Source organism: Anaerosacchariphilus polymeriproducens (genome assembly GCF_003363435.1).
Taxonomy (GTDB): domain Bacteria; phylum Bacillota; class Clostridia; order Lachnospirales; family Lachnospiraceae; genus Anaerosacchariphilus; species Anaerosacchariphilus polymeriproducens.
The window spans coordinates 1-176,342 of record NZ_QRCT01000013.1 but is presented as its reverse complement, the minus strand read 5'-3'; the positions used below and the strand labels follow the sequence as shown (position 1 = coordinate 176,342).

The window sequence follows — 176,342 nt, the reverse complement described above, 5'->3', positions numbered from 1 at the left end:
CTTAGAGATATGATGTTCTGCCAGACGTTTAATAATTTCGTATTGTTCTTGTGCTTTCATTGATAATGTAACCTTTCGCATTTGTAGTCTCCTCATTTCATTTGTTATGAGGGAAAAGTATACCATATATAATCCTAATAGGACATAATCATGTGTGGTATATAAAGACATTATCAAAAATGGGGTACAAGTAAAAATGGTTAATTAATTATCATCTTGACATAATTCAACACGATTGCTATAATGTATATGTTTAAAACACTATAGTGTAATGTGCATTACTTGAATTCAGTAAAAGTAGGAGGAAGTTTTATGTTTACAGTTGGAATGTATGTATTTACTTTAATTTTGCTGCTATTATCGTTTCTAAAAAGTAGAAGCAAAACAAAAGAAGCCTTGAAAAAAGCATGGAGGTCTTTTGAAAATATTCTTCCGTTGTTTTTAGCTATATTATTGATTGTTGGTATTATACTTTCGATTTTAAGTCCAGAGGTCATATCTAAGATTCTTGGTAGTCAGTCTGGAGTATTAGGGATAATATTGGCTGGAATTATCGGATCTTGTACAGTGATACCAGGATTTGTTACTTTTCCATTGGCAGCCGCATTATTAAAAAACGGAGCAGGATTAATTCCAATTATAGTTCTTGTGTCTACATCTGCCATGGTTGGTATACTAACAATTCCCATTGAATTACAATATTTTTGTAAAAAGTCAACGTATGTTCGGAATTTTCTTGCAATAATTTTTTCATTTATTATTGCATTTATAATGGGGGTAATATTAGGATGAAGAAAATAATTAAAAGATATAAATTTGTTTTTATTATAATAATTTTTAATTTGATCATGTTATTGTTAAAGCCTGATATAGGCATGAATTCAATAGAAACAACTGCAGTAAATTTAAAGGAAATGCTTTGCATTATGCCGCCGGTTTTTTTATTAATTGGAATATTGGATGTTTGGGTCGAACGAGAGACCATGATAAAAATTATGGGAAACAATTCTGGAATTGTAGGTATCGTGATTGCGTTTCTTTTGGGATCAATCGCAGCAGGGCCGGTATATGTTGCTTTTCCGTTTGCCGGAGTTCTGCTTAAGAAAGGTACTAAGTTTTCAAATGTTATTATTTTTCTGGGAGCTTGGTCTGCTACCAAAATACCAATTTCACTATTTGAAGCCTCTGTGTTGGGATGGAAGTTTATGCTGATAAGATATGCATTAGATATTCCAGTCTTATTATTAATTGCATTTATTACGGATAAGGTGGTTTCTAAAAAAGAGAAAGATATGATTTATGAAAAGGCTAAAAATTTAGATTAAATATTTTGTGAAATAAATTAAGATATAAAAAAGCTTTCTATGATAAGATTATAAATTTCATAGAAAGTTTTTTCTTTTTGCAAATGATTTTTATTTTAAAGTTTCATATTCTTCAATAAAATAGTCAAAAATTCTTTTCCTTAATAGAATATCTTGCCGTAATTGTTTCAATTTATCATAGCCTTTTTCGGTTATTTTGTACCACTTTTTGGCTGGTCCAGAAATATCTGTTTCCCAGTATGATAGTACGGCACCTTCTTCTTCTAACTCTTGTAGTGTTCTGTAAATAACAGCACTGTCTATAGAGTAATTTGGCATTTCTTCTTTTAAGGCATTCAGTAAAGCTGCTCCATACAAATCTTTTTTTGCTAAGAACAACAATATAAATGCAGGGGTATGTCGATAGTTTTGTCGCTTTGTTGCTTTGTTTTTCATATCATTCCTCTTCTTTACCATAGTTTGAAAATAGATTGTTTTCTTGATGCGATTATAACATAAATTATTTTATAGTGCAAATTGATAAAAATTTAAGTTTTTATTCCGTTTTTATTGGCAATTTTTTTTCTTGATTTTTGATAATTTTTATCTAAATCTTTAGGCAAAGGCGAAAAGTAAATAGAATAGATAAACATTTCATACTTCCTTTTTTTGATAATAATAAGCATATTTCAACAAAAAAAATTATATTATAGTAAAAATAATGTTTAAAAGTATAGAAATAGTTGATTGATGTTAAATTAAGTAAATATGTGTTGACATAAGTCTTGTCAAGCGTTAACATAGTGTGCAAAACATCTAGATGTAACAATAAAATACGGAGGTGAAAAATGAATATTAATCAATATTCAAGGTACAATAGGCACTTATTGTTAAAAGAAGTTGGAGAAGCCGGGCAGAAAAAATTACTAGATTCAAAAGTTCTTATTATCGGTGTAGGAGGTCTTGGTTCTCCTGTATCATTATATCTTGGGGCTGCCGGAGTTGGGACGATAGGATTAGTTGAATTTGATTCTGTTGATGTTAGCAATCTGCAAAGACAGATTCTTTATGAAACTCAGGATATTAATTTACCTAAAATCCAATGTGCAGCGAAAAGAATTAAAGATATGAACCCAGATGTAAATGTTATCATGCATGAAGAGCCTTTAAAGAAAGAAAATGCATTAAATATTATTGAAAAATATGATTTTGTTGTAGATGCAACTGACAATTTTGCTACAAGATATTTAATAAATGATGCATGTATTTTATTAAATAAAACTTATGTTTACGGGAGCATATATAATTTCGAAGGACAGGTCACTGTTTATGGAGCACCTAATGGACCATGCTTTCGATGTATTAATCCAGAACCTCTGCCTCCGGAAAATCAACCCGGCAGTTTAGCATTAGGTATATTGGGAGTGGTAGCAGGTGTTATCGGTTGTATACAGGCTACAGAAGTGATTAAGTTGATTTGTAATATTGGAGAGCCCTTAATTGGACGCTTATTATTATACGATGCACTTAACATGAAATTTAGGGAAGTAAAAATTAAACCAAATTGTGATTGTACTATTTGCAACCATAATTCAGGTATAGATGCCTTGAAAAATTATGAAGATATTAAAAATTTAGAACCCAAGAATGATGCAATAAAAAAAATTACCTGTGTGGAATTTTATCACAAAATGAATTCAGATGATGATATCGTTATATTGGATGTAAGTGATCAGGAAAACCTAGAAAAAGTAAAATATAAAACTTATAAGAATATTCCCATTAATCTCTTAAGAGAAAATTTAAATACACTTGAGGAATATAAAAATAAAGAGTTTATTATTATTTGTCAATCAGGTGTAAATAGTATGAATGCAGCAAAAGCATTATATGCAAAGGGATATAAGATATTTGGGATTTTAGATGGTGGTATCTTTAATTTAAAAACAACAAAAGAATGGAGAGAAGTTTATGAATAAGCTTATTCTATCAAAGATAGAGAGAGAGAATCTGTTAAACCATTGTTTTCGAAAATTAGATAAAGATTATTTAGAAAGCGAAACAAAAGAACAAAAAGCATATGGATTAGTAAGTGGAACTTTTCATGAAGAATATGTTGCAGTAAATTCTATCATTCCTTTATATAAAAATACCAGAACAAGCAAGGAAGAAAAAGAAAATATGGATAATTTAATGAATAAGTTTGCAATTCCTTCAGAAACCCCTTTAGATAAAAGAGGCTGGGTAGCGGATCCTTTGGAGTTAATGAGTGCAATTAACCGCTGTAAACAAGAAAAATCTGAGTTAATAGGTACATACCATATGCATAGGGTATCTTGGGAACATGACAAACTAAGAGATACGCCTACAGTGATTGATGAAGAATTGGCAAAGAATACGGGGCTAATTATGATAATTATATCTGTTGTAGATAGAGAAAATCCTATTATTAGAGCATTTTACGAAGGAGATATAAAGAAAGAGATACCAATTATTTTCCAATGATAAAGTAGGCAGGTTAAGGAGGGATAGTATGGAATCGGTTTTGAAAAGTCAAATAATTGATTCTGAATTTTTCGGAGAAGATTATTGTACAGAGGAATCAAAAGAAATATTTAGTGATATAAGGAGAATGCAGCGTTGGCTGGATATTGAAAAAGCATTATTAAAAAGTCAAAAATTATTAGGATTGATCCCAGAAGAAGCAGCAGATGAATTGATAAATGCAGGGGAACTGAAAAATTTTGATTTAGATAAAATAAAAAGTGATATAAAAGTAACGAAACATTCATTGATTCCGCTTTTGAATGCTTGGCAGAGATCGGTAAGTTCTGAAGCAGCACAATATATTCATTATGGACCAACAACCCAGGATATAGAGGATACTGCTCAAATGTTAGAAGTGAAAGACATTTTAAAAATTGTAAAAAAGGATTTGAAAAGTATTATAGATATTCTGATAGATTTATCCAGAGAAAATCAAAATGTTGCAATTGTAGGGAGAACACATGCACAAAATGCTTTACCAATGAGTTTAGGTCTTAAATTCGCAGAATGGCTGGATGAAAATATTCGAAACTATAGAAGAGTAGAACATTGTGAAAAAAATCTATTGGTCAGCCAGCTTTTTGGCGGAGTAGGAACGATGGCATCTTTTCAAGGATCAGGATATGAATTATTAAAAGTTTTTTCCGAAGAATTGGGGTTAGGTGTACCGAATGTCGCTTGGCATAATACAAGAGATAGATTTGTTGAACTATTATCAGTTTTAGCATTAATTACAGGTAATTTTGCAAAAATAGCAAATGAAATCATTCAACTAAATAAAAATGGAATTGAAGAATTGTCAGAGCCATTTTCAAATGGCCAGGTAGGAAGTTCTACTATGCCGCATAAACGTAACCCCGAAAAGTGCGAACATATTGTGACACTTGCTAAATTAGTAAAAGGGAATACCAATTTAAATTTTGATACTTTAGAATGTGAACATGAAAGAGATTATCGTTCCTTAAGACTTGAATGGGTCACGATCACAGATACGTGTATGTATGCATGCTGTGCCCTAAAGTCAATAAAAGAAATACTTTCAGGTCTGGTAATTAATCATGAAAATATAAACAAAAATTTAATGGATTCTGCAGAGCTTATTTCATCGGAAGCAATTATGTTTTGGCTAGGCAAGCAAATGGGGAAAAATAAAGCACATAAGGCTGTTTATGAGACAGTAATGAATAAAAATAAAGATAAAAGTTTAGTAGATGAGTTGGTCCAAAAATATTCTTTAGATGAAAAGGAACTAAGGTGCATCGTAGATCCCAAAAATTCACTAGGTGAATCTGGAAAAATGATAGAAAAAGTTATTTTAGATGCGAAAACAATCAAATAAAAGAACGGAGTGAAGAAAATGATAAAGAACGAACCGGATATTATTGTATCATATAAAGATAAAAAGGAAGGATTTAATGGTTGGCTGATTATTGATAATTTAGATTATAAACTGGCTGCCGGAGGAATTCGTGTACAGAAAGGTCTGACTCAGGAACATTTGAAATTAATGGCTCAGAATATGACCAAAAAGATGAAAATCTGCGGACTTCCAATTAGTGGGGCGAAATCCGGTATAGACTATGATCCGGAATCTCCTAACAAAGAGGAAGCAATAAGCCGATTTGTAAAGGCAATAAAGCCCTTTTTGGAAACTAGATATTCTATGGGATCAGATCTCAATACATCAGCAGATGAATTAAATGAAATCGTGAATAAAGAAGGTTTACTGACAATTAAACATGCCATTAAGAATGTACAAAATTTTGATTCGAAAAGTTTTTTGGATCGTTGTAATGTTTTAGAGAACAATGCGGTCGGTAATTGGAAATTAGGAAAAATCAGAGCCGGTTATCAAGTAGCAATGTCTGCTTTAAAAGTCTTAGAACATTTAAATATTAAAAAAGAAAATGCGTCAGTTGCAGTACAGGGCTTTGGTGTATTGGCAAGAGCGGCTATTATTGGTTTAATACAGCATGGTGTAAACATAAGTGCCGTATCTGATATTGATAAAAGTATAATAGCAAAAGAGGGGAATGCATTACCAATTGAGGAGTGGTTAAATCATCCAGGTACCAAACTACCGGATGTAAATAGCACATCCGAGTATGATGTGGTTGACTGCAAAGAGATACTAAATCAAAAGGTAGATATTATGTTATTAGCAGCAATAGAAAATTCTATTACAGTAGAAAATGCGGATCATATCGATGTAAAGGCAGTCGTTCCTGGTGCTAATCTAGCAGTCAGTGAGGAAGCAGAAAAGATTTTATATAAAAGAGATATCGTAGTATTACCTTCTTTTGTTGCAGGAGCAGGCGGTCCGATGTCCATGAATGGATTATATGGACCGAAAGATTGTCCGACCCCTCAAGAAGTACTCGATTATATTAAAATGAAATCTTATGAAGTTGTAGAAATGATTTTATTAAAGAGTAAAACGGAAGATATTACACCATCTGAAGCAGCGGAAAGAATTGTAGATGAGACAAATATAATGGAAGCAGATGTCCCTTATACCGTTTCATTATAAAGGAGGTGGCAGGCATGCCAATTAGTTTTTTAGATTATGAAATACAGGAAGATGTTTATTCTACGCCTGAAATGAAAAAGCTTTTCGATGAAAAAGCCAGATTCCAAAGATGGCTTAATATAGAGGCTGCTCTAGCAGTTACACAAAGTGAGTTTGGTATAATACCTGTAGAAGCAGCTGAAGAAATACATAAAAAGTGTAAATTGCAGTTTATTGACATGGAGAGTTTGAAAGACGAATATAAAGTAAATCGTAATTCCATAGTTCCATTGCTGAAAGAATTAAAAAAAGTATGCGACAATAAATATGGCCAATATGTACATTATGGTGCAACTACACAAGACATAGTTGATACTGGGCAAATATTAGAAGTGAAAGAAATATTAGAAGTTGTTTCTCGTGATTTAAATGAGATAGAAAGAATATTAGTTGATTTAGCAAAAAAGCATAGTAATACACCAATGATTGGCAGGAGTCATGGACAATATGGAATTCCAATTACTTTTGGGTTAAAAGTATCCATTTGGATTTCTGAAATTCGGCGTCATATAAAAAGATTTGATTCCTTAAAAGAAAGAGTTTTAGTGGGACAATTATCAGGTGCAGTAGGAACTAGAGCAGCATTAGGTGATAAAGCAAATAATATAAGTCAGGAAACTTTGAAGAAATTAGGGCTAGATTTTGATATGGTACCTTGGCATACTTCAAGAGATAATATGGCTGAATTAGGTTCTTGCATTGCAATATTAGCTGGTTCGATTGCAAAGATCGCCAATGAAATATTCTTTCTGGGACGTTCTGATGTTATGGAAGTAAGAGAAGGGAAAAAGGCAAAAATATCTATGGGTAGTTCAACAATGCCGCATAAACAAAATCCTGTTTTATGTGAAAGAATCGTTGTGTTATTCAAACATATAAAAGCTCTATCATCCATTACGGTTGAATCAACAATTCATGAAAACGAAAGAGATCCAAGATCCTTATGGGCTGAATGGTTAGCTTTTCCACAGATGTTCGTCTATGTAGGAACCATGTTAAGTTATATCTTGGATGTTTTAAATAATTTAGAAGTCAATGAAGAAAAAATGAAAGAAAATTTATATAAGATTAAAGAACTGGTGACATCTGAATACATTTTATTCAAATTAGGAAAACATATCGGAAAAATGAATGCACAAGAGAAACTGCATGAAATAGTTGAAAAAGCTGAGAAGACGAAAAAAAGTTTTAGAGAGACTTTATTGGCCGATGATGTAAGTAAATACTTAACGGAAGAGGATAGATACATAATGTCACATCCGGAAAATTATATAGGAGAAACTGAAGAAATTGTACAAGCAGTTATAAATTATTAAAGATAAATAAAAAGGAGATTTTGCGAATGAAGATTAAAATTAATTATCTGGCACAAGTAAAGAATGCAGCAGGCTTATCGGAAGAGGTTATGACAGTAGAAGAGAATTGTTCATTGAAACAATTAGTTACTGAATATTTATGCAAAAAAAACAAAGAATTAAAGGACTTATTTTTAAAAGAAAATGGTGAAATTAATCATAGTATTTTAATTTTTGTTGGAGATGAGCAGGCAAAAGCAGATGATTCTACAAAACAATTAGATGATGGTGCAGAGTTGACTATTATGACTCCTATTGCAGGGGGCTGATTTGGAATTTTGTAAGCTTAAGGGAGTTGGAAGATTTGTTTGATAATTTAAAATATGATTTAAATAGAGTTTTAGAAGATGACCCTGCAGCACGTACTAAATTAGAAGTATTTATTCTATATCCATGTATTCATGCTCTAATTGCTTACCGAATTGCTAATTTTTTATATAGACATAAGTTATTTTTAATAGCAAGGGTTATTTCTCAGATTTCCAGATTTTTTACAGGAATTGAGATACATCCCGGAGCAACGATTGGAAAAGGTCTGTTTATTGACCATGGTATGGGAGTAGTCATAGGAGAAACAGCAATTATTGGTGATAATGTTACAATATATCATGGTGTAACATTAGGAGGTACAGGAAAAGACAAAGGGAAAAAAAGGCACCCAACTGTAGGTAATAATGTTGTAATTGGTGCAGGTGCTAAAGTACTGGGATCTATTTATGTAGGAGATGGAGCTAAAATTGGAGCTAATTCGGTAGTATTGAAAGATGTAGTTTCACAATCAACAGCAGTTGGTGCTCCGGCAAAAAACAAAATTAAAATAAATTGTTGTGGCTAATGCGACAAATGTTAGTTTCATAAGATTTGAGCTGCTGTAAGGATTAGATTTGGATAAAATCAAATAAAAAGTAAGTGTAATTGTTAGACGTTAAATAATTGATCTAATAGTTACACTTATTTTAGTTCTTTGTGAAACCTGAAGTGTATTCTTTTGATTTTCATAAGTTCAACACATAACCTTCACCTTGATATGATAATTTTTAGGAAAATAATATTTGGAGGTTAAAATGAAGACAAAAGAAACATCAATTACAATTTGTGGACACAAAATAAAGAAGAAATTTATTTTTGTAGGGATTGGAGCATTTATACTTTTCATAGCAATTATATTAATAATTGTAAAATATACTTTTGCTCAAGACACATCAGAGGAAATTCTTATGAAAGAAACGAAGGTTTTGAAAGGGAATCTAACAACTGGTATAACGGAAAGCGGTAATGCTGCTTTAGAAAGTGTAAGTTTGAATTATGAGGCGTCTACATCCGCTTCTAAAACTACAAATAGTTCTACTAATTCTAATACGTCAACCTCTGAGACGGGTTCATCTTCTGAAAAGTCAGAAAATAATTCTTCTGATACAAACAGTAATTCAGAAGGAGCATCTTCAACGTCCAGCCAGACTTCAGAGTCTTCCCTGCCCAATTTAGTTGTTGAGAAAGTTTATGTTTCAACTGGTGACAGCGTAACTAGTGGAAAGCCAATTATAAAAGTAACTGAAGATAGTTATAAAGCGACACTTAATTGCTTAAATGATGCAATTTCCAGTGCACAGATGAAAGTGAAAAATGCTGAAATTGTGCGTGAATCGAACCAAACAGCTGCAAATTCAACTTTAAAAGAGAATAAAGCAAAAAGTAATTTGGCAAATGAAGAATATAATAATACAGTTGCTAAATTGGCAGAAGCTGTTTCCAATGCACAAGAAAAATTGACAGAAACACAAACAAGTATCAGTACATACCAGTACAATATTGATAATAATACTTATGATACAGAATATAAAGTAAGCGAATTAAAAGAACAAATGGATGCAAAACAGCAAGAGGTTGACAAGTTATTAAAGAAACAAGAAAATTCTTCAAAGGATAAAGCAGAAGAAATTGCTGCTGATTTAAAAAAGGCGAAAGAAGAATTATCTACTTTAAAAAGTAATTATTCAAAGGCGAAAACTAATGCTGAAAAAGATTTATCAGAAGCAAAAATAAAACTTGCAGAATTACAAAGCAATCTTACTTCTTTAGAAAATGCTTTAAATGAAGCGGTTACAGAACAAAAAGAGGGGATTCTGGAAGCAGAAGCAACTCTTGCTCAAGAAAAAATAACGGCTAATAATGCAAGTACTCTATATGATATTACAATGGATGGTATTGATGATGATGTTGAAGATGCACAAGAGAATTTAGAAAATGCAAAGAAGGATTTAAATAATTTTACAGAATTGATTAATACGAATGGTGAAATTCTTGCTAATTGCAGTGGCTTGGTTACAGCAATTAATTATGTGGCAGAAGATGAAATATCTGCAGGTTCTACAATTGCAACTTTTGGAAATTCTGAAAATATAACAGTGACTTTAGATATTGATCAGGAAGATATTGCATCAATTACTACCGAAAGCCAGGTAAATGTAAGTTTTACTGCATATCCAGATGTCATCTATACTGCAGAAGTAATCAATATATCAACAACTGCTTCTTCTGACAATTCTTCTACCGTTACCTATCCTGTTACCATACGCATAACAGGAGATGTTTCAGCATTGTATGAGGGAATGACTGGAAATGCGACCTTTGTTACAAAAGAACTGACAGATGTTGTTTATGTTTCAAATAAAGCGATAACGAAAGATCAAGCTTCTTCTTATGTGAAATTAAAGAAAGAAGATGGTACGACAGAAAAAGTTGAAGTAACGACTGGTTTTTCGGATGGAAGTAATGTTGAAATAAAAGATGGGTTAATAGAAGGTGATACTGTTATGATAGAAAGTCAGGTGAATAAAAAATGAGATTTGTTGAATTACTCCGCCTGGTCTGGATAAACATTTTGCAAAATAAGTTTAAAGTACTGTTGACCAGTGTAGGTATTATTGTAGGTGCTGCAACGATTGTAATGGTAATTGCAGTAGGAAAAGGTGGTCAAGCAGATGTTGCAGAGCAATTCAAGAATTTAAATGCCGGAGCTATCGATGTTTCATTTTCTACAGATAATGGAAAATCTTCTACACCTGAAATAGGTGGAGGAAATATTCCAGAGAAAGGCAGTCCTTCTAATTCGAATAGCAAGTCCAATGCAATGCCTGGAAATATACCATCTTCAGGAGGGGGTAAAACACGTGGAGAGGGTAACAGTAATAATTCTAACAATAGAATGGATATGTTTGGTGGGGGTCCAAACAGTACAGATCGTATGCTGAATAAAGAAAAGATTACGCTTACAGCAGAAGATGTAGAAGACATTACAGATTTTATACCTGATATTGATGAGGTAACAATCTCTTTTTCAACGAAATCTACAGTTACAGGAGGGGAACTAGAAGAAGAAACATCATATACAGTTGCAGGCGTGAAGGAAAACTATGCGGATATGAGCAATTTAACACTTTCCATTGGCGATTTTATTACAGACAGTAATGATGATAATAAAGAAAAAGTTTGTATTCTGGGATATGATTTAGCAGTAGAAATATTTGGTTCAGCAATGGATGCTTATGATTGTACCATTTATATTAATCAAAAACCATATATAGTAAATGGCGTTTTAGATCAAATGGGAGTCGTATCTTCTGGGATTAGTCCTGATACATCAATTTTTATTCCATATAATACAGGAATAAAATATTTAACCGGTAAAGAAGTAAGTCCAACTATAACAGTTATTGCCTCCAATGTAGATAATGTAGAGACAGTTAAGACAAATATTGAAACAATTTTAGCTGAGACCTATCCCAATTCTACTTTTACATTAACAGACGCGGGAAGTAAAATGGAGGCGGCTCTTGAGTCTTCGAATACACTTACTCTTATGTTAATTGTAGTTGCTGGAATTGTTTTTATTGTAGGAGGAATTGGTATCATGAATGTTTTATTTGTTTCTGTAAAGGAACGGACGAAAGAAATAGGAATTTTAAAGGCGATAGGATGTTCCCAAAGAGATATTTTGATTGAATTTCTTACAGAAGCTGGGATGATAAGTATTTTTGGAGGAATTTCAGGTGTTCTATTAAGCCTTATTATTTTGCTGATTGCACCCAAGATAGGAATTCGTGTTATCCCTTCAGGACAAGGATTTTTATTAGCTATTGTATTTGCATTTATAACGGGCACTGTATTTGGTTTCTATCCTGCATGGAAGGCTTCAAAGCTTGTTCCTGTTGAAGCACTTAGTGAAGAGTAGGAGGTTTTTATGAAAAAAGCAGGAGTATTATTTCTAATCAGTGTGTTACTTTTTACTGGATGCAGTAATTCTTTATCTTCAAAAAATATTGCTTTGACAGGCGAAATAAAATTAGAGAATAATCAAAGTCTGTTGTATGGAAAAATTACGGAAATTAATGGTAATGAAATTACTTTTGATGTACTCGAGGCCGGAACAATAGAAAATAAAGAAAGAACAGATATGCCAAGTGATGATGAGCAGACATCTGATCAGAGAAACATTTCAAACAGAAAAGGAAAAGATAGAAATACAAAAGAAAACAAAGAAGATAATACAAAAGAAAATAAAGAAGATAATAAAAAAGAAAATAAGGTCATATATAAATCAACAGGGGAAGAGCAAACTAGAATAATTCCTGTTGGAACAAAAGTTACCACTCTTCTTGGTGTGGAATCTACCTTTTCAAGAATAGCAGTTGATGATACGATTGTTATGGTCATTGAGCAAAATGACAATGACGAAGATACAATTGTTTCCGTTTATATAGTGGGGTGACAAATGAAAAATATAATTGAAATGAAAAATATAAATAAGTTTTACAAAATGGGAAATGAGTCTCTACATGTTCTGAAAAATATTAATTTAGATGTAGAAGAAGGGGATTTTCTGGCAATTTTAGGACCATCAGGCTCAGGAAAATCTACCCTGATGAATATGATTGGATGTATGGATCGTTTTAATGAAGGTGAATATTATTTAGATAATGTAGCCATTCATGAGACAAAAGAAAAAAAGTTGACTAACATAAGGAATCAAAAAATAGGATTTATTTTTCAGAAATATCATTTAATATCAACGTATTCTGTTCAGCAGAATATAATGATTCCTCTATTAACAAGGGGTATCACTTATCAGCAGGCGTTAGAGGAATGTACAGATACGATACAATTACTAGGACTTGATAAAAGATTAAATCATAAGCCTTCTGAACTATCAGGTGGTCAGCAGCAAAGAGTGGCAATAGCAAGAGCACTGGTAGGTAATCCTGCTATACTTTTAGCGGATGAACCTACCGGAGCATTGGATAGTCATACAGGTAAGGATGTATTATCATTATTTAAGAAGTTAAATGATATGGGAAATACAATCATTATGATTACCCATGATTTAGAAGTTGCAAAACATGCAAAGCATATAGTAAATATTATTGATGGAGAACTTTCAATGGTGAATTAAAGTATACAAAGTAACCGGTAATATCTAAACCGGTTATTTTTTTTGCATTGACAGTGTTACTTTGTTTATGTCAGAATTAGAAAGAATTAATTTGAAAGAAAATAATAAGATTTTTTGAGAGAAGGGATACGAATGTTAGAACCCATATTTTCAGTAAAAACAACTATGGAAAAAGAAGATTATAAAAAATTTTTGTATATTGCAATTTTTTGCAAAAATAAACTATTAGTTCCAGTTATTATATTACTTACAATCATTGGAAGTTTAATAATTAACTATTCAAATTTATTAGCAATAATTTTAACCTGGATTTTATTATTTGTTTTATCGATAGCCTCTCTATGTTTTATGGTGGTAACAAAAAATAAACAGCGATTAAAGTCTAATAAAGCAGGTGAGTTTGGAAGTTTTATTGTTTGGAAGTACTATGATGAAAAAATTATAATGGAAAATGAAGTATTTCATGCAACGGAAATGCGATATGACCAAATTTATCAGCTTTTAGAAAGCAAAGATTATTTTATTTTCTATTTAACTAAAAATCAGGCATCCTTGGTTAGAAAAAGAGATTTTAAGCAAGTAAGTGATTTTAAAGAATTTATTATTTCAAAGTTTGAAAATAATTATAAGTATATAAAATTTATTTAATAAATTAATGTACTGCTCGTAAAAAGGGATGATTGAAAAAGATTTTAGTAAATGGTATTATATTCTAGAATGAGCTGAAAATATTAGATGTAATGATAAATTGTTTTTTCATTATAATAAGAGTTTTTCCAAGATTGAGAAAGAGAATACGAGAAGCCTGTAAACGCCTTTGTTTAAAGACTTCCCGTATGCTAAAGGGGAGGATAAGTATTTTCCTTTTCTTTTGTCCATAGTATAATCGGTGGGGGACTCAATTATACTATCTGTTAATCTCACTGTGAAACGTAAGCTTTTTCATAACTGAGATTATTTATAGTATGAAACAGAAAAATAATTTTTATTCAAAATAATTAAAAAAAGTTAAAAAATTTTAGGAGGTTATTAAATGGGTTATAAAAGTGACTTACAAATCGCACAAGAGAATAAGATGCAGGTAATTAATCAAATAGCTGATGAAATAGGTGTTCCGGAGCAATATGTGGAGAATTACGGAAAGTATAAAGCCAAAATAGACTACCGTTACTATAATGAAGAGTTAAAAAACAAAAAGGATGCAAAATTAGTTTTGGTTACAGCAATTAATCCAACTCCGGCAGGAGAAGGTAAAACAACGACTACGATAGGGTTAGCAGATGCATTGAAACAAATGGGGAAAAAGTCATTGGTAGTCCTTCGTGAACCATCATTAGGACCGGTATTTGGATTGAAAGGTGGAGCTGCAGGTGGCGGTTATGCACAAGTAGTTCCAATGGAAGATATAAATTTGCATTTCACAGGAGATATTCATGCTATTGGTGCAGCAAATAATTTGTTGGCAGCTATGTTAGATAATCATATACACCAAGGAAACAAACTAAATATTGATTTAAAGCGTGTCACATGGAGAAGAGCAGTTGATATGAATGACCGGCAGCTTAGAAATATCGTAGATGGGATGGGAAATAAAGGAGATGGTGTGACCAGACAGGATGGTTTCGATATTACGGTTGCTTCAGAAATGATGGCTGTTTTTTGTCTGGCATCTGATATTACAGATTTAAAAGAAAGAGCAGCACGCATTGTGGTAGCTTACAATCGAGATGGAGAACCAGTTACAGCCGGAGATTTAAATGCACAGGGAGCCATTGCAGCTTTATTAAAGGATGCATTAAAGCCCAATTTGGTACAAACACTAGAGAAAACACCAGCATTTATTCATGGAGGTCCTTTTGCTAATATTGCTCATGGGTGTAACAGTGTTATTGCGACTAAAATGGGAATAAAATTGGCAGACTATGTTATTACAGAGGCAGGTTTTGGAGCAGATTTAGGAGCAGAAAAGTTCATTGATATAAAATGCAGGACAGCTGGAATCAAACCGAATGCAGTTGTTATTGTGGCAACGGTGAAGGCGCTTAAATATAATGGCGGAGCACCAAAAACTGAGTTAGATGATATAAATTTAGAAGCATTAGAAAGAGGTATTCCCAATTTGTTAAAACATGTAGAGAATATCACTCAGGTCTATCATTTGCCTGCAGTCGTAGCAATTAATAAATTTCCTACAGATACGCATGAGGAAATTACATTAATTAAGAATCAATGTCAAGAAGTAGGTGTGAAAGTTGTTTTGTCTGATGTATGGGCTAAAGGTGGTGCAGGTGGACAAGAACTGGCAGAGGAAGTGTTACGATTAGTTGAAGAAGAAAGTGAATTGGATTTTGTTTATGAATTAGATTGGCCAATTAAAGATAAGATTGAAGCGATAGCAAAGAAAATATATGGAGCTGACGGTGTAGATTTCACACCAAAAGCCAATAAAGAAATTGAGGGATTGAAAAAATCAGGGTTTGATAAATTGCCGATATGTATGGCCAAAAATCAATATTCACTAACAGATAATCCTGCAAAATTAGGAAGGCCCAAAGGATTCCGTATTACGGTCAGAGAAATCACCCCTTCTATTGGTGCTGGATTTTTGGTAGCATTAACAGGTGATATTATGAAAATGCCCGGATTGCCTAAAGTACCGGCAGCAGAAAAAATAGATGTGGATGAGAATGGAATGATCAGTGGATTGTTCTAATGTTTGAGATACCTATAGAAAGGAGTCATAACAAATGATGTATGAAGATAAAATTCAGGACTTTATTGAGGTTTTATCCTCAGATGCTCCTGTTCCCGGAGGCGGTGGTGCGTCAGCTTTGGCTGGCTCTATGGGAATGGCACTGGGAAGTATGGTCGCCAATCTTACCAAAGGAAAGAAAAAATATGCAAGTGTTCAAGATGATATCATAAGAATACTTAATAAAGCCAAAGAACTTCAGGAACGATTACTTAATTTTATGGAGGAAGATGCCAGAGCGTTTGAACCTTTATCGAAAGCTTATGGTTTACCAAAAGAAACGAAGGAAGAGCAAGAAAAACGAGATATTATTATGGAAGAAGCGTTACTTGTTGCCAGTCTTACACCAATTAAGATAATGGAGACTTGTTTAGAAGTAATGGAATTATTAGAAGAATTGGAAGCAAAAGGGACACGCATTGCCATAAGTGATGTTGGTGTCGGAATTCAATTAACAAGAGCATCTTTAATAGGAGCCTCTATGAATGTTTATATTAATACCAAATTGATGAAAGACAAAAAGAAGGCAGAAGAATTAAATAAAAAATCGGATACGCTGATTCAAGAAGGTACTAGAAAAGCAGATATCATCTATGAAAAAGTATTAAATGGAATCAGAGGATAATAAAGAAATAATATATAAACGTAGAGGAGGAAGAAATGGAAATTTTAAAAGGTGCAGATGTAGTAGCCGCAATAAATGAAGAATTGCAGGATGAACTTAAAAAATTTGGAAAAGAGATTCCTCATTTGGCAATTATCCGAGTAGGAGAAAGGCCTGATGATATTGCATATGAACGGGGAGCCATGAAACGGTTAAACGGGATTGGCTTAAAATGCTCTAATTATATATTTCCGGAAACGATTACTCATGAAGAATTTACTTCGGAATTTAAAAAAGTAAATGAGGATAAAACAATTGATGGGATTTTATTATTACGACCATTGCCAAAGCAGATCGATGAGAAAGCGATAGAGACACTAATTGATCCACAGAAAGATATAGATGGAATCAGTCCTATGAATCTTGCTAAAGTTTTTGCAGGAGACGATACAGCTTATGCGCCTTGCACTGCAGAAGCTGTGATAGAAATGATAGATTTTGCGGGTATAGATCTGACAGGAAAGCGAGTTACGGTAGTGGGAAGAAGTCTGGTAGTGGGAAAACCTCTTGCCATGCTTTTACTTAAGAAGAATGCCACGGTTACAATCTGCCATACAAAAACGAAAGAAATGGAGAATACCTGCAAAAATGCCGAAGTTATTATTGCAGCAGCAGGAAAAGCTAAGATGTTGAACGATTCTTATGTTGGAAAAAACGCTATCGTAATTGATGTTGGTATTAATATGGATGAGAATAACAAGCTATGTGGAGATGTTGATTTTGAAACAATAAAGGATATAGCTGCAATGGCTACTCCGGTTCCGGGAGGTGTAGGAACGGTGACGACTTCTGTCTTAGCCAAACATCTTATTAAGGCAGCAAAATTGAAAAAAATATTTTGAAAAATTAATAGAAATAAGATATACTATTTTAAGTGAATTAGAATAGTATGGAGGATAATAAAAATATGACATTATTAGAGCAATGGAGAAATGCTGCTTACTCTCAAGAAGCAGATCCAAAAGAACTTGAGAAATTTTGGCAGAGATATTTTATAAAAGAAAAAGGTGTATATGAACAACTATTATCAAATCCGAAAGAAGTTGTAGAAGGAACTGTGAAAGAACTTGCTGATAAATTTGAATTAGAGCTTATGGCAATGGTAGGTTTTTTAGATGGAATTAATGATAGTTTAAAATGTCCGAATCCAATTGAAGAAATGACAGAGGATACAAAAGTAAGTTTAGAATTTGATATGGAACTTCTATACAAAAATATGATTGGAGCAAAAGCAGACTGGTTGTATGAGCTGCCACAATGGGACGACCTTTTAACTGAAGAAAGAAAAAAAGAATTATATAAAGAACAAAAGTCTTCTACTACGATTGTAAATGGCCCTAAAATTGGAAGAAATGATCCATGTCCTTGTGGAAGCGGTAAGAAATATAAAAAATGCTGTGGCAGATAATTCAGAATAGATAGTTGTAGAAAGGAGTGTAATGATGAGAAATTTCAGATTCTATGCACCTACGAAAGTTGTGTTCGGCAAAGATACAGAATCCAAAGTTGGAGGATTAGTGAAAGAACAAAATTGTAAAAAAGTTTTGGTTCATTATGGCGGTAATAGTGCAAAAAAGTCAGGTTTATTAGATCGTATTTATGATTCTTTGAAAGAAGCAGGAATTGATTATGTAAGCCTTGGAGGAGTTGTACCGAATCCACGTCTTTCAAAAGTATATGAAGGTATTGAACTTTGTAAAAAAGAAGGAGTAGATTTTATCCTGGCAGTAGGCGGGGGAAGTGTAATTGACTCTGGAAAAGCCATTGGATATGGAATGGTAAATGATTGCGATGTTTGGGACTTGTATGAAAGAAAGGCACAGCCAAAAGGATGTCTTCCTATAGGAGCTGTTCTAACTATTGCTGCAGCAGGAAGTGAAATGAGTAATTCTTCTGTTATTACCAAAGAAGAAGGAGAGCTAAAACGTTCTTGTAATAATGATTTTGCAAGATGTAAATTTGCCATCATGAATCCGGAATTAACTTATACATTACCTCAGTATCAAACACAAAGCGGTTGTACTGATATTTTAATGCATACCATGGAACGATATTTTACAACAGTTAAAAATACTGAGTTAACAGATAGTATTGGTGAAGCACTTATGAAAACAGTTATCCATAATGCTAAAATTTTGATGAAAGAACCTGAGAACTATGATGCACGCGCAGAAGTTATGTGGGCATCCAGCATCTCACATAATGACTTGACAGGATGTGGTACGATAGGTGATTGGGCAAGTCATCAAATAGAGCATGAACTTGGTGGAATGTTTGATGTTGCTCATGGAGCCGGACTAGCCGCTGTTTGGGGAAGTTGGGCAAGATATGTTTATAAAACTGATGTAAACCGTTTTGCAAAATTTGCAGTAAATGTATTAAATGTACCGAATAATTTTTCCAACCCGGAAAGAGTAGCATTAGAAGGTATTGAAGCAATGGAAAATTTTTATCGTGAAATTGGAATGCCCACATCCATAAAAGAATTAGGAATCAATATTACTGATGAGCAGATAAGCGAAATGGCACAAAAGTGCACTCATGACAATACAATTACAATAGGCGGATTTCAGAAATTGAATAAGGAAGATGTTGAGAAAATTTTCCAAGCAGCTAGATAATATAAGAAAATGTAGATGAAGGGGGTTCCAGAAGTCATTGATGACTTTAGGGACTTCTTTTCTTTAAGATTTGATATATAATTCATTGAAATACAAGTCAAAAGAGATAAAAAATGTGTAAATATAAACATTAAAGAAATGAATAAACCAGTAATCAGACAATATAAAGTAAAAGCATTATTTAACCGAATGTTTAATTGAAAAAACGTTTTAGAAATGTTATACTTATAATAATTGAAAATTTATATTAAAATATGAATATAGAGGAATCTAATGAATATGAAAGACAAAAAACCACCAAGGTTGTTTGTAATATTTTTACCAGTAAGTGTATTATTAGTGCTGATTCTTATCTTATTATATAATTTTGGTACTACCAGTAAGCAGACAGCCAAATCAGTAGTTGAAGATGATTTGAAAATTGAAGTTGAAGAATTTTCTTCTAGGATCTGTGAAGAACTTGATTTTATGACAAGAATGGGGATGTCATATCGAGATTTAATGTCAATTATGACAATAAAAAATCCTAGTGATACGTTACGAATGATAGGAACACTTTGTAATAATTCCAATGCGTACATGGTGGTATATTGTGATAATGAAGGTATTGGAGTGACACAAAGTGGTATTAAAGTAAATGTAGCGAAAGATAAATTTCTTAGTTCAAATAAAAAAGAACAGTATTATGCATACATACAAAAAGAGAAGATAATGCAGGCGGAAGCGGTTGTCTCAGTAATTCCGGTAGTAAAAAATGAGAAGATTGATGGTTACATTTTAATGTATTATTCTGTTAGTCGTATACGAAAACTCTTTCAACAGGATATGATAAATGAAAATTCATTTTTATTATTTAGTGTAGACGAAGGCATTGTAATTACAACAGAAGGGTTAGAAGAAAAATTTACAGAAGGTACTTCTTTAATTAAATTTCTTAAGGATACAGATTCAAATGTTGATATAAAGTCAGTTCAAGCAGCTATGGAACGGCAAAACAGCACTTCAACTTTTTTAAAAATGAATGGTAAATCCAAATATGTCATTTATACACCGATAGGAATAAATGATTGGTATATTGCAATTGGCTACGAAGAATCCCTTTATAATTTGAAATTAACAAGTGAATGGGGCATCATGAAAAATCTTATTACATATTTACTGATACTGATTTTTGTATTTGTTATAGGAATGATAGCAATTACTCTTATCATGAACATTATTTACTTAAGACATAATAAAAATTTGCAAAAAGAAGTGGATATGGATTTATTGACGGGCTTATATAATAAGATAGCTACGGAACGGGAAATTAAAAAATATATGGAGGAAAATCCAAAAACAGGTGCAATTATGTTTATCTTTGATATTGATGATTTCAAAGGTATCAATGATAGTATGGGACATGTAATAGGGGATAAGGTTCTAAAGTCTATTGGCCGGTATATGAGAGAAGTATTTCAAGAAAATAGTGTAGTAGGAAGGGTTGGTGGTGATGAATTCATAATATTTATTTTTAGAGTAGAATCCGAGCAGGATTTAAATGAGGAAGTTCAAAAAGTTAATAATATATTTAAAGAATTTACAGAGATTGTGGACATAGAAGCACCTATTTCTGCAAGCATTGGAGCCGCCGTATATCCAATTGAAGCAAATAGTTTCGAAGAATTATATAAAGTTGCAGACAGCGCTTTATATAAGGCAAAGAAAAACGGAAAAAATCAACTAGTACAAAATAGAGATAATAGAGGATAGGCAGTCATGAAAATAAAAAAAATACAATCATCAGTTTTATTTTGTTTATGTATCATTTGTATCTCTATGATAGGATGCGGTAATGCGAATGATACAAAAATTATTTCGAAATCAGAAATAGAACAATCGGAACAAAAGAAAGTAAAATGTGATATTGCATTGGTAACGGATCTTGGAACTATTGGTGACAGGTCATTTAATCAAGCTTCCTGGGTAGGGATAGAAAAGTATGCAAAAGAAAATAACCTAAAATGTAAATTTTATCAGCCGGAGGAAGGAACTACTTATGCTTATGTTGATACCATCGATATAGCAGTTGCAGATGGAGCCAAGCTAGTTGTTTGTCCGGGGTATTTATATGAGACCCCTGTTTTTGTTGTTCAAGATAAATATCCCAATGTATGTTTTATCTTAATTGATGGAGAACCTCATAATTCTGCCTATACAGAAACAAAAATAAATAAAAATGTATTAGCCATATTGTTTGAAGAGGAACAAGCAGGATTTCTTGCCGGTTATGCTGCTGTAAAGGATGGGAATACTAAGCTTGGATTTATGGGAGGTATGGCAGTTCCGGCTGTGATTCAATATGGATATGGATTTGTTCAGGGAGCAGACTTAGCAGCGAAAGAATTAGGGATTAAAATTGAGATTACATATACCTATACCGGATCATTTACAGAATCATATGAAACACAGATTATGGCTGCTTCCTGGTATAAAAATGGAACTGATGTAATTTTTGCTTGTGGAGGAGCTCTTGGTAATTCTGTAATGGTAGCTGCAGAAGCTTCCAATGCAAAAGTGATAGGTGTTGACACAGACCAGAGCCAGGAATCAGAAACAGTGATAACTTCAGCAATAAAGATGATTACAGATGCTGTATATGTTTCTGTAAAAGATTATTTTGATGGTACTTTTAAAGGAGGAGTCAAAGAGGTTTTTTCAGCAGAAACTGCAGGAGTCGGCTTACCAATGCAAAATTCAAAATTCAAATCTTTTACAAAAAAAGATTATGATAAAATTTATAAGAAATTAGTTTCAGGTAAGATTAAAATATTTAGTAGAACAGATAATTCTACAACAAAAGATATCCCCTTAAAATTTACAAAAGTTAATTTCATACAGTAGAATCTTAATTACAATTTCGGTATAAAAAGGTTTGACAAAATAAATTGCTATGATATAATAAATTTTATCTTAAGAAAGAATATAATGTAGTAACACGTTGAAGAGAAGAGTAAGGTGGGAAATATTTCAGAGAGGGATGCTGTCTTAAAAGATGAGCTGTGAGTGTCCTAATAGGAACCATTTGAAAACTACCTCTGAGTGACCCCAATCCGGTCCGGTGATTCCGTTATCATCAAAAAGTGGTTTTTTGTAGTGTAGTTTATCACTATGAGAAGCAATTAGGGTGGAACCGCGATAGTTATCGTCCCTTTCTGCAATGGCAGGAAGGGACGTTTTTTATTATATATGAAAGAAAAGGAGAGAGAAAATGAAAGTTAAGTTGAAAGATGGATCTGTTAAAGAATATACTCAACCAATATCTGTTATCGAAATTGCTTCAGATATAAGTGAAGGGCTGGCCAGAGCTGCGTGTGCAGGTGTAATCAATGAAGAAGTAGTAGATCTTAGAACAGTTGTGGATGAGGATTGTGAATTAAATATTTTGACAGCTAATGATAAAGAAGGGTTGTCTGCGCTTAGACATACTACTTCACATGTACTGGCAGAAGCAGTAAAACGTTTATATCCGAATGCGAAGTTAGCCATTGGGCCATCGATTGACACTGGATTTTATTATGATTTTGAATCCCAGTCTTTTACAAGAGAAGATTTAGATGCTATTGAAAAAGAAATGAAAAAAATTATCAAAGAAGGGGAGAAACTTGAGAAGTTTACTCTGCCACGTGAAGAAGCGATTGCATTTATGAAAGAAAAAAACGAACCATATAAAGTAGAATTAATTGAAGATTTGCCGGAAAATTCAATTATCTCTTTTTATAAGCAAGGGGATTCATTTGTAGATTTATGTGCAGGTCCCCACTTAATGAGCACGAAAAACATTAAAGCTTTTAAATTAATTTCTTCTTCAGGAGCATATTGGAGAGGAAGCGAAAAAAATACTATGCTTACCAGAATTTATGGTACTGCATTTGGAAAAAAAGACGAACTAAAAGAGTATTTAGAATATTTAGAAGATATAAAAAAACGAGATCATAATAAATTGGGACGTGAAATGGAACTTTTTACAACCGTAGATGTTGTCGGACAAGGACTTCCTTTATTTATGCCGAAAGGAACTGCAATGATACAGACTCTGCAAAGATGGATTGAAGATGAAGAAGAGCGCCGAGGATATGTGAGGACCAAGACTCCGCTTATGGCTAAAAGTGATCTTTATAAAATTTCAGGGCATTGGGATCATTATAAAGATGGAATGTTTGTATTAGGAGATGAAGAGACAGATAAAGAAGTATTTGCATTACGTCCAATGACCTGTCCGTTCCAATACTATGTTTACAAAGCAGGGCAACATTCCTATCGTGATCTGCCTATCCGCTATGGAGAAACTTCAACATTGTTTAGAAACGAAGATTCAGGAGAAATGCATGGATTGACTCGTGTACGTCAGTTTACGATCAGTGAAGCACATATAATTACAACACCTGAACAAATTAATGAAGAATTTAAAGGGTGCGTTGATTTAGCTATGTATTGTTTGAAAACATTGGGCTTAGAAAATGACGTAACATATCGTTTGTCAAAATGGGACCCCAATAATAAAGAAAAATACATTGGAGATGAGACTTATTGGGAAACAACACAAGGTAAGATGCGTGAACTTTTGAAAGAACTTAAAGTTCCATTTGTAGAGGCAGAAGGAGAAGCCGCATTCTATGGTCCCAAACTTGATATTCAAACAAAGAATGTGTATGGAAAAGAAGATACAATGATTACAATACAAATGGATTGTGCGATTGCAGAACAATTCGATATGTTCTATATAGATGAGAATGGAAATAAAAAACGTCCTTATATTATACACAGAACATCAATTGGCTGTTATGAAAGAACACTAGCTTGGCTTATCGAAAAATATGAGGGAAAATTCCCAACATGGATGTGCCCGGAACAAGTTCGAGTACTGCCTATCTCAGAAAAATATGTAAGTTACGCCAATCAGGTCTTAGAAAAATTGAGAAATAATGGTATCAAAGCGACGGTAGATGCAAGAGACGAAAAAATCGGATATAAGATACGTGAAACACGACTTCAAAAAGTTCCTTATATGCTGGTAGTTGGACAGAAAGAGGAAGAAGAAGGAACTGTTTCTGTCAGAAGCAGATTTTCAGGAGATGAAGGTCAAAAAATATTAGAACAATTTATAGATCAAATTTCAAAAGAAATTAGAACAAAAGAGATTCGAAAGATCCAAACAGAAGAGTAGTGGAATATTCCCATAAAATGCTTTGTTTCAACGATTATGCCAAACATTACAATGAGCCTTAAAACAAAACGAATATCAGGAGAGCCTTCTATTCGTTTTAAGTCTCATTTTCATGGCATAAGAGTTTCCACAAATCATTTTATGGGAATATATACGGAAGGTAGTGGCTAAAACCTAAGAGAAAAACGGTTATGGAAAATGTTTGAACATATATCTAAATTTTAACCTAATAAGTTCAAGCAGACAGTAAACAAGTGAAAGTCCAACAGCCACTACCAGCAAGTTCCCCATCTGTTTTCACGCCTACTTGAATGTATTTAGGGTATCTTAGTTCTGGAACTGGATGCTTTTGTCTGGAAATCCCACCTGTTTGAGAGCAGCATGCTCGAGTTTGGGATTTCCAGACATGTTTTTTGCATCCAGGTCCAGAACTTAGATACCCTTAATACATGAAATTAAGAGAAATACAGATGGGGAACTTGCCCCTTTAATAGTGAACATGCAGTAAGTGAAAACGGATTTTTTTGTTACTCCATCCTAAATCATATGGGACTAGCACTCGGTCGGTATTATGACAGGTAACCAATGGATATCCTTTTGAGTCCAGTCCGGTGACTGTGGATACATGAGTGATTCTTCCGTTTTTTTCATAAGCAACTACATCTCCCGGACGCAATTTATAAGCCGCGCGATAAACGTCTTCGTAAGAACCTTGGGCGAGTAAGGAACCTCTGCCACTGTTTAGTATGTAATTTTTAAATCCTTGAGCATTCAGCCAGGCTTTAGTACCTGAGCCATTTGAATAATTCCAGGTGCGGTTTTTGGAAAATGCTCCGCTCTCAAACATTATTTGTGAAGCGTAATTTGCACAGTCTCCACCTTCTGGATTATGGTTCCTGTAAGTTTTACTGTTGTATTTTAAGCCATATTTTTCATCACTGGCAGCTCCACAATACATATGGGCGTACTCAACCGCTTTTTGCACTTTATCGGATAATTCGTATTGAGCTGGAGGCTGATTTAAAATGTATTCACGTATCTCATCAGATTTTATATTCTCTAAGTTTAAAGAATCAGCAAATGGATCGGTATACCATTCTTTTGTTATAATATAATTGCCATCAATTGTTCTTATATTTAAATAATGATGAGTTCCAATCCTGCTGATATTTTTAACTTTTGGTTCGTTGTTGTATGTATAAGTATATTCTGTCGAAACAGCACAGATAACTCCATATAGATCTTCTTCTTTTTCTTTAAATGCACTTAGCTTTACTCTGGTTTTAATATCTTTAAAAGTGACTCCCTGCTTATAGGACCAGTTATTTAAATATTTCATTTTTTTGACTTCGTGTTCATATGCCCAAAGACCTAATTTGTGTTCTGTGTCATATAATTCTTTTAGTATTTCTTCATTTTGCTCCATGATTGCTTTGTTTCTATAATCAAATAAACTTTCTAATATTTGTTGATATTGAATGAATTCTTTATTTTCTGTAGATAATTCTTTGCTTGTATTAATTTGCATGTTTTTAGTAGCAATAATTTTGCTGCCAATGGTTACAGTTAAAATATAAATAAAAAAAATGACTATAAAAGATATACGTTTAAATTGTATATTTTTTGACTTTATTATAGACAATTAATACTACCTCCATTAGTTAGTGTTTTTGGAGTTACGTTACTATTTATTTATATGTATATATATAGCAGATTAATGATGGAAATATTAGTTTTTTAATAGAAGTAACCGCACCTTATTTACAAAATAAACGAAATTTTGCATATTTTATTTTGAATTACAAAAACTATTTAAAACAATTAAGAAAGGAATGCGTTGAAATGGATCATATAGAAAATAACAAAGGAACACCAAGCAAAGATACAGGAACTAAGAACAAAATAAATTTAGATTATGATTATAATACAGAATATGGAGATGGAGATATTCCGGAAATTGATAAGCCTCAGACTTCAAATGCTACACCTGAGATTCAAATTACAAAATCACTAAATGCAATTCCGGAAATCCCTGTGGAAATGCCAATAAGAGAGAATAAATAAATTAAAATGAAAAGTCATAATGCAAAATTTATACAATTTTGCATTATGACTTGTTTTTTATATTTATGAAGAAAAAATAATTGGTTGAATTTGTTCTTTCTCCAATGACAATTCAATGGTATCTTTCATAAGATCCATATTAGCAACCATAGAATTTGGTTTTGCTAATGGATTATCTTGTTTAAATGGTACAAAATAAATATTTTTTGTATTAAGAAGTAATCCAATATTTTTAAGATTTGTACTTAAAGAATCATTACTAGAAACAGCAATGACAACAGGTCGGTTGTTGCGCAAGTGAGACTTTGCGGCCATTAATACCGGAGAATCCACAATACCATGAGAAAGTTTGGCTAATGTGTTTCCTGTACAAGGAGCAATGATTACAACATCTAGAAGCCCTTGAGGACCTATGGGTTCCGCCTCTTCAATGGTAGTAATTGGATTAATACCTGTAATTTCTTTGGCGCGGGATAAAAAATCCTGAGCCTTGCCAAAGCGTGAGTCAATACTTTGAGCTTGAAATGAAAAAATAGGAGTAATAACAGCTTCGGTTTTACATAGATTTTCAAGTGCCTGAAATACTTTATCGTAAGTGCAAAATGAACCTGTAAAAGCAAATCCAATTCTTTTACCAGACAGAATCATTTAATCACTTCTTTCTTTAAGTTTTTTGAGCAGTGCATTAGACAAAATAATCCCAGTTGCTTTCGGTGAAATTTTTCCGGGGATTCCAAGACAAAGATGCGCATTAAGGTGGTGCTTTTTCGCATAATCATAGTCAAGTCCTCCAGGGGATGAAGCAATATCTATAATGGTAGTTTCTGGTGATAATTTTGAGAGATATTCCTGAGTTAATAGCATTGATGGAATTGTATTAAAAATATAATCAAAATTTGAAAGATTATCTTTTAATTCCGAAAGAGGAAAAACTTCATATCCTAAACTATTCCCATAAGCCAGGGAAGAAGTATTTCTGGTTGAAATAGTTAAACTAGTCTGAAAGCCATCTAATTTGCGAGCTAAAATTTTGCCGCAGCGACCAAAACCAAGGACCAAACAACGGCTTTTGCTTAAATTGATCGAGCTTGATTGAATCGCTATGGCAATTGCACCCTCAGCAGTAGCGACTGCATTTTCAATAGCAATAACATCATCTTTCATAAAATCATAATATTCAATTTGATGAAATAGACAGTAATTTAAGAAGTCTTTTGTAAAATCTCCACCAACAACAAAATGATTTGGAGTTAATGTTTGTTCCAATAAAGAATTGGTAATAGAGATTTCTTCATTTTCTGTAAACAGATAAGAACCGTTTTTCGAAAAGGGAGTTGGGCAGACGATAACATCACAAATGTCTAAAGCATGAGCCAGACTTGCAGCGATTCTATGTGGTTTTAAAAGACTTGATTGAACTGTACCATAAACGGTTACTGAATAACCATTTTCACATAAATGATCAGCAATGTAGATTTGACGTAAATCTCCACCAATTACTGCAATATTTAAATTATCGTTCATAATTAGACTCCTATTCAATTCATATCTGTTATGAATATAATGTATGCATAAAAAATGAGATTGTGAGGAGTGAAATTATATCTATATTTTTGAAAGATAGTTTGCTATAATAAGGATTAGTATTTTAATAAGGAGCATATCGAATGAAGAAAAGTAAAATAATCATTATACTCACAGTTTCTTTTATATTAGGTGGGTGTTCGTTACAATCAGCAGGAAGTAAGTCAGAAGAATTGGGGATTCAATGTCTCAAAGACGCTCAATATGAAGAAGCTGTTTCGTATTTTGAGTCAGCGATTGAAGCAGATATAGAATTGGAAACATCATATAGAGGGATTGGTATTGCGTATTTGAACCTTGGAAAATATGAAGATGCAATTGATGCTTTTAATAAAGCATTAGGGAAGGCATTGGGAAAAATTGGTGAATTAGAAATTGATATTTGTTACTATAAAGCAGTTGCCCAGTTTAAGAATAAAGATATGCAGGGTGCAATTGAAACATATACCAGTTTGATTGAATATGACGGTAAGAATAAGGAGTCTTATTATTTAAGAGCGACGGCTTATTTGAATCAAGAGAAGCTGGAGCTTGCAAAAGCAGATTTTGATGCAGCAATTTCGAAAGATAAAGACGCATATGATATGTATATTAATATATACGAAAATCTTTGTGAGCATGGATATGAAAAAGAAGGGGCAGAATACCTTAATAAAGCAAAGAATAGACTAGAAAAATCTGGTAAGAACAATTTATATTTGGGCAGAGTTAATTATTATCTTAAAGATTATGAAGCTGCTAAATCAAACTTAGAAGCAGCGATCAAAGAGGGAAAGAAAGAGGGCTATTTATACCTTGGACAGGTTTTTGATAAACTGGAAGATACTCAGACTGCACAAAGTAATTATTCTAAATATATTGAGAATATTAAAAAAAGTGCAGAGGTCTATAACTCTTTGGGAGAGAGTTTGTTAAAAGAAAAAAATTATACCGGAGCATTACAGGTATTCCAAAGCGGTATTGCTTTAAAAGATGAAGAATTTGATAAAAAGTTAAAGTTTAATGAAATTATTACTTATGAGTATTTGTTAGAGTTTAAAACAGCAAAAGAAAAAATGGAAGAATATTTAAATTTATATCCAGATGATGAGACTGCTAAAAGAGAATATGAATTTCTAAAAACCAGGTAGAACATTACGGAGGAAATATGGCAGAAACAATTGAAATGGAACAGGTACAAGAGAAGGTTATATTAGTCGGAGTCAGTACACAGGACGGAGATGATGCAGTAGATTCATTGGAAGAACTTAAGGAGCTTGCAAATACAGCAGGAGCAGTTACGATTGCAAAAGTAATACAGAACCGTTCTCAAATACATCCGGTCACCTATGTTGGAAAAGGAAAATTAGAAGAAATAGAAGAAATCATTCATGAATTGGGAGCTACAGGTATCATATGTGATGATGAGCTGAGTCCTGCACAGTTACGTAATTTAGAAGATATTTTAGATACAAAAGTAATGGATCGGACTATGGTCATTTTAGATATTTTTGCAGAACGTGCATCGACCAGTGAAGGAAAAATACAAGTAGAATTGGCACAGTTACGATATCGCTTAAGTCGTTTGGTAGGTCTTAGAAGTTCTTTGTCAAGACTTGGAGGCGGAATCGGAACCAGGGGACCAGGTGAAAAGAAACTTGAAATGGATCGTCGTCTAATTAAAGAACGGTTATCACAATTAAGGCGGGAATTAGAAAATGTAAAGAGGCATCGTGAAGTACTTCGTGTACAAAGGGATAAATCCCACACCCCAATTGCAGCAATCGTGGGTTATACCAATGCAGGAAAATCTACCTTATTAAATCGTCTGACTCAGGCAGGAGTTTTAGAGGAGGACAAACTTTTTGCTACGTTGGATCCAACTACCAGAAATCTGCAGCTTCCTAGTAAACAGCAGGTTTTGCTTACAGATACAGTTGGATTTATACGTAAATTGCCACATCATTTGATAGAAGCATTTAGAAGCACTTTGGAAGAGGCCAAATATTCGGATATTATTTTGCATGTGGTCGATACTTCCAATCCTCAAATGGACAAACAAATGCATATCGTTTATGAAACATTAGCCAATCTTGGTATTGAAGATAAAAAAATTATTACATTGTTCAATAAACAGGACAAGGTATCGCAAGAGCAGATTCTAAGAGATTTCAAAGCTGATAGAGTTTTGAAAATTTCTGCAAAGACAGGGAAAGGTCTTGAGGAATTAAAAGAAATATTAGAGGAAATGTTAAGAGAACAAAAAATTTCTATTGAGCGGATTTATCCATATTCTGAAGCCGGCAAAATACAATTGATTCGTAAATATGGAGAACTTTTAGAAGAAGATTTTAGAGAAGAAGGAATTTACGTCAAGGGATTTGTACCCATGGAGGTTTATGAAAAAGTAGTTAGATAGCAGTAAAACTAATGATGGTTCAATTATTATAATGGCACTATATATTGTGTTTCTGATATACATGCACATATATATAGTGCTTTTGTATTGACGATTCAATAAAAATTTGATATGATAATAATGATTCGGGAACAGCAGATGCATTTCCAAAATAAGGATAGAAAGGAAGAGCAAAATGTTTAATGTTGTAAAACGTGACGGCGAAGTAGCTGAATTTGATTTAAAAAAAATAAGTGAGGCGATTTCAAAAGCTTTTGAGGCTACAAAGAAAGAATATAATGAGGATATTATTAATTTGTTGTCTTTAAGAGTTACGGCAAATTTTCAAGAAAAAATAAAGAAAGGATCAGTACACGTAGAAGATGTACAAGATAGTGTAGAGACAGTATTAGAACAAGCAGGTTACACGGATGTTGCCAAGGCTTATATTTTATATCGTAAACAAAGAGAAAAAGTCCGTAATATGAAATCTACTATTTTAGATTATAAAGATATTGTTAATAGTTATGTTAAAGTGGAAGATTGGCGTGTAAAAGAAAATTCAACGGTAACCTATTCAGTAGGTGGTTTGATTTTAAGTAATTCAGGAGCTGTAACAGCTAATTATTGGTTATCTGAAATATATGATGAGGAAATTGCACAGGCTCATAGAAGTGCCGATATACATATTCACGATTTGTCCATGCTTACAGGTTACTGTGCAGGATGGTCGTTAAAACAATTGATTATGGAAGGATTAGGAGGAATATCAGGAAAAATAACATCTTCTCCTGCAAAACATCTATCTGTATTATGTAATCAAATGGTAAATTTCCTGGGTATTATGCAGAATGAATGGGCTGGAGCACAGGCTTTCTCTTCTTTTGATACCTATCTAGCACCATTTATAAAGGCCGATAATCTATCTTATAATGAAGTGAAAAAGAGTATTGAAGCATTTGTTTATGGAGTAAATACACCAAGCAGATGGGGAACACAGGCTCCATTTTCTAATATAACATTAGATTGGACGGTACCGGCTGACCTGGCTGAACTTCCTGCTATTGTTGGTGGAAAAGAAATGGACTTTAAATATAAAGATTGTAAAAAAGAAATGGATATGATTAATAAAGCATTTCTAGAAACGATGATTGAAGGTGATTCAAATGGAAGAGGTTTCCAATACCCAATACCGACCTATTCTATTACAAATGATTTTGACTGGTCTGATACAGAAAATAATCGTTTATTATTTGAAATGACAGCAAAATATGGAACACCATATTTTTCAAATTATATCAATAGTGATATGGAACCAAGTGATGTACGTTCTATGTGCTGTCGGCTGAGATTGGATTTGAGGGAACTTCGTAAAAAATCAGGTGGATTCTTCGGTGCAGGTGAAAGTACTGGATCAGTAGGAGTTGTAACGATAAATCTTCCAAGAATCGCTTATTTATCAGAAAACAAGGAAGAGTTCTATCATAAATTAGATAAAATGATGGACATCTCTGCACGTTCCTTAAAGATTAAAAGAGAAGTAATTTCCAAATTATTAGATGAAGGATTATATCCATATACAAAACGTTATTTAGGAACATTTAACAATCATTTTTCAACGATCGGTCTGATTGGTATGAATGAAGTAGGATTGAATGCAAAGTGGCTTGGAAAAGATTTGACACAAGTAGAGACTCAAGAATTTGCGAAAGAAGTTTTAAACTATATGCGCGGTCGTCTTTCAGATTATCAGGAACAATATGGAGATTTATATAATTTAGAAGCAACACCGGCAGAATCGACCACATACCGCTTAGCAAAACATGATAGGAAACATTGGCCGGATATAAAGACAGCAGGTAAAGAAGGAGATGTTCCATATTATACGAATAGTTCTCATCTGCCTGTCGAATATACATCTGATATTTTCGATGCTTTAGATATTCAAGATGAATTACAAGTGTTGTATACATCAGGAACTGTTTTTCATGCCTTTTTAGGGGAAAAACTCCCAGATTGGAAAGCTGCTGCCAATTTAGTAAAGAAAATTGCTGAAAACTATAAACTTCCTTATTATACTATGTCACCAACTTATTCAATCTGTAAGGAACATGGCTATATTACCGGAGAACATTATTCTTGTCCTATTTGCGGTGAACGAGCAGAAGTTTACAGTCGTATCACTGGTTATTACCGCCCGGTACAAAACTGGAACGATGGCAAAGCACAAGAATATAAAAACAGACAATTATATGATATTGATAATGCAGCTTATAAGCCGGTCAGAACCAATATTGTTACGATATCAAAAGATGATGTGAAAGTTGAAAAGACCAATGATTTAAAATATTTATTTACAACAAAGACATGTCCGAACTGTAATATAGCAAAAGAAATGCTGGCGAATGAATCTTATGTTGTGATCGATGCAGAAGAAAACTTTGATCTCGTTCAGAAATATGGTATTATGCAGGCGCCAACACTAGTAGTGATAGAGGATAAAAAAGTAAATAAGTATGTGAATGCTTCAAATATAAAAAAATATATAGATTCAAAATAAGTATTTAAATAAAATATGTAAAAATACTTGACAATATGTGGTTTATTGTGTTAAATTAAATGAGTTGCAAGAGCAACATGACACAGTAAAGAAGAGTATCCACTCTCACCTTAGCGCAAAGGCGACTACAGGTTAATATTTCAAGTTATTTTAAATGAATTGAAGTGGATAGTCTGTCTATCCACTTTTTTTATTATTAATATGGAGGTGCACCGTTATTAGCGATTTAATGATTAACGAGCAGATTAGAGACAAAGAGATCCGTCTAATCGGGGAAGAAGGAGAACAACTTGGCGTTATGCCTGTGAAAGAGGCATTAGCAAAAGCAAAGGAAGCAGATTTGGATTTAGTTAAAATTGCTCCTACAGCGAAACCACCGGTTTGCAAAATAATTGATTACGGAAAATACAGATATGAATTAGCTAGAAAAGAAAAAGAAGCCAAGAAAAAGCAGAAGACAATTGACATTAAAGAAGTTCGTCTATCACCCAATATTGAGTCCAATGACTTAAATACGAAAGTGAATATGGCAAGAAAATTTATTACAAAAGGCGATAAGGTAAAAGTAACATTACGATTTCGTGGAAGAGAGATGGCTCATATGCAAAGCAGCAAACATATTCTTGATGAGTTTGCACAGCTGTTAGAGGATATAGCTGTCGTTGATAAACCAGCTAAAGTAGAAGGAAGAAGCATGGTTATGTTCTTATCGGAAAAAAAATAGTTGCAAACATCATTCGTTATATCTAATTGACGCTGATTAGGCTGATAGATGTAAATATAGATTAAAGAGTTATTGAGAGCTTTGGGCTCTAGAGACAAAACTTAAGGAGGAAATATAAAATGCCAAAAATTAAAACTAGCAGAGCTGCTGCAAAACGTTTCAAAAAAACAGGTACAGGAAAATTAAAAAGAAACAAAGCTTATAAAAGCCATATCTTAACAAAAAAATCACAAAAAAGAAAAAGAAATCTTCGTAAAGCAACAATTACAGATGCTAGTAATGTAAAAAATATGAAGAAGATTTTACCATATCTATAAGAAATTGAGAAGGAGGAACAAAAGTCATGGCAAGAATCAAAGGCGGAGTTGGCGCTAAAAAAAGACATAATAGAGTTTTAAAATTAGCGAAAGGCTATAGAGGCGCTAGATCCAAACAATATAGAGTAGCAAAACAATCTGTTATGAGAGCATTAACAAGTTCATATGCAGGTAGAAAAGAAAGAAAGAGACAATTCAGAAGATTATGGATTGCCAGAATCAATGCAGCGGCTAGAATTAACGGCTTATCTTATAGCAAATTTATGTATGGATTAAAATTGGCAGGAATTGAAATGAATAGAAAAATGTTGGCAGAAATGGCTGTAAATGATGCAGACGGATTTGCAACATTAGCTCAAAAAGCTAAATCTAAAATTGCATAAATAGAAATTTATTTTCCTTGGAAACTTGAAGTTTCCAAGGTTTTTTATTTTATTTCTTAATAATAAACGTTCTCAGCACAAAACAATATAATAATTATATAGAATTATTTTATTGAAAGGCAGGGAAAAATATGAGTAAAACAGATAGAGGATTAGTTAATTTTGCATTAAGTCAGGTAGGTGTTGCTTGTTTATATGGTGCGAAAGGTGAAAAAATAAATCAAAGTTTAATAGACCAATGGGCAAGTTTATATCCCAATATTTATACAGATACTTATATAAAAAAAGCACAAAAATTTATAGGGTATGTCGCTTATGACTGTTCCGGTCTGATTAGTGGTTATACTGGGATTATTAGAAACAGTCAACATTACATGGACACTGCCATAGAAAAACTGCCAATAAACCAAATAAGTAACAATTGTTTTGGCTGGGCTGTGTGGAAACGTGGTCATATTGGAGTTTTTATAGGAGACAACACTGTTGTTGAGGCAAGAGGAATAGAATCGGGGGTAATAAAAACAAGTGTATATTCAAATAGTTGGACTCATATCATTCAATTAGTAGATATTGATTATAACTCTAATTCGGGTGGAAATGGATTTAAGTTTGAAGTAAAAGATTTTCAAAAATGGATGAATCAAAATTATGCAAGTATTATAAACGAGAACTGTGGTGCTTTATTAGACGAGGATAATATATATGGAGAAAAAACAAGAAATGCTGCATTGTGTATATGGAAATATCAAATGAATAAGTTAAACACAGGTTATACATTTGATTTAAAGAACAGATATTTCGGACCTAAATGTAATCAATATGGAACGGGTTCTTTAGTTAAAAATGGAGACAGAGGAATATTTGTTTATCTGGCCGAAGGAATGTTAAGGGCAAAAAAACTCTATACCGGAGGATTGGATGGAATAGCAGGACCTTTATTAGAAGGCGCTATAAAAGGATTTCAAAAAGCAAATGCTCTTACTGTAGATGGAGAGTGTGGTGTAAAAACCTGGGATATATTATTTGGATGATGTAGTGTATATCATATATAATTTGTGAGATACTATATTGAGGTGATAATAAGATGAAAAAAGAAAAAACTGCCAGAAAAAAAGAAAATGAGAAATTTAATAGTGTGACACAAAAGTCTGATCCGGAAAATCAGAATCAAACGCATAATGTAAGAAGAGAAGGGATACAACCGATTAATCAAAAGCGATAAAGCATATAAAAAGTTGTTTAATAATAGGAATCGTTGAAGCGTTAATAATAATAAAAAACTCTAAGTATCTTAGATACTTAGAGTTTTTTCGGGTTGGGCTGTTTTATAAACAGTCAACAGTCCGTACGGGAATCGAACCCGTGTTTCTGCCGTGAGAGGGCAGCGTCTTGACCGCTTGACTAACGGACCATTTAATCAATACTTGTCTATTTTAAATCGATTTTAGTAAAAATGCAAGTCTTTTTTTGAAAATTCTTGTATAATAGTTAGAACATAAAAATGAACAAAAAGGAAAAATTAAAAAAGTAGATGAAAGGATTGACAAGCAGAGAAATAAAGAATATATTGAAATATGTGTGATATAAAACAGAAGAAAAATTTGTAATTTTTAAAGAAATGATAGGAGGATATCCTTGTGAAAGAAAAGTTATACCGGCTTGTAACGCGATTTTCCACCACTCATACCATTTTAATGGGGTTTGCGGTGTTTATTTTAACAGGAGCATTCGTATTGATGCTGCCAATCAGTAGTGCGAGCCAAACATTCACCAATCCTGTGGATGCATTATTTACATCAACTACTTCAGTATGTGTGACAGGATTAGTAACAGTATCTACTCACAGTTATTGGAGTTTTTTTGGTAAAGTAGTGATTTTAATTCTGATTCAGTTTGGAGGCTTGGGATTTATGACCTGCTTTACTATGTTACTACTTATATTACGAAAAAGAGTAACATTAAAAGAACGTCTGATTATTCAAGATTCTTTAAACGAAGAAGGACTTTCAGGGCTTGTAAAATTAGTAAAGAGAATTACGAAAGGAACATTAATAGCTGAAGGCCTTGGAGCGTTTTTTTTCTCTTTTCAGTTAATTCCTGATTATGGAGTTTTAGGTGGTATATGGAGAGCGATATTTACATCAATATCTGCTTTTTGTAATGCAGGAATAGATCTTTTCGGAGATAATAGTATGCAAGCGTATGTTAAAAATCCAATTATAAGTATTGTAACTATGTTACTAATTATTACAGGAGGTATTGGATTCACAGTTTGGTGGGATATATCAAGAATTTTTCGTGACTGGTTAAAAAATCATTTAGGAATCAAACGTAATCTCCAACATTTAACGTTACATACCAAAGTAGTTTTAACAGTAACGCTGATTTTAATATTTAGTGGTGCATTATTAATTTTTGTTTTAGAATATAATAATGAAAAGACAATGGCAGATTTAAATATATTCCAAAAGATAATGGCATCATTTTTTCAGTCAATTACAACTAGGACGGCAGGTTTTTTGACCATATCCCAGGCTGATATGCGAACACCGTCTCAGGTTATTTCTATTGTATTGATGTTTATAGGTGGATCACCTGCAGGTACAGCAGGTGGTATCAAGACAGCTACATTAGGAGTTGTTATTTTGTTTATAAGATCTATAGTAAAAGGAAAAGAAAGAACAGAAGCTTTTCATCGAACAATTCCTATACAGAATTGTGAAAGGGCTATGGCCATTTTAGCAATAAGTTTATTTATTTTAATTAGTGGGACAACTGTGTTAACCGTATTAGAACCTCAAATGTCATTTATGGATTTATTTTATGAAGCAACTTCTGCTTTGGCTACAGTAGGATTATCTTTAGGTATTACAGGTTCTTTGAGTGTTCCAAGTAAATTGTTAATTATTTTATTGATGTATATAGGCAGGATTGGGCCGATTACGATGGCGATTGCTTTTGGAATCAGAAGAGGAAAGGCTCAAAAAGGAGTGAAACTACCTGAAGAGCGAGTAATGGTTGGATAAAATTTGTATTATTTTAGAAAAGTCAAAGAAACGCCTTGTCAACGAACTCGATAAGTGTTATGATAGATAAGATGATACGGTATAAACGTAAGAGTGGACGTGAGTCCACTCTTATTTATTGATTATAAATTATGATATTTAATGAACCTATAAATGAACTAATTGAAAAGGAAAGAAGGTGTAGAGATGTCAAAAAGAGAAGAGTACGAACGTAAAACAGAAGAATTACTGATTCCAATAATTGAACAATATAATTTTGAATTAGTAGATGTTGAATATGTCAAAGAAGGTAGTAGTTGGTATCTACGTGCTTATATTGATAAAGAAGGTGGAATAACAGTAGATGATTGTGAAATCGTCAGTAGAGCCATGGGAGAAATATTAGATAAAGAGGATTATATAGAAGATTCCTATATTTTTGAAGTAAGTTCACCGGGGCTTGGAAGACCGCTTAAGAAAGAGAAAGATTTTGCAAGAAGTATTGGAGAATTAGTTGAAGTCAGGACGTACCGTCCAATTAACAAACAAAAAGAGTTTGAAGGATATTTAAAAGCATATGATGAACATAGTGTTACTTTAGAATTTGAAGATAAAACAGAAATGATTATTGCAAGAACCGATATTGCACTAATTCGATTGGCTTTTGATTTTTAACGTATTTACAAATATAGGAGGATAATAAAAAATGAATAGTAATGAATTATTAGAAGCGTTAAATATACTCGAAAAGGAAAAAGATATCAGTAAAGAGACTTTATTAGAAGCAATTGAAAATTCTTTAATTACTGCATGCAAAAACCATTTTGGAAAATCAGATAATATAAAAGTTGTAATTGATAAACACACATGTGAATTTCATGTTTATGCGGAAAAGACTGTAGTTGAGACAGTTGCTGATCCGGTATTAGAAATCAGTTTGATAGACGCGAAATTAAAAGATACAAAATATGAACCAGGCGATATTGTAAATGTAGAAATCAAATCCAAAGAATTTGGAAGAATTGCAACCCAAAATGCTAAAAATGTAATTTTACAAAAAATCCGTGAAGAAGAACGTAAAGTATTATTTGATCAATATTATGGAAAAGAAAAAGATGTAGTGACCGGTATTGTTCAACGATATGTGAAAGGAAATATCAGCATTAATTTAGGAAAAGTAGATGCCATATTAACAGAAAAGGAACAAGTAAAAGGTGAGGTATTTAAGCCTACAGAAAGAATTAAATTATATGTTTTAGAGGTGAAAGATACACCAAGAGGACCTAAAGTTTTAGTTTCCAGAACACATCCTGAATTGGTGAAACGTTTATTTGAAGCGGAAGTAACAGAAGTTAAGGATGGAACAGTTGAAATTAAAAGTATCTCAAGAGAAGCAGGTTCCAGAACAAAGATTGGTGTATGGTCCAATAATCCGGATGTAGATCCTGTAGGTGCTTGTGTAGGTATGAATGGAGCTAGAGTCAATGCAATTGTTAATGAATTGCGTGGAGAGAAAATTGATATTATTAATTGGAGTGAAAATCCTGCTATTCTGATTGAGAATGCATTAAGTCCTGCAAAAGTCGTGTCTGTGATTGCTGATGCAGAAGCGAAAACAGCGAAAGTCGTTGTACCGGATTATCAATTATCTCTAGCTATCGGTAAAGAAGGACAGAACGCAAGATTGGCAGCAAGACTTACAGGTTTCAAAATAGACATAAAGAGTGAAACACAAGCAGCAGAGTTAGAAGATTTTTATAATGAAGAAATTTCATTTGAAGATGAAGAAGAAGTAATTGAATAGGAAGTGATTCTTTGGGCAGTGTAAAAAAAGTTCCTATGCGTCAATGTGTAGGATGTATGGAAATGAAGAACAAAAAAGAAATGATAAGAGTATTAAAAACAGCTGAGAATGAACTTACGATAGATACCACCGGCAGAAAAAATGGTCGTGGTGCTTATATATGTAAATCGAAAGAATGTTTAGAAAAAGCATATAAAAGTAAAGGACTGGAAAGATCATTAAAAACATCAATTCCCAGAGAAATTTATGAAACGTTAGAAAAGGAGATGAAATTACTTGAGTCAGAATAAGATATTTTCTTTAATTGGATTAGCCAGACGTTCCAGAAATCTTGTAAGTGGGGAATTTATGACAGAAAAAGCAGTAAAAGAAGGAAGTGCAACATTAGTGATTGTTGCAGATGATGCGTCTAAGAATACGAAAAAAAAATTTCATAATATGTGTACTTTTTATCAAGTACCAATATATGAATACGGTTTAAAGGAGGAATTGGGGCACGCTATGGGGCAAGAATTTCGTGCATCTTTGGCGATTTTAGATCCTGGATTTGCAAAATCCATTGCGAAACAGTTAATGCAGACAAACAATTGAATAACGGAGGTAGAAATATGTCAAAAATGAGAGTACATGAATTAGCAAAAGAAATTGACAAATCAAATAAAGAAATTATTGAATTTTTAATTAAAAATAATATAGAAGTTAAAAGTCACATGAGTGCATTGGAAAATGAACATGTGCAATTGGTTCGTAATCGTTTTTTAAATAAAGAGGTTGAAAATAAAAATAAGGAAAACAACCAAACGAAAAAGAAGTCTAATATATCACAAGTTTATCATCCTCAAAACAGCAGAGTGAATAAATCAAATTCAAATCAAAATAACAACCGACACAAGCAGACGAATAATCTTGGTAATAAAAATACAAATGAAGTTAGGAAAAATATGAGTGAGAAAACGACAGTGAAAACAACGGAATCTAAATCAGAGAATCATGTAAATCATAATACAAATCGTAATCATAATCATAATAACAGTAATAATAATAGAAATAATAGTAATAATAGTAATAATAATAGAAATAGTAATAATAATAGAAATAGTAATAATAATAACAATAATAACAGAAATATTAATAGCAATAACAATAGAAATACTAGCAACAATGCAAGTCAGGGAAACAAAATAAATCAGGCGAATTCGAATGATAATCGTAGAAATGGCCAGGATAACTCCAAAGGCAATAGTAAGTTGCATCAAAAAAATAGCAATGGTAACAAACAAAATCAAGGTGCGAACAGAACAAATCATGGGAATAATCGTTTTAATAATAAAAAAGATCAAGGTAAAAAACAACAAAACGAACAAGTCGTATCACAATCAGTTCCAGTAGTAGAAGAGACAATTAAAACTATAATTATACCGGATTCATTAACAATTAAAGAATTGGCAGATAAAATGAAAATCCAACCGTCTGCAATTGTAAAGAAATTATTTCTAGAAGGAAAAATGGTTACAGTAAATCAAGAGATTGATTTTGAGATGGCAGAAGAAATTGCATTAGAATTTAATTTTATTGCAGAATTAGAAGAAAAGGTAGATGTGATAGAAGAGCTTTTAAAAGAAGAAGATGAAGATGAAAGCGTAATGGTTCAGCGACCGCCTGTAGTTTGTGTTATGGGGCATGTTGATCATGGAAAGACTTCCTTACTTGATGCCATTCGAAATACTCATGTGACAGATAGAGAATCTGGTGGAATTACACAACATATAGGTGCTTATGTTGTAAAATCTCAAGGACAAAAAATTACGTTTTTAGATACACCTGGTCATGAAGCGTTTACTGCAATGAGAATGCGTGGTGCAAATGCAACGGATATTGCTATTTTAGTAGTAGCGGCAGATGATGGCGTTATGCCTCAGACTGTTGAAGCAATTAATCATGCAAAAGCTGCAGGTATTGAAATAATAGTTGCAATTAATAAGATTGATAAGCCAAGTGCCAATATTGAAAGAGTAAAACAAGAACTTTCAGAATATGAACTGATTCCGGAAGATTGGGGCGGAAGTACGATTTTTGTACCGGTATCAGCTCATACGCAAGAAGGTATTGAACAATTATTAGAAATGATTTTATTAACTGCAGAAGTTTGTGAATTGAAAGCGAATCCAAAGAGAATGGCAAGGGGACTTGTAGTAGAAGCACAGCTTGATAAAGGAAAAGGTCCTGTTGCTACAGTGCTTGTTCAAAAAGGTACTCTAAAAATAGGTCAGCCAATTGCAGCTGGTTCCTGCTATGGTAAAGTAAGAGCCATGATGGATGACAAAGGTAAGAGAGTGAAAGAAGCAGGCCCGTCTACACCTGTCGAAATTTTAGGGTTAAGTGATGTTCCAAATGCCGGCGAAATTTTTGTCAGTGTAGATAGTGAAAAAGAAGCCAGATCGTTTGCAGAAACATTTATATCACAGAATAAAGAAAAATTACTAGACGATACAAAGGCAAAGATGTCCTTGGATGATTTATTTACACAAATTAAAGCAGGAAATGTAAAAGAGCTTGGTATCATTGTGAAAGCAGATGTACAAGGTTCTGTAGAAGCTGTAAAACAAAGCCTTCTTAGACTTTCAAATGAAGAGGTTGTTGTTAAAATTGTCCATGGAGGTGTTGGTGCCATCAATGAATCAGATGTTATATTAGCATGTACTTCCAATGCCATTATTATTGGATTTAATGTCCGGCCGGATCCAACAGCCAAAATAACAGCAGATCGTGAAGGAGTAGATTTAAGATTATATAAAGTTATTTACAATGCAATCGAAGATGTAGAAGCAGCGATGAAAGGAATGCTTGATCCAATCTTTGAAGAAAAAGTAATCGGTCACGCTGAAATCAGGCAGATTTTCAAGTCTTCGGGTGTTGGAAATATTGCAGGTTCCTATGTGTTAGATGGTCTTTTCCAAAGGGGCTGCCTTATAAGAATTACCCGTGAAAATGAGGTGATTTACGAAGGAAAATTAGCATCATTGAAAAGATTTAAGGATGATGTAAAAGAAGTAAAAGCCGGATATGAATGTGGTTTGGTATTCGAAGATTTTGATGATGTAAAAGAAGGAGATTTGGTGGAAGCCTTTACTATGGTAGAAGTAGAAAGATAGAGGTGAGACTATGAGAAAAAACAGCATTAAAAATACACGGGTGAATGGGGAAGTTCAAAGAGAGCTTAGTAATATAATTCGTGGAGAAATTAAAGATCCAAGAATTAATCCTATGACATCAATTGTAGCAGTAGAAGTGAGTCCGGATTTAAAAATGTGTAAAGCATATATTAGTGTGCTTGGTGATGAAAAATCTCAAGAAGATACCATAAAAGGTTTAAGAAGTGCAGAAGGTTATATTCGAACAAAATTAGCAAAGGCAATTAATCTTAGGAACACGCCAGAAATAAAATTTGTTTTGGATCAGTCGATAGAATATGGTGTAAATATGTCTAAAATAATTGCCGATATCAATCAGAAAGACAGTAAAGCAGAGGATGATTATAATGAATAATATTGCATCCCAATTAGTGGGTGTTAAATCTATTGCAATCGGAGGACACATTCGCCCGGATGGGGATTGTGTCGGCTCCTGTCTTGCGATGTATAATTATATTATCGATAATTGGACCGATATAAAAGTAGATATTTATTTAGAACCGATTCCAAATCTTTTTAAGTTTCTAAAGAATGCAGAAAAAATAAATAATACATATGATATGGATATGGTATATGATTTATTTATTGCGCTTGATTGTGGTGATAGTGAACGTTTAGGAATTGCAGAAAAATATTTTGAAACAGCCCATAAAACAATATGTATTGATCATCATATCAGTAATAAGCACTTTGCTGATGAAAATTATATTTTTCCGAAAGCAAGTTCAACATCGGAATTAGTTTTTGATTTAATAGAAAAAGATAAAATTTCTAAAGAAATTGCAGAATGTATCTATACAGGAATCGTTCATGATACAGGTGTGTTTCAATATAGCTCAACTTCATCCAAAACTATGAATGTTGCTGGAATGTTGATGGATAAAGGAATAAATTTTACCAAAATAATAGATGATACTTTTTATAAAAAGACATTTAATCAAAATCAGATCTTAGGAAAAGCTTTATTAGACAGCAGACTTTTTCTCGATGAAAAATGTATTTTGAGTGTGCTGATGCAGGAAGATTTGGAAAAGTATCAGGTTGCTACAAGACATTTAGAAGGAATCGTAAGTCAACTTAGAGTAACGAAAGATGTGGATGTTGCTGTTCTAATTTATGAAACAGAAAAAAATGAATTTAAAATTAGTATGCGTTCTAATGAAATTGTTGATGTTTCAGTAATTGCATCGCTTTTGGGAGGCGGTGGTCATATACGTGCAGCGGGATGCAGTCTTAAAGGCGAAATAAAAGAGATAGAAACGTTAATATTGAAAGAAATAGAAAAACAGTTACGATAGGTGAATCATGTGATAAATGGAATAATTAATGTTTATAAAGAAAAGGGTTATACTTCTCATGATGTTGTTGCAAAACTTAGAGGAATTTTAAAACAAAAGAAGATTGGTCACACAGGAACATTAGATCCGGATGCTCAGGGTGTATTGCCGATCTGTTTGGGAAAAGGAACTAAGATTTGTGATATGTTAACGGAGAAAGACAAAACCTATGAAACAGAAATGCTTCTCGGGGTAGTGACGGATACTCAAGATACAACCGGGAATATCATATCTAAAAAACCAGTACAATTGGATACTGATGAAATTAAAGAAGTGATTCTGGGTTTTATTGGAGAATATCAACAAATTCCACCAATGTATTCAGCAATAAAAGTGAATGGAAAAAAATTATATGAATTAGCCCGGGAAGGTAAAGAAATAGAAAGAAAAGCAAGAAAAGTAATCATTCATCATATAAAAATTACAAATATAGATTTTCCTTATGTAAGGCTGATAGTGCAATGTTCCAAGGGAACATATATTAGAACCTTATGTCATGATATTGGATATCAATTGGGTTGTGGTGGTTGTATGAATCAATTGACCCGAACCCAGGTTGGAAGATTTGAAATACAAGAAGCGAAAAATCTGAATCAAATTGAAGAATTAGCCAAAACTAATGCAATTTCCTCAATTTTGACAGAGATAGACGAAATGTTTCTGGATTATCCGTCATTTACAGTAGATAGCAAATTTAATAAGATTCTTCTTAATGGAAATCCAATTCATGAATCCATGTTTATTTCAAAACAAAATCTAACAGAATTACCTACAATGATTCGAATTTATGACGTTGGAGGAAAATTTATTGGCATTTATAAATGGAATACAGAAAAGAAAAACTATAAACCAATAAAAATTTTTATGGAATAATATGTTTTAAGATAAAAGGAAGAAGAGGAGTGTATGAAATACTTTACTCAGACAACTAATTTTCATGTAGAAGAACCTACCGCTATTACGCTAGGGAAGTTTGACGGCTTACACTTAGGGCATAAAAAATTAATAAAGCATGTGATAGAGAAGAAAGTATTAGGTGCAAAATCAGTTTTATTTACATTTGATACCCCTCCTGGAGCCGTTATGAAAGAACAAGTGCAAGAAGTGCTAACAACAAATGAAGAAAGACGGATATTTGCAGAAGAAGCAGGTATTGATTATCTAATAGAGTGTCCATTTGTTCCGGAAATAAGGAATATGGAACCGGAAGAGTTTATTAAAGATATTGTTGAAAAATTAAATATAAAATTTTTTATAGTAGGACCAGATTTTCGTTTCGGACATCAAAGAAAAGGTGATACAGATTTATTAGTTAAATTAGGAGCTGATTTTGGATATCATGTTGAGGTCATAGAGAAGGAACAATTGGATGGAATAGACATCAGCAGTACCTATATTAGAGAAGAAATACAAAAAGGAAATATTGAAAAAGGGAATCAATTATTAGGGTATCCATTTACAGTAAGAGGGGAAGTGATTCCGGGCAGAAAATTTGGCAGAAAGATTGGAATGCCGACAACCAACCTTTTGCCTGTCAGACAAAAATTACTTCCACCGAATGGAGTCTACATTTCAGCAACAATTGTACGAGGTAAAAAATATAGTTCTGTGACTAATATAGGATATAAACCGACAGTAGGAGCAACCGAAACAAGAGGAGTAGAAACGTATATCTTTGATTATGATATGGATATATACGGTGAAACCATTGAAGTACAATTATTACGTTATCTAAGGATGGAGAAAAAATTTGATTCTGTTGATCAGTTAAAAGAACAAATGCAGAAAGATATTTTATTAGCAAGAAATTTTCATAAAATTTAATTTAGTAAGAAATTCCTTACAAGAAATTTGTCAGGAATTTCTTTTTATTATGTACTGCAAAATGAGCAAGAATTCAGAAGTTTTAAAATTGACTTTTTACTATAATGAGAACTGCCACTATGATTAGTTCAGATTGAAAGGAGTCTATATTTTATGAACTTAGAAAATATTAAAAACAAAACGGTGCAGATGATTCTGCAATTTTCCATTCCCTCTATTATAGCAATGGTACTTACCTCCCTTATTACCATTGTAGATGGATTTTTTATAGGTAATTATGTGGGTAAAGAAGGGATTGCAGCAGTAAATCTTGGCCTTCCTATAGTATATGTCTATTTGGGATTCGGTATTATGTTTGGTGTTGGCGGTATAGCAATTGCTGGAATTGCATTAGGAGCACAAGATATAAAGAAAAGTAATAATGTGTTTAATCAAACTGTTATTTCTTCTATAATTGTATCAGTAATATTAAGTATATTTATATGTATTTTTATGGGAAGTATTATCAGAGCTGTTAATATAGATGCACAAGTTGGAATTTATTTTGATAAATATTATTCTATCATGATATTGGCATATCCTATCATGATTGTAAATTCAACGCTTGGTATGTTTATTCGTGGAGAGGGAAAACCACATTTGTTTATGTTGATCAATATATTAACTGTAATAAGTAACATTTGTTTGGATTATTACTTTATAAAAATTCTGCGATTTGGAATTAAAGGGATTGCTTTAGCTTCTTTGATTTCACTTATAATAGGTCTGTTTAGTATGATATTGTTTTTTCTGAAAAAATCTAGTATTTATAAGATAAGAAAATTTCAATTCTCGAAACAAGTATTACGAGATACGGTATTAAACGGAAGCTCAGAATTTATTGGTCAGATGTCAATGAGTATTTCGATGTTCGCGTATAACTGGGTAATTATGAAAAATGTTGGTGTTGAAGGCGTAGCGGCCTTTACGATAGTAGGATATATCGCATATTTGTTTAGCATGGTAATTGTCGGTTTCGGTCAAGGAGCAAGTCCTTTGATCAGTTTTTCCTATGGTGCAAAAGAATTTGAATTAAGTAAAACAATTCGAAAGATTACAAATATATTTGTATTCTTATCAGGGGTAGTGGTCATGATTATTTTATTTATTGCTTCTGATTGGTATAGCAATGCTTTTGTAAGAAGTGAAAGTGTTGTAGCTTTAATACGTTCAGGTCTTTCAATTTTTATGTTCTCCTTTTTGTTTTCAGGTATCAATACCATTACTTCTTTTTATTTTACATCGATTGGTAAAGCGAAAGAGTCTGCAATAATTTCTTTATCCAGAGGGTTGGTCGTATTATTAATATGCATCTTTACTTTACCAACATTGTTTGGTATGACGGGTGTATGGCTTGTAGCACCTGTAACGGAAGCTATCACGATTGTTTTGAGCATTATGTTTATTCGAGTCAATGAAAAATAGTATAAAATTGCATACAGGTTATTTGTCACGGACATTCTTTATTTAATTTATGAATATATTAATATAACGCAAGATCTAAAGGAACATTATGAAAATATTTTTAAGATGTGAAAATAGTAGAGAGAATGGAAACTCTTATTTGTTTGGAGCTGTATTTCGAACTTTAAGAAATCTTTATTTTACAAATTTAAATGAAGGACTCAAAAAAATTGTTGAGGAAAAGGGAGACCAGATACTTTCACTAGATTCTGATTTTAACCAAGACATTCAAAATAAACAGATTGAAGATTTAATTGCTCAGGGAGTTGATGCTTTATTTGTCATTCCTGTAAATCCAATGAAAGTAGTACCGGCGTTAGAATCGGCCAAAGAAGCAGGAATTCCCATATTTATTGTAGATACACCAATATATGATGAGAATCTTCCAACGAGTACGATTGCTTCCAATAATTATAATATGGGTGTGTTAATTGCTCAGGATTTAATGAAAAGAAAGGAGAAAGCAAAAATTGCTATATTACATTATCCTTTTTTTAGTACCTCAACAATAGCAAGAGTCGAAGGATTTATGAATACCATTAAGGATTTACCAGAGTATGAAATAGTTTCGTATAAGACAGACGAAGAAAATTATGAGAATATTAAAGCGACAGTGCGAGAAATAGTAAGAAAACATCCAGAGATTAATGTAATAGTACCGACAGGTGATATAACTGCAATGGCAGCTATTTCAACTTTAAAAGAGATGAAAAAAGATCAAGATATTTTCGTATATGGAATAGATGGTTCACCAGAAATCAAGAAATTAATGAAGGAAGGGCAGATTGAGGTGTCAACAGCTCAAGCTCCGATTGAAATGGGAATGACGGCGGCAGAAACAGCTTACACTTATTTAGAGGGGAATCCAATTGAAAAATATATTACCATACCGGTGGTCTTGCTAACAGATGAGAATTTAGATGATTATGGAGTTGCCACATATAAATAAAAAGGGATGTATAAAATTAACTTATGGAAGGTATGCTTATGAGGTTTAAACAGAATCAAATTGAACGTGCTAGAAGAAAAGTATTTGGTGTTGCTATGCCAACAATTGCAAATACATTTTTCGTAGTTTTAAATAATGGGCTTAATACAATAGTGGAGGAAAATGGGGATATCTTAATTACATTAATTGCAAATTATGATCAAGAATTACAGAATGCCCAGGTTCAAAAATTTATTGATGAAAAAGTAGATTTCATCTTTATAATTCCTGTTGATTCAGAAACAGTAAAGCCTGCTTTAGAAGCAAGCAGAGAAGCGGGCATACCGGTCATAAATATTGATACCCCTGTTTATGATAAAGAATTAGTATTAAGTATCATATCCTCCGATAATTATAAAATTGGAACTTTGATAGGCTTAGATCTCATACAGCGCTTAAATAGTGCAAAAATTGTCATAATAGATTTTCCAGAATCGGTATCTACAACCAATAGAGTGAATGGTTTTATGGATATCATTAAGGATAAGCCTCAATATGAAGTTGTAGAAATATTACCTGGTGATACACAATATCTTAATTCCAAGAAAGCTATGGAAAGTGTAATAGATAGTGGTATAGAATTCAATGTAGTGATGGCTGTAAATGATTTATCTGCATTTGGAGCAATGGACGCACTTGACGAAGCGGGTATAAACAGTGGAATTTTAATTTATGGAGTGGATGGCTCTCCGGAAGCGAAACGATTAATTGCACAGGGTAAAATGACAGCATCTGTAGCGCAATCTCCAAATGAACTCGGTATGTATTCAGCTGAAATGGCTTATGTATATTTAGAAGGAAAACCAATAAGCGATAGAATTTTCATTCCAGTATATTTAATTGATCAGCAAAATGTTTATGATTATGGCTTAATATCTTGGAATTAAAAGAAAATAAATTGGACAAGTAAAGAAAAAATGATTTTGAAGAAGATATTATAATAAGTGGAATATATTAGATAATAATGAGAAGGGATCTGAACTATGATTTACCGGCAGAAATCTATGTTATTTCAAACTATAAATAATTCAGAGTTATTTGGATCAACTTTAATGCTTTTAGACAATCCATTTTTTGTAACATTAAATAATATAGGATTATTGACTATTATTGATGAGAATGGAGATAAGTTAATTGTTTTAGATCCAAACTTAGACCAAGAAAAACAAAATCAGCAAATTATAGATTTGATTAATCAGAACGTTGATATTATTTTTTTGGCACCAGTTGATTGGAAAGGTGTAAAACAAGCACTTGAAGCAGCTAATGAAGCAGGGATACCTGTATTTAATGTAGATGCACCTGTTTATAATGAAGAACTTGTGACGACTATTATTGCGTCTGATAATTATAAGGTCGGAGTATTAATTGCCCAAGATATGATGCAAAGATTAGATGAGGCAAAAATTGTAATAATAGATTATCCGCCTGCGAAGTCTACCATTGATAGAATACAAGGATTTAAGGATACGATTCTGAATAAGCCTCAATATGAAATTGTAGTTCAGAAAACAGGAGAAGGTCCGGATCTGACAGCAAAGAATTTAATGAAAGAGGTAATTGATGATAACATTGATTTTAATGTTGTTTTTGGAATAAATGATGTAACTGCAAAAGGCATCGTAGAAGCTTTACAGGAAGCAAACAAAATTCAAGATACTTTGGTATACGGAGTAGATGGCTCCCCAGAAGGGAAACAAATGGTAAAGGAAGGTCTTTTGACAGCTACCGTTGCACAATCTCCAATTGAGATTGGTATGACTGCCGCAGAATTAGGCTATGTTTATTTGCAGGGAGATCACGTTCCAAAGTATGTTACAATTCCAGTATATATTATAAATAAAGAGAATATTAACGATTATGATCTCCTATCATGGCAGTAAACTACACTCGTTTCTATTAGCATGATAATAGTGGACAAACAGTATTATTAGAATAAAATAAAATTTTAAAGATGAAATTTTAATGTTTAGAATATATTAGATTAATAAAGATAAAGGAAATTTAAAATGAATGTTCTGCAGTCAATAAATTATTATCAAACTGAAAATACTCCCCTCATATTTGGTGCGACTTATATGATTCTGGATCCTTCCTACTTTTTAACAATGAATATGGGATTAAATGAAATAATTCAATCACATGGTGACAAACTGGTCACATTAGATCCTCAATTAGATCAAGAAAAGCAAAATGAACAAATTTTAGCATTTATAAAATTGAAGGTTTCTATAATTTTCTTGAATCCGGTAAATTGGATAACGGTAAAACCGGCTCTTTTGGCTGCAAATGAAGCAGGAATTCCGGTATTTAATTTAGATTCTCCTGTTTTTGATGAAGAACTTGTAACGACGATTGTAATGTCTGATAATTATAAAATAGGAATAATGGTTGCGAATGCTATGATGGAGAGGGTGGAGGAAGCGAAAATAGTAATTATAGATTATCCTGCTGCGAAGGCTACCATTGACAGAATACAAGGGTTTAAAGACACCATTCAGAATAAGCCTCAATATGAAATCGTCATAGAGAAATCAGAAGAAGGGGCTGGATTTCAATCAAAAATATTAATGGAGGAAGCAATAGAGGAGCAACCGGATTTTAATGTTGTTTACGGAACCAATGATTCTTCTGCACTGGGGGCAATAGAGGCATTACAGGAGGCAGATAGAATTGAAGGGACTTTAGTCTTTGGAGTGGATGGAACACCAAGGGCAAAATTAAAGATAAAAGAAGGGCTAATGACAGCCACGGTTGCACAATCTCCGCTTGAAATGGGTATGACTGCGGCAGAAATGGGTTATGTATATCTGGAGGGGAATCCCGTTCCTAAGATAATCTACACGCCGATATATTTAATAGATCAAGAGAATATTAATGATTATGATATTATTTCATGGCAATAAAAGTCATGAAATATCCTAATTTATAAGATGAAAGTATGGGAGGACAGTCATATGTTAAAAAGCCCTAATTATTGTAAGTCAATGGAAAATGGAAGTTTATTTGGAGCTACCTTTATGAGTTTATATAATCCGTATTTTGTGGTACTTAATATGGGAATAAATACCATTATTGAGGAACATAAGGATAGGCTGATTACTCTGGATCCTATTCTGGATCAAGAAAAGCAGAATAAACAAATTTTAGATTTGATAAACAAGGATGTAAAAGCAATATTTTTGACTCCGGTAGATTGGATAAAAGTTGAACCTGCATTAGTAGCATGCAAGGAAGCTAATATGCCAGTCTTTAATATTGATTCAGAGGTCTTTAACAGTAATTTAGTAGTCGCTATTATAGCAAGCGATAATTACCAAATAGGAGTAAAAATTGCAAATAATATGATGGAAAGAAGAAAAGCGGCTAAAATTGTAATATTAGACTTTCCACCTACAAAATCTTCCATAGACAGAGTACAGGGATTTTTGGATACAATTGCAGGGAAACCTCAATACGAAGTGATTGCCCGTGAGTCGGGTGGAAATTTGTTTGAAGTATCTAAAAATGTAATGGAGAGACTTTTAAAAGAATTCGAAGATATAGACGTTGTAATGGGAAGTAATGACATAACAGCTTTGGGTGCATTGACAGCATTAGAAGATGTAGGAAGAGCAGAGGATACCTTGATTTATGGGGTAGATGGTTCACCGGAAGCTAAGTTTCTGGTAGAAGAAGGAAAGATGACAGGTACCGTTGCACAGTTTCCAATTGAGATGGGGATGACATCAGCGGAAATTGCTTATGCTTATTTAGAGGGAGACAAGATTGAAAAAAGAATATTTATTCCAACAGTTTTAATAACAAAAGAAAATATATATGATTTTGGTGTAGTTGGATGGCAATAATGTAATAAATGCATAAAAGTTTTACATATATTACAGAAATGTTACAAAACAGATTGACACATTTAAATATTATGTTATAATAAGAACTGATTATAACCCAAAAGTATAAAATTCGACAAAATATTATCTTACATTATATAAATAAAATTTGCGGGTATTATAGGAGGTTCGAAATGATATTAAATAAAAAAACAGTAATAGGAGTTATGGCTGCAAGCTGTGTATTGGTAGTTGGGACAGGAATAAATGTACATGCTGCTACGATAGGAACATCGGTGGGTGCTGCGCAGGTATTAGGTAATAACATTCAAGCAGATGCTGATAACTCACAGGTTGTTAAAAAAGCAGCTAAGAAAAAAGAAACAGTTGAGAAGAAAGAAGAAAAAAAAGCAACTTCTGTCATAGATGGAATTGAGAATTTAGGTGTGGCAAGTGTAGAGAACCATTTAAATATAAGAGAATCTGCCAGTGAAGATGCAAAATTAGTTGGAGTATTGCAAAACAATGCAGGTTGTAATATTATCGAAACGCAGGGAGACTGGTCCAAAATTAAATCCGGAAAAGTAACGGGATTTGTAAAGTCAGAATATCTGGTGACCGGCGAAAAAGCCAATAAAATAGCTGAAGAAGTTATGACAACAGTAGCAATTGTTAATACCGAAACTTTGTATGTTAGAGAAGAACCAAATAAAAATGTAGGTATTGTGACTATGGTACCGATCGAAGAAGAGTTAGAAGTGAAAGAAGATTTAGGAGACTGGCTTCATGTAGAGATAGATGAAGATGACTCTGGTTATATCAGTAAAGAGTATGTAGTATTATCACATAAATTAAAAACAGCTACTACAATGTCAGAGTTAAAATATGGAGAAGGTGTATCAGATGTCAGAGTAGATATCGTACAATATGCGTGTCAGTTTATTGGCAACCCTTATGTTTGGGGTGGTACAAGCTTAACCAATGGAGCTGATTGCTCCGGTTTTACAATGAGTGTTATGGCTAAATATGGTGTATATTTGCCACATTCATCGAGTGCACAGTCCGGATGTGGTACAAAAGTTGCAGCTGAGGACGCTTTACCGGGAGATTTGTTCTTCTATGGTGATGGAGGAATCAATCATGTAGCTATGTATATTGGGAATGGACAAGTAGTTCATGCAAGTTCAGCAAAAACAGGAATTAAAATTTCCAATGCATTTTATAGAACACCAATTTGTGTGACAAGAGTGTTAGATTAATATGAACCATATATAGGAAATTATTAGATATGCTTTTTCTTGCTACATACAGTTTTGTTAATTTAGCGTCTGTTGCAAGAAAAGCATATCTTTTTTGTGAATAAAAATATTTTTATAGAGTATTATGATAGTAATGGATAATCAGCATCTTAATCTTTACATTTGATAATTTGTATGCTAAAATACAAAAGTATGATTAATAGCCAATATTCAGAATTTGGAAACTCCGACCTATTCTTAGTATAGGCTGTATATGAAAATGCCATTATGGCGAAGGAGGTAACGAAATGATATCGAAAGAAAAGAAACAATCAATCATTGCAGAATATGCAAGAACAGAAGGTGATACAGGTTCACCGGAAGTACAAATTGCTATCTTAACATCAAGAATTCAAGAGTTAACAGAGCATTTAAAAGAGCATCAAAAAGATCACCATTCAAGAAGAGGTCTTCTTAAAATGGTAGGTCAAAGAAGAGGATTACTTGCTTATTTAAAGAAGACTGATATTGAAAGATATCGTTCATTAATTGAACGTTTAGGAATCAGAAAGTAGTAAATGCAAGAAAGTGATCATAGGGCGGAGCTTTCCGCCCTATTTTTGCAAGAGATTTAGAAGTGATAGGAAAAAGGCCCGAGACCGCTGAAAAGTACATTTATGAAATGTGTTTTTCAGTAGTTTCGGAAAATCCTATCATGAAAATAAGAATAATGTAAATCATTATATTAGAAAATGAAAAGGAGATTATTATGTACAAAAGTTTTTCAATGGAATTAGCTGGAAGAACTCTTACTGTAGAAGTTGGAAGAGTTGCAGCACAAGCAAATGGTGCAGTATTTATGCACTATGGTGAGACAGTTGTTTTATCTACGGCAACTGCGTCTGATAAGCCAAGAGAGGGGATTGATTTTTTCCCTTTAAGTGTAGAATATGAAGAAAAATTATACGCGGTAGGAAAGATACCAGGCGGTTTTAACAAAAGAGAGGGGAAAGCATCTGAAAATGCTGTTCTTACTTCACGTGTTATAGATAGACCAATGCGTCCATTATTTCCGAAAGATTATCGAAATGATGTTACCTTGAACAATCTTGTTATGTCAGTTGATCCTGATTGTAGTCCGGAATTAACTGCAATGTTAGGTTCTGCAATCGCGACAGCTATTTCGGATATTCCTTTTAATGGTCCGACAGCAACGACTCAAGTAGGATTAGTAAATGGTGAATTTGTGTTTAATCCCAATGCAGAACAAAAGAATGGATCTGATTTACAATTAACTGTGGCATCGACGAAAGATAAAGTGATTATGATTGAAGCAGGTGCGAACGAGATTCCTGAAGATAAAATGATTGAAGCAATTTATGCCGCTCATGAGATTAATCAACAAGTAATCGAATTTATTGAAAAAATTGTAGCTGAATGTGGAAAAGAGAAACATGATTATACAAGTTGTGCAGTTCCGGAAGAATTGTTTACAGCTATTAAAGAGATGGTTCCTCCACAAGAGATGGAAGCAGCTGTATTTACAGATGAAAAACAAGTTAGAGAATCCAATATACGTGAAATAAAAGAAAAATTAAAAGAAGCATTTGAAGAAAATGAAGAATGGTTAGAATTAATTGATGAAGCAGTATATCAATATGAAAAGAAAACTGTTCGCAAGATGATTCTAAAAGATCAAAAACGACCTGATGGAAGAGCAGTAGACGAAATGAGAAAATTATCAGCAGAGATTGATCTTTTACCAAGAGTTCATGGTTCAGGTATGTTTACACGTGGTCAGACACAGATTTGTACGGTTACAACATTAGCACCGTTATCAGAAGCGCAGAGAATTGATGGATTAGATATAGATGAAACTTCAAAAAGATATATGCATCATTATAATTTCCCATCTTATTCTGTTGGAGAAACAAGACCTTCAAGAGGTCCCGGACGTCGCGAAATCGGACATGGTGCGTTAGCGGAAAGAGCATTAATACCGGTACTTCCTACTCCGGGAGAGTTTCCATATGCGATTCGTACAGTTTCTGAAACATTTGAATCAAATGGATCAACATCACAAGCAAGTATTTGTGCATCTTCTTTGTCTTTAATGGCGGCTGGTGTACCAATTAAAAAGGCTGTAGCTGGTATTTCTACAGGACTTGTGACAGGCGAAAATGATGAGGATTATATTGTGCTGACAGATATTCAAGGTCTTGAAGATTTCTTTGGTGATATGGACTTTAAGGTAGCCGGAACTCATGATGGAATCACAGCAATACAGATGGACATCAAAATTCATGGTTTAACAAGACCGATTGTGGAAGAAGCAATTAGAAAGACAAAAGAAGCAAGAACCTTTATTTTGAATCAGGTAATGAATCCTGTTATTTCAGAAGCAAGGAAAGAAGTTGGTACTTATGCTCCAAAAATTATTCAGATTCAAATCGATCCTCAAAAGATTGGTGATGTTGTAGGACAGCGTGGTAAGACAATTAATGCAATTATTGAACAGACTGGAGTAAAGATCGATATTACAGATGATGGCTTAGTTTCTATTTGTGGAGTAGAAAAAGAATCAATGAATAAAGCTATGGAAATGATTAAAATAATAACCACAGATTTTGAAGAAGGACAAATTTTTAAGGGTATAGTTACTTCTATCAAAGAATTCGGTGCTTTCTTGGAATTTGCACCGGGAAAAGAAGGAATGGTTCATATATCTAAAATTTCTAAGGAAAGAATAAAGAGAGTTGAGGATGTATTGACGTTAGGAGACAAAATTACTGTTGTTTGTCTTGGAAAAGATAAAATGGGAAGAATTAGTTTTAGTATAAAGGATGTGCCTCAGGAATAGTAATAGACGGACAGTTTTTAAATTTTAACAGAAAAACACACCTGCAATATCATAATAATTGCAGATGTGTTTTTTTAATTCTTTTTTTGCTTTTCCATTTCTTTAAGAAAATTGATTTGAGTTTCATTCTTCCCGGCATATTTAATTTGATCTTCAACATCTTTTGGTGATTCTGCTAGATTTGAAATAGAACCATTTGAAATGGAGTCTTTTATTTTCAAATATTCTTCCTTTGTAATTTTTATGTAACTTTTGCAATTAGGACAAGTAATGCAATAAGTAGTTTTATAAGGAATCAGCGGTATAAAGAATAATGTAAACCAGGTTCGCATTACACAAAGCTGCCAAATTTGATCTAAATTACAGAAATTGCAACGTCTGGAAAAAAGTCCTCCTTTAAAAGCACGGGTGACTTTACCAAATCCCCAAATTATCATAATATCATCTCCTCCCTTTAGTCCGAATAGTATTATAACATTATTAATTTAAAAATACAAAGAAAATGTTAAGTAAAAAGTATATTGAATAGTAAGTAATGGAATACTAAAGGCAATGAGTTGTAATGAATTGAAAGAGGTGAATTTATGGACTATATTAATGCATTTTGGGTCGGAGGACTTATTTGTGCTTTAGTACAGATTTTAATGGAAAAGACAAAACTTATGCCAGGTAGAATAATGGTATTATTGGTTTGTACAGGTGTTGTGTTAGGAGCTTTGTCTCTATATGAACCATTTTTGAAATTCGCAGGTGCAGGTGCAAGTGTACCTTTATTGGGATTTGGTAATATTTTATGGAAAGGAGTAAAAGAATCAATTCATTCAGATGGATTTATTGGTATTTTTATGGGAGGATTCACTGCCAGTGCAATTGGAATCAGCGCAGCTTTGATATTTGCTTATATAGCATCTCTCATATTTGATCCAAAAATGAAAAAGTAGAAATAAAAATATCCTTAGACTATTTCAAAATAATCTAAGGATATCTTTTTTTACTTTAATACATGTATCTAAATCTAGAAGGTCGAAAATTTGGTATAATAGAATACCAGCTTCTTGCACCAATGATGTTTAATGCAAATTTACTATATTTATTAGAATAGCGGGTATCCATATATTTGAATACTTTCCAGGCATATTTCTTTTGACCGGGATCTTCCATTGTATTTGGTTTATTTTTCCATAGACCTAGATAAAGGCCTTGATCCATTTCTACTTTATGATCTATATGACGATGCAGGATAAAAGAATCAATCATAGGGTTAAATTCAGTTAAATAATAAGCGTAAGCTATCGCCGCAGCTTGTGTTTTTTCTACGTGTATTCCAGATTTAACAGAGGTAAACCCTTGTTCTGATAAAATAATTCTGGTAGAACTTCCAAAATTACGTCGAACATAATTGGTCAAAACATTGATATTTCCCATATTAATAACAGGAGAGTAAGAACTTTTGGTCAGGTCATTACAAATGTTCTTCCAAAATTCTGGAGCAATCAATGGTGATGGATAAGGATGATAAGCGATATTAAACTTAATATTCCCCTGTTGTTTTAAAGCTCTTGCAAAAGCATCTAGAAAACTTTTAGAAGTAAAAGAACCAGGAACTCTGGTATTCCATAAATGGTCTAAGGAAATATAAATACGTGCATTTTTGTTGACACTTCGAATCGCGCTAGAAACTAAACGGAAGGAATCGGCATATCTTTGTGCATTCTTTGTTAATGAGGTAGATCCGGCATAATTCCAAACATTATAATTATTTACTTCATTTCCCAGAATCCAGTTTACAACTTTACCATAGCCATTTGCGCCGGAGTATCTTTCAGCTAAAAATGAAAAGGTAGCTTCTAAATGCGCTCTGGATTTTTTGCTTCTTGTATTAAGACCATAATAATTATGTCCCATTTGTCTGGCACTTGGGTCAATTAAATAAGATAGATCACTATTCCAATCAAGTAGTAATATAGCAGAAACTACAACATTTTTATCTTGAAAAGCTTTGAAAGCTGAATCATAATTATGCAGAACAAGTTTACTGAACCAATATGTTTTTCCGTTATACTGATATGGAATGCCAAACGTATCATTTTGTTCATAAGATGCTGCAATAACTGTATTAATAGGGAGATTGACAGCCGTATGTTTGATACCAAGATCTGCAGCGTCTTTCATATAATTAATATTTACCTGAAGGCCTTTTTTTGAACGGGTTTTTGTAAAAGCATAAGTATATTTTGCTGATTTTTCCGGATTCGTTATATATTTACCGGAACTAACTATTCGATACGATTTAGAAGAGCTTTTTACAGCGATAACGAATTTTTTTTGCAATACACTTTTAGAAGTATCTTTGTTTAAAGGAAATGAAAACGAAAATGAACTACCTTTTCTAGTGGAATCTAAAGGTTTTGCTGATTTACTTAAGGAACTTTTGTAAGATGGTAATGCAAATAAATAATAATAGTCCCCGACACTTCTAATGATACCATTAGCTTTTGCTTTTACTGTAACCGTTTTTTTGGATCTTAACTTACAACTTGTGATTTTAGCAGAAGTAGCAGAAGCAGTAACTAATTTTAATCCTTTTGCTATTTTGATTTTCTTTTTAGAACTATATCTTCCATAAATTTTACGATTGGCTGAATCGATTTTGTAAGCACGTACTCTAACATAATATGTTTTACCTTTTATTAGATTACGTATAGTTCTTGACGTTCTGGTTGTGTTATAAGTAATTCTGTGGCTGCGGAAATTTCTGCTAGTTGCAATATCAATTTGATATCCTTTTGCTTTGGATACTTTTTTATAACTAACAGTAACCTTGGCTTTGGATATATTTTTAAGACGTTTAATAGATGTTCTATTAACTTTCACCTTTGACCAGCGGGCGGTCAAAATGATATTGCTGGTTACTTTTTGTTTAAAATTAAATTTTTTATTCCCATGATACCAGCCTTCAAATTTATAATTTAGTCGAATAGGATTTTTGGGTTTTGATAGTTTGCTGTTTGTTTTGACTTGTTTACTTGATATACTGGTGCCGCCTCTGGTATGAAATGAGACTTTAAATGATTGAGTAGATGCTTCCTCTACAGTTTGAGGATTTGATAAAGTAGTAGAAGCCTGAACAGTTTTTGTCATACAGAGAAAAATAACTAGTAATAACAAAAATCTGTTCACAATTTTTTTCCGATTTAAAGTTTGCATGGTTGCCCTCCTAATTTGTAAAAATATTAAGTATCTATCAAAACCTTATTATGTTTTGTAGAATTTAATTATATTATGTCACTTTTTGAATCCTTTTTCTAGTGTTAATTTTGGAAATTTAATAAATCCTCCTAAAAATACGGGATTGATGGAAAAAATCTTCTGAAAATAGATAAAATTTCCAGAAGATTTTTGTTTTTTTATTAATTTTTTGAAGATCTTTTACGCATAGTAGGATCTAATATTTTTTTTCGAATACGAAGACTTTCAGGAGTAACTTCTAAAAGTTCATCGGTATCAATAAATTCTAATGCTTGTTCAAGACTTAGTATTTTTGGAGGAGTTAAAGTAAGAGCATCATCGGCGCCTGAAGATCGTGTATTAGTTAAATGCTTTTTCTTACAAACATTTAGTTCGATGTCTTCAGTTTTACCATTTTGACCAATTACCATGCCGGCATATACTTTATCACCCGGTTTGATAAAGAGAGTACCACGTTCTTGCGCACTGAATAATCCATAAGTAACAGCTTCTCCTGATTCAAAGGCAATTAAAGAACCCTGCTTTCTATATTGAATTTCTCCTTTGAAAGGGCCGTAACCATCAAAAGTAGTATTAATAATGCCATTTCCTTTTGTATCAGTTAAAAATTCGCCTCGATAACCAATAAGACCTCTTGATGGAATAGAAAATTCTAATCGGGTCGAACCTCCGCTTGAAGTACTCATGGCACGTAATTCACCTTTACGTTGGCTTAATTTATCAATCACTGTACCAGAGAATTCTTCAGGAACATCAATATATGCTATTTCCATAGGTTCCAGTTTCTTTCCATTTTCATCTGTTTTGTATAGAACTTCTGCTTTACTTACTGAAAATTCATAGCCTTCACGTCTCATATTTTCTATTAATACTGATAAATGAAGTTCTCCACGTCCTGATACTTTGATGCTGTCTGCATTTTCGGTTTCTTCAACTCGTAAACTGACATCGGTATTAAGTTCTTTAAAAAGACGATCATGTAAATGTCTGGAAGTTACAAATTTTCCTTCTCTGCCGGCTAATGGACTATCATTTACAATAAAATTCATGGAAAGAGTCGGTTCTGAAATTTTTTGAAATGGGATAGCGACTGGGTTATCAGGAGAGCAGATAGTATCACCTATATGAATATCAGCAATCCCGGAAATAGCAACGATAGAACCAATCGCAGCTTCTTTTACTTCAACTCTTTCTAAACCATCAAATTCATATAATTTACTTATTTTCACGCGTTTCATTTTATCTGGTTCGTGAGCATTAATAACGACTGCATCCTGATTGATTTTTAAAATACCATTGTCTACTTTACCGATTCCAATCCTGCCTACATATTCATTGTAATCAATTGTACTGATTAAAACTTGTGTATCTAAATCAGGATCTCCTTCTGGTGCAGGAATATAATCAATGATAGTTTCAAATAATGGAATCATATTTTCAGGATCATGGCTTAAATCTAAGATAGCATGTCCTGCTTTTGCTGATGCATAAACGAATGGACAGTCAAGCTGCTCATCATTTGCATCTAAATCCATAAATAATTCCAATACTTCATCAATTACTTCATCCGGTCTGGCTTCGGGCCGGTCAATTTTGTTAATGCATACAATAACCGGGAGTTCAAGTTCCAGAGCTTTTTTTAGGACAAATTTTGTTTGCGGCATTGGACCTTCAAAAGCATCAACAACAAGTACAACTCCATTTACCATTTTAAGTACGCGCTCTACTTCTCCGCCAAAGTCAGCATGACCGGGAGTATCAATAATATTTATTTTTACATTATTATAATAAACAGCAGTATTTTTCGATAAAATCGTAATACCACGTTCACGTTCAATATCATTAGAATCCATAACACGTTCTTGTACTTCCTGGTTGGCACGGAATACTCCGCTTTGTTTAAGAAGCTCATCTACTAAAGTTGTCTTACCATGATCAACATGAGCAATAATAGCGATATTACGGACTTCTTCTCTTTTCATTTTCATTTTAACGTTCCTTCCTTAAAACAATATCTAACACAACCTTATTATTTTATCATATTTCAAATAGAATTCAACCTTTTCATAAAAAAAATAAAAACTATATTTTGCGTATGATTAGTGACAAGTCAACATATATTTAGTTAAGAGGTGAGGAAATGGACAAGAGAAATGAATTTTTAGGCATATTTTCAGAACATATTCATACCTTGTTAAACAAAATTGAAATTCCATTTGATGAATTGCAAGAGATACGTATGAGAATAAATCAACCCATTATTTTTATTTTAAATGGGCAAGAGAATTATCTTGGAAAAGATGGAATATTAACCAAGGAATTAAATCAAGCTTATAGAATTGAAAAAAGAGAATTGTATGAGACGTTAGAACATATAAGCAGTTATTCCAGATATGCTTTTGAAGACGAAATACGCCAAGGATTTATTACGATTTCCGGAGGACATAGAGTAGGACTTGCTGGAAAAGTGACGGTTGAAAGTGGGCAGATAAAAACGATTCATTATATCTCTTTTTTAAACATACGTTTTACTCATGAAGTTAAGGGCTGTGCAGATGGAGTACTTCCATATCTTTATGAAGGTGGAAACGTACTTCATACGATGGTTATTTCACCGCCCGGTTGTGGAAAAACAACACTTCTAAGAGATTTGATCAGACAAATCTCAACTGGTAATAAAATAGGAGAAGCAAAAACAGTAGGAGTCGTTGATGAACGTTCAGAAATTGCCGGTTCTTATATGGGTATACCGCAAAATGATGTAGGGATACGTACAGATGTCTTAGATAATTGTCCAAAAGCGGAAGGAATGTTTATGTTGATACGTTCTATGTCACCGAAAGTGATCGCTGTGGATGAGATTGGTTCGCTAGAAGATATTAAGGCCATAGAAACCGCATGCTATAGTGGATGTAAAATTATTGCAACGGTTCATGGTAATTCGTTAGAAGACATAAAAAGAAAAAATATATTCCAGAAATTAATAGAAAATAAAATGTTTGAGCGTTTTATTGTGTTAAGTGCAAAATATAAAGTTGGAGAGATTGAAGGTATTTATAATCAGCAAGGAGTTCTTATATGTTAAAAATAATTGGAATGTTATGCATTATTTGTAGTACAAGCGGCATAGGATTTTTAAAAGGCCGGGATTTAATTCAAAGACTGGAACAATTAAAATGCCTGCAACGATTTGTTATCATGCTGCGGGGAGAAATAAATTATGTTCATACCCCATTACCAGAAGCTTTATATCAAATTTCCAGAAAAATTGAGAACCCATTGAATGCTTTTTTAGAAAATGTTTCAAAAGAGTTAGAAATCAAACAAGGTAGAGGTTTGAAAGAGACTTGGGAGAAAAGGATGGAGTCAGATTTTTTTGATACATATTTGTCAAAAGAAGATTTGGAAGGGTTTCGAAATCTTGGAAGTCAGTTAGGTTATTTGGATACGCAGATGCAAGTGGGAACATTAAATCTATATTTAGAGCAGTTAGAAATGGAAATTAAGAGACTGGATGATAGTTTAAGGGGCAGTATAAAACTATACCAAAGTCTTGGTATATTAGCAGGAACATTTGTTGCTGTTTTAATGATTTAACTTGAGGAGGACTTATGACAGTAAATATTATTTTTAAAATCGCTGCCGTGGGAATATTGGTAACAGTTTTGAGCCAGGTACTAAAACATAGCGGTAGAGAAGAGCATGCTTTTTTGACTAGCCTGGCAGGACTAATTTTAGTTTTATTTTGGATTGTTCCATATATTTATGAATTGTTTGATACAATCAAAAATTTGTTTACATTATAATTAGGACAGGTAGTTTGGAGGCTGGTATGAATATTTTGCAAATTGGATTAATCGGAATAGTTGGGGCCTTGTTAGCAGTTCAATTAAAAGCACAGAAACCGGAATATAGCATCTACGTTGGAGTGGCAACCAGTGTCATTTTATTTTTTTACATTACAGGAAAACTTAGTAGTGTAATTGAAACTGTTTATACAATACAAAGCTATATTCATTTAGAGACAAGCTATATGCAGATTTTATTGAAGATTATTGGTATTACGTATATTGCAGAATTATCATCAAATATTTGTAAAGATGCAGGTCATCAAGCGATAGGAAATCAAATAGAGAGTTTTGGAAAAATAGCGATACTGGCAGTAAGTATGCCTATTCTAATCGCATTAATAGATACCATTAATAATCTTTTGCAATAAATGAAAACGTATAGAAAGGAAAACGATATGAATCAAATATGCTGTGTGATTTTTGCTAGTATTGTACTTTCATTGGCTACAACGAATGAACAATTGATGGACAAACTGGAAATGCATGAAGTGCAAGATACAATAGATGAAATTTTAGAAGAAAATACTATTGATATAAAACAAACAATAATGGACATGCTCAAAGGAAAAATACCTTTTGATATGAAAGATATTATTGATATGATATTGAGCAGATTATTTTCTGGAATTGTCCAGAATAGAGATATTTTTATACATATTTTACTTTTTGCAGTAGCAGGGGCTATATTCCATAACTTTTCAGAAGCTTTTCGGAACACCCAAATATCTGAAATAGGTTTTTATATTATTTATATGTTGTTGCTTGCTGTTCTAGTGAAGTCTTTTAGTAGTATCGCCCAAATAGCATCTATAGGTGTAGAAAATTTATTGGATTTTATGAGAGCTTTATTACCTTCTTATTTTTTGGCAATCACGTTTTCCGGGGGCACTGTTAGTTCTATGGTCTTTTATGAAATTGTATTATTTATAATAACTGCAGTAGAGTGGTTACTTAAAAATCTAGTAATTCCGATGATACATATTTATGTGGTATTAGTATTGGTGAATGATCTATTAAAGGAGGATACTCTATCAAAGCTTGCAGAATTAATAAAAAATATTGTGGAATGGCTTTTAAAAACTTTATTGGCTGCTGTAATTGGAATTAATATCGTCCAAGGGATGATAAGTCCGGTAATTGATTCCTTTAAAACGGGTATTTTTGCAAAAACAGCCAGTATGCTCCCGGGTCTGGGGAATGTAGTAAATGCTGCTACAGAAGTAGTATTGGGGGCTGGTATTTTAATTAAGAATGGAATCGGAGTGGCTGCTTTAATTATTATAGCATTTATATGTATCATACCTTTTGTAAATATTATTGTAGTTACTGTTATATATCAGTTAAGTGCAGCAGTTATTCAACCCATTTCGGACAAAAGAATAGTAAAAAGTTTGACCGGTATTGGTACCGGGGCAAGACTATTATCAAAAGTCGTTTTAACAGCAGGAGTAATGTTTTTATTAACAATAGCAATTATTACAGTTTCTACAAATTTTAGAACGTAAGGAGGGTTATTTGTGAATATCATATATGATTGGATTAAAGATATAATTTTTTATTTGATATTAATATCTTTGGTATTTCAATTACTTCCAAATGATCAATATCGAAAATACATGAAGTTATTTGCAGGAATTTTGCTGGTAATTATTGTTTTAAAACCTCTTAAAGTATTATTAAGAGAGGAATCTTTGGATCAGGTCAGAGCAGCATTTCATCAGTATGATAATTATGAGGAAGATGTTCAGTTACAAATAGAGGAATTTAAGAAAAAGCAGGAAGAGATTTATAGTGAATATGCGCAAGGAGAATTGAAAGCACAAATTCAAAAGTTAATTGAGAAAAAAGGGTTTATTGTACAAAAAGCAGAAGTAAAAAACATAAATGAAAATGAGAAACTTTGTATCAGTTTAGTGAAAGAAAATACTGGAGTAAAAAATATAATTGTGGAAGCAGTTCAAATTGAAAAAGAACCAATTAATAAAGAATCTAAAGAAATAATAGAAATAAAAAAGAAAATAGCTGACTATTATAAGATTTCTGACAGTAATATTCAAATACAGTTAGGGGGAAAATAATTGGGCGATAGAAAAGATTGGTTTCAAATGTTTAAAGACAAATTTCATATTAAAAATATAAAGAAAGATCAATTGTTCATTTTATTATTAGTTGGACTTTTATTATGTGTTATCGTTATCCCAACAGATAAAAAAGAGGAAGTTCGTAATAAAGATGATAACAATAGAAGTTCTGATCGACCTAAATATGAAGTTCAAGAAAATTATGAAGAAAAAATGGAACAGAAATTAAAAGATACACTCTCTTATATTAATGGCGTAGGTGAGGTAGAAGTTATGATAACCATGAAAGATTCTGGTGAAAGCATTATAGAGAAAGACGTTCCTGAAACAAGCAGCACAGTAAGTGAAACAGATAATGCAGGAGGGACAAGAACAACGATCGAACGTACCAGTAACGAAGAGACTGTTTATAGCAAATCTGAAGATGGTACGAATTCTCCTTATGTGATAAAAAATTTAGAGCCTAAAATAGAAGGAATAGTTATTATAGCAGAAGGGGGAGATGATTCGACTGTGGTACAAAATATTTGTGATGCAGTTTTAGCATTATTTCCCGTGGAAATACATAAAATAAAGGTAGTTAAGATGAATGAATAGGAGGGAAAGACTATTGAAGAAGATTTTTAGAAAAAATCAGATTATTATTACAACCTTAGCAGTGATGATTGCAGTTGCAGGATACTTAAATTATTCAGGAACTATGTTAGGAACAAATGAAACGTCCACTCAGAGTGAGAACAAAAATGATAAAAATAAAGAAGTTGTAAATACAGATGATGTTGATCAATTAACTGATAATCAGATTAGTGATATTTCAGAAGAAGATATCTTTACAGATACAGAAGATCACAATTCAAAAGTGCAGGCGAATGCTACTGAAAAAAAAGAAGATAAAAAAATTACAGAAAGTATAGAAAAAAAGAAAGACAATGAAAAGAAAGAAGATTCGGATACAAAGAAAAAAGATGCGAAAGACGATGAAAAGGATAAAAAGAAAAACAATGAAGACAATGTACCTGGTGAAGCAGTATTAACAAGCAGTCCTTTCTCAGATGTCAATTTTATTGCAGAAGCGAAATTGACACGTGAACAAGTCAGGTCCAAAAATAAAGAAGTTTTATTAGAAGTAATAAATAATAAAAACGTAACAGATGATCAAAAACAGTCTGCAATTGATGGAATGCTTAAAATGACAGAAAATTCAGAACGTGAAATGGCGGCTGAAGTATTATTAGAAGCAAAAGGTATTACAGATGCAGTAGTTACAATAACAGATAATTCAGCAGATGTTGTAGTTAATATGTCTGAGGTAACGGATGCGAAACGTGCTCAGATAGAAGATGTTATGAAAAGAAAAACCGGTGTATCAGCAGAAAATATTGTGATTACACCGATTCAGGCAGAAGAGAAATAATGATATTATGAAACATATAAAAAAGTTATAAAACATATTAGAAATGAGCCCGTCTTCGTACTTCATTACGTAGTCGGGTTTGTTTTATAATCGTAGTCAATGTTACGACAATAATAGAACAGCATGTTAAAACGACTGCTGACCATGATAATGAAACATTATGTTTAATATATAAATCGATAAATATTTCGATACCGGAACATAATACTGCTACTTCAGCAAAAAACAAACAAGCTCTTGATAAAATAGAATTCTTGAACATTTTTAAATAAATTGCAAAAATTTCAATAAGAATTGTAGTTAATAGAATAATAGGAATAGCCAGATTTTGATACCAGCCTTTTCCTGGATATTGATAAGCTATAATACCACAATACATGGCAGCAGCGATTCCATCCAGAAAAATAGAAATAAAAATAGGAAGTTTACTGTAAATCAGTATAGGGATACAAAAAATCCATAGTAATAGACATGCTCCAATAATATATAATGACCAACGACCATTTTGGAATACGAATAAATTTAAAAGTCCACAGGATAATGCGGTCGAACCAAGTACGACAGAAGTAACGATAGCCGAATCCCGTTTTTTTAAAACTTCGAGTTCCCCTTTCTTTCTTGGATAAGGAGTAGGGGAAGTGAGATCGATTGGTTGTTTTGGGTTATTTATTTCAGTATGACACAATGGGCAGGAATGTGCGGTATTATCTAATTCAACACCGCAGTTAACACAATATGACATAAAAATCCTCCTTTAATTGTTTCGGTTTGTTTCAATTTTTACAGGGACACCATCGCGGACTAATTTTGTAAAGAAAAATTTTTCGACACTCGTTTCGACAATGCTGCTGGCAAAATTAATTGTTAGTATATTACCAAGACTAGCGATAGCACAGTTGGTTCTTGGTGAAAAAGGCTGTCCCATAAGTACATCGAAACGGATTAAGTGTTCACGCATTTCTTCAGGGATGTCTATGGTCCCTAAATTTGTTAGGCCTGCACTAGATTGAAGATCTTGTACTCTTTTATAAAACGATCTGACTGTCAAATCTTTTATAAATAATGGGACAATACGTATGACAGGATGACTTTTAGTCATTGCATTTGTCGTAATATCTGCATTCAAAAATTTTCCATTAATATGATAACGCATATAATAGTGTACCTGAGTTACAATTTCTTCAAATGTATAATCACCCAATCGCGGATCTATAGTAGGATACACCATTGTAATAAAATTACGTAACGTTTTTGAAGGAAAGAAACGTCTTAGACTTACCGGCATCGCTATTTTGATCGGACGTTCTTTTCTATGGTTTTCTGATTTTTGTTGTTGTATCAATGCATAGATAAGTACAGAATTCAAATACTCGGTAATAGTCACTTTATATTTTTTTGCTACATTCAGCAACGTATCAACAGAAATAATTCCACAAATAATATTTAAAGTATAAAAAGGTTCTAATGTTCCGTGAAGGCGATAGGCTTTTTCTTGTTTTCTGGGCGGTCGGACCTTTGAGGTGGCATAACGTTTATAAGCATCTTCTAACTCCTCAGGATCCGGCGGTTGATTAATATCAAGAACTCCGTTTTGATTGGGGATTGTATAGCCTTGTAGTCTTAGATATACAGCAATTAATGTTCGTAATAAATATAAAGCACCGGTTCCATCTGAAAGAGAGTGGAATACTTCTAGAGAAATTCTATTTTCATAATAGTAAACACGAATCAGATAATGATTGTTTGCATGAAAAGGCATTGGCATACAAGGATTTATAATATCTTGTTCTACCCAAGGACCGGGGCGGTTATTAGGTTCAAGATACCGCCAAAAAATTCCTTTACGTAAAGCCACTTTAAATGTAGGAAAACGTGGAAGTGTCATTTCTAGAGCCTTTTGCAGCAAATCAGGTTTTACTTTTTCTTTTAACAAGGCTGAAATACGATACACGGAAGAAAAACTTCTACGTTGTAAAGTAGGATATACTGTGGCAGATAAATCGAGTTCAAACCAAGAATCCTTAGTTGACTTTTTATGTGATTTTGGCATAGAAAAACCTCTCTTGTATTTGATATATATATTATACTCTAATATTACCATTTTTTAAACAGAAACTAATACCCTAAAATAGGCGGATTATGGTATACTCATAATAAAGGAATGATAAAAACGGAAGGAGCAGCAGCCCCTATGGAAAAACACAATAAGAGAACCCAAAGTTTGATGAAAGCAATTAAATTCGTTCATAGCTTAGCTTCCTTAGAAGATTTGGAAAAACAAAGACTGGCACAGGAGAGCCTTGGTACAATTTTTTCAGTCACGAAAGAAGTGGTGAGAAAAGAAATTATTATCGATAATATAGAGTGTGAATGGACAGAACCCAATAGAAAACATGATAAAAACAGAATTATTATGTACTGTCATGGCGGTGGTTATATGACAGGAAATAAAGAATATGCAAGAACAATAACAACGAAGTTAGCAATGAATACCTCGATGGAAGTGTTCAGTTTTAATTATCGTCTCGCACCCGAATTTCCATATCCGGCGGCATTAGAAGATGCAATCAGTGTATGGAATTATTTAATGTATCAGGGATATGGAAGTAAAGATATTATTTTGGCAGGTGATTCAGCAGGAGGCAATTTGGCATTAGCGCTTACTTTAAAGTTGAGAGAACAAATGAGGAAAGAACCGAAAGGTCTTGTTTTATTATCACCATGGACGGATTTGACTCTGGCCGGTGAAAGTCATCAAATAAAAGCAGATTTAGATCCAATTTTAGATAAAGAGTATTTAATGGACGCAAGGGATAATTTTGTGGGCAAAGAAGATATCACAATTCCTTTCATTTCACCGCTATTAGCTGAGTTCGATAAATTTCCGCCTGTTTATATCCAGGTAGGTAGCAATGAAATTTTATTATCTGATTCTATGAATCTATATAAGAAGCTGGTGAAAAGTGGGAATTTTGCTAGAATTGATATTTATAAAGGGATGTGGCATGTCTTTCAAATGTCTAATTTTAAAAAAGCGCAGGAAGCCGTGGAGAGTATTGCGGATTTTATTTTTGAAATATATGAGAGATAAATATAACATTTTCGTTTTACAAAAATAGCGTGTGAATATTATCCAGTAAACAACATCATTATGGAATAATAATTCACACACTATTATTATGGAACTACTATTTAGTTGTAACTTAATTCCGAATTAGAAATTTCAATCCCTGAAACTTTTTTTGTGTTAGTATCTACATAAATGTGTATTCCGTCTAAAGAACTCTTTGTATTTTGAATGGAATAAGTTTTTAAGTTACTGGATACTGATTCTTTAAAATCAATATCAGATAAGGCTTTTCTTAAATCTTTTTCTGACATATCTCGAGTAATGCCTTTTTGTATCTTAATTGGAAGATTAGTAGAAGCATTCCAACCTATCACATTATTCAAAAAACAATTTTCTATTGTGGCAGCTTCAGTAGAAAAATTTGTAACGGTACCATCTAATGTCTGATTATCTTTTCTTAATTCAATATATCCGGTATTTCCTGCTGCGACCTTAGAATCAGATGTTTTTTCCTTTATGGTCCATCCATTCTTTAGAAGTTCAGAAACTGGAACAGGTAATTGATACAAATTCCCAGCATATTCTACAACAAAAGAATCAAGATCATCGCCAAGTTCTTTTGGTGCTGTATATTTTTTGACGATGGCGGGTACATCTGCAGATATATTTTTTTCCTCTATATTTTCTTGCTTATTAAAATTGATTAATCTTATCCCTTTTAGAAGTTCCGTTTTTTTATCAATGGTCAGTTCTATTTCTCTAAAGTATTCTAAATGATATTTGAGTATAGAAAAATCTTCAATCTCATTTATTGAAGAAGGTTCACCATAAACAGCTTTTATGTCAGAAAGTTTAGATTTTCCAAATTCAATATCCCCTGAAAGAGTGATTTTGGCAGACGTATCTGAAACATCAGCACTATCTATAGAAAATTCATAAATATAACAATCAGCCCAGGGTACTACATCGGTCAATAAATTTCCCAAGCAACAGTCTGCCGACAGTTTGTATTGATTATGTACAAATTTAATAGAAGAGGACGTTTGATTTGGAGAATAACTTGAAGATATTGCTTTTAAATCATAAGACCAGCCTTTTTCGGAAAAAGATTCATAGGACATTGGAAAAGTATAAATATCATCATTTATTTTTATTTGGAAAGTATAAATATCTTTCGTAACTTTTTCCGTACTTCTTGCATTATTTGATGAAGGTACACTTTTTTCATCTTGTGTATTTTTGTTATCATTTGTTTGAGTAGCAGTATTAGAAATATTAGTATTCGTTACGTTGTCAGATTTATTATTTTTTGTACATCCCATTAAAAATACAATGATACAAAGCGTTGATATAAATAATTTTTTCATAAATAAACCCTTTCATTAGATTAATGTTTAGTCAGCTTCATCAAGGTCAATTTCAATTTTATCAATTGTTTTTGTTTCTGTATCTAAAATAAATATGTAACGATCGTATTCATTCCCATTTGTTGCATATAGATAGCAGAAACGGTCATCCATTTCATGATTTAAACCTTGAAGTGCTTTCGTTAATTCATCTTTGCTTTTACCTAATGTGATATTTTTAGAAACAGTAAAAGGGATTGTTGAATCTAAATCACTTGTATCAGATGAAAGCATGGTAATGGTACTATTTTCAATAGTGACTGCATTATCGGTGCTATTAAATACTCGTGCACGAATCACTTTATTATCTCGTTTTAATTCAACCCAACCCCTATCATGTGCGTTTACGCTAGAATTGGTGCATTCTATTGGGTCAGATGAATCAGTGTTTGTAGTATCAATTTCCCATCCATTTTTAATAAAAGCTGATACAGGAGCAGGTAATTGATAAAGGTCTCCTGCATAATTACAAATGTAATCACTAAAGTCATCGCTTTGTGCTTTTGGTGCGGTATAAGCACTTACAGATTCCGGTGTTTCTGTGCTTACTGGTTTTTTTACTATATTGTCTGGAGCTACAGGATTATCAATTTTTATTTCTGAAAGTGTTTTTGTTGTAGAATCGATATAAAGATCTACGTATGAAAGTACATCGTAAGTATAAGTATATTTTGTATATCTGGAACCTTCAAAAACGGAAGAAGGTGTTCCATAAGCTTTTTTGATATCATCTGCTGTCGATTTGTTAAATTGAATATTACCCGGTAAGTAAATGGTATCCGAACTGTCAAACATATCAGATCTTATTATGATACTACTTACATGGCAATTATCAATGGTATCTACACTATTACCAAAATTACTTAGGAAAGCAAATAAACGAGTTTCTGAATTGCTATTTATTAAAGGGGTTGATATGTCGTTCAGGTCAGGCTTCACTTTTGCATTGGTATATTCTTCTTCGCATTTCCATGAATTTGCAACAAAATCAGAGTAGGCTGCCGGTAAAGAATAGACAGTATTATTGTATTGGAATTTAAAACTGTAGATGTCATCGGACAATTCAGGGGATGGTTTTACAGGTGTGTTTGGTTTGGTGTTTTCTAAGCTGTTTTCTTTCACGGTAGAATCCTTTGTTTGGCTGGAAGTAGAATCCTTTGTCTGGCTGCTAGTTTCAATCTCTTTCTTTGAACCGTTACAGCCGGTAGTAAGTACGGCAATGCAAAGCATTGCAAATAAAATTTTGTTTTTCATTTTTCTCTCCTCATAAAATATTAGTTTAAGTAGCTCCTCAACATATTTAACAATAATTGCCAAAAAGCAACATACAAAACATTATCATTACATGATTAAGAAGTCAAGAATCATTTTATTTCATCTAAAATAAAGGAATCTTACAATTAACATAGAATATATAAAATAGAGAGTAAATTGAGAACACAGCAGGTTCGAAGGAGGAAGTATATAGATATGACGATTCGAGAAACAACTGAAATGTGGGAAATGGAATACTTAAGTGAATTCGCTTCTTTTAGCAAAAATTCTAAAGGACGTGATCGTTTTGAAGAGCAGTGTGATATCAGACCGGTTTATCAACGAGACAGAGATAGAATTATTCATAGTAAATCATTTAGAAGGTTAAAGCATAAAACACAGGTTTTTTTGACTCCTCAGGGAGATCATTATCGGACAAGATTGACACATACTCTTGAAGTTTCTCAGAATGCAAGAACAATAGCCAAAGCATTAAGGTTGAATGAAGATTTGGCTGAAGCGATAGCACTTGGTCATGACTTAGGACATACTCCATTTGGACATGCTGGGGAAAGAGCTTTAAACGATGTTTGTATTGGAGGTTTCAGACATAACGAACAGAGTTTAAGGATCATTGAAAGACTAGAGAAACAAGGACAGGGCCTCAATTTGACTTGGGAGGTACGGGACGGAATTTTAAATCATCCTACCAGTAATATGCCAAGTACATTGGAAGGGAAAATTGTCAGATTGTCAGATAAAATTGCTTACATTAATCATGATATTGATGATGCGATAAGAGGGAAGATTTTATCAGAAGAGGAGATCCCGAAAGAATATCGACTGATACTCGGAAATTCCACAAGAGAAAGATTGAATACATTAATTCACGATATTATTTCTAATAGTAGTGGTAAAAATGAGATCGTAATGTCTTATCATATTGAAAAAGCAATGAAAGATCTGCGCAAATTTATGTTCGAACATGTGTATATTAATCCGGTAGCAAAAAGTGATGAAAATAAGGCCATTCAATTATTATTGGACTTGTTTGATTATTATGTAAAGCATTTGGAGAAACTACCAGAGCAGTATTTAGATATGATAGAAAAAGAAGAAGAGAGACCTGAAAGGGTCATATGTGATTATATAGCGGGTATGACTGATCAATATGCAATTGCTAAGTTCAAAGAATTTTTTATACCAAATTCGTGGAAATATTAAAAAAATAAAGGAAATCAATATTTCTTGTCGAATATTCTAGTATGGAGGCAAAAAATATGGCATATTATTCAGAAGAATTAATCGAAGAAATACGAATGAGAAACGATATTGTAGATGTCATATCAGGATATGTGAAACTCAAAAAACGGGGTAGTACTTATTTTGGATTATGTCCGTTTCATAATGAGAAATCCCCATCTTTTTCTGTAACACCCAGTAAGCAGATGTATTATTGCTTTGGCTGTGGAGCAGGTGGGAATGTGTTTACATTCATTATGGAATATGAAAATTACAGTTTTCCTGAAGCGGTCAAATTTTTGGCGGACCGGGCAGGTATTCATTTACCGGAGATTGAATATACAGAAGAGGCAAAAAAGCAGTCTGATTTAAGAAATTTGGTTTTAGAAATGAATAAAGAAGCTGCAAAATACTTTTTCTTTCAATTACGTTCTAAAGCAGGAGAACAAGCGATTCAATATTTAAAAAAACGTGAATTAAGTGAAGATACGATAAAGCAGTTTGGTATAGGTTATGCCAATAAATACAGTAATGATCTTTATCAGTATATGAAGAAAAAAGGTTATTCGGATCAAGTTTTAAAAGAATCAGGTCTTTTTAACCTTGATGAAAAAAAAGGAATTTACGATAAATTTTGGAATCGTGTAATATTTCCTATTATGGATGTAAATAATCGAGTCATAGGTTTCGGTGGACGAGTCATGGGGGAAGGTATGCCAAAATATCTAAATTCTCCTGAGACAAAAGTGTTTGATAAGAGCCGCAATCTGTATGGATTAAATATTGCAAGGATATCTAGAAAACCTAATATTTTAATTTGTGAAGGTTATATGGATGTAATTGCTCTTCATCAGGCAGGATTTAATAATGCGGTGGCATCATTGGGAACTGCATTTACGATTGGTCAATCCAATCTGATAAAACGTTACACGCAAGAAGTCCTTCTTACTTATGATAATGATGAGGCAGGACAAAAGGCAGCACTGCGGGCGATTCCTATTTGTAAAGAGGCAGGCTTATCAGTAAAAGTGATTCAAATGCATCCTTATAAGGATCCGGATGAGTTTATTAAAAATCTTGGTGCACAAGCTTTCCAGGAAAGAATTGATAATGCCAAGAACAGTTTTTTATATGAGATTGGTATTATCGAAAAGGGATATGATTTAAAAGATCCGGAAGGAAAAACAAAGTTTTTTCAGGAAGTTGCTAAAAAGCTGCTTGAATTTTCGGAAGAGATCGAGCGAAACAATTATATTGAATCGATCGCTTCAAAATATCAAATAGGTTTTGATAATTTAAGAAAATTAGTGAATAAATATGGAGCACAATTAGGAGAAGGTTTTGCTCCAAGAGAAAGGAATACTAACGATTCAAAACAGCAGCGCAAAATGAAGGATGGTATGAAGCAGTCTCAAAAATTGTTACTGACTTGGTTGATAGAATATCCGGAACTTTATGATAAAGTCAAAAAATATATCAGACCTAAGGACTATACGGAAGAATTATATGAGAATGTTGCTGATTTATTATATGAGCAGCTAGATAAAAATCAATTGAATCCCGCTCAGATCATAAGTAAGTTTGCAGATGATGATCAGGCTAGAGATGTTGCAGCACTTTTTAATGCAGTTTTGAATGAAGTAGAGACAAAAGAAGAAAAGGATAAAGCACTAAAGGAAACCATTTGTCGTATTAAGCAAAATAGCATTCAGGCGGCATCAAGAAGTTTAGATCCAACAGATATACAGGGATTACAAAACTTAGTTGAGGACAAGCGTATTTTGCAGGAATTAGAGAAGTTGCATATTTCTTTTGATTAAGGACAAAATATAAACAACTATGGAAGGATGGAAATAGAAATGGTAGAAAATGTAGAAAAGTTTGAAGAGAAGCTGGCGGCGCTTCTGGCATTGGCAAAGAAAAAGAAAAATGTATTAGAATATCAAGAAATCAATGACTTTTTTCATGATATTGAATTAGATGTAGATCAATTTGAGAAAATATTAGAATTTTTAGAAACAAAAAATATCGATGTACTAAGAATCACAGAAGATGAAGAAGAAGAAATCATTATTGATGATGAGGACGAGGTAGATGTAGAAAAAATTGATCTGTCAGTTCCGGATGGTATCAGTATTGAAGATCCTGTTCGTATGTATTTAAAAGAGATAGGTAAAGTACCATTATTAAGCGCCGAAGAAGAAATAGATTTAGCCAAAAGAATGGAAATTGGAGATGCGGAAGCGAAAAAACGTTTGGCTGAAGCCAATCTCCGTTTAGTTGTTAGTATCGCAAAAAGATATGTTGGTAGAGGAATGCTCTTTTTAGATTTGATTCAAGAAGGAAATCTTGGATTAATTAAGGCTGTAGAAAAATTTGATTATAGAAAAGGTTATAAGTTCAGTACTTATGCTACATGGTGGATACGTCAGGCTATTACAAGAGCAATTGCAGATCAGGCCAGGACGATACGTATTCCAGTGCATATGGTGGAAACAATTAATAAATTAATACGTGTTTCAAGGCAATTATTGCAAGAATTAGGAAGAGAACCAATTCCGGAAGAAATTGCAGAAGAAATGAATATGCCGGTAGAAAGAGTGCGTGAAATTTTAAAAATTTCTCAAGAACCAGTTTCTTTGGAAACGCCAATTGGAGAAGAAGAAGACAGTCATTTAGGAGATTTTATTCAAGATGATAATGTACCCGTACCAGCTGATGCAGCTGCATTTACATTATTAAAAGAACAATTAGTAGAAGTATTAGGAACCCTGACAGAAAGAGAACAAAAAGTTCTAAGATTACGTTTTGGGTTAGATGATGGTCGCGCTCGTACACTGGAAGAAGTTGGAAGAGAATTTAATGTAACAAGAGAACGTATTCGTCAAATCGAGGCGAAGGCTTTAAGAAAACTACGTCATCCAAGCAGAAGCAGAAAATTAAAAGATTATTTGGACTAGGTGGTAATATATGCGGTTATCGAAGAGGTTATCGGCTGTTGCCAATATGGTAACCAATGGGAATCGTGTGGTCGATGTTGGGACAGACCATGGATATATTCCGATTTATTTAGTAAGAAAAATGAGAATACCAAGTGCAATAGCTATGGATATTAATAAAGGCCCTTTAGAAAGAGCAAAAGGACATATATTAGAATATGGATTAGAATCCTACATACAGACACGTCAATCAGATGGTGTGAAAGCCCTGAAGGATAATGAGGGGGATACCCTCATTATTGCCGGTATGGGTGGAGGACTTGTCATAAAAATATTGGATGAAGGGAAACAAGTATTAAGTTCTTTTCAAGAATTTATTTTACAGCCACAATCAGAAATTTTTCAAGTCCGACAATATTTGCAAGAGAATGGGTACCGGATTCTTGAAGAAAAATTTCTTCAAGAAGATGGTAAGTTCTATACGATTATAAAAGCAATAAAAGGAGCTATGGAAACGTTATCTCCCGTATATTTAAAATATGGTAAGCAGCTTTTAGAAAATAAGGATCCGGTGCTGAAAGAGTTTTTATTAAAAGAACAGGTACAGTATCTTAAAATAAAGTATAATTTATTAGAAAAGAATACATCCTCATCTATAGAACGATTAAATGAAATTGAAGAAAAATTGGAATATAATAACCTGGCATTAACCATAATTGATTGACGACATAATAATATAAGAGAGGGTGAGATACAATGCTATGTAGTGACATTATAAAAATCTTAGAGGAACATTCACCTTTAGAATATGCAAGTTCATGGGATAATGTTGGTTTGTTGATTGGCGATAAAAAGAATCCGATTCATAAGATTCATATAGCTTTAGATGCTACAGATGAAGTGATCGAAGAGGCAATTCAACAAAATGCAGATATGCTGTTAACGCATCATCCTCTAATATTTCAAGGAATGAAAAAAGTTGTTGCCAATGACTTTATCGGAAGAAGAATCATTCGTTTAATACAAAGCAATATTAATTATTATGCGATGCATACTAATTTTGATATAAAAGGTATGGCAGATTTGGCGATAGATTATTTAGGCATTGAGAAAGAAGATATTCTGGAAATCACTTACCAATCTGAGCAAAATGTAGAAGGGTTCGGCAGAGTCGGTCATTTAAGTAAAACGGTCTCATTAAAAGAATGTTGTAGTCTGGTCAAGGAAAAATTTCAAATTGATTCGGTAAAAGTATTTGGAGATTTAGAGAAAAAAGTAAATAAAATAGCTATTTCACCAGGTTCAGGAAAAAGTATGATTCCTCATGCGTTAGAGAAGAAAGCAGATGTACTGATTACCGGAGATATTGATCATCATGATGGAATAGATGCAGTTGCAAGAGGACTAAGCATCATTGATGCAGGACACTACGGAATTGAATATATTTTTATCCCATATATGAAGAAATATCTAGAGCAGAATTTGACAGATAATGTAACAGTAACTTGTGCGCGGATTCAAAATCCGTTTCAAATTATTTGAAAAGGAGAGATTGGCATGGAAGCAGTAAAAGTTTATGTAGGTGAGGAAGAGAGGGAGTATCCGACAGGGACTACTTTTTTAAAGATTGCAAAAGAGTTTCAAAATAAATTTCAAAATGAAATTGCACTTGCAATGGTTGATAATAAATTACAGGAATTACATAAGACTGTACAACATGAATGCCATATAAGTTTTGTTACAACAAAAGAAAGTGCCGGAAATAAAGCATACAAAAGAAGTGCTACTTTGTTGATGCTAAAATCCTTTTATGATGTGGTAGATGTTAGTAAATTAAAAAAGGTTAGAGTTCTGTATCATTTGGATAATGGGTATTATTGTAAAGTGACAGGTGATATAAAAATTAATGAAGAACTATTGAAAAAGCTCAAGAATCGTATGAAAGAGTTAGTTGAAAGAGATATTCCAATTCACAAAAAAACATTAAATTCGAATGAGGCAATTGAAAAATTCGGTGAATATGGTATGCATGATAAGGAACGCTTATTTAAATATCGTTTAGTTTCGAATGTAAACATTTATAGTATTGAAAAATTTGAAGATTATTATTATGGATATATGGTTCCTAGTACAGGATACCTTAAAAATTTTGACTTATGTTTGTTTGATGAGGGTTTTGTACTACAATTTCCAGATCAGGATGGAGGAACTGAAATTTCAGGATTTCAGCCTCCAAAAAAACTATTTCAAGTATTAAAAGAATCGACTAAATGGGGAGAGATGATTGGTATCGATACCGTCGGTGCTTTGAATGATAAAGTAGCCGATGGAAGCATTAAGAATTGTATTTTGATACAAGAAGCTTTATTTGAAAAGAAAATTGCTGGAATTGTAGAAAAGATAATACAGCATCCTGATAAGAAATTGATTATGATTGCTGGTCCATCATCATCCGGAAAAACAACATTTTCCCATCGTTTATCTATTCAATTAATGGCGCAGGGTCTCAAACCACATCCGATTCCAATTGATAATTATTATTTGGATCGTGATCAAATACCGCTGGATGAACATGGAGAACGTGATTTTGAATGTTTAGAAGCTTTAGATATAGAGCGGTTTAATAAAGATATGCTGGCTCTATTAGCAGGTGAATGTGTAGAAATACCACAATTTTCTTTTGAAACGGGAAAAAGAGAAATGAAAGGCAGATGTCTACAACTTGGAAAAGATGATATTTTAGTGATTGAAGGGATTCATGGATTAAATGATAGTCTTTCTTATGAACTACCAAAAGAAAGTAAATTTAAAATTTATATTAGTGCGCTGACTCAATTAAACATTGATGAACATAACCGTATCCCTACGACTGATGTTAGATTGATACGAAGAATTGTCAGAGATGCAAGAACTCGTGGAACTTCAGCGAAAGAGACATTGTCTATGTGGAAGTCTGTCAGACGTGGTGAGGAAAGGCATATTTTTCCATTTCAAGAGCAAGCTGATATCATGATTAATTCCGCACTAATTTATGAGCTGGCAGTTCTTAAATTATATGCAGATCCATTACTATTTGGGATTGAACCGGATGAGCAGGAATATAATGAAGCGATTCGTTTACTTAAATTTTTAGATTATTTTGTGTCGATACCAAGTGAGTCAATTCCCCAAAATTCCATTGTAAGGGAATTTATTGGAGGTAGTTGCTTTAAAGTTTAATTTATGTTAAAATATAATGCTAAGTAAGATAAGTGATCGCAGCTACAAGTGTCGAAAGACCGTAGGTGAGGAAAGTCCGGGCTTCATAGGGCAGGATGCCGGATAACGTCCGGTGGAGGTGACTCCAAGGCCAGTGCAACAGAAATATACCGCCAGTATTTTACTGGTAAGGGTGGAAGGGTAGAGTAAGAGCCTACCGCCTTCTTGGTAACAAGGAGGGCACATGTAAACCCCATTCGAAGCAAAACCGAATAAAAGCGATAACGTGGCCCGCTAGCTTTAGGTAGGTTGCTTGAGGTGATTGGTGACAATCATCCTAGATAGATGATCACTCACGACATAACCCGGCTTATCGTCTTGCTTATTTTATAGTTAAATATAAAAAGGCTCTGTGTCAATAGTTGGGGTGTGATTCTTTGAATCACGCCCCTCTACTGATGTTAGGGAATTTTAATATTATCATCTATTGAAAGGATATTTAGACTAGCAAATAATCCTCTTTGTTAGTTCGCTTTTTATTAATTAGTACAATGTAATATTCTTGTTCTAAATCTTTCAAAATTCCTAATTCCATAAGATGTACGTTTCATTACTTTGATTTTATTATTAAAACCTTCAGTTGGATCATTTGTAATCCCATATTTAAAAGCACTCAAAATACCTTTTGAGAAACGTCTATAGGTAGCTGCTACATCTTCAAAGTCTTTCATTCCACATGTTTCTGCATTTGCAAGCCATTTCAAGAACTGTTCACGTTGGAATGAGTATTTTGTTTCCTGACAAATTTTATAAAACCATTCTTTTAAGTAATGAGCTTTACGTAATTCATCATTGTAAAGAAGCATAATGTCGCAGGCCTTCTTATCTTCTTGTTTTAAAGAATCGTATCTTTTGTGTATTAGAGTTTTGCTTCTTTTGTAGTATTTCCTAAGTGTTGGTGTCATATGATTACGTTCTTTTTTGGGAATCGTTCTAAAATAAGAAGTTAAGTGGGACTGTGTACTGTCTGGAAAAATGTCTAACACCTTACATTTAAGAGAATCAACAAGTATATATTGGTATTTTCCAGTATTGGCATTCACTTTAAACTCATCAATTGCAATCGCTTTCTTTAATGTTGGAAGTTCATAATTTAAAGTATCCAGAATCCTTGTTACAGTAGAGGCTGAAATGTTAAGTTTGTTAGATACATGCTTGATGCTTACAGTATCTCTTAGCTCATTAGCAATGGCGTGTGTAAGTCGCCTTGTCCGTTGTTGATATCTTGAAAGAAAGAGAATAACTTTCAAAAAATCTTTTGCCGCATGAACAGTGATATCGAAGTTTATTTAGAATTAAATAACAATCTTTTAACTGAAAAGGTAATATTTTATTACAAAAATAATAAAAATGTTGGAAGTGTAAGTTTACACCCCAACATTTATTATAGAGCCGTAATTTATAGTTATAATGAATTATATTGTAATTTAAGATTCAGGCTGTAAAAGGTATACATAAAATAATGCAATACATTTTCATGATTATAATTAAGGGAGTAAGCATCAATATATTTACATAACATAATTTTAAACTATTTACATTTATTAAAATGTGTTATATAATATCTAAGTTCTTAACGTTAAGAAATAATATTATAAATTAATAAGGAGGAAGATTAAATGAATAATTTTGAGTTTTTATCAGAAGAGGAAATGTATACAATCGAAGGTGGAGGGAAATGGGAAACGGTAATATCTTTAATAGATCCAGCTTATAATTTTATAAAAGGTGTTGGTCATGGCTTCGTAGAGGCTGGGAATAAAGATAATTGGGGTGATTGATATATAGAATGTTTAAAAGAGTAAGAGAAATTAGTGATGTAAAATTTATTTTGTTATCAGTATTAATATGTTTTATATTTAATTATTTATTTATATATATTGCTGGTTTATTTGGTATTAATATAACTGATGAAATATATATAAAAGATTATAATTCGTTTTCAATATTTATGTTTATTTTAATAACATTTATTGGACCAGGTATTGAAACGATTTTATTAGTTTATTTAGTTAAGATTGCAAAAATAATTATAAAACGAAATTATATTGTAGCGGTTCTAATTTCTATTATATTTGGTGCGTTACATTATCATTCTATATCTTATATGTTGATAGCAAGTGGTATAGGATATATATATATTTTTTCATATATGTTTTATCCGAACAAAAGATTTACATCTTACAAAATATTATTTTTAATACATTCAATATATAATTGTATATCATATATAACAAATATATTTAAATAAAGAAATTTGAAAGGAAGATAAATTATGTTAAATAAATTTTGCGAGTTAACAATTAATGAAAGTAGAAGTATTAATGGAGGTAGTGCGTTTAATGATATTGGAAATGTTGTAGGAAAAGGATTATATTATATATGTAAAGGACTTGATGCTTCAACTACAGCTGGACAAATGGAAAGATGGCACAAAAAACATAATAAATAGAAATATTTATTATTAGAATTGGAGCTGTTTCAAAACTAACAAGTTTTAGTTGGGATTGTTATGGCTCCATTTTTGTGATTATTTTCAATTGTTTAACTCTTATTATTACATATACGTAGAGTGCTATTATTGCAGTAAATTACATAAAGATTGCTTATTGAGATTGAAATAAATTTTAAATATTAGAGAATCAAAATAATTAATAGAAACATGGAGACATAAAGGGAACGATGAAATACTCATGTATAAAACAACAAGACACAACTGATTGTGGTGCAGCTTGTCTTGCAACTATTTCAAAACAATATGGATTAAGAACACCTATTTCAAAAATAAGAGAATATGCAGGTACTGATAAACAAGGAACAAATGTATATGGTATTATTAAAGCGGCTGAACAAATAGGTTTTAGTGCAAAAGGTATGAAAGGAGATAAGGAAGCTTTTTTTTCTGATTTTCCATTACCGTGTATTGCTCATGTTGTAATAGATAGCAATTTATTTCATTATATTGTTATACATAAAATTACAAGGAAAAAAATTATTATAGCAGACCCAGCAGAAGGATTAATTACTCTTAAACCAGAACAGTTTTTTGGGATAAACGTTAAAGAAAGTGAAAATTCTAAATATCGATGGACTGGAGTTATTATTTTTATGACACCAACAATGAAATTTAAAACTGGTGATAAGACAAAAGGTTTATTTAAAAGTTTTTTATCTTTATTAATACCTCATAAAAAAATATTAATACATATATTTATTGCATCTTTGATATATACATTTTTAGGTATTTTAGGAGCATTTTATTTTCAAGCATTAATAGATTATATACTTCCAAACAATTTGAGTGAGACGTTAATGGTGCTTTCTATAGGGATAATAATTTTAAGTATTTTTAAAGTATTATTATCCGCTTTTCGTTCACATCTATTATTATATTTAAGCCAAAAGATTGATATAGCATTATTGTTTGGATATTATAAACATGTAATTAATCTCCCGATGAATTTTTTTGGTACAAGAAAAGTAGGAGAAATAATATCTAGATTTCAGGATGCTGGCAAAGTGAGAGATGCTATTTCAGGGGCGGTATTAACACTAATGATAGATACGATAATGGCAATTATTGGCGGTATTATATTATTTAGGCAAAATTCTGCAATGTTTTTTGTAACAATTATAATGCTTGGATTGTATTTATTAATAGTATGGTCATTTAATAAGTCATATCATCGTTTAAATCGTAATCAAATGGAAAATAATGCAAAGTTAACGGCTTTTTTAGTGGAATCATTACATGGAATACAGATGATAAAAACTTATAATGCAGAAAGAAATGCAAATCTAAAAACTGAAATTAAATTTGTTAAACTTCTTAAAAGTGTTTTTAAATTATATTGTATCGAAAATTTACAAGATGCACTAAAAACTATAGTAGAAGTTATTGGAGGAATAATTATATTATGGGTTGGTAGTTTTAATGTTATTCATGGAAATATTACAATAGGTCAATTAGTAGTATTTAATTCTTTACTGATTTATTTTTTAGAACCCGTAAAAAATTTAATTAACCTACAACCAAAAATGCAGACAGCTATAGTAGCGGCTAATCGTTTGGGAGAAATTTTAGATTTAGAAATTGAAAAAACAAAAATAGAAGAAAAAAAAATAAGACCAAAGAATTTATTAGGTGATATTGAATTTAAGAATGTGAATTTCCGCTATGGGACTAGAAAGTTAGTGTTAGAAAATATTAACTTAAAAATTAAATGTGGACAAAAAGTAGCTTTTGTTGGTGAGAGTGGATCTGGAAAATCAACTCTTTTTAAATTATTATTATATTTATATAAAACTGAATCTGGAGATATTTTATTAAATGATAATAAAATTGACGATATTCAAATCGAAATTTTGAGAGATAAAATTGCATATATTTCACAAGAAACATTTTTATTTAGTGGAAGTATATTAGAAAATCTATCTTTTGGCATGGTTAATACATCAATAGAAGATGCTATAGAAGCTTCTAAATTAGCACATGCACATGATTTTATTAATGAACTCCCTTTAAGATATAATACTAATCTTGAAGAAAATGGTGCAAATATATCTGGAGGACAAAGACAGAGATTATCTATAGCAAGAGCAATGTTAAAAAAACCGGATATATTAATTTTAGATGAAGCTACAAGTAATTTAGATGCCATTACTGAAAGAATGATAGATGAGACAATTCATAAATTATGCATAAATACAACAGTAATATTTATAGCACACAGATTAAGTACAATTAAAAAATGTGATAAAATTTTTGTTATGGATAAAGGTAAAATAATTGAAGAAGGATCTCATATAGAATTAATAAAATTAAGTGGGGAATATGCAGAGCTTGTAAAACAACAGACATTAGAAAGCGGGGAAGAATAATGAAACCATTACTTATGGATATGAATGGCATGTCTAATAGCAAAGAGGTTTATGAATCTAGACCCCATCCATTTTTTGTATTATTTATTTATTTAGTATTATCTATAATAATTTCATTTTTAATATGGGCTTATTTATGTAAAATTGACATTGTCATAAAATATAATGGAATATTAAAGACATCAGAAAAAGTTTTAACTATAACAAATGAAATTGAAGGACAAATTGAAAAGGTAAAAGTAAATGATGGAGATGAAGTAAAAAAAGGAGATATAATATATGTAATTAATCATGATGAATTAGCTACTGAATTAAAAGATTATAGCAAAAATCTTAGTGATGTAGAAGATAGGTTATTAATATTAAATGCCTATTTAGACGCATTGAACGGTAATATAAATAATTTTCAGTCTTTACAAAAAAATGTCTATTTTGATGAGTATAAATCACGTTTTGATTTAATTACAATTAAAACGAATCCATTAAACTCAGAAAAAGAAAGATTAACAGAAATTAATACGATATATGGAGAATTAAAATCATATAAGGCGAAAAAAAATGATTTGTTAAAAAAATGTGCAATAATAAATAAGGAAATTAAAAAATCAACAGTAATTGCTAAAAAAGATGGTTCTGTAAATTTTAAATTTGATATTGTAGAAGGAAATAAAATCCATGAAGGTGAAGAACCTTTAACTATTATACCTAAAAGTAAATATTTGATTGATACATTTATTGATAATAAAAATATTGGAAAAATAAAAGAGGGTATGCAAGTTAAAATAGAATTTTATTCGTTTCCTGTTTCAGAATATGGATTAATTTCGGGTAAGATTAAAAACATATCAAAAGATATTAAAATAAATGATAAAAAAAGTTCCTCATATTATATCGCAAAGACTACTTTAGACAATAATTCACTATATAATAAAAAAGGAAAAGAGGAGAAATTAAAAGTGGGTATGAATTGTGAAGTAAAAGTCATAACAGGAAAAAAAAGGGTTTTGTTTTATATATTAGAAAAAATTAATTTATTGAATTAGATTTATGCAATTTTATTTTATTAATTCTATAATATGAAAAAAAGAGTTTATTCTAATAGTCGAAAGGAGAAAAAAATATGGATATTATCTTAATATTGAAAGCGATTATAATTGGTATTGTAGAAGGCATTACTGAATTTATTCCTATATCTTCTACTGGTCACATGATTTTAGTTGGATGGGCAATTGGTTTTGAGGGAGCGTTTGCTAAGATGTATGAAGTTGTAATTCAGCTTGGAGCTATCATGGCAGTAGTTGTATTATACTGGAGTAAAATTAAAGATAGTATAATTGATTTTTTTATATTTATCTTTACAAAAGGCAAAGAAGGTAAGAACGGATTTAAATTTGGAATTAATGTAATTGTAGCTTCTATTCCTATGAGTATTGTCGGTATGCTGTTTTATAGTAAAATAAAGTCTATGTTTGAGCCAGAGGTTGTTATCGTTGGATTTATAGTTGGTGGATTGTTATTATTATTGATTGAAAGATTATATAGTAATAAAAAATGTAAAGAAGACAGAATAGATAATATTACATTTGTACATGCATTTAAGATAGGAGTATTTCAGTTATTGGCTTTGTGTCCGGGTATGTCAAGAAGTGCATCTACAATTATGGGTGGATGGATGGCTGGGTTATCAACACCATTAGCAGCAGAATTTTCTTTTTTTATTGCTATCCCTGCAATGATAGGAACATCAGCAAAAGACTTATTAGAATTTGACTATTCAATAATGACACAGACTTTGTGGTTTTCTTTAATAATAGGATTTATTGTTGCATTTATTATAGCTTTAATCGTTATTAAAAAGTTTATTACTTACTTAAAGAAGAAACCTATGAAAGTATTTGCGGTATATAGGGTTATTGCAGGTTCATTACTTGCAATACTTGTGTTAACTAATATTATTAAATTGACAGTTTGATTTTTTTCATAGATCATAAAATTGTTTGATTATAAGCTTTATATCTAAGGTGTATAATTCATTGTATGAAAATATTTTTTTGAGTGCCTCATAAGAATTTTCAGGTACTATTTTAATAAAAGTATTTAAGGGATCTTATTTAATTAGCCTTTATTTAATACATGGTATTTTGTTATTGAGTACATACATAAAAGCAGGAATTACCAGCTTTTTGAACTTAGCAAAAGAAAAGTTTGTTTTGCCATTTGTTAAGTTGAAACAAAGTGTCTAGCTCCTACAATAGTGTAGAAAATTGAGGTTGTGTAGACACTTTATTTTTTTTATATTAATATTAAGTTAACGTATTATTCAGTTCCATATTTCTCTTCGCAATATTTACATCGATAAACCTCTTTTTCAGAATCTGTCAATAAGAATATATGATCCAATTCCTGCTCAATAGTAGTGATACAGCGGGGATTTTTACATTTAATGACATTTATTACCTGAGACGGTAGTTTTAAAGCTTTCTTTTCTACAATTTTACAATCTTTGATGATATTTACTGTTATATTGTGATCAATGAATCCCAAGATATCCAAATCAAGCATATGGATATCACATTCCACTTTGATAATATCCTTTTTGCCCATCGCATTACTTTTTGCGTTTTTGATAATCGCAACACAGCAATCTAATTTATCCAGACCTAAATAATGATAAATATCCATACTTTTCCCGTTTTGGATATGATCCAAAACAAAACCTTCCTGAATAAGACCAACATTTAACATACCTGCACCTCCAATAATGTAAGTATAAGAGCCATTCTGACATAAACACCATATTGAACCTGCTCAAAATAGACAGCGCGAGGGTCATTATCTACTTCAACAGAAATTTCGTTCACTCTGGGAAGAGGATGAAGAACAAGCATGTCTTCTTTGGCAAGGTTCATTTTTGGTTTGTCCAAAATATAAAAATCTTTCATTCGGATGTAATCTTCTTCATTAAAAAAACGTTCCCTTTGAACACGTGTCATATAAAGAATATCTAAATCAGTAATAGCATCTTCTAAACGGACGACTTCTTCAAAAGAAATATTGTTTTTTCCTAAGATATCCTCTCGGATATAACTTGGTATTTGGAGTTCGTCAGGTGATATTAATACAAACGATATGTTTGGGTAACGAATTAGTGCATTGATTAAAGAATGGACAGTACGACCGAATTTGAGATCTCCACATAAGCCAATTTTAAGATTATCTAATCTGCCCTTTAAAGAACGAATGGTCAATAAATCTGTTAATGTCTGAGTAGGATGCTGATGTCCGCCATCTCCGGCATTAATAACAGGAATAGAAGAATTCAGAGCCGCTACTAAAGGAGCCCCCTCTTTTGGATGACGCATAGCGCAGATATCTGCATAGCAGGAAATCATCCGTATGGTGTCAGCAACACTTTCGCCTTTTGCTGCAGAACTAGATGCAGCATTGGAAAAACCTAATATATTACCACCAAGATTTAACATTGCAGCCTCAAAACTCAAACGAGTTCGCGTACTTGGTTCATAAAAAGTAGTTGCTAATTTTTTACCTTCACAGGCATGAGCATATTTGGAAGGATTTTTTTCAATGTCATTTGCTAAATCAAGTAATTTGTCAAGCTCTTCCACAGTAAAATCCAAGGGACTCATCAAATGTTTCATAGTTTCCTCCTGTTCATAATTCATTTTCTTTTTATTGCTTTCTATATAATATAATAATTATAGTTAAATTTCAATTATCTTTTGCAATATCTTTTTGTATCTATTATAATGTAGATTGAGCCGCAAAAGGCAATAAAGGAGGAACGGATATGGGATACAAGGAGAGGAAGCGTATATTATTTTTTGGACTTCCATGGACTTTTACCAGGTATACGATAGAAGAGGATATATTAACGATTAATACAGGATTGATCAAGCAGGTAGAAAATGATTGCTTTATGTATAAAATTCAAGATGTACAAATGACATCTGGTTTCTTTGAACGAATGTTTGGTATGGGAACAATTATCTGCTATACAGGTGATAAGACTCATCCGCAGTTAATACTTCAGCATATCAAAAATTCCAGAGAAATTAAGGAATTTATATTAAAGACATCAGAAGAAGCAAGAATGAAAAGAAGAACAATAAATACTCTTGATATCGGAATAGAAGATGGAGATTTAGAATAAAATAAGTAAGAGCCAATCAGTATAAAGATTGGCTCTTACTTATTATTTAAAGAAAATTCAGCTTCTGGGATTCTGTGTTAGAATGCGCTCAAAGAGTAATCCTAAAAAGAACCAAAAAGGAGCAAAATCTAAGCGGATGACTCCGTTAATGTTTAATTTTGCTTTGCTGTAGTCCCAAGGGCATAAATGGTATTGTTTTAAGAAAGATCCTGTAAAATATTCTGTAATAAAAATGCATAGAGTATAAATACTTCCTCTAAAAAAGATATGGAGTTTTTTTACATATTTGTACATAGGAAGTAAAAAAGAAGCCATACCATAAATCGGAAACATCCATAGTGAGGTATATCCCGTAAGCTGAAAGTTTTTTTCAAGAATAGAGTGGGTTGAGGTAAACAAGATTTCCATACACCAGCCGATGGTACCACATAAAAAAAATTTTTTCTTCATGAACTTAGTATGTTTTCTGTTAAATATAATATAACAGGTATTTTATGGAATATAGATACGAAAGAAGCCGTTACAAAAGTAACGACTTCTTATCTTAATATTTTATGAGGGGGGAGATAGTGTTAAAACTATCTAAAAACAGTATACGTAAAAAATATGTTCAAAGTGTGTTTTAATTCTAAAATAAACCTTAAGAAGAAATGAAAATAATATATATTTTTTAAAACTAAATTGGAATATAAATGCTAGAACATTGAAAAGCAAAAGAACATGTGTTATCCTATATTCAATGATGTCAATTTATAAGAAAGAGTGTGAATTATGATTCAGTTAAAGCGATTATTAGAAAATTTAGAGTATGATTGTATTCAGGGAAATGAGGATATTACCGTAGAAAGTGTTATTTATGATTCAAGAAAAGTAATATCACAATCATTATTTGTTTGTATAAAAGGAACTGCAGTAGACGGACACAAATTTGCAGATGAAGTAGTAGAGAAAGGAGCAGTTGTATTAATAGTAGAAGAAACCGTAGATGTTCCTGAACATATTACTGTGATTAAAGTCAAAGATACCAGATATGCTTTGGCAGTTATTTCAGCAGCTTATTTTGATCATCCGGCTCAAAAGTTAAAGACAATTGGCATAACCGGAACCAAAGGGAAAACAACGACTACTTATATGGTGAAATCAATATTAGAAAATGCAGGCTACAAAGTGGGATTGATTGGTACCATAGAAGCAATAATAGGAAATGAAGTAATTCCAGCCAATAACACAACACCGGAATCTTATATAGTTCAAGAGTATTTCAGCAAAATGGTGGAAGCCGGGTGTGATGCAGTAGTAATGGAAGTTTCTTCTCAGGGACTGATGATGCATCGTACAGCCGGATTTGTTTTTGACTTTGGTATTTTCACAAATATAGAACCAGATCATATCGGGCCGAATGAGCATAAAGATTTTGAAGAATATATGGAATGCAAGGGACTTTTGTTTCAACAGTGCAAAATAGGAATTGTAAATTGTGATGATAAACATTTTGAAAAAGTAATAGAAAATCATACCTGTAAACTAGAAACATTTGGTATTTCAACAAATGCCGATCTTCAGGCAGATAATATTGAGTTTACGGTAGAAAAAGGGATTTTAGGAGTGACCTATGATCTGAAAGGATTATTGGAATGCCAAGTTGCAGTAGATATTCCAGGAACATTTAGTGTATACAATTCCTTAACAGCGATAGCGATCTGCAGACATTTTAAAGTTCCTGTAGAAAAAATGAAGAAGGCACTTAAGGCGGCCAAAGTAAAGGGCAGAATAGAGATGGTTAAAGTTTCAGATGATTTCACTTTGATGATTGACTATGCGCATAATGCAATGAGCTTAGAAAGTCTTTTGTCGTCTTTGAAAGCATATCAGCCGACTCGTTTAGTATGCTTATTTGGATGTGGAGGAGACCGATCCAAATTAAGACGTTATGAAATGGGGGAAGTCTCCGGAAAATTAGCAGATTTGACCGTTATTACATCTGATAATCCAAGAACAGAAGAACCACAAGCGATTATTGATGATATAAAAATAGGAATGGCTAAGACAGATGGAAAATATGTAGAAATCTCTGATCGGAAAGAAGCGATCCGATATGCGATAGAACATGGACAAAAGGGAGATATTATTGTACTGGCCGGTAAAGGTCATGAGGATTATCAAGAAATCAATGGAGTGAAATATTCTTTGGATGAAAGAGTCTTGATTCAGGAAATTTTAGAAGAAATAAGCAGGTGAAAAAATGCAGGCAAAATATGCCAATGTTATTATTGACATTGTTCATTCAGATTTGGATAAGACATTTCAATATAAAATACCGGAATATTTGTTAGAAAAAATTCAATTGGGGATGGAAGTCGTTGTTCCGTTTGGAAAGAGCAATCGTTTGATAAAAGGTTATGTAATCATGATTACAGATAAGCCTGAATTTGAAATTACCAAGATAAAAGAAATATATGAAATCAATTATAACAGCCTGCTGATAGAATCAAAGCAGATTCAGCTGGCAGGCTGGATAAAAGAAAATTATGGTTCTACCATGATTCAAAGCCTCAAGACAGTAATTCCGATCAAGCAGAAAGTAAAATCAAAAGAAAAAAAAATTGTCATCCTGATATTACAAGAGGAATTGGCTAAGGAGAAGCTTGAATTATTTAAAAATAAGCATTATACAGCGAAAGCAAGATTATTAGAAGCATTATTGAAAGATACTACAGTTTCTTACGAAGTGATAGTAAAAAAATTAAAAATAGCACAATCAGTTATCAAATCATTTGAGCAAGAAAATATGATTCGTATCGAAACCGAATCTTTTTATCGTAATCCGGTAAAAAAAATAGTTAAGCAGGAAAAGTCTGTTGCATTAAATACAGACCAATCAGGTGTCGTGGAAGGTATCTGGAAAGACTATACCAAGGGTATCCGGAATACTTATCTAATCCATGGTGTTACAGGAAGCGGAAAGACTGAAGTTTATATGGAACTTATTCAAAGAGTGATTCAAGAAGGAAAGCAGGCGATTGTTTTGATACCCGAAATTTCTCTTACTTTTCAGACAGTCACAAGATTTTATCAGAGATTTGGTGATAGAGTATCTATTATGAATTCAAGGCTTTCGGCAGGGGAAAAATATGATCAGATGATGCGGGCACGGAATAATGATATTGATATTATGATAGGCCCCCGATCGGCTTTATTTACTCCGTTTCAGAATTTAGGACTTATTATAATAGATGAAGAACATGAATCTAGTTATAAAAGTGAATCAATGCCTCGATATCATGCCAGAGAAACAGCGATACAGTGGGCCAAAATGCTTCATGCGAGTGTTGTTTTAGGGTCAGCGACACCGTCCATTGATTCGTACTATCGGGCTAATACTGGAGAGTACGTTTTGTATCAATTAAGCAGCCGGGTACAAAAAAGAGAACTTTCTAAAGTATATACTATAGATTTAAGAGAAGAATTAAGAGAGGGAAATCGTTCGATTTTGAGCATGAAGCTTCAAGAATTGATAGAAGAAAAACTGCAGAAGCAGCAACAGATTATGTTGTTTATTAATCGAAGAGGTTTTGCAGGATTTATATCTTGCCGTTCTTGTGGTCACGTTATGAAATGCCCACATTGTGATGTGTCATTAACTGTACACAATAATGGACAACTAGTCTGCCATTATTGCGGATATCAAGAAAAAGAGGTATCTAAGTGTCCTAATTGTGGTTCTCCTTATATTGGAGGTTTCAAAGCAGGGACCCAAAAAATAGAGTCTATTGTAAAAAGCCGTTATCCGAATGCGCGTATCCTAAGAATGGATATGGATACGACCAAAACAAAAGAAGGACATGAAAGAATACTAAAGGCCTTTGCGAATCATGAAGCGGATATATTAATAGGAACCCAAATGATAGTTAAGGGACATGATTTTCCGAATGTAACCTTAGTAGGGATTTTAGCAGCAGATTTATCGTTACATACTGCAGATTATCGTGCAAGTGAAAAAACGTTTCAGCTGCTTACACAAGCAGCCGGAAGAGCAGGCAGAGGAGAAGAGAAAGGAGAAGTTGTAATACAGACTTACACTCCGGATCATTATAGTATTGTAGCAGCTGCAAAACAAGATTATAAAGATTTTTATCAACAGGAAATATTGTTCCGCAGCCTTATGTCATATCCGCCGGCTGCGAATATGATGGTTATAATGATAACCTCTTTGAAGTATGAAATGGCACAAAATTGTGCAGACATTTTAAAAACAGAAATAGAGCAGATTATTCAGGAAAAAAAAGAAAAAGAGCAATCTGGAAATATGCAGATAATTCAGGTCATAGGACCAGCTGATGCGGTAATAGCAAAAGTCAATGATAGATATCAAAAGGTAATTTATATAAAAGCTGAACAATATGATGAATTAATTCATATAAAAGATAGATTAGAAAATATAGTAGAATTACAGGAACAAAAAAAATCAGTAAATATACAATTTGATTTTAATCCAATGAATTTTATGTAGGAGGAAGTGGAAAAATGGCATTAAGAACGGTACGTATTCAAGGAGATCCGGTATTAGAAAAGAAATGTAAAGAAGTAAAAGAAATGACACCCAAAATTGAAGTTCTAATTGATGATATGTTGGAAACGATGTATGAAGAAATGGGGGCAGGACTTGCAGCGCCACAAGTTGGAGTTTTAAAGAGAATATTTGTTATTGATGTTGGAGAAGGCCCTTTTGTATTCATCAATCCTGTTATCATAGAAACGGCAGGTGAGCAGGAAGGGGATGAAGGGTGTTTAAGTGTACCTGGAAAATGCGGTAAAGTTATCAGACCAAAGCATGTAAAAATAAAAGCTTTGGATAGAAATATGAAAGAATTTGAAATCGTAGGACATGATTATTTTGCAAGAGCCATGTGTCATGAAAACGATCATTTAGATGGACATCTTTATGTAGAAAAAGTGATAGGTGATTTATATGACACAAATGTGGAGCTAGAAGAATAGGAGGGATGTAAATGAAAGTGATTTTTATGGGAACTCCTGATTTTTCTGTTGGAACTTTAGAAGCACTCATTCAAGCAGGTCATGAAATCACTATGGTGGTAACTCAGCCGGACAAACCAAAGGGTCGTGGAAAAACAATGCATTTTTGTGCGGTGAAAGAAGCAGCGTTGTCTTATGGTCTGCCAATTTACCAGCCCAAGAAGATTAGAGAAAAAGAGTGTATAGAATATTTAAAAAACATAGAAGCGGATATTATAGTAGTTGTAGCATTCGGTCAAATATTAACAAAAGAAATTTTAGAAATGCCTCTTTATGGCTGCATTAATGTTCATGCTTCCTTACTACCAAAGTATCGGGGGGCGGCTCCGATTCAGTGGGCGGTGATTAACGGAGAGACAGAAACCGGAGTAACTACAATGAAAATGGACGAGGGTCTGGATACTGGAGATATGATAATGAAAACAGTTGTTCCGGTAGATAAAGAAGAAACAGGAGGCAGTCTGTTTAAGAAGTTAAGCATAGAGGGTGCAAAATTATGTGTTAAGACATTAGAGGCTTTAGAAAATAAAACTGCTGTTTATGAAAAGCAGAATGAGGAAGATTTTACTTATGCAAAAATGATAAAGAAGCAAATGGGTAGAATTCAATGGACAGACAGTGCTGTTGTCATCGAACGCTTAATTAGAGGCTTAAATCCTTGGCCAAGTGCGTTTACCGGATTGAATGGGAAAACATTGAAAATTTGGAAAGCAAATGTAATAGAGAAAGAAGGAATGCCTGGAGAAGTATTAGAAGTTACGAAGGAATCTCTAATTGTTGGAACGGGTAAAGGCGCTTTGGCGATTGAAGAACTACAGTTAGAAGGAAAAAAAAGAATGGGAATTGACACATTTTTGCGTGGTGTTACGATAGAAAAAGGAACTAAATTGCAATAGTTGAAAGAAGGAGATTAAAATGTATAATGGAATTTATTCAGGATATGGGATGTTTTGGGATCCGACGTATATATTTGTTATAATTGGATTTGTTTTATGTCTGGGTGCTTCAGCTCTTGTAAAAAGTGCTTTTCATAAATATTCAAGAATCAGAAACAGAGCGGGAATCACCGGAGCAGAAGCGGCAGAAAGGATTTTACGTTCAGCAGGAATTTCTGATGTAGAAATAGTAAGGGTTTCAGGAAGTTTGACCGATCATTATAATCCACTGACCAAAAAAGTTGCTTTGTCAGATGAAGTATATGATATGGCATCTGTAGCAGCTGTGGGGATTGCAGCACATGAATGCGGTCATGTTATACAGCATCAAAAAGGATTTATTCCAATAAAAATCAGGAGTGCTGTTGCACCGGTAGCCAGTATTGCGTCCAGATTGTATTGGATTGTCTTTATCATTGGATTTTTTATAAACGGAAAATCAGGTACCATGCTAATAAATGCAGGAATACTAATGTTTTTGGCCACCTTGGTCTTTCAAGTGGTAACGCTTCCGGTTGAACTTGATGCATCTCGCAGAGCGACCATTGTTTTAGAAAGTGCAGGAATTCTTGGAGATGAAGAGATTGTTTATACGAAAAAAGTATTGGGAGCAGCTGCACTGACTTATATAGCAGGAGTAGCATCTTCCCTCTTACAATTATTACGTCTTCTTATCATTGCAGGAGGAAGACGCAGTGATGACTAAACCAATAAATAGCCGAGATATTATACTTGGTATTTTAAAAGAAATTATCCAAGAAGAGGAATATAGTCATATTGCATTAAGAAATACTTTAGATAAGTATCAATATTTAGAAAAGCAGGAACGGGCATTTATCACGAGGGTAACAGAAGGTACTCTGGAGGAAATGATAAAAATTGATTATATTTTGAATCAATTTTCAAAAGTCAAAGTAAAAAAGATGAAACCTTTTATTTGTAATTTGCTTCGAATTAGTGTATATCAAATCCTGTATATGGATAGCGTGCCCGATTCAGCTGCCTGTAATGAAGCTGTTAAAATAGCCGCAAAAAGAGGATTTGTGAATTTAAAGGGTTTTGTAAATGGTGTACTAAGAAATATAATCCGTAATCGTGAAAATATAATTTTTCCGGATGAAAAAGCAGAGCCTGACGATTATTTATCCATTATGTATTCTATGCCTAAATGGATTGTTGAGAAATGGTTGAAGACATATGGTCTTGAAAAAACGAAGATTATGTTACAAAGTTTTTTTCATGAAAAAGGAACTGTAATTCGATGTAATACTAAAAGAATATCAATAGAAGAACTAGAGAAAGAGCTAGAAAAGGAAGGAATTGTTGTAAAACCTGCGCATTATCTTAACTATGCACTGGTAATTTCAGAGTTTGATACGATAGGCAGTATAAAAGCGTTTCAAAAAGGTTTTTTTTATGTGCAGGATATTAGCTCTATGTTGGTTGCAGAAGTTGCAGATCCTCAAAAAAACAATGTAATTATTGATGTCTGTGCAGCTCCAGGAGGGAAAAGTCTACATCTGGCAGAAAAACTAGATGGATCAGGCAAGGTGGAAGCAAGAGATCTGACACCGTATAAAGTCGGGCTGATTCAGGAAAATATAGAGAAAAGCCAGTTGTCAAATATAATTGCATTACAGCAGGATGCATGTACACTTGATTTGGATTCTGTTGAACAAGCAGATATTTTAATTGCTGATCTGCCATGTTCAGGATTAGGTGTTATGAACCAAAAAACGGATATTAAATATAAAATGACACCTGAGAAAGAAAAGCAGCTGGTGAATCTTCAAAGAAAGATATTAGAGACAGTATATCAATATGTGAAGAAAGGCGGTACTCTTGTTTATAGTACTTGTACAATTGATGAAGAAGAAAATATTCAAAATGTAAAATGGTTAATGGAGAGATATCCGTTTCAATTAGAAAGTATAGATGCGTATTTGCCTGAAGAATTGCGTTCAGATACTACAAAAGAAGGATATCTGCAATTATTACCGGGAATTCATCAAGCAGATGGATTTTTTATCGCAAAATTAAAACGAATAGATTAAAAGGGAATGAAAATGAAAAAAACAGATATTAAATCATTTGAATTAGATGAATTGAAAGAAGAATTAATTCTTATTGGAGATCAGTCATTTCGGGCGAAACAAATATACCAGTGGCTGCATCAAAAACTAATTAGAAAATTTAGTGAAATGACAAATATATCTTTGAAACTTCAAGAAAAACTAGAAGAAAGATATGATTTAATTACGATAGAGCCGATTGAGGTCTTGACTTCAAAAGTAGATGGTACTCAAAAATATTTATTTCAACTTCCTGATGGTAATGTGATAGAAAGTGTGCTTATGAGATATAAACATGGTAATTCTGTCTGCATCTCGTCACAGGTAGGTTGCAGGATGGGATGTCGGTTTTGTGCATCAACATTAGATGGGTTAGAGAGAAATCTTACGTCTTCAGAAATGTTAGAGCAGATTTATTATATACAAAAAGAGACGAATGAGAGGGTATCCAATGTCGTAGTGATGGGTACAGGAGAGCCTTTAGATAACTATGATAATCTATTAAAATTTATTAAAATACTTACAAGTGCCGAAGGATTAAATATCAGCCAGAGAAATATTACGGTATCTACCTGCGGTCTGGTTCCCAAAATGAAAGAATTAGCAGACGAAGGCTTTCAAATTACGTTGGCTTTATCACTTCATGCAGCGAATCAAGAAAAGCGTCTGGAACTTATGCCAATCACCAATACATATGATATTTATCAAGCAATTGATGCTTGCAAATATTATTTTGAAAAGACAGGTCGCCGAATTACTTTTGAATATAGTTTAGTTAGTGGAATTAATGATACGCATAAGGATGCAATGGAGTTGGCTCATTTAGTAAAAGGCATCAATTGTCATATAAATTTAATACCAGTTAATCCAATAAAAGAGCGGGATTATAAACAATCAGAGAAAAAAGTTCTTGATAATTTTAGAAATAAACTTGAAAAATGTGGAATAAATGTTACTATTAGAAGGGAAATGGGAAGAGATATTAATGGTGCCTGTGGGCAGCTTAGAAAGGGTTATATTAGTAAAGGAGAACAGATTGAATGAAAATATTTTCCGTTACAGATATGGGACGAAAGAGACAAGTGAATCAAGATTATGTATTTACCTCGTCAGAAAGAATCGGTAGATTACCAAACTTATTTGTAGTTGCAGATGGAATGGGAGGACATAATGCAGGAGACTTTGCGTCTAAATTTACGGTTGAAGCAGTCGTTGAGTTCATCAAAGAGATGAAAGAGCAAGATCCAAAGGAGATATTAAGAACTGCAATAGTAAAAGCCAATGAGTCATTAAATTTAAAGGCAAAAGAGAGTGCAGAGTTAGAAGGTATGGGTACCACATTAGTAGTTGCGACTATAAACAAAGATAAGCTTTTGGTTGCTAACGTAGGTGACAGCAGGTTGTATATGCTAAATGATCAAATAACCCAGATTACAGCTGACCACTCATTGGTAGCAGAAATGGTTCGACTTGGAGAAATTGATAAAAATATTGCAAGAATTCATCCCGATAAGAATATTATTACAAGAGCGATAGGAGTCGGACCAGATGTAAAGATTGATTTTTTTGAAGTAAATTTAAAAAAAGGTGATTCTATTCTTATGTGTTCTGATGGATTGACCAATATGATAGAAGATGAAGAAATAAAATTTATTATACAAAATAAAAAAGATATAGAGGAAAAAGGAAACGAACTGATAAGAATAGCGAATGCGAACGGTGGTCAGGATAATATAGCCGTTATTATAATTGAACCATTTTGAATGAGGTGAAATCATGTTTAGAGAAGGAATATTAATCGGAGAACGGTATGAAATAATAGAAAGAGTCGGTTCCGGTGGAATGTCAGAAGTTTATAAGGCAAAAGATCACAAATTGAACCGTTTCGTAGCCATTAAAGTTTTAAAAAGAGAATTTAGTGAAGATATAAATTTTGTACAGAAATTTAAAAGAGAAGCACAGTCAGCGGCCGGACTTATGCATCCTAATATTGTAAATGTCTATGATGTAGGACAGGAGGGTAATACCCATTATATTGTAATGGAATTGGTAGACGGAATTACCTTAAAGAAATATATCGAGAACAAAGGGAAATTATCTCCCAAAGAAGTAGTTAGTATTGGAATTCAAGCAGCTCTTGGCATAGATGCTGCTCACAAAAACAATATTATTCACAGAGATATTAAGCCGCAGAATATTATTATTTCAAAAGAAGGAAAAGTTAAGATTACTGATTTTGGTATTGCCAGAGCAGCTAGTTCCGAAACGGTCAGTTCCAATGCTATGGGCTCCGTTCATTATATTTCGCCGGAACAGGCAAGAGGCGGATATAGTGATGTGAAAAGTGATATTTATTCTTTAGGAATTACTTTATATGAAATGGTGACAGGTAGAGTTCCTTTTGATGGAGATACTACTGTTAGTATTGCGATTCAACATTTACAAGATGAATTGGTAGAGCCAAGTAAATATGTACCGGATGTACCCATTAGTTTAGAGCAGATTATTCTTAAATGTACACAAAAAAGTCCGGAACGCAGATATCATAGTGCAGAGGAATTAATTACTGATTTAAAAAAATCTTTAATTACACCAAATGAACAATTCGTTCAAGTGATTCCAGGGATTAATCGAGATCAAACTATAATGTTTAAGCCTGATGAAATAAAAAAGATTAAATCTGAAACGGATATTAAACAACTTAAACCGGAAGAAAAACCTGTTGAAGCACAAGATTTGAATGAGGATGAAGAAGAGGACGAAGAAATAAATCCAAAGTTAGAAAAAGCGATTACAATAATGGGTATTGTCGCCGGCGTTATTATTGTAATAATTTTTCTATACCTTATTGGTAGCTTTTTTGGAATATTTAAATTCGGTCCGAAAACTGAAAATAAAAAAAGTAAAACAGAACAATCACAGGAATTAAAACGTAAAGAAGATTCAGATGAAGTTAAGATGATTAATGTAGTAGGTAAAACTTATGATGAAGGAAAAGTTGCATTAAATAAAATAGGGCTGGGGATTCATCAGAAATCCATGGAAGCTTCTGATGAATATCCAAAAGGAACAATTATTGATCAAAATGTGAAAGATGGAGATACTGTTGAAAAGAATACTACCATTGAAGTCGTGGTGAGTAGTGGAGAAGCTACTTTTGAAGTCCCGGATGTTACCGGACTTGAAGAGCAGGCGGCAATTAATAAATTAAGTGACTATGGATTGAATTATACAAGAGACTACCAATATAGTAATGATGTTCAAGAAGGATGCATTATTTCTATGGATCCTGTAGGTGGGACAGCTGCGAAAAAGGGAGACAGTGTTAGACTTGTGGTGAGCAGAGGTCGTGAGATCATTCAAGTGACGGTACCGAATGTTCAGGGAATGAGTGAATCAGATGCGAAGTCTACGTTAGAAAATAGTGGGTTAGCAGTAGGAAATGTTACAAGCTCTTACAGTAATAATGTAGATGAAGGAGATGTAATCAGCCAAACCCAAGAACCGGGAAAGACTGTTGAAAAAGGAACCAGTGTTGATCTTGTTATCAGTATGGGAAAAGAAGAGGAAGAACCTGGAAAGTATATTGGAAATATAGATATACCGATTTCTGATTTTGGACTGGATGAGGATTATGAAAATGTTAGAATTATTCTAAGATTAACACAAAAAGGAAAAACAAAACAAATCTATGATAAGACAATTAGTGCTTCTGATGGCATGAGTAAAATAAGTCTTCAAGTAGAGGGAATAACAGGAGAGACCACTGGTACAGTGAAAGCTTATGTAGATGGTGTAGATACAGGTAATGAATATTCAATTGTATTTGTGGAGACAGATTAGGCATGCAGGGAAAGATTGTAAAAGGGATTGCCGGATTCTATTATGTACATGTGTTGGGGTACGGCATCTATGAGTGTAAAGCCAAAGGTATATTTCGAAAAGAAAATATTAAGCCGTTAGTAGGAGATAATGTTGAAATCGATGTAATTGATTCGGATGAAAAGAAGGGTAATATTAATAAAATATTACCCAGGCTTAACGAATTAATACGACCTGCAGTTTCTAATATCGATCAGGCACTTATTATATTTGCGGTTGCCAAGCCGAGACCGCACTTTAATTTATTAGATCGGTTTTTAATTATGATGCAGAAGCAAAAAGTTCCGACCATTATCTGCTTTAATAAAACAGATTTAGCAGATGATGAAGAAATAAATAGTATACAAAAGATATATAAAGATTGTGGATATCAGGTATTGTTAACAAGTGCAGCCCTTCAAAAAGGAATGGAAGAGCTTCGGATGATTTTAAAAGATAAGACAACAGCAGTAGCCGGTCCTTCCGGAGTTGGAAAATCATCAATTATAAATATTTTACAATCCAATATTGAGATGGAGACTGCTGAAATAAGTACCAAAATTGAAAGAGGAAAGCATACGACCAGACATACCCAATTAATTCATATTGATGGAAAAACTTATATTATGGATACACCGGGCTTTAGTTCGCTGCTGGTCGAAGATTTTCAAAAAGAAGAATTAAAAGATTATTTTCCTGAACTGAATGAATATGAAGGATTATGCAGGTTTCAAGGCTGCAGTCATACTCATGAACCGGGGTGTAAGGTGAAAGAAGCGTTAGAACAAGGAAAAATCAGTAAACTACGTTATGATAATTATATAGAATTATACAATGAATTAAAAGATAAGAGGAGGTACTAAATTAATGTATATTTTAGCACCATCAGTTTTAGGAGCAGATTTTACGAAATTAGGAGAACAGATTAAAAGAGCAGATCAGGCTGGAGCTGAATATATTCATTTAGATGTGATGGATGGAGAATTTGTTCCTAGTATTTCCTTTGGTATGCCAGTGATAAAAGCCCTTAGAGGTATTACAAAGAAGATTTTTGATGTACATTTGATGATAGAACAGCCCGAACGTTATATAGAAGAATTTGCAGCCTGTGGTGCAGATGTTATTACCGTTCATGTTGAAAGCTGCAAGCATTTAGATAGAGTCATACATCAAATTAAAGAAACGGGTGCAAAAGTTGGAGTTGCATTAAATCCTGCAACTCCTATTGAAACCATAATACACGTCCTGGATCTTGTGGATATGATACTTATTATGTCAGTGAATCCTGGATTTGGTGGACAATCTTATATAGATTATTCAACAGAAAAAATAAGGTCACTGCGCAATCTTTTGAATGAACGTGGATTGAAGACGGATATTCAGGTAGATGGAGGCATTACTAGTGATAATGTTAATGTGGTTTTAGATGCAGGTGCGAATATCATTGTATCTGGCACCGGTGTATTTAAAGGAAATCTTGAAGAAAACATTACACGTTTTCACGAGATTTTTAAATGCTATAATTAGGTGAAATGGAATGAGGACAGTAATTATTAGTGGAGGAAATATAGAAGAAGAATTCGCAGTTAAGTTCTTGAAATCGATGGTTTTTTCTGCTATTATCGGAGTCGATTCAGGGTTAGAGTTCTTAAAGAAACAAAACATTTATCCTACACATGTTATTGGAGACTTTGATTCTCTATCCCAAGAAACTTATCGTTATTACAAAGAAAATGCGAATTGCATCTGGAAAGAATTGGTTCCAGAAAAAGATGAAACAGATACACAGGCAGCCATCACCTGGGCACTGGAGTTACATAGTACAGAAATTTGGATTTTGGGTGGGATAGGAAGCCGTATCGATCATTTGCTTGGAAATATTCAAATTTTGCAAATACCGTTAAAACGGAAAGTCCCTTGTTTTTTAGTGGATTCGCATAATAAAATCTGTCTTTTGGACAAGGGAATATCTATAAAGAAAATGGAGCAGTATGGAAAATTTGTTTCCTTATTGCCTTTGACGACCCAAGTTGAAGGTCTGACTTTAGATGGATTTAAATATCCTTTATATAAGCATACTTTGACAAGTGATAATGCTTTAGGAGTCAGTAATGAGATTTTAGAGAATGTGGCAGAAATTACATTTGAAAAAGGTATTTTAATAGTGATACAATCTAAAGATTAGTAAGTTCAGAAAGAAGAGGAAATATTAGATGAAACTAGGAATTGTAGGTTTACCAAATGTAGGAAAGAGTACATTATTTAATTCATTAACAAAAGCAGGAGCAGAATCGGCGAATTATCCTTTTTGCACAATCGATCCTAATGTAGGTGTTGTAACTGTTCCGGATGAGCGTTTAAAAAAGCTAGCCGAATTATATCATTCCAAAAAAGTGACTCCGGCTGTAATTGAATTTGTAGATATTGCTGGTCTAGTGAAAGGAGCTTCTAAAGGAGAGGGCCTGGGAAATCAATTTCTTGCCAATATTCGAGAAGTAGATGCAATTGTACATGTTGTACGATGCTTCGAAGACACAAACGTTGTTCATGTGGATGGAAGCATAGACCCAATTCGTGATATTGAAACCATAAATCTGGAACTTATCTTTTCAGATATTGAAATTTTAGAAAGACGAATTGCGAAGGCTTCAAAAGGAGCTAGAAACGATAAAGTTCTTGCAAAAGAATTAGAACTATTGCAACGAATCAAAAATTACTTGGAAGAAGGAAATTTAGCAAAAAGTTTTGCTGTTCATGATGAAGAGGAATTAGATTTATTAGAATCTTATAATTTGCTTACGTATAAACCGGTAATTTTTGCAACAAATGTAAAAGAAGAGGATTTAGCAGATGAGGGAACTTCGAATGAATTTGTACAAAGTGTTCGTGAATATGCCAAAGGAGAAGAATGTGAAGTTTTTGTAATCTGTGCCCAAATTGAACAGGAAATTGCGGAATTAGATGAAGAAGAGAAGGTAATGTTTTTAGAAGAGTTAGGTCTAAAGGAATCCGGCTTGGATAAATTAATCAAAGCCAGTTACCGTTTACTGGGATTGATCAGTTATCTGACGTCCGGAGAAGATGAGACAAGAGCATGGACGATAACACAAGGAACCAAGGCGCCTCAAGCAGCCGGTAAAATCCATACAGATTTTGAAAGAGGATTTATCCGTGCAGAAGTTGTTAATTATCAGGACTTATTAGACCAAGGTTCTATTGCAGCTGCAAAAGAAAAAGGATTAGTAGGACTTGAAGGAAAAGAATATATCGTTAAGGATGGGGATGTGATTTTATTCCGTTTTAATGTATAAAAGATTTTGTAATAAATCAGCATAGTATCAAATATTTATTTTAAGCATAAAAAATAATAAGAGGTAATTAGGAGCTTTAACTATGAGGTTTTGCGAGTTACGGCAAAAAGAAGTTATAAATATTCAAGACTGTAGATGTCTTGGCTGTGTAGCGGATTTAATATTTGATTGTTGTACGGGATGTATTACGGATTTGGTAGTTCCTGGCCCCGGTAAAATATGCTGCTGGTTTGGTAGGGATACGGAATATATTATTCCATGGAGAAATATTGTAAAAATTGGACCGGATATTATTTTAGTAGATATTTGTGAGGATAGGATAAAAAAACCGTGTGATGGTTTTTAACTGTTAGAAAAAAGCGTTGTTGACGAAAGATAATAAGTTATATATACTAAAAATAGCAAAAATACTATTAGGGAGATGAATAACGTGAAATGTCCATTTTGTAGTAATCAAAATACAAGAGTAATTGATTCCAGACCGGCAGATGATAATAATTCCATTCGCCGCAGAAGAATGTGTGATGAGTGTGGGAAACGTTTTACAACCTATGAGAAAATCGAAACTATCCCTTTAATCATTATAAAGAAAGATAATAATAGAGAACCTTATGACCGTGCTAAAATAGAAGCAGGTATTTTAAGAGCCTGCCATAAACGACCTATTTCAATCAATCAAATTAATAAATTGATTGATGAAGTTGAGATAGAAATATTTAATCGTGAAGAAAAAGAAATTCCTAGTTCAGAAATAGGAGAACTTATTATGGATAAATTAAAAGATATAGAAGCAGTGGCATATGTTAGATTTGCCTCAGTGTATCGTGAATTTAAAGATGTTAACACTTTTATGAACGAATTAAAAAAGATGCTGGATAAGTAATACATACAATACAAAAGGGGAAAGCCTTTAATTTTTGAAGGGGGATTATTGAGATGCGAATATATAGAAGCGATCAATATAATAGTCATTATAATTATCAAAATACAAAAAATAAAACGGATGAAGTAAATTCTGTTGAGCAGAAAAATTGTATCAATAATTTTGATTCTAAACAGGAGCAAGAAAAGTCTCCGGAACGTAGTTACTTAGAAATGAATCCGAGAATAATAGAATATAAGTCAAATGATATGGAAAGAGCAATTTCTGAAATGAAAAGAGATGAAGTGTTACAACAGTATAATTATTTTATTTCTAGTACAGGAGTTTCTGTAGGAAAATTAAAAGAGAATACTTTGTCAATGGAGAATTTTGATTTATAAATATTATCAAAAAAAACGTTGGAGTTATCTCAACGTTTTTTTATTTTATATCTTATGTTAAAAGTGCACAAAACAATTAGTAAAACATCGGATATATTGACAATATTGACAAACGTTTCATGTACTGTTATAATAAATTCAAATAGGAAAGATTGCCTAGAGATGAGAGCAAGGTATGAATGATAGAGATATCGTTTTATTAGCTTGCTTTTTTTGTGTTGAAAGGGGGTTAGGAATGGATAGGTCGTTTTACGCAGCATTAGAAAATTGTCCGGTAATAGCTGCGGTAAAAGATGAAGAAGGGTTAAAAATTTGTTTGGAATCGGATATTATAGTAGTATTTGTTTTGTTTGGTGATATATGTTCCATTGGAGACATAACAAGAAGAATAAAAAATGCAGGTAAAATTGCTATGGTACATATGGATTTGATAGGAGGATTGAGTGCAAAAGAAATCGCTGTTGACTATTTAAAGAATTACACAATGGCAGATGGAGTAATCTCAACCAAGCAGAATATAATCAAACGTGCAAAAGAATTAATGATGTATACTGTTTTACGTGTTTTTTTAATTGATTCAATGGCTTTATCTAGTATTGAAAATCATCAAAATCTAATAAAAGCAGATTTCATTGAAGTACTGCCGGGTGTTATGCCAAGGGTAATTAAAAAGATTTGTAAAATTACATCTAAGCCAATTATAGCAGGAGGATTGATATCGGATAAGATGGATGTGATTGAAGCGTTAGAAGCGGGGGCAATGTCAATTTCTACAACGAATCAAGAGGTTTGGTTCATGTAGAAAAGGGAAATTATGAGAAGGTTTTATTCATAAAAGTAAATTGAGGAGGATATTCAAAATGTCGAAATATATAATGGCTTTGGATGCGGGAACTACAAGTAACCGATGTATTTTATTTAACGAAATAGGAGAAATGTGCAGTGTAGCACAAAAAGAGTTTACACAATATTTTCCAAAACCAGGTTGGGTCGAGCATGATGCAAATGAAATCTGGTCATCCCAATTAGGGGTAGCAGTAGAAGCAATGTCAAAGATAGGAGCAACGGCTCAGGATATTAAAGCAATTGGAATTACCAATCAAAGAGAAACTGTAATTGTCTGGGATAAAAATACAGGAGAACCAGTCTATCATGCAATTGTTTGGCAGTGCCGCAGAACATCAGAATATTGTGATACTTTAAAAGAAAAAGGTTTCGTTGAAAAATTCCGTAAAAAGACAGGATTAATGATTGATGCATATTTTTCAGGAACGAAAGTGAAATGGATTCTGGATCATGTTGAAGGAGCGCGGGAAAAAGCAGAAAAGGGAGAATTACTTTTTGGTACGGTTGAAACATGGCTGATATGGAAACTGACAAAAGGAGAAGTGCATGTAACTGATTATTCAAATGCGTCACGAACATTGTTGTTTAATATCAATACTCTGGAATGGGATAAAGAGATTTTAGAAGAACTTGATATTCCGGAATGTATGCTGCCAGAGGTGAAGCCATCCAGTTATATTTATGGCGAAGCGGATTCTTCATTCTTTGGAGGAAGAATTCCTATTGCAGGAGCTGCCGGAGACCAGCAGGCTGCATTGTTCGGACAGACTTGTTTTACAGCAGGAGAAGCCAAGAATACATATGGAACAGGATGCTTTTTGTTAATGAATACTGGAGAGAAGCCTGTTTTTTCAGATAATGGCTTGGTAACGACAATCGCTTGGGGCTTAGATGGCAAGGTGAATTATGCATTAGAAGGTTCTATTTTTGTAGCTGGTGCAGCAATTCAATGGTTAAGGGATGAATTAAGAATTATTGATTCTTCGCCAGATTCAGAATATATGGCGAATAAGGTAAAAGATACAAATGGATGTTATGTAGTGCCGGCATTTACGGGGTTGGGAGCACCACATTGGGATCAATATGCAAGAGGTACTATCGTAGGTCTGACCCGGGGAGTAAACAAATATCATATCATCAGAGCTACGTTAGAGTCACTTGCATATCAGGTAAATGATGTGCTAAATGCGATGAAAGCTGATTCGGGAATACGGCTTAGTGCATTAAAAGTAGATGGAGGCGCAAGTGCCAACGACTTCTTGATGCAGTCTCAGGCAGATATGATCAATGCTCCGGTAAATCGTCCCAAATGTGTGGAGACGACAGCGATGGGAGCTGCTTATCTGGCAGGCTTAGCAGTTGGTTATTGGAAGAGTAAAGAAGATGTATTGAAGAATTGGGCAATTGATAAAACGTTTACTCCAGTAATATCTGAAGAAGAGAGAGCGAAGAAGATAAAAGGTTGGAACAAAGCAGTCAAATATGCTTTTGGCTGGGCAAAAGAAGAAGAGTAAGCGAAAGGAAGGGGAGGTTTTATGTTACCATATATTGCTGAATTAATTGGTACAATGATGTTGATTTTACTAGGTGATGGTGTTGTAGCGAATGTGACATTGAATAAGTCCGGTATGAAAGGTGCCGGTAGTGTTCAAATAACTATGGCGTGGGGGCTTGCAGTTCTAATTCCAGCTTTTATCTTTGTAACTGCCTCAGGAGCACATTTTAATCCGGCACTTACCATTGCATTGGCAGTAGAGGGAAGTATTGGATGGGAAATGGTACCGGGTTATATTTTGGCACAATTCGCAGGAGCTTTTATTGGTGCTTGCATGGTTTATATTCTGTTCAAAGGTCAATTTGATGCAACAGAAGATCAAGGCACCAAATTGGGAGTATTTTCAACAAGTCCATCTGTTCCTAACCTGCCTCTAAATTTATTAAGTGAAATCATTGGAACATTTGTATTGGTATTTGCGATTAAAGGTTTAGGGCAAATTGAGTTAGCTCCAGGACTTGATAGATTATTAGTATTTGGAATCATAGTATCGATCGGCATGTCACTTGGAGGTTTAACTGGTTATGCAATTAATCCGGCTCGTGATATTGGTCCACGTATTGCACATGCATTGCTTCCGATTAGAGGAAAAGGCAGTTCTAACTGGGGTTATGCGATAGTACCATTATTTGGACCTATTATTGGAGGGATAGCTGCCGTATTATTGTATGGAGCAATTCCTTGGTAAAAGAATATATTAAACTATAATGAAATAGGTGCTGCGAGAAAATGAGTCAGGCGATTTACACATCAAAGAATGATGTGTTTATTGCTTGACTTTTTTTATTTTATAGAATGGAGTGAAAAGAATGTATGATGTAATTATAATAGGTGCTGGTGTTTCGGGTTGTGCATGTGCAAGAGAAATATCCAGATATCAGATAAAGGCATGTGTGATAGAAAAGGATGAAGATGTATGTAGTGGAACATCCAAAGCGAATAGTGGAATTGTCCATGCAGGGTATGATGCGCCTTTAGGTTCTCTTATGGCTGAATTAAATGTCCAAGGAAATGAAATGATGGGAGCTTTAGCGAAAGAGTTAGATTTTCCTTTTCAAAGAAACGGCTCTCTCGTTGTTTGTTTTCATGAGGAGGAATTGCCAAATTTATATGACTTATATGAAAAAGGATTGAAAAATAATGTAAAAGAATTACAGATTTTAAATAAAAAAGAGTTGAGATTAAAAGAACCTAATATATCAGAAAATGCAGTTGCCGCACTATTTGCTCCATCGGGAGGCATCGTATGTCCATTTGAATTAAATATAGCTTTGGCAGAGAACGCATATACCAATGGGGTTGAATTTAAATTTAATACTAAGGTCAGAAATATATTCAAAAAAAATGACAGATGGGCAGTTGAAACGAATCGTGGAATGATAGAGACACAGTATGTAGTAAATGCGGCTGGAGTTTATGCAGATTTGTTCCATAATAAGGTCAGTGAGAAAAAAATCCATATAACTCCAAGAAGAGGAGAATATTGTCTGATGGATAAAACAGAGGGAGGAACGGTCAAAAGTACTATTTTCCAATTGCCGAATCAATATGGAAAAGGAGTATTAGTAACACCTACGGTCCATGGAAATTTACTAGTTGGGCCAACAGCAATTGATATAGACGATAAAGAAGGCACAGATACAACACGGGAAGGACTTGAACGCTTATTAAATCAGGCTGGTAAATCAGTGAATCATTTATCGGGAAGAAAAATTATAACTTCTTTTGCGGGACTAAGAGCTCATGAGGAAAAACATGAATTTATTATAGAAGAAGTAAAGGATGCCAAGGGCTTTATTGATGTCGCTGGGATAGAGTCGCCGGGATTAAGCAGTTCACCTGCAATAGGAGTTCGAGTAGCTGACATTTTGAAATCGGAGATGAATTTAAAACCGAATCCTGATTATATAGGACATCGCAAAGGAATTTTAGACCCTCAGAAGTTATCAAAAGATGTACGTAATGAATTAATTAAAAATAATCCATCTTATGGAACCATAATATGCCGCTGTGAAATGATTACAGAAGGAGAAATCATTGATGCAATAAGAAGACCGTTAGGTGCCAGAACATTAGATGGAATCAAACGCAGGACAAGAGCAGGAATGGGAAGGTGTCAAGCGGGTTTTTGTATGCCTAAGACGATGGAGATATTGGCGAGAGAACTTAAGGAAAGCTCATTACAAATTACAAAAAACAGAAATGAATCTATTATTCTTACCAATAGAAATAAAGAACAAGCGTAAGGGGGTCAATATATGCGTGAATATGATGTAGTGATTATCGGAGGAGGACCAGCAGGTCTAGCAGCAGCCGCTTCAGCGAAGAAAAATGGAATTGATCAAATATTAATAATTGAACGTGACCACGAATTAGGTGGTATATTAAATCAATGTATACACAATGGTTTTGGACTTCATACCTTTCATGAAGAATTAACCGGACCGGAGTATGCCAATAGGTTTATTGATGAAGTAAAAAAATTAAAAATAACATATAAATTAAATACAATGGTAGTAAATATTACAAAAAGTAAAGTTGTAACTTATATGAATTCTTTAGAAGGAATGATAGAAATACAGGCAAAAACAATTATCCTTGCGATGGGATGCCGGGAACGTTCCAGAGGAGCTCTCAATATACCAGGTTATAGACCTGCTGGTATATTCTCGGCAGGAACAGCACAAAGATTTGTTAATATTGAAGGGTATATGCCGGGCAGAGAAGTAGTAATATTAGGTTCAGGGGATATTGGGCTTATAATGGCCAGACGAATGACATTAGAAGGGGCAAAAGTCAAAGTTGTTGCAGAGTTAATGCCTTATTCAGGTGGATTAAAGCGGAATATTGTACAATGTCTAAATGATTTTAATATTCCATTAAAATTAAGCCATACTATAACTAAGATTCATGGAAAAGACCGTATAACAGGGATTACTCTTTCTAAAGTAGATCAAAAAGGCAGTCCTATGAAAGGGACAGAAGAATACTATTCTTGTGATACACTGTTGCTTTCTGTTGGCTTGATTCCAGAGAATGAGTTGAGTGACAATATGGGTATAGAACTAGATACAGTTACTTCAGGACCTAATGTGAATGAAAGTTTGGAAACAAATATAGAAGGGGTATTTGCATGTGGAAATGTACTTCATGTCCATGATTTAGTGGATTTTGTTTCAGAGGAAGCTTCTTTGGCAGGAAAAAATGCAGCCAGATTCATAAAAAAACTGAAAGTTGGTAAAAATAACGATTTAGGGAAAATCATTGAACTAAAATCAGAAAATGGTATCCGATATACAGTGCCCGGTATCATACGACTAGATCAGATGGATGATACAGTAGTCATAAGATTCCGTGTTGCAGGAGTTTATAAAAATTGTTATATCAGTGTCTATTTTGATAAAGAAAGAGTAATTCATAAAAAGAAAACAGTAGTAGCACCAGGGGAAATGGAGAGTATTCTATTAGATAAAGCAAAATTGAATGATTACCCTCAATTGTCCCAAATTACAATTAAATTAGAGGAGGTATAGACATATGGAGGAGAGAAAATTAACATGCATTGGCTGTCCTTTAGGTTGTGAAATAGAAGTTAAATTGAAAGAAAAACAAATTATCAGTATAATAGGAAATACCTGCAAAAGAGGTGAACTTTATGTTCGTGAGGAAGTTACGAATCCAAGCAGGATTGTTACAAGTACTGTGAAAGTAGAAAACGGGAAGATTCCTATGGTATCAGTAAAAACACAAAATACGGTACCGAAAGGTAAAATTTTTGAATGTATCAAAGAATTAAAAACAATTTCTATTAAGGCACCGGTGAAAATAGGTGATATAATAATAGAAAATTCAGCAAATACCGGCATCAGTATCATAGCTACAAAAAACGTAGAAGTATCTGAATAATATGAAATTCCTTATTTTTGGTTGCATCTTTAATAACTTTTGTTATAATTAAAACGGATAGTATATAATTAACAATAAATAGCAGAAAGGTTGAAAGTAATGAGAATATTACCAGATGATACAATAGCGCTTGTTATTGACTATCAAGAAAAAATTTTGCCGCCAATTTTTGATAAGGAAGAATTTTTGAAAAGATCTAATATTTTATTAGCCGGTTTAAAGGAACTGGGAATACCAACTATAGTTACAGCACAGTATACAAAAGGTTTAGGAAATACTACTCCAGAAATTTTGGAAGCTTTAGGTCATGATAGATTTCATGAAAAATTTACATTTAGTGGATTAGGTAATGAAGAAGTGGTAGAAGAACTTGCCAAATCCGGCCGAAAAAATGTTATTATTTGTGGAATAGAATCGCACGTATGTGTATTACAAACTTTGATAGATATAAAAGAAGCCGGGTATCAGCCTATTTTAGTGGAAGACTGTGTTTCATCCAGAAAAGAAAATGATAAAAAAGCTGCAATTGAAAGAGCAAAATATGAAGGTGCTATTATCACCACTTATGAAGCCATATTGTTTGAACTATTACAAAGTGCTAAGTCCGAACATTTTAAGGCAATTTCAAAATTAGTAAAATAGACTGGAGATTATTATTATTATGTTACAAAGATTTTATCCGGATGAATATATGCATTCTACTTATGAAATTGATTTTGAAAAGCTGCACAAGCAAGGATTTCGTGGAATCATATTTGATATTGATAATACATTAGTACCACATGGAGAAAAAGCAGATAAGCGTGCGATTGATTTTTTTCATAAATTAAAAGAAATGGGATTTGAATGTTGTCTTATGTCTAACAATAAGCAACAGCGGGTAGAAATGTTTCATCAAGATGTACAGGTGAATTATATTTTTGATGCCAAAAAACCATCTAGGAAAAATTATATAAAAGCAATGAAGATCATGGGGACCAATTTAAACAATACGGTCTTTGTTGGAGATCAATTATTTACTGATGTGTTTGGGGCAAAACGAACCGGTATCAAAGCAATCCTTGTTAAACCTATTCATCCGAAAGAGGAAATTCAGATTGTTCTGAAACGTAATTTAGAAAAGATTGTTCTATATTTTTATCAAAAAAGGAAGCGATAAGATGGTATTAAAACGAATTGAGGAATTACGAAATCAAAACCTATTAGATGCTATTTTAGTATCTGATGGGTTTAATATACGTTATATTAGTGGATTTTCTGGCGAAACCGGCTATCTTTACATATCTAATGAACGTCACGTATTGTTAACAGATACCAGATATACAATTCAAGCGAAAATGGAAGCAAAGGAATTTGAAGTAATTGAAGTATCAATAGAAAAAAATTATGGTATGTGGATCGGAGAATTTATTTTAGAAGATAATGTAAAACGGTTAGGATTTGAAGATCTACATATGAAATATTTTGAATATTTTAAATTTAATCAAATGTGGAAACTAAAAGAGTGGGTAGCGTTAGAAAATTCACTTAATTCTTTTCGTATGGTCAAAACAGAAGAAGAAATCAAAAAGTTAGCCCAGGCAGAAGCCATAGGTGATAAGGCTTTTCAAGAAATTTTAAACATATTAAAACCAGGAATGACTGAACTTGAAGTTGCAGCAGAATTGGAATACCATATGAAGAGAAATGGTGCATCTGGTTTAAGTTTTGATACCATCGCAGCTTCAGGTATCAATTCTTCTATGCCTCATGCTACACCAACGAATAGGAAATTAGAAACGGGAGATTTTCTTACTATGGACTATGGTTGTGTTTTTGAAGGGTATTGTTCTGATATGACAAGAACAGTTGTTATCGGAAAAGCCAGTCAAAAACAGAAAGAAATTTACCAAATTGTCTTAAAGGCTCAATTAGCAGCTTTAGATGCAATATGTGCAGGTAAGACAGGAAGTGAAATAGATAAAGTTGCCAGGGATATCATAGAAAAAGAAGGGTATGGAGAATACTTTGGACATGGACTTGGACATAGTGTAGGTTTGTTTATTCATGAAGAACCAAGACTGTCTCCGGTAGGAAATATTATACTAGAAGAGAATGTAATTGAGACGGTAGAACCGGGAATATATCTGCCTGGGTTTGGAGGAGTACGGATTGAAGATATGGTTGTTGTAAAGAAAGATGGATGTATAAATCTAACGCATTCTACCAAAGAACTCATTGAAATATAAATTTTTACAAAGAGAGAGGTTAATGAAATGAAGATTGCTATAGGAAATGACCACGCAGCAGTGGAACTAAAAAATGAAATAAAAGCATATTTAGAAGGAAAAGGACATGAATTGATCGATTTTGGTACAAATACCAATGAGAGTTGTGACTATCCTAATTTCGGAGAAGCTGTTGGGAAGGCCGTCGTGAACAATGAGGCAGAGTGTGGCGTTTTGATCTGTGGAACCGGTATCGGGATTTCAATTGCTGCAAATAAGGTAAAAGGTGTTCGTGCAGCAGTTTGTAGTGAACCGGTAAGTGCAAGATTGACCAAGGAACATAATAATGCTAATGTTATAGCATTTGGAGCGAGAATAGTAGGAGTAGAAGTTGCAAAAGCAATTGTAGATGCTTATTTAGATGCTGAATATGAAGGAGAACGTCATCAAAGACGTGTTGATATGATCTCCGCGATTGAAATGTAAAAAACAGTTGAAAAATCTATCGTTTTATTATAAAATAAAACGAAGTGAAAGGACGGGTATGTCCATAAGCGTATTTGAAGGAGGAATATCAGTATGATATCAGCAGGAGATTTTAGAAATGGTATTACAATAGAGTTAGATAATAACATTTATCAAATTATTGAATTTCAGCATGTAAAACCAGGGAAGGGTGCAGCTTTTGTTCGTACCAAATTAAAAAATATAAGAAATGGCGGGGTTGTAGAAAAAACATTCAGACCTAATGAGAAATGCCCGCAAGCTCGTATAGATAGAAATGATATGCAGTATTTATATTCTGATGGTGATTTATATCATTTTATGGATGTAGAAACTTATGAACAAATTGCATTAAATGAAGAATCTATTGGCGATGCATTGAAATTTGTTAAAGAAAATGAGATGGTAAAGATATGTTCTCACAATGGAAATGTTTTTGCAGTAGAGCCACCATTATTTGTTGAATTACAGATTACAGATACAGAACCCGGATTCAAAGGTGATACTGCACAAGGAGCGACCAAACCTGCTGTAGTAGAAACAGGCGCTACGGTTTATGTACCTTTGTTTGTAGAACAAAATGATGTTATCAAAATTGATACAAGAACAGGTGAGTATTTATCTAGAGTATAGTTTTGATTCATTCATAAGTAAAAGATAATATAAGACCAGAATTATCGGATTTATGATAATTCTGGTCTTTTAATTTAGAAAACTACATCAGAATAAATAATAAGACTTAACTAGAAAAGGTAGAAAAAGTTATTATAAAAAGTTATAATAAATGAATTAGTAAAAATATAAATGTATGGAGGGATTTATGTTTAATTATGAAAAAAACATAAAAAAAGTGAATGATGAGATAGAACAGGTTGAAAAGAAATTTAAAATAATTTCAAATCTACGCTTATTTATAGGCCTTATAGGAATCCTTTTTTTAATTTTCAGTGTAACGGATAAAAATTTATATTATAAGATAAGTTTTGTTTTTTCTGGAATAATCTTTTTAATTTTAGTTATGATACATAAAAGATTGAATGAAGAACTTGAATATCTAAAAACCAGGCTTTTTGTGATAAATAAAAGAGAAGATAGAAATAGAGGCGATTGGATAAAGTTTGAAGAAACAGGAGAAGTTTTTTTAACTGATAACTCAAATGTTGAACGAAATTTGGATATATTAGGAAAAGATTCTTTATATCAATATTTGTGTGTGGCCAGCACTCCTGAAGGAAAGAAAAAACTTGCTGCTTTTTTAATGGAACAGGATCCGAAAATAAATATTATATCTGAAAGACAGGAAGCAGTTAAGGACTTATTAGAAAATCAGGATTTTGCAATAGAATTTGAAATCTTAAGTATGCTAATTGATAAAAAGAATGAAAAGACTGATAAAAAATGGTATGAAAGTTTCTTGAGATTTTTAGAAATGAAAGAAGGTCTTATGAATCCTTTCCTACGTATAAGTTCATACATTTTTCCGATTTTGTTGTTTTTATCTATTGGTTTATATATTAAGGGAGTTTTTCTGATACAAGTACCACTTTCATTATTATTTATTCAAACAATAAGTTCTTATTTTATCACTTATAGGAATAGAAAAATAACGAATTGTCTTTTTCGTTTCTGTACAGGCATTGATAATTATGTAAAAATAGTTAAGAGTATAGAAAAAACTCCTTTTAAATCAGAATATTTAAAAGGATTACAGAAAAAGATTGGAATGCAGGGGAATCTTTCAAAAGGAATCTATCAGTTGTATCATTTAAAAGAAGCGTTAATGGTAAGAACGAATCCTTATATACACATATTTCTACAGGTTTTATTGATGTATGATATACATTGCATAAAATTCCTTGAAAAGTGGAAAAAAGAATATGGTTCCAGTATGTTTGATTTGTTTCAAGTGATTGGAGAGTTAGAGGCACTGATCAGTTTATCAATACTGGGTGTGGATAGAGATGTGGTTTTTCCAATCATAGTAGATAATAAAGAACCTGATTTAGAAGTTTATGAGGCAGCTCATCCATTAATAGCAAAAGAGAAAGCAATTTCAAATTCGTTCAAAATTGAACAAGGAATTCAAATTATAACCGGATCTAATATGTCGGGAAAGACTACTTTTATGCGGACGATAGGAATAAACATGGTTTTGGCTTATGCAGGAGCACCGGTATGTGCAAAAGAAATGAAATTATCAAAAATGAAAATCTTCACTTCCATGCGGGTGATGGATGACGTTACCAAAGGAATATCTTCATTTTATGGAGAAGTTTTACGGATAAAAGAAATGATTGAGTATGCAAAGCAGAAAAAGGGTATGATGGTTCTGATAGACGAAATATTCAAAGGAACTAATTCTTCTGATCGTATTATCGGCGCGAAGGAAATTATTAAAAATTTAAATAAGAAGCATATTATTGCGCTGATTTCCACGCATGATTTTGAGTTATGTAATTTGATTGATGAAAGAAAAGTGAAAGGAACAAATCATCATTTTCAAGAATACTATGAAGAGGACAAAATATGTTTTGATTATAAATTAAGAGATGGAAAATGTAGAACTACAAATGCAAAATATATTTTGAAAATGGCTGGATTATTAGAGGAAAAGGAATAATAATTCTGGCATTAATGGATTGGTTCTTGTAAAATAGTTAATAATTAAAATAGAATCAATCAACAATTTTATATTTTATTGGGAGGTTTATATGACAAATGATAAAAATGCTCGAAGAGTAAGTGAGTCTAAGGTTGAACAAGCTTATATTTTAATGCCAAAACACATAAATGAGAGTGGACATCTGTTTGGTGGACAATTGCTTGCCTGGATAGATGAAATTGCAAGTATTGTAGCAAGACGACATGCACATGCAAATCCGGTAACTGCAGCAATTGATAATCTGATATTCAAAAAAGGTGCAGTGACCAATGATATTGTAGTGCTGGTTGGTCATTTGACATATGTCGGAAGAACTTCTATGGAAGTACGTGTAGATACTTATGTAGAATCTATGGATGGCATGAGGGCTATGATTAATCGAGCCTATGTAGTTATGGTTGCTATGGATGAAAAATATAGACCTATGAAAGTACCATCTTTAATTGTTGAGGGAGAAACGGAAAAAGCAGAATGGGAGGCTGGAGTAAAACGTTCAGAGCTGCGTAAGATGAGAAAGATAGAAGGGTTCTGATTTCATATATAACGAAGCGCCTTCAATTTATGATGAAGGCGCATTGCTATATGTATAAATTATTTAATTACTAAAATTGGTTGTTTAGCCATATGTAGAACTTTTGTAGTAACACTTCCAACTAAAAGTCGGTGTATTCCAGAACTGCTTACGCCCCTGGAACCCATAATTACTAAATCGACCTCATTATCTTCTAAGTATTCTAATATTTTAGATGCAGGATTTCCTTCTAAGAGGACTGTCTCTACTTTTTCTGATAAATCACCAAAGGATTCCTTTCCTTCTTTCAAATAATTTTTAGTAAGTTCTTTCGCTTTGGTTGCAATTAAATTTTTATCGTCGTATATACTTTTCGCATATTCCGTAGATTCTACCGGAAAATTTGGAAATGTAAAAGTTGAAACGCTCAAAAGTATGATTTTGCAATCTACGATAGAAGCAATTTCTTTCCCCTTTTCCATCGCTTTTTTTGAAAATTCAGATCCATCAACTGGGATTACAATTGTTTTCATTTTGATTCCTCCTTTGTATCATAATCAGATTGCTTTATTATAACATATGTATTATGGATATACAATGTGACAAATTATATAGAATTAAATCTCGAATTTTTCATATGCTAGTAAGGTATTATCGACATGATTCACATATTTCCATCACATTTCTTCAATATAATTATAACAATTTGGGTTTTATATTAGTCGGGAGGAATTGTATGAATGAATTATCACATTTAGATAAACTTGAAGCGGAGGCTATCTATATCATGCGGGAAGTTGCAGCTGAATGCGAAAAACCTGTTATGTTATATTCAATTGGAAAAGACAGCTCAGTTATGCTACATTTGGCTTTGAAAGCATTTTATCCAGAGAAACCACCGTTTCCTTTTTTGCATATTGATACTACATGGAAGTTTAAAGAAATGATAGAATTTCGTGACAAATCTGCTGAAAAATTCGGCATTGAGATGCTGGTACATTCTAATCAAGAAGGGATTGAACAAGGGATTAATCCTTTTGATCACGGAGCTGCTTATACAGATATCATGAAAACACAAGCATTAAAGCAGGCATTAGAGTTTTATGGATTTACAGCGGCATTTGGCGGTGGACGTAGAGATGAAGAAAAATCAAGAGCAAAAGAACGTATTTTTTCATTCCGAAATCAAGCACAGGCATGGGATCCCAAAAATCAGCGTCCGGAAATGTGGAAATTATACAATACAAAAATTTTTAAAGGTGAAAGTATTCGGGTTTTTCCACTCTCTAATTGGACAGAAAAAGATATCTGGCAGTATATACGTAGAGAAAATATAAATATAGTACCATTGTATTTTGCAAAAGAAAGACCAGTTATTTATCGAGACGGTAATATTATAATGGTGGATGATGATAGGATGCCTTTGTATCCGGAAGATAAAGTGCAGTTAAAGAAAGTAAGATTTAGAACTCTTGGTTGTTATCCATTAACTGGTGGAATAGAATCTGATGCAGATACATTGGATACTATTATTGAGGAAACATTAAGTGCAGTTTCATCAGAAAGGACAAGCCGTGTCATTGATCATGAAGCGGCTGGAAGTATGGAAAGACGTAAGAGAGAGGGGTATTTTTGATATGCAGAGTTTATTAAAATTTATTACATGTGGAAGTGTAGATGATGGCAAATCTACATTAATTGGTCACATGCTGTATGATGCTAAACTATTATTTGCAGATCAAGAAAGAGCTCTGGAATTGGATAGTAAAGTTGGTAGTAGAAATGGAGAAATAGATTATTCATTATTATTAGATGGATTAATGGCTGAAAGAGAACAAGGTATCACGATTGACGTTGCTTATCGATATTTTACTACAGAAAGACGCAGCTTTATCGTAGCAGATACACCGGGTCATGAAGAATATACTAGAAATATGGCGGTAGGAGCCTCTTTTGCAGACTTAGCGATTATATTAGTGGATGCTTCTCAAGGTGTATTAGATCAGACAAGACGGCATACAAGAATCTGTGCTTTAATGGGTATTAAGCATATGGTTTTTGCGGTTAATAAGATGGATTTAATACATTATGAAAAGGAAAGATATGAAAGTATAAGAAAAAAAATAAGGAGACTTGCTTCTGAATTTGAATTTGACAGTCTTTGTTTGATTCCGGTGTCAGCAACAGAGGGAGATAATATTACAAAGTTATCAGATAAGATGCAATGGTATCAGGGAAAACCTTTATTAACTTATTTAGAAGAAATTGATATGACTGATGAAGATGATGATGCAGGATTTATCATGCCTGTCCAGCGTGTTAACAGACCGGATCATACGTTTAGAGGATTTCAGGGACAAATTGAAGCCGGTGAAATTTGCATTGGGGATGAAGTGACTGTATTACCGAGTAAAGAGACGGCAAAAATAAAAGATATATTTGTAACAGACAGACAAGCAGACAGAGCAATGAAAGGACAGGCAGTAACGATTCAGTTAGATAGAGAAGTGGATGTATCACGAGGCTGTGTTTTGTATAAAGATACAAACATTTATGTCAGTAATTTATTTACCGCAACACTTCTTTGGATGGATGACCAGGAACTGGTATCAGGGAAAAATTATTTTTTAAAAGTAGGTACACGAGTAGTCCCGGCAACATTAATGAAAATAAAATATAAGATTGATATCAATGAAGGTGAACATATACAGACAGATCAGGTACTGAAGAATGAAATCGCAGTCTGTGATATATCAGTTGCTAATAAAATTGTTTTTGATAAATTTAAGAATAACAAGGTTTTAGGAAGTTTTATCCTGATTGATCGTATCAATAATATGACATCGGCTTGTGGAGTTATAGAACATACTTTAAGACGAAGTGAAAATTTAACATGGCATGATATGGATATTACAAGAGAATTTCGTGCTAAACAAAAGGGACAGAAACCACTTACCATTTGGTTTACAGGATTGTCCGGTGCAGGGAAATCTACACTTGTGAATGAAGTTGAAAAACGTTTGATATCTATGGGAAAACATACAATATCCTTAGATGGGGATAATATTCGTTTAGGGCTCAATAAAAACCTTGGATTTAAAGAGACTGATCGAATAGAAAATATCCGGAGAGTATCTGAAGTAAGTAAGCTGATGAATGACGCAGGTCTAATTTCACTGACATCCTTTATATCTCCTTATGCAAGAGATAGACAAAGTGCCAGAGAAATCATTGGTGACTGCTTTGTTGAAGTGTATGTAAGTACTCCGTTGGAAGAATGTGAAAAGAGAGATGTTAAAGGATTGTATAAGAAAGGAAGAACAGGAGAGATCCCCAATTTCACAGGCATTTCAAGCCCTTATGAGCCTCCTGAAAATCCAGATATTGTAATTGATACTACAGGTAAAAGTATTGAAATTTCAGTAGACTATATCATGAATGCTTTAGAGCAATTTTTATAGAAACAAAAGATAAAAGGGAATAAAAATGAAAAGGGAAACGAAAAAAAAGTTTGATTTTTCTTTAGCAATGTTAAAAGCAGGATGTATCGGATTTGGTGGAGGAAATGCAGTAATTCCTATTATTGAGCAAGAGTTTGTAAGTGAAAAGCATTTAATAGAAAAAGAAGAACTGAATAAGGAAGTTATTGTAGCTAGTATAACTCCAGGAGCATTTTCTACAAAAATTGCTGCTGGTGTTGGGAAGAGATTATTTGGAGTGACAGGTATGCTGAGCTCTGCTTTTCTAATGTCTTTGCCGGGAGGTATCATTACAGTTTTATTAATTTCAGTTCTTTCACGAATGGGAACGAAAATGAGTTCAATCATTGAATTTGCTTCTTTGGGTATCACTGCTTTTATTATGTGTCTTTTAACGGACTATGTTCGAAAAGTAGTGCAGGAGAGTCAGTCGGAATATAAAGTACGTTTTATAAAAACTTGTATTATTATTTTAGCAGTATTTCTATTAACTGGAGGGAAGAATATATATCATCTTATAGGAATTGATAAAACGCCGATATTTGCAGTTTCAGCCATTCATGTTTTATCAGCTTCGTTTTTCGGTATTTTTTATACAAAATGTAGATTTAATTTGAAAAACACATTGATTTCTATACTAATTGTTACTATATATTTTTTGTGTGTTGGAAAGGCTGAGTTGATAAAGAATGAATATGTATTTCTATTTGTTCAAGTTCTTATGATAAGTTTATCCTGCTATGGATTAAAAGATAGTATTTCTAAATCAAAAAAATTTAGAATAGTACCATGGCATCCATTTATTAAGACAGAGTTCATCTGTTTAAGTTTAGTTTGTATCATTGCTATACCGGCATTGGTTGTATCTATGGATTCTGCTATTTACTTAGTGAAAGGAATGTTTTCTACATGGATTTCTTTTGGCGGAGGGGATGCATATCTGACTGTGGCAGATGGAATGTTTGTTTCGACCCAGATGGTATCTGCAGATGAATTTTATGGAAGATTAGTATCCATTGTCAATATCTTGCCTGGTTCTATTTTGTGTAAGACATTGTCTGGAATCGGTTATTATATAGGCTTTCATGCAACGGGAAGTATTTTTGCCGGTTATATAGTAGCTTTTGCAGGATTTATATGTAGTGTAACAGGTTCTTGTGCAGTACTTTCTTTAGGATATTATTTGTATGAATGTTTTGAGGAACTCGATGTCTTAAAATTAATACGAAGATGGATAAGGCCGATTGTTTCAGGCTTATTGCTAAATGTTATGATTTCAATGCTGAATAATGGTATGAATATTGGAAGAAATTTAGAAAAGAATCCTTTATTTATATTAGGAATAATATTAGGTATTTATATTTTGAATGTTTTTTTGTATTATAAATATAAGTTTAAAAGTGGGATACTTATTATAATTTCAGTTACATTATCTTTATTAGTATCAAAGTTTATATAATGTACGGTATTTCTTTGTATAGGAAAGGATATAACAAGTTATGTTAAATGAACAGAAGGTTATTTTATTGGTTGAAGATGAAGAAAAATTACGAAAGACAGTTAAGGATTTTTTGCTTATGAACCAATATTATGTCTTAGAAGCAGAGGATGGGGAACAAGCTTTAGAGGTATTTTGTTCGAATAATCAAATCGTAGATATGGTACTATTGGATGTTATGCTGCCTTATTGTGATGGATATACGGTTTTGGAGGAAATAAGAAATATTTCAAAAGTTCCGGTTATTATGATTACTGCAAAAAATTCAGAAAGTGATCAGATAAAAGGCTTTAATGTTGGTACAGATGATTATATTACGAAACCGTTTTTATTGTCTGTGCTTAAAGTGCGTATGGAAGCAATATTTAAACGTATTGTTAAGTATGATGATTTTGTAGAAATTGAAGATTTAGTATTATATCGTAACAGTCAAAAAGTATATCTAAAAGAAGAAGAATTGTTATTGACACCTAGAGAATATCAGTTGCTCCTTTATTTGATTGAAAACGAATCAATTGTTTTGTCCAGAGAACAGATTCTATCTTCCGTATGGGGAATCGAGTATATTGGAGGAGAAAGGACTGTTGATACTGTAATTAAACAATTGCGGACAAAACTTAGAGAATATTCTTCTTATATTCAATCAATTTATGGGATCGGATATCGGTTTGAGGTAAAAAATAATGAAAACGATCAAAAGTAGATTAATTATTACAGAGTTATTATTATTAATAGGTGTAATAGGTGGAACCTGTATCTTTTACTTATTATTTGCTGATGCATATTATATTAATAAAAAAGAAAAATTGATGGAAAAAGCCTATAATGAAATTCAAGACTTAGATTTTTCTAAGGAGATTGAAAAATATAATAGCAAAGATAATAGTGAAGAAGATAACAATGAAGTTAATTTTTTTACTTTTTATGAAGAAGAAAATATTAAATTTATTATTACCGATGATAAATTTAGAAGTCTATATATGACAGATAAATTATCAGATATTGATGTTACAGAGAAAAGAATCGATAGGAGAATTAAAGAAAAGCAGTTTGAATTTCAATATAATGCGAAAGCTCATAAGGAAAATAATAAGAGAATAAGTTTGTTGGGATTAGTAAATCAAGATGAAAAGAACTATTATGTCTATATCTATGAGCGGACCTATGTGATAGAAAAAAGTTTTTCCTATGCGAATAAATTATTATTTGTTACATTGATAATATCTATATTTTTAGGAAGTGTATTAATAAATATATCTGCTGGAAAAATATCAAAACCAATTGAAGATATCGATTTAGTAGCTCAGAATATAGCTGGTAAGAATTTTACTTTGAAAGTCAGCGAAAAGATAAATTATACTGAACTGAATCGTTTGGCACGGAGTATCAATTCTATGTCCGATCAATTGCAAGATCATATCTTAAAATTGGAAAAATATAATTTGAATTTGCTGAAAGAAAATAGATATAAATCAGAAATGGAAAAAATGAGGAAACAATTTGTAAATAATGTATCTCATGAATTAAAAACACCTTTGGCTGTAATATCCAGCCAGGTCGAAATGCTGTATTATCTTAATGATGAGCGAAAAAAAGAAGAATATTACAACTCGCTTTTAGATGAAGTTAATTATATGAATAAATTAATTGAGAGCATGTTAGCTATATTTTCTGCCGAACATGGAATTGAAAGTATGGAATTAAGTACATTGAATTTAAGTGATTTGGTAAACACTCTTTTAGAAACTTATCATGTTTTAATGGAGCAAAAAAATATTAAATATACAATTAATATAGAAAAAACATGTTTCGTTATGGGAAATAAAAAGTACTTAGAACAAGCAGTCAGTAATTATATCATAAATGCTTTTAAACATACCAAAACTGGAAATCAGATTCATATTAAAGTTGAAACAGAGAAAGAAAAAAATAAGGTTACAGTATCTGTGTATAATGAAGGTGAAAAGATAGACGAGAGAGAAAAGAAAAAAATTTGGAATAGTTTTTATCAAGGGGATAATTCAAATATTGAAAAAACCTTAATAGGTGGAACCGGGCTGGGGCTTTATATTGTTCAAACGATTATTAAGCTTCACCATGGTGACTATGGTGTAGAAAATGAGAAAAATGGAGTTCGGTTTTGGTTTACATTAGACTTATTAAATAAACAAAGTATTTAAAATGTTTAAGACAGAATTTCTAACAAGAAAGGAACGAAATGAATTAAGATGAAACAAAAAATTACCAGGGTCTTCAATATTTTGAAGAAATTAAAAAAAATAAGTTTCTATAAAAATAAAAACTATTATTGGCTCAGGCTGATGGGAAGACATTATGAAAAACAATATAGCAGGATAAAGATAAACTCCATACAATCTAATATATTAAAAAGAAATGCCAGACCATTAATCTCTATGTCTAATGATTTAGTAATAGAAGATTTATTGCAATCTAAAAAATATAGTTTTGAAACAATGCTGGTTGTTTTAGATCCTTATAATATAGCACCGTTAACAGCATTGGCTGTATTTAATACAAAGGAAGAATATAAAGTTTTATATGAAGTAATTGGAGATACAAAAGAGGAATCCTTTTTTGGAGAAACGGAATTTAAGACAGATCATCGAGTTGAAATCTTAGGGCTATATGCGGATCGTACAAATGTAATTATGATGTCACTTGAAAATAAAAAAGGTGAAATTGTCCAGAGAAGAGAACTATCTATTAAAACGGATTCTATCCCTGCAAAATGGCGTGATATTATTCGTGTGAAGAAGAAAACAAGGCCTTCATCAGAGCCATTTATTTTAATATCAGGTGGTACTGCAATTACAACATGTGCTTTTGATGTTTCAGGGAATGTCAGATATTATCTGGCGGAACAATCAAAAGGATATGGTATTTTCTTGTTATCAAATGGTAGGTTCTTATATGAAGAAAAAGATATTAACCGGCCAACGCATGGAAATCCTCATGCAATACAGATACATGAAATGGACTTTAGTGGAAGAGTATATAAGACATTTTATGTGCCCAAAGGAATTCATCATAATGCATCAGAAATGACGGAAGGAGGTAATATTGTTGCTTGTGCAAGTACCTGCGATGATTATTTAGAAAATGCAGTTATGGAATTAGACAGAAATACAGGCGAAGTACGCAAAGAACTTTCCTTAAATCAATTATTTGATGATACTTGTATCGACAGAATCGATTGGGCTCATGTCAATGCTGTAACATATCAAGATAAAACTCAAACAATATTGATTTCAATGAGAAATATTCATAGCATAGCAAAGATAGATTGGAAAACCAATGAATTAGTTTGGATACTTAGTAATCCTAAATTTTGGGATAATTCATCACTGAAAGATAAAGTCTTGATACCCGAAGGAGATATAAAGTGGTTTTATCAGCAGCATGCAGTAGTAGATGTAAGCGATCAATTTGAATTTGAGGAACATGTGAGTTATGTTCTACTTTATGATAATCATGTAGACAAACGTAGAAAAGTATCTTATTTTGATGAAGATGAAAAGTCTTATGCCAGTATATTTAGGATTGATGAAAAAAATTTTACAGTAACAATGGTAGAAAAGTATCCGTTTTATAAATCTACCATACGTTCAAATGCTGTTTTTAAAAGAGATGAAAAAAGAATATTTTCTATGGGAGGACATTTACAACCAACGATGGAAGATAATTATGGTTTAATTGCTGAGATGGATACACAAGTAAAAGAATCGATCAATGAATATTTCGTTAAGACAGGCTTTTTCACAGCATATCCGTTCCGACCTTATATAAAAGAGATCAGTCGTCCAATGCCAATTTTAAAAGAGTATGTTTTGGGCGGTCTTGAGAAAATAGAAAAAATCAGTATAGATAAAAATCAATTTAAAAATTTAGAAGTAACGAATAAAAAAGATATAAATAATATTCGTATTTGTGAAGATATCATATTAATTAAAGCTAGAGATCATGCGGTTGAACAAGTATATTTAGTGGGAACCAATCATTGTTATAGAAAAGATTTCTCAGAAACGAAACAAACTCTTAGTATTTTTGCAAATATGCTTTATGCAGTAGCAGTTCCTTTGTATGGACTTGAAAACGATAATTACAAACTATATTTAAATGTCAGAGGAACGATGAAAAAAACCAGAAAGTGGGTTAAAATATCTAACGAATCTCGAATTAATAGTTAATATTATAATAATTCTTAAAATGACTTGACAAACGGATATTTTTTAGTAATAATAAGGACGTTAATAAATGAGACAGTTCGTAATCCATCCTGTCTATAAATAAAACTAGGACTTATTTCTCAGAACATTTTTGAGTATTTAAGGACCGGTGGGTCCTTTTTTATTTTAGTAAAAAACGGTTCGAATCGAGTAGAAAGGTAAGAGATGAATAAAATAGGTATCACAACTACAGTTCCAATAGAAATAGTATACTGTGCAGGTTTAATTCCGATAGATTTAAATAATATATTTGTAACAGCAGAAAATAATGCGAGATATATTGAAGTAGCTGAAAAAGAAGGTTTTCCCAAGAGTATGTGTGCTTGGATCAAAGGCTTGTATGGTGTATGTATGGAGCATCAAATAAATGAACTTATCGGAGTCATAGAAGGTGATTGTTCCAATTCCAAATCTCTAATAGAATTATGGAAACAAAAAGGAAAAAAAATTTATCCTTTTTCTTTTCCATATAGTCAGAAAAAGAAAGAATTAGAAAAGTCCCTTTCGGATTTGATGGAACAATTACAAGTAGATCTGGACCAAGTTGAAGAAAAGAGAAAAGAATTGAATCAGATTCGAAGACTGGTACAGGAAATAGACAGACTTACCTTTGAGGAAGAGAAGGTGACCGGTTTTGAGAATCATTTATATCAGGTAAGCTGTAGTGATTTTCAAGGCGATCCAAAATCATTTGCAGTTATGCTCCAAAGTGTACTTGACGAAATGAAAAGTAGAACTGCCAATCCCAAAAAACTTCGTCTAGGATATATTGGAGTCCCTCCTATGACAATAGACATATATGATTATGTTGAAACTTTAGATGCTAGAATTATATATAATGAAGTTCAAAGGGAATTTACTTTTCCGCGTGCAGGCAATGCCGTTTCCATTATAGATCAATATTTAGATTATACGTATCCATATGGAAACCTGTATCGGATAGAAGAAATAAAAAAGCAAATAGAAAAACGAAAATTAGATGGTATTATCCATTATACACAGGCATTCTGCCATAGGGCACTGGATGATATTATGATAAAGTCTAACATTGATATTCCGATTTTGAATATCGAAGGAGATCAAAGCCCTGCCCTAGACGCAAGAACGAAACTCAGAATAGAGGCTTTTATTGATATGTTGTCTGACTTAAAGGGGGTGTATCAATGAGAGTTCTGGGAATTGATCTTGGAAGCAGAGCCGTTAAGGTAGTTGTTATGGAGGAAAATAATATCATACATAAACAAATGATTAGTACAATGTCATTTTACCGTGATTACTGTTATTTTGATGAAAAATTAATAGTAGATTTGAATCGTCTGGGATTAAATCACATTGATATGAAAATTTCGACCGGGTACGGAAGAAATAATACAAATCTAAATGAGTTTACACCAATTAATGAAGTAAAAGCTCATGTTTATGGAGGTATATTTCAAACGGGCTGGAAGAATTTCATTTTGTTGGATATTGGCGGACAGGATGTAAAGATAGCAAAAGTCGAAAAGGGAATCATAACAGATTTAGATTTAAATGATAAATGTGCAGCATCATGTGGAAGGTACTTGGAAAACATGGCAAATGTATTAGAGGTTTCTCTGGAAGATATGAGTCATTATTATAAGAATCCGGTAGAACTTAATGCCACTTGTGCAGTATTTTCAGAATCAGAACTAATCGGAAAAATAGCAGAAGGGATTTCTTTAGAGAGATTATGTGCCAGTATTAACTATTCTTTATATCGAAGAGTAAGACCTTTACTTTCTGCTTTCCCAGGTGAAAAAATGGTGTTGACAGGGGGAGTAGCCAATAATCAGGGACTAAGTTACTACTTATCCAAACATTATGAACAAGTAATAACGGTTCCGGAAGCCGGCTATAATGGAGCTATCGGTTGTTGTTATTATGGACTTAATTTTATTCAAAGGAGTAAAGAAGATGTATAGTATTATAGTAGAAGAAAGCTTTGACAGTGCACACTTTTTATCGGGATATAACGGAAAATGTAGTCATATTCATGGACATAGGTGGAGGCTTTTGGTAGAAGTTCAGACCAAAGAGCTTCAGGACGAAGGACAATGTAAAGGAATGGTTGTAGATTTTACACAATTGAAGAAAGATTTGAAAAAACTAGCAGAAGATTTTGATCATTGTTTAATTATTGAAAAAGAAACGATGAGGGAACAGACTTTAAATTGTTTAGTAGAAGATGGTTTTCGTATTGTTTCAATACCGTTTCGTCCAACTGCTGAGAAATTCGCTGAATTCTTTTTTCACTCGATTGAAAAAAAAGGATATCAAGTGAAGCGAGTTTCTGTTTATGAAACACCTAATAACTGTGCAGTTTATGAAGGATGAGGTGTAAAAATGGAATATTATCAAATAGCAGAGCGATTTGTTAGTATAAACGGAGAAGGAATTTTTGCAGGACAATTAGCCGTGTTTGTAAGGTTTAAAGGCTGTAATCTGCATTGTAGTTACTGCGATACTCTCTGGGCAAATCAAAAAGACTGCGGAACAGAAGAGCTTACTAGAGAAGAAATCGCAGATTATATAAAAAGTACAGGAATACACCATGTGACTTTAACAGGTGGAGAACCATTGTTACAAAATAATATAATACAGTTAATAGAGTCTCTTCTGGAAGTCTCAAATGTTAAGATTGAAATAGAGACGAATGGAAGTATAGATCTTTTACCAATAAAACAAAGATTTAATGAAAGAGTAACATTAACTATGGACTATAAGCTTCCTTCCAGCAGGATGGAACAATATATGAAAATAGAAAACTTAAGCTCATTACAGAAAGAGGATGTTGTTAAATTTGTTGTAAGTACAATAGCAGATTTAGAACATGCGAAACAGGTTATTTATCAAAATAGATTACTAGAAAAAACAAATGTTTATATTAGTCCTGTCTATGGTAAAATTCAGTTAGAAGATATTGTAGAATGGATGAAAATGAATCAATTAAATAAGGCAACACTTCAGATGCAGCTGCACAAAATTATTTGGGGCAGCGAAGCTAAGGGGGTATAAAAATGGCGATAGATAAAAGTAAAATTGAAGAACATATAAGAGGTATTCTAATAGCTTTAGGGGAGGATCCCCAGAGAGAAGGATTAATTGACACACCTAAAAGAGTAGCTGATATGTATGCAGAAGTATTTGAAGGAATTAATTATACCAATGATGAAATTGCTGATATGTTTAAAAAAACATTTGAGGATGATCTGTTTATTCAAAAAGGCAAAGACATGGTGTTAATGAAAGATATTGAAATAATGAGTCATTGCGAGCATCATCTGGCACTTATGTATAATATGAAAGTGGCAGTTGCTTATATCCCGAATGATAAAGTGATCGGATTAAGTAAAATTGCAAGAGTAGCGGATATGGTAGGTAGAAGACTGCAATTACAAGAACGAATCGGATCAGATATATTAGAAATTATCAAAAAGATTACAAATTCAGAAGATGTCGCAGTTCTTGTGGAAGGTGAACATGGATGTATGACATTTCGTGGAATAAAAAAAGTAAATGCAAAAACAGTAACAACAACTTTAAGTGGAAAATTTCAATCAGATCCTATGCTTCATCAAAAGTTTATAACATTAGTGAAATAATTACAGAAAGGATGATAACAAATGAGTGTAGAACAAGAAAGTGCGATAGTTATTTTTAGTGGAGGACAAGATAGTACTACATGCTTATTCTGGGCTAAGAAGAAATTTAAAGATGTAATTGCAATCTCCTTTGATTATGGGCAGAGGCATAAATTAGAATTAGAATGTGCCAGTGATATATGTAAGAAATATGGGATAGAACATCATATTTTAGATATGGGACTATTGAATCAATTAGCGCCAAATTCTTTGACCAGAGATACGATTAAAGTTGATGAAAAAGCACCAAAAGAAGGGACTCCGAATACTTTTGTAGATGGAAGAAATCTTTTATTCCTTACTTTTGGAGCAATATTTGCAAAGCAAAGAAAAATCCGCCATCTTGTTACAGGTGTTTCCCAAAGCGATTATAGCGGTTATCCGGATTGCCGTGATATATTTATTAAATCTTTAAATGTTACGTTAGAACTTTCAATGGAATATCCTTTTGTTATACATACACCCTTGATGTGGATTGATAAGGAACAAACATGGGAATTAGCATATGATCTTGGAGTATTTGACATAATTAAAGAAGAGACTTTAACATGTTATAATGGAATAAAAGGGGCAGGTTGTGGATCTTGTCCGGCATGTACATTGCGAAAAAATGGTTTAGAAGCATTTGAACAAAACAAACAAAGAGAATGTTAGGAAAAAAATGTATACATACAAATATAACAGAGTAATTCTTGCGATTTCAACAAATAATGTTGGAAATGTAAGAATTATTTTTTTGTTTGAAACTTGTATTGTTAAAAACGCCGAAATGTACATTGTTGAAACTGCTACTAATATGTAATAATTAAGGTTGTTTTTTGACTTTTTAACTATGGTACAAGAAATTCCTAAATGCTATGATTTAATTAACAGATCTGTGAAAATTGTATAGAGGAACTAATTGAATATCATAAGTATTTGAAAGGAGGAATGTGGGTGAAAATGATAAAAAAATGTTTGGGTGTTATTTTTGTATTTATACTTTTGGTACAAGTTTTTGTTGGTTTACCTGTATTTAAAGGGGTGGTAAAAGCAGCAGCCCTGTCTACAGACCGGGTTTCGGTACATGATCCGTCCATTGTAAAGGCCGATGGTAAATATTATATTTTTGGTTCTCATATGAGTTTTGCCTCATCTGAAAATTTATCTTCATGGAAAAATTTCACGACCAATATTAATAGTGATTATGCCAATATATTTGCGGAACCTGCAAAGTGGTCGGCCAGAGGTAGCGCTTCTTATGATGTAAAAGGCAATTTATGGGCACCTGATGTCATTTACAATAAAAAAATGAAAAAATGGTGCATGTATATGAGCGTTAATGGGGAACGATTGTATTCTTCTATAGTTCTGGCTACAGCAGATAGAATAACCGGTCCTTATACTTACGCAGGTACAATTGTTTATTCAGGATTCACAAATGAAGCAGATGCAAAGGCTACTGATTATAGGAAGGTAACAGGAAGTAATGAAGTTGCAGGTAGATATCTGTTAAATGGAGCTTGGAATACAAAATACGGTACGAATGCAATTGATCCATGTTTAATTTATGATAAGAAGGGCAATCTTTGGATGTCATATGGATCATGGTTTGGCGGAATATATATGTTGAAAATGGATGAGAATACAGGTTTGAGGGATTATACATATAAATATACCACAAAATATAATTATTCTGACCAATATTTAGGTCTTAAGCTTTCAGGAGGACATGGATGTACAGGAGAAGGTTCCTATATTGTATATGATAAAGAAACAGGATATTATTATTTGTATTTATCATATTGTGGACTTAATGCAACAGATAATTTTAGTGGATATCATCTACGTCTATTTCGATCAAAAGATATAAAGGGCCCTTATAAAGATGCGGCCGGTAACGATGCAATATGTACAAGCAGTAATGCGGATCAGAGAAGGAAGGGAATTAAATTATTTGGTAATTATTCATTTTCTTCATTAAATAATGCTGCACCTTCTGAGTTTAGCAGTAAAGGATATAAGTCTGGTGGTCACAATTCTGCATTTGTTGATAATAATGGTCAGCGATATCTAGTATATCACACCAGATTTAATAAAGGAGAAGAGACCCATCAAGTCAGGGTACATCAGCAATTTATAAATGAAGACGGTTGGCCGGTTACTGCTGTTTATGAATATTCTGGCAGCATAATTTCCAAATCTGGATATTCTAAAAGTAAAATTGCAGGCACCTATGAGATTGTCAATCATGGTAATGATGCCACAACGGTCTATACCGGAATGCTTAAAACTTCTAAAGTTGTATTACAAGCAAATGGTAAGATTACAGGTGATTATAACGGGACATGGAAAACAGTGACAGGTGCAGACGGAAATAAATATTATTGTACGATGATTATTGATGGTGTTACCTATAAGGGAGTATTTTTTAAACAATATAATGAATCGATAAATCATAAAAACACAATGACATTTTCATTGATTGGAAACAATAATCAATCAATATGGGGATCTAAAATAAGATAAAAAAAGGAGCAGTTACTTTGAAATTGTAACTGCTCCTTTATCATGTACTAGAATGAAATGAATTATTTCAATAGCCATAACTTAATGGTTTTGATCAATTTTTCTTTATCGGTATCCGATAAGGTTTCTAACAATTGAAGTAATTCATTATCTAAAGATGTTGCTTGATAAGAGCTATCTATACTTCCGATTAAATGGTCTAAAGAAACATGGGTTAAGTTAGCATAGTATATTAACATGCGGAGCGTCATTGCACTTCTATTATTTTCTACATTGCTAATATAACCAGGGGTTACATTAAGCGCATCTGCTACTTGTTCTTGTGTGAGACCATTTTTTATTCTTAACTCTTTCATCTTTTTGCCGAGATTTTCATACATATCATTATTCATAAGGAACCCCCTTTCCTAGTAATAATATAATTATATTATAAATACACATTAAATGTAATTTAGTAATAGTATAGTAACTATTGTATAAATATAGTCAAAGATAGATAATGGTAAAAATTGTTGAATATTTAAGGATAATTATTTTTTTAAAGATAAGTTTCAAAAGAAAAAAATTATGATATAATGTTTTAAGTAAATTTATACATAGGATTAATATAGGAGGATTAAATGAACTGTTTAGGTAACTTATTATGGATTATTTTTGGAGGACTTATTACCGGATTAAGCTGGTTGGTTTTAGGATGTCTTTGGTGTATTACGATTATAGGAATTCCAATAGGTTTACAATGTTTTAAATTTGCAAGTTTATCATTCATGCCTTTTGGAAAAGAAGTTGTTTATGGAGGAGGAATGGGTTCCTTTATCATAAATGTTATTTGGCTATTATTATCGGGTATTCCGATGGTTATAGAATATGTTGTATTAGGTGCGCTGTTCTGTGTGACGATTATAGGAATTCCATTTGGATTACAATGTTTTAAACTTGCAAAATTATCATTAATGCCTTTTGGCAGCACAATTAGAAATTAAAAACTTTGAAAAATATATCAAAACCTTTCTTAATATGAATTTGATATATTTTTTTTCTAGAAATAAAGCTAATTGAATTTAGGAATCGCTTTTAGCAAATACAAAATTCCAAAATATAGCAGACAAAAAATAGTACAATTTATACCGCTTAGCAGGAATGAAGATAATGGAGCGGATAAAGTATGAGGAATTGCGCCTATTAAACTGCAGATTCCTGTAACAAAAATGCAGGTTAAAAATGGTTTGACGATCCAGTCTGAAAATAGAAAAGTACAATGGGTATAGCGTGTCAAAAATAATATAGTAAGGATTGTAATCAATAATTGACTTAATAGAAGGCCCCATAAATAACCGAGTATACCAAAAGCAGGAATAAAGAATACAACAAATCCGATTCTGACAAGTATTCCTGATATTTGAAGCATAAATGTTGTCTTCATTTTTCCGAGTCCGTGCAAAATACTATGACCAGCGGTACATAAATATAAAAAAGGACATAGCCAGCCTAGAATCATAATAAAAGTTCCGGCAAGAGAATTATTAAAGATCAGATTTCCCATTTGTTTACCAAAAGCCAAGAATATTCCACTACATAAAATACCAAGAACCAAACAGTATTGAACTGTTTTTTCAGCAGTTTTTATGATTGTCCGAGTCTGATTTTCCGCCTGCGCTTCAGCTACAGATGGGAGAAGCATAACGGAAATAGAGTTAGTAAAAGCGGAAGGAAAAAGTATCAAAGGTAAAGCCATCCCTGTTAAAACGCCATATATACTCAAAGATTCTGATGAATTTAATCCAAATGCACGAAGCTGCATCGGGATTAAAATTGCTTCTACACTTTGTAATAAGTGAAGACAAACTCGATTTAAGGTAAGAGGGCAGGACATAGTAAATAACTGACTGCCGCATTTACGGAAGGAAAGTGGAGGTTTAGAGATTTTTGATTTGGGCCGGGTCTGCTCAAATGCAAATGCAGTTAGGGATAAAAGCATAGCAGCCCCTTCTCCGACGACAATGCCCCATACCATAATGTTAAGTGAAGGCGTGTTACTGCTTAAAGGGAGTTCAAAAAGTAAGTAAACAAAAGTAACTCTCATTATTAGTTCAAATAGTTGAGTGAGAGCAGGTATTCCTGCGCGTTTTAATCCATAATAATATCCATTTATACAAGCATGTATGGCTTCAAATGGAATAGCAAAGGCCAAAATCTTAAGAAGTATACAGCAACGGGATTCTTTTATAATATGAATACCCAGCCAATTGCTGCCATTATTTAAAGCAAAAAAGCAGCCAATACTTAAACAAATGGAAAAAAATATTCCTGTAATCAAAAATTTCCGGGCTGATTTTTGATTATTTAACGCTATCTGTTCAGCAACAAATCGGGATATTGTAGTCTGAATACCGGCAGAAGTTAATGCAAAACATAGGGAAAAGACCGGGAAAATCAAATGATAGATACCCAGACCTTCTGCACCGATTTTATGAGAAAGGAATATTCTATAAAAAAAGCCTATTATGCGACTAATGAGTCCGGCAAGCGTTAAGTAAAAAGTTCCTTTTAAGAGGGTGTGTTTTTGATTCATTCTATAACCTCACCTTCATTTTATGTATAGAAAAATATATGTGAGAAAAGTTCTTGACAGAACGAAAATAAGGTGATATTCTAACTACAGTGAATATCCGACCAAAATACTCGGATATAGAAAGAGGTGGTATCGTGAAGTTATCCAAAAAAGGGATATATGGATTGAGAGCTTTTGTAGATCTTGCAGTTTATAGTGAAAATGAACCTGTTTCTTTAAGTAGTATTGCAAGTCGGCAAGATATTTCTGTAAATTATTTAGAACAGCTGATCGCAAAGTTGAAAAAAGCAGATTTAGTAAAAAGCGTAAGAGGTGTTAATGGTGGTTATATATTAGCAAAGCCTATAGAAGAAATTTCGGTCGGAGAAATTTTAAGAGCTTTGGAAGGGGATTTGACTCCTGTAGATTGTCCAGGAATAAAAAGCGAAAGTCAATGTGAAAGTGCTAAATATTGTGTGAGTAAAACAGTTTGGAAGAAAATTAACGATAGTATAAATGAAACTGTAAACCAAATAAATTTTGGCGAATTAGTAAAAGAGAGTAAAGAAATGCAGAAAGGTTGAGAAAGAGAGGATAAGCTATGAAAAAATTAATATATCTAGACAACGCAGCAACAACACAAGTCTCAAAAGAAGTAGTTGATGAAATGCTACCTTATTTTACGGAGGAATATGGAAATGCTTCCAGCGTATATGAATTTGGAAGTAAGAATAAGGGAGCAATAGAAAAGGCAAGAGAAGTAATTGGGAAAGCATTGGGTTCAAAAGCCAATGAAATCTATTTCACAGCAGGTGGAAGTGAATCAGATAATTGGGCTATAAAGGCGACTGCAGATGCTTACAAAGAGAAAGGAAATCATATTATAACCTCAAAAATAGAACATCATGCTGTATTGCATACATGTGAATATCTGGAAGAACAGGGTTTTGAAGTGACATATCTGGATGTAGATGAGAATGGAATCATCAAATTAGAGGAACTCAAGAAAGCAATTCGTCCAACTACAATTTTGATTTCCATTATGTTTGCCAATAATGAAATTGGAACGATTGAACCAATGAAGGAAATAGGAGAGCTTGCAAATCAAAATAATATTCTATTTCATACGGATGCTGTACAAGCGTTTGGACAAGTGCCAATTAATGTAGATGAATATCATATTGATATGCTCAGTGCAAGCGCTCACAAATTAAATGGACCAAAAGGAATCGGCTTTTTGTATATAAGAACAGGAGTTAAAATACGTTCCTATGTTCATGGAGGGGCTCAAGAAAGGAAACGTCGGGCAGGAACTGAGAATGTTCCTGGAATTGTTGGAATGTCCAAAGCAGTTGAAATAGCTGTAAGCACTATAGAAGAACGGGCTAAAAAAGAAACTGAATTAAGAGATTATCTAATTAATCGTGTTTTAAAAGAAGTACCATATACAAGATTAAATGGTCATAGAACCAAACGGTTACCCAATAATGTAAACTTTAGTTTTCAATTTGTTGAAGGTGAATCATTATTGATCATGTTAGATATGGAAGGAATATGTGGTTCTAGTGGTTCAGCCTGTACTTCAGGTTCTTTAGATCCATCACATGTATTACTGGCTATTGGTCTTCCGCATGAAATAGCACATGGTTCCCTGCGTTTGTCATTAAGTGAACAGACATCAAAAGAAGATATCGATTTTGTAATTGAAACAATTAAAAAAATAGTAGAAAAACTAAGAAATATGTCTCCACTTTATGAAGACTATATAAAAAATAACAATTAGATTAGTGAGTTTAAGGAGGAAAAGATATGTACAGCGAGAAAGTAATGGATCATTTTCAAAATCCAAGGAATGCAGGAGAACTTGAGAATGCAAATGGAGTAGGAACAGTAGGTAACGCAAAGTGTGGAGATATAATGAGAATTTATTTTGATATTGATGACGATCAAATTATCAAAGATGTAAGATTTAAGACATTTGGATGCGGTGCAGCTGTAGCAACAAGTAGTATGGCGACAGAATTAGTGAAAGGAAAGACGATATATGAAGCTTTAGAAGTTACAAATAAAGCAGTTATGGAAGCACTAGACGGGTTGCCGCCTGTCAAAGTACATTGTTCTCTTCTTGCTGAGGAAGCTATACATGCGGCTTTGTGGGATTATGCAGAGAAAAAAGGGATTGTGATCGAAGGATTGGAAAAACCAAAAAACGATATACATGAAGAGGAAGAGGAAGAAGAATATTAATGAGCAGGAAAAAAGTAGTAATAGGAATGTCTGGAGGAGTTGATTCATCTGTTGCAGCATATCTGCTGAAAGAACAAGGGTATGATGTAATAGGTGTAACAATGCAGATTTGGCAGGATGAAGAACAATCTGTACAAGAAGAAAATGGGGGCTGCTGTGGCTTAAGTGCGGTTGATGATGCAAGAAGAGTTGCCAACGATCTATCGATTCCTTATTATGTTATGAATTTTAAATCTCAATTTAGAGAAAATGTAATGGATTATTTCGTAGAAGAATATCTTCATGGAAAAACACCTAATCCTTGTATTGCATGTAATCGATATGTAAAATGGGAATCCTTACTTAAAAGAAGTTTAGATATAGGGGCAGACTATATTGCTACAGGACACTATGCTCAGATTGAACAACTTCCAAATGGAAGATATACATTAAAGAAATCTGCCACAGCAGCCAAAGATCAAACATATGCACTATATAATTTAACGCAATTTCAGTTGGAGCATACAATAATGCCTGTTGGTCAATATACCAAAGAAGAAATTAGACAAATCGCAAATAGAATTCATCTCAAAATTGCGAATAAACCGGATAGTCAAGAGATTTGTTTTATTCCGGAAAACAATTATGCAAAATTTATAGAAGATTATACGGATGCAAAGATTGCTGAAGGGAATTTTGTTACAGTAGACGGTGAAATAATTGGAAAACATAAAGGGATCACACATTATACAGTAGGACAGAGAAAAGGATTGAATCTGTCAATGGGACATCCTGTATTTGTTGTTGAACTTAGACCTGAAACCAATGAAGTAGTCATAGGTGAAAATAAAGATGTCTTTGCAAAAGAACTCTATGCAAATAAATTAAATTTTATGGCAATGGAAGATTTGAAAGAAGAAATGAAAGTAACAGCAAAAATACGTTATAGTCATAAAGGCGCAGTTTGTACAATAAAAAAAGTAGAAGATGACAAGGTACATTGTGTGTTTGAAGAATCTCAAAGAGCAATTACGCCCGGACAGGCTGTTGTGTTTTATCAGGATGATTATGTAATTGGTGGAGGAACGATAATTTAATTAGTTACCCATTACTTGTAATTTGTCAAATCAAATTTAACATTCGATAAGATTTACTTTATATTGACATTATAAATATGTAATGCTATTATTTATAAAAATATAATGTAAATAAGTGTTGTCGTTAGACAATAGGGAAACGGGTTTGAATCCCGTGCGGTCACGCCGCTGTATTGGAATAGTTATATTCAAAAAATCACTGTGAAAATGGGAAGATGGAATATAATGTTGAAGCCTAAGCCAGAATACCAGCTTATTTATAAGGATTACACAAGGTTACGAACGATGACCAAGTGTATAGAGATATCTGAGTAAGATATCTTTGTGCGCTGGTTTCAAATAGGAAGCCAGTTTTTTAGTTTTTCAGGCAGCTAAAAGACTATTAAGGTCATTACAAAAAGAAATAGTGAATTCAGAAGAACAATTTATGATAGATCAGTCATTAAAACAAAATGAATATAATAAAGACGATTTAATTTATATAATTACAACTATGTTTAAAAATACAATAAAACTATATTTAGAGAAAAACTTAAAAAATGTGAGAGGATGAAAGCATGAAAAAACTTAGAATAATAGCAATAATATTTTTGTTAAGTATATGGAGCATGGCAGGGTGCTCTAATAAGGAGAATGTTTCTGATAATATACAAACACAAGAGCAGGAATCCAATAAGATTACGGATATGGCAGGAAATGAAATTAATTTAAAGAAAACGCCAGAAAAAATGGTGGTTTTATTGCCGTCTGATGTTGAAATTCTTTATGAATTGGGAGCAGATAAATCTATTATAGGTGTTGGCGAGTATTGTAATTATCCAAAAGAAGCTTTAAATAAGAAGATAATTGCAACGGGTGATGACTTAAATGTTGAACAGATTATTTCTTTAAATCCTGATGTTGTTGTTATCGGAGAAATGGCTCAATCAACAGATCAAATGAAACAATTAAAAGATGCAGGTATTCTGGTTGCAGTAACAAATTCTCAAAATATTGCAGATACATATAAGGCGATAAAGTTATTAGGACAGATTTCAGGAAAAGAAAAAGAAGCAGATGATTTGATTGCAAATATGAAAGATTCTTTTCAGGAGTTAGAGAAAAAGTCTAAAGGAAATTTTGAAAAAACGATATATTTTGAGGTGTCTCCATTGGAATTTGGACTTTGGACAGCAGGAAAAGATACTTTTATGCAGGAACTTGCAGACATGCTAAAAGTTAAAAATATATTTGAAGATTTGCCTGGATGGGCAGAAATATCAGAAGAGCAGGTCTTGGAACGGAATCCTGATTTTATTGTAACCACTACAATGTCAAATAAAGATAGCTCTCCAGTAGATGAGATATTAGCAAGAAATAATTGGGAAAATATAGAAGCTATTTCCAAAAAACAGGTTTTCAAAGGAGATAGTGATATGATGACACGTCCGGGTCCCAGACTTGTAGATGCAGCAAAAGAATTATATAAGTTCATTTACGGAGAATAAAATGAAAATTAAAGCGGTTTTTCTTACAAGATTCTTTTTCATTAGTATGTGTTTAATATTAATAATGAATATATGTGTTGTATATGGTAGTGTAGATATTAACTTATGGGACACGGGAAGAATCGTATTTGGGGCAATTACAGGAAAGTTCCCTTCCGATATTCCGGAACGTTTTATTCCCATTGTACTTGGTGTCAGACTTCCAAGAGTGTTGATGTCAGGATTGGTAGGAGCTTCTTTATCAATAAGTGGTGCAGCTATGCAGGGATTATTAAAAAATCCCTTGGCCGATGGTACAACAATTGGTGTATCTTCAGGTGCTTCTTTGGGTGCTGTCATAGCAATTGCATTTTCAGCCAAAAGTACATTGGTATCGGGATTAGGGACTTTTTTAATGAGTATTCTTTTTTCCTTTGCTTCTATTTGTCTTATCTTATTTTTAGCTAAAATTATTGATTTTACATTATCAACGAATACTGTGATATTAATTGGGGTTATATATTCTATGTTTGCCAGCAGTATAACTAGTCTGATAACTACTTTGGCGGATAAAGAAATTAAGAATATTGTGTTTTGGTCAATGGGGTCTATTGCCGGCAGTACTTATGAAGAAGTAGTTTTAATGACTGTGATATTAATAATATGTTCATTCGTTTTGATGCGAAATGGAGTAGAACTGAATGCATTTGCAATTGGAGAGGAAAATGCGATGCATGTGGGAGTTGATGTAAGGCGCGTAAAGTTAAGAATCATGGCGTTAGTTTCAATTTTGATCGGAGTCTCAGTTTCAATTAGTGGTACCATTGGATTTGTAGGATTGGTGATACCTCATATTACAAGAATATTTACAGGTCCTAATCATAAAAAATTATTACCAATATCAATGGCAATTGGTGCAGGTTTTCTTATGTTGGCAGATATGTTTTGCAGAACAATGTTTTCGCCTATAGAGTTACCGATTGGTATCATAACATCATTTATTGGTTCTATACTATTTGTGTTTATTATGATTAGAAAAAATTCAAATAAATTCAGAGGATAAGAATATGAATAGCAATAAAAAGAGTCCTTCTATATTGGAAATCAATGGATTGACGGTGAAGATGGCAGGATTTACTTTGGTTGATCAGGTTACTTTCAATATACGGGAAAGAGAAAAATTTATAATTGTAGGTCCAAATGGTGCAGGAAAAAGTACAATTATAAAAGCAATTTCTCAATCGATTCCTTATTCTGGAGAAATTCTGTATAAAGGTGAAGACGTAGCAAAGATGCAAAAGAATCAAATAGCGAGAAATATAGGAGTATTAGCACAGCATCATTCAGTTAATTATTCGTTCACAGTTGAAGAAATAGTTGAACTAGGAAGATTCTCATATAGAAAAGATAAGTTAATGATAAAAGAAGAAAAAGAGATAATACAAGAAGCATTAGAAATGACAGGAATGATTGAAAAAAGAAAACAATCTGTGCTTACTTTATCGGGTGGTGAAATTCAAAGGACTTTTCTAGCGCAATTATTTGCACAAAATCCTAATATATTAATACTGGACGAGCCTACAAATTATCTTGACATACAATATCAAGAACAAATGTTTCGTGTAATTGAGGAGTGGATTACTTCCAAAAATAAAGCTGTATTAGCGGTCGTTCATGATTTGAGTCTTGCTTCTTATTTTGGGAGTGAATTTTTGTTAATGAATCAAGGAAAAGCGGTATCCCGTGGTAGAAAAGAAGAAGTAATGATTCCGGAACAATTAAATCTAGTGTATGAAATGAATGTCGGTAGCTGGTTGCATTATTTATATAAACATTGGGAGAAATATTTGTAATATTTGGATAAAAGAAGGATTTTTGCGAATTTATGGAATAAATTTAAGATTCATAACATCAACTATAGAATAATGTAAAAAATTATGCTATAATGTTTTTGAGTATAATTAATTACATAAGAAAAGGTTGACTAAAGAATGAGAAAGATAAACAGGCTAATTTTTATAATAATTATATTGCTATTTATATCAGCATTTAATTCAAATGCGATGTCAGTATATGAAGACAATATAGTACGGGTAGGGATTTGTGAATTACCAGGTTTTTTAAAAATAGATGAAGGTGCTGATATAAAGGGATATGAAAAAGAATATTTAGATGAAATTGCATTATATACAGGTTGGAAATATGAATATATCAGCGGCACTTGGGAAGATTGTCAAGATTGGTTACGTACTGGCGAAGTTGATGTGATTGGAAACATACAGAAAAACGACTCAGAAGAACCGGCTTACCAATATACCGATATATCAACCGGTAATTATATACGTGAAATATATGTGTCTGAAAATAATAATTTCATTGGATATGAGGATTTTAAAAATTTTTCAGGAATAAGGATTGCTGGACTGAGCGGAAGTTCAGATATAGAGGCATGTCAAAATTATCTAAATGAAAAGGGCGTTAATGCAGAAATAGTGGAATATAATAAATATTCAGAGATGATCTCAGCGTTAAAGCAAGGAAAAGTAGAAGCTATGATAGCATCGAATTATCTTCAAATCGAAGGAGTAAAAAGAGTTGCTAAATTCGATGTATCAGACAGTTATTTTGTAGTCGCCAATGATAAAGAACAAATTTTAGAAGGATTTAATTTTGCATTAAAACAAATTTGTGTTTCAAATGAAAATTACAATTCAGAGTTATACAAAAAATATTATAGTAATCGGAAAGTGATTGATGCTTTTTCGCCCAAGGAAATTGATTATATACAGAAAAATCCAGATTTGCAGATTGCAGTAGATAATAATTGGGAATTGATGTCTTATTCAGATAAAGAAAAGCAATATAAAGGTATAAATCAAGAATTTTTAGAATTAATTGCTAGAAATTCCGGATTTAAATTTCAATATGTGGAATGTAATGATAACAAAACTAAACTTTCCAAACTAAAGAGTAATAAAGTACAAGCAACTATAAGCATATTAGGTAATCACGTAGATAGTGAATCATCAGTTAAAACTACTGATTCATATTATAAAATTATATTAGTGTTATTAAGTGAAGTGGATGTAAAAACATCTGATCGTTTTAAACTTGCATTACCAAAATATTTTGAATTATTAGAAAAAGAAATATTTAAAGCCTATCCCAATGTTACAATTCAGTATTTTCAGAGTGGACAACAATGCCTCAATGCAGTGAAATCAGGTAAAGTAACAGCAACGTTACTGGATAACAATAATTATAATCTGTATAGTGGCTTAGAGGCTTATAAGGAAATAGAAATAGAGTCAACATATGGAGATATGTATTCTCTTGCATTAAATGTAAGAAATGATAATTATATACTGTTATCTATCTTAAACAAATCAATTGCTCGAATCACGGATGAAGAAACGCAAGTATGTGTTATTGATGGAGTGCATGATTTTGAGAAAGCTAACACAGCTATGTTACTTTTTAGGACTTACAAGAGAGAAATATTTTCTGGAATTCTAATTTTTATATTACTTATTTCAACCATTTGGATTTTATATAAAAATAGAAAAGAAAAAGAATATGAGAAAAAAGCATATACGGATAGTGTAACAGGAATTAATAATTGGGATAAGTTCTGTATAGAAGCTGTAGATAAACTTAATTGCAATGAAAGTAATAAATATGCTTATGTTCTATTAGACTTAGATAAGTTTAAGATCATTAACAGCCGTTATGGGATTAGCGAAGGAGATAAGGCTCTGTTATATGTGGCAGAGGCTTTGAAAGAGAATACAACCAGAAAAGATGTAATAGCCAGAGTTTATGCAGATGTTTTTTGCATGCTGATTCATTATGATGAAGAATTGGATATCATAAGAAAAATAAGCAGTATAATTTTGAAATTAGAAAGATATAATGTAGGTCCCAAACTATCTGCGGTATTTGGAATTTATAAAATAGAAGACAAATCAGTTTCTTTAAATTTAATTAATGATAGGGCTAATCTGGCTAAAAATACAGTAAAACAGAATAGTGTGAATGCATATGCTTTTTATGATGTTAGTGTTATGGATAAAATCATTCAAGAAACTGACATAACAAATAGCATGACCGAAGCGTTAAAAACGGGGCAATTTAAGTTATTTTTACAACCTAAGTATAGTTTAAAGACTGGTAAAATTGAAAGTGCGGAAGCACTTGTACGTTGGGTGCATCCCGAAAAAGGTATCATATCACCGAACGAATTTATTCCCTTGTTTGAGCGAAAAGGATTAATTAAAAATCTGGATTATTATATTTGGGAACAAGCATGTAAAACTATGAATAAGTGGGAAAAGCAAGGTTTAGGGGTACTGCCTATTGCGATCAATGTATCTAAAGTACATTTATATAGCATGGATTTGGTGAATAAACTTCAAAGCCTTACACAAACTTATGGTATTAAACCCAGAAATTTAGAATTAGAGATTACTGAGCGATTATTTTGCAGTGATTCTGATCTGGTTTTAAAAATGATGAATCGTATTAAACAAAATGATTTTTTGTTTACTATGGATGATTTTGGTTCAGAGTATTCATCATTGAAACTACTAAAGCAAATGCCTATTGACGTTTTGAAAATCGATCAAGAATTTTTAGCAGAAATATCGCTGTCAGACAAAGTCAAAATTGTAATTCGTGATGTAATTAATATGGCAAAGCATATGAATATATTAGTAGTGTGTGAAGGAGTAGAAACAAAAGAACAAGCAGATTTCCTCAAAGAAACGAATTGTGATTATGTACAGGGGTATTATTATTCTAAGGCATTATCAGTAGAAGCGTTTGAAAAACTATTAATAACACAGGATTAAAAGAAAGTATAAGGTGAGTTCTTTACAGTCAGTAGTTTAATAAAAGAACCTGAATACATTCTCTTAAATGAGAATGTATTCAGGTTCTCTATTTTTAAATATATTATAGTGCTTAAATCCACATTGTTTTAATATGGATATAGCTCTATTAAATTCATGACCGATATATTCTATCGTATGCGCATCGGAACCTATGGTAATGATTTCACCGCCAAGTTCTTTATAGCGTTTTAGTATGTCTTCATGAGGGTTTGGATGTCCTAATCCATATTTAAAACCTCCGGTATTTAATTCAAGTCCTACTTGTTTCTGTATTAAAGTTTTCAAAATTTCATCAATGATATCAGCGTACTTTTTATATGAATAAAACTTGTTTTTATTCGGGCCATAACGAATGACATAATCTAAGTGACCAAATACATCAAATTCTGAGAAAGCATTAATGTTAGAAAGAATACTTTCAAAATATTCCTGATACCCTGCGGATTCTTTTCGTGTCTGAAAATATTCCGGAAAGTAAGGATCTAATCCGTTGATTAAATGATTAGAGCCGATGACAAAATCGAAGGGATATTTTTTGAGCATATCGGAATGACGTTTTGCTAATCTTGTTTGAAGACCTAGTTCCATGCCGATTAGAAGTTCAATTCTATCTGAATATAGTTTTTTCAAAGTTTCAAATTCTTTAAAATATAATTCAAAGTCAATTTCAAATAATTCTCCGTCATAAGGGTTATCAGTGTCTTGGTGATCTGTAAAACAGATGATATCTATGCCTAAAAAAATAGCTTGCTTCACTATTAATTCCATAGGGGTATTGCTATCACCAGAAAAATTTGAGTGTAAATGTAAATCACAAATCATAAAATACCTCCTTGATTTCTTTTCTAAATTAGCATAAAATATTTTTTATAAAATGTCAAAATGGAAAAAAATAAAATTTTACTTGAATTTTATGGACAAATTAGGTAAAATAGTTAAAGGTTGATGTTCTTTTAACAATCTTAGGAACACAATAGTCAATTTAAATTATTTATTATATAATATAGGAGGAATTTATAATGGCAGTAAAAGTAGCGATTAATGGATTCGGACGTATTGGACGTCTTGCATTCAGACAAATGTTCGGAGCAGAAGGATATGATGTAGTTGCAATCAACGATTTAACAAGTCCTAAAATGTTAGCTCATTTATTAAAATATGATTCAGCTCAAGGAAAATACGATGGAGAAGTTTCTGCAACAGAAGATTCTATCATTGTTAACGGAAAAGAAATCAAAATTTATGCAAAAGCAAATGCTTCTGAACTTCCTTGGGGAGAAATTGGAGTAGATGTAGTACTTGAATGTACAGGATTCTATGTATCTAAAGAAAAATCTCAAGCACATATTGATGCAGGCGCTAAAAAAGTTGTTATCTCAGCACCAGCTGGAAATGACTTACCAACTATCGTTTATAACGTAAATCATGATACATTAAAAGCATCAGATACAATTATTTCTGCAGCTTCATGTACAACAAACTGCTTAGCTCCTATGGCAAAAGCACTTAATGATTTAGCTCCAATCAAGAGTGGTATCATGTCAACAATTCATGCTTATACAGGAGATCAAATGATTCTTGACGGACCTCAAAGAAAAGGTGATTTAAGAAGATCACGTGCAGGTGCTATCAATATCGTTCCTAACTCTACAGGAGCAGCAAAAGCAATTGGTTTAGTTATTCCAGAATTAAACGGAAAATTAATTGGATCTGCTCAACGTGTACCTACACCAACAGGTTCAACAACTATTTTAATCTCTGTTGTTGAAGGAAAAGTTACAGTTGATCAAGTAAATGAAGCAATGAAAAAAGCTGAAACTGAATCTTTTGGATATAACACAGATGAAATCGTATCTTCAGATGTTATCGGAATGCTTTATGGTTCATTATTTGATGCAACTCAAACTATGGTATCTGATTGTGGAGATGGAACGACTCAAGTTCAAACAGTTTCATGGTATGACAATGAAAATTCATATGTTAGCCAAATGGTTAGAACAATCAAATATTTTGCTGAATTAGCTTAATAGTAGATTTAAAATAATAATGCATATTATTTAAGATCCCAAGATGGGTCCGATCTGAGGATCGGATTCATTTTTTATTATATAGGAAAGACAGGAGGAAAAACATAATGCTAAATAAAAAATCAGTAGATGATATTAATGTAAAAGGTCAAAAAGTTCTAGTTCGTTGTGATTTTAATGTTCCTTTACAAGAAGGTAAAATTACAGATGAAAATCGATTGGTTGCAGCACTTCCAACGATAAAGAAACTTATTGCAGATGGTGGAAGAGTAATTCTGTGTTCACATCTTGGTAAACCAAAAGGAGAACCAAAACCTGAATTATCATTAGCACCTGTTGCAGTTCGTTTGGCTGAATTATTAGGACAGGAAGTAAAATTTGCAGCTGATCCGGAAGTAGTTGGACCAAATGCAAAAGCTGCTGTTGATGCAATGAAAGATGGAGAGATTGTACTTCTTGAAAACACACGTTATAGAGCAGAAGAGACAAAGAACGGAGAAGCTTTTAGCAAAGATTTAGCTACATTAGCTGACGTATTTGTTAATGATGCATTTGGAACAGCTCATAGAGCACATTGTTCCAATGTTGGTGTAACAGAATTTGTGAAAACTGCAGTAGTTGGATATTTAATGCAAAAAGAGATCGATTTCTTAGGAAATGCTGTTAATAAACCTGAAAGACCATTTGTAGCTATTTTAGGTGGTTCAAAAGTATCTTCAAAAATTTCTGTAATCAACAATCTTTTAGATAAAGTGGATACATTAATTATTGGTGGTGGAATGAGCTATACGTTTGCAAAAGCTCAAGGTGAAGAAATTGGAAAATCTTTAGTAGAAGATGATTATTTAGAGTATTCGAAAGAAATGATTGAAAAAGCAAAAGCAAAAGGAGTAAAATTATTACTTCCTGTAGATACTATTGCAGCTAAGGAATTTTCTAATGAAGTAGAATTCCGTGCAGTAGAAGGTAGTTTAGAAGCAGATGAAATGGGACTTGATATTGGACCAAAAACAAGAGAACTTTATGTTGATGCATTAAAAGATGCGAAGACTGTTGTATGGAATGGACCTATGGGTGTATTTGAAATGTCAAATTTTGCGAATGGTACGATTGCAGTAGCGAAAGCATTGGCTGAACTTGATGCTACTACTATTATCGGTGGTGGAGATTCTGCTGCTGCTGTTAATATACTTGGCTTTGGAGATAAAATGACTCACATTTCTACAGGTGGCGGAGCATCATTGGAATTCTTAGAAGGTAAAGAATTACCAGGTGTAGTAGCTGCAAATGATAAATAAGATTATTTGTTTTAATATTAAAACAGATTATAAATGAAATTTTTTAAAGGAGAAGAGAAAATGGCAAGAAAAAAAATAATTGCAGGTAACTGGAAAATGAACAAAACTCCAAGTGAAGCAGTAGCTCTGGTTAATGAACTAAAACCTTTAGTTGCGAGTGATGAAGTTGATGTAGTTTTCTGTGTTCCGGCTATCAGCATTATTCCATGTATGGAAGCGGCAAAAGGTTCTAATATTAATATTGGTGCCGAAAATATGTATTTTGAAGAAAATGGAGCTTACACAGGAGAAATCGCTCCTAATATGTTAACTGATGTAGGTGTAAAATATGTAATTATCGGACATTCTGAAAGAAGAGAATATTTTGCTGAAACAGATGAAACGGTAAATAAAAAAGTTAAAAAAGCGTTTGAACACAATATTACACCAATCGTTTGTTGTGGTGAAAGCTTAACACAAAGAGAACAAGGTGTTACAATTGATTTTATACGTCAACAAATCAAGATTGCTTTCTTGGATGTTTCAGCACAACAAGCAGCTACTGCAGTAATTGCTTACGAGCCGATCTGGGCTATCGGAACAGGTAAAGTAGCTACAACTGAGCAAGCTCAAGAAGTATGTGCAGCAATTCGTGTTTGTATTTCTGAAATATATGATCAAGCAACTGCTGATGCTATTCGTATTCAGTATGGTGGAAGTGTTTCAGCTTCTAGCGCTCCTGAATTATTTGCTCAAGCAGATATTGATGGTGGACTTGTTGGTGGAGCATCATTGAAACCAGATTTTGGAAAAATAGTTAATTATAAATAATTTATACTTTACCCTGTAAATGTAATGTTTACAGGGTTTTTTTTGTTCTAAATAGGTTAAAATGAGATAAATCTTATGTATAATTATTTTCAAAAAGTAAGGAAAAGACTTTGACTTTTCTTTTTTTTATAAAATGTTACAATAAAATCACAGTAATCGAAAAGGAGAAAGGCAAAATGAACAAAAGAAACAGAGATATGCTTATATATTTATCAAATCATGAAGAGACATGTACACTCTCCGGATTGGCAGAACTGTTTCGTGTTTCAGAACGAAGTATTCGTAATGACTTAATTTGTATAAACGAATTTTTGCAGGAACATGGATTAACCCCGTTAGTGCTAAAGAATAGTGGGAAAATTAACGTTGGAGATGATTTGAGGAATGTTCATATGTTGCATATCGAAAAGGATGTTTATACCTATAAATTATCAAAAGACGAACGAGTCCATTGTATGTGCTGCTTATTAATACGTTCTGAATATCCAATAACCCTACAAATGCTTGCAGAAAGATTAATGGTCAGCCGTGCGACGACTATTAATGATATGGAAGAAGTAAAAAAAATTTGTAAAAATGCTAAACTTCATGTGAAGACGTATTCAAATAAAGGGTTGTATGTAGAAGGAACAGAAAAGAATAAACGATTACTGTTACTAAGTATAATTTGTCGATATGCTGATATTACTGCTGAAAAGAGAGTTCAAATTGCTTCCTATCCTGGAATGGACTTATTGACAGATACAAAAAAATTAGAAAGTGAGGTGATGTATAGCATTGTAATAGAACAAGAGACTCGATATGGACATTTTTTTTCAGATGATTCATTTTGCCGCTTGCAGTGTTATCTTATGTTAGTTTTTAACAGAATGAATCATGGCAAATTTTTGGATAGTCATGAAAAGAAAAATGACACAAAATATTGTATGGCTTTTGATATTATGAAGTTAGTTTCTCAGTATTGTAATTTTTTAATGGATGAAAGAGAAGTTTTAATGCTTTCACAAATATTAGAAGGTCTACATTATCATAAAAAGACCAACATAGATTCAGATATTGTTAAAACCCAACTTCTGACCAGAAGATTTATTGAATTAATATCAGATGATCTGCAGATAGATCTAAAGCATGATCTAACATTTCAGCAAGATTTGTCTAATCATTTGATTTCGGCATTTAAATCTTCAGCAATATTGGTTAAAAACCCTGTTATTGATCAAGTGGTAAAAGAAAATAAAAGAGTAATGGATTGTGTAGTGCGCAATATTCAATATTTGGAGTCATTTAGCTATCGAAAATTTACAGAAACAGATATTAATTATATCGTTGTTCATATTTGTGCGGCAATTGAAAGACAGCACGGAAATATGGAATGTCTGAATGTTATTTTGGCTTGTAATGGAGGAATTGGAACATCAAAACTATTATATGCAAATTTGAAAAAAAGATTTTCATTTAGAATATCAGAGATAATGACAGCTCATGAAATTGAAAACGAAAAATTATTTCAGGCAGATTTGGTCATATCTACGACTGAATTACACCGGAAAGACATAGAGACTATTGTAGTGCAAGCAATTCCGACTTTATTAGATTATCAAAAATTAAATGAGAAAATAAGTATGGTTTTGCAAAAGAAAAATCGTACGATTATTAAAAATTATGGATGGGATAATCTTCTAAAAGAAGTAGAAAAAATCATCTACTCTGAATTAGGAAGCGAAGGAAAAGAACTAAATAATAGTATAGCTAAAATAATTAATACATATGTAGGGGATAGAATTCAAGAAGATTCGATACCATTCAACTTAAGCGAATTATTGACTGAGAAATTTATACAATTGGATGTATTATGTGATTCATGGAAGGATGCTGTTTCTAAATCAGCTAAAATACTATTAGATAACCAATATATTGAAGAAAGATATATAAATGAAATGATACATTCAATTGAAGAAAATGGTCCTTATATCGTTTTGACAAAAGGACTTGCGATACCCCATGCTGGTATTGAAGCAGGTACAAAAAAACTTGGATTAAGCATGATACGTTTAAAAGAACCAGTCTCTTTCGGACATAAAACCTTTAAAGATATCGATTTTATTTGTTGTTTAAGTCCGATAGACGGGAAAAAACATTTACGTGCATTCATGCAGTTGGCAGATATTTTTTCAAATAGAAATAAGTATCAACAATTAAAAGAAGCAAAAACAAGTTATGAAGTACATCAATTGCTTAAAAAATATGAGGAAGGTATTGATAATATCAATATATGACAGAAAGGAATCGTTTTATTATGGGAATCGAGATATTATCAAAAGATAATGTTCAGATATTAGAGGAAGCAAAAGATTGGAAAGAAGCAATACGGATTTGCATAAAGCCACTGGAACGACATGGATTCGTAGAAGAAAGATATAAAGAAGAAATCATATCAAATATAGAATCCTTGGGGCCTTATATTGTTATAGGACCATATATTGCGTTACCTCATGCAAGACCTGAACAAGGTGTTATTAAAAGCCAGATTTCAATTACATTATTTAAAAAGTCTATTTATTTTGGAAAAGATGAAATACCGGCTAAGTTATTTGTTTCATTAGCGGCAAAAGACAACGAAAGCCATTTAGATGCTTTGGCTAATATTACAGAAGTACTTCAAAATGAGGAAGTAGTTAAAGAGATTTTGAAATCAAAAGATGTAGATACATTGTATCAATATTTTCATTGAGGGAAGGAGAAATTATTATGGCTAGTATACTAAATTTTATACAACAGATTTTATCAACACCCGCGATATTTGTAGGATTAATTGCATTGATAGGTTTGATTTTACAAAAGAGTAATGTTCAAAATGTAGTAAAAGGAACAATTAAAACAATATTAGGATTCCTGGTATTAAGTGCCGGTGCATCCGTTATTCAACAAGCAATTATACCTTTTGGTGATTTATTCCAAGTGGCATTTGGTGTCCAGGGAGTGGTACCTAACAATGAGGCAATTACTTCTCTTGGACTTAATGAATATGCAGTTCAAACAGCATCTATATTTGCATTAGGAATGTGTCTAAATATACTAATGGCTCGGTTTTCAAAATGGAAATATATTTTCCTTACTGGACATCATGCATTGTATATGTCATGTTTAATATCCATAATATTTTCTATAGGAGGTTTAAGTGGCTGGAAATTAATATTGAGTGGTGCTTTATTACTAGGTTTTATCATGGCTATGTTTCCGGCTATTATGCAGCCGACTATGAAAAAAGTTACAGGAGATGATTCACTGGCTTTAGGGCATTTTGGAAGTTGTGGTTATTGGCTGAGTGCTCAGATAGGTAAGGCATTTGGAACAAAAAAAGAGATGCGTACGACGGAAGATGTGAATTTTCCTAAAGGTTTATCATTCCTGAGGGATAATACTATCTCAATCTCCATTGCTATGTTTATATGTTACATAATTGTATCTGGTGTTGCTGAATTTACAAATACCGTAAAAGCAGAAGAAATATTTAATGGTACTAATTGGGTATTATATTCTGTAATGAATGCAATTACATTTTCAGCAGGTATTTATATTGTATTAGCAGGAGTTCGTATGTTGATTGCCGAAATTGTACCGGCTTTTAAAGGGATTTCGGAGAAATTAGTGCCCAATGCAAAACCGGCACTTGATTGTCCAATCGTATTTCCTTATGCTCCGAACGCTGTATTAATTGGATTTTTGTGTTCGTTTACCGGAGGGGTTTTCGGATTGATTATTCTGGCATTCATGGGAAATATAGGTCTGGCTGCAGCGATAATTCTTCCGGGTGCAGTAGTACATTTCTTTTGTGGAGCAACGGCAGGTGTATGTGGGAATGCAACTGGAGGGTTAAAAGGTTGTATCGTTGGAGCTTTTGTACATGGTATTGCAGTGACATTATTGGCAGCTTTTTTGTTACCGGTACTTGGTTCACTTGGATTTGCGAGCACAACGTTTTCTGATGCCGATTTTACTGTGATTGGTATTATATTTGGCAACTTATCAAAAGTCATATCAGCCGATATTATTTTTGTTTTAATGATAGTTATGTTCATGATGCCGATTTTGTATAGTTTTACTATTGGAAGAAAGAAAAATGAAACTTAAAGAGGAGGATTTGATTTATATGAAGATTAAAAAGATATTATGTTTTTGTGGTTCGGGACTGGGAACTTCATTTGTTATGGAGATGAATGTCAAAAAGGCATTAAAAAATTTGGGTATTGATGATATAGAAGTAGAACACTCTACCATTGATGATGTAATGCCTGGTGCTGCGGATCTGTTTATTTGCGGAGCAGATTTATTACCGAATGCTTTGAAAGCCGGAATGGCAATTGGTTTAAATAATATGGTTTCTGTAGAGGAAATTCAGACGAAATTAAAACAAATATTTGAGCAGGAAAATTAGGAAGGTTAGCAAATGAATCAAAATATAGATACAAAGGCATTGAACGCGATACGTGTTTTAGCAGCAGATGCAATTGAAGAAGCGAAATCGGGACATCCGGGTATGCCGTTGGGTTCAGCTGCCGCAGCCTACGAAATGTGGGCACATCATATGAAACATAACCCCAAAAATCCTTTATGGGTAAATAGAGATCGTTTTATTTTGTCAGCTGGACATGGTTCTATACTCTTATATTCGTTGTTGCATTTGTTTGGCTATGGACTAACAGTAGAAGATTTAAAAAAATTTAGACAAAAAGGTTCTTTAACACCTGGACATCCGGAATATGGTCATACTATGGGAGTAGAAGCCACAACAGGCCCTTTGGGAGCAGGAATGGGAATGGCGGTTGGAATGGCTATTGCAGAAGCACATCTGGCATCTGTATTTAATAAGACTGATTATCCTGTGTTTGATCATTATACTTATGTATTAGGTGGAGATGGATGTATGATGGAGGGAATTTCATCGGAAGCCTTCTCGTTGGCTGGTACATTAGGACTTCATAAATTAATTGTATTGTATGATTCCAATAATATTTCCATTGAAGGAAGCACAGAAATTGCATTTACGGAAGATGTATTAATGAGAATGAAAGCATATGGTTTTCAGGTTATTTCAGTTGAAGATGGAAATGATATCGAAGAAATTGGACAAGCGATTGCTAAAGCGAAGCAAGATAAAACAAAACCTTCTTTTATAAAAATAAATACGCAGATCGGATATGGATGTCCTCAAAAACAAGGAAAAGCAAGTGCCCATGGCGAACCTCTAGGTACAGAAAATGTGACTGCATTGAAAAACAATTTAGGATGGGATAGTTTAGAACCATTTTATATTCCGGATGAAGTTTATAAACACTATCAACTACTTACAGTAAAGGGAAGAGAACAAGAAGCAGATTGGAATCAATTATTTGTTGAGTATTGTAGCAGATATCCGAATATGAAAGAAAAATGGCATAAGTATCATGATAAAGATATCGAAAAAGAGTTATTGGAAAATGAATTGTTTTCTAACTTTGATATTAGGCCGGAATCAACTAGAAATTTATCTGGTTCAATAATAAATCGGATTAAAAATTTGCTGCCCGGATTCATTGGGGGTTCTGCAGATCTGGCACCTTCAAATAAAACATATATGGAGATGGCAGGAGATTTCTCAAAATTGAATTATAAGGGGCGTAATCTTCATTTTGGAGTAAGGGAATTATCAATGGCAGCGATTGGAAATGGAATAGCACTTCATGGAGGATTACGACCATTTGTTTCTACATTTTTCGTGTTTAGTGATTATTTGAAACCGATGGCTCGATTATCAGCAATGATGAAGTTACCTATTACATATGTATTTACACATGATAGTATTGGAGTAGGTGAAGATGGTCCCACGCATCAACCGGTTGAACAACTCGCTATGTTAAGGGCTATACCAAACTTAAACGTATTTCGTCCGGCAGATGCCAAAGAAACGGCGGCAGCATGGTATCAATCAATTATTTCTAAAACGACTCCATCGGCCATTGTATTGACCAGACAAAAGTTACAACAATTAGAAGAAACAGGAAAAGAAGCGATAAATGGAGCTTATGTATTACAGGATTCTATAAAAGAAATACCGGATGCTATTCTAATTGCCAGTGGTTCTGAGGTAGCTATAGCAGTAGAAGCTAAGAAAGATCTTGTCAGTAAAGGTGTTGATGTGCGTGTGGTGAGTATGCCTTGTATGGAGATTTTTGAACAACAGGATTTAGAATACAGAGAATCAGTTATACCACAGTCAGTTAGAAAAAGAGTTGTCATTGAAGCGCTTTCAGACTTTGGCTGGGGGAGATATGTTGGACTAGACGGTGCATATGTTACAATGAAAGGATTTGGAGCTTGTGCATCGGGGGAAGAATTATTTGAGAAATATAAAATTACGGTTGATAATGTAGTGAAAACGGTAATTGAATTATTTTAGTTTAAGTTAAAAAAGCATCCACCTTATGGGAGGATGCTTTTTTAATTTTAAGTCTTATAGACTATTTTAATTCGCCAGCTTTACCGTTACATCCAAGAACGTTAACAAGTTTATGTCTTACTAAGTCTCTAATGTTATCTCTAGCTGGAGATAAATATTGTCTAGGATCAAAGTGTTCAGGATGAGATGTAAAGTGTTCTCTGATACCAGCTGTTAAAGCAAGTCTTAAGTCAGAGTCAATATTGATTTTACATACAGCCATAGAAGCAGCTTCTCTTAACATTTCTTCTGGAATTCCAATAGCATCGTCTAATTTTCCGCCACAAGCGTTAATTGTTTCTACATATTTTGGAATAACGGAAGAAGCACCGTGTAAAACGATTGGGAAATTAGGTAGTAATTTTTCTACCTCTTTTAAGATATCAAAACGTAATTGTGGTTTTTGACCAGGTTTGAATTTGAAAGCACCATGGCTTGTACCAATAGCGATTGCTAATGAATCAACTCCGGTTCTGGAAACAAATTCTTGAACTTCTTCTGGTCTGGTATAAGAAGCATCCTCAGCAGATACATTAACATCATCTTCAACACCAGCTAATTTTCCTAATTCACCTTCAACTACACAGCCATGTGCATGAGCATATTCTACTACTTGTTTTGTTAATTTGATATTATCTTCGAAACTATGTTGAGAACCATCAATCATAACGGAAGTAAAACCGCCATCGATACAAGATTTACAAATTTCAAAACTATCACCATGATCCAAGTGAAGCGCGATTGGAAGATCAGTATCAATTAATGCAGCTTCAACTAATTTAACTAAGTATGCATGTTTTGCATATTTTCTAGCTCCTGCAGAAACTTGCAAAATAAGTGGTGCATTTTCTTCTTTTGCAGCCTCTGTAATTCCTTGAATAATTTCCATGTTGTTCACGTTAAAAGCTCCGATAGCATAACCGCCTTCATATGCTTTTTTGAACATTTCAGTTGTTGTAACTAAAGCCATTATTTATCCATCCTTTCATTCTATCAATATTTTGGTAATGGTCCAACTAACATTATAACATACAATTTAATTCTGCATAGTGGATTTTACAAAAAAAATGAAAAAATAGAAATAATTCCAAGCAAAATCAGTATTGACAATCATTATCAAAAAGAATATAATGAATAAGATTTAAGGATTGTTTTTACTATGGAGGATAAAGATGAAAATTTCAGAAGGTAAAATTCACGTTAACTATAACGTAGTTGAGTTACAATTGGATCCGGTCATTAGAAGAAGACTAGAAGCCTTAGGTATTACAGAAGGTTCGAGGATTCAAATTTTAAATAAAAAAAGAAATGGTGCTTTTATAATTAAAACACGAGGAACAAGATGGGCGATAGGAAAGCAGATTTCAGAAGGAATTATATGCCGGGAGGAGAAAAATGAAAAAGGAAATTAAAGTTGGATTTTTAGGAAATCCCAATTGTGGAAAAACAACTTTGTTCAATGCATTTACAGGTGCAAAATTAAAAGTTGCGAACTGGCCCGGAGTTACTGTCGAGAAGAAAGAAGGAGAAGCAAAATATAAAGACTGGACAATTAAACTGATTGATTTACCAGGTATTTATAGTTTATCATCCTATTCTATAGAAGAAAAAGTAAGTAGAAATTGTATTTTAAATGATGAAGTCGATGTAATTATTAATGTAGTAGATGCTGCTGCTTTGGAAAGAAATCTATATCTTACTCTTCAATTACTAGAACTGGGAAAACCAGTGGTGATGGCATTAAATATGATGGATATCATTGAAGAAAGAGGAATGGAGATCGATTTGCATAGAATGCCTGAAGTACTTGGGAATATTCCGGTTGTGCCAGTATCAGCGAGAAAGCGGACAGGATTAGATGTATTATTACATGCTGTTGTACATCACTATCAAGAAGAGTCAGAAGAATATAGTTTGAAATATAGCCAGGAAATTGAAAATGAAATTAGTAAGATTAAAAGCAAATTGGTGAAGTTTCATGAAGATATTGTTAATCCACGCTGGCATGCAATTAAGCTGTTGGAAGGTGATGAAGAAGTAAAAGAGAAATATGCAGATATTTTAAAAAACGATTCCATAATAGATTATGAAAAGAAAATAATAAATGAGAAGTATAATTATATAGAAGATATGATACAAGAAGTACTTTTCAACAAGGAATCAAAGTCAGCATTTACGGATAAAGTAGATGAAGTATTAACACATAAAATATGGGGAATTCCTATTTTTTTAGGGATTATGGGGATCGTGTTCTTTCTAACTTTCTTCATTGGCGACCTGTTAAAAGGAAGAGTTGAAATATTAATAGGCTGGTTTTCAGATTTTATTAATAATTATTTGATATCAATAGGGGCAGCGAATTGGTTAAAATCTATGATTGTTGATGGAATTATAGCCGGAGTAGGAGGCATACTTACTTTTTTACCGAATATTTTTATTTTATTTTTAGCTTTGGCACTATTGGAAGACAGCGGTTATATGGCTAGAGTTGCATATATAATGGATGGTATTATGGGAAAAGCAGGTTTATCGGGAAAAGCTTTTCTGCCGATGGTTTTGGGATTTGGATGTTCTGTTCCCGCAGTTATGGCAACGAGATCATTAGAAAATGAGAGAGATAGAAAAAAAACAATTCTACTAACACCTTTTATGTCTTGTTCGGCTAAATTACCAATCTATATTTTATTTGCAAATATGTTTTTTAAAGAGCATGCGATGTTAGTAGCTTTTTCGCTATATGTTTGGGGTGTTGTTATAGCAGTGATTCTTGCATTGATTATTGGTAAAGTGGATAAAATAAAGAATAGCAATACTTTATTAATAGAATTACCGGAATATAAGCAGCCTAATGTAAGAACCATTGGAATTTATGTATGGAATAAAATAGAAGACTATTTAACGAAAGCAGGAACAACAATTTTTATTGCCTCTATTATCATGTGGTTCATTTTGAATTTTAATATGAATGGAATGACAGAGGATGTTACATCAAGCTTTGGAGCAATGTTAGGAAAAGGCTTTGGAGTGATTTTGGCACCAGCCGGATTAGGAATGTGGCAGGTGGCAGTAGCACTAATTGCAGGACTTTCTGCGAAAGAAGTTGTAGTTTCAAGTTTTTATGTATTATTTGGTATTGGAAGTGTTAGTGAAGCAGCTGGATATTCACAATTAATACTGGACTTAAATCAAATAGGCTTTGGAGCAGTAAACGCTTATTCTTTAATGATATTTTCACTTTTATATACTCCATGTATAGCAACTATCGCAACAATCAAGAAGGAAAGTAATTCGCTAAGATATACAGTTGGAGTTGTTTTATTACAGTTATTCGTTGCCTGGTTAATATCAGTTATATTTTATCAGACAGGAAGAATCTTATTTTAAAATGTAGAAAGGATGGTAAGTTAGTATGGCAAGTTTATTAATTATATTAGCAATTGGGGTTTATGCAGGTTTTGTTATCAAAAGACAGATATCAAATTGGAAGAAGGGAAAATATTGCGGCAGCAATTGTGATGGTTGTTCAGGTGGCTGTCATAAAGATTTAAATAAATAAAAATATGTTCACAAGATTGCAAAAAGGGGTATATTTATTAGGGGAAATTTGTTATAATGTTGAACGGCAGTATAAAGATTTATAAATACTGCCGTTTCATACGTTGTTTAAAACACTTATTTTTTTAAGTGTTTCAATAAAGGAGGAAGTTATGAGAGGACTAGAGACTCAAGTTTCAAGATTACGTAGAAAAGTTTTCGAAGAAGTTGCAAGAGTAGCTTTTGATTCAGAAAATATTCATAGTGATATACAGGCGATACCATTTAAAATAATTCAAAATGAAATTCCTAAATTTCGAGAAAGTATTTATCATGAACGCGAAATAATTTCTGAGAGAGTCCGTTTAACAATGGGAATGTCACTTAGACCTGAAGACAAACCAGTTCATTTAACGAGTGGATTAGAAGAGAGTAATATTGCTGAAAAATACTATGAGCCCCCATTAATTCAAGTGATTCCTTCTGCATGCAATGCATGTGAATCCAAAAAATATGAAGTAAGCAATCAATGCAAAGGTTGTGTCGCGCGTCCTTGTATGGAAGTATGCCCCAAACATGCAGTTTCCAGAGTAGACGGAAAAGCTTATATAGATCAGGAAAAGTGTATTAAGTGTGGTAAATGTAAAGCAGTTTGTCCATACGATGCAATTGCGAAAAAAACGAGACCATGTGAAATTGCTTGTGGTGTAAATGCAATTGAAGACGATGCTATGGGAAGAGCACAAATAAATAGTGATAAATGTGTTTCATGCGGTATGTGTTTGGTAAGCTGCCCATTTGGTGCTATTGCAGATAAGTCCCAGATTTTTCAATTAATACGTGCAATGCAGACCGGAGTTGAAATTATCGCTGAAGTTGCACCGGCATATGTAGGTCAGTTTGGACGGAGTGTGACTCCCGGCAGAATAAAAGCTGCATTAATGGAATTAGGTTTTAGTGATGTGATAGAAGTTGCGTTAGGGGCTGATATTGGTGCGGTAGCAGAGGCTCATCATTACGTAGAAGAAGTAGCCACAGGTAAGCTGCCATTTTTATTAACCTCTTGTTGCCCTTCCTGGTCAGTATTGGCAAAAAAATATTTTCCGGAAATAGTTGATAATGTATCGACAGAATTAACACCAATGGTTGCGACGGCAAGAAGTATTAAGAAAGAAAAGCCAGAAGCTAAAGTCGTATTTATAGGCCCTTGTCCAGCCAAGAAATTAGAAGCTTCCAGAAGAACAGTCCGAAGTGATGTTGATTTTGTTATTACATTTGAAGAACTTGCTGGTATATTTGCTGCAAAAGGGATTGATTTAGAGCATGTAGAAGAAAAGGAATCTATGCATGATGCTACTGGAGTTGGAAGAGCTTATGCAGTTGCAGGTGGAGTTACGGATGCAATAAAGAAATGTATTGATACATATTATCCGGAAGTAGAAGTTAAGACAGAACATGCAGAAGGATTGCATGAATGTAAGAAATTATTAGCACTTGCAAAAACCGGAAAACTAGATGGATATATGCTGGAAGGAATGGGTTGTCCGGGTGGTTGTGTAGCCGGAGCCGGTACAATGTTACCAATTAATCAGGCTAAAGCGGAGGTCAAAAAAATTGTAGAAGATACTGCAATTAAAGTACCGCCTATTGAATTGAAAGAAATAGAATTAAGTTAAAGGCAGGAATGTAGAATGAGTAAAGTAAGAACTAGATTTGCACCAAGTCCAACAGGAAGAATGCATGTAGGTAATCTAAGAACTGCGCTTTATGCGTATTTGATAGCAAAACATGAAGGCGGAGACTTTATATTAAGAATAGAAGATACTGATCAGGAACGTTTTGTAGAGGGCGCTTTAGAAATTATTTATCGAACTCTGGAAAAGACAGGTCTTATTCATGATGAAGGCCCAGATAAAGATGGCGGTGTAGGTCCTTATGTACAAAGTGAGCGTCAAAAACAAGGATTGTATTTGGAATATGCTAAGAAGTTAATCGATAAAGGAGAAGCCTATTACTGTTTTTGTGATAAAGAGAGATTAGATAATCTAAGACAAGCTGTTGCAGGAAAAGATATAGTGGTATATGATAAGCATTGTCTGAATTTAAGTAAAGAAGAGGTAGAAGAAAATCTTGCTCAAGGTGTACCTTATGTCATCCGTCAAAACAATCCGAGAACAGGAACGACAACGTTTCATGACGATATTTATGGAGATATAACAGTAGATAATTCGGAACTTGATGATATGATTTTAATAAAATCAGATGGATTTCCAACTTATAATTTTGCTAATGTAGTAGATGATCATTTAATGGGAGTTACACATGTAGTTAGAGGTAATGAGTATTTATCATCCTCACCCAAATATAATCGCTTATATGAAGCTTTTGGATGGGAAGTACCGACTTATGTCCATTGTCCATTGATTACCAATGAAGAACATCAAAAATTAAGTAAAAGAAGTGGACATTCTTCTTATGAAGATTTAATTGAACAAGGATTTTTAACAGATGCTATCGTAAATTTTGTTGCATTATTAGGTTGGAGTCCTGAAGACAACCAGGAAATATTTTCTTTAAGTGAATTAAAAGAAAAATTTGATTACCATCATATGAGTAAATCTCCTGCAGTATTTGATATTGTGAAATTAAAATGGATGAATGGCGAATATATAAAAGCAATGGAATTTGATGATTTTTATCAGATTGCAGTGCCTTTTATAAAAGATGTTATTTCTAAGGAGTTGGATTTTAGAAAAATTGCAGAGATGGTTAAGACCAGAATTGAAATTTTTCCGGATATTCGTGACCATATAGATTTTTTGGAAGAACTTCCTGCTTATGATATTGTAATGTATACGCATAAGAAAATGAAGACTAATTCAGAAACTTCTCTAACGGTTTTGAAAGAAGTTCTCCCTATTCTAGAATCACAGGAAGATTATAGTAATGATGCTCTATATTCTGTATTGCTAAAGTATATAAAAGAAAATGACTATAAAAATGGTTATGTTATGTGGCCGATCCGAACGGCTGTTTCTGGGAAACAAATGACACCGGGTGGTGCCACAGAGCTAATGGAGCTATTGGGAAAAGAAGAGTCTGTAGCTCGTATAAAAATAGGAATTGAATTATTAGAAAAAGGCCTGTAAGGGCTTTTTTCTATAAAGTAAAAAAGAGGAAGTCTATGAATTATAATCAATCTCAAAAACAAGCCATTCATCATAAACAAGGGCCTATGCTCGTTCTTGCAGGACCGGGTTCTGGAAAGACTGCAGTTATTACAAGACGTACTCAGTTTTTAATCGAAGAGTGTAATATAAATCCCAAAAAAGTACTTGTTATCACATTTACGAAGGCAGCTGCTCGAGAAATGAAAGAACGTTTTGAATCCATTACAAATGGAAAAAGGTCCCCTGTCACTTTTGGGACATTTCATGGAGTCTTTTTTTCTATCTTAAAGCACGCTTATGGATATAATAGTTCAAATATTTTACCCGAGGGGAAAAGCTATCAATTAGTGAGAGAAATTTTAGATAAGAAAGAGTTAGATATTGAAATGGAAGACGAAACGGATTTTATAGCAGATGTGCTAAATGAGATCAGTACAGTTAAAAATGAAAGAATTCCATTGGAGCACTATTATTCAAAATCATGTCCGGAGCATACATTTCGCAATATATTTATTGATTATCAAGATAAATTGCAAAAATCCAGATTCATTGATTTTGATGATATGTTAGTGTATTGTTATGAGTTATTAGTGAATAGAAAAGATATCTTAACAGGCTGGCAAAATCAATTCGAGTATATTTTAATAGATGAGTTTCAGGATATTAATAAAATTCAATATGATATCATTAGATTATTAGCTAAACCTGAGAACAATTTGTTTGTAGTAGGTGATGATGATCAATCAATTTATCGGTTTAGAGGTGCAAAACCTGAAATTATGTTGAATTATAAAAAAGATTATCCTAAAGCTCAAATTGTATTATTGGATAAGAATTACCGTTCAACAGATACTATAGTTACACATTCTCTCAGGCTCATTAAGAAAAACAGCCAGAGATACAAGAAAGATATAAAAGCCGTGCGTAATACAGGTGAATTAATAGAATTTGCGGTATTTCAAAATCAAATGGAAGAAAATAATAAAATTGTACAAAATATAATGAATGATTTTAGTAAGGGAAAAGAGTACAGTGAAATTGCTATTTTATTTCGCACAAATACGCAGCCAAGAATGTTGGTAGAAAAACTAATGGAATATAATATACCGTTTTGTATGAAGGATATTCTGCCTAATATATATGAACATTGGATGATAAAAAATATTATCGCTTATATACAAATATCATTAGGGTCAAGAAAACGAAGTGACTTTTTGCAGATTATAAATCGCCCCAAAAGATATATTAGCAGGGATTGTATCAATCATATAGAGATTTCGTTCGAAAATTTATTAACTTATTATCAAGATAAGGAGTGGATGTGTGATTATATAGAAAAATTATGGTTTGATATAAATCAAATAAAAAATATGAGACCTTATGCGGCTATTAATTATATTCGCAAAGCTATTGGTTATGATGAATATATTAAAGAGTATGCTCTATTTCGAAAGATGAATCCGGAAGAACTGTTAGGTATATTAAATGAAGTACAGGAATTATCAAAAGATTTTTCGAATTTTCAAAGTTGGTTCCTACATATGGAAGAATATGTAAAAGAGTTAAAAGAACAGCAGCTAAAAAAGAGTGAAAAAACAAATGCAGTAACATTAATGACCATGCACAGTGCAAAAGGGCTTGAGTATAATCAGGTGTATATAGTGGATGTTAGTGAGGAAATTGTACCTCATCCAAAAGCTGTATTAGAAGAAGAAATTGAAGAAGAACGAAGAATGTTTTATGTTGGGGTAACCAGAGCAAAAGAGAAACTATTTGTTTATTCTATAAAAGAGCGGTTTCAAAAAAAATTAAAAATTTCTAGATTTGTGGAAGAAATGATGAAAGAATAAAAAACATCAATCAAAGTTGCTTGATTGATGTTTTTTGTTAAAATTTAAAATTAGTCTAACTCTTCAAATTCAGCTTCGTCAAGTAGTTCATCAAATGCTTCTGATACCGTTTCAAATTCTTCATCGTCTTCAATGTTTTCTAAATTTGGATTACCATCTGCATCTTCTGAATAACGATATAAGAAAACTTCTCCTTCTTCTTCATTCGCATCTTCTTCCATTGGTAATAATGCAATATATTCATTTTTGCCAGCTTCGAAAATAGCAATAACAGAACAATCTAAAACAGATCCGTCATCAAGTTCGAGAGTAATCATTACTTCTTCATCTAAATCAGGTGTATTTTCATTATTCATATAGTTTACCTCGTTTCTTTTCATAAATTTTAAGTATTTTTTACATAGGTTAACTTTACCAGAGATAGTAAAGAAATGCAATAAAATTAAATGAAAAATATTTAGAAAAAAGTACGAAAAGTTGTTGACTTTAATTATATTTATAATACAATAAAGAAGTAAAATTAATTTAATAGTAATTTGAGAGGAGAACTTTTCGTGGCGTTTAGTAATACAAGAGATGGTCAAGGTAATCGAAATGCTAATTATTCTAAATCTGAATACCAACCAAGACAAAATTATGACAGGCAAGGACAAAAACCAAGAATGAACCAAGACAACAAGGAATTGCAAAAAAATGATACTAGAGGAAGAGACTTTCAAAAACGGAATTCCAAAGATTCTAGCAGATATCGCCAAAATTCAAATCAAGGACGTGATTTCAAAAATTCTTATCGGGATGATGGAAAAAATGAAGGTTTTAGAAGTAAATCTTCCGGAACAGTAAAAGAGACAAAAGTGAAAGAGCAACAACCGGATAAATTTGAAATCATTAATCGTTTAGAAAAAGAAAAGAAGGTTATGAAGAAAAAAATAGATTCTAACAATAGAAAAGCAAAGTCTCAAAACGCAAGACCACAGGTAAAATTAAAAAGAACTAATAATATCGATTGGACAAAAGAATATGAAAACGATTCATTTGACGATGATGATTCGTTTTATAATTATTAAAATTTTGTTTTAAAAAAAGAAATAAATTTTTAAATCTGGTTATACTATTTCTGAGGTGATAATTATGTCATATATTGCACCAGAAATAAAAGATAAATTTGAGACACTTTCTTTTGATCTCAAAAATATGATATTAGAACGTAATGTGCAATTGTATACCATGAACGACTTAATTAATGTTCTGGAAAAAATTGTAGCAGAAGCAGAGGGATAGAACCTCTGCTTCTGCTTTTTGTTGTGTACCCGTCGTGCGCAATTACAAAAAAACATATTGACTACTAAACAAAACGGTGTTAAAATGTTTGAAAATAAACAAAAATAATTAAAACATAACAAAAAGTGATTAAATGATTAAGATTAATAAATTAAATATGATAAAAAGAGATGGATTATAGTTGCAAAGAGGCGGCATCTATGATCCTTTTTTATTTATTTATAGATAAACTATGAAGTAGATATTATCTAAACGCTTCAATATGGATACAGAAAGCTTTGGTTATAGCAAGAAAGGAAGTGGGCAGATTTGAAAAAGTACAAAAATCAAATATCCATTATATTTTTATTTATTTTACTAATAGTTTCTATATGTATTTCTTTAATGTTGGGAAGATATGAAATAACCATGAAGCAAATTCTACAGATATCTTTAGAAAAAATTACAGGTATAAAACGTATCAATGACCCTATGATATACAAAATAATTTACGAGATTCGTTTACCAAGGATTGTTGCAGCAGTGGTAGTTGGAGGAGCACTATCAATTTCTGGTTCAGTTTTTCAAGCACTTTTTCGAAATCCAATGGTATCCTCTGATATATTAGGAGTAACATCAGGAGCGGGGTTTGGAGCATCATTAGGAATTTTATTAGGGTTTTGCTATTGGAAAGTAGAATTACTGGCATTTGTATTTGGAATTTTTGCAGTTATGATTACATATTTTTTAAGTTATATCGTTGGTAAGGAAAGTCATTATATTCTATTTCTAATACTTTCAGGAATGGTGATTAGCACTTTGTTTAAATCGTTTATTTCCTGTGTTAAGTATTTGGCAGATCCGAATGATGCACTTCAAAGCATTACATTTTGGCTAATGGGAAGTTTGACACAAATAAAACAAGACGAGTTGTTGTGGTTAATTATTCCAATCTTATTATGCAGCTTGCCACTATTATGGACGGGATGGAAATTGAATGCCATGGCATTTGGAGAAGAAGAGGCAATGGCTCTTGGAATTCAAACAGAAAGGTTAAAAGTAATTATTATTATTTGCAGTACAATTATTACATCTGTGAGTGTATCTATGACAGGTATCATAGGATGGATTGGTTTAATTATACCTCATCTTGTACGTATGGCGGTTGGACCTGATAATCAAATGTTAATACCAGCTTCGATGTTTATGGGTGCCATTTATTTGCTGTTTATTGATAATCTGTCAAGAACATTGCTCAGTGTAGAAATTCCCATCAGCATTCTTACATCTATAATAGGTGTCCCATTTTTTATTTTTCTATTGTTTCGTACAAGGAGGGTTTAGTATGATTTTAGTGGTTGAAAATTTAGCTTGTGGTTATAAGAGAAGGACTGTAATCGAAAACGTTTCATTTCAATTATCAAAGGGAGAGGTTTTATGCCTGTTTGGCCCAAATGGAGTTGGAAAAACTACATTTTTTAAAACATTACTTGGATTCTTAAAATCTTTGAATGGAACGATTTTAATAAATAATCAGTCCTTGAATCAAATGAATCGAGAAACCATAGCTAAAAATATAGCGTATGTACCTCAGGCACATCAGATGGCTTTTGCTTTTAAAGTGATTGACGTGGTGGTTTTGGGACGATTGGTCTATATGGGAAAACAAAGGAGGCCTTCTAGGGAAGATTATAAAAAGGCAAGAGAAGCATTGAATAAACTTCAGATAATGCATTTAGAAGAAAAACTATATACAGAATTAAGTGGTGGTGAAAGGCAGATGGTTTTGATAGCCAGAGCGTTAACTCAGGAGGCACCGATATTAATAATGGATGAACCCACTTCTAATTTAGATTATGGGAACCAGATAAAAGTGATGGAACAGATACAAAGGTTAAGGCAACAAAAATTTGCCGTAATCATGACAACTCATTCGCCTGAACAAGTTTTATTATGCGGTGATCAGGTAATTGTTTTTTATGGTGGTAAATTAATAAGAACTGGAGCTCCAAAAGATATTATGACACCTCAGTTAATCAAAGACATTTATAACGTTGAAGTGTCAAAGATTAAGAAAGGGGATGGAAATTTTTATGAAAGTTACATACCAGCTTTGCAGACAAGTTTATCATGAATTTAATATTTAAGGAGGATGAAATCATGAAAATAATTTTTAGAAAAGGAATATTTATAATAATCGTATTTTTAATATTACTATGTTTTGGATGTGGAAAAGAAACGAGTGAAACTTTAAATACAGAGTCCAAGATAGAAAGAAAAAACAAAACAAAAACAGAAGAGGAATTGCAGACAAAGGAAACAAAGGTTGTGATTGATATGGCAGATAGGACTGTGGAAGTGCCAAAAAATATTAAAAAGGTATACTGTACAAGCCCAGTAGGTACAATTATTACTTATACAATTTCTCCAAACTTATTAGCAGGTTTAAATTATGAATTGAGTGATAATGTAAAAGAATTTATGCCATCTTCATTTACAAGTCTTCCTGTATTAGGAGGTTGGTTTGGGCAAGGGAATAATGGGAATATGGAAGAAATTGCAAAAGTAAAACCTGATATTATTATAAATGCAGGGACGATTGTAGATAAAACCGTTGATTTTTCGGACAATCTTCAAAAAAAATTAGGAATACCAGTTGTTTTTGTTGGCGTTGATTTAAAATCGATGGATAAAAGTTACAAATTTTTAGGAGATTTATTAGATCAAAGGGATAGAACAGACGAATTGGGAAATTATGTGTCTATGACATTATCAGAAGTTAAGAAAAAAGTAAAGGATATACCACAAAAAGATAAGATTAGAGTTTATTATGCAGAAACATCCACAGGACTTCAGACAGACCCAGCTGGCTCTCCTCATACCCAAGTGTTGGATTTGGTAGGAGGAATTAATGTTGCAGATGTGAAACCAGTAAGTAGTTATGGAAGAGCCGAAGTGACTGTAGAGCAGCTAATTAAATGGAATCCGGATCTGATTATTACAGGACATACCGAAACTGAGGCTGCTTATGATTATATGCAAAATGATTCCGTTATGAAAAATTTAAGAGCCATACAAAATGGAAATATATATGAAGTTCCGAACGTACCGTTTAGTTGGTTTGACCGACCACCTTCAGCAAATACTATTCTTGGGTTGAAATGGACTGCACAAATACTATACCCAGAAATATTTAAGTATGATTTAAAGAAAGAGGTCAAGAAATTTTATAAGTTGTATTACTCTTATGATTTGACAGAAGCTCAGATAGACCGCTTATTAAAAAGAGGAAACAGATAACCGAATAATTGTTGCAAGAAAGGAGTTTGAAAACAATGGAATTTTCTTATATTTCCAAAAATATTTTTTATCCAATATACTCTGTTATTGCAAAACAAATATTACAATACCAGGATGTAGATAAGAATGGAATATGTTTAGATATTGGGTGTGGTCCTGGTTATTTGGGAATGTCAATTGTAAAAAAAACAAATATGAAACTGTGTTTGTTTGATTTAGATTCCGAAGTTCTCAAAATTGCAGAACAGACAATAGAAGAGGCAAATTTAAATGAAAGAGCATATACTTGTCATGGTAATGTAGAAGACATGCCATTTCGTGAAAATTATTTTGATTTAGTCATTAGTAGAGGTTCCTTGTTTTTTTGGGAAGATAAATTAAAAGCAATGAATGAAATTTTCAGAGTTTTAAAACCGGGAGGCTGTGCTTATATTGGAGGAGGATTTGGGACTAAAGAGTTAAAGAAGATAATTACTTCTAAAATGCAGGAAATCGATGAGACATGGCTCTTAAAGGTAAAAGAAAGAAGAGGACGTATTAAAAACTATAGAGAAATTGTTGAAAAATCTAGAGTAAATACATATGAAATAATTAATGATGAAACTGGTTATTGGATTATATTAAAAAAATAAATCATATATTTGGATAGCAGAAAAAGTCAAAAGTGGAAGAGGCAAAAGAGAATCGGTTTCATATGGGAACAATGATTTCTTTGCCTCTCATCACCTAGTTGTAAATAAATATTTGGAATATAGTAATAAAATTGAATTTAGAAATTTATGTTTCAGCTACTAATAATCCAGTTTCAGAGGTATCATATCCACCTAAACCAATTAAGGCATTTTTGTATTCGGTAGAATTGATAATGTCATAGATTAGTTGAAATATTGGTTGGTCTAAACTATTTTTCTTAATAACAATATCATAGCACTCTGTTTTGAGTGGAATAAAATCCACATTTTGCACACTATTTGCAATGGTTTGATTTCCCATACCAACATCTGCAATACCTCTGGAAATGGTGCTTGCAATCGAAAGATGAGACGTTTCTTCATTGTTATAACCGTTAATATTATGAGGAACTATGGAAAGTAGTCTGAGATTTTCATCTAATAAAACTCGAGTACCAGCACCCTTTTCACGGTTTATCATTATAATATCATCTCGAGTTAAGTCAGACCAGTGTACTATATTTTTAGGATTTCCTGAGGCGACATAAAAACCTAGTGTACGTTTTGCAATCCGAAGAATAATACATGGAATACCTGGTAGTAAACGTCGTATATATGGTACGTTATAGATATCATTATCACCATCCCAAAGATGAGATGCAGATATTTGACATCGATCATAATAAAGAGAAATCAGACCGGAAAAACTTCCTATATAGGAACGCAGAACCTGTGTACCCAATGGATGATTCTGTATTATGTTGGCTAGGATATCTAAAGATGGATCTTGTCCGCATAAGATGAGCTGTGAATCATTATTTGTTGTAAAAGTGGATTGAATAGGGAATGTTTGAAAATCTTTGGAGGAGTTTACCTGCATTGATTTTGAAGATGTACCTTTACTGCGTTGGATATAATAGTTTAGATCAGATTGGTCAACACGTACTTTATTTCCAACTTTATAGGCGGTAAGTTCTCCGCGTTTAATCAATTCATATACAGTATTCTTTGCAATTTTTAAAATACCAGCCACTTCTTCCGGGGTAAGTACTTTATTTTCTCTCATGACAATCTCCTTATGACTATTTTGTAAATCTTTTCGTAATTATAGCATTAAAGAAAAAGAAATACAATCATATGCAATATTGGTTTTAAATTGGAACAATAATGTTAATAGAGAATATACTATTATAGAGTATTTTAATAAAGGAGAATTAAAAATGGAATATATGGTACCGCCAGGTCAACATAAGCTGCCGCCACTAACATATCAGTATAATTCACTGGAACCAATAATTAGTGAAGAAGGATTAAGGATTCATCATGATATACTACATAAGTCATATGTTGACAATTTGAATAAAGCTGAATTAAGTTTAGTTGATGCACGTGCATTAGGAGATTTTAAATATATCAAGTATTGGGAAAATGAGCTTGCATATAATGGTTCTGGACATATTTTACATAGTATCTTTTGGACAATTATGACTCCTGTTGGAACAGGAGGACGACCCGGTGTAGAAACATTAAATCAAATAATTAGTTATTTTGGAAATTATTATGCTTGGAAGGAACAATTTATAAATGCATGTGAAAAAGTGGAAGGTTCCGGCTGGGGGGTTTTAATATGGCATCCAGTTTGGAGAAGATTGGAGATACTACAGGCAGGTAAGCATCAGAATTTAACACAATGGGGAGGTATTCCTATACTTGTATGTGATGTGTGGGAACATGCATATTATTTAGAATATCAGCATCGACGAAGAGAGTATATTGAAAATTGGTGGAATTTAATAAATTGGTTTGAAGTAGAAAGAAGATTAACATTAGCGATGGATGATAAATACTATTATTAGTGATGATGTTTTATCTAAGTAATTGATTAAAAGAGGTGAAGAAATGAATTCATGTGAACGTATCTTAACAATTGCTTCTGTAGCATGTACTATTGTAGAATGCTGTACAGACAAAGAAGCAGCTCAGCTGGCTTTAATGTTTAATTATTTGGGTGCATCATTATCAACTTTAATTGCAGGTGGAGAATTGTTTGGACCTGAAGAAGAGGAAGAAGCGGCAACGGATGATGAAGAATTATTATTTTTTGGTACTCAGCCATAAAGTGGAAATAGAAGATATGGAAATGCTCCATGTCTTTTATTTTTTTAGAAAAAAGTTGAATTGATGGGAAACTACATTTATAATTAATTGAAAGAAGATACTTGAACGTGGAGGGATTATGTATAATATCTTAATAATCGAGGATGATTTAACAATAGCCAAAACATTATGTTCTCATCTACAAAAGTGGGACTATCAGGCTGTATATTTAACAGATTTTAAAAATATCGTAGAACAATTTTTAGAATTAGACCCACAACTTTTGTTATTAGACATATCGTTACCATTTTATAATGGATATCATTGGTGCAATGAAATTCGAAAAGTATCTAAGGTGCCTATTATTTTCATTTCCTCAGCTTCTGAAAATATGAACATTGTAATGGCTATGAATTTAGGTGCAGATGATTTTATAGCAAAGCCGTTTGATTTGAATGTGTTAACTGCTAAAGTACAGGCTATATTGAGGAGGAGCTATGCATTTGCCGGTCAAGTAAATGTCATGGAACACAAGCAGACATTTCTTAATATAAGTGATAATACATTTATGTACCTAGAACAAAAAATAGAATTAACTAAAAATGAATTTAAAATTCTTCAAATTCTATTTGAGAACATAGGAAAAACGGTTTCCCGGGACGCTATTATGACACGCTTATGGGAAAATGACAGTTATATTGATGATAATACTTTAACGGTGAATATCACCAGACTTCGGAAGAAATTAGCAGGTCTTGGATTAGAAGAATTTATTTTAACAAGAAAAGGAATTGGATATATAATAGAATGAAAAAATTATTAGGAAGTTATTTCAAGTTACATATAAAATCAATCATAATGTTTCTTATAAATTTTTTTATCTGTGTTGTCGTATTTTATTTAAATCGAGAAAAGACAGATGTTGTTTTATATGCATTTGAGCTTTGTGGCATCATAGGATTACTTTATACATGTGTGGATTTTTATCTTTTTTATAGAAAACATATGGCTTTAGTTATTGCTTTAAAAGAGATTGATATATCGATTGACCGTTTGCCGGTACCAGCGGATTTGCTTGAAGAAGACTATCAAAATTTAATAACAAACTTATTTGAATTAAGAAATTCACTTGAATTACAAAAGGCAATCGATGATAAAGATATGATTGATTACTACACTATGTGGGCACATCAGATTAAAACCCCGATAGCTGCAATGAGTATATTGTTACAATCAAAAGAAGGGGAAGGCTATAAAGATCTTAGAGTAGAATTGTTCAAAATTGAACAATATGTAGAAATGGTTCTATCTTACTTACGATTAGATACAATGAATTCAGATTTAAAATTAGAAAAGATTTTATTGGATGAGGTACTTAAAAGTGCAATTCGAAAATATTCTACAGTTTTTATAGCAAAGAAATTAAAACTAGTTTTCAATGATACGAATGCAATCGTTTTAACGGATAAAAAATGGCTTTCTTTTGTTGTGGAACAGATTTTATCCAATGCCATAAAGTATACAGCGAATGGAACTATATCAATTTATGTGCAGAATAAAGATATCTTAGTGATTGAAGATACGGGAATTGGTATTCAAGAAGAGGATTTACCTCGGGTATTTGAACGTGGGTTTACAGGATACAATGGAAGGAATTACAAGAAGTCTACCGGACTTGGATTGTACTTGTGCAAAAAAGTATTGGACAAGCTGTCACATAAAATTAAAATAGAATCAAAACCAGCTTTTGGGACCAAGGTGAAGATTGACTTATCGAGTGATGAGACGATAAAAGAGTAATGTTACAAAAATGTAAGGTTAAAAGGAGAAATGTAAGTCAAAGTTATGGCAGTACATTTCTTTTTTTCTTATACTGTTAGTAACAAATGAAATATAAAAAAGGGAAGGAAATAAAAATGGATATTTTAGACGTAAGAAAAGTAAAAAAAATATATACCACCAGATTTGGAGGAAATAAAGTAACCGCTTTGACGGATGTTAATTTTTCTGTGGAAGAAGGAGAATATGTAGCAATTATGGGGGAATCCGGAGCTGGAAAGACAACGTTATTAAATATACTTGCATCTTTGGATAAACCTACCAGTGGAGAAGTCGTACTGGACGGAAAAGATATGGTAACGATAAAAGAAAAAGAAATAGCAGCATTTCGTAGAGATAACTTGGGTTTTGTATTTCAGGACTTTAATCTTTTAGATACTTTTTCTATCAAAGATAACATTTTTTTACCGTTGGTATTGGCAGGTAAACATTATGATGAAATGTATAGAAAATTACAACCTATAGCAAATAAATTGGGAATTGAAGATATTCTAGCAAAATATCCTTATGAAATATCAGGAGGTCAAAAACAGAGAGCAGCGGTTGCAAGAGCATTAATTACGAATCCAAAAATATTATTAGCAGATGAACCAACAGGAGCTTTGGATTCAAAAGCTTCGGGCCAATTGTTGAAGATATTTAAAGAAGTAAATAAAAGTGGACAGACCATATTAATGGTAACGCATAGTATCAGAGCCGCAAGTCATGCCGGAAGAGTACTCTTTATCAAAGATGGAGAAGTATTTCACCAATTGTATAGAGGAAATGCAACAAATGATGAGTTGTATCAAAAGATATCTGATACATTAACATTGATTTCTGCCGGAGGTGATAAGGATGAATAGTCTTTTTTATCTGAAACTTGCGTGGACAAATATTAAGAAAAATTCTAAAACTTATATTCCTTATATTTTAACCAGTATAGGTATGATTATTGTATTTTATATTTTATGTAATATTTCTAACACTAGTGGTTTTGATAAAATTCGAGGTGGAGCTAGTGTAAAAACGGTTTTAGGATTTGGTAATTATGTTGTAGGAATATTTTCTGCTATCTTTTTATTCTATACGAATAGTTTTCTTATAAAAAATAGGAAAAAAGAGTTAGGTTTATATAATATATTAGGTATGGAAAAAAAGCATATTGGTAAAGTACTTATGTTAGAAACCATTGTAGTAGGTTTATTTAGTGTTGTGCTAGGACTAATTTTAGGTGCAGTATTTAGTAAATTATTATTTCTTCTATTTCTTAAAATATTAGGTAATGTTGTTTTTTTAAAGTATATCATTTCTATGAAAGCGATACTGTATACTTTTGTACTATTTACAGGAATTTTTGCAGCAGCATTACTGTATAACTTTTTACAAATAAGATTAACAAATCCTATTGAATTATTACATGGTGGGCAACATGGAGAAAAAGAACCTAAGACAAGATGGTTAATAGCACTAGTAGGGCTTGCCTCCTTAGCAGGAGCGTATTATATTGCACTTACTACCGAGTCTCCAATAGATTCTATTTTCTTATTTCTAATTGCAGTCATAATGGTAATGATTGGAACACACTGTTTGTTTGTTGCCGGTAGTATCGTAATTTTAAAAATAATGAAGAAAAATAAGAAGTTTTATTATCAAACGAATCATTTTACAAGTGTATCCGGTATGATATACCGTATGAAGCAGAATGCCGTAGGTCTATCCAATATTTGTATCTTAAGTACAACGGTTCTTGTTATTCTATCAACTACGGTCTCATTGTTTTTGGGAATAGAAGATGAATTAAAATTCCGTTATCCATATGAAGTGCAGATAAATCAATCTTATATTTCAAATGAGAATAATGAAAAATTAAATAGAATGATAGAAGAGGTAAATAAAAAATATAATGTAAAAGTATCAGATTTAAAATCATATTCTACAGGAAGTATGTTAATAAATAAAAACGGAACAACATTTAAAAAGATAGAGAATGTTTATAATAATAAATCGTCATTAGTAGAGATTTACACATTAGATGATTATAATCGACTTTTGGGAACCAAGAAAGCATTAAATGATAATGAAATATTATTTCATTCATATAAAAAGGATTATAAATTCGATAAAGTCTCAATTGCAGGTAAAACATATCAAATAAAAGAACAGGTGGGCTCTATGCCAATACCTGGGGATTCAACAACAAGACTCCTGGATAGTTATTATTTGGTCGTAAAGGATATTGATACAGTAAAAGAAATCGCAGGTCCAGCAAATGATGCTAAGAAGCCGGATTCAAGTATCAAGCATTCTTATGTATATAATTTAGACCCTAAAATGGAGAGATATGCTGATTATGTACAAGAAATAAAAACGAAAATAAAAGAATCGAAAGATGTAACGGCATATATTGAATTTAGAGAAGAAAATAGAGTTGAATTTAAAGCTATGTATGGTAGTCTGTTGTTTATTGGAGTTTTTTTAGGAACATCATTTATGATGGCAACAGTCCTTATTATTTATTATAAACAGATTTCAGAAGGGTATGATGATAAAGAGCGTTATACTATTATGCAGAAGGTAGGTATGAGCAAATCTGAGGTAAGAAATACGATTAAAAGTCAAATCGTCATGGTATTTTTCATTCCATTAGTTATGGCAGCAATTCATGTAGCTTTTGCCTTTAAAATATTAAATAAGATATTATTCCTTATGAATTTGTTTAATACGTCATTGTTTATCACTTGTACGATATCATGTGTACTGGTATTTGCTGTAATTTACACATTGGTTTATAGTATGACTGCAAAAGCTTATTATAAAATAGTAAATTAATAGAGATTCAAATAATAAAGGGGCTGTGAAAAAAC

General features: G+C 32.7%; 171 protein-coding genes, 1 tRNA gene, 1 other RNA gene, 1 pseudogene and 1 riboswitch. Of the genes and pseudogenes, 151 read left to right on the top strand and 23 right to left on the bottom strand.

Features of this window, described 5'->3' with window-relative positions:
- Positions 1-312: 312 nt before the first annotated feature.
- Entirely contained in the window at positions 313-792 is a 480-nt protein-coding gene (locus tag DWV06_RS05400) for a permease (protein WP_115481153.1), read from the top strand.
- Positions 789-1,325 carry a permease gene (locus DWV06_RS05395; RefSeq protein ID WP_115481152.1) on the top strand — a complete coding sequence of 179 codons (537 nt, stop codon included), beginning with the start codon at positions 789-791 and terminating at the stop codon, positions 1,323-1,325. The genes DWV06_RS05400 and DWV06_RS05395 overlap by 4 nt, the downstream gene beginning before the upstream one ends.
- Before the next feature lie 90 nt (positions 1,326-1,415).
- On the opposite strand, the gene DWV06_RS05390 is transcribed toward DWV06_RS05395, so the two are convergent.
- Positions 1,416-1,760, bottom strand: a complete 345-nt coding sequence (locus DWV06_RS05390) for a PadR family transcriptional regulator (RefSeq protein WP_115481151.1) — start codon at positions 1,758-1,760, stop codon at positions 1,416-1,418.
- Positions 1,761-2,152: 392 nt separating this feature from the next.
- Between DWV06_RS05390 and moeB the strand changes: the two genes are divergently transcribed.
- The 20 genes and pseudogenes from moeB to thrS all read left to right on the top strand — a co-directional run bounded on the left by moeB (position 2,153) and on the right by thrS (position 24,467).
- A complete protein-coding gene (gene moeB / locus DWV06_RS05385; RefSeq protein ID WP_115481150.1) occupies positions 2,153-3,283 on the top strand; it encodes a molybdopterin-synthase adenylyltransferase MoeB in 1,131 nt (376 codons plus the stop codon).
- Positions 3,276-3,809, top strand: a complete 534-nt coding sequence (locus DWV06_RS05380) for a hypothetical protein (RefSeq protein ID WP_115481149.1) — start codon at positions 3,276-3,278, stop codon at positions 3,807-3,809. The genes moeB and DWV06_RS05380 overlap by 8 nt, the downstream gene beginning before the upstream one ends.
- Before the next feature lie 28 nt (positions 3,810-3,837).
- Positions 3,838-5,190, top strand: coding sequence for a class-II fumarase/aspartase family protein (locus DWV06_RS05375; protein WP_115481148.1), 1,353 nt, complete (start codon positions 3,838-3,840; stop codon positions 5,188-5,190).
- An 18-nt stretch (positions 5,191-5,208) separates the two neighbouring features.
- Positions 5,209-6,381 (top strand): Glu/Leu/Phe/Val dehydrogenase dimerization domain-containing protein, encoded by a 1,173-nt coding sequence (locus DWV06_RS05370; protein ID WP_115481147.1) that lies wholly within the window; start codon positions 5,209-5,211, stop codon positions 6,379-6,381.
- 14 nt (positions 6,382-6,395) lie between these two features.
- Positions 6,396-7,736, top strand: coding sequence for an adenylosuccinate lyase (gene purB, locus DWV06_RS05365; protein WP_115481146.1), 1,341 nt, complete (start codon positions 6,396-6,398; stop codon positions 7,734-7,736).
- A 26-nt stretch (positions 7,737-7,762) separates the two neighbouring features.
- On the top strand, positions 7,763-8,044 hold the full coding sequence (locus DWV06_RS05360; protein WP_115481145.1) for a MoaD/ThiS family protein: 282 nt from the start codon (positions 7,763-7,765) through the stop codon (positions 8,042-8,044).
- 35 nt (positions 8,045-8,079) lie between these two features.
- Positions 8,080-8,580, top strand: a pseudogene (epsC, locus tag DWV06_RS05355) (serine O-acetyltransferase EpsC); the annotation flags it as partial.
- A gap of 259 nt (positions 8,581-8,839) precedes the next feature.
- Positions 8,840-10,618, top strand: coding sequence for an efflux RND transporter periplasmic adaptor subunit (locus DWV06_RS05350; RefSeq protein WP_115481144.1), 1,779 nt, complete (start codon positions 8,840-8,842; stop codon positions 10,616-10,618).
- A complete protein-coding gene (locus DWV06_RS05345; protein ID WP_115481143.1) occupies positions 10,615-12,006 on the top strand; it encodes an ABC transporter permease in 1,392 nt (463 codons plus the stop codon). Before DWV06_RS05350 ends, DWV06_RS05345 begins: the two co-directional genes overlap by 4 nt.
- A gap of 9 nt (positions 12,007-12,015) precedes the next feature.
- Positions 12,016-12,543, top strand: coding sequence for a hypothetical protein (locus DWV06_RS05340; protein ID WP_115481142.1), 528 nt, complete (start codon positions 12,016-12,018; stop codon positions 12,541-12,543).
- 3 nt (positions 12,544-12,546) lie between these two features.
- Complete coding sequence (locus tag DWV06_RS05335; protein WP_115481141.1) at positions 12,547-13,224, top strand: ABC transporter ATP-binding protein; 678 nt, start codon at positions 12,547-12,549, stop codon at positions 13,222-13,224.
- 132 nt (positions 13,225-13,356) lie between these two features.
- A complete protein-coding gene (locus DWV06_RS05330; RefSeq protein WP_115481140.1) occupies positions 13,357-13,872 on the top strand; it encodes a YcxB family protein in 516 nt (171 codons plus the stop codon).
- 385 nt (positions 13,873-14,257) lie between these two features.
- Positions 14,258-15,937, top strand: coding sequence for a formate--tetrahydrofolate ligase (locus DWV06_RS05325; RefSeq protein WP_115481139.1), 1,680 nt, complete (start codon positions 14,258-14,260; stop codon positions 15,935-15,937).
- A gap of 34 nt (positions 15,938-15,971) precedes the next feature.
- Positions 15,972-16,601, top strand: coding sequence for a cyclodeaminase/cyclohydrolase family protein (locus tag DWV06_RS05320; protein WP_115481138.1), 630 nt, complete (start codon positions 15,972-15,974; stop codon positions 16,599-16,601).
- Positions 16,602-16,636: 35 nt separating this feature from the next.
- The gene (locus tag DWV06_RS05315; RefSeq protein ID WP_115481137.1) at positions 16,637-17,482 is read left to right on the top strand and encodes a bifunctional 5,10-methylenetetrahydrofolate dehydrogenase/5,10-methenyltetrahydrofolate cyclohydrolase; all 846 of its coding nucleotides are present in this window, start codon (positions 16,637-16,639) and stop codon (positions 17,480-17,482) included.
- Between the two features lie 65 nt (positions 17,483-17,547).
- The gene (locus tag DWV06_RS05310; RefSeq protein WP_115481136.1) at positions 17,548-18,048 is read left to right on the top strand and encodes an SEC-C metal-binding domain-containing protein; all 501 of its coding nucleotides are present in this window, start codon (positions 17,548-17,550) and stop codon (positions 18,046-18,048) included.
- A 34-nt stretch (positions 18,049-18,082) separates the two neighbouring features.
- Positions 18,083-19,261 carry an iron-containing alcohol dehydrogenase gene (locus DWV06_RS05305; protein WP_115481135.1) on the top strand — a complete coding sequence of 393 codons (1,179 nt, stop codon included), beginning with the start codon at positions 18,083-18,085 and terminating at the stop codon, positions 19,259-19,261.
- A 273-nt stretch (positions 19,262-19,534) separates the two neighbouring features.
- Positions 19,535-21,013 (top strand): diguanylate cyclase domain-containing protein, encoded by a 1,479-nt coding sequence (locus DWV06_RS05300; RefSeq protein ID WP_115481134.1) that lies wholly within the window; start codon positions 19,535-19,537, stop codon positions 21,011-21,013.
- A 6-nt stretch (positions 21,014-21,019) separates the two neighbouring features.
- Positions 21,020-22,144 (top strand): BMP family lipoprotein, encoded by a 1,125-nt coding sequence (locus DWV06_RS05295; protein WP_115481133.1) that lies wholly within the window; start codon positions 21,020-21,022, stop codon positions 22,142-22,144.
- Between the two features lie 367 nt (positions 22,145-22,511).
- Positions 22,512-24,467, top strand: a complete 1,956-nt coding sequence (gene thrS / locus DWV06_RS05290; RefSeq protein WP_115481132.1) for a threonine--tRNA ligase — start codon at positions 22,512-22,514, stop codon at positions 24,465-24,467.
- 487 nt (positions 24,468-24,954) lie between these two features.
- Here thrS and DWV06_RS05285 read toward each other — a convergent pair whose 3' ends face one another.
- A complete protein-coding gene (locus DWV06_RS05285) occupies positions 24,955-26,109 on the bottom strand; it encodes an amidase domain-containing protein (protein WP_331463288.1) in 1,155 nt (384 codons plus the stop codon).
- A 200-nt stretch (positions 26,110-26,309) separates the two neighbouring features.
- Between DWV06_RS05285 and DWV06_RS05280 the strand changes: the two genes are divergently transcribed.
- A complete protein-coding gene (locus DWV06_RS05280) occupies positions 26,310-26,531 on the top strand; it encodes a hypothetical protein (RefSeq protein WP_115481131.1) in 222 nt (73 codons plus the stop codon).
- 63 nt (positions 26,532-26,594) lie between these two features.
- Here the strand turns inward: DWV06_RS05280 and DWV06_RS05275 are convergent, their stop codons facing one another.
- On the bottom strand, positions 26,595-27,179 hold the full coding sequence (locus DWV06_RS05275) for a dipicolinate synthase subunit B (protein ID WP_115481130.1): 585 nt from the start codon (positions 27,177-27,179) through the stop codon (positions 26,595-26,597).
- Complete coding sequence (dpsA, locus tag DWV06_RS05270; protein ID WP_115481129.1) at positions 27,180-28,055, bottom strand: dipicolinate synthase subunit DpsA; 876 nt, start codon at positions 28,053-28,055, stop codon at positions 27,180-27,182. It lies immediately after the preceding gene.
- Positions 28,056-28,198: 143 nt separating this feature from the next.
- On the opposite strand from dpsA, the gene DWV06_RS05265 reads away from it, so the two are divergent.
- The 8 genes from DWV06_RS05265 (at position 28,199) to DWV06_RS18615 (ending at position 35,698) form a co-directional block, all read left to right on the top strand.
- Complete coding sequence (locus DWV06_RS05265) at positions 28,199-29,245, top strand: tetratricopeptide repeat protein (protein ID WP_115481128.1); 1,047 nt, start codon at positions 28,199-28,201, stop codon at positions 29,243-29,245.
- Between the two features lie 17 nt (positions 29,246-29,262).
- Positions 29,263-30,513, top strand: coding sequence for a GTPase HflX (gene hflX / locus DWV06_RS05260; protein ID WP_115481127.1), 1,251 nt, complete (start codon positions 29,263-29,265; stop codon positions 30,511-30,513).
- Positions 30,514-30,688: 175 nt separating this feature from the next.
- Positions 30,689-33,052 (top strand): ribonucleoside triphosphate reductase, encoded by a 2,364-nt coding sequence (locus DWV06_RS05255; RefSeq protein WP_115481126.1) that lies wholly within the window; start codon positions 30,689-30,691, stop codon positions 33,050-33,052.
- Positions 33,053-33,281: 229 nt separating this feature from the next.
- Positions 33,282-33,776, top strand: a complete 495-nt coding sequence (gene infC / locus DWV06_RS05250) for a translation initiation factor IF-3 (protein ID WP_115481125.1) — start codon at positions 33,282-33,284, stop codon at positions 33,774-33,776.
- A 119-nt stretch (positions 33,777-33,895) separates the two neighbouring features.
- Positions 33,896-34,093, top strand: a complete 198-nt coding sequence (gene rpmI, locus DWV06_RS05245) for a 50S ribosomal protein L35 (protein ID WP_115481124.1) — start codon at positions 33,896-33,898, stop codon at positions 34,091-34,093.
- A 26-nt stretch (positions 34,094-34,119) separates the two neighbouring features.
- The gene (rplT, locus tag DWV06_RS05240) at positions 34,120-34,476 is read left to right on the top strand and encodes a 50S ribosomal protein L20 (protein WP_115481123.1); all 357 of its coding nucleotides are present in this window, start codon (positions 34,120-34,122) and stop codon (positions 34,474-34,476) included.
- A gap of 131 nt (positions 34,477-34,607) precedes the next feature.
- Complete coding sequence (locus tag DWV06_RS05235) at positions 34,608-35,507, top strand: peptidoglycan-binding domain-containing protein (RefSeq protein ID WP_115481122.1); 900 nt, start codon at positions 34,608-34,610, stop codon at positions 35,505-35,507.
- Positions 35,508-35,560: 53 nt separating this feature from the next.
- Positions 35,561-35,698: a hypothetical protein gene (locus DWV06_RS18615; protein WP_193725997.1), complete on the top strand. Its 138-nt coding sequence runs from the start codon at positions 35,561-35,563 to the stop codon at positions 35,696-35,698.
- 117 nt (positions 35,699-35,815) lie between these two features.
- Here DWV06_RS18615 and DWV06_RS05230 read toward each other — a convergent pair.
- Positions 35,816-35,887, bottom strand: a tRNA-Glu gene (locus tag DWV06_RS05230).
- A gap of 226 nt (positions 35,888-36,113) precedes the next feature.
- Between DWV06_RS05230 and DWV06_RS05225 the strand changes: the two genes are divergently transcribed.
- The 19 genes from DWV06_RS05225 to DWV06_RS05135 all read left to right on the top strand — a co-directional run bounded on the left by DWV06_RS05225 (position 36,114) and on the right by DWV06_RS05135 (position 56,053).
- Positions 36,114-37,502, top strand: coding sequence for a TrkH family potassium uptake protein (locus tag DWV06_RS05225; protein WP_115481121.1), 1,389 nt, complete (start codon positions 36,114-36,116; stop codon positions 37,500-37,502).
- 186 nt (positions 37,503-37,688) lie between these two features.
- Positions 37,689-38,156 carry a ribosome maturation factor RimP gene (gene rimP / locus DWV06_RS05220; protein ID WP_115481120.1) on the top strand — a complete coding sequence of 156 codons (468 nt, stop codon included), beginning with the start codon at positions 37,689-37,691 and terminating at the stop codon, positions 38,154-38,156.
- Positions 38,157-38,187: 31 nt separating this feature from the next.
- Entirely contained in the window at positions 38,188-39,285 is a 1,098-nt protein-coding gene (gene nusA, locus DWV06_RS05215) for a transcription termination factor NusA (RefSeq protein WP_115481119.1), read from the top strand.
- A gap of 35 nt (positions 39,286-39,320) precedes the next feature.
- On the top strand, positions 39,321-39,575 hold the full coding sequence (gene rnpM, locus DWV06_RS05210; RefSeq protein ID WP_193725999.1) for an RNase P modulator RnpM: 255 nt from the start codon (positions 39,321-39,323) through the stop codon (positions 39,573-39,575).
- Positions 39,562-39,876, top strand: coding sequence for a L7Ae/L30e/S12e/Gadd45 family ribosomal protein (locus DWV06_RS05205; RefSeq protein WP_115481117.1), 315 nt, complete (start codon positions 39,562-39,564; stop codon positions 39,874-39,876). Before rnpM ends, DWV06_RS05205 begins: the two co-directional genes overlap by 14 nt.
- 17 nt (positions 39,877-39,893) lie before the next feature.
- Positions 39,894-42,437, top strand: a complete 2,544-nt coding sequence (gene infB, locus DWV06_RS05200; protein ID WP_115481116.1) for a translation initiation factor IF-2 — start codon at positions 39,894-39,896, stop codon at positions 42,435-42,437.
- A 10-nt stretch (positions 42,438-42,447) separates the two neighbouring features.
- Positions 42,448-42,831 (top strand): 30S ribosome-binding factor RbfA, encoded by a 384-nt coding sequence (gene rbfA, locus DWV06_RS05195; RefSeq protein WP_115481115.1) that lies wholly within the window; start codon positions 42,448-42,450, stop codon positions 42,829-42,831.
- Positions 42,824-43,774 (top strand): DHH family phosphoesterase, encoded by a 951-nt coding sequence (locus DWV06_RS05190; RefSeq protein WP_115481114.1) that lies wholly within the window; start codon positions 42,824-42,826, stop codon positions 43,772-43,774. Before rbfA ends, DWV06_RS05190 begins: the two co-directional genes overlap by 8 nt.
- Positions 43,775-43,783: 9 nt before the next feature.
- Positions 43,784-44,686: a tRNA pseudouridine(55) synthase TruB gene (gene truB / locus DWV06_RS05185; RefSeq protein WP_115481113.1), complete on the top strand. Its 903-nt coding sequence runs from the start codon at positions 43,784-43,786 to the stop codon at positions 44,684-44,686.
- 33 nt (positions 44,687-44,719) lie between these two features.
- Positions 44,720-45,637 carry a bifunctional riboflavin kinase/FAD synthetase gene (locus DWV06_RS05180; RefSeq protein WP_115481112.1) on the top strand — a complete coding sequence of 306 codons (918 nt, stop codon included), beginning with the start codon at positions 44,720-44,722 and terminating at the stop codon, positions 45,635-45,637.
- Between the two features lie 153 nt (positions 45,638-45,790).
- Positions 45,791-47,101 carry an MATE family efflux transporter gene (locus DWV06_RS05175; RefSeq protein ID WP_115481111.1) on the top strand — a complete coding sequence of 437 codons (1,311 nt, stop codon included), beginning with the start codon at positions 45,791-45,793 and terminating at the stop codon, positions 47,099-47,101.
- 88 nt (positions 47,102-47,189) lie between these two features.
- The gene (locus tag DWV06_RS05170; protein WP_115481110.1) at positions 47,190-48,089 is read left to right on the top strand and encodes a substrate-binding domain-containing protein; all 900 of its coding nucleotides are present in this window, start codon (positions 47,190-47,192) and stop codon (positions 48,087-48,089) included.
- A gap of 38 nt (positions 48,090-48,127) precedes the next feature.
- Positions 48,128-49,015: a sugar ABC transporter substrate-binding protein gene (locus DWV06_RS05165; protein ID WP_162300583.1), complete on the top strand. Its 888-nt coding sequence runs from the start codon at positions 48,128-48,130 to the stop codon at positions 49,013-49,015.
- A gap of 96 nt (positions 49,016-49,111) precedes the next feature.
- The gene (locus DWV06_RS05160; protein ID WP_115481108.1) at positions 49,112-50,011 is read left to right on the top strand and encodes a sugar ABC transporter substrate-binding protein; all 900 of its coding nucleotides are present in this window, start codon (positions 49,112-49,114) and stop codon (positions 50,009-50,011) included.
- A gap of 126 nt (positions 50,012-50,137) precedes the next feature.
- The gene (locus DWV06_RS05155) at positions 50,138-51,034 is read left to right on the top strand and encodes a substrate-binding domain-containing protein (RefSeq protein ID WP_115481107.1); all 897 of its coding nucleotides are present in this window, start codon (positions 50,138-50,140) and stop codon (positions 51,032-51,034) included.
- 51 nt (positions 51,035-51,085) lie between these two features.
- Entirely contained in the window at positions 51,086-51,976 is an 891-nt protein-coding gene (locus tag DWV06_RS05150; protein WP_162300582.1) for a sugar ABC transporter substrate-binding protein, read from the top strand.
- Positions 51,977-52,149: 173 nt separating this feature from the next.
- Entirely contained in the window at positions 52,150-53,214 is a 1,065-nt protein-coding gene (locus DWV06_RS05145; protein ID WP_193725996.1) for a C40 family peptidase, read from the top strand.
- 287 nt (positions 53,215-53,501) lie between these two features.
- Positions 53,502-53,768, top strand: a complete 267-nt coding sequence (rpsO, locus tag DWV06_RS05140; protein WP_115481105.1) for a 30S ribosomal protein S15 — start codon at positions 53,502-53,504, stop codon at positions 53,766-53,768.
- Between the two features lie 194 nt (positions 53,769-53,962).
- The gene (locus DWV06_RS05135) at positions 53,963-56,053 is read left to right on the top strand and encodes a polyribonucleotide nucleotidyltransferase (protein WP_115481104.1); all 2,091 of its coding nucleotides are present in this window, start codon (positions 53,963-53,965) and stop codon (positions 56,051-56,053) included.
- A 74-nt stretch (positions 56,054-56,127) separates the two neighbouring features.
- Here DWV06_RS05135 and DWV06_RS05130 read toward each other — a convergent pair whose 3' ends face one another.
- The gene (locus DWV06_RS05130) at positions 56,128-56,490 is read right to left on the bottom strand and encodes a zinc-ribbon domain-containing protein (RefSeq protein ID WP_115481103.1); all 363 of its coding nucleotides are present in this window, start codon (positions 56,488-56,490) and stop codon (positions 56,128-56,130) included.
- A 147-nt stretch (positions 56,491-56,637) separates the two neighbouring features.
- Here DWV06_RS05130 and spoVAE point away from each other — a divergent pair, with 147 nt between their 5' ends.
- Positions 56,638-56,994 (top strand): stage V sporulation protein AE, encoded by a 357-nt coding sequence (spoVAE, locus tag DWV06_RS05125; protein ID WP_115481102.1) that lies wholly within the window; start codon positions 56,638-56,640, stop codon positions 56,992-56,994.
- A 55-nt stretch (positions 56,995-57,049) separates the two neighbouring features.
- On the opposite strand, the gene DWV06_RS05120 is transcribed toward spoVAE, so the two are convergent.
- Complete coding sequence (locus DWV06_RS05120) at positions 57,050-59,260, bottom strand: DUF5722 domain-containing protein (protein WP_115481101.1); 2,211 nt, start codon at positions 59,258-59,260, stop codon at positions 57,050-57,052.
- Positions 59,261-59,463: 203 nt separating this feature from the next.
- Positions 59,464-61,290, bottom strand: a complete 1,827-nt coding sequence (gene typA, locus DWV06_RS05115; RefSeq protein ID WP_115481100.1) for a translational GTPase TypA — start codon at positions 61,288-61,290, stop codon at positions 59,464-59,466.
- Between the two features lie 152 nt (positions 61,291-61,442).
- On the opposite strand from typA, the gene spoIIIAA reads away from it, so the two are divergent.
- From spoIIIAA to DWV06_RS05075, 8 genes are read left to right on the top strand one after another with little or no spacing between them, the layout of a single operon-like run.
- A complete protein-coding gene (spoIIIAA, locus tag DWV06_RS05110; protein ID WP_115481099.1) occupies positions 61,443-62,387 on the top strand; it encodes a stage III sporulation protein AA in 945 nt (314 codons plus the stop codon).
- Positions 62,381-62,899, top strand: coding sequence for a stage III sporulation protein AB (locus DWV06_RS05105; RefSeq protein WP_115481098.1), 519 nt, complete (start codon positions 62,381-62,383; stop codon positions 62,897-62,899). Before spoIIIAA ends, DWV06_RS05105 begins: the two co-directional genes overlap by 7 nt.
- A 14-nt stretch (positions 62,900-62,913) precedes the next feature.
- Positions 62,914-63,108 (top strand): stage III sporulation protein AC, encoded by a 195-nt coding sequence (gene spoIIIAC, locus DWV06_RS05100; protein WP_115481097.1) that lies wholly within the window; start codon positions 62,914-62,916, stop codon positions 63,106-63,108.
- Between the two features lie 26 nt (positions 63,109-63,134).
- Positions 63,135-63,521 (top strand): stage III sporulation protein AD, encoded by a 387-nt coding sequence (gene spoIIIAD / locus DWV06_RS05095; protein ID WP_115481096.1) that lies wholly within the window; start codon positions 63,135-63,137, stop codon positions 63,519-63,521.
- A 27-nt stretch (positions 63,522-63,548) separates the two neighbouring features.
- Positions 63,549-64,658, top strand: a complete 1,110-nt coding sequence (locus DWV06_RS05090) for a stage III sporulation protein AE (RefSeq protein ID WP_162300581.1) — start codon at positions 63,549-63,551, stop codon at positions 64,656-64,658.
- 12 nt (positions 64,659-64,670) lie between these two features.
- Positions 64,671-65,231, top strand: a complete 561-nt coding sequence (locus DWV06_RS05085; RefSeq protein ID WP_115481094.1) for a stage III sporulation protein AF — start codon at positions 64,671-64,673, stop codon at positions 65,229-65,231.
- Complete coding sequence (locus tag DWV06_RS05080) at positions 65,232-65,831, top strand: stage III sporulation protein AG (RefSeq protein WP_115481093.1); 600 nt, start codon at positions 65,232-65,234, stop codon at positions 65,829-65,831.
- A gap of 13 nt (positions 65,832-65,844) precedes the next feature.
- Positions 65,845-66,648 (top strand): SpoIIIAH-like family protein, encoded by an 804-nt coding sequence (locus tag DWV06_RS05075; RefSeq protein WP_235828897.1) that lies wholly within the window; start codon positions 65,845-65,847, stop codon positions 66,646-66,648.
- A gap of 37 nt (positions 66,649-66,685) precedes the next feature.
- On the opposite strand, the gene DWV06_RS05070 is transcribed toward DWV06_RS05075, so the two are convergent.
- On the bottom strand, positions 66,686-67,390 hold the full coding sequence (locus DWV06_RS05070; RefSeq protein WP_115481091.1) for a DUF6320 domain-containing protein: 705 nt from the start codon (positions 67,388-67,390) through the stop codon (positions 66,686-66,688).
- A gap of 12 nt (positions 67,391-67,402) precedes the next feature.
- On the bottom strand, positions 67,403-68,698 hold the full coding sequence (locus DWV06_RS05065; RefSeq protein ID WP_115481090.1) for an alcohol acetyltransferase: 1,296 nt from the start codon (positions 68,696-68,698) through the stop codon (positions 67,403-67,405).
- 141 nt (positions 68,699-68,839) lie between these two features.
- Between DWV06_RS05065 and DWV06_RS05060 the strand changes: the two genes are divergently transcribed.
- On the top strand, positions 68,840-69,739 hold the full coding sequence (locus DWV06_RS05060; protein WP_115481157.1) for an alpha/beta hydrolase: 900 nt from the start codon (positions 68,840-68,842) through the stop codon (positions 69,737-69,739).
- A 101-nt stretch (positions 69,740-69,840) separates the two neighbouring features.
- Here the strand turns inward: DWV06_RS05060 and DWV06_RS05055 are convergent, their stop codons facing one another.
- Both DWV06_RS05055 and DWV06_RS05050 read right to left on the bottom strand, forming a co-directional pair.
- Complete coding sequence (locus tag DWV06_RS05055) at positions 69,841-71,085, bottom strand: hypothetical protein (RefSeq protein WP_115481089.1); 1,245 nt, start codon at positions 71,083-71,085, stop codon at positions 69,841-69,843.
- Between the two features lie 27 nt (positions 71,086-71,112).
- Positions 71,113-72,378, bottom strand: coding sequence for a hypothetical protein (locus tag DWV06_RS05050; protein WP_115481088.1), 1,266 nt, complete (start codon positions 72,376-72,378; stop codon positions 71,113-71,115).
- Between the two features lie 216 nt (positions 72,379-72,594).
- On the opposite strand from DWV06_RS05050, the gene DWV06_RS05045 reads away from it, so the two are divergent.
- From DWV06_RS05045 to rnpB, 7 genes are all read left to right on the top strand, one after another.
- Positions 72,595-73,602, top strand: a complete 1,008-nt coding sequence (locus tag DWV06_RS05045) for a deoxyguanosinetriphosphate triphosphohydrolase (protein WP_115481087.1) — start codon at positions 72,595-72,597, stop codon at positions 73,600-73,602.
- Positions 73,603-73,658: 56 nt separating this feature from the next.
- Positions 73,659-75,440 (top strand): DNA primase, encoded by a 1,782-nt coding sequence (gene dnaG / locus DWV06_RS05040; RefSeq protein ID WP_115481086.1) that lies wholly within the window; start codon positions 73,659-73,661, stop codon positions 75,438-75,440.
- A 39-nt stretch (positions 75,441-75,479) separates the two neighbouring features.
- The gene (rpoD, locus tag DWV06_RS05035; RefSeq protein WP_115481085.1) at positions 75,480-76,580 is read left to right on the top strand and encodes an RNA polymerase sigma factor RpoD; all 1,101 of its coding nucleotides are present in this window, start codon (positions 75,480-75,482) and stop codon (positions 76,578-76,580) included.
- A gap of 10 nt (positions 76,581-76,590) precedes the next feature.
- Entirely contained in the window at positions 76,591-77,283 is a 693-nt protein-coding gene (locus DWV06_RS05030) for a tRNA (adenine(22)-N(1))-methyltransferase (RefSeq protein ID WP_115481084.1), read from the top strand.
- Between the two features lie 32 nt (positions 77,284-77,315).
- Positions 77,316-78,101 (top strand): Nif3-like dinuclear metal center hexameric protein, encoded by a 786-nt coding sequence (locus DWV06_RS05025; RefSeq protein WP_115481083.1) that lies wholly within the window; start codon positions 77,316-77,318, stop codon positions 78,099-78,101.
- 15 nt (positions 78,102-78,116) lie between these two features.
- Complete coding sequence (locus tag DWV06_RS05020) at positions 78,117-79,778, top strand: nucleoside kinase (protein ID WP_115481082.1); 1,662 nt, start codon at positions 78,117-78,119, stop codon at positions 79,776-79,778.
- A gap of 20 nt (positions 79,779-79,798) precedes the next feature.
- An RNA gene (rnpB, locus tag DWV06_RS05015) (RNase P RNA component class A) lies at positions 79,799-80,146 on the top strand.
- 150 nt (positions 80,147-80,296) lie between these two features.
- Here rnpB and DWV06_RS05010 read toward each other — a convergent pair.
- The gene (locus tag DWV06_RS05010; protein ID WP_456297933.1) at positions 80,297-81,007 is read right to left on the bottom strand and encodes an ISL3 family transposase; all 711 of its coding nucleotides are present in this window, start codon (positions 81,005-81,007) and stop codon (positions 80,297-80,299) included.
- Between the two features lie 429 nt (positions 81,008-81,436).
- Between DWV06_RS05010 and DWV06_RS05005 the strand changes: the two genes are divergently transcribed.
- The 6 genes from DWV06_RS05005 to DWV06_RS04980 all read left to right on the top strand — a co-directional run bounded on the left by DWV06_RS05005 (position 81,437) and on the right by DWV06_RS04980 (position 86,670).
- Positions 81,437-81,598, top strand: coding sequence for a lactococcin G-beta/enterocin 1071B family bacteriocin (locus tag DWV06_RS05005; protein ID WP_115481080.1), 162 nt, complete (start codon positions 81,437-81,439; stop codon positions 81,596-81,598).
- Positions 81,599-81,606: 8 nt separating this feature from the next.
- The gene (locus tag DWV06_RS05000; protein ID WP_115481079.1) at positions 81,607-82,068 is read left to right on the top strand and encodes a CPBP family glutamic-type intramembrane protease; all 462 of its coding nucleotides are present in this window, start codon (positions 81,607-81,609) and stop codon (positions 82,066-82,068) included.
- 24 nt (positions 82,069-82,092) lie between these two features.
- Complete coding sequence (locus DWV06_RS04995) at positions 82,093-82,269, top strand: enterocin 1071A family bacteriocin (protein ID WP_115481078.1); 177 nt, start codon at positions 82,093-82,095, stop codon at positions 82,267-82,269.
- Positions 82,270-82,499: 230 nt separating this feature from the next.
- Positions 82,500-84,698: a peptidase domain-containing ABC transporter gene (locus DWV06_RS04990; protein ID WP_115481077.1), complete on the top strand. Its 2,199-nt coding sequence runs from the start codon at positions 82,500-82,502 to the stop codon at positions 84,696-84,698.
- Positions 84,698-85,741 carry an HlyD family secretion protein gene (locus tag DWV06_RS04985; RefSeq protein WP_115481076.1) on the top strand — a complete coding sequence of 348 codons (1,044 nt, stop codon included), beginning with the start codon at positions 84,698-84,700 and terminating at the stop codon, positions 85,739-85,741. The genes DWV06_RS04990 and DWV06_RS04985 overlap by 1 nt, the downstream gene beginning before the upstream one ends.
- A gap of 77 nt (positions 85,742-85,818) precedes the next feature.
- Complete coding sequence (locus DWV06_RS04980; RefSeq protein WP_115481075.1) at positions 85,819-86,670, top strand: undecaprenyl-diphosphate phosphatase; 852 nt, start codon at positions 85,819-85,821, stop codon at positions 86,668-86,670.
- 344 nt (positions 86,671-87,014) lie between these two features.
- On the opposite strand, the gene DWV06_RS04975 is transcribed toward DWV06_RS04980, so the two are convergent.
- Complete coding sequence (locus DWV06_RS04975) at positions 87,015-87,443, bottom strand: aspartate carbamoyltransferase regulatory subunit (RefSeq protein ID WP_115481074.1); 429 nt, start codon at positions 87,441-87,443, stop codon at positions 87,015-87,017.
- Positions 87,437-88,357: an aspartate carbamoyltransferase gene (pyrB, locus tag DWV06_RS04970; RefSeq protein ID WP_115481073.1), complete on the bottom strand. Its 921-nt coding sequence runs from the start codon at positions 88,355-88,357 to the stop codon at positions 87,437-87,439. The genes DWV06_RS04975 and pyrB overlap by 7 nt, the downstream gene beginning before the upstream one ends.
- Positions 88,358-88,506: 149 nt before the next feature.
- Between pyrB and DWV06_RS04965 the strand changes: the two genes are divergently transcribed.
- A complete protein-coding gene (locus DWV06_RS04965) occupies positions 88,507-88,869 on the top strand; it encodes a PH domain-containing protein (protein ID WP_115481072.1) in 363 nt (120 codons plus the stop codon).
- Between the two features lie 57 nt (positions 88,870-88,926).
- On the opposite strand, the gene DWV06_RS19010 is transcribed toward DWV06_RS04965, so the two are convergent.
- Positions 88,927-89,319 (bottom strand): putative ABC transporter permease, encoded by a 393-nt coding sequence (locus tag DWV06_RS19010; RefSeq protein ID WP_115481071.1) that lies wholly within the window; start codon positions 89,317-89,319, stop codon positions 88,927-88,929.
- A gap of 324 nt (positions 89,320-89,643) precedes the next feature.
- On the opposite strand from DWV06_RS19010, the gene DWV06_RS04955 reads away from it, so the two are divergent.
- The 29 genes from DWV06_RS04955 to DWV06_RS04815 all read left to right on the top strand — a co-directional run bounded on the left by DWV06_RS04955 (position 89,644) and on the right by DWV06_RS04815 (position 117,560).
- Positions 89,644-91,107: a UDP-N-acetylmuramoyl-L-alanyl-D-glutamate--2,6-diaminopimelate ligase gene (locus DWV06_RS04955; RefSeq protein ID WP_334294001.1), complete on the top strand. Its 1,464-nt coding sequence runs from the start codon at positions 89,644-89,646 to the stop codon at positions 91,105-91,107.
- 4 nt (positions 91,108-91,111) lie between these two features.
- Positions 91,112-93,379, top strand: coding sequence for a replication restart helicase PriA (gene priA / locus DWV06_RS04950; protein ID WP_115481069.1), 2,268 nt, complete (start codon positions 91,112-91,114; stop codon positions 93,377-93,379).
- 14 nt (positions 93,380-93,393) lie between these two features.
- Positions 93,394-93,867, top strand: coding sequence for a peptide deformylase (def, locus tag DWV06_RS04945; protein ID WP_115481068.1), 474 nt, complete (start codon positions 93,394-93,396; stop codon positions 93,865-93,867).
- 11 nt (positions 93,868-93,878) lie between these two features.
- Complete coding sequence (gene fmt, locus DWV06_RS04940; RefSeq protein WP_115481067.1) at positions 93,879-94,802, top strand: methionyl-tRNA formyltransferase; 924 nt, start codon at positions 93,879-93,881, stop codon at positions 94,800-94,802.
- Positions 94,803-94,821: 19 nt separating this feature from the next.
- Positions 94,822-95,547, top strand: a complete 726-nt coding sequence (locus DWV06_RS04935) for a zinc metallopeptidase (RefSeq protein WP_115481066.1) — start codon at positions 94,822-94,824, stop codon at positions 95,545-95,547.
- On the top strand, positions 95,540-96,895 hold the full coding sequence (gene rsmB, locus DWV06_RS04930; protein ID WP_115481065.1) for a 16S rRNA (cytosine(967)-C(5))-methyltransferase RsmB: 1,356 nt from the start codon (positions 95,540-95,542) through the stop codon (positions 96,893-96,895). Before DWV06_RS04935 ends, rsmB begins: the two co-directional genes overlap by 8 nt.
- A 6-nt stretch (positions 96,896-96,901) precedes the next feature.
- Positions 96,902-97,957 (top strand): 23S rRNA (adenine(2503)-C(2))-methyltransferase RlmN, encoded by a 1,056-nt coding sequence (rlmN, locus tag DWV06_RS04925; RefSeq protein WP_193725995.1) that lies wholly within the window; start codon positions 96,902-96,904, stop codon positions 97,955-97,957.
- Positions 97,954-98,676: a Stp1/IreP family PP2C-type Ser/Thr phosphatase gene (locus tag DWV06_RS04920; protein WP_193725994.1), complete on the top strand. Its 723-nt coding sequence runs from the start codon at positions 97,954-97,956 to the stop codon at positions 98,674-98,676. Before rlmN ends, DWV06_RS04920 begins: the two co-directional genes overlap by 4 nt.
- Before the next feature lie 13 nt (positions 98,677-98,689).
- Positions 98,690-100,756 carry a Stk1 family PASTA domain-containing Ser/Thr kinase gene (gene pknB, locus DWV06_RS04915; RefSeq protein WP_115481063.1) on the top strand — a complete coding sequence of 689 codons (2,067 nt, stop codon included), beginning with the start codon at positions 98,690-98,692 and terminating at the stop codon, positions 100,754-100,756.
- A gap of 2 nt (positions 100,757-100,758) precedes the next feature.
- Positions 100,759-101,637: a ribosome small subunit-dependent GTPase A gene (rsgA, locus tag DWV06_RS04910; RefSeq protein ID WP_115481062.1), complete on the top strand. Its 879-nt coding sequence runs from the start codon at positions 100,759-100,761 to the stop codon at positions 101,635-101,637.
- 4 nt (positions 101,638-101,641) lie between these two features.
- The gene (rpe, locus tag DWV06_RS04905; RefSeq protein ID WP_115481061.1) at positions 101,642-102,301 is read left to right on the top strand and encodes a ribulose-phosphate 3-epimerase; all 660 of its coding nucleotides are present in this window, start codon (positions 101,642-101,644) and stop codon (positions 102,299-102,301) included.
- A 10-nt stretch (positions 102,302-102,311) separates the two neighbouring features.
- Positions 102,312-102,959: a thiamine diphosphokinase gene (locus DWV06_RS04900; RefSeq protein ID WP_115481060.1), complete on the top strand. Its 648-nt coding sequence runs from the start codon at positions 102,312-102,314 to the stop codon at positions 102,957-102,959.
- A 28-nt stretch (positions 102,960-102,987) separates the two neighbouring features.
- Positions 102,988-104,085, top strand: coding sequence for a redox-regulated ATPase YchF (gene ychF, locus DWV06_RS04895; RefSeq protein WP_115481059.1), 1,098 nt, complete (start codon positions 102,988-102,990; stop codon positions 104,083-104,085).
- Between the two features lie 82 nt (positions 104,086-104,167).
- Positions 104,168-104,431 (top strand): PRC-barrel domain-containing protein, encoded by a 264-nt coding sequence (locus DWV06_RS04890; protein ID WP_115481058.1) that lies wholly within the window; start codon positions 104,168-104,170, stop codon positions 104,429-104,431.
- 84 nt (positions 104,432-104,515) lie between these two features.
- A complete protein-coding gene (nrdR, locus tag DWV06_RS04885) occupies positions 104,516-104,968 on the top strand; it encodes a transcriptional regulator NrdR (RefSeq protein WP_115481057.1) in 453 nt (150 codons plus the stop codon).
- A gap of 53 nt (positions 104,969-105,021) precedes the next feature.
- Positions 105,022-105,348 carry a hypothetical protein gene (locus DWV06_RS04880; protein WP_115481056.1) on the top strand — a complete coding sequence of 109 codons (327 nt, stop codon included), beginning with the start codon at positions 105,022-105,024 and terminating at the stop codon, positions 105,346-105,348.
- 235 nt (positions 105,349-105,583) lie between these two features.
- Complete coding sequence (locus DWV06_RS04875; RefSeq protein ID WP_115481156.1) at positions 105,584-106,150, top strand: glycerol-3-phosphate responsive antiterminator; 567 nt, start codon at positions 105,584-105,586, stop codon at positions 106,148-106,150.
- 58 nt (positions 106,151-106,208) lie between these two features.
- Positions 106,209-107,708: a glycerol kinase GlpK gene (gene glpK, locus DWV06_RS04870; protein WP_115481055.1), complete on the top strand. Its 1,500-nt coding sequence runs from the start codon at positions 106,209-106,211 to the stop codon at positions 107,706-107,708.
- A 21-nt stretch (positions 107,709-107,729) separates the two neighbouring features.
- Positions 107,730-108,437, top strand: a complete 708-nt coding sequence (locus DWV06_RS04865) for an MIP/aquaporin family protein (RefSeq protein WP_115481054.1) — start codon at positions 107,730-107,732, stop codon at positions 108,435-108,437.
- A gap of 121 nt (positions 108,438-108,558) precedes the next feature.
- A complete protein-coding gene (locus DWV06_RS04860) occupies positions 108,559-109,995 on the top strand; it encodes an NAD(P)/FAD-dependent oxidoreductase (protein ID WP_115481053.1) in 1,437 nt (478 codons plus the stop codon).
- Positions 109,996-110,007: 12 nt separating this feature from the next.
- Complete coding sequence (locus tag DWV06_RS04855) at positions 110,008-111,282, top strand: NAD(P)/FAD-dependent oxidoreductase (protein WP_115481052.1); 1,275 nt, start codon at positions 110,008-110,010, stop codon at positions 111,280-111,282.
- A gap of 4 nt (positions 111,283-111,286) precedes the next feature.
- Positions 111,287-111,655, top strand: a complete 369-nt coding sequence (locus DWV06_RS04850) for a DUF1667 domain-containing protein (protein ID WP_115481051.1) — start codon at positions 111,287-111,289, stop codon at positions 111,653-111,655.
- Positions 111,656-111,754: 99 nt separating this feature from the next.
- Positions 111,755-112,297 carry a hydrolase gene (locus DWV06_RS04845; protein WP_115481050.1) on the top strand — a complete coding sequence of 181 codons (543 nt, stop codon included), beginning with the start codon at positions 111,755-111,757 and terminating at the stop codon, positions 112,295-112,297.
- Between the two features lie 19 nt (positions 112,298-112,316).
- A complete protein-coding gene (locus DWV06_RS04840; RefSeq protein ID WP_115481049.1) occupies positions 112,317-112,814 on the top strand; it encodes a YqeG family HAD IIIA-type phosphatase in 498 nt (165 codons plus the stop codon).
- A gap of 1 nt (position 112,815) precedes the next feature.
- Positions 112,816-113,883 carry an aminopeptidase P family protein gene (locus DWV06_RS04835; protein WP_115481048.1) on the top strand — a complete coding sequence of 356 codons (1,068 nt, stop codon included), beginning with the start codon at positions 112,816-112,818 and terminating at the stop codon, positions 113,881-113,883.
- 27 nt (positions 113,884-113,910) lie between these two features.
- Positions 113,911-114,348 carry a ribose 5-phosphate isomerase B gene (rpiB, locus tag DWV06_RS04830; RefSeq protein WP_115481047.1) on the top strand — a complete coding sequence of 146 codons (438 nt, stop codon included), beginning with the start codon at positions 113,911-113,913 and terminating at the stop codon, positions 114,346-114,348.
- 93 nt (positions 114,349-114,441) lie between these two features.
- Positions 114,442-114,999: an elongation factor P gene (gene efp / locus DWV06_RS04825; RefSeq protein WP_115481046.1), complete on the top strand. Its 558-nt coding sequence runs from the start codon at positions 114,442-114,444 to the stop codon at positions 114,997-114,999.
- Between the two features lie 187 nt (positions 115,000-115,186).
- Complete coding sequence (locus tag DWV06_RS04820; protein ID WP_162300579.1) at positions 115,187-116,986, top strand: MutS-related protein; 1,800 nt, start codon at positions 115,187-115,189, stop codon at positions 116,984-116,986.
- Positions 116,987-117,077: 91 nt separating this feature from the next.
- Entirely contained in the window at positions 117,078-117,560 is a 483-nt protein-coding gene (locus DWV06_RS04815; RefSeq protein ID WP_115481044.1) for an acyl-CoA thioesterase, read from the top strand.
- A gap of 59 nt (positions 117,561-117,619) precedes the next feature.
- Here DWV06_RS04815 and DWV06_RS04810 read toward each other — a convergent pair whose 3' ends face one another.
- Positions 117,620-118,072 carry a universal stress protein gene (locus DWV06_RS04810; protein ID WP_115481043.1) on the bottom strand — a complete coding sequence of 151 codons (453 nt, stop codon included), beginning with the start codon at positions 118,070-118,072 and terminating at the stop codon, positions 117,620-117,622.
- 203 nt (positions 118,073-118,275) lie between these two features.
- On the opposite strand from DWV06_RS04810, the gene cysD reads away from it, so the two are divergent.
- From cysD to DWV06_RS04745, 13 genes are all read left to right on the top strand, one after another.
- On the top strand, positions 118,276-119,175 hold the full coding sequence (gene cysD / locus DWV06_RS04805) for a sulfate adenylyltransferase subunit CysD (protein WP_115481042.1): 900 nt from the start codon (positions 118,276-118,278) through the stop codon (positions 119,173-119,175).
- Position 119,176: 1 nt separating this feature from the next.
- Positions 119,177-121,000: an adenylyl-sulfate kinase gene (cysC, locus tag DWV06_RS04800; protein ID WP_115481041.1), complete on the top strand. Its 1,824-nt coding sequence runs from the start codon at positions 119,177-119,179 to the stop codon at positions 120,998-121,000.
- A 25-nt stretch (positions 121,001-121,025) separates the two neighbouring features.
- On the top strand, positions 121,026-122,477 hold the full coding sequence (locus DWV06_RS04795) for a chromate transporter (protein WP_115481040.1): 1,452 nt from the start codon (positions 121,026-121,028) through the stop codon (positions 122,475-122,477).
- Positions 122,478-122,517: 40 nt separating this feature from the next.
- Positions 122,518-123,219, top strand: coding sequence for a response regulator transcription factor (locus tag DWV06_RS04790; protein WP_115481039.1), 702 nt, complete (start codon positions 122,518-122,520; stop codon positions 123,217-123,219).
- Positions 123,200-124,696, top strand: a complete 1,497-nt coding sequence (locus DWV06_RS04785; protein ID WP_115481038.1) for a sensor histidine kinase — start codon at positions 123,200-123,202, stop codon at positions 124,694-124,696. The genes DWV06_RS04790 and DWV06_RS04785 overlap by 20 nt, the downstream gene beginning before the upstream one ends.
- Positions 124,697-124,777: 81 nt before the next feature.
- On the top strand, positions 124,778-126,724 hold the full coding sequence (locus DWV06_RS04780; protein ID WP_162300578.1) for an aryl-sulfate sulfotransferase: 1,947 nt from the start codon (positions 124,778-124,780) through the stop codon (positions 126,722-126,724).
- A 204-nt stretch (positions 126,725-126,928) separates the two neighbouring features.
- Positions 126,929-127,930 carry a 2-hydroxyacyl-CoA dehydratase family protein gene (locus DWV06_RS04775; protein ID WP_115481036.1) on the top strand — a complete coding sequence of 334 codons (1,002 nt, stop codon included), beginning with the start codon at positions 126,929-126,931 and terminating at the stop codon, positions 127,928-127,930.
- Entirely contained in the window at positions 127,927-128,706 is a 780-nt protein-coding gene (locus DWV06_RS04770; protein ID WP_115481035.1) for an acyl-CoA dehydratase activase, read from the top strand. The genes DWV06_RS04775 and DWV06_RS04770 overlap by 4 nt, the downstream gene beginning before the upstream one ends.
- Positions 128,699-129,118 carry a 6-pyruvoyl trahydropterin synthase family protein gene (locus DWV06_RS04765; protein ID WP_115481034.1) on the top strand — a complete coding sequence of 140 codons (420 nt, stop codon included), beginning with the start codon at positions 128,699-128,701 and terminating at the stop codon, positions 129,116-129,118. The genes DWV06_RS04770 and DWV06_RS04765 overlap by 8 nt, the downstream gene beginning before the upstream one ends.
- Positions 129,119-129,127: 9 nt before the next feature.
- Positions 129,128-129,799 (top strand): putative 7-carboxy-7-deazaguanine synthase QueE, encoded by a 672-nt coding sequence (queE, locus tag DWV06_RS04760; protein ID WP_115481033.1) that lies wholly within the window; start codon positions 129,128-129,130, stop codon positions 129,797-129,799.
- A 2-nt stretch (positions 129,800-129,801) separates the two neighbouring features.
- Entirely contained in the window at positions 129,802-130,386 is a 585-nt protein-coding gene (gene folE / locus DWV06_RS04755; protein ID WP_115481032.1) for a GTP cyclohydrolase I FolE, read from the top strand.
- Between the two features lie 21 nt (positions 130,387-130,407).
- On the top strand, positions 130,408-131,079 hold the full coding sequence (queC, locus tag DWV06_RS04750; protein ID WP_115481031.1) for a 7-cyano-7-deazaguanine synthase QueC: 672 nt from the start codon (positions 130,408-130,410) through the stop codon (positions 131,077-131,079).
- A 288-nt stretch (positions 131,080-131,367) separates the two neighbouring features.
- Complete coding sequence (locus DWV06_RS04745; RefSeq protein ID WP_235828898.1) at positions 131,368-132,933, top strand: glycoside hydrolase family 43 protein; 1,566 nt, start codon at positions 131,368-131,370, stop codon at positions 132,931-132,933.
- Positions 132,934-132,995: 62 nt separating this feature from the next.
- Here the strand turns inward: DWV06_RS04745 and DWV06_RS04740 are convergent, their stop codons facing one another.
- Positions 132,996-133,325, bottom strand: a complete 330-nt coding sequence (locus tag DWV06_RS04740) for a helix-turn-helix domain-containing protein (protein WP_115481029.1) — start codon at positions 133,323-133,325, stop codon at positions 132,996-132,998.
- A gap of 228 nt (positions 133,326-133,553) precedes the next feature.
- Here DWV06_RS04740 and DWV06_RS04735 point away from each other — a divergent pair, with 228 nt between their 5' ends.
- Positions 133,554-133,916 carry a YccF domain-containing protein gene (locus DWV06_RS04735; RefSeq protein ID WP_115481028.1) on the top strand — a complete coding sequence of 121 codons (363 nt, stop codon included), beginning with the start codon at positions 133,554-133,556 and terminating at the stop codon, positions 133,914-133,916.
- 68 nt (positions 133,917-133,984) lie between these two features.
- On the opposite strand, the gene DWV06_RS04730 is transcribed toward DWV06_RS04735, so the two are convergent.
- Positions 133,985-135,505: a putative polysaccharide biosynthesis protein gene (locus DWV06_RS04730; RefSeq protein WP_115481027.1), complete on the bottom strand. Its 1,521-nt coding sequence runs from the start codon at positions 135,503-135,505 to the stop codon at positions 133,985-133,987.
- A 134-nt stretch (positions 135,506-135,639) separates the two neighbouring features.
- Between DWV06_RS04730 and DWV06_RS04725 the strand changes: the two genes are divergently transcribed.
- The 8 genes from DWV06_RS04725 (at position 135,640) to DWV06_RS04690 (ending at position 145,123) form a co-directional block, all read left to right on the top strand.
- Positions 135,640-136,068 carry an RrF2 family transcriptional regulator gene (locus DWV06_RS04725; protein ID WP_115481026.1) on the top strand — a complete coding sequence of 143 codons (429 nt, stop codon included), beginning with the start codon at positions 135,640-135,642 and terminating at the stop codon, positions 136,066-136,068.
- A 17-nt stretch (positions 136,069-136,085) separates the two neighbouring features.
- The gene (gene nifS, locus DWV06_RS04720; RefSeq protein WP_115481025.1) at positions 136,086-137,267 is read left to right on the top strand and encodes a cysteine desulfurase NifS; all 1,182 of its coding nucleotides are present in this window, start codon (positions 136,086-136,088) and stop codon (positions 137,265-137,267) included.
- A 26-nt stretch (positions 137,268-137,293) separates the two neighbouring features.
- Positions 137,294-137,731, top strand: coding sequence for a Fe-S cluster assembly scaffold protein NifU (nifU, locus tag DWV06_RS04715; protein ID WP_115481024.1), 438 nt, complete (start codon positions 137,294-137,296; stop codon positions 137,729-137,731).
- Positions 137,731-138,807, top strand: coding sequence for a tRNA 2-thiouridine(34) synthase MnmA (gene mnmA, locus DWV06_RS04710; protein WP_115481023.1), 1,077 nt, complete (start codon positions 137,731-137,733; stop codon positions 138,805-138,807). Before nifU ends, mnmA begins: the two co-directional genes overlap by 1 nt.
- 96 nt (positions 138,808-138,903) lie before the next feature.
- A riboswitch (cobalamin riboswitch) is annotated at positions 138,904-139,078 on the top strand.
- Between the two features lie 286 nt (positions 139,079-139,364).
- Complete coding sequence (locus tag DWV06_RS04705) at positions 139,365-140,294, top strand: ABC transporter substrate-binding protein (RefSeq protein ID WP_115481022.1); 930 nt, start codon at positions 139,365-139,367, stop codon at positions 140,292-140,294.
- Position 140,295: 1 nt separating this feature from the next.
- A complete protein-coding gene (locus tag DWV06_RS04700) occupies positions 140,296-141,336 on the top strand; it encodes a FecCD family ABC transporter permease (protein ID WP_162300577.1) in 1,041 nt (346 codons plus the stop codon).
- A 4-nt stretch (positions 141,337-141,340) separates the two neighbouring features.
- Entirely contained in the window at positions 141,341-142,126 is a 786-nt protein-coding gene (locus tag DWV06_RS04695; RefSeq protein ID WP_115481020.1) for an ABC transporter ATP-binding protein, read from the top strand.
- A gap of 138 nt (positions 142,127-142,264) precedes the next feature.
- Positions 142,265-145,123, top strand: coding sequence for an EAL domain-containing protein (locus DWV06_RS04690; protein ID WP_115481019.1), 2,859 nt, complete (start codon positions 142,265-142,267; stop codon positions 145,121-145,123).
- 63 nt (positions 145,124-145,186) lie between these two features.
- Here the strand turns inward: DWV06_RS04690 and DWV06_RS04685 are convergent, their stop codons facing one another.
- Positions 145,187-145,987 (bottom strand): histidinol-phosphatase HisJ family protein, encoded by an 801-nt coding sequence (locus tag DWV06_RS04685; protein ID WP_115481018.1) that lies wholly within the window; start codon positions 145,985-145,987, stop codon positions 145,187-145,189.
- A gap of 197 nt (positions 145,988-146,184) precedes the next feature.
- Here DWV06_RS04685 and gap point away from each other — a divergent pair, with 197 nt between their 5' ends.
- The 8 genes from gap to tkt all read left to right on the top strand — a co-directional run bounded on the left by gap (position 146,185) and on the right by tkt (position 155,736).
- Positions 146,185-147,192: a type I glyceraldehyde-3-phosphate dehydrogenase gene (gene gap / locus DWV06_RS04680; protein ID WP_115481017.1), complete on the top strand. Its 1,008-nt coding sequence runs from the start codon at positions 146,185-146,187 to the stop codon at positions 147,190-147,192.
- Between the two features lie 107 nt (positions 147,193-147,299).
- Positions 147,300-148,490 carry a phosphoglycerate kinase gene (locus DWV06_RS18805; RefSeq protein ID WP_115481016.1) on the top strand — a complete coding sequence of 397 codons (1,191 nt, stop codon included), beginning with the start codon at positions 147,300-147,302 and terminating at the stop codon, positions 148,488-148,490.
- Positions 148,491-148,550: 60 nt separating this feature from the next.
- A complete protein-coding gene (gene tpiA / locus DWV06_RS18800) occupies positions 148,551-149,300 on the top strand; it encodes a triose-phosphate isomerase (protein WP_115481015.1) in 750 nt (249 codons plus the stop codon).
- A 176-nt stretch (positions 149,301-149,476) separates the two neighbouring features.
- A complete protein-coding gene (locus tag DWV06_RS04665; protein ID WP_115481014.1) occupies positions 149,477-151,576 on the top strand; it encodes a BglG family transcription antiterminator in 2,100 nt (699 codons plus the stop codon).
- A 20-nt stretch (positions 151,577-151,596) separates the two neighbouring features.
- Positions 151,597-152,031 carry a PTS sugar transporter subunit IIA gene (locus DWV06_RS04660; protein WP_235828896.1) on the top strand — a complete coding sequence of 145 codons (435 nt, stop codon included), beginning with the start codon at positions 151,597-151,599 and terminating at the stop codon, positions 152,029-152,031.
- A 17-nt stretch (positions 152,032-152,048) separates the two neighbouring features.
- Positions 152,049-153,431, top strand: a complete 1,383-nt coding sequence (locus tag DWV06_RS04655; protein WP_115481013.1) for a PTS ascorbate transporter subunit IIC — start codon at positions 152,049-152,051, stop codon at positions 153,429-153,431.
- A 19-nt stretch (positions 153,432-153,450) separates the two neighbouring features.
- A complete protein-coding gene (locus DWV06_RS04650) occupies positions 153,451-153,735 on the top strand; it encodes a PTS sugar transporter subunit IIB (protein ID WP_115481154.1) in 285 nt (94 codons plus the stop codon).
- Between the two features lie 12 nt (positions 153,736-153,747).
- Positions 153,748-155,736, top strand: a complete 1,989-nt coding sequence (gene tkt / locus DWV06_RS04645; RefSeq protein ID WP_115481012.1) for a transketolase — start codon at positions 153,748-153,750, stop codon at positions 155,734-155,736.
- Positions 155,737-155,797: 61 nt separating this feature from the next.
- Here the strand turns inward: tkt and fba are convergent, their stop codons facing one another.
- Positions 155,798-156,745: a class II fructose-1,6-bisphosphate aldolase gene (gene fba / locus DWV06_RS04640; RefSeq protein ID WP_115481011.1), complete on the bottom strand. Its 948-nt coding sequence runs from the start codon at positions 156,743-156,745 to the stop codon at positions 155,798-155,800.
- 202 nt (positions 156,746-156,947) lie between these two features.
- Between fba and DWV06_RS04635 the strand changes: the two genes are divergently transcribed.
- The 6 genes from DWV06_RS04635 (at position 156,948) to DWV06_RS04610 (ending at position 164,329) form a co-directional block, all read left to right on the top strand.
- Positions 156,948-157,187, top strand: a complete 240-nt coding sequence (locus DWV06_RS04635; RefSeq protein ID WP_115481010.1) for a FeoA family protein — start codon at positions 156,948-156,950, stop codon at positions 157,185-157,187.
- Positions 157,171-159,159: a ferrous iron transport protein B gene (gene feoB / locus DWV06_RS04630; protein WP_115481009.1), complete on the top strand. Its 1,989-nt coding sequence runs from the start codon at positions 157,171-157,173 to the stop codon at positions 159,157-159,159. The genes DWV06_RS04635 and feoB overlap by 17 nt, the downstream gene beginning before the upstream one ends.
- A gap of 25 nt (positions 159,160-159,184) precedes the next feature.
- On the top strand, positions 159,185-159,331 hold the full coding sequence (locus DWV06_RS04625; protein WP_115481008.1) for a FeoB-associated Cys-rich membrane protein: 147 nt from the start codon (positions 159,185-159,187) through the stop codon (positions 159,329-159,331).
- Between the two features lie 151 nt (positions 159,332-159,482).
- Positions 159,483-160,985 carry a 4Fe-4S dicluster domain-containing protein gene (locus DWV06_RS04620; protein WP_115481007.1) on the top strand — a complete coding sequence of 501 codons (1,503 nt, stop codon included), beginning with the start codon at positions 159,483-159,485 and terminating at the stop codon, positions 160,983-160,985.
- A 15-nt stretch (positions 160,986-161,000) separates the two neighbouring features.
- Entirely contained in the window at positions 161,001-162,458 is a 1,458-nt protein-coding gene (gene gltX, locus DWV06_RS04615) for a glutamate--tRNA ligase (protein ID WP_115481006.1), read from the top strand.
- Between the two features lie 35 nt (positions 162,459-162,493).
- The gene (locus DWV06_RS04610) at positions 162,494-164,329 is read left to right on the top strand and encodes an ATP-dependent helicase (protein ID WP_115481005.1); all 1,836 of its coding nucleotides are present in this window, start codon (positions 162,494-162,496) and stop codon (positions 164,327-164,329) included.
- 50 nt (positions 164,330-164,379) lie between these two features.
- On the opposite strand, the gene DWV06_RS04605 is transcribed toward DWV06_RS04610, so the two are convergent.
- A complete protein-coding gene (locus DWV06_RS04605) occupies positions 164,380-164,685 on the bottom strand; it encodes a DUF1292 domain-containing protein (RefSeq protein WP_115481004.1) in 306 nt (101 codons plus the stop codon).
- Positions 164,686-164,883: 198 nt separating this feature from the next.
- Between DWV06_RS04605 and DWV06_RS04600 the strand changes: the two genes are divergently transcribed.
- The 6 genes from DWV06_RS04600 (at position 164,884) to DWV06_RS04580 (ending at position 169,521) form a co-directional block, all read left to right on the top strand.
- Positions 164,884-165,396: a hypothetical protein gene (locus DWV06_RS04600; RefSeq protein ID WP_115481003.1), complete on the top strand. Its 513-nt coding sequence runs from the start codon at positions 164,884-164,886 to the stop codon at positions 165,394-165,396.
- Positions 165,397-165,460: 64 nt separating this feature from the next.
- On the top strand, positions 165,461-165,610 hold the full coding sequence (locus DWV06_RS18605; protein WP_193726000.1) for a hypothetical protein: 150 nt from the start codon (positions 165,461-165,463) through the stop codon (positions 165,608-165,610).
- Between the two features lie 309 nt (positions 165,611-165,919).
- Entirely contained in the window at positions 165,920-166,933 is a 1,014-nt protein-coding gene (locus DWV06_RS04595; RefSeq protein WP_115481002.1) for a FecCD family ABC transporter permease, read from the top strand.
- Between the two features lies 1 nt (position 166,934).
- A complete protein-coding gene (locus DWV06_RS04590) occupies positions 166,935-167,723 on the top strand; it encodes an ABC transporter ATP-binding protein (RefSeq protein WP_115481001.1) in 789 nt (262 codons plus the stop codon).
- Between the two features lie 26 nt (positions 167,724-167,749).
- Complete coding sequence (locus DWV06_RS04585; protein ID WP_162300576.1) at positions 167,750-168,889, top strand: ABC transporter substrate-binding protein; 1,140 nt, start codon at positions 167,750-167,752, stop codon at positions 168,887-168,889.
- Positions 168,890-168,924: 35 nt separating this feature from the next.
- Positions 168,925-169,521: a class I SAM-dependent methyltransferase gene (locus tag DWV06_RS04580; protein ID WP_115480999.1), complete on the top strand. Its 597-nt coding sequence runs from the start codon at positions 168,925-168,927 to the stop codon at positions 169,519-169,521.
- A 145-nt stretch (positions 169,522-169,666) separates the two neighbouring features.
- On the opposite strand, the gene DWV06_RS04575 is transcribed toward DWV06_RS04580, so the two are convergent.
- On the bottom strand, positions 169,667-170,626 hold the full coding sequence (locus tag DWV06_RS04575) for a substrate-binding domain-containing protein (RefSeq protein WP_115480998.1): 960 nt from the start codon (positions 170,624-170,626) through the stop codon (positions 169,667-169,669).
- 154 nt (positions 170,627-170,780) lie between these two features.
- Between DWV06_RS04575 and DWV06_RS04570 the strand changes: the two genes are divergently transcribed.
- From DWV06_RS04570 to DWV06_RS04545, 6 genes are all read left to right on the top strand, one after another.
- Positions 170,781-171,416 (top strand): superoxide dismutase, encoded by a 636-nt coding sequence (locus DWV06_RS04570; protein ID WP_115480997.1) that lies wholly within the window; start codon positions 170,781-170,783, stop codon positions 171,414-171,416.
- A 43-nt stretch (positions 171,417-171,459) separates the two neighbouring features.
- Positions 171,460-171,678: a DUF6774 domain-containing protein gene (locus DWV06_RS04565; protein ID WP_115480996.1), complete on the top strand. Its 219-nt coding sequence runs from the start codon at positions 171,460-171,462 to the stop codon at positions 171,676-171,678.
- Positions 171,679-171,796: 118 nt separating this feature from the next.
- Positions 171,797-172,468, top strand: a complete 672-nt coding sequence (locus DWV06_RS04560) for a response regulator transcription factor (RefSeq protein ID WP_115480995.1) — start codon at positions 171,797-171,799, stop codon at positions 172,466-172,468.
- Positions 172,465-173,457: a sensor histidine kinase gene (locus tag DWV06_RS04555; protein WP_115480994.1), complete on the top strand. Its 993-nt coding sequence runs from the start codon at positions 172,465-172,467 to the stop codon at positions 173,455-173,457. Before DWV06_RS04560 ends, DWV06_RS04555 begins: the two co-directional genes overlap by 4 nt.
- A gap of 116 nt (positions 173,458-173,573) precedes the next feature.
- Positions 173,574-174,341, top strand: coding sequence for an ABC transporter ATP-binding protein (locus DWV06_RS04550; RefSeq protein ID WP_115480993.1), 768 nt, complete (start codon positions 173,574-173,576; stop codon positions 174,339-174,341).
- The gene (locus DWV06_RS04545) at positions 174,334-176,307 is read left to right on the top strand and encodes an ABC transporter permease (protein WP_115480992.1); all 1,974 of its coding nucleotides are present in this window, start codon (positions 174,334-174,336) and stop codon (positions 176,305-176,307) included. The genes DWV06_RS04550 and DWV06_RS04545 overlap by 8 nt, the downstream gene beginning before the upstream one ends.
- Positions 176,308-176,342 lie beyond the last annotated feature (35 nt).

Coding starts and splice junctions, on each gene's coding strand:
- efp (WP_115481046.1), top strand. CDS start 114,442: ATGATATCAGCAGGAGATTTTAGAAATGGTATTACAATAGAGTTAGAT.
- DWV06_RS05055 (WP_115481089.1), bottom strand. CDS start 71,085: ATGAAAAAATTATTTATATCAACGCTTTGTATCATTGTATTTTTAATG.
- rpoD (WP_115481085.1), top strand. CDS start 75,480: ATGGTAGAAAATGTAGAAAAGTTTGAAGAGAAGCTGGCGGCGCTTCTG.
- DWV06_RS04820 (WP_162300579.1), top strand. CDS start 115,187: ATGTTTAATTATGAAAAAAACATAAAAAAAGTGAATGATGAGATAGAA.
- nifU (WP_115481024.1), top strand. CDS start 137,294: ATGTACAGCGAGAAAGTAATGGATCATTTTCAAAATCCAAGGAATGCA.
- DWV06_RS04650 (WP_115481154.1), top strand. CDS start 153,451: ATGAAGATTAAAAAGATATTATGTTTTTGTGGTTCGGGACTGGGAACT.
- glpK (WP_115481055.1), top strand. CDS start 106,209: ATGTCGAAATATATAATGGCTTTGGATGCGGGAACTACAAGTAACCGA.
- DWV06_RS04610 (WP_115481005.1), top strand. CDS start 162,494: ATGAATTATAATCAATCTCAAAAACAAGCCATTCATCATAAACAAGGG.
- DWV06_RS05345 (WP_115481143.1), top strand. CDS start 10,615: ATGAGATTTGTTGAATTACTCCGCCTGGTCTGGATAAACATTTTGCAA.
- DWV06_RS04920 (WP_193725994.1), top strand. CDS start 97,954: ATGAAAATATTTTCCGTTACAGATATGGGACGAAAGAGACAAGTGAAT.
- DWV06_RS04980 (WP_115481075.1), top strand. CDS start 85,819: ATGGATATTATCTTAATATTGAAAGCGATTATAATTGGTATTGTAGAA.
- DWV06_RS04990 (WP_115481077.1), top strand. CDS start 82,500: ATGAAATACTCATGTATAAAACAACAAGACACAACTGATTGTGGTGCA.
- DWV06_RS05340 (WP_115481142.1), top strand. CDS start 12,016: ATGAAAAAAGCAGGAGTATTATTTCTAATCAGTGTGTTACTTTTTACT.
- DWV06_RS05150 (WP_162300582.1), top strand. CDS start 51,086: ATGTTAAAAAGCCCTAATTATTGTAAGTCAATGGAAAATGGAAGTTTA.
- DWV06_RS05375 (WP_115481148.1), top strand. CDS start 3,838: ATGGAATCGGTTTTGAAAAGTCAAATAATTGATTCTGAATTTTTCGGA.
- rimP (WP_115481120.1), top strand. CDS start 37,689: ATGTCAAAAAGAGAAGAGTACGAACGTAAAACAGAAGAATTACTGATT.
- DWV06_RS04555 (WP_115480994.1), top strand. CDS start 172,465: ATGAAAAAATTATTAGGAAGTTATTTCAAGTTACATATAAAATCAATC.
- DWV06_RS05325 (WP_115481139.1), top strand. CDS start 14,258: ATGGGTTATAAAAGTGACTTACAAATCGCACAAGAGAATAAGATGCAG.
- DWV06_RS05000 (WP_115481079.1), top strand. CDS start 81,607: ATGTTTAAAAGAGTAAGAGAAATTAGTGATGTAAAATTTATTTTGTTA.
- cysC (WP_115481041.1), top strand. CDS start 119,177: ATGCAGAGTTTATTAAAATTTATTACATGTGGAAGTGTAGATGATGGC.
- DWV06_RS04575 (WP_115480998.1), bottom strand. CDS start 170,626: ATGAGAGAAAATAAAGTACTTACCCCGGAAGAAGTGGCTGGTATTTTA.
- DWV06_RS04770 (WP_115481035.1), top strand. CDS start 127,927: ATGAGAGTTCTGGGAATTGATCTTGGAAGCAGAGCCGTTAAGGTAGTT.
- DWV06_RS05065 (WP_115481090.1), bottom strand. CDS start 68,698: ATGCCAAAATCACATAAAAAGTCAACTAAGGATTCTTGGTTTGAACTC.
- DWV06_RS04605 (WP_115481004.1), bottom strand. CDS start 164,685: ATGAATAATGAAAATACACCTGATTTAGATGAAGAAGTAATGATTACT.
- DWV06_RS05070 (WP_115481091.1), bottom strand. CDS start 67,390: ATGTCATATTGTGTTAACTGCGGTGTTGAATTAGATAATACCGCACAT.
- queE (WP_115481033.1), top strand. CDS start 129,128: ATGGAATATTATCAAATAGCAGAGCGATTTGTTAGTATAAACGGAGAA.
- queC (WP_115481031.1), top strand. CDS start 130,408: ATGAGTGTAGAACAAGAAAGTGCGATAGTTATTTTTAGTGGAGGACAA.
- moeB (WP_115481150.1), top strand. CDS start 2,153: ATGAATATTAATCAATATTCAAGGTACAATAGGCACTTATTGTTAAAA.
- DWV06_RS05350 (WP_115481144.1), top strand. CDS start 8,840: ATGAAGACAAAAGAAACATCAATTACAATTTGTGGACACAAAATAAAG.
- DWV06_RS05395 (WP_115481152.1), top strand. CDS start 789: ATGAAGAAAATAATTAAAAGATATAAATTTGTTTTTATTATAATAATT.
- DWV06_RS05045 (WP_115481087.1), top strand. CDS start 72,595: ATGACGATTCGAGAAACAACTGAAATGTGGGAAATGGAATACTTAAGT.
- DWV06_RS04570 (WP_115480997.1), top strand. CDS start 170,781: ATGGAATATATGGTACCGCCAGGTCAACATAAGCTGCCGCCACTAACA.
- DWV06_RS04975 (WP_115481074.1), bottom strand. CDS start 87,443: ATGTTAAATGTTGGTCTTATTCAGGAAGGTTTTGTTTTGGATCATATC.
- DWV06_RS05060 (WP_115481157.1), top strand. CDS start 68,840: ATGGAAAAACACAATAAGAGAACCCAAAGTTTGATGAAAGCAATTAAA.
- DWV06_RS18605 (WP_193726000.1), top strand. CDS start 165,461: ATGTCATATATTGCACCAGAAATAAAAGATAAATTTGAGACACTTTCT.
- spoIIIAD (WP_115481096.1), top strand. CDS start 63,135: ATGAATATTTTGCAAATTGGATTAATCGGAATAGTTGGGGCCTTGTTA.
- nifS (WP_115481025.1), top strand. CDS start 136,086: ATGAAAAAATTAATATATCTAGACAACGCAGCAACAACACAAGTCTCA.
- dnaG (WP_115481086.1), top strand. CDS start 73,659: ATGGCATATTATTCAGAAGAATTAATCGAAGAAATACGAATGAGAAAC.
- priA (WP_115481069.1), top strand. CDS start 91,112: ATGCAGGCAAAATATGCCAATGTTATTATTGACATTGTTCATTCAGAT.
- pyrB (WP_115481073.1), bottom strand. CDS start 88,357: ATGAAACATTTGATGAGTCCCTTGGATTTTACTGTGGAAGAGCTTGAC.
- rbfA (WP_115481115.1), top strand. CDS start 42,448: ATGAGAAAAAACAGCATTAAAAATACACGGGTGAATGGGGAAGTTCAA.
- DWV06_RS18805 (WP_115481016.1), top strand. CDS start 147,300: ATGCTAAATAAAAAATCAGTAGATGATATTAATGTAAAAGGTCAAAAA.
- DWV06_RS05280 (WP_115481131.1), top strand. CDS start 26,310: ATGGATCATATAGAAAATAACAAAGGAACACCAAGCAAAGATACAGGA.
- DWV06_RS05165 (WP_162300583.1), top strand. CDS start 48,128: ATGAGGTTTAAACAGAATCAAATTGAACGTGCTAGAAGAAAAGTATTT.
- DWV06_RS04565 (WP_115480996.1), top strand. CDS start 171,460: ATGAATTCATGTGAACGTATCTTAACAATTGCTTCTGTAGCATGTACT.
- DWV06_RS05315 (WP_115481137.1), top strand. CDS start 16,637: ATGGAAATTTTAAAAGGTGCAGATGTAGTAGCCGCAATAAATGAAGAA.
- DWV06_RS05130 (WP_115481103.1), bottom strand. CDS start 56,490: ATGATAATTTGGGGATTTGGTAAAGTCACCCGTGCTTTTAAAGGAGGA.
- DWV06_RS05370 (WP_115481147.1), top strand. CDS start 5,209: ATGATAAAGAACGAACCGGATATTATTGTATCATATAAAGATAAAAAG.
- DWV06_RS05155 (WP_115481107.1), top strand. CDS start 50,138: ATGAATGTTCTGCAGTCAATAAATTATTATCAAACTGAAAATACTCCC.
- infB (WP_115481116.1), top strand. CDS start 39,894: ATGTCAAAAATGAGAGTACATGAATTAGCAAAAGAAATTGACAAATCA.
- DWV06_RS05005 (WP_115481080.1), top strand. CDS start 81,437: ATGAATAATTTTGAGTTTTTATCAGAAGAGGAAATGTATACAATCGAA.
- mnmA (WP_115481023.1), top strand. CDS start 137,731: ATGAGCAGGAAAAAAGTAGTAATAGGAATGTCTGGAGGAGTTGATTCA.
- DWV06_RS05320 (WP_115481138.1), top strand. CDS start 15,972: ATGATGTATGAAGATAAAATTCAGGACTTTATTGAGGTTTTATCCTCA.
- DWV06_RS04580 (WP_115480999.1), top strand. CDS start 168,925: ATGGAATTTTCTTATATTTCCAAAAATATTTTTTATCCAATATACTCT.
- thrS (WP_115481132.1), top strand. CDS start 22,512: ATGAAAGTTAAGTTGAAAGATGGATCTGTTAAAGAATATACTCAACCA.
- DWV06_RS05330 (WP_115481140.1), top strand. CDS start 13,357: ATGTTAGAACCCATATTTTCAGTAAAAACAACTATGGAAAAAGAAGAT.
- DWV06_RS04765 (WP_115481034.1), top strand. CDS start 128,699: ATGTATAGTATTATAGTAGAAGAAAGCTTTGACAGTGCACACTTTTTA.
- DWV06_RS04850 (WP_115481051.1), top strand. CDS start 111,287: ATGGAGGAGAGAAAATTAACATGCATTGGCTGTCCTTTAGGTTGTGAA.
- rlmN (WP_193725995.1), top strand. CDS start 96,902: ATGAAAATGAAAAAAACAGATATTAAATCATTTGAATTAGATGAATTG.
- DWV06_RS04685 (WP_115481018.1), bottom strand. CDS start 145,987: ATGATTTGTGATTTACATTTACACTCAAATTTTTCTGGTGATAGCAAT.
- DWV06_RS05030 (WP_115481084.1), top strand. CDS start 76,591: ATGCGGTTATCGAAGAGGTTATCGGCTGTTGCCAATATGGTAACCAAT.
- DWV06_RS04590 (WP_115481001.1), top strand. CDS start 166,935: ATGATTTTAGTGGTTGAAAATTTAGCTTGTGGTTATAAGAGAAGGACT.
- DWV06_RS04730 (WP_115481027.1), bottom strand. CDS start 135,505: ATGAATCAAAAACACACCCTCTTAAAAGGAACTTTTTACTTAACGCTT.
- DWV06_RS05170 (WP_115481110.1), top strand. CDS start 47,190: ATGAAAATATTTTTAAGATGTGAAAATAGTAGAGAGAATGGAAACTCT.
- rpiB (WP_115481047.1), top strand. CDS start 113,911: ATGAAGATTGCTATAGGAAATGACCACGCAGCAGTGGAACTAAAAAAT.
- tpiA (WP_115481015.1), top strand. CDS start 148,551: ATGGCAAGAAAAAAAATAATTGCAGGTAACTGGAAAATGAACAAAACT.
- rnpM (WP_193725999.1), top strand. CDS start 39,321: ATGCGTCAATGTGTAGGATGTATGGAAATGAAGAACAAAAAAGAAATG.
- DWV06_RS05120 (WP_115481101.1), bottom strand. CDS start 59,260: ATGCAAACTTTAAATCGGAAAAAAATTGTGAACAGATTTTTGTTATTA.
- folE (WP_115481032.1), top strand. CDS start 129,802: ATGGCGATAGATAAAAGTAAAATTGAAGAACATATAAGAGGTATTCTA.
- rplT (WP_115481123.1), top strand. CDS start 34,120: ATGGCAAGAATCAAAGGCGGAGTTGGCGCTAAAAAAAGACATAATAGA.
- nusA (WP_115481119.1), top strand. CDS start 38,188: ATGAATAGTAATGAATTATTAGAAGCGTTAAATATACTCGAAAAGGAA.
- DWV06_RS04835 (WP_115481048.1), top strand. CDS start 112,816: ATGGTATTAAAACGAATTGAGGAATTACGAAATCAAAACCTATTAGAT.
- DWV06_RS05380 (WP_115481149.1), top strand. CDS start 3,276: ATGAATAAGCTTATTCTATCAAAGATAGAGAGAGAGAATCTGTTAAAC.
- DWV06_RS04705 (WP_115481022.1), top strand. CDS start 139,365: ATGAAAAAACTTAGAATAATAGCAATAATATTTTTGTTAAGTATATGG.
- DWV06_RS04845 (WP_115481050.1), top strand. CDS start 111,755: ATGAGAATATTACCAGATGATACAATAGCGCTTGTTATTGACTATCAA.
- DWV06_RS05020 (WP_115481082.1), top strand. CDS start 78,117: ATGGAAGCAGTAAAAGTTTATGTAGGTGAGGAAGAGAGGGAGTATCCG.
- tkt (WP_115481012.1), top strand. CDS start 153,748: ATGAATCAAAATATAGATACAAAGGCATTGAACGCGATACGTGTTTTA.
- DWV06_RS19010 (WP_115481071.1), bottom strand. CDS start 89,319: ATGAAGAAAAAATTTTTTTTATGTGGTACCATCGGCTGGTGTATGGAA.
- DWV06_RS05305 (WP_115481135.1), top strand. CDS start 18,083: ATGAGAAATTTCAGATTCTATGCACCTACGAAAGTTGTGTTCGGCAAA.
- fmt (WP_115481067.1), top strand. CDS start 93,879: ATGAAAGTGATTTTTATGGGAACTCCTGATTTTTCTGTTGGAACTTTA.
- def (WP_115481068.1), top strand. CDS start 93,394: ATGGCATTAAGAACGGTACGTATTCAAGGAGATCCGGTATTAGAAAAG.
- purB (WP_115481146.1), top strand. CDS start 6,396: ATGCCAATTAGTTTTTTAGATTATGAAATACAGGAAGATGTTTATTCT.
- hflX (WP_115481127.1), top strand. CDS start 29,263: ATGGCAGAAACAATTGAAATGGAACAGGTACAAGAGAAGGTTATATTA.
- cysD (WP_115481042.1), top strand. CDS start 118,276: ATGAATGAATTATCACATTTAGATAAACTTGAAGCGGAGGCTATCTAT.
- DWV06_RS04815 (WP_115481044.1), top strand. CDS start 117,078: ATGACAAATGATAAAAATGCTCGAAGAGTAAGTGAGTCTAAGGTTGAA.
- DWV06_RS04740 (WP_115481029.1), bottom strand. CDS start 133,325: ATGAATAATGATATGTATGAAAATCTCGGCAAAAAGATGAAAGAGTTA.
- DWV06_RS04635 (WP_115481010.1), top strand. CDS start 156,948: ATGAAAATTTCAGAAGGTAAAATTCACGTTAACTATAACGTAGTTGAG.
- DWV06_RS05275 (WP_115481130.1), bottom strand. CDS start 27,179: ATGATTCTGTCTGGTAAAAGAATTGGATTTGCTTTTACAGGTTCATTT.
- DWV06_RS04860 (WP_115481053.1), top strand. CDS start 108,559: ATGTATGATGTAATTATAATAGGTGCTGGTGTTTCGGGTTGTGCATGT.
- DWV06_RS04745 (WP_235828898.1), top strand. CDS start 131,368: ATGATAAAAAAATGTTTGGGTGTTATTTTTGTATTTATACTTTTGGTA.
- DWV06_RS04775 (WP_115481036.1), top strand. CDS start 126,929: ATGAATAAAATAGGTATCACAACTACAGTTCCAATAGAAATAGTATAC.
- DWV06_RS04855 (WP_115481052.1), top strand. CDS start 110,008: ATGCGTGAATATGATGTAGTGATTATCGGAGGAGGACCAGCAGGTCTA.
- DWV06_RS04995 (WP_115481078.1), top strand. CDS start 82,093: ATGTTAAATAAATTTTGCGAGTTAACAATTAATGAAAGTAGAAGTATT.
- feoB (WP_115481009.1), top strand. CDS start 157,171: ATGAAAAAGGAAATTAAAGTTGGATTTTTAGGAAATCCCAATTGTGGA.
- DWV06_RS05235 (WP_115481122.1), top strand. CDS start 34,608: ATGAGTAAAACAGATAGAGGATTAGTTAATTTTGCATTAAGTCAGGTA.
- DWV06_RS05310 (WP_115481136.1), top strand. CDS start 17,548: ATGACATTATTAGAGCAATGGAGAAATGCTGCTTACTCTCAAGAAGCA.
- DWV06_RS04625 (WP_115481008.1), top strand. CDS start 159,185: ATGGCAAGTTTATTAATTATATTAGCAATTGGGGTTTATGCAGGTTTT.
- DWV06_RS04620 (WP_115481007.1), top strand. CDS start 159,483: ATGAGAGGACTAGAGACTCAAGTTTCAAGATTACGTAGAAAAGTTTTC.
- DWV06_RS04785 (WP_115481038.1), top strand. CDS start 123,200: ATGAAAACGATCAAAAGTAGATTAATTATTACAGAGTTATTATTATTA.
- DWV06_RS04660 (WP_235828896.1), top strand. CDS start 151,597: ATGGGAATCGAGATATTATCAAAAGATAATGTTCAGATATTAGAGGAA.
- DWV06_RS18615 (WP_193725997.1), top strand. CDS start 35,561: ATGAAAAAAGAAAAAACTGCCAGAAAAAAAGAAAATGAGAAATTTAAT.
- DWV06_RS05360 (WP_115481145.1), top strand. CDS start 7,763: ATGAAGATTAAAATTAATTATCTGGCACAAGTAAAGAATGCAGCAGGC.
- rpe (WP_115481061.1), top strand. CDS start 101,642: ATGTATATTTTAGCACCATCAGTTTTAGGAGCAGATTTTACGAAATTA.
- DWV06_RS05180 (WP_115481112.1), top strand. CDS start 44,720: ATGAAATACTTTACTCAGACAACTAATTTTCATGTAGAAGAACCTACC.
- DWV06_RS04880 (WP_115481056.1), top strand. CDS start 105,022: ATGCGAATATATAGAAGCGATCAATATAATAGTCATTATAATTATCAA.
- infC (WP_115481125.1), top strand. CDS start 33,282: ATGATTAACGAGCAGATTAGAGACAAAGAGATCCGTCTAATCGGGGAA.
- DWV06_RS04790 (WP_115481039.1), top strand. CDS start 122,518: ATGTTAAATGAACAGAAGGTTATTTTATTGGTTGAAGATGAAGAAAAA.
- DWV06_RS04550 (WP_115480993.1), top strand. CDS start 173,574: ATGGATATTTTAGACGTAAGAAAAGTAAAAAAAATATATACCACCAGA.
- DWV06_RS05190 (WP_115481114.1), top strand. CDS start 42,824: ATGAATAATATTGCATCCCAATTAGTGGGTGTTAAATCTATTGCAATC.
- rpsO (WP_115481105.1), top strand. CDS start 53,502: ATGATATCGAAAGAAAAGAAACAATCAATCATTGCAGAATATGCAAGA.
- ychF (WP_115481059.1), top strand. CDS start 102,988: ATGAAACTAGGAATTGTAGGTTTACCAAATGTAGGAAAGAGTACATTA.
- DWV06_RS04735 (WP_115481028.1), top strand. CDS start 133,554: ATGAACTGTTTAGGTAACTTATTATGGATTATTTTTGGAGGACTTATT.
- DWV06_RS04700 (WP_162300577.1), top strand. CDS start 140,296: ATGAAAATTAAAGCGGTTTTTCTTACAAGATTCTTTTTCATTAGTATG.
- fba (WP_115481011.1), bottom strand. CDS start 156,745: ATGGCTTTAGTTACAACAACTGAAATGTTCAAAAAAGCATATGAAGGC.
- DWV06_RS04985 (WP_115481076.1), top strand. CDS start 84,698: ATGAAACCATTACTTATGGATATGAATGGCATGTCTAATAGCAAAGAG.
- DWV06_RS05400 (WP_115481153.1), top strand. CDS start 313: ATGTTTACAGTTGGAATGTATGTATTTACTTTAATTTTGCTGCTATTA.
- DWV06_RS05050 (WP_115481088.1), bottom strand. CDS start 72,378: ATGAAAAACAAAATTTTATTTGCAATGCTTTGCATTGCCGTACTTACT.
- gltX (WP_115481006.1), top strand. CDS start 161,001: ATGAGTAAAGTAAGAACTAGATTTGCACCAAGTCCAACAGGAAGAATG.
- DWV06_RS05105 (WP_115481098.1), top strand. CDS start 62,381: ATGTTAAAAATAATTGGAATGTTATGCATTATTTGTAGTACAAGCGGC.
- rsmB (WP_115481065.1), top strand. CDS start 95,540: ATGACTAAACCAATAAATAGCCGAGATATTATACTTGGTATTTTAAAA.
- DWV06_RS05145 (WP_193725996.1), top strand. CDS start 52,150: ATGATATTAAATAAAAAAACAGTAATAGGAGTTATGGCTGCAAGCTGT.
- DWV06_RS04585 (WP_162300576.1), top strand. CDS start 167,750: ATGAAAATAATTTTTAGAAAAGGAATATTTATAATAATCGTATTTTTA.
- DWV06_RS05090 (WP_162300581.1), top strand. CDS start 63,549: ATGAATCAAATATGCTGTGTGATTTTTGCTAGTATTGTACTTTCATTG.
- typA (WP_115481100.1), bottom strand. CDS start 61,290: ATGAAAATGAAAAGAGAAGAAGTCCGTAATATCGCTATTATTGCTCAT.
- DWV06_RS05255 (WP_115481126.1), top strand. CDS start 30,689: ATGTTTAATGTTGTAAAACGTGACGGCGAAGTAGCTGAATTTGATTTA.
- DWV06_RS05160 (WP_115481108.1), top strand. CDS start 49,112: ATGATTTACCGGCAGAAATCTATGTTATTTCAAACTATAAATAATTCA.
- DWV06_RS05335 (WP_115481141.1), top strand. CDS start 12,547: ATGAAAAATATAATTGAAATGAAAAATATAAATAAGTTTTACAAAATG.
- rpmI (WP_115481124.1), top strand. CDS start 33,896: ATGCCAAAAATTAAAACTAGCAGAGCTGCTGCAAAACGTTTCAAAAAA.
- DWV06_RS05025 (WP_115481083.1), top strand. CDS start 77,316: ATGCTATGTAGTGACATTATAAAAATCTTAGAGGAACATTCACCTTTA.
- rsgA (WP_115481062.1), top strand. CDS start 100,759: ATGCAGGGAAAGATTGTAAAAGGGATTGCCGGATTCTATTATGTACAT.
- DWV06_RS04935 (WP_115481066.1), top strand. CDS start 94,822: ATGTATAATGGAATTTATTCAGGATATGGGATGTTTTGGGATCCGACG.
- spoIIIAA (WP_115481099.1), top strand. CDS start 61,443: ATGGACAAGAGAAATGAATTTTTAGGCATATTTTCAGAACATATTCAT.
- DWV06_RS04865 (WP_115481054.1), top strand. CDS start 107,730: ATGTTACCATATATTGCTGAATTAATTGGTACAATGATGTTGATTTTA.
- DWV06_RS04695 (WP_115481020.1), top strand. CDS start 141,341: ATGAATAGCAATAAAAAGAGTCCTTCTATATTGGAAATCAATGGATTG.
- DWV06_RS04560 (WP_115480995.1), top strand. CDS start 171,797: ATGTATAATATCTTAATAATCGAGGATGATTTAACAATAGCCAAAACA.
- dpsA (WP_115481129.1), bottom strand. CDS start 28,055: ATGAACGATAATTTAAATATTGCAGTAATTGGTGGAGATTTACGTCAA.
- DWV06_RS04665 (WP_115481014.1), top strand. CDS start 149,477: ATGAACAAAAGAAACAGAGATATGCTTATATATTTATCAAATCATGAA.
- spoIIIAC (WP_115481097.1), top strand. CDS start 62,914: ATGACAGTAAATATTATTTTTAAAATCGCTGCCGTGGGAATATTGGTA.
- spoVAE (WP_115481102.1), top strand. CDS start 56,638: ATGGACTATATTAATGCATTTTGGGTCGGAGGACTTATTTGTGCTTTA.
- DWV06_RS05300 (WP_115481134.1), top strand. CDS start 19,535: ATGAATATGAAAGACAAAAAACCACCAAGGTTGTTTGTAATATTTTTA.
- DWV06_RS04810 (WP_115481043.1), bottom strand. CDS start 118,072: ATGAAAACAATTGTAATCCCAGTTGATGGATCTGAATTTTCAAAAAAA.
- pknB (WP_115481063.1), top strand. CDS start 98,690: ATGTTTAGAGAAGGAATATTAATCGGAGAACGGTATGAAATAATAGAA.
- DWV06_RS04545 (WP_115480992.1), top strand. CDS start 174,334: ATGAATAGTCTTTTTTATCTGAAACTTGCGTGGACAAATATTAAGAAA.
- DWV06_RS04875 (WP_115481156.1), top strand. CDS start 105,584: ATGGATAGGTCGTTTTACGCAGCATTAGAAAATTGTCCGGTAATAGCT.
- DWV06_RS05295 (WP_115481133.1), top strand. CDS start 21,020: ATGAAAATAAAAAAAATACAATCATCAGTTTTATTTTGTTTATGTATC.
- DWV06_RS05135 (WP_115481104.1), top strand. CDS start 53,963: ATGTACAAAAGTTTTTCAATGGAATTAGCTGGAAGAACTCTTACTGTA.
- DWV06_RS04655 (WP_115481013.1), top strand. CDS start 152,049: ATGGCTAGTATACTAAATTTTATACAACAGATTTTATCAACACCCGCG.
- DWV06_RS05175 (WP_115481111.1), top strand. CDS start 45,791: ATGAACTTAGAAAATATTAAAAACAAAACGGTGCAGATGATTCTGCAA.
- DWV06_RS05390 (WP_115481151.1), bottom strand. CDS start 1,760: ATGAAAAACAAAGCAACAAAGCGACAAAACTATCGACATACCCCTGCA.
- DWV06_RS04900 (WP_115481060.1), top strand. CDS start 102,312: ATGAGGACAGTAATTATTAGTGGAGGAAATATAGAAGAAGAATTCGCA.
- DWV06_RS04795 (WP_115481040.1), top strand. CDS start 121,026: ATGAAAAGGGAAACGAAAAAAAAGTTTGATTTTTCTTTAGCAATGTTA.
- DWV06_RS05265 (WP_115481128.1), top strand. CDS start 28,199: ATGAAGAAAAGTAAAATAATCATTATACTCACAGTTTCTTTTATATTA.
- DWV06_RS04690 (WP_115481019.1), top strand. CDS start 142,265: ATGAGAAAGATAAACAGGCTAATTTTTATAATAATTATATTGCTATTT.
- DWV06_RS04840 (WP_115481049.1), top strand. CDS start 112,317: ATGTTACAAAGATTTTATCCGGATGAATATATGCATTCTACTTATGAA.
- gap (WP_115481017.1), top strand. CDS start 146,185: ATGGCAGTAAAAGTAGCGATTAATGGATTCGGACGTATTGGACGTCTT.
- DWV06_RS04890 (WP_115481058.1), top strand. CDS start 104,168: ATGAGGTTTTGCGAGTTACGGCAAAAAGAAGTTATAAATATTCAAGAC.
- DWV06_RS04965 (WP_115481072.1), top strand. CDS start 88,507: ATGGGATACAAGGAGAGGAAGCGTATATTATTTTTTGGACTTCCATGG.